The sequence below is a fragment of the Bradyrhizobium aeschynomenes genome, assembly GCF_013178945.1.
In the GTDB taxonomy this organism is placed as follows: domain Bacteria; phylum Pseudomonadota; class Alphaproteobacteria; order Rhizobiales; family Xanthobacteraceae; genus Bradyrhizobium; species Bradyrhizobium aeschynomenes.
Genome location: NZ_JABFDM010000006.1, coordinates 170823 through 401508 on the forward strand (window position 1 = coordinate 170823; position 230686 = coordinate 401508).

189 protein-coding genes, 1 tRNA gene and 1 pseudogene (1 of these 191 running past the window's edge) are annotated in these 230686 nt (G+C 65.5%); 101 read left to right on the forward strand and 90 right to left on the reverse strand.

Features of this window, described 5'->3' with window-relative positions; translation table 11 throughout:
* Window positions 1-130: 130 nt before the first annotated feature.
* Window positions 131-1144 carry an SDR family oxidoreductase gene (locus tag HL666_RS19025; RefSeq protein WP_283812580.1) on the forward strand — a complete coding sequence of 338 codons (1014 nt, stop codon included), beginning with the start codon at window positions 131-133 and terminating at the stop codon, window positions 1142-1144.
* A 16-nt stretch (window positions 1145-1160) separates the two neighbouring features.
* Here the strand turns inward: HL666_RS19025 and HL666_RS34430 are convergent, their stop codons facing one another.
* Window positions 1161-1292, reverse strand: coding sequence for a hypothetical protein (locus HL666_RS34430; protein ID WP_283814795.1), 132 nt, complete (start codon window positions 1290-1292; stop codon window positions 1161-1163).
* A gap of 36 nt (window positions 1293-1328) precedes the next feature.
* Window positions 1329-1523, reverse strand: a complete 195-nt coding sequence (locus HL666_RS34245) for a hypothetical protein (protein ID WP_246741569.1) — start codon at window positions 1521-1523, stop codon at window positions 1329-1331.
* 215 nt (window positions 1524-1738) lie between these two features.
* Here HL666_RS34245 and HL666_RS19030 point away from each other — a divergent pair, with 215 nt between their 5' ends.
* The 3 genes from HL666_RS19030 (at window position 1739) to HL666_RS19040 (ending at window position 10334) form a co-directional block, all read left to right on the forward strand.
* Complete coding sequence (locus HL666_RS19030; protein ID WP_172182951.1) at window positions 1739-2056, forward strand: DUF4142 domain-containing protein; 318 nt, start codon at window positions 1739-1741, stop codon at window positions 2054-2056.
* 594 nt (window positions 2057-2650) lie between these two features.
* A complete protein-coding gene (locus HL666_RS19035; protein ID WP_172183262.1) occupies window positions 2651-8827 on the forward strand; it encodes a HAMP domain-containing protein in 6177 nt (2058 codons plus the stop codon).
* Window positions 8828-8840: 13 nt separating this feature from the next.
* Window positions 8841-10334 carry an HWE histidine kinase domain-containing protein gene (locus HL666_RS19040; RefSeq protein WP_172183264.1) on the forward strand — a complete coding sequence of 498 codons (1494 nt, stop codon included), beginning with the start codon at window positions 8841-8843 and terminating at the stop codon, window positions 10332-10334.
* Window positions 10335-10349: 15 nt separating this feature from the next.
* Here HL666_RS19040 and HL666_RS19045 read toward each other — a convergent pair whose 3' ends face one another.
* Together HL666_RS19045 and HL666_RS19050 are read right to left on the reverse strand one after the other, a co-directional pair.
* Window positions 10350-12635: an FdhF/YdeP family oxidoreductase gene (locus HL666_RS19045; protein ID WP_172182953.1), complete on the reverse strand. Its 2286-nt coding sequence runs from the start codon at window positions 12633-12635 to the stop codon at window positions 10350-10352.
* A gap of 311 nt (window positions 12636-12946) precedes the next feature.
* Window positions 12947-13507 (reverse strand): type 1 glutamine amidotransferase domain-containing protein, encoded by a 561-nt coding sequence (locus HL666_RS19050; protein WP_172108727.1) that lies wholly within the window; start codon window positions 13505-13507, stop codon window positions 12947-12949.
* A gap of 256 nt (window positions 13508-13763) precedes the next feature.
* Here HL666_RS19050 and HL666_RS19055 point away from each other — a divergent pair, with 256 nt between their 5' ends.
* Complete coding sequence (locus HL666_RS19055; protein WP_172109775.1) at window positions 13764-14021, forward strand: hypothetical protein; 258 nt, start codon at window positions 13764-13766, stop codon at window positions 14019-14021.
* An 81-nt stretch (window positions 14022-14102) separates the two neighbouring features.
* Here the strand turns inward: HL666_RS19055 and HL666_RS19060 are convergent, their stop codons facing one another.
* Window positions 14103-14333 (reverse strand): hypothetical protein, encoded by a 231-nt coding sequence (locus HL666_RS19060; RefSeq protein WP_172182955.1) that lies wholly within the window; start codon window positions 14331-14333, stop codon window positions 14103-14105.
* Between the two features lie 103 nt (window positions 14334-14436).
* Here HL666_RS19060 and HL666_RS19065 point away from each other — a divergent pair, with 103 nt between their 5' ends.
* Complete coding sequence (locus HL666_RS19065) at window positions 14437-14628, forward strand: DUF3072 domain-containing protein (protein ID WP_172182957.1); 192 nt, start codon at window positions 14437-14439, stop codon at window positions 14626-14628.
* A 120-nt stretch (window positions 14629-14748) separates the two neighbouring features.
* A complete protein-coding gene (locus HL666_RS19070) occupies window positions 14749-15036 on the forward strand; it encodes a hypothetical protein (protein ID WP_172108721.1) in 288 nt (95 codons plus the stop codon).
* 14 nt (window positions 15037-15050) lie between these two features.
* Here HL666_RS19070 and HL666_RS19075 read toward each other — a convergent pair whose 3' ends face one another.
* Window positions 15051-16421, reverse strand: coding sequence for a glycoside hydrolase family 3 N-terminal domain-containing protein (locus tag HL666_RS19075; RefSeq protein WP_172182959.1), 1371 nt, complete (start codon window positions 16419-16421; stop codon window positions 15051-15053).
* A gap of 306 nt (window positions 16422-16727) precedes the next feature.
* Here HL666_RS19075 and HL666_RS19080 point away from each other — a divergent pair, with 306 nt between their 5' ends.
* From HL666_RS19080 to HL666_RS19110, 7 genes are all read left to right on the forward strand, one after another.
* On the forward strand, window positions 16728-18107 hold the full coding sequence (locus tag HL666_RS19080) for a DUF4153 domain-containing protein (protein ID WP_311975966.1): 1380 nt from the start codon (window positions 16728-16730) through the stop codon (window positions 18105-18107).
* Window positions 18108-18130: 23 nt separating this feature from the next.
* Window positions 18131-18832 carry a response regulator transcription factor gene (locus HL666_RS19085; RefSeq protein ID WP_172133137.1) on the forward strand — a complete coding sequence of 234 codons (702 nt, stop codon included), beginning with the start codon at window positions 18131-18133 and terminating at the stop codon, window positions 18830-18832.
* On the forward strand, window positions 18829-20448 hold the full coding sequence (locus tag HL666_RS19090; RefSeq protein WP_172133138.1) for an ATP-binding protein: 1620 nt from the start codon (window positions 18829-18831) through the stop codon (window positions 20446-20448). The genes HL666_RS19085 and HL666_RS19090 overlap by 4 nt, the downstream gene beginning before the upstream one ends.
* Window positions 20449-20767: 319 nt before the next feature.
* Entirely contained in the window at window positions 20768-22384 is a 1617-nt protein-coding gene (locus HL666_RS19095) for an ABC transporter substrate-binding protein (protein ID WP_172182963.1), read from the forward strand.
* Between the two features lie 27 nt (window positions 22385-22411).
* Complete coding sequence (locus HL666_RS19100) at window positions 22412-23389, forward strand: ABC transporter permease (RefSeq protein WP_172108709.1); 978 nt, start codon at window positions 22412-22414, stop codon at window positions 23387-23389.
* Window positions 23390-23391: 2 nt separating this feature from the next.
* Window positions 23392-24222 (forward strand): ABC transporter permease, encoded by an 831-nt coding sequence (locus HL666_RS19105; RefSeq protein WP_172108707.1) that lies wholly within the window; start codon window positions 23392-23394, stop codon window positions 24220-24222.
* Window positions 24219-25841 carry an ABC transporter ATP-binding protein gene (locus HL666_RS19110; RefSeq protein WP_172133140.1) on the forward strand — a complete coding sequence of 541 codons (1623 nt, stop codon included), beginning with the start codon at window positions 24219-24221 and terminating at the stop codon, window positions 25839-25841. The genes HL666_RS19105 and HL666_RS19110 overlap by 4 nt, the downstream gene beginning before the upstream one ends.
* Window positions 25842-25945: 104 nt before the next feature.
* Here the strand turns inward: HL666_RS19110 and HL666_RS19115 are convergent, their stop codons facing one another.
* On the reverse strand, window positions 25946-27256 hold the full coding sequence (locus HL666_RS19115) for an NAD(P)/FAD-dependent oxidoreductase (RefSeq protein WP_172182965.1): 1311 nt from the start codon (window positions 27254-27256) through the stop codon (window positions 25946-25948).
* Window positions 27257-27406: 150 nt separating this feature from the next.
* On the opposite strand from HL666_RS19115, the gene HL666_RS19120 reads away from it, so the two are divergent.
* On the forward strand, window positions 27407-28264 hold the full coding sequence (locus HL666_RS19120) for a VOC family protein (RefSeq protein ID WP_172182967.1): 858 nt from the start codon (window positions 27407-27409) through the stop codon (window positions 28262-28264).
* Window positions 28265-28307: 43 nt separating this feature from the next.
* Here the strand turns inward: HL666_RS19120 and HL666_RS19125 are convergent, their stop codons facing one another.
* From HL666_RS19125 to HL666_RS19135, 3 genes are read right to left on the reverse strand one after another with little or no spacing between them, the layout of a single operon-like run.
* Complete coding sequence (locus HL666_RS19125) at window positions 28308-29342, reverse strand: 2Fe-2S iron-sulfur cluster-binding protein (protein WP_172108699.1); 1035 nt, start codon at window positions 29340-29342, stop codon at window positions 28308-28310.
* Complete coding sequence (locus tag HL666_RS19130) at window positions 29342-31273, reverse strand: ethylbenzene dehydrogenase-related protein (protein WP_172108697.1); 1932 nt, start codon at window positions 31271-31273, stop codon at window positions 29342-29344. The genes HL666_RS19125 and HL666_RS19130 overlap by 1 nt, the downstream gene beginning before the upstream one ends.
* Window positions 31270-31449: a hypothetical protein gene (locus HL666_RS19135; RefSeq protein ID WP_172108695.1), complete on the reverse strand. Its 180-nt coding sequence runs from the start codon at window positions 31447-31449 to the stop codon at window positions 31270-31272. The genes HL666_RS19130 and HL666_RS19135 overlap by 4 nt, the downstream gene beginning before the upstream one ends.
* A gap of 829 nt (window positions 31450-32278) precedes the next feature.
* On the opposite strand from HL666_RS19135, the gene HL666_RS19140 reads away from it, so the two are divergent.
* The 9 genes from HL666_RS19140 (at window position 32279) to HL666_RS19180 (ending at window position 51219) form a co-directional block, all read left to right on the forward strand.
* The gene (locus HL666_RS19140; RefSeq protein ID WP_311975973.1) at window positions 32279-34063 is read left to right on the forward strand and encodes a type I secretion system permease/ATPase; all 1785 of its coding nucleotides are present in this window, start codon (window positions 32279-32281) and stop codon (window positions 34061-34063) included.
* Window positions 34064-34066: 3 nt separating this feature from the next.
* The gene (locus tag HL666_RS19145) at window positions 34067-36016 is read left to right on the forward strand and encodes an HlyD family type I secretion periplasmic adaptor subunit (protein ID WP_172108693.1); all 1950 of its coding nucleotides are present in this window, start codon (window positions 34067-34069) and stop codon (window positions 36014-36016) included.
* A gap of 202 nt (window positions 36017-36218) precedes the next feature.
* Window positions 36219-38219, forward strand: coding sequence for an autotransporter strand-loop-strand O-heptosyltransferase (locus tag HL666_RS19150; RefSeq protein WP_246741570.1), 2001 nt, complete (start codon window positions 36219-36221; stop codon window positions 38217-38219).
* 514 nt (window positions 38220-38733) lie between these two features.
* Window positions 38734-42033: a beta strand repeat-containing protein gene (locus HL666_RS19155; RefSeq protein WP_172133143.1), complete on the forward strand. Its 3300-nt coding sequence runs from the start codon at window positions 38734-38736 to the stop codon at window positions 42031-42033.
* 573 nt (window positions 42034-42606) lie between these two features.
* The gene (locus HL666_RS19160) at window positions 42607-44385 is read left to right on the forward strand and encodes a hypothetical protein (protein WP_172108687.1); all 1779 of its coding nucleotides are present in this window, start codon (window positions 42607-42609) and stop codon (window positions 44383-44385) included.
* Window positions 44386-44612: 227 nt separating this feature from the next.
* A complete protein-coding gene (locus HL666_RS19165) occupies window positions 44613-48845 on the forward strand; it encodes a tetratricopeptide repeat-containing sulfotransferase family protein (protein WP_172182971.1) in 4233 nt (1410 codons plus the stop codon).
* Window positions 48846-49479: 634 nt separating this feature from the next.
* Window positions 49480-50073, forward strand: a complete 594-nt coding sequence (locus HL666_RS19170; protein WP_172182973.1) for a formyltransferase family protein — start codon at window positions 49480-49482, stop codon at window positions 50071-50073.
* 305 nt (window positions 50074-50378) lie between these two features.
* A complete protein-coding gene (locus HL666_RS19175) occupies window positions 50379-50729 on the forward strand; it encodes a hypothetical protein (RefSeq protein ID WP_172108681.1) in 351 nt (116 codons plus the stop codon).
* A gap of 55 nt (window positions 50730-50784) precedes the next feature.
* Window positions 50785-51219: a hypothetical protein gene (locus HL666_RS19180; RefSeq protein ID WP_172108679.1), complete on the forward strand. Its 435-nt coding sequence runs from the start codon at window positions 50785-50787 to the stop codon at window positions 51217-51219.
* A gap of 6 nt (window positions 51220-51225) precedes the next feature.
* Here HL666_RS19180 and HL666_RS19185 read toward each other — a convergent pair whose 3' ends face one another.
* Window positions 51226-51453 (reverse strand): hypothetical protein, encoded by a 228-nt coding sequence (locus HL666_RS19185; protein ID WP_172133146.1) that lies wholly within the window; start codon window positions 51451-51453, stop codon window positions 51226-51228.
* Between the two features lie 198 nt (window positions 51454-51651).
* Between HL666_RS19185 and HL666_RS19190 the strand changes: the two genes are divergently transcribed.
* The 3 genes from HL666_RS19190 (at window position 51652) to HL666_RS19200 (ending at window position 55818) form a co-directional block, all read left to right on the forward strand.
* Complete coding sequence (locus HL666_RS19190; protein WP_172182975.1) at window positions 51652-52542, forward strand: DMT family transporter; 891 nt, start codon at window positions 51652-51654, stop codon at window positions 52540-52542.
* A 210-nt stretch (window positions 52543-52752) separates the two neighbouring features.
* The gene (locus HL666_RS19195; RefSeq protein WP_172182977.1) at window positions 52753-54213 is read left to right on the forward strand and encodes a caspase family protein; all 1461 of its coding nucleotides are present in this window, start codon (window positions 52753-52755) and stop codon (window positions 54211-54213) included.
* A gap of 180 nt (window positions 54214-54393) precedes the next feature.
* Complete coding sequence (locus HL666_RS19200) at window positions 54394-55818, forward strand: caspase family protein (protein WP_172182979.1); 1425 nt, start codon at window positions 54394-54396, stop codon at window positions 55816-55818.
* Window positions 55819-55967: 149 nt separating this feature from the next.
* Here the strand turns inward: HL666_RS19200 and HL666_RS19205 are convergent, their stop codons facing one another.
* On the reverse strand, window positions 55968-56207 hold the full coding sequence (locus tag HL666_RS19205; protein WP_172108669.1) for a BrnA antitoxin family protein: 240 nt from the start codon (window positions 56205-56207) through the stop codon (window positions 55968-55970).
* Window positions 56208-56209: 2 nt separating this feature from the next.
* Entirely contained in the window at window positions 56210-57178 is a 969-nt protein-coding gene (gene cysK / locus HL666_RS19210; RefSeq protein ID WP_172108667.1) for a cysteine synthase A, read from the reverse strand.
* Between the two features lie 483 nt (window positions 57179-57661).
* Here cysK and HL666_RS19215 point away from each other — a divergent pair, with 483 nt between their 5' ends.
* Window positions 57662-57880 (forward strand): hypothetical protein, encoded by a 219-nt coding sequence (locus tag HL666_RS19215; protein WP_008962685.1) that lies wholly within the window; start codon window positions 57662-57664, stop codon window positions 57878-57880.
* Window positions 57881-58020: 140 nt separating this feature from the next.
* On the opposite strand, the gene tgt is transcribed toward HL666_RS19215, so the two are convergent.
* Window positions 58021-59175: a tRNA guanosine(34) transglycosylase Tgt gene (tgt, locus tag HL666_RS19220; RefSeq protein WP_172182981.1), complete on the reverse strand. Its 1155-nt coding sequence runs from the start codon at window positions 59173-59175 to the stop codon at window positions 58021-58023.
* Between the two features lie 274 nt (window positions 59176-59449).
* Between tgt and HL666_RS19225 the strand changes: the two genes are divergently transcribed.
* Entirely contained in the window at window positions 59450-60487 is a 1038-nt protein-coding gene (locus tag HL666_RS19225) for an aspartate-semialdehyde dehydrogenase (protein WP_172182992.1), read from the forward strand.
* Window positions 60488-60833: 346 nt separating this feature from the next.
* Here the strand turns inward: HL666_RS19225 and queA are convergent, their stop codons facing one another.
* The 4 genes from queA to coaD all read right to left on the reverse strand — a co-directional run bounded on the left by queA (window position 60834) and on the right by coaD (window position 64003).
* Entirely contained in the window at window positions 60834-61928 is a 1095-nt protein-coding gene (gene queA / locus HL666_RS19230) for a tRNA preQ1(34) S-adenosylmethionine ribosyltransferase-isomerase QueA (RefSeq protein WP_172182994.1), read from the reverse strand.
* Between the two features lie 203 nt (window positions 61929-62131).
* Entirely contained in the window at window positions 62132-62596 is a 465-nt protein-coding gene (locus tag HL666_RS19235) for a peptidylprolyl isomerase (protein WP_172108659.1), read from the reverse strand.
* 272 nt (window positions 62597-62868) lie between these two features.
* Window positions 62869-63432: a peptidylprolyl isomerase gene (locus HL666_RS19240; protein WP_172182996.1), complete on the reverse strand. Its 564-nt coding sequence runs from the start codon at window positions 63430-63432 to the stop codon at window positions 62869-62871.
* 76 nt (window positions 63433-63508) lie between these two features.
* Window positions 63509-64003: a pantetheine-phosphate adenylyltransferase gene (gene coaD / locus HL666_RS19245; protein WP_172108655.1), complete on the reverse strand. Its 495-nt coding sequence runs from the start codon at window positions 64001-64003 to the stop codon at window positions 63509-63511.
* A gap of 274 nt (window positions 64004-64277) precedes the next feature.
* On the opposite strand from coaD, the gene HL666_RS19250 reads away from it, so the two are divergent.
* Window positions 64278-64535: a hypothetical protein gene (locus tag HL666_RS19250; protein ID WP_172108653.1), complete on the forward strand. Its 258-nt coding sequence runs from the start codon at window positions 64278-64280 to the stop codon at window positions 64533-64535.
* Window positions 64536-64597: 62 nt separating this feature from the next.
* Here the strand turns inward: HL666_RS19250 and gyrA are convergent, their stop codons facing one another.
* The 3 genes from gyrA to HL666_RS19265 form a co-directional block, all read right to left on the reverse strand.
* Window positions 64598-67348, reverse strand: a complete 2751-nt coding sequence (gene gyrA / locus HL666_RS19255) for a DNA gyrase subunit A (protein ID WP_172182997.1) — start codon at window positions 67346-67348, stop codon at window positions 64598-64600.
* 169 nt (window positions 67349-67517) lie between these two features.
* On the reverse strand, window positions 67518-67916 hold the full coding sequence (locus HL666_RS19260; protein WP_172109773.1) for a DUF2306 domain-containing protein: 399 nt from the start codon (window positions 67914-67916) through the stop codon (window positions 67518-67520).
* A 237-nt stretch (window positions 67917-68153) separates the two neighbouring features.
* On the reverse strand, window positions 68154-68657 hold the full coding sequence (locus HL666_RS19265; protein ID WP_172133154.1) for a single-stranded DNA-binding protein: 504 nt from the start codon (window positions 68655-68657) through the stop codon (window positions 68154-68156).
* Window positions 68658-69127: 470 nt separating this feature from the next.
* Between HL666_RS19265 and HL666_RS19270 the strand changes: the two genes are divergently transcribed.
* The 6 genes from HL666_RS19270 to uvrA all read left to right on the forward strand — a co-directional run bounded on the left by HL666_RS19270 (window position 69128) and on the right by uvrA (window position 77187).
* Window positions 69128-69871, forward strand: a complete 744-nt coding sequence (locus tag HL666_RS19270) for an outer membrane protein (protein WP_172108647.1) — start codon at window positions 69128-69130, stop codon at window positions 69869-69871.
* Window positions 69872-70064: 193 nt separating this feature from the next.
* Window positions 70065-70820 carry an outer membrane protein gene (locus HL666_RS19275; RefSeq protein WP_172108645.1) on the forward strand — a complete coding sequence of 252 codons (756 nt, stop codon included), beginning with the start codon at window positions 70065-70067 and terminating at the stop codon, window positions 70818-70820.
* Between the two features lie 313 nt (window positions 70821-71133).
* The gene (locus HL666_RS19280; RefSeq protein WP_172133156.1) at window positions 71134-71916 is read left to right on the forward strand and encodes an outer membrane protein; all 783 of its coding nucleotides are present in this window, start codon (window positions 71134-71136) and stop codon (window positions 71914-71916) included.
* Between the two features lie 216 nt (window positions 71917-72132).
* Window positions 72133-72861 (forward strand): outer membrane protein, encoded by a 729-nt coding sequence (locus HL666_RS19285; protein ID WP_172108641.1) that lies wholly within the window; start codon window positions 72133-72135, stop codon window positions 72859-72861.
* 292 nt (window positions 72862-73153) lie between these two features.
* Window positions 73154-73798 (forward strand): outer membrane protein, encoded by a 645-nt coding sequence (locus HL666_RS19290; protein ID WP_172108639.1) that lies wholly within the window; start codon window positions 73154-73156, stop codon window positions 73796-73798.
* Window positions 73799-74127: 329 nt separating this feature from the next.
* The gene (gene uvrA, locus HL666_RS19295; RefSeq protein WP_172182999.1) at window positions 74128-77187 is read left to right on the forward strand and encodes an excinuclease ABC subunit UvrA; all 3060 of its coding nucleotides are present in this window, start codon (window positions 74128-74130) and stop codon (window positions 77185-77187) included.
* 143 nt (window positions 77188-77330) lie between these two features.
* Here the strand turns inward: uvrA and HL666_RS19300 are convergent, their stop codons facing one another.
* From HL666_RS19300 to HL666_RS19310, 3 genes are all read right to left on the reverse strand, one after another.
* Window positions 77331-77657, reverse strand: a complete 327-nt coding sequence (locus HL666_RS19300) for a hypothetical protein (protein WP_172108635.1) — start codon at window positions 77655-77657, stop codon at window positions 77331-77333.
* Between the two features lie 236 nt (window positions 77658-77893).
* Complete coding sequence (locus tag HL666_RS19305) at window positions 77894-78199, reverse strand: hypothetical protein (protein ID WP_172108633.1); 306 nt, start codon at window positions 78197-78199, stop codon at window positions 77894-77896.
* A 179-nt stretch (window positions 78200-78378) separates the two neighbouring features.
* A complete protein-coding gene (locus HL666_RS19310; protein WP_172108631.1) occupies window positions 78379-79371 on the reverse strand; it encodes a lipase family protein in 993 nt (330 codons plus the stop codon).
* Window positions 79372-79630: 259 nt separating this feature from the next.
* Between HL666_RS19310 and HL666_RS19315 the strand changes: the two genes are divergently transcribed.
* Entirely contained in the window at window positions 79631-80275 is a 645-nt protein-coding gene (locus HL666_RS19315; protein ID WP_172133158.1) for an HAD-IA family hydrolase, read from the forward strand.
* Window positions 80276-80365: 90 nt separating this feature from the next.
* On the opposite strand, the gene HL666_RS19320 is transcribed toward HL666_RS19315, so the two are convergent.
* The 6 genes from HL666_RS19320 to HL666_RS19345 form a co-directional block, all read right to left on the reverse strand.
* On the reverse strand, window positions 80366-81265 hold the full coding sequence (locus HL666_RS19320; RefSeq protein WP_311976051.1) for a YVTN family beta-propeller repeat protein: 900 nt from the start codon (window positions 81263-81265) through the stop codon (window positions 80366-80368).
* Between the two features lie 281 nt (window positions 81266-81546).
* The gene (locus HL666_RS19325) at window positions 81547-82113 is read right to left on the reverse strand and encodes an SRPBCC family protein (protein ID WP_172108627.1); all 567 of its coding nucleotides are present in this window, start codon (window positions 82111-82113) and stop codon (window positions 81547-81549) included.
* A gap of 114 nt (window positions 82114-82227) precedes the next feature.
* Window positions 82228-82914, reverse strand: a complete 687-nt coding sequence (locus HL666_RS19330) for a YecA/YgfB family protein (protein WP_172183001.1) — start codon at window positions 82912-82914, stop codon at window positions 82228-82230.
* A gap of 818 nt (window positions 82915-83732) precedes the next feature.
* Window positions 83733-84503 carry an AAA family ATPase gene (locus HL666_RS19335; RefSeq protein WP_172183003.1) on the reverse strand — a complete coding sequence of 257 codons (771 nt, stop codon included), beginning with the start codon at window positions 84501-84503 and terminating at the stop codon, window positions 83733-83735.
* 75 nt (window positions 84504-84578) lie between these two features.
* Window positions 84579-85436 carry a PCC domain-containing protein gene (locus tag HL666_RS19340; protein ID WP_172183005.1) on the reverse strand — a complete coding sequence of 286 codons (858 nt, stop codon included), beginning with the start codon at window positions 85434-85436 and terminating at the stop codon, window positions 84579-84581.
* Between the two features lie 6 nt (window positions 85437-85442).
* Window positions 85443-87044, reverse strand: a complete 1602-nt coding sequence (locus HL666_RS19345; protein ID WP_172183007.1) for an acyl-CoA synthetase — start codon at window positions 87042-87044, stop codon at window positions 85443-85445.
* Window positions 87045-87062: 18 nt separating this feature from the next.
* Here HL666_RS19345 and HL666_RS19350 point away from each other — a divergent pair, with 18 nt between their 5' ends.
* The 4 genes from HL666_RS19350 (at window position 87063) to HL666_RS19365 (ending at window position 88408) form a co-directional block, all read left to right on the forward strand.
* Window positions 87063-87302 (forward strand): hypothetical protein, encoded by a 240-nt coding sequence (locus HL666_RS19350; RefSeq protein WP_210261979.1) that lies wholly within the window; start codon window positions 87063-87065, stop codon window positions 87300-87302.
* Between the two features lie 7 nt (window positions 87303-87309).
* Window positions 87310-87849, forward strand: a complete 540-nt coding sequence (locus HL666_RS19355) for a DUF3828 domain-containing protein (RefSeq protein WP_172108617.1) — start codon at window positions 87310-87312, stop codon at window positions 87847-87849.
* Between the two features lie 6 nt (window positions 87850-87855).
* Window positions 87856-88128, forward strand: coding sequence for a GNAT family N-acetyltransferase (locus HL666_RS19360; protein ID WP_172183011.1), 273 nt, complete (start codon window positions 87856-87858; stop codon window positions 88126-88128).
* Window positions 88129-88243: 115 nt separating this feature from the next.
* A complete protein-coding gene (locus HL666_RS19365; RefSeq protein WP_172108613.1) occupies window positions 88244-88408 on the forward strand; it encodes a YjiS-like domain-containing protein in 165 nt (54 codons plus the stop codon).
* Window positions 88409-88502: 94 nt separating this feature from the next.
* Here the strand turns inward: HL666_RS19365 and HL666_RS19370 are convergent, their stop codons facing one another.
* The gene (locus HL666_RS19370) at window positions 88503-88907 is read right to left on the reverse strand and encodes a DUF3597 domain-containing protein (RefSeq protein WP_172133165.1); all 405 of its coding nucleotides are present in this window, start codon (window positions 88905-88907) and stop codon (window positions 88503-88505) included.
* A 401-nt stretch (window positions 88908-89308) separates the two neighbouring features.
* Here HL666_RS19370 and HL666_RS19375 point away from each other — a divergent pair, with 401 nt between their 5' ends.
* A complete protein-coding gene (locus HL666_RS19375) occupies window positions 89309-90220 on the forward strand; it encodes a DUF2189 domain-containing protein (protein ID WP_246741571.1) in 912 nt (303 codons plus the stop codon).
* A 198-nt stretch (window positions 90221-90418) separates the two neighbouring features.
* The gene (locus HL666_RS19380; RefSeq protein WP_172108607.1) at window positions 90419-91240 is read left to right on the forward strand and encodes a lytic murein transglycosylase; all 822 of its coding nucleotides are present in this window, start codon (window positions 90419-90421) and stop codon (window positions 91238-91240) included.
* Window positions 91241-91312: 72 nt separating this feature from the next.
* Here HL666_RS19380 and HL666_RS19385 read toward each other — a convergent pair whose 3' ends face one another.
* The gene (locus HL666_RS19385) at window positions 91313-91579 is read right to left on the reverse strand and encodes a hypothetical protein (RefSeq protein WP_246741572.1); all 267 of its coding nucleotides are present in this window, start codon (window positions 91577-91579) and stop codon (window positions 91313-91315) included.
* Between the two features lie 476 nt (window positions 91580-92055).
* Between HL666_RS19385 and HL666_RS19390 the strand changes: the two genes are divergently transcribed.
* The 5 genes from HL666_RS19390 (at window position 92056) to HL666_RS19410 (ending at window position 96800) form a co-directional block, all read left to right on the forward strand.
* The gene (locus HL666_RS19390) at window positions 92056-92208 is read left to right on the forward strand and encodes a DUF1127 domain-containing protein (protein ID WP_172108605.1); all 153 of its coding nucleotides are present in this window, start codon (window positions 92056-92058) and stop codon (window positions 92206-92208) included.
* 156 nt (window positions 92209-92364) lie between these two features.
* Window positions 92365-93798, forward strand: coding sequence for a methylenetetrahydrofolate--tRNA-(uracil(54)-C(5))-methyltransferase (FADH(2)-oxidizing) TrmFO (gene trmFO / locus HL666_RS19395; RefSeq protein WP_172183015.1), 1434 nt, complete (start codon window positions 92365-92367; stop codon window positions 93796-93798).
* A gap of 7 nt (window positions 93799-93805) precedes the next feature.
* Window positions 93806-94906 (forward strand): AMP-binding enzyme, encoded by a 1101-nt coding sequence (locus HL666_RS19400; RefSeq protein ID WP_172133168.1) that lies wholly within the window; start codon window positions 93806-93808, stop codon window positions 94904-94906.
* 69 nt (window positions 94907-94975) lie between these two features.
* The gene (locus tag HL666_RS19405) at window positions 94976-95866 is read left to right on the forward strand and encodes a TauD/TfdA dioxygenase family protein (RefSeq protein WP_172183017.1); all 891 of its coding nucleotides are present in this window, start codon (window positions 94976-94978) and stop codon (window positions 95864-95866) included.
* A gap of 241 nt (window positions 95867-96107) precedes the next feature.
* Window positions 96108-96800 carry a TauD/TfdA dioxygenase family protein gene (locus HL666_RS19410; RefSeq protein ID WP_172183019.1) on the forward strand — a complete coding sequence of 231 codons (693 nt, stop codon included), beginning with the start codon at window positions 96108-96110 and terminating at the stop codon, window positions 96798-96800.
* A gap of 14 nt (window positions 96801-96814) precedes the next feature.
* Here the strand turns inward: HL666_RS19410 and HL666_RS19415 are convergent, their stop codons facing one another.
* The 5 genes from HL666_RS19415 to yajC all read right to left on the reverse strand — a co-directional run bounded on the left by HL666_RS19415 (window position 96815) and on the right by yajC (window position 101164).
* Window positions 96815-97678, reverse strand: coding sequence for a phytoene/squalene synthase family protein (locus HL666_RS19415; protein WP_172183021.1), 864 nt, complete (start codon window positions 97676-97678; stop codon window positions 96815-96817).
* Window positions 97675-98052 carry an Mth938-like domain-containing protein gene (locus HL666_RS19420; protein ID WP_172108593.1) on the reverse strand — a complete coding sequence of 126 codons (378 nt, stop codon included), beginning with the start codon at window positions 98050-98052 and terminating at the stop codon, window positions 97675-97677. Before HL666_RS19420 ends, HL666_RS19415 begins: the two co-directional genes overlap by 4 nt.
* Before the next feature lie 42 nt (window positions 98053-98094).
* Window positions 98095-99102: a protein translocase subunit SecF gene (secF, locus tag HL666_RS19425; protein WP_172133172.1), complete on the reverse strand. Its 1008-nt coding sequence runs from the start codon at window positions 99100-99102 to the stop codon at window positions 98095-98097.
* A gap of 8 nt (window positions 99103-99110) precedes the next feature.
* Window positions 99111-100712 carry a protein translocase subunit SecD gene (gene secD / locus HL666_RS19430; RefSeq protein ID WP_172183023.1) on the reverse strand — a complete coding sequence of 534 codons (1602 nt, stop codon included), beginning with the start codon at window positions 100710-100712 and terminating at the stop codon, window positions 99111-99113.
* An 83-nt stretch (window positions 100713-100795) separates the two neighbouring features.
* Window positions 100796-101164, reverse strand: a complete 369-nt coding sequence (gene yajC, locus HL666_RS19435) for a preprotein translocase subunit YajC (protein ID WP_172108587.1) — start codon at window positions 101162-101164, stop codon at window positions 100796-100798.
* Window positions 101165-101367: 203 nt separating this feature from the next.
* Between yajC and HL666_RS19440 the strand changes: the two genes are divergently transcribed.
* Window positions 101368-102372 carry an ATP-binding protein gene (locus tag HL666_RS19440; RefSeq protein WP_172183025.1) on the forward strand — a complete coding sequence of 335 codons (1005 nt, stop codon included), beginning with the start codon at window positions 101368-101370 and terminating at the stop codon, window positions 102370-102372.
* A 163-nt stretch (window positions 102373-102535) separates the two neighbouring features.
* On the opposite strand, the gene HL666_RS19445 is transcribed toward HL666_RS19440, so the two are convergent.
* Window positions 102536-103972 (reverse strand): LysM peptidoglycan-binding domain-containing M23 family metallopeptidase, encoded by a 1437-nt coding sequence (locus HL666_RS19445; protein WP_172183027.1) that lies wholly within the window; start codon window positions 103970-103972, stop codon window positions 102536-102538.
* Window positions 103973-104079: 107 nt separating this feature from the next.
* Window positions 104080-104727, reverse strand: a complete 648-nt coding sequence (locus HL666_RS19450) for a protein-L-isoaspartate(D-aspartate) O-methyltransferase (RefSeq protein WP_172108581.1) — start codon at window positions 104725-104727, stop codon at window positions 104080-104082.
* 269 nt (window positions 104728-104996) lie between these two features.
* On the opposite strand from HL666_RS19450, the gene HL666_RS19455 reads away from it, so the two are divergent.
* Complete coding sequence (locus HL666_RS19455) at window positions 104997-105380, forward strand: response regulator (protein ID WP_172108579.1); 384 nt, start codon at window positions 104997-104999, stop codon at window positions 105378-105380.
* A gap of 9 nt (window positions 105381-105389) precedes the next feature.
* Here HL666_RS19455 and surE read toward each other — a convergent pair whose 3' ends face one another.
* From surE to HL666_RS19515, 12 genes are all read right to left on the reverse strand, one after another.
* Window positions 105390-106157 carry a 5'/3'-nucleotidase SurE gene (surE, locus tag HL666_RS19460; RefSeq protein ID WP_172108577.1) on the reverse strand — a complete coding sequence of 256 codons (768 nt, stop codon included), beginning with the start codon at window positions 106155-106157 and terminating at the stop codon, window positions 105390-105392.
* Between the two features lie 94 nt (window positions 106158-106251).
* Window positions 106252-106608: a hypothetical protein gene (locus HL666_RS19465; RefSeq protein ID WP_172108575.1), complete on the reverse strand. Its 357-nt coding sequence runs from the start codon at window positions 106606-106608 to the stop codon at window positions 106252-106254.
* A 97-nt stretch (window positions 106609-106705) separates the two neighbouring features.
* Window positions 106706-108031 (reverse strand): serine--tRNA ligase, encoded by a 1326-nt coding sequence (gene serS, locus HL666_RS19470; protein ID WP_172108573.1) that lies wholly within the window; start codon window positions 108029-108031, stop codon window positions 106706-106708.
* A 126-nt stretch (window positions 108032-108157) separates the two neighbouring features.
* Window positions 108158-108973, reverse strand: a complete 816-nt coding sequence (gene tatC / locus HL666_RS19475; protein WP_172108571.1) for a twin-arginine translocase subunit TatC — start codon at window positions 108971-108973, stop codon at window positions 108158-108160.
* Window positions 108970-109506 (reverse strand): Sec-independent protein translocase protein TatB, encoded by a 537-nt coding sequence (gene tatB / locus HL666_RS19480; RefSeq protein ID WP_172183029.1) that lies wholly within the window; start codon window positions 109504-109506, stop codon window positions 108970-108972. Before tatB ends, tatC begins: the two co-directional genes overlap by 4 nt.
* Window positions 109507-109609: 103 nt before the next feature.
* Window positions 109610-109843: a twin-arginine translocase TatA/TatE family subunit gene (locus tag HL666_RS19485; RefSeq protein ID WP_172108567.1), complete on the reverse strand. Its 234-nt coding sequence runs from the start codon at window positions 109841-109843 to the stop codon at window positions 109610-109612.
* 294 nt (window positions 109844-110137) lie between these two features.
* Entirely contained in the window at window positions 110138-111289 is a 1152-nt protein-coding gene (gene scpB / locus HL666_RS19490) for an SMC-Scp complex subunit ScpB (RefSeq protein WP_172183031.1), read from the reverse strand.
* Window positions 111290-111308: 19 nt separating this feature from the next.
* Window positions 111309-112148 (reverse strand): segregation and condensation protein A, encoded by an 840-nt coding sequence (locus tag HL666_RS19495; RefSeq protein ID WP_172108563.1) that lies wholly within the window; start codon window positions 112146-112148, stop codon window positions 111309-111311.
* Entirely contained in the window at window positions 112145-113173 is a 1029-nt protein-coding gene (nagZ, locus tag HL666_RS19500) for a beta-N-acetylhexosaminidase (RefSeq protein WP_172183033.1), read from the reverse strand. Before nagZ ends, HL666_RS19495 begins: the two co-directional genes overlap by 4 nt.
* 42 nt (window positions 113174-113215) lie before the next feature.
* Window positions 113216-114778, reverse strand: coding sequence for an SPOR domain-containing protein (locus HL666_RS19505; protein ID WP_172183035.1), 1563 nt, complete (start codon window positions 114776-114778; stop codon window positions 113216-113218).
* A gap of 95 nt (window positions 114779-114873) precedes the next feature.
* The gene (gene argS, locus HL666_RS19510; RefSeq protein ID WP_172133178.1) at window positions 114874-116670 is read right to left on the reverse strand and encodes an arginine--tRNA ligase; all 1797 of its coding nucleotides are present in this window, start codon (window positions 116668-116670) and stop codon (window positions 114874-114876) included.
* A gap of 8 nt (window positions 116671-116678) precedes the next feature.
* The gene (locus HL666_RS19515) at window positions 116679-117845 is read right to left on the reverse strand and encodes a deoxyguanosinetriphosphate triphosphohydrolase (RefSeq protein ID WP_172133179.1); all 1167 of its coding nucleotides are present in this window, start codon (window positions 117843-117845) and stop codon (window positions 116679-116681) included.
* Between the two features lie 110 nt (window positions 117846-117955).
* Here HL666_RS19515 and erpA point away from each other — a divergent pair, with 110 nt between their 5' ends.
* On the forward strand, window positions 117956-118297 hold the full coding sequence (erpA, locus tag HL666_RS19520; RefSeq protein ID WP_172108553.1) for an iron-sulfur cluster insertion protein ErpA: 342 nt from the start codon (window positions 117956-117958) through the stop codon (window positions 118295-118297).
* Between the two features lie 16 nt (window positions 118298-118313).
* On the opposite strand, the gene HL666_RS19525 is transcribed toward erpA, so the two are convergent.
* Window positions 118314-120629 (reverse strand): ATP-binding protein, encoded by a 2316-nt coding sequence (locus HL666_RS19525; protein ID WP_172108551.1) that lies wholly within the window; start codon window positions 120627-120629, stop codon window positions 118314-118316.
* 783 nt (window positions 120630-121412) lie between these two features.
* Window positions 121413-122228: an amidohydrolase family protein gene (locus HL666_RS19530; protein WP_172108549.1), complete on the reverse strand. Its 816-nt coding sequence runs from the start codon at window positions 122226-122228 to the stop codon at window positions 121413-121415.
* Between the two features lie 114 nt (window positions 122229-122342).
* On the opposite strand from HL666_RS19530, the gene HL666_RS19535 reads away from it, so the two are divergent.
* Entirely contained in the window at window positions 122343-122939 is a 597-nt protein-coding gene (locus HL666_RS19535; protein ID WP_172108547.1) for a TetR/AcrR family transcriptional regulator, read from the forward strand.
* A gap of 3 nt (window positions 122940-122942) precedes the next feature.
* On the opposite strand, the gene HL666_RS19540 is transcribed toward HL666_RS19535, so the two are convergent.
* Together HL666_RS19540 and HL666_RS19545 are read right to left on the reverse strand one after the other, a co-directional pair.
* Window positions 122943-123683 (reverse strand): metallophosphoesterase family protein, encoded by a 741-nt coding sequence (locus tag HL666_RS19540; protein WP_172183037.1) that lies wholly within the window; start codon window positions 123681-123683, stop codon window positions 122943-122945.
* 273 nt (window positions 123684-123956) lie between these two features.
* Window positions 123957-124592 (reverse strand): hypothetical protein, encoded by a 636-nt coding sequence (locus tag HL666_RS19545; RefSeq protein ID WP_172108543.1) that lies wholly within the window; start codon window positions 124590-124592, stop codon window positions 123957-123959.
* Window positions 124593-124808: 216 nt separating this feature from the next.
* Here HL666_RS19545 and HL666_RS19550 point away from each other — a divergent pair, with 216 nt between their 5' ends.
* Window positions 124809-125129, forward strand: a complete 321-nt coding sequence (locus HL666_RS19550; protein ID WP_172108541.1) for a hypothetical protein — start codon at window positions 124809-124811, stop codon at window positions 125127-125129.
* A 482-nt stretch (window positions 125130-125611) separates the two neighbouring features.
* On the opposite strand, the gene HL666_RS19555 is transcribed toward HL666_RS19550, so the two are convergent.
* Window positions 125612-126517, reverse strand: a complete 906-nt coding sequence (locus HL666_RS19555; RefSeq protein ID WP_172183039.1) for a LysR family transcriptional regulator — start codon at window positions 126515-126517, stop codon at window positions 125612-125614.
* A gap of 97 nt (window positions 126518-126614) precedes the next feature.
* Between HL666_RS19555 and styA the strand changes: the two genes are divergently transcribed.
* The gene (styA, locus tag HL666_RS19560) at window positions 126615-127862 is read left to right on the forward strand and encodes a styrene monooxygenase subunit StyA (protein ID WP_172183041.1); all 1248 of its coding nucleotides are present in this window, start codon (window positions 126615-126617) and stop codon (window positions 127860-127862) included.
* A gap of 21 nt (window positions 127863-127883) precedes the next feature.
* A complete protein-coding gene (locus tag HL666_RS19565) occupies window positions 127884-128411 on the forward strand; it encodes a flavin reductase family protein (RefSeq protein ID WP_172108535.1) in 528 nt (175 codons plus the stop codon).
* 30 nt (window positions 128412-128441) lie between these two features.
* Here HL666_RS19565 and HL666_RS19570 read toward each other — a convergent pair whose 3' ends face one another.
* Window positions 128442-129119: a glutathione S-transferase family protein gene (locus HL666_RS19570; protein WP_172133188.1), complete on the reverse strand. Its 678-nt coding sequence runs from the start codon at window positions 129117-129119 to the stop codon at window positions 128442-128444.
* Window positions 129120-129200: 81 nt separating this feature from the next.
* The gene (locus HL666_RS19575) at window positions 129201-130304 is read right to left on the reverse strand and encodes an anhydro-N-acetylmuramic acid kinase (RefSeq protein WP_172183266.1); all 1104 of its coding nucleotides are present in this window, start codon (window positions 130302-130304) and stop codon (window positions 129201-129203) included.
* Window positions 130305-130500: 196 nt separating this feature from the next.
* Between HL666_RS19575 and tyrS the strand changes: the two genes are divergently transcribed.
* The 3 genes from tyrS to HL666_RS19590 all read left to right on the forward strand — a co-directional run bounded on the left by tyrS (window position 130501) and on the right by HL666_RS19590 (window position 134906).
* A complete protein-coding gene (gene tyrS, locus HL666_RS19580; protein WP_172183043.1) occupies window positions 130501-131754 on the forward strand; it encodes a tyrosine--tRNA ligase in 1254 nt (417 codons plus the stop codon).
* A 56-nt stretch (window positions 131755-131810) separates the two neighbouring features.
* A complete protein-coding gene (locus HL666_RS19585) occupies window positions 131811-133073 on the forward strand; it encodes an MFS transporter (protein ID WP_172108529.1) in 1263 nt (420 codons plus the stop codon).
* A gap of 135 nt (window positions 133074-133208) precedes the next feature.
* Window positions 133209-134906 (forward strand): methyl-accepting chemotaxis protein, encoded by a 1698-nt coding sequence (locus HL666_RS19590; RefSeq protein ID WP_172183045.1) that lies wholly within the window; start codon window positions 133209-133211, stop codon window positions 134904-134906.
* 52 nt (window positions 134907-134958) lie between these two features.
* Here the strand turns inward: HL666_RS19590 and HL666_RS19595 are convergent, their stop codons facing one another.
* Window positions 134959-138654: a YhdP family protein gene (locus HL666_RS19595; protein ID WP_172183047.1), complete on the reverse strand. Its 3696-nt coding sequence runs from the start codon at window positions 138652-138654 to the stop codon at window positions 134959-134961.
* 499 nt (window positions 138655-139153) lie between these two features.
* Between HL666_RS19595 and HL666_RS19600 the strand changes: the two genes are divergently transcribed.
* From HL666_RS19600 to HL666_RS19615, 4 genes are all read left to right on the forward strand, one after another.
* Window positions 139154-139855, forward strand: coding sequence for a peroxiredoxin (locus HL666_RS19600; protein ID WP_172183049.1), 702 nt, complete (start codon window positions 139154-139156; stop codon window positions 139853-139855).
* 106 nt (window positions 139856-139961) lie between these two features.
* On the forward strand, window positions 139962-141332 hold the full coding sequence (locus tag HL666_RS19605) for a M23 family metallopeptidase (RefSeq protein WP_172183051.1): 1371 nt from the start codon (window positions 139962-139964) through the stop codon (window positions 141330-141332).
* A 101-nt stretch (window positions 141333-141433) separates the two neighbouring features.
* Entirely contained in the window at window positions 141434-141832 is a 399-nt protein-coding gene (locus HL666_RS19610; RefSeq protein WP_172183053.1) for a hypothetical protein, read from the forward strand.
* A gap of 174 nt (window positions 141833-142006) precedes the next feature.
* Entirely contained in the window at window positions 142007-144298 is a 2292-nt protein-coding gene (locus HL666_RS19615; protein WP_172183055.1) for a TonB-dependent receptor, read from the forward strand.
* A 66-nt stretch (window positions 144299-144364) separates the two neighbouring features.
* Here HL666_RS19615 and metC read toward each other — a convergent pair whose 3' ends face one another.
* Window positions 144365-145531 (reverse strand): cystathionine beta-lyase, encoded by a 1167-nt coding sequence (gene metC / locus HL666_RS19620; RefSeq protein WP_172183057.1) that lies wholly within the window; start codon window positions 145529-145531, stop codon window positions 144365-144367.
* On the opposite strand from metC, the gene HL666_RS34250 reads away from it, so the two are divergent.
* Window positions 145530-145817 (forward strand): aminotransferase class I/II-fold pyridoxal phosphate-dependent enzyme, encoded by a 288-nt coding sequence (locus tag HL666_RS34250; RefSeq protein ID WP_246741574.1) that lies wholly within the window; start codon window positions 145530-145532, stop codon window positions 145815-145817. The two genes, metC and HL666_RS34250, sit on opposite strands and share 2 nt — an antisense overlap.
* 227 nt (window positions 145818-146044) lie before the next feature.
* Here HL666_RS34250 and HL666_RS19630 read toward each other — a convergent pair whose 3' ends face one another.
* Window positions 146045-147289: a LysM peptidoglycan-binding domain-containing protein gene (locus tag HL666_RS19630; protein WP_172183059.1), complete on the reverse strand. Its 1245-nt coding sequence runs from the start codon at window positions 147287-147289 to the stop codon at window positions 146045-146047.
* 121 nt (window positions 147290-147410) lie between these two features.
* Entirely contained in the window at window positions 147411-148331 is a 921-nt protein-coding gene (locus HL666_RS19635) for a LysR family transcriptional regulator (protein ID WP_172108511.1), read from the reverse strand.
* A 173-nt stretch (window positions 148332-148504) separates the two neighbouring features.
* Between HL666_RS19635 and HL666_RS19640 the strand changes: the two genes are divergently transcribed.
* The 7 genes from HL666_RS19640 to upp all read left to right on the forward strand — a co-directional run bounded on the left by HL666_RS19640 (window position 148505) and on the right by upp (window position 157792).
* Window positions 148505-149665 (forward strand): MFS transporter, encoded by a 1161-nt coding sequence (locus HL666_RS19640; protein WP_172183061.1) that lies wholly within the window; start codon window positions 148505-148507, stop codon window positions 149663-149665.
* A 40-nt stretch (window positions 149666-149705) separates the two neighbouring features.
* Window positions 149706-151175, forward strand: coding sequence for a carotenoid oxygenase family protein (locus tag HL666_RS19645; RefSeq protein WP_172183063.1), 1470 nt, complete (start codon window positions 149706-149708; stop codon window positions 151173-151175).
* Window positions 151132-151893, forward strand: coding sequence for a glutathione S-transferase family protein (locus HL666_RS19650; RefSeq protein WP_246741575.1), 762 nt, complete (start codon window positions 151132-151134; stop codon window positions 151891-151893). Before HL666_RS19645 ends, HL666_RS19650 begins: the two co-directional genes overlap by 44 nt.
* 37 nt (window positions 151894-151930) lie before the next feature.
* Window positions 151931-152365: a GlcG/HbpS family heme-binding protein gene (locus HL666_RS19655; protein WP_172108503.1), complete on the forward strand. Its 435-nt coding sequence runs from the start codon at window positions 151931-151933 to the stop codon at window positions 152363-152365.
* Between the two features lie 692 nt (window positions 152366-153057).
* Window positions 153058-155208, forward strand: coding sequence for a methyl-accepting chemotaxis protein (locus HL666_RS19660; RefSeq protein WP_172183065.1), 2151 nt, complete (start codon window positions 153058-153060; stop codon window positions 155206-155208).
* A 171-nt stretch (window positions 155209-155379) separates the two neighbouring features.
* On the forward strand, window positions 155380-157107 hold the full coding sequence (locus tag HL666_RS19665; RefSeq protein ID WP_172183067.1) for a cation:proton antiporter: 1728 nt from the start codon (window positions 155380-155382) through the stop codon (window positions 157105-157107).
* Window positions 157108-157156: 49 nt separating this feature from the next.
* The gene (gene upp / locus HL666_RS19670; RefSeq protein ID WP_172108497.1) at window positions 157157-157792 is read left to right on the forward strand and encodes a uracil phosphoribosyltransferase; all 636 of its coding nucleotides are present in this window, start codon (window positions 157157-157159) and stop codon (window positions 157790-157792) included.
* A 46-nt stretch (window positions 157793-157838) separates the two neighbouring features.
* Here upp and HL666_RS19675 read toward each other — a convergent pair whose 3' ends face one another.
* The 5 genes from HL666_RS19675 to HL666_RS19695 all read right to left on the reverse strand — a co-directional run bounded on the left by HL666_RS19675 (window position 157839) and on the right by HL666_RS19695 (window position 165037).
* Complete coding sequence (locus HL666_RS19675; protein WP_172183069.1) at window positions 157839-158750, reverse strand: DMT family transporter; 912 nt, start codon at window positions 158748-158750, stop codon at window positions 157839-157841.
* 95 nt (window positions 158751-158845) lie between these two features.
* On the reverse strand, window positions 158846-159727 hold the full coding sequence (locus tag HL666_RS19680) for an NAD(P)-dependent oxidoreductase (RefSeq protein ID WP_283814796.1): 882 nt from the start codon (window positions 159725-159727) through the stop codon (window positions 158846-158848).
* A protein-coding gene (gene prfB, locus HL666_RS19685; RefSeq protein ID WP_172108493.1) for a peptide chain release factor 2 occupies window positions 159724-160858 on the reverse strand; the annotation gives its coding sequence in 2 pieces (ribosomal slippage) (window positions 159724-160788 and window positions 160790-160858; 1134 coding nt in all). Before prfB ends, HL666_RS19680 begins: the two co-directional genes overlap by 4 nt.
* 124 nt (window positions 160859-160982) lie before the next feature.
* Entirely contained in the window at window positions 160983-163490 is a 2508-nt protein-coding gene (locus tag HL666_RS19690) for a penicillin-binding protein 1A (RefSeq protein ID WP_172108491.1), read from the reverse strand.
* A gap of 230 nt (window positions 163491-163720) precedes the next feature.
* A complete protein-coding gene (locus tag HL666_RS19695; protein WP_172109767.1) occupies window positions 163721-165037 on the reverse strand; it encodes an N-acetylmuramoyl-L-alanine amidase in 1317 nt (438 codons plus the stop codon).
* 818 nt (window positions 165038-165855) lie between these two features.
* Here HL666_RS19695 and HL666_RS19700 point away from each other — a divergent pair.
* Window positions 165856-169146, forward strand: coding sequence for a ribonuclease E/G (locus HL666_RS19700; RefSeq protein WP_172183071.1), 3291 nt, complete (start codon window positions 165856-165858; stop codon window positions 169144-169146).
* Between the two features lie 243 nt (window positions 169147-169389).
* Here HL666_RS19700 and HL666_RS19705 read toward each other — a convergent pair whose 3' ends face one another.
* Window positions 169390-169788 carry a tautomerase family protein gene (locus tag HL666_RS19705; RefSeq protein WP_172183073.1) on the reverse strand — a complete coding sequence of 133 codons (399 nt, stop codon included), beginning with the start codon at window positions 169786-169788 and terminating at the stop codon, window positions 169390-169392.
* Window positions 169789-169899: 111 nt separating this feature from the next.
* On the opposite strand from HL666_RS19705, the gene HL666_RS19710 reads away from it, so the two are divergent.
* Window positions 169900-170757: a LysR family transcriptional regulator gene (locus HL666_RS19710; RefSeq protein WP_172183075.1), complete on the forward strand. Its 858-nt coding sequence runs from the start codon at window positions 169900-169902 to the stop codon at window positions 170755-170757.
* A 59-nt stretch (window positions 170758-170816) separates the two neighbouring features.
* Window positions 170817-171878, forward strand: coding sequence for an AraC-like ligand-binding domain-containing protein (locus tag HL666_RS19715; RefSeq protein ID WP_172133206.1), 1062 nt, complete (start codon window positions 170817-170819; stop codon window positions 171876-171878).
* 18 nt (window positions 171879-171896) lie between these two features.
* On the opposite strand, the gene HL666_RS19720 is transcribed toward HL666_RS19715, so the two are convergent.
* Genes HL666_RS19720 through HL666_RS19730 form a run of 3 tightly spaced genes read right to left on the reverse strand, consistent with a single transcriptional unit; the run spans window position 171897 to window position 174578 of the window.
* Window positions 171897-173333 carry a TIGR01777 family oxidoreductase gene (locus HL666_RS19720; RefSeq protein WP_172183077.1) on the reverse strand — a complete coding sequence of 479 codons (1437 nt, stop codon included), beginning with the start codon at window positions 173331-173333 and terminating at the stop codon, window positions 171897-171899.
* The gene (locus HL666_RS19725) at window positions 173330-173989 is read right to left on the reverse strand and encodes a DUF4166 domain-containing protein (RefSeq protein ID WP_172183079.1); all 660 of its coding nucleotides are present in this window, start codon (window positions 173987-173989) and stop codon (window positions 173330-173332) included. Before HL666_RS19725 ends, HL666_RS19720 begins: the two co-directional genes overlap by 4 nt.
* Window positions 173990-174008: 19 nt before the next feature.
* Window positions 174009-174578, reverse strand: a complete 570-nt coding sequence (locus HL666_RS19730) for a GbsR/MarR family transcriptional regulator (RefSeq protein ID WP_172108477.1) — start codon at window positions 174576-174578, stop codon at window positions 174009-174011.
* Window positions 174579-174729: 151 nt separating this feature from the next.
* Between HL666_RS19730 and HL666_RS19735 the strand changes: the two genes are divergently transcribed.
* A complete protein-coding gene (locus HL666_RS19735) occupies window positions 174730-175539 on the forward strand; it encodes a class I SAM-dependent methyltransferase (protein ID WP_172183081.1) in 810 nt (269 codons plus the stop codon).
* 22 nt (window positions 175540-175561) lie between these two features.
* Here HL666_RS19735 and HL666_RS19740 read toward each other — a convergent pair whose 3' ends face one another.
* From HL666_RS19740 to HL666_RS19760, 5 genes are all read right to left on the reverse strand, one after another.
* Window positions 175562-175864, reverse strand: a complete 303-nt coding sequence (locus HL666_RS19740) for an acylphosphatase (protein ID WP_172183083.1) — start codon at window positions 175862-175864, stop codon at window positions 175562-175564.
* Window positions 175861-176727: an isocitrate lyase/PEP mutase family protein gene (locus tag HL666_RS19745; RefSeq protein WP_172183085.1), complete on the reverse strand. Its 867-nt coding sequence runs from the start codon at window positions 176725-176727 to the stop codon at window positions 175861-175863. The genes HL666_RS19740 and HL666_RS19745 overlap by 4 nt, the downstream gene beginning before the upstream one ends.
* 142 nt (window positions 176728-176869) lie before the next feature.
* Entirely contained in the window at window positions 176870-178885 is a 2016-nt protein-coding gene (locus tag HL666_RS19750; protein WP_172183087.1) for an acetyl-CoA carboxylase biotin carboxylase subunit, read from the reverse strand.
* Window positions 178886-179043: 158 nt separating this feature from the next.
* A complete protein-coding gene (locus tag HL666_RS19755) occupies window positions 179044-179259 on the reverse strand; it encodes a hypothetical protein (protein ID WP_172108467.1) in 216 nt (71 codons plus the stop codon).
* A 66-nt stretch (window positions 179260-179325) separates the two neighbouring features.
* The gene (locus tag HL666_RS19760) at window positions 179326-180450 is read right to left on the reverse strand and encodes a zinc-binding metallopeptidase family protein (protein WP_172183089.1); all 1125 of its coding nucleotides are present in this window, start codon (window positions 180448-180450) and stop codon (window positions 179326-179328) included.
* A gap of 226 nt (window positions 180451-180676) precedes the next feature.
* On the opposite strand from HL666_RS19760, the gene HL666_RS19765 reads away from it, so the two are divergent.
* The 7 genes from HL666_RS19765 (at window position 180677) to HL666_RS19795 (ending at window position 190167) form a co-directional block, all read left to right on the forward strand.
* Entirely contained in the window at window positions 180677-183145 is a 2469-nt protein-coding gene (locus HL666_RS19765) for a PAS domain-containing protein (protein WP_172183091.1), read from the forward strand.
* A 128-nt stretch (window positions 183146-183273) separates the two neighbouring features.
* Window positions 183274-184722, forward strand: a complete 1449-nt coding sequence (locus tag HL666_RS19770; protein WP_172183093.1) for a sensor histidine kinase — start codon at window positions 183274-183276, stop codon at window positions 184720-184722.
* Window positions 184707-186062: a sigma-54-dependent transcriptional regulator gene (locus tag HL666_RS19775; protein ID WP_172108459.1), complete on the forward strand. Its 1356-nt coding sequence runs from the start codon at window positions 184707-184709 to the stop codon at window positions 186060-186062. Before HL666_RS19770 ends, HL666_RS19775 begins: the two co-directional genes overlap by 16 nt.
* A gap of 114 nt (window positions 186063-186176) precedes the next feature.
* Window positions 186177-186878 (forward strand): OB-fold nucleic acid binding domain-containing protein, encoded by a 702-nt coding sequence (locus HL666_RS19780; RefSeq protein WP_172109766.1) that lies wholly within the window; start codon window positions 186177-186179, stop codon window positions 186876-186878.
* A 39-nt stretch (window positions 186879-186917) separates the two neighbouring features.
* Window positions 186918-187574, forward strand: coding sequence for a hypothetical protein (locus HL666_RS19785; protein ID WP_172108457.1), 657 nt, complete (start codon window positions 186918-186920; stop codon window positions 187572-187574).
* 42 nt (window positions 187575-187616) lie between these two features.
* On the forward strand, window positions 187617-188891 hold the full coding sequence (locus HL666_RS19790) for an MFS transporter (RefSeq protein WP_172108455.1): 1275 nt from the start codon (window positions 187617-187619) through the stop codon (window positions 188889-188891).
* 22 nt (window positions 188892-188913) lie between these two features.
* On the forward strand, window positions 188914-190167 hold the full coding sequence (locus tag HL666_RS19795; protein WP_172108453.1) for an arsenic transporter: 1254 nt from the start codon (window positions 188914-188916) through the stop codon (window positions 190165-190167).
* Window positions 190168-190183: 16 nt separating this feature from the next.
* Here HL666_RS19795 and HL666_RS19800 read toward each other — a convergent pair whose 3' ends face one another.
* Complete coding sequence (locus HL666_RS19800; protein ID WP_172108451.1) at window positions 190184-190678, reverse strand: YciE/YciF ferroxidase family protein; 495 nt, start codon at window positions 190676-190678, stop codon at window positions 190184-190186.
* A gap of 204 nt (window positions 190679-190882) precedes the next feature.
* Here HL666_RS19800 and HL666_RS19805 point away from each other — a divergent pair, with 204 nt between their 5' ends.
* The gene (locus HL666_RS19805; RefSeq protein ID WP_172108449.1) at window positions 190883-192736 is read left to right on the forward strand and encodes an alkaline phosphatase family protein; all 1854 of its coding nucleotides are present in this window, start codon (window positions 190883-190885) and stop codon (window positions 192734-192736) included.
* A gap of 204 nt (window positions 192737-192940) precedes the next feature.
* On the opposite strand, the gene HL666_RS19810 is transcribed toward HL666_RS19805, so the two are convergent.
* Both HL666_RS19810 and HL666_RS19815 read right to left on the reverse strand, forming a co-directional pair.
* Entirely contained in the window at window positions 192941-194065 is a 1125-nt protein-coding gene (locus HL666_RS19810) for a S1C family serine protease (protein WP_172183107.1), read from the reverse strand.
* A 162-nt stretch (window positions 194066-194227) separates the two neighbouring features.
* On the reverse strand, window positions 194228-194791 hold the full coding sequence (locus HL666_RS19815) for a hypothetical protein (protein WP_172108445.1): 564 nt from the start codon (window positions 194789-194791) through the stop codon (window positions 194228-194230).
* Window positions 194792-195155: 364 nt separating this feature from the next.
* Between HL666_RS19815 and HL666_RS19820 the strand changes: the two genes are divergently transcribed.
* Complete coding sequence (locus tag HL666_RS19820; RefSeq protein ID WP_172108443.1) at window positions 195156-195815, forward strand: peroxiredoxin; 660 nt, start codon at window positions 195156-195158, stop codon at window positions 195813-195815.
* 108 nt (window positions 195816-195923) lie between these two features.
* Here HL666_RS19820 and HL666_RS19825 read toward each other — a convergent pair whose 3' ends face one another.
* The 3 genes from HL666_RS19825 to HL666_RS19835 form a co-directional block, all read right to left on the reverse strand.
* Entirely contained in the window at window positions 195924-196325 is a 402-nt protein-coding gene (locus HL666_RS19825; RefSeq protein WP_172108441.1) for a DUF2177 family protein, read from the reverse strand.
* 58 nt (window positions 196326-196383) lie between these two features.
* Window positions 196384-198381 (reverse strand): DEAD/DEAH box helicase, encoded by a 1998-nt coding sequence (locus HL666_RS19830; protein WP_172183109.1) that lies wholly within the window; start codon window positions 198379-198381, stop codon window positions 196384-196386.
* A gap of 107 nt (window positions 198382-198488) precedes the next feature.
* Window positions 198489-198998, reverse strand: coding sequence for a Spy/CpxP family protein refolding chaperone (locus HL666_RS19835; RefSeq protein ID WP_172133223.1), 510 nt, complete (start codon window positions 198996-198998; stop codon window positions 198489-198491).
* Between the two features lie 109 nt (window positions 198999-199107).
* Between HL666_RS19835 and HL666_RS19840 the strand changes: the two genes are divergently transcribed.
* From HL666_RS19840 to HL666_RS19865, 6 genes are all read left to right on the forward strand, one after another.
* Window positions 199108-199584: a DUF6789 family protein gene (locus tag HL666_RS19840; RefSeq protein ID WP_172183111.1), complete on the forward strand. Its 477-nt coding sequence runs from the start codon at window positions 199108-199110 to the stop codon at window positions 199582-199584.
* Between the two features lie 859 nt (window positions 199585-200443).
* Window positions 200444-202528 (forward strand): hydantoinase/oxoprolinase family protein, encoded by a 2085-nt coding sequence (locus HL666_RS19845; protein WP_172108435.1) that lies wholly within the window; start codon window positions 200444-200446, stop codon window positions 202526-202528.
* A gap of 2 nt (window positions 202529-202530) precedes the next feature.
* A complete protein-coding gene (locus HL666_RS19850) occupies window positions 202531-204186 on the forward strand; it encodes a hydantoinase B/oxoprolinase family protein (protein WP_172183113.1) in 1656 nt (551 codons plus the stop codon).
* Window positions 204187-204460: 274 nt separating this feature from the next.
* Window positions 204461-205462: a TRAP transporter substrate-binding protein gene (locus tag HL666_RS19855; RefSeq protein ID WP_172108431.1), complete on the forward strand. Its 1002-nt coding sequence runs from the start codon at window positions 204461-204463 to the stop codon at window positions 205460-205462.
* Window positions 205455-206060 (forward strand): TRAP transporter small permease subunit, encoded by a 606-nt coding sequence (locus HL666_RS19860; protein ID WP_311976007.1) that lies wholly within the window; start codon window positions 205455-205457, stop codon window positions 206058-206060. The genes HL666_RS19855 and HL666_RS19860 overlap by 8 nt, the downstream gene beginning before the upstream one ends.
* A gap of 484 nt (window positions 206061-206544) precedes the next feature.
* Complete coding sequence (locus tag HL666_RS19865; protein ID WP_172108429.1) at window positions 206545-207849, forward strand: TRAP transporter large permease; 1305 nt, start codon at window positions 206545-206547, stop codon at window positions 207847-207849.
* A gap of 235 nt (window positions 207850-208084) precedes the next feature.
* On the opposite strand, the gene HL666_RS19870 is transcribed toward HL666_RS19865, so the two are convergent.
* Window positions 208085-209788 carry a methyl-accepting chemotaxis protein gene (locus tag HL666_RS19870; RefSeq protein WP_172108427.1) on the reverse strand — a complete coding sequence of 568 codons (1704 nt, stop codon included), beginning with the start codon at window positions 209786-209788 and terminating at the stop codon, window positions 208085-208087.
* Between the two features lie 122 nt (window positions 209789-209910).
* Between HL666_RS19870 and HL666_RS19875 the strand changes: the two genes are divergently transcribed.
* Both HL666_RS19875 and HL666_RS19880 read left to right on the forward strand, forming a co-directional pair.
* Window positions 209911-211356, forward strand: a complete 1446-nt coding sequence (locus HL666_RS19875) for a cryptochrome/photolyase family protein (RefSeq protein WP_172183115.1) — start codon at window positions 209911-209913, stop codon at window positions 211354-211356.
* Window positions 211357-211426: 70 nt separating this feature from the next.
* Window positions 211427-211720: a histone gene (locus tag HL666_RS19880; RefSeq protein ID WP_172108423.1), complete on the forward strand. Its 294-nt coding sequence runs from the start codon at window positions 211427-211429 to the stop codon at window positions 211718-211720.
* Window positions 211721-211890: 170 nt separating this feature from the next.
* Here HL666_RS19880 and HL666_RS19885 read toward each other — a convergent pair whose 3' ends face one another.
* Complete coding sequence (locus HL666_RS19885; RefSeq protein ID WP_172108421.1) at window positions 211891-212334, reverse strand: hypothetical protein; 444 nt, start codon at window positions 212332-212334, stop codon at window positions 211891-211893.
* A 215-nt stretch (window positions 212335-212549) separates the two neighbouring features.
* On the opposite strand from HL666_RS19885, the gene HL666_RS19890 reads away from it, so the two are divergent.
* The 3 genes from HL666_RS19890 to HL666_RS19900 all read left to right on the forward strand — a co-directional run bounded on the left by HL666_RS19890 (window position 212550) and on the right by HL666_RS19900 (window position 214459).
* Window positions 212550-212807: a hypothetical protein gene (locus tag HL666_RS19890; protein WP_172108419.1), complete on the forward strand. Its 258-nt coding sequence runs from the start codon at window positions 212550-212552 to the stop codon at window positions 212805-212807.
* A gap of 121 nt (window positions 212808-212928) precedes the next feature.
* A tRNA-Arg gene (locus HL666_RS19895) sits at window positions 212929-213005 on the forward strand.
* Window positions 213006-213232: 227 nt separating this feature from the next.
* On the forward strand, window positions 213233-214459 hold the full coding sequence (locus tag HL666_RS19900) for a tyrosine-type recombinase/integrase (RefSeq protein ID WP_172183117.1): 1227 nt from the start codon (window positions 213233-213235) through the stop codon (window positions 214457-214459).
* 34 nt (window positions 214460-214493) lie between these two features.
* Here HL666_RS19900 and HL666_RS19905 read toward each other — a convergent pair whose 3' ends face one another.
* The 4 genes from HL666_RS19905 to HL666_RS19920 form a co-directional block, all read right to left on the reverse strand.
* Window positions 214494-214718, reverse strand: a complete 225-nt coding sequence (locus HL666_RS19905) for a helix-turn-helix domain-containing protein (RefSeq protein WP_246741576.1) — start codon at window positions 214716-214718, stop codon at window positions 214494-214496.
* A gap of 526 nt (window positions 214719-215244) precedes the next feature.
* On the reverse strand, window positions 215245-215958 hold the full coding sequence (locus tag HL666_RS19910; RefSeq protein WP_172183119.1) for a helix-turn-helix domain-containing protein: 714 nt from the start codon (window positions 215956-215958) through the stop codon (window positions 215245-215247).
* 426 nt (window positions 215959-216384) lie between these two features.
* The gene (locus tag HL666_RS19915) at window positions 216385-216630 is read right to left on the reverse strand and encodes a hypothetical protein (protein ID WP_172183121.1); all 246 of its coding nucleotides are present in this window, start codon (window positions 216628-216630) and stop codon (window positions 216385-216387) included.
* Window positions 216627-217118 (reverse strand): RNA polymerase sigma factor, encoded by a 492-nt coding sequence (locus HL666_RS19920; protein WP_311976010.1) that lies wholly within the window; start codon window positions 217116-217118, stop codon window positions 216627-216629. The genes HL666_RS19915 and HL666_RS19920 overlap by 4 nt, the downstream gene beginning before the upstream one ends.
* Window positions 217119-217331: 213 nt before the next feature.
* On the opposite strand from HL666_RS19920, the gene HL666_RS19925 reads away from it, so the two are divergent.
* Window positions 217332-218240 carry a protein-L-isoaspartate O-methyltransferase family protein gene (locus tag HL666_RS19925; RefSeq protein WP_172183123.1) on the forward strand — a complete coding sequence of 303 codons (909 nt, stop codon included), beginning with the start codon at window positions 217332-217334 and terminating at the stop codon, window positions 218238-218240.
* 96 nt (window positions 218241-218336) lie between these two features.
* Here the strand turns inward: HL666_RS19925 and HL666_RS19930 are convergent, their stop codons facing one another.
* On the reverse strand, window positions 218337-218885 hold the full coding sequence (locus HL666_RS19930) for a hypothetical protein (protein WP_172183125.1): 549 nt from the start codon (window positions 218883-218885) through the stop codon (window positions 218337-218339).
* An 85-nt stretch (window positions 218886-218970) separates the two neighbouring features.
* A pseudogene (locus HL666_RS19935) lies at window positions 218971-220059 on the reverse strand (IS110 family RNA-guided transposase).
* 192 nt (window positions 220060-220251) lie between these two features.
* Between HL666_RS19935 and tnpA the strand changes: the two are divergent.
* From tnpA to HL666_RS19965, 6 genes are all read left to right on the forward strand, one after another.
* Entirely contained in the window at window positions 220252-221145 is an 894-nt protein-coding gene (gene tnpA, locus HL666_RS34605) for an IS66 family insertion sequence element accessory protein TnpA (RefSeq protein WP_172183127.1), read from the forward strand.
* Window positions 221117-221464, forward strand: coding sequence for an IS66 family insertion sequence element accessory protein TnpB (gene tnpB / locus HL666_RS19945; RefSeq protein WP_376698602.1), 348 nt, complete (start codon window positions 221117-221119; stop codon window positions 221462-221464). Before tnpA ends, tnpB begins: the two co-directional genes overlap by 29 nt.
* Before the next feature lie 637 nt (window positions 221465-222101).
* Window positions 222102-224084, forward strand: coding sequence for a trypsin-like peptidase domain-containing protein (locus HL666_RS19950; RefSeq protein ID WP_172183129.1), 1983 nt, complete (start codon window positions 222102-222104; stop codon window positions 224082-224084).
* 9 nt (window positions 224085-224093) lie between these two features.
* The gene (locus HL666_RS19955; RefSeq protein ID WP_172183131.1) at window positions 224094-225428 is read left to right on the forward strand and encodes a hypothetical protein; all 1335 of its coding nucleotides are present in this window, start codon (window positions 224094-224096) and stop codon (window positions 225426-225428) included.
* 33 nt (window positions 225429-225461) lie between these two features.
* The gene (locus HL666_RS19960; RefSeq protein WP_172183133.1) at window positions 225462-228554 is read left to right on the forward strand and encodes a virulence factor SrfB; all 3093 of its coding nucleotides are present in this window, start codon (window positions 225462-225464) and stop codon (window positions 228552-228554) included.
* 7 nt (window positions 228555-228561) lie between these two features.
* Window positions 228562-230686, forward strand: the 5' portion of a protein-coding gene (locus HL666_RS19965; RefSeq protein WP_172183135.1) for a virulence factor SrfC family protein. The gene runs 614 nt beyond the window's last position; 2125 of the gene's 2739 nt are visible here — the first part of the coding sequence; the start codon lies at window positions 228562-228564; the stop codon falls past the right edge of the window.

Below are 230686 nucleotides of genomic sequence, written 5' to 3' on the forward strand. Positions count from 1 at the left end.
CCAACTGAGCCAATACGTCTCAGTCACATCAGAGCGCAGAAGCGATCGCGACGGCGTGCATTTTGCGACCTCGTGAACGAACGTTCACAGCGGTCGCCGGTTGGTGATCACCATCATGAGGAGAACCCGAATGGCCGACGAAGGCAGACATTCGATGTCACGCCGTCAAATGGTTGGAGGCACTGCGACACTCGCAGCCGCCTCATTGACATCAGCAACGGCGAAAGGACGCGAAACGATGGCAGCCGACTCGATGAGACCGGAGCAGTTGGTGGATCCCACGCAGAACTACCCGAAGCCGCCGTTCGACAAGCAGTCCCAACCCTGGCCCGGCCTCGCCAGCAAGATGTCGCCGCGTCCCGATCACGGCGAAACCACCTACAAGGGGTCGGGACGTCTCGCCGGCCGCAAGGCACTGATCACCGGAGGCGACTCCGGGATGGGCCGCGCGGCAGCGATCGCCTATGCGCGCGAGGGCGCCGACGTCGCCATCAACTACTATCCGACCGAAGAGCCCGATGCGCAGGAGGTGGTTGCACTCATCAGGGCCGAAGGACGACAGGCGGTCGCCATTCCCGGCGATCTGCGCGACGAACGCTTCTGTCAGCAGCTGGTCGCACAAGCCCTCGACGCGCTCGGCGGTCTCGACATCATCGTCAACAACGCGGCGCGTCAGCAGACCCGCCAATCAATACTTGACGTGTCATCCGAGGATTTCGACGCGACGATGAAGACCAACATCTACGCCCCGTTCTGGATCATCAAGGCCGCCCTGCCCCACCTCAAGCCCGGCTCAGCGATCATCGGCACCTCGTCCGAACAGGCCTATGATCCGTCGCCAGACCTCTACGACTATGCGCAGACCAAGGCCGCGACGATGAACTACGTGAAATCCCTCGCCAAGCAGCTTGGCCCCAAGGGCATTCGGGTCAATGCCGTTGCACCTGGCCCGATCTGGACGCCCCTGCAAGTCTCGGGCGGGGCGACGATGGAGAAGCTCGAGAAGTTCGGCGGGCAGACGCCGCTTGGTCGGCCAGGGCAGCCCGCGGAGCTTGGATCGATTTATGTTCAGCTGGCAGCAGCAGACGCAAGCTACGCCAACGGGCAGGTCTACGGATCGTCCGGAGGGGCGGGACAGCCGTGAGCCTGTCCCCTCACCGTCAGATGCGGGTCACGGGTTGAGGAAGCGAATAGGCTTCCGTATGGACCTGGCGAATTGTGGTGAGCGCCGCGGCCGCGGAGGCCACGCTGAAGGCGGTGAGCAGCGCGATGAGAACGATACGGGGGGCCATCGTGAAGTCCTCCATTCCCAGTTGGGTCTTCCATGTCTATTCGTGGAGCGGCTCGCCCCTCCCTGGAAATACCGGAGTGACCTCGCCGTCGAGCCAATCCTGCTCGTTCGCCAATGCGTGCCAGCCCTGGGCCATGCGCGTATAGCGACGGAATGCCGGGTCACTCTCGGCTCGCTCGGCGAGGTTAAGGCAGTTGTCCGCGTTTTCTCTGAAGAGATCTGACTGTTTCATTCGGACTACCTGGGAGCCCCGCCGATCTGACGCAACTGCGTTACGTGATATTAATGTTGCGTGGAACCGAGACGGCTTCGCATGGCGCCTCGGCCGCTGCAGCGCCCACGGCCTCGCCGCTGATCGCGAAATTGAACGAGTTCAACGCATTTCAGAAGAACGCGTATGATCGTACTGCGTCGCTCGACCGGTCGGATCGGAGAAGTGCCGCATGAATGCGGGCGGAAGCTGCGGCACGACGCGCCCGTGCGCTTGCCGCGCTCGAGACCAGCACCGGAGTGAGCGCTGAACCGGCGTCAAAGCAGTCGGTCGGAAGAGAAGCCATGCTGGCCGACGTGAGCCCCACCGACGGGACGGATTTCGTCCGCCAGTTCTATTCAGCAGAAATTGCGGAGTATCAAACCACGATCGCCGTTCTGGAAAGCTATCTCGCCGTGCCTGACAATCAGGAGGTCAGGCGCTTCGCGATGGTGGAGCTCACAGGTCTGCAGATCGAGCTGAGCGACATCAAGAGCGAGCTGGCAGCGAAATAGCTAACCCGCGTTCAGCGCCGGCTTTGGTTCTGCTGGGCGGTTGGCCTGACGCTGCCATTGCTCTCCGGCATCTTGTCCGGCACTGATCTCCGTTGTCGTCACGGCCGCACAAGGACGACGTCCCGCTTCCGCCGGGATTGTCTCTGGCCTCCCCGGAGGTTGGCGCGGACTATGGGGTTGCGGAGCTTGCGGCGGGGTCGCTCGTCACGGAACCAGGTCCGCTCAGCTTCTCATTGCCCACCCCAAAGCCATTGCGCTCCCTCGGTTCCGCCGATGTAGCGCGGCGTGCCGCGTAGGGAAAATTATATGGAACGATTGGCGATGGAGCGCGTTGAGCCGCTTATGCCATCTCCGACGGGTTCCAATTGTTGCGAGAAAAGGCATCCGGCTTGATTTGAGATGTTGCCGCGGCTTGTATGCCGGCCGCAAATGAGACTCGGATTCTTGCCGGCACGCATACTGCCTCGGGGGAACTTGATGAGCGATCTCGATCCTGCTGATAGTCCGCTGCCGGCCCGGCAAGGCTTCAGTCGTCCGGGTACTGGCGCGGAGGGACCAGATGCGAGCCAGGATCTGCTTCGCGCGCTCCAGGCCATGCGTTCAGGCGACTTCTCCGTCCGAATGAGCGGCGACTATCTCGGCATCGACGGCAAGATTGCCGATACGTTCAACGACATCATTGCCGCCAACGAGCGCATGGCGCAGCAGCTCGAACGTGTCGGCCAGGTCGTCGGCCGCGAGGGCAAGACCCGGCAGCGCGTGAGGTTCGGCATCGCCAGCGGTTCCTGGGCCGACATGGAGAGTTCGATCAACACCCTGATCGACGATCTCTTATGGCCGACCCGCGAGGTCACGCGCGCCGTCGCCGCGGTGGCGCAGGGCGATCTGCTACAGACCGTGAAGCTGGACGTCGACGGCCGGCCGCTGGGAGGCGAGTTCCTGCAATCGGCCACCATCGTCAACACGATGATCAAGCAGCTCAGCGTCTTCACTTCGGAGGTGACGCGCGTCGCCCGCGAGGTCGGCACAGAGGGCAAGCTCGGCGGCCAGGCCCAGGTTCCGGAAGTCACCGGCGTGTGGAAGGACCTGACCGAGAGCGTCAACTCGATGGCCAACAATCTGACCGGCCAGGTCCGCAACATCGCCGAGGTGACCATCGCGGTCGCCAATGGCGACCTGTCCAAGAAGATCACGGTCGACGTGCGCGGCGAAATTCTGCAGTTGAAGGAGGCCATCAACACGATGGTCGATCAGCTGCGCTCGTTCGCCTCCGAAGTGACGCGCGTGGCCCGTGAGGTCGGAACCGACGGCAAGCTCGGCGGTCAGGCGATCGTGCCGGGTGTGGCCGGCACCTGGAAGGACCTCACCGACTCCGTCAACGCCATGTGCGGCAACCTGACCGCGCAGGTCCGCAACATCGCCAACGTGACCACGGCGGTGGCGCGCGGCGATCTCTCGCGCAAGATCACCGTCGACGTGCGTGGCGAAATCCTGGAGCTGAAGGACACCATCAATACGATGGTCGATCAGCTCAATGCATTCGCCTCGGAAGTGACGCGCGTGGCGCGCGAGGTCGGCACCGAGGGCAAGCTCGGAGGTCAGGCGCAGGTGCCCGGCGTCGCCGGCACCTGGAAGGACCTGACCGACAACGTCAACTTCATGGCCTCCAACCTCACCGCCCAGGTCCGCAACATCGCCGACGTCGCGACGGCGATCGCGAGCGGAGACCTGTCGAAGAAGATCACGGTCAACGTCTCCGGCGAGATCCTTCAGCTGAAGGAGACGCTGAACACCATGGTCGACCAGCTCAATGCCTTTGCCGGCGAGGTCACGCGCGTCGCGCGCGAGGTCGGCACCGACGGACGGCTCGGCGGCCAGGCCAACGTGCTCGGCGTCGCCGGCACCTGGAAGGACCTGACCGAGAGCGTCAACTCGATGGCGTCGAACCTGACCGCACAGGTGCGTAACATCGCCGAGGTGACGACCGCGGTGGCGAACGGTGATCTGTCGAAGAAGATCACGGTCGATGTTCGTGGCGAGATCCTCGAGCTGAAGGACACCATCAACACGATGGTCGACCAGCTCAACGCCTTTGCCGGCGAGGTGACGCGCGTCGCCCGCGAGGTCGGCACCGAAGGCAAGCTCGGCGGCCAGGCCATGGTGCGCGGCGTCGCCGGCACTTGGAAGGATCTCACCGACAGCGTCAACTCGATGGCCTCCAACCTCACGGGACAAGTCCGCAACATCGCGGAGGTCGCGACCGCCGTCGCCAAAGGCGACCTCTCCAAGAAGATCACCGTCAACGTTTCCGGCGAGATCCTTCAATTGAAGGAAACGCTGAACACGATGGTCGATCAGCTCAATGCCTTCGCGGGAGAAGTGACGCGCGTGGCGCGCGAGGTCGGCACGGATGGCAAGCTCGGCGGCCAAGCCGAGGTTCCCGGCGTTGCCGGAACCTGGAAGGACCTGACCGACAGCGTCAACTCGATGGCCGGCAATCTGACCGCCCAGGTCCGCAACATCGCCGAAGTGGCTACGGCGATCGCCGGCGGCGACCTGTCGCGCAAGATCACGGTGGACGTTCGCGGCGAGATCCTAAGCCTGAAGGAAACGCTGAACACGATGGTGGATCAGCTCAACCGCTTCGCGGGCGAGGTGACGCGCGTCGCACGCGAGGTCGGCACCGAAGGTCGGCTTGGCGGTCAGGCCAACGTCCCAGGCGTCGCCGGAACCTGGAAGGATCTCACCGACAGCGTCAACTCGATGGCCGGCAATCTCACCGCCCAGGTCCGCAACATCGCCGAGGTAACCACGGCGGTGGCGCGCGGCGACCTGTCGCGCAAGATCACCGTCGATGTGAAGGGCGAGATCCTGGAGCTGAAGAACACCATCAACACGATGGTCGACCAGCTCAACGCGTTCGCCTCCGAGGTGACGCGCGTCGCGCGCGAGGTCGGCACCGAAGGCAAGCTCGGGGGCCAGGCCGAGGTGCCGGAAGTCGCCGGCACCTGGAAGGACCTGACGGACAGCGTCAACTTCATGGCGTCGAACCTGACGGCACAGGTGCGCAACATCGCGGAAGTCGCCACCGCGATCGCCGGTGGCGACCTGTCGAAGAAGATCACGGTCGACGTGCGCGGCGAGATCCTGTTGCTCAAGGACACCCTCAACACGATGGTCGAGCAGTTGCGCTCGTTTGCGGCCGAGGTGACGCGCGTCGCGCGTGAGGTCGGCACCGAGGGCCGGCTTGGCGGACAGGCCGTGGTGCCGGGCGTCGGCGGCACCTGGAAGGACCTCACCGATAACGTCAACCTGCTCGCGGCCAATCTGACGACGCAGGTCCGCAACATCGCCGAGGTGACCACGGCCGTGGCGCGCGGCGATCTCTCGCGCAAGATCACGGTGGACGTGAAGGGCGAGATCCTGGAGCTCAAGAACACGATCAACACCATGGTCGACCAGCTCAACGCGTTCGCCGGCGAGGTCACGCGCGTCGCGCGCGAAGTGGGTACCGAAGGCAAGCTGGGTGGCCAGGCCCAGGTGCCGGGCGTCGCCGGCACCTGGAAGGACCTCACCGATACCGTGAACTTCATGGCCGCCAACCTCACCGAGCAGGTGCGCGGCATCGTGAAGGTGGTCACCGCGGTGGCCAACGGAGATCTCAAGCAGAACTTGACGGTGAAATCGAAGGGCGAGGTTGCTGCGCTCGCCGACACCATCAACAACATGACGGAGACGCTCGCCACCTTCGCCGATCAGGTCACCAGCGTCGCCCGCGAGGTGGGCGTCGAGGGTCGTCTCGGCGGCCAGGCCAACGTGCCCGGTGCCGCCGGCACCTGGAAGGACCTGACCGGCAACGTCAACCTGCTCGCGGCCAACCTGACCTCACAGGTCCGCGCCATCGCCGAGGTCGCGACCGCCGTGACGAAGGGCGACCTCACCCGTTCGATTCAGGTCGATGCGCGCGGCGAGGTCGCCGAGCTCAAAGACAACATCAATACGATGATCACCAATCTGAGGCTCACAACCGACCTCAACACCGAGCAGGACTGGCTCAAGACCAACCTCGCAAAGTTCACCAACATGCTGCAGGGCCAGCGCGACCTGACCACCGTCGGCCGCCTGCTGCTGACCGAGCTGACGCCGCTGGTGAACGCCCACCGTGGCGTGATCTATCAGGTCGAAACCGAGTCGACACCGCAGCTGCGCCTGCTCGCCTCCTATGCCGATGACGGCGTGTATCCGCACCGGCAGCATGTCCAGTTCGGCGAAGGCCTGATCGGACAGTGCGTCTTCGACAAGCGCCAACGGCTGGTCTCGGAGATTCCGTCCGACGTCATTCCCGTGGGCTCCGCCCTGCTCCGGGCCGTCCCGAAGAACCTGGTGGTGCTGCCGGTGTTGTTCGAAAACCAGGTCAAGGCCGTGATAGAATTGGCATCGCTCAGTCCGTTCACGACCTCGCAGATGACGTTCCTCGAACAGCTGACCGACTCCATCGGCATCGTGCTCAACTCGATCGAGGCCACAATGCAGACCGAGGGGCTGTTGAAGCAGTCGCAACAGCTCGCCGCCGAGCTGCAGGCACAGCAGCGCGAGCTGCAGCAGACCAATGAGCAGCTCGAGCAGAAGGCGCAGCAGCTTGCCGAGCGCAACGTCGAGGTGGAGCGGAAGAACCAGGAAATCGAACAGGCACGCCGCGCGCTCGAGGAGAAGGCGACCGAGCTCGCCTTGACCTCCAAGTACAAGTCCGAGTTCCTGGCCAACATGTCGCACGAGCTGCGCACGCCGCTCAACAGCATCCTGATCCTCGGCCAGCAGCTCACCGAAAACCCCGATGGCAACCTTACCCTCAAACAGGTCGAGTTTGCCCGCACCATCCATGGTGCCGGCACGGACCTGCTGAATCTCATCAGCGACATTCTCGATCTTTCCAAGATCGAGTCCGGTACCGTGACCGTCGATGCCGAGGAGATTCTCACCGCGAACCTGTTGGAAACCGTCGGGCGTCCGTTCCGCCACGAGGCCGAAAACCGCCTCCTCTCCTTCAACATCGATGTCGATCCGACGCTGGCGCGCAGCATCGTCACGGACTCCAAGCGCCTGCAGCAGGTGCTGAAGAACCTGCTCTCGAATGCCTTCAAATTCACCGCCGAAGGCGGCGTCCGCTTGAAAGTGTTCGCAGCGCTGGGGGGCTGGAGCACCGAACACCCGGTGCTCAACAATGCGCCGGCCGTGATCGCCTTCGAGGTGTCGGACACCGGCATCGGCATTCCTCAGGACAAGCAGAAGCTGATCTTCGAGGCATTCCAGCAGGCCGACGCGGGCACGAGCCGCAAATATGGCGGCACCGGACTTGGACTTGCGATCAGCCGGGAGCTCGCCAACCTTCTGGGCGGCGAGATCCATCTCAAGAGCGCGCCGAGCAAGGGCAGCACCTTCACGCTGTATCTGCCCCTCAAATATTCGGGGCCCGCGACGGCCCCGCGCGTCAGCCCCGCCGCGCCCGTTCCCTATCTCCAGACCCCTGCCCTGCAGGCTCCGGTGCCCGAGCGCGCCATCGAGCAGTTGGCGGATGATCGGCTGCACCTCGAGCCGGGAGACACGATCCTGCTGGTCGTCGAAGACGATCCGCACTATGCCCGCGTCCTGATCGATCTTGCGCGCGACAAGGGCTTCAAGGTTCTGGTCGCCGGCCGCGGCGCGGAAGCGCTGGATCTGGCCAAGCAGTATCAGCCGGCCGCGATCTCGCTCGACGTGTTCCTTCCGGACATGCTCGGATGGACCGTTCTCAGCCAGCTCAAGCACAATCCGTTGACGCGGCACATCCCGGTGCAGATCATCACGCTCGACGAGGACCGTCAGCACGCTCTGGCGCGCGGCGCCTTCTCCTTCGTGAGCAAGCCCACCACGACGGAAGGCGTCAGCGCGGCGCTGTCTCAGATCAAGGAATACGCCAAGCCGCGGCGCAAGCGATTGCTGATCGTGGAGGACAATGCCGCAGAGCAGATGAGCATTCGCCAACTGCTCGATCACGACGACATCGAGATCGTCGCGGCGGAGACGGGCGCGGCCGCGCTCGATGAGCTCCGCAACGCGCCTTGCGACTGCGTCGTGCTGGACCTTCGTCTCCCCGACATGAGTGGCTTCGACGTGCTCGACCAGCTGCGCTCCGACGATACGCTCTCCGGCGTTCCCGTCGTCGTGTTCACCGGACGCGAATTGTCGGCCGAGGAGGACGCCGAGCTGCACACGATGGCCCGCAGCATCGTCGTGAAGGGCGTGGAGTCCCCCGAGCGGCTGCTCGACGAGACCTCGCTGTTCCTCCATCGTGTGATCACGGAACTGCCGGTCCAGAAGCAACGCATGCTGGAGAAGCTGAACAGCTCCGACGATGATCTGATCGGGAAGACGGTGCTGCTGGTCGACGATGACGCACGCAACATCTTCGCCTTGTCGAGCGTGCTGGAACGCCGCGGCATGCGCGTGCTCACCGCAACCACCGGCCGGGAGGCGATCGAGCTCGTCCAACGAAGTCCCGAGATCGCGATCGTTCTGATGGACATCATGATGCCCCAGATGGACGGTTACCAGACCATCGGGGTCATCAGGCAGACTCCAGCCTTCGCCCGGCTGCCGATCATCGCGTTGACCGCGAAAGCCATGAAGGGAGATCGCGAAAAGTGCCTCGAAGCAGGCGCGTCCGATTACCTGGCGAAACCCGTCAACACCGAGCAGCTGCTTCTTGCGATCCGCATGTGGCTGCACCGCTGAACGGTTGATCATGATGGAACATGAGAAGGTCAATATTCTTCTGGTTGACGATCAGCCGGCGAAGCTGCTCGCCTACGAAGTCATCCTGAAGGAGCTCGGCGAGCATCTGGTGGTGGCCACTTCCGGCCGGGAAGCGCTCGAGATCCTGCTGAAGAACGAGATCGCGGTGATCCTCGTCGACGTCTGCATGCCCGAGCTCGACGGCTTCGAGCTGGCGCAGATGATCCGCGAGCATCCGCGGTTTCAGAAGATCGCCATCATCTTCATCTCGGCGATTCAGGTCAGCGACTTCGATCGGTTGCGCGGCTACGAGATGGGGGCCGTCGACTACGTGCCGGTCCCCGTGGTCCCGGAGGTGCTGCGCGCGAAGATCAAGGTGTTCGCCGAGCTCTATCGCAAGACACGCGAGCTGGAGCACTTGAATCGCGAGCTGGAAAACCGTGTTCGCGCGCGCACGGCCGAGCTTGAGAGATCCACGGCTCAGCTGATCGAAAGCGAGCAGCGCCGCAGCATGGCCATCGCCGCCGGCAGGATGGGCTCCTGGGACTGGGATGGGGTGAATGGCGACTGGATGTGGGACGAGGGGCAATATCGCATCTTCGGAGTGACACCGCAGGGCTTCGAGCTCAACAGCGTGAACATCATGGGCCTGCTGCATCCTGAGGATGCGGCCCGCGCTAGCCAGGTGATCGCGGAGTTTGGACTCGGCACGACGTCCTACGAGACGGAGTTCCGCATAATCCGACCGGATGGCGAGGAGCGCTGGTGCTTCGGAACGGCGGCCGCGACCACGGACAGGACCGGTCGGATGATCCGCGTCAGCGGCGTCACCATCGACATCACCGAACGCAAGCGCGCGGAGGAGCGCCAGAACCTGTTGACCCGCGAGGTCGATCACCGTGCCAAGAACGCGCTGACCTTGGCGCAATCGATCGTTCGATTGACCAAGGCCGACAGCGTCGGGACGTATGTCAGCGCCGTCGAGGGCCGCATCAGCGCCCTCGCGCGCGTTCACACCATCCTCTCTCTATCGAGCTGGCAGGGCGCAGAGATGAGCCGGCTCGTGGCCGAGGAGCTCGCGCCCTATGCGACCGGCGGACAAGTGGACTTCGGCGGCGCCGAACTTCAGCTTCAGCCCGCGACGGCGCAGACGCTGGCGTTGGCGTTGCACGAATTGGTGACGAACTCTGCCAAATACGGTGCTCTGTCGGTCCGGTCGGGGCAACTGTCGGTGAAGTGGACGATCGAGCATGATCGCCTTGATCTGGTCTGGATCGAGACCGGCGGGCCCCTGGTCCACGTCCCGACCTCCCGCGGCTTCGGCACCCGCAGCCTGATGGCCAGCGTCGAGAGCCAGCTGGGCGGACGTGCGGTGTTCGACTGGCGTCCCGAGGGCCTGGTCTGCCGTCTGCTCGTTCCGCTTCGCCCTGGAGTCACCCCGCCGGAGGCGACCAATGCGTTCGCGGTGCCCGTCGCCGAGGGTGCACGACAGCGCGCCACCGGCTGACGGCTGCGGCGCGGCTCAGCCGGATGTGTCCCTGGTGATCCGCACCGGCACCGATTTGGCGGCAGGTACCTTGCTGCCCTCGGCATAGTGCCAGAGCGGGATCAATCCGTTGCACTCCGGATAGTAGGCCGCGACGCTGAATCTCGGAATGTCGAACGCAACGCTCTGCAATCCTCCGAGCGAGCGCTCGATCCCGTCATGGGCAACCGTCGACAGACGGACCAGATCGCCCTGCACGATGCCGAGATCGGCCATGTCGCTTGCATTCATGAAGATGACCTGACGGCCGCCCGTGACGCCACGAAAGCGGTCGTCCTCGTTGTAGATCGTCGTGTTGAACTGGCCGTCCGCACGCAGCGTCATCAACTGGAACACGCCATTGCCCTCCTCGGGCGGATTCAAGGCCGCCTTCGGGACCGTGAAGTTCGCCTTGCCGGTCGGCGTCTTCCAGTTGCGCTGGCGGGCGCCGAGCGGCCGCGGAAACCCGCCGGGCTGAAACAGACGCTCGTTGAAATCCTTGAACTGATCGGGATAGGTGCGCTCGATCGCGTCCCTGACCAGCGCGTAGTTGCCAACCCATGCGTCCCAGTCGACGTGCGGATTCGGCGCCAGGGTTGCCTTTGCAAGACCGGCAACGATGGCCGGCTCCGATAGCAATCCCTCGGCAACGGGCTGGCGCTGTCCGCGCGAGCCATGAATGCAGGTGGTGGAGTCCTCCATCGACACCGCCTGCTCTCCGCCTGCCTGCCGATCGATTTCGATCCGACCCAGGCACGGCAGCAGGTACGTGACCGCGCCGGGAACGAGGTGGCTTCGATTGAGCTTGGTCGCGATCTGCACCGAGAGCCGCAACCCTGACCAGGCGGGCTCCATGAGGGACCGCTCCGGTACCGCGCGCAGGAAGTTGCCGCCGAGACTGACGAACCCCTTCACGTCGCCCCTGATGATCGCCTCGCAGGCATCGACCGTGCTAAGTCCGTCCCAGCGTGGCGGCTCGAACGCGTAGAGTTCAGCCAGCTTGTCGAGCGGCACCAGCTTGGTCTTCTCGGAAATCCCGACCGTACGCTGCCCCTGTACGTTCGAATGTCCGCGAACGGGGGAAATGCCTGCACCTGGCTTGCCGATGTTGCCGCGTAGCAGGAGCAGGTTCACGATCATCTTGGCGGTCTCGACGCCATGACGATGCTGTGTGATTCCCATCCCGTAATTGGCGATCACGGCGTGCGCCGACGCATAGACCTTGGCTGCCTCGAGAATGTCGGCCCTACCGAGACCGGATGCACGTTCGATATCGCTCCACGACGCTTGACGGCAATAGTTCGCAAACTGCTCGAACCCAGACGTATGCTGCTCGATGAAGGCCGCATCCAGAACGCGCGGGCTTTTCGTTGCGACCGCTGCGTCATCCGCCTCGATCACGGCCTTGCACATGCCGAGTAGCGCGGCCCCGTCGCCCCCGACCCTGAGCTGATGGTATTGCGTGCTGATCCGCGTGCCGCCGGTCAGCACCATCTGGATGGGATTCTGCGGATTCGTGAAGCGCTCCAATCCGCGTTCGCGCAACGGATTGAACGTGATGATGGGGACACCGCGCTGCGCGGCACGCTGCAGCGGATGCAGCATGCGCGGCGAGTTCGTCGTCGTGTTTTGGCCAAAGAAGAGAATGCAGTCGGCCTTGTCGAAATCCTCCAGAAGTACTGTGCCCACCGGCACGCCGATGACCTCCGGCAGCGCGACCGAGGTCGACTCGTGGCACATGTTGGAGCTGTCCGGAAAATTGTTCGTCCCGTACATCCGGCCGAACAGCTGGTACATGTAGCTCGTCTCGAGCGACGCCCGGCCGGACGTGTACATCACCACGGCGCGGGGATCGAGACCGTTCAGCTGAGCGCCGATGTCGCGAAACGCGTCGTCCCAGCTCGCGGCCACATATCGATCAGTTGCCGCGTCGTAGCGCATCGGATGCGTCAGGCGCCCCTGCTCTTCCAGCTGGTGATCCGACCATGTCCGCAATTCGGCGAGCGTGTGCCGCGAGAAGAACTCCGGCCCGACCGTCTTGCCGGTGATTTCCCACGCCGTAGCCTTGGCGCCATTCTCACAGAATTCGAAGAGATGCGGCTTTGCCGGTTTGGCCCAGGAGCAGCTGACGCACATGAAGCCGCCCGGCTTGTTCTGCTTGAGAAGAATCTCGCTACCGAGCAGCGTGACCTCCTCCTGTGTCAAGATTCCTGCGACAGCTTGAACCGAGCCCCACCCGCCCGCAGGTGCCTTGTAGTCTTGAATCTTCGCCTTCTCACTCACGGCACATCTCCGCGGCCCGAAAACCCGCCAACCCGTGATCGAGGCGCAAGTTCCCTCCGTTCACGGGAGCTTGCGACCGGGTGCGCGGCAGCGGCAAGAGATGCGAAAGAGAGTGAGGCGTGCGCTGCCATATCTGACGGAGTTAGGAACGACACGACATACCAGACGTCTTCTCCGAGTCTCCAGCGGCGTTCCCCCATCTCGCTGGAGGCACTCCGTGTGGACTGCGGCCCAGCGTTCGACCCCTCGGGCGCTGGGCCCGTCCATGCGGGAAACCGGTCACGCGGATCCGGCTCCCTCGCCCGCTCGTCTCAAGCAGCACTGCGTTGGAGATGGCGGCCTTCCCTGACCTCTTCGATGATCTTGGCGCTGAAAGCCTCGAGGTCGCCGGGATTGCGCGAGGTGATGACGCCCTGATCGACGACGACCTCGGCGTCCTGCCACTGGGCTCCGGCATTGGCGACGTCGGTCTTGATCGATTTGTAGGACGTCATCTTGCGCCCCTTTGCAATGCCCGTCTCGATCAGGAGCCAGGGGGCGTGGCACACCGCCGCCACGATCTTCTTGGCGTCGAAGACGTCCTTGATGAACTTCAACGCCTTCGGCTCCACCCGCAGCAGATCGGGATTGATCTGTCCCCCGGGCAGCACGATCGCGTCATAGTCGGACGCAGTGGCTTGGTCGAGCGTCTTGTCGACCTTTACGGGCCGCCCCCAATCCTTCTGATCCCAGCCCTTGATCTCGCCTGACGCCAGCGAGACGATCTCGACGGTGGCGCCAGCCTGCTTCAGGCGATCACGCGGCACTTCGAGCTCGGATTGCTCGAACCCGTTGGTCGCGAGGATTGCGATCCTCTTTCCTTTGATGTCCATCGTCTTCTCCGGTTTGAATTGACACTGCGGGCAACCTTGCGCATGGGACCATCGTTCCCGACGCAACCCCGACCGATCGTCACAACTGGTCGATCAGCGGCCTGGATTCTTCGTGGAACAGCCCGCGGCGGCCGCTGTTTGTAGAGAGCGAGCAGACTTGGCCGTCCCCGCGCGACGCGGGGGCCCGGCAGCTCTGTCGACGGATGCGATCTGGAGTCCCCTCGTGCCTTACGCATTATTTGAGAACGACGAACGATTGACGCGTCCGTTTCGAACCGAGCGCGAGGTCTGGGAGGCCGCCGAACAGGCTGACCTGGTTACGTTGGACGCGCATGGTGAGAAGGTTCTCGACAACAGTTTCGAGATCAAGCCGTGCGACGCAGCCCCCGACGAACTGGTGGGTTCCGGACAGGACATCGTGATCCCGCGCGCGCGCGGTGCCGACACCTCACGCGAGAACGGCTCACAGCTCTCGCCTTCGCGTCAGAAGAATACGACGCAGAGGTCCTCATGAGCCAAGCAGATTGGCCGTTATGTGTCCGGCGAGCCAAGCCCTCACATCTCGGAACCGCTCTCGGCCTGCGATGCGGACAACTCAGCCGTGTCTGGCCGCTCTGCGACGTGGAACCCCATCAGAGTTTTCCAGCTTGAGCCGCTCACGTTGCTCGCGCAGGTCGTCGAGCGTCATCAGCATGCGCTCGAGCAACGCCTTCGCCGCTTCTGTGGCAACTCCGGCGCGCTGCAACTGCACGATTTCACGTCGCTGCCGGCCGACCTGAACACGCATCCGGTCGATTTCCGCTCGAATGAAGCTGAGGTCGCGCATCGATCCACCATGCCGAGGTTGAATCACTCTAGAACAAATCAGGAACAATTTGCAAGCCAGAAGTGTTCAAGCTGTCAGCGAGGGGCATCAACGGAGGTCGATCATGACCGGGAAGATAGAAAAAAATCCGAGGAACTGGACTTCGGGAGACGATCCGATGACGGACGCGCAAGCCTCCTACTTGAAGACGCTTGGCGAACGGACAGGTCGGCTTGATCCGACACAGGACGTGCGGACCAAGGCGCAAGCTTCGGAACTCATCGATGAGTTGAGACGGGCCGCAGAGTTGGAGTGAGCCGCGATCCAGGGACGAGCCGACACGGATTGGTATCGGAGTGCTTCGGACCTCAGGCCGGAGCGGTCGCGAATCAAGTGCCGGTTGTTTAATCTTTGCGGTATTCCTCGGGAGTGCACCATGGTTGCGGACAGTGACAGCAAGGTCGCCTGGCATCGCGCTCAGCTCAAGAAGAACCGCGCGGCGCTCAAGCAGATCGAAACGGCGCGGTTCACCATCGGCGAGAGCGCCGATGCCAGGGCGATCGAGCGGAGCAAACGGCAGGTCGCGGAGCTGCTGCTCAAGATCCGCGAGTCGGAACAGGTCGTCGGTCAACACGACAAGCAGACCCGACGACCATTGGCGACGGATCTGCGCAGCCTCTCCAACGTCGCCTGGCGCAACTGGACCGGCAACGGTCCGCGCTGACGAACGAGCAATCCTCATCGATTCACTCTCGTCTCAGTCGACGTGCCTCCGGAGGCAGAGCTTTCCGAAACGTTCGCCGCCAGAGATCTATCGTCCCCTTGCAGCCAGCGCGTGAGCCGCTCGTCGCTCCTTCGAAGCGCATCCAAGTCGATCCGTCCCTGCGCCAGCGCCCGCTTGGCGCAGGCCAGCACCCGATGGAACTGCGTGCCGTCATACGCGACGAGCAGGAGGTCAGCGCCGCCATTGAGGGCCTCCACGACGGCTCTGCAGAGGTCGCGGCCGTAGATCGCTCCCATCACGAGATCATCGGTCACGATCACGCCGTTGTACTTCCAGCTGTCGCGGATGAGGCCTTGGAGCACGGCCTTGGAGTGTGAGGCTGGCCGCTCTCCATCGATCGCGTCGACGACGACGTGACCCACCATCATCGCCGCGTGCGAATTGTCCAACACCTGACGAAACGGTCGCCAATCCGACTGCTCCAACACATCCGCTGGCGTATCGAGATGCGCCGAGAAGTGATGGGTATCGGCCTCGACGCGGCCAAGGCCAGGAAAGTGCTTGACCGCAGCGCGGACACCGCTTGCCTCCAGACCGCGGACATAACCGAGCGCGATATCGCCCACCGCAGCCGGATCGTCGGAAATCGCCCGCTGTCCTATCAGCGTGTGGAAGTCCAAGCGGTTGCGCTTCCAGCGCGGACGTAGATCGACGACCGGCGCCAGGTTGAAGGTGATGCCCGCTGCGGCCAGCGCCTGTCCTTGAGCGCGCCCCATCTCGAAGGCGTCATGCGCGCGACGCGGCGCAGGCAGATCGGCCAGCGTCGCAAGCCCGGGCATGTTCGGCACCGTCGGCGACAGGTGCGCGACGCGGCCTCCTTCCTGATCTGCCGACACCAGCAGCGGTGCCAGCCCGGCATTCAGGCGCTCGGCCTGCAATCGCGCGATCTCGGCGCGCAGCTGAGCCGTGGTCCGTCCGCGCACGTTGCGGTGGGTCACATAGACGCCGGCGATCAAGCCCCGCCGTGCCAGCGCCGCGGCATCCTCCGGGACCGTATAGCCGACCATGAAGTGCCGCCCGAGCAGACGGGCCGCGTCCGGGTCTGTGCGAAATGTCTCGTACTTGCGCCAGGCGAACGTGAATTGCGTCGACGTCAACGCGAACAGCGGGATGCACCATATCAGCACCAACAGCCGCCCCGCGGGACCTCGTCCCCAACTGCCGTTGAGCAAAAGCAGCAGCGGAGCTGCCAGGCCGATGACGAGCAAGGCTGCGTGGCCGGTTCCGCGCAGGCGGACCAGATACGGCTCGTTGCTGTTGAACGTGATGAAGATGAAGAGCAGAGCAAGGGTCCAGAGAACCAGCGTCCTGATACGCCCGAGCATGTGTGAGGCCGATCATTGCAAGCAGACAACGACCCTTGCGTAACAATGACGATCCGCCTGCGCCAGCCGCGGAATCGCCTCTGCACGATATCTGCAAACAAATCCTGAAATGCTGCAGACCTCTTCGTGAGCCCCTGCACCCGGCCGCGTCATGTTGGCTCATCGGCTGGCAAGCGCCGGCCGCATCGCGACTCGTTCGAGGATCCCGCAATGACCAGCTCCGCAGAGCTGACGGCTGCTCCGGCCGTCTCTCTCCCCATGTGGCACAAATTCGCCGTCGCCTTCGGCCTGCTCGGGCTTGCCGACGTGCTGTTCTATGACCAGATCGTTGGGCTCTCTTTTCCGATCTTTGCCATGGCCCTCGTCGCGGCCAGCATGCTCGTGAATCATGCTGGCACCGACCGCCGGCGCGGGATCCTTGCGGCCATAGTACTCGTCGTTGGCCTAATTCCGGCGATCGAGGATTTCACCCTGCCGTCGCTGTCGATCGTCGTCGTCACGACGATCTCGGCCGTCGCCCTTTCGACCAATCGGGCCGTCAAGGGACTTCGCCTGCCGCTCACCGCCGCAAGGCAGTTGCTGCTGATCGGGCCGTTCCGGCTGATACCCGACATGATCACAACGTTCCGCAGCCATGATTTGACGCGGCTGCTCTTGACCTGGAGCATCCCGCTCGCGTTCGGACTCGTCTTCAGCCTGTTGTTCGCCGCCGCCAACCCCGTGATCGAGCAGTGGCTCGATCAACTCCGCCCCCAGCGCCTCGTGTCCAGCATGAGCTTCGGACGTCCCCTCTTCTGGCTGCTGATGCTGTCTCTGATCTGGCCGTTCATCAATTTGCGTTGGAGGCAGCGGACGACGCCGCCGAGCCAGCCGGTCGAACCCGGGGCCAACCAGATGCCGCCGGCCGTAGTGCCCCTGCTCAGCCCGCAGACCGTCGTGCGCTCCTTGCTCCTGTTCAACCTGTTGTTTGCGATTCAGACTGCGCTGGATGGTGCGTATCTGTGGGGACACGCGGCCCTTCCGGACGGGGTGACCTACGCTACCTATGCCCATCGCGGCGCCTATCCGCTGATCGTCACGGCGCTATTAGCCGCGGCCTTCGTCGTCGCCGCCGTCCGCTCCGGCCAGGAAGATGAGCCGCGGCTGATCCGTCCCCTGGTCTACCTCTGGGTCGGCCAGAACCTTCTGCTGGTGCTCTCCTCGATCCAGCGGGTCCATATCTACATCGAGACCTACCTCCTGACGCACTGGCGCATCGCGGCACTGATCTGGATGGGGTTGGTTGCCATCGGTCTGGTCCTGATCGTGATCCGGATCATTCTGAACCGCCCGACTGCGTGGCTCGTCCGCATGAACCTGATGACGCTCGCCGCGACCCTCTATGCCTGCACGCTCGTCAACTTCTCTGGGCTGATCGCCGACTACAACGTCGCCCACAGCCGTGAGGCAGGACGGAGCGGTGCCGCGATCGACGTGCAGCATCTCTCGATCCTCGGTCCGCAGGCCCTGCCAGCGGTCCGGCGGAGCTTGCTACTGTCGCCCGGGGAGGCCGGACTGTCCCGGGTGCACGACCGGCTCATGGAGCAGCAGGCAAGCGACATGGCGAACTGGCGCTCCTGGACCTTCCGCGGCTGGCGCTTGCAGCGCTATCTCGATACACATCCCCTGGCGCAGAAGCCAAACTGATGTCCCGCCGCGGAGGCTCCATTTTGTCCCCTCGAATTCTCATCGTCGACGACGATCCGCACATCCGCGAGGTGCTGCGCGTCGCGTTGAGCAAAGCGGGCATGACGGTGACGGAGGCGGCCGACGGCCGCGCCGCCCTCGCCAGATCCACCGAGGACCGGCCGGATCTGATCGTGCTCGACGTCGGCATGCCGGAGTTCGACGGCCTCGAGGTCTGCCGGCGCATCCGCCGCACCTCGCAGGTGCCGATCCTGTTCCTGTCGGCCCGCGACGAGGAGATCGATCGCATTCTCGGATTGGAGATCGGCGGCGATGACTACGTGACCAAGCCGTTCAGTCCGCGCGAGCTCGTCGCTCGCGTCAATGTCATCCTCCGGCGTGCCACGAACGGCGGAGGTGATCGCTCGGCCGAGCCGGAGGAGCTCGTCCATGGCCGGCTCCGGCTCGACCCGCAGCAGCATCTCGCCCGTTACGGCGACACGCCGCTGACCCTGACCGCGCTCGAGTTCAGCATCCTGCGCACGCTGATGACGCGCCCGACGGTCGTGTTCAGCCGCGACCAGATCATGAGCGCCGCCTATCAGCTCAACATCCAGGTCTCCGACCGCACGATCGACAGCCATATCCGCAACATCCGCGCCAAGCTCGCCGCCGCGCGCTGCGAGGACGCCATCGAGACGGTGCACGGCGTCGGCTTCAGGCTCGGTCGCTGCGGGGCCGCATGATCGCGCCGAAGCCGAAGAAGAAATGGCGGCCGTCGCTTGGACAGATCGTGTTCGGCGTCCTGGCGCTGGTCGCGACCCTGCCGCTGGTCGGGCTGTTCTTCTTTCGCATCTACGACAACCAGCTGATCCGCCAGACCCAGGCCGAGTTGATCGCACAGAGCCGCGTGCTGGCGGCGGTCTATGCCGAGGAGGTCACGGCGCGCCTCGCCTCCGGCATTGCGCTGGGCGCCGAGATCCCGCCGGAAGCCCGGCCCGACGCCTCCGACGAGGTGACGCCGATCCGTCCCCTGCTCGATCTGCTGGCCAACGATCTCTTCGTCCGCCGTCCCGATGCCCGCGAGGCCGTCCGGCCTGCGGACCCCGCTTATGTCGCGATCGGCGCCCGTCTCCTGCCGGTCATCCGCGAGACGCAGAAGGTGACGCTGGCCGGGTTTCGCGTGCTCGATCCGCAGGGTGTGGTCATCGCCGGCCGCGACGAGATGGGTAGATCGCTCGCCCATATCGAAGAGGTCGCCGCCGCGCTGAAGGGAAAATACAGCGCCGCGCTCCGCATCCGCATTCCCGACAAGGCGCCGCCGCCGATCTACTCGATCAGCCGCGGCGTCGGCGTCCACGTGTTTTCGGCCATGCCGGTGGTCGTCGACGATCACGTCGCCGGCGTCATCTACACATCGCGAACGCCCCGCAACATCTTCGAGCATCTCTATGTCGAACGCGGCAAGTTCATCGCCGCGGGATCCGCCATCATTCTCACGACATTACTGGTCGGCCTCATCGTCTCGCGCACGATCACCCGGCCGATGCGCGAGCTTGTCGACCGCGCCGGCAGGATCGGCCGCAACGATCCCCAGGGCTTCCGGCCCCTCGCCCATTACGGCACGCGCGACTTCGCCGAGCTGGCCGAGCACTTCTTCGCCATGGCCGCGCAGCTCGCGCGGCGCTCGAACTACATCAGAAACTTTTCCGCTCATCTGACGCATGAGCTCAAATCGCCGCTGACCTCGATCAAGGGCGCCGCCGAGCTGATGCTGGATTCGCTCCACGCATCTTCAGCTCGTCTCACCCCCGCGGAGCAGGAAAGGTTTCTCAGCAACATCCTGGGCGATGCGGAGCGGCTCGATCGGATGGCGCAGCGCCTGCGCGAGCTCGCCCGCGCCGAAGCCGTTCAGCAGAGCGAGACAAGCAGCCTGATCGATGTCATTCCCCAGCTGCGCGAGCGGTTTCCCACGCTCCAGATCGAGACGCGCGGCGTGCTGGAGCGACAAGTCGCACTATCGAGCGAGACGCTTCTGATCGTCCTCACCCACCTCGCCGACAACGCCGCGCGCCACGACGCCCGGACCATCAGCCTGGAGGCGGCGGACCATGCGGACCAGCTGGTCCTGAAGGTCGGCAACGACGGCAGTCCGATCTCGCCTGCAAATCGCGAGCGGATCTTCGACGCGTTCTTCACCACCCGGCGCGACAGCGGCGGCACCGGAATGGGACTGGCCATCGTGCGCGCTATCATGATGAGCCATGGCGGAGAGATCAGTCTTCTGCCGGCCGAGCACGACGTCCGTTTCGAGCTGCGTCTGCCGGCCCGCGGAGAACCACGACAGACCCACCTGAAATAGCAACACACCTCTCCCCTTCTCCGAGGTTGCCGGCCGGGTGCAAATCTGTCTGTGGAGGACGCCAGGCGCGGGGCGACTGGGGATCCGTGCGCCGTCGCCAGCGGCAGCACACCATTTCCCTGCCCCTCGCCGCCAAAGCCTGGCCATGCTGCCGAACGTTCGTATACGAGCAATCCATCTTGCCTCAGCGATTCCGGACCATTGCAGCTGCGACGGTTCGGCCGCGCAATTGGGAATGACTTGGCCGCGCGATCCGCGTAAGCTCAAGGGCTATTGCACCATCGGCCAGCCTTGCTGCTGCGTCCTTCGGGAGACCTTGATGAATTCGAGCCGTTTCGAAATCAATCGCCGCACCGCGCTTCTGACCTCCGCTGCGATTGCCGCCAACGTCGTCAATCCGTTTCGTGCCTTTGCCCAGGAGACGCCGCGCAAGGGCGGCGTGTTCAACGTGCATTATGGCGCCGAGCAGCGTCAGCTGAATCCGAGCCTGCAGGCCTCGACCGGCGTCTACATCATCGGCGGAAAGATCCAGGAGAACCTCGTCGACCTCGATGCCAACGGCCAGCCGGTCGGCGTGCTCGCCGAGAGCTGGGAGGCCGCCCCCGACGGCAAGACCATTACCTTCAAGCTGCGCAAAGGTATCAGCTGGCACGACGGCAAGCCGTTCACGTCCGCGGATGTGGCCTTCACGGCCATGAACATGTGGAAGAAGATCCTCAACTACGGATCGACCCTGCAACTGTTCCTGACGGCGGTGGATACGCCGGATCCGCAGACCGCGATCTTCCGCTATGAGCGTCCGATGCCGCTCAATCTTCTGCTGCGCGCCCTGCCCGATCTCGGCTACGTCTCGGCCAAGCACATCTATGAGACCGGTGACATCCGCCAGAACCCGGCCAACCTCGCGCCCGTCGGCACCGGCCCGTTCAAGTTCGTCAAATACGAGCGCGGTCAATACGTCATTGCTGAGCGCAATGCCGACTATTGGCGCGCGAACGCCCCCTACCTCGATCGCATCGTCTGGAAGGTCATCACCGATCGCTCCGCTGCGGCGGCTCAGCTCGAGGCGGGTGAGTTGCATTACAGCCCCTTCTCGGGGCTGACCATCTCCGATATGGCGCGGCTCGGAAAGGACAAGCGCTTCATCGTCTCGACCAAGGGCAACGAAGGCAACGCCCGCACCAATACGCTCGAGTTCAATGTCCGGCGCAAGGAGCTGTCGGACGTCAAGGTCCGCCGCGCTATTGCGCATGCGATCAACGTGCCCTTCTTCATCGAGAACTTCCTCGGCGATTTCGCCAAGCTGGGCACCGGTCCGATCCCGTCGACCTCGACGGACTTCTATCCCGGCGCGAACACGCCGCAATATCCCTACGACAAGGCCAAGGCGGCAGCGCTGCTCGACGAGGCCGGTTATAAGCCCGGCGCCGGCGGCACGCGCTTCGCGCTGAAGCTGCTGCCTGCCCCGTGGGGCGAGGACATCTCGCTGTGGTCGACCTTCATCCAGCAGTCGCTCGGCGAGGTCGGCATCGCAATCGAGATCGTACGCAACGACGGCGGCGGCTTCCTGAAGCAGGTCTACGACGAGCATGCGTTCGATCTGGCGACCGGCTGGCACCAGTATCGCAACGACCCGGCCGTCTCGACCACGGTCTGGTACCGCTCCGGCCAGCCGAAGGGCGCGCCCTGGACCAACCAGTGGGGCTGGGACGACGCCAAGATCGACAAGATCATCGACGATGCCGCCACCGAGGTCGATCCGGCCAAGCGCAAGGCGCTCTATGCCGATTTCGTGCGCGAGGCCAACTCCGAGCTGCCGGTCTGGATGCCGATCGAGCAGATCTTCGTCACCGTGATCACCGCGAAGGCGCGCAACCATTCCAATACGCCGCGCTGGGGATCGTCGAGCTGGCACGATCTCTGGCTTTCCGCCTGAGCCGGAATCCGTCAGGATAGATAGGCCATGCGCATCTTGAGCCTTGCGGGGCGGCGTCTCGCCGCCTCGATCCCCACTTTGTTCCTGATCCTGATCGGCGTCTTCCTCCTGCTGCAGCTCGCACCGGGCGACACGGTGGACGCCATGATGGCGCAGATGGGCGGCGGCGATGCGGCCACCGCACGCGAGCTGCGCCGCTTCTATGGCCTCGACGTTTCGGTGCCGGTGCAGCTCGCCAACTATCTATGGCGGCTGGTGCGGCTCGATCTCGGCTTCTCCGCGATCTACGGCAAGCCGGTCGCCGCCGTGATTCTGGAGCGTCTGCCGCCGACCCTGCTGCTGATGACCTCTGCTCTCTCCTTTGCGTTCTTCTTCGGCCTCCTGTTCGGCGTCATCGCCGCGCGCAGCGTCAACCGCTGGCCGGATACGCTGATCTCCACGGTCGGCCTGATCTTCTACGCCACGCCCTCGTTCTGGTTCGGCCTGATGGCCATCGTGGTGTTCTCGATCTATCTGCAATGGCTGCCCGCCGGCGGCTTCGAGGACATCGGCGCCGTCAGCACCGGGGTCTGGCGCGTGCTCGACATTGCGAGTCATCTCGTGCTGCCGTCGCTGACGCTCGGCCTGATCTTCCTGGCGATCTATCTGCGCATCATGCGGGCCTCGATGCTCGAGGTCCTGAACCTCGACTTCGTCCGCACCGCACGCGCCAAGGGCCTCGACGAGACCCGCATCGTCACCCGCCACGTGCTGCGCAACGCCCTGCTGCCGATGGTGACACTGATCGGACTGCAGGCTGGAACGATGCTCGGCGGATCGGTGGTCGTCGAAACCGTGTTCTCGCTGCCCGGTCTCGGGCGCCTTGCCTACGAGTCGGTGGTCCAGCGCGACCTGAACACGCTGCTCGGCATCGTCTTCGTGTCCGCATTGCTCGTGATCCTGGTCAACTTCGTCACCGATCTGCTCTACGCGCGGCTTGATCCGCGCATCACGGCGGAGAGCTGAACATGGACGCCGCGAAGCGCTACTTTCGCAGTCCGGCCGCGGTGCTGGGCCTGATCCTGCTGCTGATCGTCGTGGGCATGGCGATCAGCGCGGGTTATCTGTACCCGCGCGACCCGCTCGCGCTCGCCGGCCGGCCGCTGATCTGGCCGTTCGCCAATCCGCGCTTCCTGCTCGGCACCGATAATTCCGGCCGCGATATTGCGGCCCAGATCTTCCACGGCGCTCGCATCTCGCTTTTGATCGGCGGCGTTGCGACGCTCATTGCCGTGACGATCGGAATCATGGTCGGCGCGCTCGCCGGCTACTATGGCGGCTGGATCGACAACATCTTGATGCGGATCACCGAGGCCTTTCAGACGCTGCCGAACTTCGTTCTGCTTCTGGTGCTGGTGGCCGTGTTCGGCTCGACATTGACGACGGTGACGATCGCAGTCGGCATCGTGTCCTGGCCCGCGCCGGCGCGGCTCACACGGGCGGAGTTCCTCTCGTTGCGCAGCCGCGAATTCGTCCAGGCCGGCCGCACCCTCGGCATGCGCGACACGCAACTGATCCTGCGCGAGATCCTGCCCAATGCACTGCCGCCCGTCATCGTCTATGCCGGCGTCGTGATGGCGGTTGCGATCCTCCTGGAAAGCGCGCTCGCCTTCCTGCGGCTGTCCGACGCCAATGTCGCCTCCTGGGGCAATCTGATCGGCCTTGGGCGCGACGTGCTACGCGTGCAATGGTACGTCTCGGCCATTCCCGGCGTCGCCATCCTGACCACCGTGCTGGCGGTGTCGCTGGTCGGCCAGGGTCTCAACGATGCACTGAACCCGCGGCTGAAGCAACGATGAGTGCGACAGCCACGATTCTCACCGTCGACCGCCTCAGCGTCCGCTTGCCCAAGGGCGCCGACCGGCCTCACGCCATCTCGGAGGTCTCGCTTTCGATCGCCGAAAACGAGATCGTCTGCATCGTCGGCGAGTCCGGCTCCGGCAAGTCGATGATGGCCAACACGATCATGCGGCTGCTGCCGGACGGCGTGACCACCGACGGCGGCCGCATCCTGTTCGCCGGCCACGATCTCTGCACCGCGACGGCGGCCGAGATGCGCCGCATCCGCGGCGCCGACATCGCGATGGTGTTCCAGGAGCCGATGACGGCGCTCAATCCATTGCGTACGATCGGCGACCAGATCGGCGAGGTCCTGGACATCCATACCGATCTGTCGAAAGCCGAGATCCGATCGCGCGTGCTATCGCTGCTGACGGACGTCAACATTCCCGATCCGCCGCGCGCGGCGAAGGCCTATCCCCATGAGCTGTCCGGCGGCCAACGCCAGCGCGCAATGATCGCAATGGCCTTGGCGCTCGATCCGAAGCTGCTGATCGCCGACGAGCCGACCACGGCACTCGACGTCACGACGCAGGCCCAGATCCTCAAGCTGATCCGTGAGCTGCAACAGCGCCGCAAGACCGCCGTGCTCTTCATCACCCACGACTTCGGCGTCGTCGCCGAGATCGCCGACCGCGTGGTGGTGATGCAGCATGGCGTCGTGGTCGAGCACGGTCCCGCCATGGATGTGCTGCGTCATCCGCAGCACGCCTACACCAAGCAGCTGATCGCCGCGGTGCCGCCGGTCGCGGCGCCGCCACCGCGTCCGCTGTCGGACAACGCCATTCTCACGCTCTCCGGCGTGGTCAAGACCTATCGTACCGGCGGCTTTCTCGGTCGCGGCGAGCGTGTGACGCATGCGGTGAAGGACGTCTCGCTCACACTGCCCAAGGGGGCGACGCTCGGCATCGTCGGCGAATCCGGCTCCGGCAAATCCACCCTCGCGCGTTGCATCATCCGCCTGATCGATCCGGATGCGGGATCGATCCTGCTCAACGGTCAAGACTGGGCCCGGCTGTCACGCGGCGACATCCGTGAGCGCACACAGCAGATGCAGATGGTGTTTCAGGATCCGTTCGCCTCGCTGAACCCGCGCCGCAAGGCCGTCGAGCTGGTGGCGCAGGGCCCGATCGTGCACGGCACGCCGCGGAACCAGGCGCTCGCCGAAGCACGTGAGCTGTTCGACCTGGTAGGGCTCGATCCGTCAGCGGCCGATCGCTTTCCGCATGAATTCTCGGGCGGCCAGCGGCAGCGCATCGGACTTGCGCGGGCACTCGCGCTGAGGCCTGCCGTGCTTGTGGCCGACGAGCCGGTGTCGGCGCTCGACGTCTCGGTGCAGGCGCAGGTGCTGAAGCTGCTCACCGATTTGCGCGAGCGGCTCGGCCTGTCGATCATCTTCATCACGCACGATCTGCGCGTTGCCGCCCAGATCTGCGATCTCGTCGCCGTCATGAAGGACGGCGTGGTGGTCGAGCACGGCCTCACCCGCGATGTGTTCGGCAGCCCGCAGCACCCCTACACCCAGGCGCTGCTCGAGGCGATTCCGGGCGGCGACTTCGCCCGGACGGCGCATGGCTGAACGCTAAAGCATGATCCGGAAAAGTGCGCAGCGGTTTTCCGAAAAGATCATGCGCAAACAACAACCTAAAGCGCGATGACTATTCATCCTGATCTCATCGCGCTTTAGGCAATCTCGCGAGCGTCGCGATAGCGGTACAGCAGCAGCATCAGCGGCGCGAACGGACGCAGCAGCGCGTGCGCCGGAATGGTGACCGGCTCCGTGAACGGCAAGGCCAGCTGGTTCGCGGGCACGCCGCGCACCGCCTTGGCAAGCTCCGCACCGAGCGGGATCGTGAGCGCGACCGCGCGACCGTTGCAGCCGGTCCAGCCGTAGGCATCCGGGCCGAGGCGATGAATGCGCGGCATGTAATCCGTGGTCATGCCGACATAGCCGTTCCAGACGTAGTCGAACCTGACCTCGCCGATCTGCGGCCACAGCCGCTGCAGGCGTTCGGCGACCCGCGCCTTCAGCCGCTCGGCCTTGTTGCCGGGCCCGATCACGGCGCCGCCGGTGACCAGACGGTTGCGGGCATCGTATCGGGCGAAATAGAGCTCGCCATGGGTGTCCGACATGGCCTGCCGCGCCGGGATGATGGTCTTGCGGATATTGTCCGACAGCGGCTGCGTCGCCATCTGCCACGACAGCACCGGCATCACCTCGTGCGCGAGGTCGGGTGCGAGCGCCTTGGAGAACTCGCCGCTATAGGCGTTGCTCGCCAGCACCAGGGCGCGCGCCGACAGCTCTCCCCGGGCCGTGCGCACGACCCACCGATCTCCCTGGCGAGCGAAATCGATCACCGGCGAGCGCGCATAGATCCGGCCGCCCAGGCTCAACACGGTCCGCGCCAGGCCGCGCGCCAGCGCAAGCGGATTGATGTGGCCGCCGGTCTTGTTCCAGAAGCCGCCATGCCAGGCGTCCGAACCGAGCATGTCGCGCGCCTGATCGCGCGACAGCAGCTCGACGGGCGCGCCGAACTTCGACCATTGCTTGAACCTGCGCTCGGCAATCTTGATGCGGCCGGGGGTGTGCACCGGCTGGACCCAGCCAGTCTGCTCGTGCTCGGCGTCGATGTTGTACCGTCTCACGGTGTCGAACAGATTCGATGCGCTGTCGCGCAACATCGCCACGAAGCGCTCGCCCGCGGCGCCATGACGCGCGACGAGGTCGTCCGGATCGGGACGCGACAGCGTCGGAATGACCTGGCCGTTGTTCCGGCCGGACGCGCCCCAGCCCGGCTCCATCGCCTCGACGATGGCGACATCCGTCCCCGCCTCGCGCAGATGCAGCGCCGTCGACAGCCCAGTGAAGCCGCCGCCGATGATGACCACGTCGGCCTGCACGCTGCCCTGGAGGTCGGGCAGCTCAGGTCCGGGCGGGGTCTGCGCCGCCCACAGGGATGGCGGCCATTGAACGGAATTCGTGAGGGTGCTCATCGCGGACAGCTCATCCTTGCTGGTCGACCGCCCTGCCGGAGATCGATCTTGCCTTGCGCCCGGCGCCCGGCTGCGCCGGTTGCGGCGCATGGGTCGATTGGGCATAGTTCGGCCGCCAATATGCCAAGTTCGCTGCAAGGAGACAAACGCGTGGCCCTCAAGAATGTCATCGGTATCGATCACGCGGTTGTCGTGGTGAAGGATCTGGACACAGCGGCCCAGACCTGGAAGCAGCTCGGCTTCACATTGTCGCCGCGCGGGACCCACAGCGCCAAGATGGGGTCGGGCAACTACACGATCATGCTCGATCCCGACTACATCGAGCTGCTTGGCATTCTCGCCGAGACCGACCACAACGTTCCAACGCGCAATTTCCTTGCGCAGCGCGGCGAAGGCATCGAGCGCATCGCCTTCACGGCGATCGATTCCGCGGCTGGCGCCGAGGAAATCCGCAGCCGTGGCTTCGAGCCGATCGGGCCCATCGACTTCGAGCGCCCCGTGCCGCTGCCCGACGGCACCATCTCGGCGGCGAAATTCCGTGTCTTCCAGTGGCCCGTTGCCGAGGCGCCGGGCGGCCTGCGCATCTTCGCCTGCCAGCACAAGACGCGTGAGACGGTTTGGATTCCGGAATTGATGACCCATGCCAACGGCGCCAAGCAGCTGAAGCAGGCGCTGATCGTCACGCCCGATCCAGCCAAGGATGCCGCGCATATGTCGCGCCTGATCGACCGCGAAGGCCGCAGTGAAGCGGATGGCGCCGTGACGGTCGCCTCGGGCGGCGACCGTGCCGATTTCGTGTTCCTGACCCGAGACCAGCTGGCGGCGCGCTATCCCGCCGTTTCACTCGCGGGATTGCCCGAGCGCGGCGGCGCCGGCCTGGTGCTGGCCTCGCATGATCTGGCCGTCACCGAGAAGGCGCTGGGGACGCAGGCTGTCCGCAGCGGCGCCAGCCTCGTGGTGGCCCCGGCATCCGCGACGGGGACGCTGCTCGCCTTCATCGCCGGCTGATCGGGACGACGCGGCGGCCGCGCGTTCCGCGGCCGCTGCGAGCTTACTCCGCCGGCTGGAACATGGCCGGACGGCCACGCTGGCTGTCGAGCCAGCCCACGAGCCGATCCATCAGTCCGCCGCTCGACTCTGACGGCTGCGCCGACGACACGAACGGATCACAGTGACACTTGGCGCCGGCCGCACGTGACATCTTGGCGACCGCATCGGTCATTGCCGGCGCGCCGCAGGTGTAGACGACGTCATTCGGCGTGAGCTCCGGCATGTGCTCGGTCGGGCGGCCGCTGCGAATCGCCGGCGAGACATTCTGCGGCTCCGACACGATCGGAATGATCTTGACGTTCGGAAACCGCGCCAGCCGGCACAGCGCCTGATGCATGTAGAACGATTGCAGCGTGCGCGACACGACGATGAAGACGATCTCGCGCTTCGGATTCTCGGTGATGGCCGCGACCGCAATCGCCCACATCGGCGCGAAGCCGGTGCCGCTCGCCACCAGGATGATCCGGCCGCGATGCTTCTGACGGAAGAACGCGGTACCGAGCGGAGCCGTCAGCTTGACGCGATGGCCGACCTGAATGTCGCGGCCGAGCGCCGACGACACCAAGCCATCCTTCAAGATGCGGATGTGCAGATACAGCAGATGGCTGTCGGGCGCGCCGACCATCGGATAGGTCGGGCTGTAGCAGCGCGTCGGAAAACCGCGGTACTGGACCTTGGCATACTGTCCGGGGAAGAACCGCAGCGGCTTCGGCATTTCGATGGTCACGCCGACGACGTCGGGTGCGAGCCGCACCAGATCACCCACCTCGCAATTCATCGTCACCGTATCGGGCACGGGCTCGGTGATGATCTTGAGGTCGGATACGACACGCGCCTGGCATGCGTGCGCCATGTCGCCTTCCATGCCGCCGAACAGCTTGCCGTCGACGACCGTCACTTTGCACGAACCGCAGATTCCACTGCGGCAGTCATGGGGCAAATCCACGCCACTGTTGATGGCACCGTCGAGCAGGATATCGCCCACATTCGCGTAGAACGTTTCCCTGTTGTACTGGATTTTGCAAATCTTACCCATCACTGCACCTCAAGTCGCATCGGCCGGATCTGCCTCGTATGTCTGATCTGGGTATGGTCGAACGCTGCGACACGCATGAACACGCCATTCTTGATGGCAACGTCGTATTTGCTTTTCGTGTCTATTTTGCGGGCGATTTCGAGCGTCCAGTGGCCCGCGGCCCAACGTGCGGCACAACGGATGTCGGCGCGGTCGCCGGTGAACTCGCCGCTGACGAGAACGCCGGGCACCACCGTCCCGATCGGCGTCTGCGCGTCGGCTTCGGCCGAATACGGCACCGATTCGGCCTCCGTCATGAACCAGCGCGCGCCTTCGCTCTCGCCGATGTTGGGATCGAGATTGATCTCGCCCATCGCCGCGGTCATGGCCGCGACGTCCTTCGGAAGGCGCTTCGGTCTCACGCCCCGATTTCCAAGCCTTGCAGCCTCCCTGTCGATCACGAAATTGTCCGAATAGTTCGCTGTGCCCGGATCGGCGGCGAAGCCGCCTTTATAGGGGGCGAGGCCCTTGACCTGATCCGGCGTCGCCTCGGCCGGCGGTCCGAAATGATCGTCGTCCATCCAGCCGGTCGGGCCGCCGCTGGTCGCCTTCCACAGCCACGCGTCGGCATAGAGATTCGGCGCCGGCGTGTAGTGAATGCCGCGTCCCGACAGGGTCGCGGGCTTGTCGGGCATCGGCTGCGAGCTCATGTGGAACGTTCGGTCTGCGGCCAGCGTGATCGGCAGCGTCGTAAACAGCAGCGAGAACTTGTCCTCGTTGAAGTCGTTTTCGTCGCCCTTCTCGAAGCCGTTGTGCAACAGATGCCAGCCATCGGCCTTCTTGATCATCGGCAGCTGCTTCAGCGAACGGGTCGGATCCTCCCAGATGACGAGGAAGTAGACCCACGTGCCGTCATGCGCGGCCTTGATCCACACGCGTGATTCGCCGGTGCCGTCGAAATTGTCGCCCTGGTTGGTCGTGACCATGTGCGGCTGGATATTGCGCCAGACACGATCGGATGAATCGCCGTCGAGCGTCGGCGCATCGGAGGACGCGATGCGGTACACCGTGACGCTGTCCTCGGCGTAGTAGTCGGCTGCAAACATCGCCGAGCCGATCACGATGGCTGCGGCCGTTGCGACCATGAACGGGTTGGCCTGGAAGCTCGGGTTGCGGCGACGCGAGTTGCCCTTCGCGGGCGCCGGCGGTGGGCGCATCCGTCCCGGCGGCATGCGCTGCTCGGCGCGGCCGCGCATCGGCTCCTCCATGCGTCGCGGCGCCGGCATCGGGTCACGCGCGGCGGGTCGCGCAGCCGGCACAGGTTTCCTCGGCGGCGCCTCGGCCTCCTCCAGCTTCTCCGACTGCTCCACCAGCATTGTGAGGAGTTCAACGGGGTCGAGTTTCGGCGGCGGCGGCGGCAAGGGCGCCGGCCGGAACACGCGATAGAGCTGCATCTTTCCGCCGATGCTGAAGTGAACCAGGACGTGCAGCACCACGAACGCCGGAATGACCCAGGTCGCGTACCAGTGGATCATCATGGTCACGTAACCGGATGCCACGCCGAAGAACAGCATTCCGCCGGTCACGATCAGTGTCGCCATGGAGATGAAGAGCGTCCAGTGCAGCAGCACGCTGATCGAGCCGAGCCGCGCCGGCCGTTTTCCGAGCAGGCCCTTGAACCGCATCTTGTCGACGGTGACGCGACGGCCGAGCCCGGACTTCGCGATATAGATCATGTAGGCGACGGCAACGCTCGCCAGAACGACTCCGGCTGGCATGTGCCAGGTCCAGGTCCGGTGCCGTGGCAGCAACCAGTCGAGGTTGTTTGCGATCCAGGCGTGCCCCGGCGCTTCGGTCGCCATGCGAAGCCCCGTCAGGAATGCGATCACGGTGGCCCCGACGAGGGTCCAGTGCAGAATGATCGTTCCGTAATCGGTCTTGCGAATCTTCATGCGTGCGCCTCCCGACCTGCGCGCACGCGATCGGCGCGACCCACCGCCGATTCGGTGACCGAATTTCGTTTCGGCAGATGAATCTGGCGCGGGATGGCCTGATACGCTGGCCTGGCCCATTCTTGGCTCAAATCCATTCCCGCATCACGCGTCCCGATGATGGTGATGTAGTCCAACTTGTCGTCCCCCGGATACTCTCAGTGAGCAACTGCTTCGTCTGATTTCGGCGAAACCGCGCCGCCCTCCATGCCGATCGTTGCCACGTTACGTTTCAACGCGACCGCGTGGATCACGTCTGTGGTTGGTCAGTTGTTGCGGACCGAGCCGGTGACGGGTTGCTCGGATCGCATGGGAACTGGCCCGCTTCGTCCTCCCCTGATCTGTTCTGACTGTCATCATGCGACCGATTGCCTGGCCCATCGCGATGGCGCGTTCGCTGACAGAACGTACTACCAACTACGATAGCCGACAGTTTTGATCGTGCACCTCAGGCTGATGCGCGAAGCGCGAGTGTCCATGTGTTGCCGCCGTCGCCATGGTCAGTTCTCCGCACCGCCGTCGAGTGACAACGCATGTGCGTTGCACCGCAGGAAGATTTATTCGCCTTCGTGGCGTCAATCGGCCCGGACCACGGCCAATGAGTGCAGAAGCAAGGTGATAGGCCGACGAATGTGTGACGCACGCCTTGCGTGTTGGTCGTGATCACTGCGCAACCTTCGAAGATCGTAAGCGGATTCCGGATCGTCCTCATTGCCGCGAACGACCTCGTGGTCCTGCGGCCGGCATGGCGACTTGCCGTGCCCCGGAGAATTCGTCCCCGCACGGCTGCGACAGAAAGGGCTGCATGTCTAATTGTTGCCGGAAAATCGTCGGCATCGACTGTCAAGAGCGCTGATTGAAGCACTAGCCTTTGGGAGACGCGCCTGGATGAGTCTGGCTCAAGACCGCCCGCGAACGAAAGCAGCGGCTGCCCTCACTGACCTTCTCTCGGGCAGCGATGATCCGGTGACGCGCGGATTGCGGCAGGCCGTCAAGCGCATGGCCGGCATCGGCGTGTTCAGCGGCGTCATCAACGTCCTGATGCTCTCCGGCTCCGTCTACATGATGCAGGTCAACGACCGCGTGGTTCCGAGCAAGAACTTGGCGACGCTGGTCGGCCTCTCGGTCATGATTCTGGCCGTCTACGTCATCCAGGGCTATTTCGACGCGTTACGCACGCGCATGCTGTGCCGTGTCGCGACCGTGTTCGACGCAAGCTTGCAGGACGCCATCCACCACGCGCTGGCCACGCTGCCCCTGCGCGGCACCAAGCCGATGCTCATGCAGCAGCCGCTGCGCGATCTCGACCAGCTTCGCGCCTTCATGTCGAGCATGGGACCGACTGCCTTTCTCGACATGCCCTGGATTCCGATCTTCCTGATCGGCATGTTCCTGTTTCATCCGCTGATCGGCATCACTGCCGTTCTCGGCACGGTGGCGATCGTCTCGATGACGCTCGTGACGGAGCGATTGTCGCGGCAGGCGAGCAAATCCGCCAGCGACACCAGCGCCGCGCGACAGGTTCTCGCCGATGCCACCCAGCGCAATGCCGAGGTGATTCGCGCGCTCGGAATGCTGGATCGCTTCTCGGCGCGCTGGAACGCCGTCAACGAGCGCTATCTCAAGGACAATATTCGCGCGAGCGACGTCTACGCCAATCTCGGCGCGGCCGCGAAGGTGCTGCGTTTCATGTTGCAGTCGGGCATGCTCGGGATCGGCGCCGCGCTCGTCGTCTCCGAGCAGGCGTCCGGCGGCGTCATGATGGCGTCGTCGATCCTGATGGGCCGCGCGCTTGCGCCGGTGGAGATCGCGCTCGGCAGCTGGAAGCAGCTGGTTGCCGCGCGTCAGGGCATCGTACGCCTGCGCGACATCTGCAGAGCGACCGCAAGGCCGGAAGCGCCGCCGGTGGCGCTGCCACGACCGTTCCGCGAACTGGCCGTCCAGGAGCTGACCGTTGCAGCACCGGGCACGGATCGCCCGATCGTTCACAACGTGTCGTTCTCCATCAAGGCGGGCACGGGCCTCGCGCTGCTCGGGGCGAGCGCCTCCGGGAAGACCTCGCTGTCGAAGGCGCTTGTCGGCATCTGGCCGGCTGTGCAGGGAACGGTCCGGCTTGATGGTGCCGCGCTGGACCAGTGGAGCAACGAGGATCTCGGTCGCCACATCGGCTATCTGCCGCAGGACGTCGCCCTGTTCGACGGCAGCATTGCCGACAATATCTGCCGCTTCGACGAGAATGCGAGCTCGGATGCCATTCTGAAGGCGGCACAGATCGCCGGCGTGCACGACATCATCCTGCGGCTGCCGGAAGGCTATTCGACGCGAATCGGCCAGGGCGGCATGTCGCTATCGGCCGGTCAGCGCCAGCGCGTCGGTCTTGCCCGCGCGGTGTATGGCGATCCGTTCCTGATCGTCCTCGACGAGCCGAATGCGAATCTGGACACCGACGGCGAGAATGCGCTCAGCCGCGCCATTCAGATCATGCGACAGCAGAACCAGAGCATCGTCATCGTCATCTCGCATCGCCCGAGCGCTCTGAATGCGCTCAACATGGCGCTGGTGCTCTTCGAGGGCAAGGCGATCGCATTCGGTCCCTGTCAGGAAATCTTTGCGCGCGTCGCCGGTGCCAAGGCCCCTGCTGGACCAGCGGTCACGCACGCCACCGCTGCCCCCAGGGTTGCCGCCCCGGTCGCAGCGCCAAATCCAAACGCCCGAACGCTTCGTCGCGCCGCCCCAGCAGAAAGCGCTTGATCCATGAAACACATCAACGACTTCAGGCCCTTTGACGACGAAGACTATGTGCGACCCAAGACCCGCGCCGTCGGTCCGCAGGGCGACGCTCTGATCCTCGAGCTGCAACGGCTGCAAGGCGCGTTCGACGACGGCTCGGACGAAGACCCGCGGCAGCGCCGCGGCTCGCGCGACGGCAAGAAGCGTCGGCGTCCGCCGCCATCGCAAGTCAGGCCCAAGCCGCGCAAGAAGAAAGGCAGCACGATGGGCCGCGCCATCGGTGCGTCGTTGTCGCTATTCGGTCTCGGCGGCCAAGCGCCGAGGGCGCGCCGGGGTGAAGGCATCCGCGAGATGGACTGGCAGCAGCCGGTACCGACGCGCGGCTACGGGCCGGAGTTGTCACCGCCGCCACGCCATGCGCCCGCGCGGATGCCGGGCAACAACAATTCCGCCGCCCTCGTCGATCTCAGGGATGCGCGGCGCGAGAGCGACTTCGGCGGTGCTCAGCGCGCGATGGGACAGCAGAATCTGCCTGCCCGTCTCGCACATGCGCCTGCCGTTCCGCAAACCGGCGTCCGCCGCCTCGTCGGCACCGCCGGCACGGCCTTGACGACCGGCATGACCTTCATCGCCACGCAGGGAACGGCGGCGGATCTCGACGACGGCTCGGACGAATCACTCGTTCCGCGTGTCGGCCGCATGTTCGAGAACGAATTGCGGCTCGGCCTGCGTGTGCTGCTCGTCGCGGGGGTCCTCGGCGGAGGCTGGCTCACCCTGGTTCCGCTGGCCGGCGCGATCGTGGTGCCCGGCAATCTCGTGGTGCAATCCAACGTAAAGGCGATCCAGCATCCCACCGGCGGCATCGTCGCGGAGATCAAGGTCGACAATGGCAAGCGCGTGGCTGCCGGCGATCTGCTCGTGCGGCTCGACGCGACTCAGAGCCAGGCCCAATTGCAGTCGATCACCAAGCAGCTGAACGAGCAGCGTGCCAAGATTGCCCGCCTCTCCGCCGAACGCGACGGTCTCGATCAGCCGGACTACCCGACCACGCTGACGTCGCGCCCGGACGATCCTCACGTTCGTGCGGTGATCGCCTCGGAGAACGCGCTGTTCAAGGCCCGTGCGGTCACGCGCAGGAGCCAGAAGGAGTTGCTGCAGGGGCGCATCGTCCAGCTCAACAACGAGATCAGCGGTATGGAAGCCCAGCTCGATTCGAAGGGCAAGCAGATCGACCTGATCAAGGGCGAGCTCGCCGGCGTGCAGGATCTCTATGACAAGCGCCTCGTTCCGCTGACGCGATTGACGACGCTGCAGCGCGAAGCCGCCCGGATCGATGGCGAGCGCGGCCAGCTCGTGTCGAGCGTCGCCGAGACCAGGTCAAAGATCAGCGAAGCCGAGCTGCAGACGGTCAAGATCGACCAGGATTTCCGCAGCGAGGTGGTCAAGGATCTCAGCGAGGCGCAGGCCAAGGAAGGCGATCTGGTCGAGAAGGGCGTGGCCGCGCGCGACCAGCTGGACCGCATCGAGATGCGCGCACCGAACTCCGGCACCATCCATCAGCTCGCCGTTCACACCATCGGCGGCGTGATCAAGCCGGGCGAGACGATCATGGAGCTGGTTCCGGACTCCGACGAGCTGCAGGTCGAGGGGCACGTGCAGCCCAAGGATATCGATCACGTCCACACCGGACAGGATGCGATGGTGCACTTCAATGCCTTCAACCAACGCACCACACCGCAGCTGAGCGGCCAGGTCTCGTTCGTGTCGCCTGACATCACCAACGACCCGCGAACGGGCTCCACCTTCTACACGGTCAGAATCACCCTATCGGACGAGGAACGGAAGCGGCTCGGCAGCGTGAATCTGATGCCCGGCATGCAGGCCGAAGTCTATGTCCAGACCGGCAGCCGGACGATGCTCAGCTATCTGATGAAGCCGGTTCTCGATCAGTGGCGCCGCGCTTTCGTGGAGTAATAAGGCCGAACAGCCGCGGTCCGCGACCTCCCTCGAGGCCTGCAGACCGCGTCAGCCAGTCAAAATGAACGTTGCAAATTTTCCCCGCACCTCGGATCCGACGATGGTGCCGACAATTGCGATGCCGTCAGCCGGCGCCCGACCGGGCGTACGAACAGACGCGGCCGGTCGCCTGGACCGACCTCGGCTGCCGCCGCCATCGATGGTGCCGACCCAAGAGGGGCCGCAGGGACTTCGATTCGATTTCAACGACGGCTGCCGCGTCATGCTGCCCGACAACGGGCCGGCCTGGCGCGTCCGTCTGAGCGATCTCGAAACCGCCAACGTCCTGTTCGACATCGATCTGCGTTCGGGGCACGTCAACAGCAGCAAGCGCTATTTCATCCCGTTCAGGCTCGAGGTCTGGTCGGAGGACGAGCTTCTGCTGCGCCATGACTACGACGCCAGCGGGCGCGACGTCCTGATCCAGTTTCCCGTCGGCACGATCGGCGACGTCATCGGCTGGATGAGCTATGCAGTGAAGTTCAAGGCGCTGCATCAGTGCCGTCTCACTTGCGCGATGGGCGAGGCGCTGATCCCGCTGTTCCGCAGCGCCTACCCTGACATCACCTTCGTCACCCACGAAATGATCCAGGCGGAACGCTATTACGCCACCTACTCCGTCGGCCTGTTCTTCGACGATGCCGACCTGGTCTATCATCCCTGCGACTTCCGCGAGGTCGGCCTGCATCGCGTCGCAGCCCATATTCTCGGCGTCGATCCCACCGAACGGCCGCCGCGCGTCGCGCTCAGCGAGGACAGCCGTCCGATCGCGGAGCCCTATGTCTGCATCGCGGTACAAGCGACGACTCAATGCAAGCACTGGAACAATCCGGATGGCTGGGACAGCATCGTCGCCTTCCTCAGGACCGCCGGCTACCGCGTCATCTGCATTGACCAGAAAGCGGAAAGCAGTCGTGGCGCCTACCGGACCCGAATTCCCGAGGAGGCTGAGGATCAGACCGGTGACCGTCCGCTTACGGAGCGCGCCCGCTGGATGAGGCACGCTGCGTGCTTCATCGGTCTCTCCTCCGGCCTGTCGTGGCTCGCCTGGGCCGTCGGCACGCCGGTCGTGCTGATCAGCGGCTTCACCGATCCTTCCAACGAATTCGCGACGCCCTATCGCATCATCAACCGTCACGCCTGCAACAGCTGCTGGAATGACGCGCGTCATCGCTTCGATCATGAAGACGCGCTCTGGTGCCCGCGATGGAAGGGCACGCCGCGGCAGTTCGAATGCACCCGCCTGATCAAGGCCGAGCACGTCGAGGCGATCTTGCGCAGCATCCCCGGCTTCGGACAAGGATTGAGCCAGCAAACGCGCCCGCAAGCCTCGGCCGCTCAGCAGGCCGCGCCGGCCCGGCCGGACGATCCGGCTTTTGCAGCAGGCTCTCAGGCGGCTTCAGCCGGCGGTGACGAGCCGATCGCGCTCGCGGCGCTGTTGGCTCGGCCGCGCGGTGACGTTGTCCGTGGCGGCCTTGCAATTGGCGTGACGGTCGCCGCAGGACGGCTGTTGGACCAGGCCGCCGCTCAGATCGCAGAAGGTGACCGCAGCGCAACGGCCGGCGATCTGATCAGCGCGATGCAGAACTACCGGCAGAGCATCGACATCGTCAGGCACCTGACCCAGGCCGAACCGGACAATGGCGGCTTTCAGCGCAACCTCTCGGTCGCGTTGAACCGGATCGGCGCCGTGCTGTTCGTTCAGCGAAATCTTCCGGGTGCATATGCCGCCTATTCCGCCGGCCTCGCCATCATCCAGAAGCTGACCGCCGCCCATCGCGGCCATCTCGGCTTTCAGCGCGATCTCGCCTGGTGCCACGCGCTGCTCGCAGACGTGCTCGCGGCCCAGGGCCGCCATGCCGAAGCTTTCGAGCATCGCCGCTCCAACGCGGCGCTGGTCACCCAACTCGCCAACACCGCTCCAGACGATTCGTCACTGCAGCAGTCGCTCGCCACGTCCTACCAGAGCCTGGGCGATGCCTTCGTTCCTCTCGGCAACATCGATGGCGCGCTGACCGTCTACCGGGTCAGCCTCGGCCTGACCAAGCGCGGGCTCGACTCGAACGGGCAGGATCCGGCCTGGAATCAGCTCTACAATACCCTGCTGCAGAAGATCCGGACCGCTTTGTTGGCGCAGCGGAAGACCCCCACGCCGTCGTGAGACGGCATCGTGACGGCATCGTATCGTCGATAGACATCATCCCCACCTGCTCGTGCGGTCGCACAGGCAACGCGCTTTCGCGTCGAACAGGCTTCACGCCGAACAGGACGTGAGCGCGACGCGACGGCCGCTGCCGCACTCGCTTTCCTGACGGCTTCGCAACCGGGGCATCGCCGGCAAGATACAGGCGACATCTTGACTGGAAGATGCAAAAGGCGTCAGATTGACGCACCCAGCATTTGCCCTTGACCCAATGCTTCAAGGACTTGGCGGCTGGTCCGGGCTGCACGACAACACACGTGCCTTGCCACAACATCACCAGATTTGCGGACGGCCACACGCCTCTTTTGGCCCGATTGCTGCGACCAAATAGCACAGTGCGACATAACGGCGCATGCCTCGCGCCCATGACGCCGCGCGGCACACGGCCTCAGCAACGACGATGCCGACCGTATCGTCCAGCCAGTCTCGTATCGGGGCCATCGGGCGTCGGATGAATTTGGAGAGATGATCCATGGCGAATAACACCTTCAATCCGACGGCGCTGGCCAACGGAACGTCGAACCTGCTGGTGCGCGCCTCAGCGCTCAACATGTCGACCGACCTCGTCCAGGCCGGTGTGGTGTTCAACGATGCGGTTCGCGCATCACTCGGCCTGTTCACGCAGGCCGGCAGTGGCAACTCCAATCCATTCCTGGGCAGCTATACGACCGACCTGCACGCGGTGCAGAACGACATCGCGGCGATGCTTGCCAATGCTGGACAGGTGACGCTCGGCGGCCAAGCCTTCACGCTGAACGCCACCGACACCGCCGTTCTCACCAACGTGCAGGCTCAGATCTCGACATTGCTCACGGCCGCCCAGCAGACCACGAACGCCGCCACGATCTCCGCGGCAGACCAGACGCTGCACGCGGTCCAGCAAGAGATCCTGCAGGAGATCAATGGCGACGCGCATCTCTCCGGCGCGCTGAACAAGGTGAACTTCCTCGCCAACACCGGCGGCCAGGACGTCGCCTTCCAGAATTCGCCGGCCGGCGCCGACGATGCGGCGACCCTGGCCGCCGCGACGGCAGGCAACACGCTCAAGGACGTGGGCCTCGTTTTCAACAAGGTGGTCGAACTGGCGTCCGGCGGAATCCACACCGGCAACCTGCAGGAGGTCACGACCGACCTGACCGCGATCTCGCAGGGCCTGACCAACATCCTGAACAACAAGACCCAGCTCGCGCAGATCGAAAATGGCGAGACGGCCAACGCGGCTGCGCTGACCACGATTCATCTGCAGACCGTGCTCGGACAGATCAACCTCGAGCTCAATCAGTATGCCAAGGCCGAGACGACCGGCAATCAGGCGGCGCTGCGCGGCACGGCCGACAATCTGCTCGACAGCATCGACATCATCCAGGGCGATGCCAATCTCAACATGGCCGCCGGGGGCAACGGCATGCCGGGCCATGCCGGCGGCTTCGCCGAGGATCCGGGCGGATTGACCGGCACCGTCACCAAGTTTCAGGACAATCAGGCGCAGACCAATTTCTGGGCCGCATTCCTGGCCGAGGCCAACACGATCAACGCCACGCTCCAGAAGATTTCGACCGGCGGCGCGCAGGCCAGCGCGGCTTTCCTCACGCAGATTCAGAACTATCAGCAGTTCGGTGCCAATTTCGACGCGGCCCAGGGCAACGTCTTTCGCGGACGCTTCGACAATGAGCTGCTCAGCGGCACGCTGGAAGCCGACTCGGCGGCTGCAGTGAAGGGCTTGCAGGGCATTCTCAACGGCGACACCGGCGCGGCGCTGGCTGCCGACAAGGCGATGCTCGCCGCGGCCGGCCAGGGCTTTGCGGCTGACGCCATGGACGTGTCCGGCAACAACATCGCGATCGGCGGCGCGACCTATGTCGGCTCGGCGACGACGGTATCGACGGCAACATCGGTCCACGGCCTCGCGCAGGGCACGATCCCTGTGACAGCAACTCCCAACATCGCCAACGGGACCGGCGGAACGACCACCACGCCGCCATCGACCGGCGGCGGGACCGGCACGGGCGGAATGCACACGACGCCCGTCAATTTCAGTCCGACCGCGCTCGCCAACGGCACGTCGAATCTGCTGACGCGCGCGACGGCCATTCAGCATTCGACCGACCTGGTCCAGGCTGGCGTCGTGTTCAACGACGCGGTCCGCGCCTCGCTCGGCCTGTTCAGCCTCGCGGGCAGCGGCAACTCGCCGGCCTTCCTCAGCAGCTACCAGGCCGACATCACGGCGGTGCAGACCGACATCGCGGCGATGCTGGCCAATCCCGGCCAGGTCACGCTCGGCGGACAGACCTTCGCGTTGAATGCGACCGACACCGCGGTCCTCACCAATGTCGAGGCACAGCTGGGCACGCTGCTGCAGGCCGCTGGCCAGTTCGCCAACGCGACCACGCAGGCCGCGGCCAGCCAGACGATCCACGCCCTCCAGCAGGAGATCCTCGGTGAGATCCACAACGACGCGCATCTGGCGAACGCCTTGAACAACGTGCCCTTCCTCGCCAACACCGGCGGGCAGGACATCGCCTTCCAGACATCGCCAGCCGGCGCCGACGATCCCGCCAGTCTCGCGGCGGCGACTGCGGGCAACAGCCTGAAGGACGTCGGTCTGGTGTTCAACAAGGCGGTCGAGCTCGCCTCCGGCGGAATCGACACGGCGCATCTGCAGGAGATCAACGCCGACTTCACGGCCGTGTCTCAGGGCCTCACGGCGATCCTCAACAACAAGACGCAGCTTGCGCAGATTGAGGCCGGTGAGACCGCGAACGCAGCCGCGCTGACCACGATCCATCTGCAGACCGTGCTCGGGCAGGTCAACCTGCAGCTGACGAAGTATGATCAGGCCTCCACCACAGGCAATCAGGCGGCGCTGCGCGGCACCGCCGACAACCTGCTCGACAGCATCGACATCATCCAGGGCGACGCCAACCTGAACATGGCGGCAGGCGGCAACGGCAATGCCGGCCATGCCGGCGGCTTCGCCGAGGATCCGGGTGGATTGACCGGCACGGTCACCAAGTTCCAGGACAATCAGGCGCAGACGAACTTCTGGGCGGCGTTCCTGGCCGAGGCCAACACCATCAACGCGACCCTGCAGAAGATCTCGACCGGCGGGGCGCAGGCCAGCGCGGCGCTGATCACGCAGATCCAGAACTATCAGCAGTTCGGTGCCAATTTCGACGCCGCGCAGGGCGCCGTGTTCCAGGGCCGCTTCGACAACGAGCTGCTCAGCGGCACGCTGGAGGCCGATACGTCCGCTGCGGTGAAGGGCCTGCAAGGCATCCTCAACGGCGATACGGGCGCTGCGCTCGCCGCTGACAAGGCGATGCTCGCCGCGGCCGGCCAGGGCTTCGCGGCCGACGCGATGGACGTGTCAGGCAACAACATCCCCGTCAATGGCGGCACCTATGTGGGGACCGCAACGACGGTCTCGGCAGCGACCTCGATCAAGGGTACCGCGCACGGCACGATCCCGGTCACGGCCACACCGAACCTCGCCAACGGCACCGGGGGCACGGCGGCGGCAGGAACGACCGCGGCGGGCGGCGCTGCCGGTGGAACGGCAGCGAACGGAGGCACGTCTACCGGCGCAACTGCGGGACAGACCGGCGGCACATCGACGGGCACCACCACGGCAAACAACGGCAGCAACAACGCGCACCACGGCGATCATCATCACCATCACGACCACCTCAGCCAGGCCACGCATACGAGCCAGGCCGCAGCTGTCGGTCCCGACATGTCGCATCTCCACGCGATGCATCACATGTGGGCCTGACGCAGCCGGATGGATCAACCGCACCCGCAAGCGGCGACGACATCCCTGGAAGCACCAGATCGAGCCTGTCACTCGCTGGTGCTCCCGGTGGAAAGCGAGCGCCAACGCACAGAGGAAGTTCGACCCACAGGCGTCCGAGGGAGCCCGCAAGATTCGCGAAGATGCATGTTCCATTCCGCGCTGAGTGCGCACGTCACGTTGGAACTTTTCTAAGGAGAGCCGGGACGACAGTCGCAAGATCGGGGCAACTTCTTGTCTGGACGGTGCGTCGAAGCGTCGCCCGATGAGAACGTTGCAGAGATGCCACGACGGAAATCAAGGAGTTAGAATGTTTCCAAGCGTTGCCGTGACGCGCCTGCGACACTGAGCGCGTGCCCGAACAACATCATATTTGGGGACTCTGCGGCGCTTCTTTTGGCCCCATTGGAGCAAATAATTCCCAGGTGCTCTGAGGCTGCGACATTTCGCCCGCTCCGCGAAGGGGTGAACGAGACATCGCAGCCCGATCAACGCCCGCGTGCTGCCGAACCGCCAAGCAGCAGACGCCGGGTTGAAACTTGGGGAGATGATCTGATGGCAGCCAATACCTTCAACCCGACGGCGCTGGCGAATGGCACGTCCAACCTGCTGGTTCGCGCCTCGGCGCTCAATCTGTCGACCGACCTCGTACAGGCCGGCGTCGTGTTCAACGACGCGGTCCGTATTTCGGCCGGCCTGTTCTCAACGCCGCAGAACAGCGGCAACTCCAACCCGTTCCTCGGCAGCTACACCACCGATTTGCATGCCGTGCAGAATGACATCAACGCGATGCTGGCCAATCCCGGGCAGGTCACGGTTGGCGGCCAGTCGTTCACGCTCAACGCCACCGACACCGCGGTGCTTACGCAAGTGTCGAACGAGATCACGACACTGATCAACACGGCGCCGCTCACGGCCAATCCAGCGACACTCGCCGAGGCCGACCAGACCCTTCACAACGTGCAGATGCAGATCCTGTCGCAGATCCAGGGTGACGCACATCTTTCTGCCGCGCTCAACAACGTTCCCTTCCTGGCCAACACGGGTGCCATGGACGTGGCGTTCCAGACTCTTCCTGCCGGCAACGACAGCGCCACCAATCTTGCTGCAGCCGCAACGGGCGACCTGACCGCCATCGGAACGGTGTTCAATGCCGTCGCCGACCTCTCGCTGGGCGGCATGAGCGCCAACAACATCAACCAGATCCAGGCTGACTTCACGGCCATCACGCAGGGTCTGCAAAACATCCTGAATGACCCGGCGAAGCTCGCCGCGATTGAAGCCGGTGAGACGTCTGTCGCCGCGCAGACGACGACGCTTCACCTGATGACGATCCTCAGCCAGGCCAACCTGCAGCTGAACAACTACAATGTCGCCGAGACGATGGCCAATCCGACGGCGCTGCGCGGCTCGGCCGACAATATCGTCGACATGATCGACGTGTTTCAGAACGACGAGGCGCTCAACAAGGCGGCGGGCGGCACCGGCGCGCCCGGTCACATTGGCGGGTTCTCCGAAATGCCGGGCGGCCTGACCGGAACCGTCACGAGGTTCCAGGACAATCAGGCGCAGACCAATTTCTGGGCCAACTTCCTCGCCGAGGGTAACACGCTTGGTGCGAAGCTGGTTGCGGTCGCCAACGGAACGATGACGGCATCGCAGGCCCTGATCGACCAGATCACGAACTATCAGAACTTCGGCGCCGCCTTCGATATGGCGCAGGGGGCGGTGTTCAAGGGACGGTTCGACGACGAGCTCGTCGCCGGAGCGCTGCAGTCCGACACCACCATGGCCACGAAGGCGCTGATGGGAATCATGAACGGCGACACGGGCGCGGCCCTGGCGACGGATCAGGCGATGTTGAAGGCTGCGGCCGCGAACTACATCGGCAATGCCGGAGACATTGCGGGCAACAACATCGCGATCGGCGGCTCGGACTACGTGACGTCAGCGACGAGCTTCGTGACGGCGACTGCGGTCAATGGCATCGCCCAGGGCACCGGTATGCCCGCCGGCGCCAATCCGAACATCGCCAACGGCACCGGCGGAGCGGCCGCCGCCCCGACCACGCCGGCGCCGACGACACCCGCCCCGACCACCCCTGCCCCAACCACCCCTGCCCCGACGACGCCGGCACCCACCACACCGGCCCCGACCACCGGGGGCGGAACGAACACCAACACGACGCATCACCACCACTGCCACAACAGCCACCACACGGCGACCGCGGCGACGGCAGGCACGGCTGCTGCTGCAGCGGCGGGCACGGCAGCCGCGGCCACCACGCTTCCCGACATGTCGCATCACCACGCGATGCATCATATGTGGGGCTGACGCTCCAACACCACGAGCAATCAAAGCCGGTGCAGACCCTTCGGTCTGCGCCGGCTTCGTTGTTTCCCGGCGGGAGCCGGCGATTGCGCGAAAGACCCTCGCAACTCCAGGCGTCACGTGATCGCGAAAGAGCTCCGACCGATCGGGACCGACGCCCCACCAAGCCTCCGTTTCGCTTCATTCCGCCACGACAACTGCTTCCGTCGAACAATCAGTAAGTTGTGATCATGAACGAGCCAGCACTCGCCTTCCGTCCCCGACTCGTCTCCGCATCGATCAACTCCGGCGCACCACTGCCGTCCCCGATCGATGGTCGCGCTCTGCAGGTTGCCGAGGAGGCCTATCGCAAGGTGCTTGCTCTTCAGCCCAAGCATTTCCGCACCCTGTGCAGCCTTGCGACCGTCCGCCTGCAACTCGGTGACGCGCAGGAGGCACGAACCCTGCTGGACCGAGCCGCCGACACCGCCGGCGACTCGGCAGACCTGCACGTGATGCTCGGAAAGGCGTTCGCCGGCCTGGGCGATCTGGCCAAGGCGACATCGCATTTCGCGCGTGCCGCCGCGCTCGATGAGTCCTCGATCGAACCCCGCCTGCTGCTGGGCGGCGCACTGTACGGCCTCGGAGATCCCGCAGCAGCCGTCCGGCACCTCGAAGCCGCGCTTGCCATCGACGGCACGAACCCGGATCTCCACCAGGCGCTCGGCCTCGCCCTGCAACGGCTCGGCCAGTTCGAGAGGGCGATCTCGCATCATGAGGCGGCGCTTGCGGCGAGGCCGCAATTTGCCGCAGCAGCCAGCAGCCTCGGTGATGCCTGCCGGCAGCTCGGCCGCCATTCCGAAGCGATCGCGCACTATACTCGCGCGCTCGCCATCGAGCCCAACGTGCCGACGGTGCTGCTCAATCTCGGCGGCTGTCATCAGGCGATGGGCGAAACGAGCGCCGCCATTCGTAGCCTGCAGCAGGCGCTCGCATTGAGTCCTCATCTCGCCGAGGCGCACTATAATCTCGGCAATATCCATCTCGACATGAAGAGCTGGCCGGGCGCGATCTTCCACTACGAGCGCGCCGTCACCGAGCGGCCGGACTTCCCGGAAGCGCATAACAATCTCGCCAATGCGCTGGAATCGTCGGGCCGGCACGAAGAGGCCCTCTCCCACTACGACGAGGCGCTGCGGCTGCGGCCCGACTACGCCATCGCCCACCGCAATCGCGCCGACTCGCTGCGGAACGTGCAGCGATATGACGAGGCGATCGCCGGGTATCAGGCCGCTCTTGCGCACGATCCCCGCGACACGACGACCATGAACCATCTCGCCGGCGTCCTGACGATCGTGGGCCGGCTCGATGAAGCGGGACGCGCCTATGAATCTGCCCTGGCAGTCAACCCGCGCAGCATCGGCACTCACCTCAATTACAGCGTGGTCAAGCCGTTCGCGGTCGACGATGCCCGCTGGGCGCCGCTGCAGGAGCTGGCCGCAAGCGCAGAGACACTCACCGAGGACGCTCGCATCGCCCTGCATTTCACGTTGGGGCGCGCCTATGCCGACGTCAAGGACGGTGAACGGTCGCTGCTGCATCTCAACGCCGGCAACAGCCTCGAGCGCCGCCGCATCAACTATGACGAGAACCAGGCGCTGCGCCAGATCGAGCGCGTTCGCGCGGTATTCTCCAAGGCCATGCTGCAGGCGCGTGCCGGTCACGGCGATCCGTCGGACGCGCCCGTCTTCGTGATCGGCATGCCGCGTTCAGGAACCAGCCTGGTCGAGCAGCTCCTGGCCAGCCATCCGGCCGTGCATGGCGCAGGCGAGGTCAACTACTTCGCAGCGGCTGCCGGGCTGTTCACCGACCGTGCCCGCGGCGACTACCCGGAGATGCTCGCCAAACTGTCCGATGCCGATATCGCGAGCCTCGCACGCGCCTATCAGGAGCGGTTCACGAGCCTGCCGGCCGGCAGCCGGCGCGTCGTCGACAAGATGCCGTCGAACTTCCTGTTCGCAGGGCTCATCCATCTGGCGCTGCCGAATGCACACATCATTCACGTCAAGCGCAATCCGATCGACACCTGCCTGTCCTGCTACACCCAGCTGTTCGCCGAGCCGCAGCCCTTCGCCTACGACCTCGGCGAGCTCGGCCGCTACTACCGGGCCTACGATGCGCTAATGAGCCATTGGCGCGCGGTGCTGCCGGAGGGCGTCATGCTCGAGGTGACCTACGAGGACATGGTGCGCGACTTCGACGCACATGCCCGCAAGATCGTCGCGCATTGCGGGCTCGACTGGGATGACGCCTGCCTGGCGTTTCACGAGAACGGGCGTCCGGTGAACACCGCAAGCTTGGTCCAGGTCCGCAAGCCGCTGTTCTCCGGCTCGGTCGGCCGCTGGCGGATGTATGGCGACCGGCTGAAGCCGCTACTCGATGCGCTCGGCACCGAGGCGCTGCGGCCGACGATTGCCGAGGCCATCGCCGGCATGAGGCAGCCGCAGCCCGCCAACGTCGCCCCACCGGTGGTCACGCCGACGACGGACTCGCGCCCGTTCGACGCCACGCGGCTGGCGTCGCTTCAGACGCTGGCCGACGGCGTGGTCGCCGTCGCCAAGAAGCTGCAGAGCCGCGGCGAATTCGGCGATGCCGAGCAGATCTTCAAGCTCATCCTGGCCGGCCAGCCGACCAATTTCGACGCCCTCGTCGGCCTCGGAATGATCTCGACCACGGCCAACCGGCTCGATGAGGCCAAGGACTACTTCGAACGCGCGGTGGCGGTGAACGACAAATCCGCCGAGGCCCGTGGCAGCATCGGCGCCGTCGAGGCCTCGGCAGGCCGCTATGAGATCGCAGTGCAGCATTACGAGGCCGCGCTCGCGCTGGCGCCGAGCCATCCCGGCATCCTCTACGCCTTCGCGATGGTCCGGCAGAACCAGGGGCTGATCGACGAGGCGATAGCTCTCCTCAGGCGGGCGATCGACAACAAGCCGCAGCATCTCGACGCGCATTTCGCGCTCGGCAATCTGCTGTATACGGCCGGCAAGGACATCGAGGCGGCACGCTGCTACTTGAAGGTCCTCGACTTCAGCCCGGAGCACGCCGAGACCCACAATAACATCGCCAACGTGCTGCTGCGCCAGGGCCACCGCGAACGCGCCATCGAGCACTACAAGCGGGCGATTGCGAGCCGGCCGGACTATGCCGACGCCTACGGCAACCTCGGCAATGCCTATCTCGAGCTCAACAGGCTCGAGGAATCGATCGAACAGAACCTCCTGGCCATCAAGATCAAGCCGGAGCGCTTCGGCTCCTACAACAATCTCGGCGTCGCCTATCAGGCGCTCGGCCGTTTCGAGGAGGCGACCGCAGCCTTCCAGAAGGCGCTGGGGCTGGCTCCGGACGACGCGTCGATCCACCTCAATCTCGCGAACATGTCGAAGTTCAAGCCGGACGACAGCCGGCTGCCGAGCCTGCAGCGGCTGCTCGAACGCGCCGATCAGCTCGACCAGGAGAAGCAGATCGCCGCGCATTTCGCGATGGGCAAGGCGCTGTCCGATCTGAAGGACTACGACGGATCCTTCTCGCATCTGCACAAGGCCAATACGCTCAAGCGCAAGAGCATGGACTACGACCATGAGCAGCGGCTCGGCATGATGCGCAACGTCGCCAGCCGTTTCACGCCGGAGTTCTTCCGCTCGGTGGCAGGCCAAGGCGACGAGTCCTGGGCTCCCATCTTCATCGTCGGCATGCCGCGCTCCGGAACGACACTGATGGAGCAGGTGCTGGCCAGCCATTCCAAGGTCTTTGGCGCGGGCGAGCTCGAGACGTTCAAGGAACTGGTCGGAGAATCCGCCAGCCGGCAGAAGCTCGTTCCCGCCTATCCCGATCTGGTTGCGCTGCTGCCGCCCGAGGAGATGACCAGGCTCGGACAGGACTACACGACCCGCGTGCGGCCCCTGGCGCCCACGGCCGAGCGCATCGTCGACAAAATGCCGCTGAATTTCCTGTTCGTCGGACTGATCCACGCCGCGTTCCCGCGCGCCAGGATCATCAATACCAGGCGCGACCCGCTCGACAATTGCGTGTCCTGCTATCAGCTGCTGTTCACCGGAGCCCAGCCCTTCGCCTACGACCTCACCGAGCTCGGCCAGTACTACCGCGGCTATGAGGGCGTGATGGAGCATTGGCACAAGGTGCTGCCGCCCGGCATCCTGATGGACGTCCAGTATGAGGATCTGGTCGATGATCTCGAAGGCGTCTCACGCCGCGTGCTCGACCATTGCGGCCTCGACTGGGAGGATGCCTGCCTCGACTTCCATCGCACCGAGCGCACGGTGCGCACCGCCAGCCTGATGCAGGTGCGCGAGCCGATCTACCGCCGCTCGATCGGAAGCTGGCGGCGCTACGAGAAGCATCTCGGGCCATTGTGCGAGGCGCTCGGGATCGAGGTCCCGCCGCAGCCGGCGGAAGCGACCTGACCGCCGGCAAATAACCGGGTGCTGTTGCCCAGGGATCGGTGACAGGCGCGGCACCCGGCTATCCGGCCGCGCGGCGGAGCGGCATGCACATTGTGCGCGATCGGCTTTAAGAAATTATATTCGTCATATGCCAAGGCGTCAGTTTTACTACGCACGTGGGACAGCTAATTACACAATCGAAAGTTGCGCCCATCTCCACAGCTCAGGTTCACGCGAGTTGCGTTCGCAGACCGGTCAGATCGCACTACGGCGCCCGCGATTGATCCGCGCGAGAGATGAGACTGGTAGTTCGGCTCATTAGTTCGAGCGGCCCCGGCGAGTTGAGGGCGCGAGATGTCACGGCCCGACATCAACGCGATCGACCGGCAACCGAAACAGGTGCGCCATCGCGACCGGCCAAGGAACTTCCGCCGACCAGCCGCGGCCGGTCGGGATCCTTTCGCCGAACTGCCGCCGACATCGAAGGCGAGATCTGCTGTCTTGCGAGCGCGAAACCCGCTCGGGCGCGCATTCTGGCGGCGATTCGGGGCCGCCCCGGGTTGTGAGGAACGATCAGCCGGCGCTTGACCTGGACGCCAAGGCTTGGTTTGACCCGATTTCGTCCGCCCGCCCCAACCGTGGAAGATCCCTGATCATGCGTATCACCCTCGTCGGCTCCCGCCATTTCGGTGTCGCCACGCTGAACATGTTGCGCGAGAGAGGAATCGAGATCGCGCGCGTGGTCGTGCACGATGGCGAGGACCGGCTTGCGGCGGCGGCACGCGCGGCCGGGATCGAGGTCGTGGTCCAGGCCGATCCGAAGGTGGTTCCGGCCGGCGAGATCGCCCCCGGCACGGATCTGATCGTCACGGCGCACAGCCACGCCCGCGTCACGCAGGAGGCGGTCGCCGCCGCCAGGCTCGGCGGCATCGGCTACCATCCCTCGCTGCTGCCGCGGCATCGGGGTATCGCCGCCGTGGAGTGGACGATCAAGGAAGGCGATCCGGTCGCAGGCGGCACCATCTATCACTTGGCCGAGCGCATGGACGCGGGCGCCATCGCCGCCCAGGATTGGTGCTTCGTCCGCAAGGGGGAGACGGCCCGAGAATTGTGGGAGCGCGCGCTGGCGCCGCTCGGCCTCAAGCTGCTCGGTGATGTCGTCGAATCAGCCAAGGCGACCGGCACGATTCCCGCCAAGCCGCAGGACGAGCAGTTCGCCACCAAGGCTCCGAGCATCGTCCCGCATTGAGCGACAAACCGCGTCGGTCGCTGCAAGCCCATCCATGCGGCCGAGAGCCGGCATGCGCCCTGCTCCGAACCGTCGCTGCGAACAACCGTGCAGTCAACGCAAGGCTGTGGCCCCGGTCTGCTCATGCTGTGCGCGAAGGCGCAGTTTGCCCACAATGCCGCCCCGTTGGTTGAAGAGCGGGTTCCGCATTAATCCTTAACAGGCTGAAACGGCTCGATAAAATCCAGTTTCGGCATTGCGGCAAACTTTCGTCACAATTTCTCCAAATAAGGTTCGTCATCAAAGACATTGAGGGACAACGATTCATGCGTCTCGACCGCATTGGAATGGCATTCGCCGCGTCGATCCTGGCCGGCACCGCAGCCGCGCCGGCTTTCGCCCAGTCGCCCTATGACGGCCAGTGGCAAGTCACCATCGTCACCAGCAGCGGCAGCTGCGAGCCTACGGCTAGCTCGACCCTGATCGTCGCAGACGGTAAGGTTTCTGCGGCCGGCGCCAATGTCACGGGTTCGATTGGGCGCGAAGGCCTGGTTAAGGTCTCCATCAATGGCGCATTCGCGAATGGTCAGCTCAACGGCAATTCCGGCTCGGGAAAATGGAACGGCGCGTCGGCAGGGATTCCTTGCAGCGGACGCTGGCAGGCATCCCGCATGTAATGACCGGCCCGGTCTGAACGTGTCCAGGCGGCGGCTCGCGGTAGCCGCCGTTTTGATGTCGACGCTCCTGACAGCGTCGTCCGGGCGGGCCGATCCCGGTCCCTTCACCGGCATGGCCGGAACCTGGGGCGGCAGCGGCACCGTTGCCCTCGAGGACGGGTCGACCGAGCGCATCCGCTGCCGGGCAAGCTACAGCGTGTCCGGACCAAGGATGAACCTGGTCCTGACCTGTGCGAGCGACGCCTACAAATTCGGTCTGCAGGCCGACGTCATTGCCGAAGGCGGCACCATTTCAGGCAGCTGGACCGAGACCAGCCGCGGCATCAGCGGGGTGCTGCAGGGACGCGGCGGCAACGGCAACTTCCAGCTCGTCGCAACCACGGCCGGCTTCAACGCCAACATCGCGCTGGCGACCCGAGGCAACCGGCAATCGGTGTCGATCCGCGCCGACAGCCAGTTCCGCGCAGCCAACATCTCCCTGTCGCGGTGACGGCGCTCAAGCGCGCTTGACGCCGGGGACCGGACCGCCGCTCGGAGCCGGAGCCAGTTGGGCTGCGGTTCGCTTGATGGTCTTGGCGACCAGCAGCGCCTGCTCGCGGGTCATGGCAAAATCCTGCACACCCTTTTGGGTGGTCAGCGAAAGCACCATGAGGTGAGGCTCGCGCTCCGGCCAGCCGGTGGCGAAGGCGGTCAGGAAGTCGGCTGAGGCGGCACGGTCGGTCATGTGTGAAAGCTGCCCTTGCTGTTTCGCGGCGGTCGCTTTAGGACGAAACGCCGTCACACTCCATGTTTTTCTCGGCGCATCGTCCGCGGCCTTCCACGGCGGCGTTGATGCACTGCACCGTTGATTTCATTTGCATTGCTCTGCACGCGAGGTGATACAGCCGCTCTCGCCTGTGTTGCCCGCCCCCCATTCGGCCTCATGCATCGTCCCGCTTCGAAACTGATGGCCGCGCTGTGGATGACCGGCTGGCTCAGCCTCATGCTGGTGATGGCGGTGGCCGGGCGCGAAGCCATGCGCGAGCTCAACGTCTTCGAGCTGATGGAGCTGCGCTGCCTCATCGGCCTGGTGATGCTGTCGCCCGTCATCGCCCTCAGCGGCGGCTTTGCAACGCTGCGCACGACGCGGCTGAAGCAACATGCCGCGCGCAACCTGATCCACTATGGCGCGCAGCTCGGTTGGTTCTTCGCACTCACGCTGATCCCGATCGGTCAGGTCGTCGCGATCGAATTCACCATGCCGATCTGGACCGCCCTGCTCGCCGCGACCTTCCTCGGCGAGCGGATCACCCTGTTCAAGCTGGCGGCGATCGTGCTCGGACTGGTCGGCGTGGTGGTGATCGTGCGCCCCGATACCGGTGCGATCAATCCGGGCCAGCTGATTGCGCTGGCCGCCGCCGTCGGCTTCGGCATCTCGATCGCGCTGGTCAAGTTCCTGACCCGCACCGAGCCGACCGTGTCGATCATCTTCTGGATGCTGGCGGTGCAGTCGGTTGCCGGCCTCATTCCCACGCTGGTATGGTGGAGCTGGCCATCGGCGACCGGCTGGGGATGGATCGTCCTGGTCGCGCTCTGCGGTACCTTCTCGCACTTCTGCATGGCGCGCGCGATGCTCTACGCCGACGCCACGATCGTGATACCGATGGACTTCCTGCGCGTGCCGCTGACGGCGACGGTCGGCTGGCTGGTGTATTCGGAGCGCCTGGACGGTTTCACGGTGCTGGGCGCCGCGCTGATTCTGGCCGGGAACCTGTTGAACCTCCGGCCACCGCAGCCTCAACCCGTGCCGGTCAACACCCCGACGCAAAGCTGATCCAAGGTATTCAGCGTCGTGCACGGCTGAATGTCTGTGATGTCTCTCACGGAACCGGTGAGATACACGTGTTCGGCGTTGGCTGCGCGCAACACTCGCGATCTGCTTTGTGGCGAAAGCGAGATTTTTTGTTTGGGAACAAGACTTTTCGGCTCGAACGGCGACAAATGCTGCAGTGATCGCTTCGCTGGATCGTTAGGGGATCTCCTGATGCGCTTTCTCACCATCACCTTGTCGCTGCTCTGCATGGCGCTGACGGCCGGGGCCGCCAAGGCGGACCGTCGCGTCGCCTTCGTCGTCGGCAACGGCGCCTACAAGAGCGTGGCTCAATTGCCAAACCCGCCGGTCGACGCCAAGGCCATGGCGGCCACCCTGCGCAATGTCGGCTTCGACGTCGTCGAAGGCACCAACCTCACACGCGACAGGATGACCGAGAAGCTGCTCGACTTCGGTCGCAAGGCGCAGGGCGCCGACATTGCGGTGTTCTATTACGCCGGCCACGGTATCGCGATCGCCGGCACCAACTATCTGCTGCCGGTCGATGCCGACCTGAAATCGGAGATGGACGTCAAGCTCGGCTCGGCGATCAACATCGACGTGACGCTCGACCAGACCATGGGCGATGCCAAGGTCAAGCTGGTGTTCCTCGACGCCTGCCGTGACAATCCGTTCGCAGCCAAGATCAAGTCGAACTCACCGACGCGCAGCGTGTCGGTGCAGACGGGTCTCGCCGAGATGAAATCGGGCGAAGGCACGCTGATCGCGTTCGCGACGGGGCCCGGCCAGACGGCGCTCGACGGAGACGCCGGCGGCAACAGCCCGTTCACGCGCGCGCTGATCTCGCACATCGCTCAGCCCGGCGTCGAGATCCAGCAGGCCATGACCTCGGTACGCGCGCAGGTCAACGAGGAGACCAGCAAGGGCCAGCTGCCCTGGGGCCACACCAACCTGATCGGCGCGGTCTATCTCAATCCGGCCGCAGCACCTGCTGCGACGGCCGCCACGGCCGGAACCACGCCGGTTGCTGCCGCAGCGAGCCCGACCGCTGCCGAGGCCGAGCTCGAGTTCTGGCGCTCGGTGAAGGACTCCAACAAGCCCGAGGAGCTCAACGCCTACCTCTCGACCTATCCGAACGGACAGTTCAAATCGCTGGCGATGGCGCGTATCGCCTCGATCGAGAGCGGCGCCATCAACACCGCGACCCGCAACGTCGCCAAGGGCGTGGACCCCGCGACCTTCACCGAGGAAGGCACCCAGGTCAGCGAGGATCAGATCGGCCTCGACAAGACCAAGCGTCGCGACGTGCAGCGCCGCCTGACCGGTCTCGGCTTCGATACCAAGATGACCGGCGTGTTCGACGACGAGACCCGTGGCGTGATGAAGCGCTGGCAGGCCGCGCGCGGCTACCCCTCGACCGGCTTCCTGACCAAGCTGCAGCACAAGGCTTTGCTCGCCGAGCCGCAGCCGGCGCCCGCGACTGCCGCGGTCGGTGACGAGGCCAAGCCCCGCCGCGCCAAGCCGGCCGGCAATGTTGCCGCCGGCGGCCCGCCGCCCCAGGGTGCGCCGGTCTATCGCAACCCGCCGCCGCAGGATAACGCGGGCAACGCTGCCGGAGCCGCCTTCATCGGCGGCATGATGGGCGGCGTGCTCGGCAGTGCCCTGCGCCGGTAAGCTGCAGCATCCCTGACATGGGCGAGCCCGTGCCGTGATCGGCACGGGCTTTTTGCTGTCTCGTGGGCGCGACCACCTGCGCTGCAACCATCGATTTGGCTTGGGCAAATCACGGCTTTTTGGTGTAGACATGACGGCGGATTTCAGTCGTCCATCATGCTTTGGCCTGGGGGATTTCAGATGCGGGGGATCAGCCTCATAGCGGCGGTGGTGTTGTCGCTCGTCGTGTCAGCGCTCGGCGTCGACGCCGCCCGGGCCGACCGGCGCGTCGCCTTCGTGGTCGGCAACGGCGCGTACAAGAACGTGGCCCAGCTGCCCAATCCGCCGGTCGATGCCAAGGCCATGGCGGTCACCTTGCGCAATGTCGGCTTCGACGTCGTCGAGGGCACCAATCTGAATCGCGAGCAGATGACCGAGAAGCTGCTCGAGTTCGGCCGCCGCAGCCAGGGCGCCGACGTCGCCCTGTTCTACTATGCCGGCCATGGCATCGCGATCTCCGGCACAAACTACCTGCTACCCGTCGATGCCGACATCAAGTCCGAGATGGACGCCAAGCTGGGCGCCGCGATCAATGTCGACGTCACGCTCGACCAGACGCTGGGCGATGCCAAGGTCAAGCTGGTGTTCCTCGATGCCTGCCGCGACAACCCGTTCGTCGCCAAGATCAGGTCCGCTGCGTCGACGCGCAGCGTCTCGGTGCAGACCGGCCTTGCCGAGATGAAGTCCGGCGAAGGCACCCTGATCGCGTTCGCCACCGGCCCGGGCCAGACCGCGCTCGACGGCGAGGCCGGCACCAACAGCCCGTTCACCCGCGCCCTGATCGCACACATCACCCAGCCGGGCCTCGAGATCCAGCAGGCGATGACCCAGGTCCGCGCCCAGGTGAACGAGGAGACCGCCAAGGGCCAGCTGCCCTGGGGTCATACCAACCTGATCGGCGCCGTCTATCTCAATCCCGCGGCCGGCAGCGTCGCTGCGGCCGGCACTGTCCCGGCGGCCGTCACCACCCTGCAGCCGGCGAACGACGTCGAGCTGGAATTCTGGCGCTCGGTAAAGGACACCAACAAGGCCGAGGAGCTGAAAGCCTATCTGACCAACTATCCGAACGGTCAGTTCAGGTCGCTGGCGCTGGCGCGGGTGGCCTCACTGGAGAATGCTCCCTCCTCGACCACCACGCGCAACCTGACCACCGGCATCGACCCCGCCACGTTCACCGAGCAGGGCACGCAGGTCACCGAGGATCAGATCGGCCTCGACAAGGGCCTGCGCCGCGACGTGCAGCGCCGCCTCACGGGTCTCGGCTTCGACACCAAGGCCACCGGCAAGTTCGACGAGCCGACGCGCGCGGTGCTCAAGCGCTGGCAGGCCGCGCGCGGCTATCCGTCGAGCGGCTATCTCACGAAGCTGCAGCACAAGGCCCTGCTCGCCGAGATCGTCCCGGCCGCTGCAACGGCCAGCGCGACTGATGAAGAACGTCCGGCGCGCCGGGCCCAGCGCAGCGGCGGCGGTGGCGGCGGCTATCACCGCGGCGGCGGCCCGGATGCCGGCGCGGCCTTCATTGGCGGCGTGATGGGCGGCATGCTCGGCGGCGCGTTCCGGCGCTGAGCGGTCGGCCCAGACGAATCAGCAAGACAGTCGCTGCCAAAACAGGCGCTGCCGAGAGAGCGCCGCCGAGAGAGCACGCCAGTAGCGATGTCCCGCGCAGCCCCTGAAGCGGCGGAGACACGTCCGCCGCTTCCTCGCTTCAATCTCGCTCAGAGCCCGGCGGCCTTGCGCAAGGCCGCATTCATTCGCTCCTGCCACCCCGGCCCTTCGGACTGAAAGTGCTCGAGCACGTCCTGGTCGATCCGCAAAGTCACCTGCTCGCGGACACCGGGGACCGCCGCCTTCTTCGGCGGCGCCTCCACCGGCTTGGTGGTCACCTTCTTGAACGCGGCCTCGGCCTCGGTGCGGGCGTCGGCCAGGGTCCGTGGACGCCGCGGCTGGTCGGCCATGATCAGATCCCCTCGAACAGCGCCGTGGACAGATAGCGCTCGGAGAACGACGGTACGATCGCCAGGATCGTCTTGCCGGCGTTCTCCGGCCGCTTGCCGAGCTCGATCGCCGCCGCGATCGCAGCGCCCGACGAGATGCCGCCGGGGATGCCCTCGTTGCGCGCCAGCGCCCGCGAGGTCTCGATCGCGGTCGTGCTGTTGATCTTGACGATCTCATCGATGACCGAGCGGTCGAGAATATCGGGCACGAAGCCCGCGCCGATGCCCTGGATCTTGTGCGGCGAGTGCTGGCCGCCCGACAGCACCGGGCTCTCCTCCGGCTCTACCGCCACCACCTTGAGACCAGGCTTGCGTGATTTCAGCACCTGACCGACGCCTGTGATCGTGCCGCCGGTCCCGACGCCGGCGACGAACACGTCGATATTGCCGGCGGTGTCGTTCCAGATCTCCTCAGCCGTGGTACGGCGATGGATGTCGGGATTGGCGAGGTTCTTGAACTGCTGCGGCATCACCGAGTTCGGTGTGGTTCGCAGCAGCTCCTCGGCGGTCGCGATCGCGCCCTTCATGCCCTGCGACGCCGGCGTGAGCACGATCTCCGCGCCGAGGAAGGCGAGCATCTTGCGCCGTTCGACCGACATCGACTCGGGCATCACCAGCTTCAGCTTGTAGCCGCGCGCCGCCGCCACGAAGGCGAGCGCAATGCCGGTATTGCCGGAGGTCGGCTCGATCAGCACGGTATCCGGCTTCAGCACCCCGGCCTGCTCCATCGCCAGGATCATGCCCACACCGATGCGATCCTTCACGCTTGCCGCAGGATTGAAGTATTCCAGCTTGGCGAGAATGGTCGCCTTCACGCCGTGCTGCTCCGGTAGTTTTCGCAGTCGCACAATCGGCGTGTTGCCGAACGCCTCGACAATTGAATCAAATACGCGTCCGCGTCCGGGACGCTGTGTCGCAGCTGACGACTCCATCAAATCACTCCTTTGCGCGCTTCCGGCGCGACGTTGACCATGGTCCTCGCCATCTTCAGCGAGCCTGTTGCGCTGCGCAAGCACGTTTGCGCGATCGCAAGATGACCGCGGCGCACAACAAGTCGTCGCTAAATTGCGAAAAACCAACGCATTTGTGTTGCGACAAGGTCAACACACCCAGTGTATGTTCGGACGGAGATTCACGGTTCGGCGTCGATCGCGGCCCGAGCGGGCATCAGCAAAATGTCATCTTCGGAATGATACAAGCAGGATGTTCCCAGCGATCGACATCGCCGCCGTAGAATGAACCGCCTACGAACAGACCACATAAGAACAGACCATCCAGACAAACTCTTTGTGTGACGGACTCGATATCCGCGAAAGTTGGACTCGTCGGAAACAGACTCGTTCGAAATTGCACCGTTCGAAATTGACGTCGTTCAAGCAGAGATCACCAACAAAGAGATCGCCCAGGAGGTCCCTATGTCAGCACTCGCTGATCTCATGTCGACCGCATCCCCCCGTCCGGATCCGCGCGGCTGTGATCTACCGACCTGTCCGGTCTGCGCCGACTCCATGATAGCTGCGGAGGCATCGGCGTACCTGGCCGACAATGCGATCAGCTATCTCTGGACCTGCGACACCTGCGGCTACGGCTTCGTCACCAAGCATTCCGTGAAGAGCCGCTTCGTCTGCAACTGAACGGCATCGCGGCCAAAGCGTTCCATGGCGTGACGCCCCAGCCGTCACGCCGTGATGAGTCCCCGAGGCGGCGGTCTGCCAGGTCCATCCAGCCCATCTGATGCCAAGAGGCGTACTGAGCGGGCCCCGTGAGGGAGCCGTCAGCCGGCGCGTGCGGGAATGTCGCCGCGCGCCCAATCCGCCTTGGTGCGCTCGTAGAATTCCGTGAAGCGCCCCTGTGCGATTGCCTCGCGCATCCCGGCCATCAGCTGCTGGAAATAGGCGATGTTGATCTCCGACAGCAGCGTCGCGCCGAGCGCCTCCCCGGCCTTGATCAGGTGATGCAGATAGGCCCTGGAATAGCTGCGCGTCGGCGGCCACGGGCTCTCTTCATCCAGCGGGCGCGGGTCGTCGGCATGACGCGCATTGCGCAGATTCACCGGACCAAGGCGCGTGTAGGCAACGCCATGGCGGCCGTTGCGGGTCGGCAGCACGCAGTCGAACATGTCGATGCCGCGCTTCACCGATTCCAGGAGATCATCGGGCGTTCCGACGCCCATCAGATAACGCGGCCGGTCGCCGGGTAGCACCGGCACGGTGGCCTCGATCATCTCCAGCATGACGGCCTGCGGCTCGCCCACCGCAAGGCCGCCGATCGCATAGCCATGAAAGCCGATCTCGGCGAGCGCCTCCGCGCTGGCAACCCGCAAAGCCGGCACGTCGCCGCCCTGCACGATGCCGAACAGCATGTAGCCGGCGGGCGCGCTCTCGAAGGCCCGGCGGCAGCGCTCGGCCCAGCGCAGCGACAGCCGCATCGCGCGCTCGATGTCGTCAGGCTCGGCCGGCAGCCGCACGCATTCGTCGAGCTGCATCGCGATGTCGGAGTTGAGCAGGCGCTGCACCTCGATGGCGCGCTCCGGTGACAGCTCGATCTTCGCGCCGTCGATGTGCGAGCGGAACGTCACCGCCTGCTCGGTCACCTTGCGCAGGCCCGACAGCGACATCACCTGGAAGCCGCCGGAATCCGTCAGCATCGGCCCGCCCCAGCCGGTGAAGCGCTGCAGGCCGCCGAGCGCGGCGATGCGCTCCGCCGTGGGCCGCAGCATCAGGTGATAGGTGTTGCCGAGCACGATGTCGGCGCCGGCCTCGCGGACGTCGCGCCAGTGGATGCCCTTCATGGCCCCGGCAGTGCCGACCGGCATGAAGGCCGGGGTGCGCACCACGCCATGCGGCGTCGTCAGCCGGCCGGTGCGGGCCGCGCCGTCATTGCCGAGCAGTTCGAAATGGTTGGGAAGGTCGCTAGCCGAGGAGCTCATGGCCGGCTTATTGCGTCAGGACGGCCCCCGATTCAACCGCGATGGCGATGTTTTCGCCTGTTTCGGCCGTTGACGGCGGTTCCGCCACTCCCTATGGTCCCTGATCATGTCGACCTCGACCAAACGCACGACGAAAACCACCAAGCCCACGAGGGCCTCGGGAGGCGTGCGCGCGTAGTCGAACTCGACCAGCGACCATCTTCGAACCGAAGCCCCGCCTGATGAAGGTCCGGGGCTTTTTTATTGCCCAGATTTCAACCGGAGACTTGAAGACGTGCCCCAAGATTCTACCCGAGATCCCACCATTGCCATCGTCGGCGTTACCGGCGCCGTCGGCGCCGAGTTCATCGCTACGCTCGACCGCCGCAATGTCCGCGTCGGCAAGCTGAAGGCGCTGGCGAGCGCCCGCTCGGCCGGCCAGACCGTGAGCTTCCGCGGCCAGACCATCGTGATCGAGGAGCTCAATGAGCGCTCCTTCGAGGGCGTGGACATCGCGCTGTTCTCGGCCGGCAGCGGCATCTCCAAGACGTTCGCTCCGATCGCGGTCCGCTCCGGCGCCGTCGTGGTCGACAATTCCTCGGCGTTCCGCATGGACCCGAACGTGCCCCTGGTGATCCCCGAGATCAACGCCCGCCGTATCCGCGACCACAAGGGCATCATCGCCAATCCGAACTGCGCGGCGATCACCGCCCTGGTGCCGCTGTGGCCGATCCACCAGCAGAATCGCATCAAGCGCGTGATCATCTCGACCTATCAGGCCGCCAGCGGCGCCGGTGCGGCGGCGATGGACGAGCTGGTGCAGTCGACCCGCGCGAACCTCAACGGCCAGGTCTATGCACCCAAGGTGATGCCGCATCCGTTCGCCTTCAACCTGTTCAGCCACAACACCGCGATCGATCCCGACACCGGCTACAACGACGAAGAGACCAAGGTCATCAAGGAGACCCGCAAGATCTTCGAGGACGAGGGCATCGCGATCGGCGTCACCTGCGTCCGCGTGCCGGTGCTGCGCGCGCATTGCGAGGCGATCACCTTCGAGTGCGAGAAGCCGATCACGGAAGACGAAGTCCGCCGCATCCTCGCCACCGCGCCGGGCGTGCGCGTGGTCGACGATCGCGCCAAGAACTACTTCCCGATGCCGGTCGACGCCTCCGGCCAGGACGACGTGCTGGTGGGGCGCATCAGGAAGGACCTGTCGGATCCGTCCGGCCATTCGATCGCGATGTTCGTCGCCGCCGACCAGTTGCTGAAGGGCGCGGCGCTGAATGCGGTGCAGATCGCCGAGCTGCTGCCGGAACGGGCGATGGCGTAAGGCGTGCACGCGCGCGCCCCCAAACTGTCATCACCCGCGAAAGCGGGTGATCCAGTACTCACCGGCACCTGTGATCAGCCGAGCCGCCGCGGCGTACTGGATTCCCCGCCTTCGCGGGGAATGACGGCGGAGGGTGCGTTGGCAGATCGACTCACACGAGCATCAATGCGCCTCTCTCCTCGCGTCATTCCGGGGCGCGCGAGAGCGCGAGCCCGGAATCCATAGCCACAGGCGGTCATAGGACGCGAGATTGATGTGGCGCTAGTCTTCAAGACAACGCCCGCTCGTGGATATGGATTCCGGGCTCATCGCTGCGCGATGCCCCGGAATGACGGGCCGATGGATGCTACGGCTCGACGATCCGCTCGTCCGGTTGCCGGAACAACAAACACGCATCGCCATACGAATAGAAGCGGTAGCCGCTCTCGATCGCATGTTTGTACGCCGCCTGCATCGTCTCCAACCCGGCGAAGGCCGAGACCAGCATGAAGAGGGTCGAGCGCGGCAGATGGAAGTTGGTCATCAGGATGTCGACCGCGCGGAAGCGATAGCCGGGCGTGATGAAGATCGCGGTCTCCGCCTCGAACGGCGCGATGGTGCCGTCGGGCTGCGCCGCGCTCTCGAGAAGCCGCAGCGACGTGGTGCCGACGGCGACGATGCGGCCGCCTTGGGCGCGGGCATCGTTCAGCGCAGCGGCGGTGTCCGGCGTGAGGCTTCCCCACTCCGCATGCATGCGGTGGCCTTCGGTGTCCTCGACCTTCACCGGAAGAAACGTGCCGGCCCCGACATGCAGCGTCACGCGCTGCAGCCCGACACCGCGCTCGCGCAGGCGCCGCTCCAGCGTCGGCGTGAAATGCAGCCCGGCCGTGGGCGCAGCCACGGCGCCCTCCCTGGCCGCGAACATCGTCTGATAGTCGGCGGCGTCCTGCTCATCGGCGGGGCGCTTGCCGGCGATGTAGGGCGGCAGCGGCGGGCGGCCGAGATCGGCGATCGCCTGGTCGAGCGCCGGCCCGTGAAATACGAAGGAGAGCGTCACCTCGCCCTCCTCGCCCTTGGCCTCGACGAGGGCATCGAGATGGCCGAGCAGGCAGACCTTGCCCTCGTTGCCGAACCGGATCGTATCCCCCGGCGCGAGCTTCTTGGCGGGCCGCACCAGCGCCTGCCAGCGCGAGCCGTCGAGCCGTTTGATCAAGGTCGCCTCGATCTTCGCCTCGGTCTCGCGGCTGATGCGGCGGCCGGAAAGCTGGGCCGCGATCACCTTGGTGTCGTTGACGACGAGTTGGTCGCCGGGCTCGAGCCAGTCCGGCAGATCGCCGACGGTGCGGTCGCGCAGCACGCCGTCGCCCTGCACCACGAGCATGCGCGCGGATTCGCGCGGGTTCGCCGGGCGGAGCGCGATGTTCTCGGGGGGGAGATGGAAATCGAACAGGTCGGTGCGCATCGTCGTTCTGGAACGACCATCGGCCCCTCATCCTGAGGAGCGTGCGTAGCACGCGTCTCGAAGGATGAGGCCCGACTGTGGCCTCATGGTTCGAGACGCGTGCTGCGCACGCTCCTCACCATGAGGGTTGAGCGCCGTAGCCGGCGCTGCACATGAGACCATGAACACGCCGAGAGGCGGGTTCATGGAGAGCGTCTCGAAGTTTACGCGGCGTCGGCGGCCATGTAGGCCTTGACGATCTTGTCGGGATTCTGGACCGGCTCGCCGCGCTTGATCTTGTCGACGTTCTCCATGCCGTCGGTGACCTTGCCCCAGACCGTGTACTGCTTGTCCAGGAAGCGGGCGTCGTCGAAGCAGATGAAGAACTGGCTGTCGCCGGAATCCGGGTTGGCGGCGCGGGCCATCGAGGCGGTGCCGCGGACGTGCGGCTCGGCGTTGAACTCGGCCTTCAGCTTCTTGCCGGAGCCGCCGGTGCCGGTGCCCTGCGGGCAGCCGGTCTGGGCCATGAAGCCGTCGATCACGCGGTGGAAGACGATGCCGTCATAGAAGCCCTCGCGGACAAGCTCCTTGATGCGCGCGACATGGCCGGGGGCGAGATCGGGACGCATCTCGATGGTGACGGGGCCCTGGGTGGTCTCGAGGATCAAGGTATTTTCGGTCACAGCCATGCTGGTCTCTCGGTTCTGGTTGGAATTGATGAGGGGCAGGACAACGGACAGTTCGGGGTCTGAAATGTCGCGGCGCCTTCTCATGTGCGGCCGCCACCCTCCTGACGGCCCTCCGAGCACAACGGGGCCCGGGCGATGCGGGTCCAGATTAGACCCAACGCGCTTAAAGCTGAAGCCGCCCGTCCTGTCGATGCAACGGGCGATGCGTGGCAAAAGGTTCCTTAAGGCCTAGGGAACCCGGACGTGAGTCCGGGTGCCCCCGCCCTTCGAGCCTACTTGATATCGGAGGCGACCTGGACCTTGACCATCTTGTCCGGGTCGGTGACGGCGCCGCCTGCCGAGCCCGGAGGCGCTTTCTTCAGCTTGTCGACCACGTCCATGCCCTGCACGACCTCGCCGATCACGGTGTACTGGCCGTTGAGGAAGGAGGCATCGCCGAAGCAGATGAAGAACTGCGAGTTGGCGGAATCGACGCTGTCGCCGCGTCGCGCCATGCCGACGGTGCCGCGCTTGAACGGCGTCTGGGAAAACTCCTGCTTCAGGTTCGGATATTTCGAGCCGCCGGTGCCGTTGAAGTTCTGGCCGTCGCCGGTCTGCGCCATGAAGCCGTCCATGACGCGATGGAACGGCACGTTGTTGTAGAAGCCTTCGCGCGCCAGCGTCTTCAGCCGTTCGGCGTGCTGCGGCGCCAGGTCCGTGCGCAGCTTGATAACGATGCGGCCCTTGGTGGTGTCGATGACCAGCGCATTCTGCTTGTCGAGTCCGGCGGGCAGCGATTGCGCCAGCGCGGGCAGCGCGAACACGAGAGCGAAGACGAAGGCGAGAGCGCGGATCATGGCAACTCCGAAATCAGGATGAGAGGAAACGCTCGAGAAGGCCGTCCGGCACAGGGAGCTGCCGGACTCCGGAACGTCAGGCAAACTTGGCTTTCAGGGGAGCCACCACCGACGACGGGACGAAATGCGAGATCTCGCCACCCATCGCAGCGATCTGCCGCACGAGGCTGGCGGTAATCGGGCGGACCGGCACGGACGCTGGCACGAACACCGTCTGGATCGCCGGTGCCATGGTCTGGTTCATGCCCGCCAATTGCATCTCGTAGTCGAGATCGGTGCCGTCGCGCAGGCCGCGGATCATCATGATCGCACCGGCCTTCGCAGCGGCCGTGACCGTCAGATTGTCATAGGTCGAAGCATCGAAGGCACAGCCGGCGGCGGCCGCGATTGGGCCGAACACCTCGTGAGCCATTGCCAGCCGCTCCTCGGTCGAGAACAGCGGCTTCTTGCCGTGATGCACCCCGACCGCGACGATAAGCTTGTCGCAGAGGTGAACGGCCTGCCGGACCACGTCGAGATGGCCGTTGGTGACGGGATCGAACGAGCCCGGATAGAGCGCAATGCGTTGCATGCGCCCGTCCTATACCGCCCGGAACAGGCGGGCAAGCCGCCGCCGCCCGGACTAGCGCGGCTGTGACGGCCACAGCAGCCTTTTTGCGCTGCGACGACGCCCGCCGGAACTACAGCCCCTTACCGCGATTGTTTCCTCGGAACCTCGGCCACGAAACAGACGGCCGGTGGCACGAAACCAAATCGTTCGTGGCGCGAAAGCGTCTCGAAACCGGGGCCGGTTAATAAATCCTTAACGAACGACGGGCCGAACGGCCCAACCACAGGGGACCGTCATGATCAAAGCGCTTTCTGCCGTCGCCGCAGCCGGCCTCGTGGCTGCCGCCCTCACCGTCGTGCCCGGTCTTGCTCCCGAGGTGAACGCCAGCGTGCCGCAGCCGCTGGCCAAGGGTGATCGCCTGGACTTCCGCCCGATCGGCCGCGACTGCTCGCAGCAGGCCTGGCCGAACTTCGAAGCCTCCTGCCTGCGCAGCGCCGGAACGAAGACGACGATCCGGGAGGCCCGCATCGTCGGTGTCGATCGGACGCAATGAAAGATAGCGAGTAGCGAGTAGGTGAGATCCGATTCGTCCTCCCCTATTCGTCATTCGCCTCTTCATTCGCCATTGCCGCCCTCAGTCCCATTCCCGCCATTGCCATTCTCCGTCTCCTCACCGATGTGCTCGACAGAGACGACGTGCTCGTCGTCGGCGGTGTTGAACACGATGACGCCCTGAGTGGAACGGCCGGCAATGCGGATGCCGTCGACCGGACAACGGATCAGCTGGCCCTTGTCGGTCACGAGCATGATCTGGTCGCCGTCCTCGACCGGGAATGACGCGACCAGCTTGCCGTTCCGGTTGTTGACCGACATCGCGACGATGCCTTTGCCGCCGCGGCCGGTGGTGCGGTACTCGTAGGACGAGGTGCGCTTGCCGTAGCCGTTGACGGACACGGTCAGCACCACCTGCTCCTGCGCCGACATCTCGACGTAGCGCTCCTGCGACAGCTGGATGGAGCCGGCGGCCGCCTCCTCGCTTTCGCTCTCGACCGGCTCCTCGGCCGTCGTCTCACCTGCCATGGCACGACGCATCTTCAAATACGCCGTGCGCTCGTCGGATGTGGTCTCGACATGGCGCAGGATCGACAGCGAGATCACCTTGTCGGCCTCGGCCAGCGCGATGCCGCGCACGCCCATCGAGGTGCGCCCCGTGAACACGCGCACGTCGGTGACCGGGAAGCGGATGCACTGGCCGCCGGAGGCCGTGAGCAGCACGTCGTCCCGCTCGGTGCAGATCTGCACGTTGACGATCTCCTCGCCCTCGTCGAGCTTCATCGCGATGATGCCGGAGCGCCTGACGTCGACGAAGTCCGACAGCTTGTTGCGCCGGACGTTGCCGCCCGTGGTGGCGAACATCACATCGAGATTGGCCCAGGAGGATTCATCCTCCGGAAGCGGCATGATGGTGGTGATGCGCTCGCCCTGCTCCAGCGGCAGGATGTTGATCAGCGCCTTGCCGCGCGCGTTGGGAGCTGCCATCGGCAGCCGCCACACCTTCTCCTTGTAGACCTGGCCGCGCGACGAGAAGAACAGCACCGGCGTGTGCGTGGAGGCCACGAACAGCCGGCTGACGAAATCCTCCTCGCGGGTCTGCATGCCCGAGCGGCCCTTGCCGCCACGGCGCTGCGCCCGATAGGCCGACAGCGGCACGCGCTTGGTATAGCCGGCGTGGGACACGGTCACGACCATGTCCTCGCGCTGGATCAGGTCCTCGTCCTCGACCTCGCCTTCCTGCTCGGCGATCAGGGTCCGGCGGGGGGTGCCGAACTCGGCCTTGATGGCGGTCAGCTCGTCCTTGATGATTCCCTGCACCCGCGCCCGCGAGCGCAGGATGTCGAGATAGTCGTTGATCTCGATCTTGAGCTTGTCGAGCTCGTCGGAAATCTCCTCGCGGCCGAGCGCGGTCAGGCGCTGCAGACGCAGGTCGAGGATCGCCTTGGCCTGCTCGAACGACAGCCGGATCGTACCGTCCTCGGCCAGGCGGTGGCGCGGATCGTCGATCAGCGTGATGATGGCTTCGACGTCGCGCGCCGGCCAGTCGCGCGACATCAGCGCCTCGCGCGCGGTCGCGGGATCGGGCGAGGTCCTGATCACCCGGATGACCTCGTCGATATTGGCCACGGCCACCGCGAGGCCGACCAAGATGTGGGCGCGGTCACGCGCCTTGTTCAGCAGATACTTGGTCCTGCGCGTGACGACACGCTCGCGGAACGCGACGAAGATCGTCAGCAGGTCCTTCAAGGTCATCGTCTGCGGGCGGCCGCCGTCCAGTGCCAGCATGTTGGCCGCGAAGCTCGTTTGCAGCGGCGTGAACTTGTAGAGCTGGTTGAGCACGACGTCCGGCACGGCGTCGCGCTTCAGCTCGACGACGACGCGGTAGCCCTCGCGGTCGCTCTCGTCGCGCAGGTCGGAGACGCCTTCGATCTTCTTCTCGCGCACCAGCTCGGCGATGCGCTCGACCATGGTGGCCTTGTTCACCTGGTAGGGAATCTCGGAGATGATGATCGCCTCGCGATCCCGACGGATCGTGTCGATCGTCACCTTGCCGCGCATCATGATCGAGCCGCGGCCGAGTTGATAGGCCGAGCGGATGCCGGCGCGGCCCAGGATGATGCCGCCGGTTGGAAAATCCGGCCCCGGGATGATGTTGATGAGATCATCGATCGTGAGCGCAGGATTGTCGATCAGCGCGATGCAGGCATCGATCACCTCGCCGAGATTGTGCGGCGGGATGTTGGTGGCCATGCCGACCGCGATGCCGCCGGCGCCGTTGACGAGCAGGTTCGGGAACTTGGCCGGAAGAACCGACGGTTCCTTGTCGGAATTGTCGTAGTTGGCCTGGAAGTCGACGGTGTCCTTGTCGATGTCGTCGAGCAGCGGGATCGCCGACTTGGCAAGCTTGGCTTCGGTGTATCGATACGCCGCCGGCGGGTCGCCATCGACGGAGCCGAAATTGCCCTGGCCGTCGATCAACGGCACCCGCATCGAGAAGTCCTGCGCCATGCGCACCATGGCGTCGTAGATCGACTGGTCGCCATGCGGATGGTATTTACCGATGACGTCACCGACCACGCGCGCGGACTTGACGTATTTCTTGTCGGGCGTGTGCCCCTGCTCGTACATCGAGTACAGGATGCGCCGGTGCACGGGCTTCAGGCCGTCGCGCGCATCGGGCAGCGCTCGCGACACGATCACGCTCATCGCGTAATCGAGGTAGGAGCGTTTCATCTCGTCGAGGATGGAAACGGGACGAATGTCGGAAGGTCCGCCCGGCTCGCCGGGCTTCTCATCTTCTTTATCGGACAAAGGGGATACCGGTCGGTTCTGACACGCGAAAATCGCTTGGAATCATATAGCCCAGGAGCGTGCCGCAGGCCACCCCCAAGGCGATCCGAAGCGCGCTTTTTCTGCTCGCCTTTCCAGTCACTTAACCGAACGGCACAGCCGCTAGGCGCACGCGGCGGCAGCCCTGTTGCTAGACCCCGAAGACCACCCTGTGCATGATCCGTCCCGGCAGCAGCGTGAACAGTCCGGCAATCACCAGCGCGCCGGAAAACAGCATGATCATGGCCCGGCGATGCGCCGCCACCCGATGGCGGTGTGCGGCCCATATCGCGAGCGGCAGCATGGCCAGCGTGTAGAGCGACAGCAGGTGGATCGGGCTGAATGGACCGACCAGCCGGATGGTGTGAATCCAGAACGAGCTGACCGCCACCGCGGCCATGAGGGCAACCCAGATCCAGCCGATCGTTCGATGCGGCAAGGTGCCCTTCGGCGCGGCGAACTGAACCACCCCCAGCGCGAATGCCGTCATCGCCGCAAGGGCATGCAGAACGACGGCGGGCTCGGCGTCGAGCAACGGTGCGAAGCTCATGATCACCCCCATCACCCCCGGTGGCCAGCGGCCGGGCGTCACGAAGGCCGCGCTGACGTCGCTCCCGATCGCGCCAGCAAACACGGCTCTTCGCTGCGACTCGCCGTTTCGCGCCTCCCGCACAACGACCAGCAGGACATCGGCCTGGCGTGATCGCGCGCGGGGGTCACATCACTCCGGCTGCCGTCCCGGACGGGACGGAAGCCGTCTCACGTCGCCCATGAATACGCGTGCGCCTCAGAACGGAATGTCGTCGTCCATGTCGCTGTTGCTGCGTCCGCCACCGCCGGCCGAAGCGACCGCGCGGCGCGGCGGCGCCATCGACGGTCCGCTGCTGCCGAAATCGCCGCCACCCATGTCGTCGGAGAAGCTGCCGCCGCCCCCGCCGCCGCGGCCGTCGAGCATCGTCAGGGTGGAGTTGAAGCCCTGCAGAACCACCTCGGTCGAATACTTCTCGACGCCGCTCTGATCGGTCCATTTGCGGGTCTGCAGCGCGCCCTCGATGTAAACCTTGGCGCCCTTCTTCAGATACTGCTCGGCGACCTTGCAGAGACCTTCATTGAAGATCACCACGCGGTGCCACTCGGTCTTCTCCTTGCGCTCGCCCGTCCCTTTGTCGCGCCACGTTTCCGACGTCGCGATGCTCAGATTGGCGATCGGCCGACCGTCCTGCGTGCGCCGGATCTCCGGGTCTTTCCCGAGATTGCCGACCAGAATCACCTTGTTCACGCTACCCGCCATCACACTCTCCCGCGGTTTTCAGATCACCGGACCGGTCGTCTCCACCGGCCTGTCCGGCACAAGGTGGCTAACCTTCCTCTCGCGCCGGACCCTATACGGTTGCCGCGCGAGCCACCCGATTTCTCGCTGCTTATCCACATATAGCACTTTGGGCGCGATTGTTCCAGTTTTGTTCGCAATCTTATGCCCACAACCAGGCGGCGAGTTCCATGGAACCCGAGGGAACCCAACGGAACCCAAAGTTCCCGAAATGGAACCCGATAAAAGTTCCCTCAATCACGAAAAAGCGATTAACTTTCATTAAGTTAGCTCGCCTCACATCCTCCCCGCCTGTGGCTTTTGGGAGACGGTATCCAGGGTTGAATCGCGTATATTTGCGGATGGATTGAGGCCGCCAAGGCGGTCGCGCCACCTCACAGAAGTGCGCCTCCGGGGACGAATGTCGGGGCGCCCAACGCGGGAGACTTGGGATGAAAAGAATTTTTCTTGGAGCTGTCAGCTTGATGGTTTTGGGGGCGCTGACGCCGGCGGGAGCCGCCGATCTCGCCGCCCGCCCGTACACGAAGGCCCCGGTGATGGCGCCGGCTCCGCTTCCGACATGGGCCGGCTTCTATCTCGGTCTGCAGGGCGGTGGCGGCTGGGGCCGCAGCGATGAGACCTTCTTCGGCGCGCCGAACGCGGTCGGCTTTGCCGGCACGCAGCGCTATGACATCAACGGCGGCTTCGCCGGTGGCGTGATCGGCTACAATTGGCAGGTCAATAACGTCGTGTTCGGTCTCGAAGGCGACTACCACTGGGCTGACATCGACGGCCGCTCGGGCGTGATCAACGCCGGCGTGGGTGACACCTACTTCACCAAGCTGCGCGGCTTCGGCGACATCAAGGGCCGGCTCGGTTGGGCTGCCGGTCCTGCGCTGTTCTTCGTCAGCGGCGGTGCCGCCGTCGGCGATCTGCAGCACCGCTACGATGGCGTTCCCGGCAACTCGTTCGTGACCAACGACTGGCGTTGGGGTTGGACGATCGGCGCCGGTGCCGAGTACATGTTCGCTCAGAACTGGTCGGCCAAGGTCGAGTACAACTACCTCGACTTCGGAAAGAGCTCGATCCAGTACTCGCCGGTCGCGACCAACCGCTCGGAGTGGAACGACACCATCCACACCGTCAAGGCTGGCATCTCCTACCACTTCGGTGGTCCGGGCGTGTCCCGCTACTGATTGCACGCGAAGCGCGAATATGTCGAAAGGCCGGCCTCGCGCCGGCCTTTTTTTGCGTGCCGAAACCGGCACTTGCTGGGCCGCTGTGTCGTTTGGGTGACGGCTTTTTACCACGGAAGGGTCTATCAAGACGGCGCGGGTGGGCGTTGGTGAGAGCGTGCGTGCGGGCGTCGGACTTGGTTTGGGGAATGCGATGAGAAGGCTGTTGCTGGGGGCGACAACTTCGCTGGCGCTGGGGATTGCGCCGGCCATCGCTGCCGACTTGCCCGCGCGCACCTTCACCAAGGCGCCCGCGATGATCACGACGATCTACGATTGGAGCGGCTTTTATCTCGGCCTGAACGCCGGTGGCGGCTCGGCACGCACCTGCTGGACCAACAATGTGGCGTTCGGCGGGGTCGCGGCGACCAATGCCGAAGGCTGCCATGATGCGGCCGGTGCACTGGCCGGCGGCCAGATCGGCTATCGCTGGCAGACCGGCAGCTGGGTGTTCGGCGTCGAAGGCCAGGGCAACTGGGCCAACCTCAAGGGCAGCAACACCAGCCAGCTGGCTCCGGCCGTGACCAACCAGACCAAGGTCAACGGCGTCGGCCTGCTCACTGGCCAGATCGGCTATGCCTGGAACAACGTGCTCTGGTACGTGAAGGGCGGCGCCGCGGTCGCAAACGAAAAGTACAACGGTCTCACAACCGCGACTGGGGCGACATTCGACCAATCGAGCGCCACGAGGTGGGGCGCCACGGTGGGCACCGGTGTCGAAGTCGGCTTTGGCAAGAACTGGTCGGTCGGCGCCGAGTACGAGCACATCTTCATGGGCAACAAGGCCCTGAACTTCTCAGGCGTTCCGGCCGGTGCGGCGACCCGGACCGATACGGTCGGCCAGGACGTCGACATGGCCACGGTCCGCGTCAACTACCGCTGGGGCGGCCCGGTCGTCTCCAAGCACTGACCTCCGGATCACCGATCTCGTCCTCTCTTCCAATTGATGCTCGGGCGCGCGCATTTGCCTTGGCGCGCAGGTGTGGCCTTCGGCGCGAAGCTCGAAGTCCGGCGACAAACGAACAGGCATGACTCCCTGCCACCACGGATTGGTCGGCGCCGCGTGATTTACATCTGCTTAAGCACGATCGACACATCTCGCCCTTCCCGGCCCGCCCGTCTCAGTTTTTAGAAATCAGTCTCTCCTACAACCAGCGACAGGCCACAATCGGGCCGGATCGGAGGGATCCGGCGACAGCCATTCTGGGACTGGGGAGAGACACATGGACAAGACCACTCTGATCACGACTGCGGGCGTCGCATTGCTGGGGCTGGCCCCGGCATCGGCCGCCGACTTTGCTGCGCGCCCCTATGGCAAGGCGCCGCCGCCGGCCTATGTCACGCCGCTGCCGAGCTGGGCCGGGTTCTATCTCGGCGTCAACGGCGGCGCCGATTGGAGCCGCAATTGCTGGACGCTGAACAACATCGGCGGCGTGCCCGTCGCTCCGACGCAGTCCGAGGGCTGCCACAATGCGAGCAGCGGCCTGATCGGCGGTCAGGTCGGCTACCGCTGGCAGGCCGCCAGCTGGGTGTTCGGCTTGGAAGCTCAGGGCAACTGGACCGATCTCAAATCATCGAACGCCAGCACGGCCGCACTGGCAGCCGGAATCACCAACACCACCAAGACCGACGCCATCGGCCTGTTCACCGGCCAGGTCGGCTACGCCTGGGGCAACGTGCTCTGGTACGTGAAGGGCGGTGCGGCGGTCACGCACAACAAGTACACCGGCACCGCCAACGCCGCCGCTCCCTTCCCCGTCGGCACGCTGCTGGACTCCGCCAGCGAGACCCGCTGGGGCGGCACCGTCGGCACCGGCGTCGAGTTCGGCTTTGCGCCGAACTGGTCGGTCGCGGTCGAGTACGACCACCTCTTCATGGGCTCGCGTGACATCAGCTTCCCGGCCACGGCAACCGTGAACTCACGCGTCGACACCATCAAGCAGGACATCGACATGGCCACGGTCCGCGTGAACTACCGATTCGGCGCTCCGGTCACGCGCTACTGACGCTGAAGACGTCTCATCCGACGGGATTGGAAAAGGCCGGCGACCACGCCGGCCTTTTTCGTGTCCAGAGCTCGGCACCGAAACGGCCGTTTTGTGTTAAATATTTGATTTATCACGCTTTTTCATCGTTGTGGCGCACGCGTTACAGCATCTCCGGGACGCCCCGTGTATGAACGTTTCCATCGCTTGTCATTCCAACTCCCGGGGGAGAATTTGATGAAGAAGTTGCTTGTGATCACGACGGCCCTCGTCGGCATCGCAACCGCCACGTCCGCTTCGGCGGCCGACATGGCTGCCCGCCCGTACACGAAGGCGCCCCCGATGATGGTCGCCATCAACGACTGGAGCGGCTTCTACCTTGGCATCAACGGCGGCTATGGCACGAGCCGCAATTGCTGGACGCTCGTGAATGGCCCCGCCGAGGGCTGCCACAACGCCACCGGCGGCACGATCGGCGGCCAGTTCGGCTATCGCTGGCAGATGGGCTCTGTCGTGTTCGGGCTCGAGGCGCAGGGCAACTGGGCTGACCTCACCGGCAACAACGTCAGCCCGGTGTTTGCGCCCGACCGCAACCGTACCAAGCTCAACGCCTTCGGCCTGTTCACCGGCCAGATCGGCTATTCCTTCGACAACGTCCTGCTCTACGCCAAGGGCGGCGCGGCCGTCACCGACACCAAGTACGAGATCTTTTCCGGCGTGATCAACAGCGTGCTGGCCACCACGACCGTGACCAAGTGGGGCGCGTCGGTCGGCGCCGGCGTCGAATACGCCTTCTCGCCGGGCTGGTCGGTCGGCTTCGAGTACGACCACCTGTTCATGGGCAACACGAACGTCCCGTTCCGCGGCGCGGTCTTCACCCAGACCGACAACATCAAGCAGGATGTCGACCTGTTCACGGCGCGGTTGAACTACCGGTTCGGCGGCCCGGTCGTCGCGAAGTATTGATCGGCCGTTATCAAGTTGTGTTTTCTGAAAGGCCGGCGCAAGCCGGCCTTTTTTTGTTGCCCGTACGACACCCCCGACGCATCGGTCACACCTGGAACCAAGCCATTGTGTGGCCTTATGTTTTGGGAACCGTCCCGTAAATGTCCGGTTTCGTCCCGAGTGTGGCTTCCGGGTGACGGCAATCCGCTAGGAACCCGGCTATAGGATGATCGTCAACTTGAACGGGTGAGTCTGTTTCGTGCGTAAGACTTTCGGTGCGACGCGGACTTCAAGGACTAAACTGGAGACAAGAATGAAGAAGATCCTGCTCGCGACCGTGGCCCTGGCCGCCCTGGCCGCTCCCGCTGCCGCCGCTGATCTCGCTGCGCGCCCGACCTACACCAAGGCCCCGGTTCTCGCGCCGGTCATGACCTGGACCGGTTTCTACATCGGTGCGATGGGTGGCTATGCCAACGAGGACGCCGACTTCGCCGCGATGAAGGGTGGCTTCGCAGGTGGCACCATCGGCTACAACTGGCAGCAGGGCGCTGTCGTGTTCGGCCTCGAGGCTGACGCTGCTTGGGCTGACATCTCCGCGTCGGCGACCGCGCTCGGCGTGACCGCCAACTCGAAGATCCGTGATTGGGGCACCGTTCGTGGCCGTCTCGGCTACGCCTTCGGCCCGACCCTGCTGTACGTCACCGGCGGTTACGCCTGGGCCGACAACCGCATCACCCTGTCGGCTCCTGGCATCAGCCTGTCGGACAGCAAGATCCACTCCGGCTGGACGGTCGGTGCCGGCGCAGAATGGATGTTCGCTCCGCAGTGGTCGCTCAAGGGCGAATACCTCTACAAGAGCTTCGGCGGTGAGAGCTACACCTTCACCGGTCTGGGCACTCTGGCCACCGGCACGCTCAACGTGCACTCGGGTCAGGTCGGCATCAACTACCACTTCTAAGATTTTCGCCTTCGGGCGGGATCTCGGCCTCCGGGCCAACGCACAAGGCCTCCGCTCCTCAAGAGCGGAGGCTTTTTCTTTGCCGCTTCTTCCCGCTGATTGCGCATTCTTCGCCGCGAGTCCGCCCGCTCGATCGCCGAACCGGTTCCGCTCCTGCCATTCGCTGCCATTCCTCGAGCGCATTGTTGATGATTCGCTGACGGCACTGGAAATCCAGCCCCGTTCTTCCTACGTTCCGACGATACCTTTCCCCCTCTGGCGTCCGATGGCCGGCTTCCGGCGAACGCGCCTGCAACGATGGCGCAGCCTTGCGCCGTGGGACGATCGTCATGGATGAAGTGCTCAAGGCCAAGCAGCGCGCGCAGGCCAATCAGTCGAGCCTGCGGGCCATCACCATCCGCGGCGCTCGCGAGCACAACCTCAAGAACATCGACGTCGAGATTCCGCGCGACAAGCTCGTCGTGTTCACCGGGCTGTCCGGCTCCGGCAAATCCTCGCTGGCGTTCGATACGATCTACGCCGAGGGCCAGCGCCGCTACGTCGAATCGCTGTCGGCCTATGCGCGCCAGTTCCTCGAGATGATGCAGAAGCCGGACGTCGACCAGATCGACGGCCTGTCGCCGGCGATCTCGATCGAGCAGAAGACCACCTCGAAGAATCCGCGCTCGACCGTCGGCACCGTCACCGAGATCTACGACTACATGCGCCTGCTGTGGGCGCGCGTCGGCGTGCCCTATTCGCCGGCGACCGGCCTGCCGATCGAGAGCCAGACCGTGTCGCAGATGGTCGACCGCGTGCTGGCGCTGCCCGAGGGCACGCGCCTGTATCTGCTGGCGCCGGTCGTGCGCGGCCGCAAGGGCGAATACAAGAAGGAGCTCGCCGAGTACCTCAAGAAGGGCTTTCAGCGCGTCAAGATCGACGGCACCTTTCACGAGCTTGCCGAGGCGCCCACGCTGGATAAAAAGTTTCCGCACGACATCGACGTCGTCGTCGACCGCATCGTGGTGCGCCCCGACATCGGCCAGCGCCTCGCCGAAAGCTTTGAGACCGCGCTGAAGCTCGCCGAGGGCCTCGCCGTAATCGAGTTCGCCGACACCCCTCCCTCGTCATCACCGGGCCGCGCCGAAGGCGCGAGACCCGGTGATCCATCCTCTTCGAAGGAGATGGATGGCCGGGTCAAGCCCGGCCATGACGAGAAGAAGAAGGTGGCCAAGATCCACGACAAGAGCGGGCCCGAGCGCATCCTGTTCTCGGAGAAGTTCGCCTGCCCGGTCTCCGGCTTCACCATTCCCGAGATCGAGCCGCGGCTGTTCTCGTTCAACAACCCCTATGGCGCCTGCCCGGAATGCGGCGGCCTGGGGGTCGAGCAGCATGTCGATGCCGACCTCGTCATTCCCGACAAGGACGTCACCCTGCGCAAGGGCGCGATCGCGCCCTGGGCCAAGTCGTCGTCGCCCTATTATTTGCAGACGCTGACCGCGCTCGGCAAGTTCTACAAGTTCACCTTGGACACCAAGTGGAAGGACCTGCCGAAGAAGACGCAGAACGCGCTGCTGCACGGCTCCGGCGACGACGAGATCAAGTTCACCTATGAGGACGGCCTCCGCTCCTACGACACCAAGAAGCCGTTCGGGGGCGTGATCACCAACATCGAGCGCCGCTTCCGCGAGACCGAGAGCGAGTGGGCGCGCGAGGAGCTCGGCAAATATTTCAACGACGTGCCCTGCGCCGGCTGCAAGGGTTTCCGGCTGAAGCCCGAGGCGCTGTGCGTCAAGGTCGGCGGCAAGCATATCGGCGAGATCTCCGATCTCAGCGTCAAGGCGGCCGGCGAATGGTTCGCCGAGGTGCCGGCACAGCTCAACGCGCAGCAGACCGAGATCGCGACCCGCATCCTCAAGGAGATCCGCGACCGCCTCACCTTCCTGCTCGACGTCGGCCTGAACTACCTGACCCTCGCCCGCTCCTCCGGCACCCTGTCCGGCGGCGAGAGCCAGCGCATCCGCCTGGCCTCGCAGATCGGCTCGGGCCTGACCGGCGTGCTCTACGTGCTCGACGAGCCGTCGATCGGCCTGCACCAACGCGACAACTCCCGCCTGCTCGACACCTTGAAGCGGCTGCGCGACCTCGGCAACACCGTGATCGTCGTCGAGCATGACGAGGACGCCATTCGGCTCGCCGACTACGTGCTCGACATCGGCCCCGGCGCCGGCACCCATGGCGGCCATATCGTCGCCGAGGGCACGCCGGCCGAGATCATGCGCAATCCGAAATCGCTGACCGGCAAATATCTCACCGGCGAGCTCGAGGTCGAGGTGCCGGAGCGGCGGCCGCCGAACCATCGCCGTACCATCAAGGTCGTCAACGCCCGCGGCAACAATCTCAAGAACGTCTCGGCGGAGATTCCGCTCGGCCTGTTCACGGCCATCACCGGCGTCTCCGGCGGCGGCAAGTCGACCTTGCTGATCGATACGCTCTACAAGGCGATCGCGCGCAAGCTCAACGGCGCCAACGAGGCGGCCGCGCCGCACGACCGCATCGAGGGCCTGGAGCATATCGACAAGATCATCGACATCGACCAGTCGCCGATCGGCCGCACCCCGCGCTCCAACCCCGCGACCTATACCGGCGCCTTCACGCCGATCCGCGAATGGTTCGCCGGCCTTCCCGAATCCAAGGCGCGCGGCTACGAGCCGGGCCGGTTCTCCTTCAACGTCAAGGGCGGCCGCTGCGAGGCGTGCCAGGGCGACGGCGTCATCAAGATCGAGATGCACTTTTTGCCCGACGTCTACGTCACCTGCGACGTCTGCAAGGGCAAGCGCTACAACCGCGAGACGCTCGACGTGCTGTTCAAGGGCAAGTCGATCGCCGACGTGCTCGACATGACCGTCGAGGAGGCCGCCGAGTTCTTCAAGGCGGTGCCGCGCGTGCGCGACACCTTCGAGACCCTGCGCCGCGTCGGCCTCGACTACATCCATGTCGGTCAGCAGGCCACCACGCTGTCGGGCGGCGAGGCGCAGCGCGTCAAGCTCGCCAAGGAGCTGTCGAAGCGCGCCACCGGCCGCACGCTCTACATCCTGGACGAGCCCACCACGGGCCTGCACTTTCACGACGTCAAGAAGCTGCTGGAGGTGCTGCACGAGCTGGTCGCGCAGGGCAATTCGGTCGTGGTCATCGAGCACAATCTCGAGGTCATCAAGACCGCCGACTGGGTGATCGACTTAGGCCCCGAAGGCGGCGACGGCGGCGGCGAGATCGTCGCCTGGGGCCCGCCCGAGGACATCGTCAAGGCGCCGCGCAGCTACACGGGCCAGTTCTTGAAGCCGGTACTGGAGAAATCAGCCAAGCCGAAGAAGCGCGGTCGTGGGGCAGCGAGCGAGGCGGCGGAGTAGCATCGTGGCCCGGCCGCGACTCTGAAGTGCGTCGTCGCTCCGCTGCGCGTAATGACGCTGAACTTGGCGACCCCGTCCATCAGAACGAAAGCCCGCCGCTCAGCCAAGAGCGACGGGCTCGATTGTGGTTCTACGAACTCAACTCACCAGCGGTAATACCCACTCCGCGTGCCGTTGTTGTTGCCCCACGGGCCGACGTCGCCCTGGGTCGAGCTCGGGGTCGGGTGGTTGGTGCCGTTGTAGCCGGCGCCCCATCCCGGGCCCGCATACGGGCCCGGCGCGACGGCGACGTAGCCTTCCTCATAGACCGGGCCCGGCGCCCAGGCGTACGAGTCGCGATAGGCATAGGTGCTGGTGACCTGGCCGCCATAGCCGTAGCCGCCCGGGCCGTACTCTCCGGCCGAGGCACCGACGGTGCCGGCCACCAGCGTGACGGCGGTCAGCGCGGCCAATCCAAACGTGCGTGTCATGAGCTTGCTCCCTTGTTCCCAATTCATCGGGGAACAAACACCATCGATGCGGCAGCGGTTCCGACGGTGCTCACAAGATTTGTGCGACACAACGCGGCGCTCACGTTCCCGCGATGACATGATCCAAGCCGCAATCGGCGTCAGCGGCCGTATGGCCTCAAACGACGAACCCGCCGCTCGTGTCGAGCGACGGGTTTGCTGAACTCACACCAACTCAAACTATCGTGTGACGGCATTCACCACTGCCGATAGACGCCTGTCAGCGTGCCGTTGTTGTTGCCGGACGGGCCGACATCGCCCTGGGTCGAGCCGGGGGTCGGATGATGGGTGCCGTTGTAGCCGCGGCTCCAGGTCACCGGCCCCGCCGCCGGACCCGGTGCGTAGGCCTGCGCGCCATAGACCGGCTCAGAGTCGTAGCCCTGTGCCGGCGGCACCCAGGCCATCGTGTCGCCGTAGCGGGCATAGCCCTGCGCCGACGCGGCGGCGGTGCCAATCACCAGGGTTGCTGCGGCCAGTGCAGCCATCTTGATCGTGCGTTGCATGGAAGTCTCCTTGCTTCTGTCGGGAGTCAACCACCGCAATGCAGCACCGTTCCTGCAACGCACGCTCACATCGATCGTGATGCAATCGTGATCCTGCCGGAGAGGGCAGCGCCTTGCAGACTTGCGAGGCGCAGTCCAGCAATCATCGGAACCAGAGATCGCCCGGGCTGCCGGACCGCTCACGCCGCGGCAGCAGCCGCGCGCGGACGCGCCACGCCTGTCTTGGTAATTCCCGGCAGCACCGGCGCCGTGGTGCCGGTCGCGTGCGGAAAGTACTGCAGCTGCATCGAATGCATATACCCCGCCTCCGCAGTCCAGGAATCGTTCGGCTCCGCGACGGGCGCGATCGTGAACGCATCCGGATTGCTCGGCGTGATCTGCGTATAGGTCGGGATGGTGCTGCTGAGCGCCTTCAGCGGCAAATAGATCGAGAAATAGTTGGTGTCCTTCAGCACCGGGCCTGGCGCCGCATAGGTGCCGAGAATGCTCTTCAGATTAGCCCAGCCCATCGGCACGATGTCGTTGCCGTTGACGGCGGCGTAGTACGTGTAGGACTTGGCGAACGTGGTCGCGAAGCCGGCGTTCCACATCGTCGGTGCGGCGAAGCTGTGCGGCCACAGCGTGAAGGTCATCGACGAATTCAGCTTCGGCAGCTGATCCTGCAGCCACGCCGTTGCGACGACGGCAAGCGCGCCGCCCAGGCTGTGCCCGGTCACCATCAATTGCAGATTTTGTTTGGCGGCAAGTCCGCGCAGATAGTCCAGCAGCGACAGGTCCGTCGTGGGGTCGGTCATCGCGATCGCCAGCGCCAGCGCATCGTTGATGCCGGCGCTGACCTGCTGCGGCGCTCCGGTCTGCTGCGGATACAGCCAGGGCACCAGAAAGAACGCATCGGCATCGGCCAGCACGTTCTCGAACGCGCCTGCGACCGAGCCATCGACATCGGTGCCGCGGAACGCCAGCGCGTAGCTGCCGTCATTGCCCTGCGCCACGTAAGCGAGCACGCCGTTGTTGACCGCCGGCCCCCAGCACAGCGACCACGGACCGTTCGCCGCCCCCGACGGCACAGCACTGAGCAGCTTGGTGAAATCGCCCGGCTGGACGGTGTCCAGCGCATCGTCGATATAGGCGAAGTAGGACAGATAGGCGGCAGCAACCTTGTTGAGGGCCATGTGAAATCTCTCTGCTCGCAAATGAGAAAATGAATCAAATTGTGCAGGCCGAGCGAACGCGGGCCCTGCATGCCATCAGCATAGCCGCGGCGCATCCGGCGTGCACATCACAACCTGTTCAATCTCAAGTTATCTTCGTCGACCGCCCGGCGCGGACCGGACGCCGGCCTCATCACGTTGCGCCGTGCTCGTGCCGTTGCTATGGCGCATGCTGTCGTAACAACACGCCCCCGTCGTCCCGCCCACCGTTTCAGGTCCGATGCCCTATTCTCTCGTCATCTTCGATCTCGACGGTACCTTGGCCGACAGCCTTCCCTGGTTTCGGCGCAACGTGAACACGGTGGCGGCGCGCTATCGCTTCCGCCCCGTCGTCGACGAGGACGTCGAGCTGCTGCGCCATTCCTCGACCGCCGAGGTGCTGAACCATCTCGGCGTCTCGCGCTGGAAGCTGCCGCTGATCGCGCGGCACATCCGCCGCCTCAAGACCGAGCAGGCCGCCAGCATTCCACTGTTCGCCGGGGTCGAGGCCATGCTGGCGACACTGGCAGCGGCGGACATCCGCCTGGCGCTGGTGTCGTCGGACACCGAGGCCAATGCGCGCCAGAAGCTCGGAGCGTCGGCGCAGCTGTTCACCGCTTTCGACTGCTCGGCGTCGCTGTACGGCAAGGCGAAGAAGTTCAAGCGCGTCGTCAAGCGCATCGGCGCCAACCCGGCCGAGGTGATTGCGATCGGCGACGAGACCCGCGACATCGAAGCGGCGCGCACCGCCGGCATCGCGTTCGGCGCCGTGACGTGGGGCTATGCCGCGGAGAAGGCGCTGCGCGACCGGCAGCCGGAGCTGGTGTTCACGCGGATGGAGGAGATCGTGGAGCGGCTGGTGGTGACCCAGGCCGCCGCCTCGTAGCCGGGATGGGCGCAGCGATATCCGGGTTCATCGCTGATGTCGGAGCAGCACCCGGATGTCGTTCACGCTCATCCGGGCTACGCCAACGCCTCACCGCCGCAGGAACGCGCCGAACGCGCGTGGGCCGTTGCCGACCTTGATCTCGCTTGTCACCTTCAACGCGGCCACGTCGATGACGCTCAGGATGTTGCTCTCCCAATTGGCGACGATGATCCGCTGGCCGTCCGCGGTCGCCTCGATGCCTTCGGGATAGTCGCCGACATTGATGCGCTTGAGCGGCTGCAGGCTCGCGATGTCGAACACGCTCACCGTTCCGTCATACTGGTCGGTCACGAAGCCCCGGCCCTGCGCCAGCGCGACGGCATAGGGCCGCAGGCCGGTCTTGATGCGACCGATTTCACGGCCATCGGCGAGATCGATCACCGAGACGTCGTTCGAGCCGACATTGGCGGTGTAGGCGCGCCGGCCCTCGGCATCGATGGTGATGCCGAACGGCCGCGTGCCCACCTTGATGGTCTTGAGCCGCTGCCGGGTCGCGGTGTCGATCACCGACACCATGTCATCGTCACGATCGGCCGACAGCAGCAGCTTGCCGTCTTGTGTCACCGCGAGCCCCGAGGGCGAGGCGCCGACAGCGATGCTGCCGGTCACCGCGCGGGCTTTCGCATCGATCACGCGGATCGCGGCATTGTACCAGTCGGCAACATAGACCGTCGCGCCATCCGGCGTCACGGCGATGCCGAGCGGCCCACCGCCGACGTCGATACGTCCGACCACCTTGCGCGCGACGGCGTCGAGGACGCTGACGGATTTATCGTCGGGGCTCGCCACGTAGGCGAAGCGCCCGTCCGCGGCGACGGCCACGCCCGCCGGCTTGCCGCCGATCGGAATGGTGGCGACGGGCTTCGAGGTGGCGAGGTCGACGATCGTTAGATCATCGCTGAGCTGATTGGTGACGAAGGCTTCCTCGGCGTGGGCGGTGATGGCGATGCAGGCGAGGAAAGAACCGACTAAAAGAACTCGATACCAGACCGCGCGAATTTGAAAGCTGCCGAAGTGACCCTGGTCCTTATCTCTGCGCGGCTGCGTGGGCGCGACGAATTGCGCGCGCACTGATTGCACCGTCAGATCCGATCCGGATGAAAGGATGCGGGTCTCCCCACGTACACTCCCCGTGCGGCTGCCCCTCACCCCAACCCTCTCCCCGTAAGAACGGGGAGAGGGAGCGCAGCGCGCGCTGAGCCACATGAGCGATCCCTCAACCGCAATCCTTAGCTCCCGCTCTCCACCTTCTTCTTCAAGCCTTCCAGTCCGCCCTTATAGAGCCCGGTCACCGCGTTGACCGCGGCCTCGTCGCTCAGCTCCGGCGGCGGGTCGTTGTTCGGGAAGCCGCGGTAGAAGGCGCCGGTCCATTCGACCACGCTGCCCTTGCCGTCTGCGCTCGGCGTCACCGCGATCGTCGACGAGTAGTTCGTCACCGGCAGCACCTTCACGTCAACCGCGGTGATGCGGTACGAATAGCTCATCTTCTCGGCGTCGTATTTGTAGAGCTCCTCATCGACGGTGGCGCCGCCCTTCAGGGTCAGCTTGCGCGTGGCGCCGATCTCGTTGCCCTTGTCGCCTGCGGTCTTCTCGACCGGACCGAGCCAGCTCATGTCCTGAAAGTTGCCGATCACGGCCCACACCTTGGCGGGTGCGGCATTGATCTCGACATGCTCCTGCACCTTGCGCCGGGTCGGACCATGCGCTTCCGCCGTGGTCAGAGCCGTGATTGTCAGGGCCGTTGCGATCGCGAGCGCCGCCGTCACGGCCGGCGCCTTGCCGAACACCATCCTCATGTCGTTTCCTCAACCAGTCTCATTGGCCCGCGCATCCGGCGCGGGCAGCACCATATTTGCACCGCACCGGATTGTTGCAACAAAAAAGACCGTGTCGTGGCGGTCGTGGCCGCCTCAATTCGCGCCGCAGCAGCGCTTGTATTTCTGGCCGGAACCGCAGGGACACGGATCGTTGCGGCCGATCTTGCCGAATGACGCGAACGGATTGGGCTGCTCGGTGAAGGCGGGTGCGCCGGGCACGGTCGCGCCGCTGCGACGATGACGGTTCAAGGTCAGCACGGCGTCGCGGATGTCAGCCGGCGCCGCGCGGTCGAGCTGGGGATTGGCGACGCGATCGCCGTTTTCGTCCAGCGCCAGCTCGATCGCCACCGTCAGCATCAGCGCCGCCTCGCCGACGTCACCGTCGACCTGCCGATAGGCGGCGAACCGCGCGCCACGCAGGTCCACCGCCGCAGCAAAGCCGTCGATCCACAGCTCCCAGATCACGTCGCCGTTCACGGGATCGACCGGAAAGCGCGGCTGATACAGCTCCGGCTCGCGCGTCAGCGTCCGTGCGATCTCGTCGTAGTATGCCATCACCAGATCGAGCACCGCGTTGGCATGGTCGATGCTCGCGAACACCGAGCGCTTCCCCTTGCCGAACCCGAACGCCGCCGCGAACCATTCGCCGGGTGGGACCTGCTCGGGCAGAACCAGCAGACCGGCGATGAAGCCGTCGAGCTCCTCCAGCACCATGGCCCGGTCATCGAGCGCGAGCAGCGCCTGCTCGAGCTCGGCGTGAGAATTGGCGCGCTCCGGCATCTGCAACCCTGCTCTTCCCTGCCCGCGTCGCGACCTGATTTGCCCGACGCCCACGCCGCGACATCGCCGTTTGACACCAAAACAGGCCCGCGCGCAAAATCTAAATTTCGACAAGGGATCAGCGGCATCACCCCTGTCCAGTCGTGCCGCGAAAAATATTCCGCTTTCGTCTTTGCAGAATTTCGGTTTTCCTGTCGCCGTCCTGCTCTCACGAGAGGGGCGCTTCGCGGTCGTCACGGGCGTGGAGGGCGGGATGCGATGGACGTCACGGACCCGGTGCTTTTGCGCAGACGACGGGTTTTGGGGCGGACGGCGAAATCGTGTGGTCCTGACCTCCCGACGCTGAGGTCAAGTGGGTGTCGATGTCTTCAGGGCGTCACGCCGATGACGGTGGCCAGAAAGCCCGGTGCACCGAGGAGAGCGCGTATAAGTCGTAAACCGTCGCGCAGGGAAGGCCGGTTGCTCGGCCAATCCTGTGGTTCCTACCGCCTGCATTTTTTTCGCAGGCGGGCCATGGGTGCGGCCTGCACCCGGCCTTCCCTGCGCCCTCTCACTTCCGGAGGGCGACATGAATGGCAAAGCTCGGATGCAGAGGCATCGCGAGACCGGTGCTTCATGCCAACTTATTGCGCGACACCACAGCCCCACACTCCCCTGTCATCGCCCGGCTTGACCGGGCGATCGAGTATTCCAGAGGCGGTCGTTGTTGACCGATGGGCCGCGCCGAAATGGATCGCCCGGTCAAGCCGGGCGATGACAGCTGTGATTGTCGTCCCGAGCGGCGCAAAGCCACGCAGACGACCAGAGCGCTCGTGCCCTCACTCCGCGAGCACGCCCTGCACGAACCCATCAGGATCGGTGCAGAACTCGCGCAGCGCCTTGAAATGATCCGTGTCCTGCACCCGCACGGGCTCAAGACCATTCTTGCTCAGGCGCAACAGCGTCGCGCCAGGATAGGCCATCAGCACCGGCGAATGTGTCGCCATCAGCACCTGACAGTGCCCGGCCTCGTCCATCCGCCGCATCAGCTTCAGAAACTCGATCTGCCGCGCCGGCGACAGCGCCGATTCCGGCTCGTCGAAGATGTAAAGGCCCTGGCGCTGGCAGCGCTCCTCGAAGAAGCGCAGGAAGCCTTCGCCGTGCGAATGCGACAGGAAGTCGGGCGGCGGCCCGCCGAGCGGATCGTCAAGCGCAGCCTCGTCGAGATACCGCGCCACCGAGAAGAAGCTTTCGGCACGGAAGAACCAGCCTTGCGTGATCCTGGGCAGCCAGGCGGCGCGGAAGGCCTTGCCGAGCGCGCCACCCATGCGCTCCACCGCGCGGGCGTGATTCACCGGCATGTATCCCTTGCCGCCGCCGGCCTCGTCATAGCCTGCGAGCGCCGCGATGCCTTCGAGCAACGTCGACTTCCCGGTGCCGTTCTCGCCGACAATGATGGTGATCGCGCTGGTGAAGCTCAGCTCGAAGTCGTCGCGGAGAAACGGCAGGCAGAACGGATAGGCGGTCCGGTCATCGACCTTTGCCGGATCGAGCCACAGCCGCTTCAGATAGGGTGCGCGCAGCCGGATCTCACGCTGCTTCCTCGCCATGCCGTCTACACAACCTCAGTGACCTCACGGGCAATCTCGCACATCAAGGCGCCGCCCGCCACCACGGCCATCGATCTATGCCACGACCTCCAGCACCAGCTCCATGGTCATCAGCACCGGATTGTCACCGCGCACCAGACGGCCCTGCGCCAGCGCTCCGGTGTAGTCGACCAGCGCGACGTCGAGCGTGGCTTGGAGACCGTCGGCGCTGGGCGCGATCGCGCCCGACGTGATGGTCAGTTCGGTCGCGAACGGCTCGACGACGCCGCCGTCGTCGAAGCGCGCGCCGATGGTCGAACCGACGCCGCCGCGGATGCGGACCTCACGGACGCCCTGCGCCTTGCAGAACGCTTCGAGGCAGCCGGCGAAATCCTGGTTCGGCCGCAGCCGCAGCGCGAAGGCGCGGCGATCCGTCGTCGCGCCGCGCGGTACGGCAGGAACCGGTCCGAACAGCTTGAAGCCGGTCTCGGGATCAGGCTCGGCCGCGAAGATCGCCCCATCGACGCCAAACGCCGCGACCTCGAACGGCTCGGCGACGACGGTTTCCTCCGGCAGGATGTGCCCGCCTCCAGCGCGGCCGCCCGCCTCCGTCCACAGCGCGTGGCAATGGAAGAATGGCGCGCCGTCGCGCATGCCGAGCGTCATCGTCGCGGTCGAGAGCCGCGTCACGCCGGCGGGACGATAGGTCTCGCTGTAGAACGCGGCGTGATCCGCGGTCTTCGACAGCGCCGGCATCACATAGGCGAACGGTCCGAGCGCACCGCCTTTGATCTCGAGTACGCCGCCGGCAAATCCGTGCGCCGCAAAGCCGCGGCGCGCAGCCTCCAGCAGCGGCTGCCCTTGCTCCATGGTGAACGTGAAAGCGCGGCCGCGCGCCTCGACCCATTGGATTCGCTCGGCGACCGGCAAGCCGGGTTGCGTGATCGATCTCATCGACTTTCAACCCTGCTTGGTGAGGTCGAGCAGGCCGCGCGCCTCGAGCTCGTCGCGCACCAAGCGCTTCGGGATCTTGCCATAGCCCGACTTCGGCAAGGCATCCCAGAAAAAGAAACGCTTCGGCATCTTGTAGCGCGGCAGCTTGGTGGCGAGATAGCCGGCGATGGCGCTTTCGCTCGGTGCCGCCGCGCCGTCGCGCGCCACGCAGACGGCGACGCCGACCTCACCCCACACCGGATCGGGCACGCCGAGCACGGCGACCTCGCCGATATCCGGATGGGTCAGGATCTTTTCCTCGACCTCGCGCGGGTAGATGTTGGAGCCGCCGGAGATGTACATGTCGGACGCGCGGCCGGTGATGTAGACGAAGCCCTGCGCGTCCATGTGACCGAGATCGCCGGTGCGGAACCAGCCGTCGCGGAATGCCTTCGCATTGGCTTCGGGATTGTCGTAGTAGCCCGCGAACACCGCCGGCCCGATGACGCAGATCTCGCCGGTCTCGCCCGAGTTCAGCTCGCGGCCTTGATCGTCCTGGATCGAGACCTGCATGCCCGTGCGCTCATAGCCGCAGCTGCCGATCCGCGCGTCGGGTCCGTCCTCCTCCTCATGCGCGGCGGCCGGCAGCACGGTGATGTTGCCGGTGACCTCGCCGAGCCCGAAATACTGCACGATGACCTTGCCGAGCCGCGCCAGCGCGCGCTTCTGGTCCTCGCGGTACATCGGTGCACCGGCATAAATGACGTGGCGCAGCGAGGAATGATCGAACTGCTCGACCGCAGGATGCTCGACCATCATCTTCAGGATCGTCGGCACGGTGAACAGATTGCTGACGCGATGCCTCTCGATCAGCCGGAAGGCCTCGGCGATATCGAACTTCTCGCTCGGCAGCAGCACGGTCTTGGCGCCGCGCGCGCTCTGCATCAGCTGGTGCACGCCCGCGCCATGCGACAGCGGCGCAACCACCAGCGACGCGTCGTGCTCGGTCGTGCCCGGCGTCAGGTCGGCGAGATGGTTGGTGATGACGAAGGCCATCTGGCCATGGGTGAGCACTGCAGCTTTCGAGCGGCCCGTCGTGCCGGAGGTGAAGAAGAACCAGCAGGGATCGTCGTGCTCCACCGCTGCGTTCGCGACGTCCGCCCCCGCATGCGCCTTCATCACCTCGGCGACCGAGCGGGTGCCGAGATCGCCACTCTCGCCGACGCGCCAGGTCAATGCTGCCGTCGTCACCGCCGCGGCATGCTCGGGAAAATCGCCATGGCAGAGAAACGCCTTTGCTCCCGAGGCGGTGGCGAGATAGGCGACCTCGTCCGGCATCAGGCGGAAATTGGTGGGCACCCAGACCGCGCCGAGCCGGAACGCGGCGAACATCGAGACGAACATCTCCTCGCAATTCTTGGAATGCACCAGGATGCGGTCGCCCTTGGCGATCCCTTGCGCGGCGAGCCCCGCAGCCAGCGCCGAGACCATCGCGTCGATCTCGCGCCAGGTCCACGAACGTTCCCCCCACACGAAGCCGATGCGGTCTGCGAGCCGACGGCCGTTCTGGGTCACGATATGCGCGAGGTTCATCACCCGCCGCGACATGCGCAGGGATCCGGTGGTCATCGAGGGGCCCTCGCTTGCTTGCAGCTGATGAACAAAACCATTGGCGGCGTCCCCTCGATCGATCCCGGGGCGATCTCGGCCGCCCTGCTCCGTGCCTGTTTATCGTGGTACCGCAAGCCGTCGCAAGATCACCCGGGCCATCGCACCCATGCAGCCGCCTCATTCGAACGAATGCAGGCGCCGTGCGACAAAACCCTGCCGGCCGCGCTGTCGTCCATCCCGAATTCCTGCATCCCCGGCGCACCGAATCTGATTTGAGGACACCATGATCGATCGCCGTCTCCTGCTGCTCAGCCTCGCCAGCATGCTGGCCATCTCGCCGCTGCACGCGCAGACCCCCGCCAACGATCCCGTGGGCATCATGACCGCGATCTACACCCGCGTCGCCAAGGGCAAGGGCGAGGACGGCGGCAATTTCGTCATCGAGACCAAGGCAGCACGCGCCAAATATCTGTCGAAGTCGCTGGCGGCTCAATGGGCGACGATGGATGCCCGCACGCCCAAGGGCGAGGTCGGCGCAGTCGACTTCGATCCGATCACCAATTCCCAGGATCCCGACGTCGCATCGTTCAAGGTGACACCCGAAAGGCAGGACGCCGACAAGGCGACCATCGCCGTTACCATCGCCGGCCACCGCGACGATCGCAAGGAACAGGCCGACAACGTCATCCGTTATGACTTCGTGCGCGATGCCGGCCAATGGAAGATCGACGACATCCGCGGCGCCATTGATGGCAAGCCGTGGTCGATCCGCGAGATGCTGGCCGAGTTCATCAAGCTGACCGACAAACCGAAACGAAGGTAGAGCATCATGACCACCGTCCGCGACAACAAGGCCGAGAGCCGCTTCGAGCTCGACATCGAAGGCAGCATCGCGTTCGCCAATTATCGCGCGACACCGCAGGCGGTGATCATCACCCACACCGAGACGCCGCGTCCGCTCCGCGGGCGGGGCATCGCGTCCGAGCTGGTCAAGGGGGCGCTGGAGCTGATCCGCAGCGAGGGACGCAAGGTCGCCGCAGGCTGCAGCTTCGTCGCCGATTACCTCAGGGATCACCCGGAGAACCGCGACCTCATGGCCTGACGGCCCGTAGAACTACCGAGCGCGACCATTGGAGCGGGCCTTTTAACCCCATGGCTACCTGGATGGATCAGCAATTCCCGGCCGTCCAAACAACCAGACGAATGGGGAGAGGCTCATGTTTATCACGGCCGTTTTCGACGTTCTCAAGCGCTACGTCCACTATCGCACCCAGCTCGCTTATGTCGACCAGCTCGACGAGCGTACGCTGCACGATATCGGCTTTACCCGCGACCAGCTGCATGCCGAAGCCTGGGCGCGTGCCGCGCTCGTGCGCGCCTGAGGCGTTCACGCATCGTCGTTCAACACGCGATCAAAGACGACAAAGGCCCGCACGATGGCGGGCCTTTCGCTTTTTGAACGAGAACAGCACAGGCTCAGTGCTTGATCTCCGGCGGCAGCTTGCCGCCATTGGCCGCGAGCTTGCTCATGACCTGCTTGTGCAGCCAGACATTCATGCTGGCGGAGTCGTTGGTGTCGCCGCTGTAGCCGAGCTCCTTGGCCAGCTCCTTGCGCGCTGCCAGGCTCGAATCGATGTCGAGCGCCTTCATCAGGTCGACGATCGAGGTGCGCCACTCCAGCTTCTCATGCTTGGCCGCCGCGGCCTTGTCGACGATCGCAGCCACGTCGACGTTTTGCGGCGCAGCAGGGGACGCTGTCGGAGCCGCTGCGGTGCCGCCCGCTGGCGCGCTGCCGCCCGTGGCAGGCGCACTGCCGCCGGCCGGCGCGGCCTCGGCATGATGACCGAAAATCGCGCCCATGATCTTTCCGAAAACGCTCATCAATGGCTCCCAATGGATAGTGATCGAATGAAGAACTCGGCCGGCAGTGTTCCGTTGCGGAGCTGCCCGTCACAGCCCTCTTCGCCCCCGGTCGCCTGCCAAGCGAACACGGCGACGATTGTGAAGCTTACCGAAGGCGGAATGACGGCGGAATGACTTTGTCTGGAGAATGCTCAGCTTCATGGATGGGGAACGTGGCTCTAATGCACCGCGGCATTCACAACACTCACCGAGGCGTGAGTAGGCGCGGCCGCGATCACCATTATGCTCTTCGCTTCCGTTCGCGAATGGCCGTCCTGAGGTTCGTCGCGTCTGGCCATCCGCGAAACCGTCCAGCGACGAGCGCAGCCCGGCCTGCGTGGTTGGGAAGCGCCCCACACGAGATGAGGGAGCGAATGACGATGGCCACCTATCACAGCAATGCCGCGGCACATCTGCGGCCCGCCGACGAGGTCGCAGCGGAGATCACGATCCGCACGATCGACTTTTCGAGCCTGACGCGCGCGCTGCGGCTCGGCTGGGACGATTTCAAGGCTGTTCCCAGCCATGCCGTGATGCTGTGCGCGATCTATCCCGTGCTCGGTCTGGTGCTGGCGCGCGCCGTATTCGGCTATGCGGTGCTGCCGTTGCTGTTCCCGCTCGCGGCCGGTTTCGCCCTGCTCGGCCCATTCGCGGCGCTCGGGCTCTATGAGCTCAGCAGCCGCCGCGATCGCGGCGAGGAAGCCAGCGCATGGGATGCGTTCGACGTGCTGCGCTCGCCCTCGTTCGGTGCGATGCTGGGACTCGGCACATTGCTGCTCGCCCTGTTCGTCACCTGGGTGGCGACGGCGCAGGCGATCTACGTCGCGGTGTTCGGCTATGGCGGCGCAGCCACTGCAAGCGAGTTCCTTCAGCGCGTATTCACCACGCCGCAAGGATGGTGGCTGATCGCGGTCGGCTGCGGTGCCGGCTTCCTGTTTGCGCTGCTCGCGCTGTGCCTCAGCATCGTCTCGTTCCCCCTGATGCTCGACCGACATGCCGGCGCACTCGAGGCGGTGGTGACCTCGCTGCGCGTCGCGGCACAGAACCCGATCCCGGTCGCCACCTGGGGCCTGATCGTCGCGGTGCTGCTGGTGGCCGGCACGATCCCGTTCTTCCTCGGCCTCGCGGTGGTGATCCCGGTGCTCGGCCACGCCACCTGGCATCTCTATCGCGAGGCGATCGCGATCCACCCCGACGCCGCGCCGGTCGTGCGGCCGGCTCCGCGCGGGTCGAAGCCAGCGGCGGATTTTCCCGCGAACCTCTTCCCATGGCGCTCGCGTGACTCGATGTGAGGGCGCACCGATGAGTTGTCATTGCCGCCGGCCCACGGGCCGGCGGCGTCTTGCAGGCCGGCGGTAATGGACGATAGCGGCGCAGTCACGAAAACCGACATCAATGTGATCGGCAGGCCTTGTTGCTGCCGCGGTTGCGCCCGACATGGAGCATGTCCCCACGTCCTATTTTGAGTCCATTGCCGTCCAGGTGTTTCGATGATTGCTCGCGTTCTCACTGCCCCAGCCTTCGCCTGTCTCGCTGTCCTATTGGCCCTCACCTCACCGGCCAGGGCGGCCGTTCCCTGCGGCACCGGCAATTTCGATGCGTGGCTTGCCGAACTCAAGACGGAGGCCGCGGCCAAGGGCATCTCGCAGAATGCAATCAACGCTGCGCTGACGGGCGTGACGCCCGATCAGAGCGTGCTCAATCGCGACCGCGGTCAGAAGGTGTTCAGCCAGACCTTCGAGGAGTTCTCCGCGCGCATGGTGCCGCCGCGCCTGACCCGCGGCTCCAACATGCTCAAGCAATACGGCTCGGTGCTGTCGCGGATCGAGCAGAGCTACGGCGTGCCGGGCGAGGTGCTGGTCGCGATCTGGGGGCTGGAGACCGATTTCGGCGTCAATGTCGGCAAGTTTCCGACCATCCGGGCGCTGGCGACCCTGGCTCATGATTGCCGGCGGGCCGAGCAGTTCCGCGGCGAGTTGATGGACGCCCTGCGCATCGTCGACCGCGGCGATCTCCAGCCTGCCGAGATGCGCGGCGCGTGGGCCGGCGAGATCGGGCAGACGCAATTCATGCCGTCGTCCTGGATGAAATACGCGGTCGATTTCGACGGCAACGGCCGCCGTGACCTGATCCGCAACGTGCCCGACGTGCTCGCCTCCACCGCGAACTATCTGAAGGGCTATGGCTGGCAGAAGGGCAAGGATTGGGAGCCCGGCAGCCCGAATTTCGCGATCATTCAGCAGTGGAACAAGAGCGAGGTCTATGCGCGGACGATCGCGACCTTTGCGACCCAGCTGGCGCGGGCGCCGTAGACTGCGCCGCGGAAAAGGCCGATCGCGGTGACGCGACCGGCCGTGGGTTCGACGATGCGAACGACTGACGCGCTACTTGATCATCCCGGCCTGCATAGCCTTCGTCAGATGAACGCTGCAGGCGCCCATCTTGCCGCTCAGCAGCGCATCCTGGGCCGCCGCGATCTCCCGCTGCGCCGTGTATCTGGCATCACCATCGGCCATCGCCTCGATCGCGGTCTCGGTCTTCTCCAGATTGGCCCCGCTGCAGCCGGAGCCGTGCATCCTCGCCGCCTGCGCCGGCCCGAAGGTTGTCGTCGCCGCGACGACGAGCGCGGCCCCCAACAGTTTGCTGTTCATTGTTTTTCCTCGCTGGTGCGACGGCGTCGGCATCATTGCCGGACACCGAGACACTTTGTCGCATCGCCCGGACATTCCAGCGAAATGAACTCCTTGCGAGCGGGACGTGAAGGCGCCCGTAGCGCCGGGGGTCGCTGCATCAATTAATGAATTACAATTCACAACTCTCGACCCATGCAATCCGACGCCTCCCGTGGGACGATCGACGCCTGGCAGCTTTTCAGTCGCAAGGACAGTCGATCGATTGAGCAGTTCAAACGAACGATCGAAAAACCGCATAATTACGGAGGTTTTCGATGGGCGCTCACCCGCTGAGCGCCCTGCCCGATTCTTACTCAAGCGTTACACAAGCTATGCGCCGACGGTTTAGCTGCATCGCAACATCAGCGCTTCCGCATCGCAACAATCTCTTCTATGTTCATTTCAACGATGAGGTTCACATGAAGAACTGAATCGCGAACTTAAGGAGAATTTTCATGTTGCTCTCGCTCATCCGCATGGTCCAGGCGTTCCGTGAGTATCAGCGCAACGTTGCCGAGCTGTCGCAGCTCAGCGATCGCGAACTCGCCGACATCGGTCTCGATCGTTCGGACATTCCGCGCGTTGCCGCTGGCCAATACAACGGCTGATCAAGCCCTCTTCCGATATCGACCGGACATCGCCCGCCTCGCTGCGGGCGTTGCCGTTTTCAGGCCTTCCCGCACGTGACACACGCGCCCGGTTTCTCGCACTGAACCGCACTGGCGCATTTGCAGCGGTGAGGAAAAGCGCTACCTGTCCCGCGCATGACAGGCACCAAATCACCTTCCAATACCGTCCACGTCGTTGGCGCCGGCCTCGCCGGCTCTGAAGCCGCTTGGCAGCTCGCCGAGGCTGGAGTCGACGTGGTGCTGCACGAGATGCGCCCCGACCGCATGACCGAGGCGCATCGGACCGCCACGCCGGCGGAGCTCGTGTGCTCCAACTCATTCCGCTCCGACGATGCCGCCAACAACGCCGTCGGCCTGCTCCATGCGGAGATGCGCCGGCTCGGCTCGCTGATCATGCGCGCCGCCGACGCCAACCAGGTCCCGGCCGGTGGTGCGCTGGCGGTCGACCGTGATGGCTTCTCGGCGGCCGTCGCTGCGGCTCTGGAAGGGCATCCCCGCATCGAGCTGAGCCGCGGCGAGATCTCCGGCCTTCCGCCCGTCGATTGGAGCAGCGTCATCGTCGCGACCGGTCCCCTCACCGCGCAACCGCTGGCCGAGGCGATCCGTGACCTCACCGACGAGACGGCGCTCGCCTTCTTCGATGCCATTGCGCCGATCGTCCACAAGGACACGATCGACATGTCGAAGGCCTGGTTCCAGTCGCGCTACGACAAGGTTGGTCCAGGCGGCACCGGAGCCGATTACATCAACTGCCCGATGACGAAGGAGCAGTACGATGCCTTCGTCGCCGCCTTGCTCGCAGGTGAAAAGACCGACTTCAAGGAGTGGGAGACCAACACGCCCTATTTCGACGGCTGCCTGCCGATCGAGGTCATGGCGGAGCGCGGCCACGAGACGCTGCGGCATGGCCCGATGAAGCCGGTCGGGTTGACCAATCCGCACGACCCGACGGTCAAGCCGTACGCGATCGTGCAGCTGCGCCAGGACAACAAGCTCGGCACGCTCTACAACATGGTCGGTTTCCAGACGAAGCTGAAATACGGGCCGCAGCAGCAGATCTTCCGCACCATTCCCGGCCTCGAAAACGCGGAGTTCGCCCGCCTCGGCGGCCTGCACCGCAACACGTTTCTGAACTCGCCAAAGCTGCTCGATCAGCAGTTGCGCCTGCGCGTGCAGCCGAGGCTGCGCTTTGCCGGCCAGATGACCGGCTGCGAGGGCTATGTGGAGTCGGCGAGCATCGGATTGATCGCAGGGCTATACGCCGCTGCGGAGGTGCGTGGTGCCAATCTGCTGCCGCCGCCCCCGACGACGGCGCTCGGCGCGCTGCTCGGGCACATCACCGGCGGCCATATCGAGACGGTCGACGGTCCGACCCGCTCGTTCCAACCGATGAACATCAATTTCGGCCTGTTCCCGCCGTTGGCGACCGCTCCGACGCGAAAGCCGGATGGGACACGGCTGAAGGGCAACGAGAAGACGATCGCAAAGAAGCAGGCGATGAGCGCCCGCGCGTTGGCGGATCTCGACCGCTGGATCGCCGAGCATCTGCGCGTTGCGGCCGCTGCGTGAGAGTCCGATGAGCTTGCCGAAGACCGACTCTGCCTTGCTGGCGGCGCGCTGGAGCGAAGGCGTGCTGCTCAAGCGCGATGTGTTCTCGACCGTGGAGCGTGGCCGCTTCAAGACCGAGGCCGGCGATGTCGATGCGGTGCTACGCCGGCTCGACGAGGTGCCGTGGTGGTCGTTCGTGCTGGCGCGTCATCTGTTCGCGCGCGAGCGCAAGGCGCTGACGCTCGCCAAGGGACTCAGCGCCGGGCCCGATCTGTTGTGGGCGGGAGATCGCGCGCTGGTGCGCGGCTTCATCAATGGCGTGGCTCTGCATCTGGCCAAGCCGCACGGCAGCGTCGCCTATTTCCGCTCGGCCAAGCAGATGATGCGCCGGCTGCATCGCGCCGGGATCACGCACAACGACCTCGCCAAGGAGCAGAACTGGCTGGTCGGCCACGACGGCCATTGCTACGTGACGGACTTCCAGCTCGCCGCATGCTTCTCGCGTCGCAGCCGGCTGTTCCGGATCGCGGCCTATGAGGATCTGCGCCACCTGCTCAAGCACAAGCGCACCTACGCGCCCGACGCGCTGACGCCGAAAGAGCGCAAGATCCTGGCGCGGAAATCGCTGTTCGCACGCATCTGGCTGATGACGGGCAAGAAGGTCTACCGCGCAATCACTCGCGGCATCTTCAACTTCACCGACCGCGAAGGTGGTGGCCGGCGGCTGGTGAACGACGCGCCGGTGCTCATGGAGCTGATCCGCAGGAATCCCGGCGTGCGCGACGCAGCGATCGTCGCCTTCGCCGATCGCCGCACCGGCGTCGGCCTCTATGCTTTCGTCGAGGCGGAGCAGTCTGCGCTTGAAACTCAGTTGCAAGACGAGCTCGCGGCCGCCAGGGGCCCAAAGCCGCCGGAGCACATCCAGGTCGTCCACGCTCTGCCGCGCGACGCCAGCGGCCGGCCCCGCACCGAGCTGCTGCAACTCGTGGCGATGAACCAGATCGACCTGATCGAGCCGATGCTCACCAGCGACAGCGATCGCGCGTTCCTGAAGGACATCCTCGATTCGCGGAAAAACCTGCGCGACCGGTTCAATTTCGAGGCGGACCTGAAGTTGCCCTCGGCCTGAGCAGACGAGACTTCGCAGGCCGCCGGCTGTATCCTGCAAAGCTGCGATGTCGTTGGGGAGGATTGGACCATGAACGTCGAAACCCGCGCGGACACGGCCTCCCAGTCATCCCGCATGGAAATCGTTCCGACGGGCAGGCAGCTCGGTGCCGAGGTCCGGCACGTCGACCTCAAACATCTGGACGACGCGGGGTTCAGCGCCCTGCTCCGCGCCTTCCACCAACATTCCGTGCTGCTGGTGCGCGGCCAAAATCTGTCGGACCAGGATCTGATCGCCTTCAGCCGCCGCTTCGGCGATCTCGACTGGGCGCCGGTGCAGGAGAATGGACGCCGCTTCGTCGACGGACTGCCCGAGATCTACATCGTCTCGAATGTGAAGGTGAATGGCGAGGCCATCGGCAGCCTCGGCGCGGGCGAAGCGGTGTGGCACACCGACATGTCATATCTCGACAGGCCGCCGATCGCGAGTGCGCTCTATGCGCTGGAGATTCCGCCCGTGGGCGGCAACACCTCGTTCTGCAGCATGTACGCCGTCTATGACGCGCTTCCATCCGAGCTGAAGCGCCGTATCGCGGATCTCGAGATCAAGCATGACGGCACCTACAACAGCGGCGGCTTCGTCCGTCAGGGCGTCACGCCGACGGATGATCCGCGGACCTCGCCCGGCGCCATTCATCCGCTGGTCTGCACGCATCCCGAGTCCGGCCGGCAGATGCTGTATCTCGGACGCCGTCGCAACGCGTATCTGATCGGCCTGGAGCTTGCCGAGTCGGAGACGCTGCTCGACGAATTGTGGACCTACGTCGCGCGCCCGGACGTCGCTTGGCAACATGTGTGGAAGGTCGGCGATCTCGTCATCTGGGACAATCGCTCGACGATGCATCGGCGCGATCCGTTCGATGATCATGCGCGGCGAATCATGCATCGGACCCAGATCAAGGGAATGCAGCGGCCGCGCTGATTCGCTCGCGCAGCTGATGCGCCCGCTGAAGCATCAGATGCCTGCGAATGAGTTGCAGGTTGCTTGATATTTCCTCGCGCGCCGCCTTGAAGCGTCCAATTTCCGACTCAGAGCGGCAGAGTGTGCCGACAATCGGCAGATCGTGCCGCGATCCTTCCGCGAATTGCCTCCGAGCCGAAACACCCCCGACAAATTACGATGGTTGATTCCAAGCGCTGGTGAAACTTGGGAGATGACGCACGTGAGTCTCAGAAGCAACGTTGCTCGAAGCGCTGAAAGCAGCCTCGTCCAGGTCCTCCCGACGGGAAAGGCGCTCGGCGCCGAGGTCTGCAACGTCGATCTCAGATCCTTCGACGACTGGGCATTCGCCTCCTTCATGCGCGCGCTGCTCAAGCACCAGGTGCTGCTGGTGCGCGGCCAGCGCCTCGGCGAGCGCGACATCTCCGCCTTCAGCAGGCGCTTCGGCCACGCCGATCTGATCTACACGTCCCCCGGCACCACGTTCGGCGACAGGCTGTCGTTCTGCAGCCTCTACGCCGCCTATGACGCGCTCTCGCCCGCGTTGCGCAGCCGGGTCGCTCATCTGAAGATTCGCCATCTCACCACCGACACCGCCGACGACGGTCGCCGCACCACCATCGCAGGTCCGGTGCATCCGTTGGTCGGCATTCATGCCGATACGGGCCGCTCGATGCTGGCACTCGGACAGCGCCGGCGTTCCTCCGTCGTCGGGCTCGACGGGTGCGAGTCCGATGCCCTGCTCGATGATCTCTGGCAGCTTGCCGAGCGGCCCGAGGTCAGCTGGACCCACAGCTGCGAGCCCGGCGATCTCGTCGTCTGGGATACCCGCTGCACGATCCACCGCCACGAGGCGCGCGACATGCCGCGCCTCCTGCATAGCCCGCCGCTCTGGAACGCGATGCCTACGGCGTGAGCCCGCGAAAGGCGTCAACGTCCGCGGTAGCTTGCCGTCCTCGCTGCGCGCCACAGCGTCCAAAGCGTCGCGAGGCGTGAGCGGGGATGCGGCTGGAACGGATCGTCGTTGCGGCGCTCAGCCCACATCAGGTCGCGACGAACCAACGCCAGCGGCAATAGAGCCGGCCGCACGGCGGGCGGAGCCTCCCGCGCCAGCTCCATCGTGTGATCCAGATGCTGCCGGGCCTGCACGCGCAGATCGGCCAGCAGGGCCAGGATCGCTGGCGTCGGCTTGCCGGCGAAGATCTCTTCCTGGCCGACGCCATGCTGGGAAAGGAGATCAAGCGGCACATAGAGCTGCCTGTGAGCGGCATCCCGCGGCAGCGATGCAATCACCTGCATGACTCCGAGTGCGATTCCCGCGTGATGCGCCAGATGATCCGCGTCGGCGAAGGGCGGCGCGATAATTTGCGCGGCGAGCGCGAACAGCGTCCCGCGCGTATCGCCGAGATGGCCGTCGAGCGCGGCCATGGTCGGCATGGGATCGTTGTAGAGATCGAACTGATGCTCGTCGACCAGACGCGTCAGCCGCTCGATCGGAAGAGCGTACCGCTCTACGGTGTGCAGAAGTTCAGCGGCAACGGGATTGCCTTCGACGCCGCCATGCTCATGACCGGTCAAGGTGTCGCGCCACCATTGCTGGCGAACCTCGCCCGGCAGCGGCTGCGTTACCAGATCGCGAATCCGGGTGACCTCGACGTTGAACGCATAGAGCGACAGCAATGCCCGTCGGATCTCCGGCCCGACGAACAAGGTCGAGGCGTAGCGGTCGAAATCATGCTCCCGCACGAGGCCGGCACAGAACGCGGCATCGCTGTCAGCGCTGGTCTGGCTCATGGGACGGCAATGAGCGCCGCCGCAACCCGGCGCCGCTCGCCGATCATGACGTTGTAGGTGCGGATGGCCGGTCCGGTCTGCATCGCATCGAGTACGACGTTCACGCTGCGCAGCGCCGAGCGCAACGGCGTCGGCGGGATCCAGACCTCGGTCCCGGTCCCGACGATCAGCGTGTCGATCTTGTTCGCGGCATCGAACACGCGCTGCAGCGCATAGCGGTCGATCTGACTCGGCTGGGTGACGTCCCAGGCCCAGATCGAATCCGGCAGGCACAGCAGCGAGCCGCGATGCGACATGTCGGCAAAGGCGAAGCCGCCTTTGCCATAGCCGTCGATCGGCGCGGACCGCGGGAAATGTGGCGTGTCAGCTGACATGCGAGACCAACCTCTCAACCCCGATCCGGGTCCAATGGCTGATCAGGGCTTCTTCTTCGGCTCGTCGACCTGGTCACCCCGGATCGTCCCAACGCCGAGATAAATCAGGATCGGTGCAGCGATGAAGATCGAGGTGTAGGTGCCGACCAGCACGACGCCGAACATCATCACAGCGGTGAAGCTGTGGATCGCCGGGCCGCCGAACAGCAGCAGCGCGAGCAGCGCCAGGGTGACGGTGACGTGGGTGATGATCGAGCGCGACAGCGTCGAATTGATCGACTCGTTGAGCAGCTGAGGCATCGGCATCTTCTTGTAGCGCCTGAGCATCTCGCGGATACGGTCGTAGATGACGACGGTGTCGTTGAGCGAGTAGCCGAGAATGGTCAGCAGCGCCGCGATGCTGGTGAGGTCGAAATCGACCTGGCTGATCGACATGAAGCCGATCGTCAGCACGATGTCGTGGACGTTGGCGATCATGGCGCCGAGCGCGAACTGCCACTCGAACCGGAACCAGAGATAGATCAGGATCGAGACGATCGCGAGCATCAGGCCGAGCATGCCGACGGCCAGGAACTCACCGGAGACGCGCGGACCGACGACCTCGACCCGGCGATACTCGACGGAATCGCCGATCGCCGCCTTCACCTTGTTGGCGGCTTCCTGCTGCGCGGCGTCGCCGCCGGGCTGCTCGGCCACGCGGATCAGCACGCCCTCCGGCCCGCCGAACTGCTGCAGTTGCACCTCGCCGAGCTCGAGCTTGGCCAGCGTCGCGCGCATGCCCGCGATGTCGGCGGGACCCGACTTGGATCGCACCTCCAGCAAGCTGCCGCCGCGGAAGTCGATGCCGAGGTTCAGACCGTGGGTGAAGAACAGCACGATCGCGAGGATCGACAGCGCCGCGGAGATCGGAAAGCTGATGCGCCGGAACTGCGTGAAATCGAAATGCGTGTCGTCGGGAACGATGCGCAGCGACGGCAGCAGGCCGAGCGCGCTGACCACCGTCAGCACCGCGATCAGGATGCCAAGCCCGATGAGAACCCAGTGTGTCACTTTAGCTCCTAGATTGGCACGCTTTGCGGCCGCTTCCACCGCACCCACGCCGCGACGATCAGACGGGTCAGCGTGAAGGCGGTGAAGACCGTGGTGAGGATGCCGATGCCGAGAGTCACGGCAAAGCCGCGCACAGGACCAGTGCCGATGTAGAACAGCACGGCGGCGGCGATGAAGGTGGTGATGTTAGAGTCGAGAATGGTCGCCAGCGCCCGCTTGAAGCCGGCGTCGATCGCCGAGATCGCGTTGCGGCCGCCGCGCAGCTCCTCGCGGATGCGCTCGTAGATCAGCACGTTGGAATCGACCGCGATGCCGACGGTGAGCACGATGCCGGCGATGCCGGGCAGCGTCAGCGTGGCATTGAGCAGCGACAGCACGCCGAAGATCATCGCGACGTTGACCATCACGGCAATGTTGGCGAACACGCCGAACAGCCGGTAGGTCACCAGCATGAACACGATGACCAGGATCGAGCCGACGTAGGAGGCGAGCTCGCCCTTGGCGATCGAGTCGGCGCCGAGTCCGGGACCGACAGTGCGCTCCTCGATGACCGTCAGCGGCGCCGGCAGCGCGCCGGCGCGCAGCAGGATCGCCAGTTCGTTGGCCGACTGCACGGTGAAATTGCCGGAGATCTGGCCCGAACCGCCGGTGATCGGCTCGCGAATGACCGGTGCCGAGATCACCTTGTTGTCGAGGACGATTGCAAACGGTTGGCCGACATTCTCGGTCGTCGCCTGCGCGAATTTGCGGGCGCCGGCCGAGTTGAAGCGGAACGAGACGATCGGCTCGTTGGTGCGCTGGTCGAAACCGGTCTGCGCGTCGGACAGATCACCGCCGGAAACCAGCACCTGCTTCTTCACGACATAAGGCTGGTTCGGCGGCGAGGCACTCTGCAGCACTTCGGAATCCGACGGCACCCGCCCTTGCAGCGCCTGCTCGGGCGACACCGTGGTGTCGACCATGCGGAATTCCATTTTCGCGGTCCGGCCGAGCAGGTTCTTCAGCTGGGTCGGATCCTGCAGACCGGGCACCTGCACCAGGATGCGGTCGGTGCCTTGGCGCTGGATCACCGGCTCGACGGTGCCGAGCTCGTTGATGCGGCGCTCGACGATCTGGATCGACTGCTCGATCGTCTGGCGGACGCGCTCGGTGATTGCGGCCTGCGGGATCACCAGCCTGATCACGCTGCCGCCGGCGTCGCTGACTTCGAGGCTGCGCTGGCCGCTCGATCCCAGCAGGCCGCCAAGTGGCTGGGAGAGATCGCGCAGCTTGGACAGCGCGGTCGGGACGTCGGCATCCTTCGTGATACGGACCTCGACGCCGTCACCCTTGCTCGCCAATCCGGTGTAGCCGATCTTGGCATCGCGGAGCGTCCGGCGCACGTCATCGCGCACGGAATCGAGCCGTTCCTTCTTGACGTAGTTGGAGTCGACTTCGAGCAGCAGATAGGAGCCGCCCTGCAGGTCGAGACCCAGGACGATATGACGCTGCGCCCAGGCGGGCCAGGTCTTCACCGTCGCTTCGGGAAAGAAGTTGGGCACCGCGCACAGGCACACCACGAGCGCCGTGAGGATGATGCCCAGCGCCTTCCACCGCGTGAAATACAACATCGAGGTTGTCCGTAGGGGCCGAAAGCCGGCCCGGAAAATCAGAACATCGGAGGACGACCGGCCCGGCGCCGGCCAAGCCGAAATCAGCTCGCGGCCTTCTCGTCCTTCTTGTCGTCCTTCGCATCCGCCTTGGCGGGCTCGCCCTTGGTGCGGACGCCCGTGATCATCTGGCGCATCTGGCGCACGCGGATGCCGTCTGCGATCTCGAACTCGACCTGGTCGTCATCGACGACCTTGGTGACTTTGCCGACCAGGCCGCCCTGGGTCACGATGGTGTCGCCGCGGCGGACGTTCTTGACGAGATCGGCGTGCTCTTTGACCTTCTTCTGCTGCGGCCGCAGGATCAGGAAGTACATGATCACGAAGATCAGCGCGAACGGCAGCAGCGACATCAGCATGCTGTTGGTGTCGCCAGCGCCGGCGGCCTGGGCATAGGCAGGGGTAATCAGCATGCGGTCGATCCTCGAGGGCCAGTGCCCGGTGAGACGGAAATAGCCGGCGAACCACGCTGCTCTCGGCGCGGGCCGGCCTCTTGCGAATTTCGCGCGGAATATAACGGCCGCGGTCCCAATAGCAAGGCGCCCGGCCCTTCATTTCGCCCCGCTTGCGGCCGCCCGCGAGGCCCGATATGGCTGCCTCATCAGGAACTTGCAGCATGTCGAAAAAACCAGTCAAAGCCCCGCCCCGCGGCCCCGCCAAAACGATCGCCAGACCCGTCGCCAAGCCCCCCCGTTCAGCGGTGCAAGAGCCGTCGAAGGTCGCGGCAAAACGTCCCGCCGGCGCGGCTGCCGACGACACGCCGGAGCGGATCGCCCGCGCGCTGGAAGCGATCGCGGCGCATCTGGCCGCAACTCATGCGGGTGCCGCACCTGCGCTCGACCTGAATGCCGCCGACGCCTTCGTCTGGCATCCGGACGGCCGGCTCTCGACCGTGCCGCGCGTCAGCCGCGTCGAGATCGATCTGCTCAAGGGTATCGACCGGATGCGCGACATCCTGATCGAGAACACCGAGCGCTTCGCCAACGGCCTGCCCGCCAACAACGCCCTGTTGTGGGGCGCGCGCGGCATGGGCAAGTCGTCGCTGGTGAAGGCCGCCCATGCCAGCATCAACGTCGCGCGCAAGCCGGCCGACCGCCTGAAGCTGATCGAGATCCACCGCGAGGACATCGAGAGCCTGCCGGCGCTGATGGACATCCTGCGTGCCGCTCCGTTCCACTTCATCGTGTTCTGCGACGACCTGTCGTTCGACGGCAATGATGCATCCTACAAGTCGCTGAAGGCGGTGCTCGAAGGCGGCATCGAGGGCCGGCCCGAGAATGTCATTCTCTACGCAACCTCGAATCGCCGCCACCTGCTTGCCCGCGACATGATCGAGAACGAGCGCTCGACCGCGATCAATCCGGGCGAAGCGGTCGAGGAGAAGGTCTCGCTGTCGGACCGCTTCGGCCTGTGGCTTGGTTTCCACCGCTGCAGCCAGGACGAGTACCTCGCGATGGTCCGAGGCTATTGCAGCCATTTCGACATCGCGGTCGCCGAGGATCAGTTGGAGCGCGAGGCGCTGGAATGGGCCACGACGCGCGGCTCGCGCTCGGGCCGCGTTGCCTGGCAATTCACACAGGACCTCGCCGGCCGGCTCGGCGTGCGGCTGAGCGCGAGGTAACGGCGAACTTCGCCAGCCCTCGCGGGCGACGACGTCTGGATGCGTGGCACTCAGCCAGCCTCAGCCACCGTGATTGCGGCGATCTCCCCGCCCAAACTAGCCCAAACTAGAAGGGCTCGCCGAAAGGCGAGCCCTAGCACCGGACGGCGGCAGGCGCTCTCGCCTATGCCCCATTGAGGAATTGCAGCGGGTCAACCGGGGACGAACCCTTGCGGATCTCGAAGTGGAGCTGCGGCGATCCGACTTCACCCGATTGACCCGACTTGGCAATGACCTGGCCGCGCTTGATCGGATCACCGCGCTTCACCATCAGCTCACTCGCATGGGCATATGCGGTGACATAGCCGTTGGAATGCCGCACCAGGACCAGGTTGCCGTAACCCTTCAATTCATTGCCGGCGTAAGCCACGACGCCATCCTCGGCAGCCTTCACCGGGGTGCCCTCGGGCACGGCGATATTGATGCCGTCATTGGATTTGCCATTGGTCTTGGCGCCATAGCTCGTGATCACCTTGCCGCGCGCCGGCCAGCGAAACGTCGGCAGCGAGCTCGTGGTCTCGGCCGGGCGCGCCGGCTCCTCCTCCTTCTCGGGCGCCGGATTGGCCTGGGCCAGCCGGGCGCTCTGCACCGGACCCGCCGTCGCCACCCGCGTGGTCGGGACCGGGGCGGGCACGGTCGCAACGGCCTGGGGAACGGTTGCGACCGGAGCCACGGGCGCAGCAACCGCTGCGACCTTGCCAGGGACGGTCAGCCTGGCACCGAGCTTCAGGGGCGAAGCCTGATCGAGATTGTTGGCACGCGCGAGCTCCGCGGCCGAGAGGTGATTCTGGCGCGCGATGCTGGCAAGCGTGTCGCCGCGATTGACGAAGTGGACGGTGGACGGCGTGGCGGGCGCCGCGACCGCCATGTGCCGCGGCGCCGTCGGAGCCGCAGCAACCGGCGTTGCGACCGGCTGCACCGCTGGCGCAGCCGCGACGGTGCCGGGATGCGGAATGATCAGTTGCTGTCCCGGCGACAACGCACGCGGCCCCTTGTAGCCGTTGGCGGCCAGGATCTCAGCCGGCGTGACGCGATAGCGCCGGGCAAGGATATCGAGCGTATCGCTGGTGCCGACGATGATCTTCGTGCCGGCCGGGGGACGCGCAGCAGCGACCGAGCGCGGCGGCACCGTACCGGTGGTCTCGAGCTGCGGGCGGGCCGGAGCGGCGTAAGAATGGGCCGGCGGCGCATAGGCCTGAGGCGCCGGGACCGACGCAGGCGGCGCGTAGGACGCCACGCCGCGACCGCCGGACGCGACGCCTCCCGGGCTACCGCCGGACGGATAAGATTGCGGCGCCCCGACGGCCGGTGGCGGCAGCGCCGAAGACGAATAGGTCGGCACCGGCGCGGGCGCCGGGGTGTATTGCTGGTGCTGCCGGGCCGGCTGCGCCTGAACCGAGCCGGTGGAGTCGGAAGCAAAGGGGTTTGAAAAGGGATTTTGCGTCTGCGACAGCCGCGTCGACATATCGGCGCTGCAGCCGGCAACGCCGAACGACATCAGCGCCAACGCCGCAACCTGCGGCAGGCGGCGCGAGCGAGGCAACTCGACGATAGCGGGCATGGTTACTCACTCGTACGCAACAAACAACGAATTCGAGTAAACACAGCCGCGGTAAATAAGCGCTTAAGCCGCGAATAAAGCGTTGTGCAGATTGCTGATCCGCTCCTTTAGAGTTCGCGCGCAATCCCCGGAATTGCCGGCACAAATCGGACGTCGACAAGCTCTTTGCGATCGAAACGATCGCCGTCTCGCGTGACCCTGACGAGGGTCTGGACGCCATGCTGGGGCCCGACAGGCGCGATCAGGATACCGTCCGGCTCCAGCCGGTCGAGCAGAACCTGGGGAATCTCGTCCATCGCAGCAGTGACGATGATGCGGTCGAACAGGCCAGCCCCCGGCGGCAGGGCGTAGCCGTCGCCCAGCATCACCTCGACATTGAAGCAGTTCAGCTTCTCCAGCCGCTCCCGCGCCTTGTCGGCCAGGGTTCGGAATCGCTCGACCGTCAGGACGCTCGCGGTCAGCCGGGAGAGGATCGCGGCCTGGTATCCGGATCCGGCGCCGATTTCGAGCACGCGGTGAGACTTCTGCAGCTTCAACTGCTCGGTCATATAGGCGACGACGAAGGGTTGGCTGATCGTCTGCCCGCAGGCGATCGCCATCGCGCTGTCGCGATAGGCGTCGGGACGGTCGGCCGGCAGGACGAACTCCTCCCGCGGCACCTCTTCCATCGCACGCAAGACAGCCTGGTCGCTGATCCCGCGACGGCGCAGGGTCAGCTGAAACATCATCTTTTCGGGCGGAGGGGTCGGGGGCATCGCGCCGTTTCGGGTTGTTCGCCTGGCTCCAATTTAGAGCATCCTCCGCCTGTTGCGCAGCGAATTCGACCGCACCCGCGATCACCCCGCAGCTCATTCTTGCGCAGACACATCGATCGGCTCGGCGAGGAACCATCGGCGGTCGAGTTCGTTCACCTTCCGGGCGATTTTGCCCGCGCGGCAAGGTCACGGTTTGACGACGTGGTTGACGTTGCGCCACGAGCCGTTATTTGCGAGCGTCACATCGGGTATGGGCAAGGACTGACATCATGACTGCACCGCGGCCGCCACGCGGCTCTGTGTTTCTGGTTGAAGACGAGGTCATGATCAGGATGATGGTCGCCGACATGCTCGAAGAGCTCGGCTACACCGTCGCGGCCGAGGCCGGCGAGATCGGCGAGGCGATGCGGCTCGCGGAGAGCACTTATTTCGACGTCGCCATCCTCGACGTCAACGTCAACGGCAAGGTCATCTCGCCGGTGGCCGATCTCATCAAGGCCCGCAATCGCCCCTTCATCTTCGCAACCGGCTATGGTTCGTCCGGCCTTCCGGAGGAGTATCGCGACCGGCCGGCGCTGCAGAAGCCGTTCCAGCTCGAGACGCTCAGCAAGGCGATCGAGCACGCCCTGCGCGGGGCGGAGTCGCAGGGTTAGCGACCCGGCTCAGCCGAGAATGTCGCTGAGCTTGCCCGAGAACGCCTCATCGGTGCGATCCAGCCGCAACGGCGTCACCGACACGTAACGCGCCGCCAGCGCGGCAAGATCCGTCCCCTCGTCGGGCACGTCCAGCGCCGCAGCGCGGTCGAAGCCGATCCAGAAATAGGGATTGCCGCGGCCATCGCGGCGCTCGTCGACCTTCAGGAAGCCGAGATTGCGCTTGCCCTGGCGGGTCACCACAATGCCTCGGACATCGTCGGGCGCGCAGGACGGAAAGTTGACGTTGATCACGGTGTTCTTCGGCACGCCGGCTTCGAGCACCTTGCGCACGATCTGAGGGCCGAATTTGAGCGCGGTATCCCACGACGGCTTGTCGCGGGTGGCGATGCTGAACTCCTGTGACAGCGCAAACGACGGCAGGCCCAGGATGGTGCCTTCGAGCGCGCCGGCGATGGTGCCGGAATAGACGACATCCTCGGCGACGTTGCGGCCCTTGTTCACCCCGGACAGCACGAGGTCCGGAAGCTTCTCCCCGAGAATGTGCCGCGCGCCCATGATGACGCAGTCGGTCGGCGTACCGCGCACGGCGAAGTGGCGCGGGCCGACCTCGCGCAGCCGCAGGGGATCGTTGAGCGAGAGCGAATGCGAGACGCCGCTCTGGTCGAGTTCGGGCGCCACGATCCAGACGTCGTCCGACAATGCGCGTGCGATCTCCTCGACCACCTTCAGACCCGGCGCATGGATCCCGTCGTCATTGGTGCAGAGAATCCGCATGTCGCCCTTCCATCCCGTTCAAGCCGATTGCGAGGGTGTCTTATCTGCTGCGCAGCATCGAGGCAAACCCGCCTCTTCGCCCGCGCCGAGCGGCTCAAGGCCGGATTCGCCACTGCGGCAGGAACCGGGCGAGCTTCCCTCGCGCGTCCAGCCGGAGCGAGACGTTGGGTACGGCAGAGGCATCGACCGCCTTCGCGGAGGACGGCGCCGGCGCCGCGGCCGTCGTTGGCGGCTCGGCAGGAAACCGGCCGCGCGCGACACCCAGCGCCTTCTCGAAATCGGCGGCGTTGAACCAGGTCTGGTCACGCAGGGACTCGATCAGGCCGTCCTTCCACACCGCAGCGCGGTCGATGTCGAACGCACCCTTGAGGCGCTGATCGACCGCCTGGATGCCGGAGCCAGTGACGGCCCATTGCCGTCCGATCCAGAAAATATCCCGATGCAGTGCCATGGCGCCCGTTCTGACAAGCTGTCGCTGAACGGCATCGAGCATACGATTTGGCGGACGCTGCGCAAGCGCCGCCGGCCGGCCGCGGTTCTCCTCCCGCCTACTCCGCCACCACCACCTTGAGGCCGCCCATATAAGGCTGCAGCACGTCGGGAACCGCGATCGAGCCGTCCGCCTGCTGATAGGTCTCCATGACGGCGATCAGCGCGCGGCCGACCGCGGTGCCGGAGCCGTTCAAGGTGTGCACGAAGCGCGGCTTGCCATCGCCGGCGCGGTAGCGCGCATCCATCCGGCGGGCCTGGAAGTCGCCGCAGACCGAACAGCTGGAGATCTCGCGGAAGGCGCCGCCGTCGCCCTGCCCCGGCATCCAGACCTCGATGTCGTAGGTCTTCTGCGACGAGAAGCCCATATCGCCGGTGCACAGCGTGATGACGCGATAATGCAGATCGAGCCGGCGCAGCACCTCCTCGGCACAGGCGAGCATGCGCTCATGCTCGTCCTTGCTCGTCTCCGGCGTCGTGATCGACACCAGCTCGACCTTGGTGAACTGGTGCTGGCGGATCATGCCGCGGGTGTCGCGTCCGGCAGCGCCGGCCTCGGCGCGGAAGCACGGCGTGAGCGCCGTGAGCCGCATCGGCAGCTCCTTCTCGTCCACGATGGATTCGCGGACCAGGTTGGTCAAAGCGACCTCGGCCGTCGGAATGAGGCCGAGGCGATCGGTCTTGAGCCGCTCATCCGGCGCGATCAGCAGTTCGCCCCGCACCGCCCAGAACTGGTCGTCCTCGAACTTCGGCAGCTGCCCGGTGCCGAACATGACATCGTTGCGCACCAGCAGCGGCGGATTGATCTCGGTGTAGCCGTGCTCGGTGGTGTGCAGGTCGAGCATGAACTGCCCGATCGCGCGCTCCAGCCGCGCCAGCCCCTTCTTCAGCACGACGAAGCGCGCACCGGACAGCTTTGCCGCCGATTCGAAGTCCATGCCAAGAGCCGCGCCGATCTCGTCGTGCGGCTTTGGCGCGAAGGCGTAGTTGCGCTTCGCGCCGAACACATGACGCTCGATATTGTCGTGCTCGTCCTTGCCGTCGGGCACCTCGTCGAGCGGCAGGTTGGGAATCGCCGAGAGCTCGCGCGCGAGCTCGTCGTCGGCCTGCTTGGCGGCGGCCTCGAGCTCAGGCATCGTCGTCTTGAGCTTGGCGACCTCCTCCATCAGCGCGGATGCGCGCGCGTCGTCCTTGGCCTTCTTGGCCTCGCCGATCTCCTTGGAGGCCGCGTTGCGCCGCGCCTGCGCCTGCTCGGAGGCCAGGATGGCCGCGCGACGCCGCTCGTCGATGGCCAGGAGCTGCGACGACAAGGGCGACAGACCCCGGCGCGTCAGCGCCGCATCGAAACCTTGCGGATTGTCGCGGATCGATTTGATGTCGTGCATGGTCGTTCGGTCCCTGGAACGAAAAGATGTCGGCGAGTCGCCCTGGGTCACAGGCCGGCCTGCACTACCGCGAATGGCAGCGGATGGGAACAGGCAAGCCCGGGACAGGCCCGGGCGGCAGACCGCCTATTCGGACGGATTGGCCGGCAGATTGCCCGATCCTGACGACGAGCCGGACTTGGCCGCAGCCGCCCGCTTCTCGACGATGCTGACCGCGATGATCGCGCCCTCGTAGAGCGCCAGCAACGGCAGCGCCAGCGAGGCCTGGCTGAGCACGTCGGGCGGGGTCAGCACGGCCGCGATGATGAAGGCGATCACGATGAAATAGCGCCGCTTCTCCCGCAGCATCTGCGAGGTGACGATGCCGATCCGGCCGAGCAGGGTCAGGATGACCGGCAGCTGGAAGGCGATGCCGAACGCGAAGATCAGCGACATCATCAGCGACAGATATTCGCCGACCTTCGGCAACAACGCGATCTGTGCAGTATCCGGACCGCCCAGCTGCTGCATGCCGAGCGAGAACCGGACCAGCATCGGCAGCACGATGAAATACACCAGCGCCGCTCCGAGCACGAAGAACACGGGCGTCGCCACCAGATAGGGAAGGAACGCGTTGCGCTCGTGCCGATAGAGACCGGGCGCGACGAATTTGTAGACCTGCGTCGCCACGATCGGGAACGAGATGAAGCCGGCGCCGAACATCGCGAGCTTCAGCTGCGTGATGAAGTATTCGAGCAGCTGCGTGTAGATGAACTTGCTGTTCTCCGCGCCCGCCACCCAGACGAACGGCAGCACCAGGATATTGTAGATCTGCTTGGCGAAGAAGAAGCAGAAGATGAAGGCAATGCCAAAGCCGAGCAGCGCCTTGATCAGCCGCGACCGCAACTCGATCAGGTGATCCATCAACGGGGCCTTGCTGGCCTCGATATCTTCGACGGTCATGACGCTTTGGCGTCCTTCAGACGTTCGGCCTCAGCCGGCGCAGCCGCATCGGCAGGGTGCGGCTGCGGCTCGGGCTTGATCTCGCGCACGATGGCCAGCGGTTCGCCTACGGCCTGATGGGCCTCGGCTTCAACGAAGGTCTCGGCGGTTGGAGGCTCAGGTGTGGTGGGGGTCACCGGCGTCTCAGGTAAGACGGCAACCGCGTCCGATGCCGGTGCCGCCGGCTCTGCCGGCTTGTCGATGCCCTCGATGTCCAGCGCCTTGTCGACGTCGCGTTGCAGCGACGACATCATGCCGCTGGGGGAGAAACCGCTCGCGGCTTCCTTGACCTCGTCAAAACTCTTCTTGAGGTCGGCCATCTCGGCCTCGCGCATGGCCTCCTGGAACTGCCCCTGGAACTCCGAGGCCATCCGGCGGGCCTTGCCGATCCACTGCCCGACCATGCGCAGGACGCCGGGAAGCTCCTTGGGGCCGATCGCAATCAGCGCGACGACCCCAATGACGAGCAGCTCACTCCACCCGATATCGAACATGTAACATTCCGCCTACGCGACGACGCCTCTGTTCCCGCCCTGCCCGTCCGAGCAGGTCCGCCCCTTGCGGGAGCGCGCGCCGCCCGCGCCTTTCACGCGCAGATCAAACGGCTTTGCTGCCGACATCCGTGCGGGTGGCCGAAGGCGTGGTGCCATGGTCGATCGACTTGACCGGCTCGGTCTTCTCCGGCGCCTTGTCGTCGTCCTGCATGCCCTTCTTGAAGGCCTTGATGCCTTGCGCGACGTCGCCCATCAGATCGGAGATCTTGCCGCGCCCGAACAGGAGCAGGACGACCGCGATCACCACGATCCAGTGCCAAATGCTAAGCGAACCCATCCTGCAACCCTCCAAACACCGGCGCAGCCTTCACCCGACTGCCCGTCGACGCTACCGCCGAAATCGCGCCATATCCATGGACTTGCCCGCGACACTTCGCTTCTAGCATTCGATTGCGAAACAGCAACCTGAACCATGGCGGCAATCAGCCGAAAGCGGCGCGCGGAGAGCCCGATCTGGCCGGAAGGTAGGCGTCAGCGCCCCCAAAAACAAGCGCTTAAGGTCCGCCAAATCGGGGGCGGACCTACGTAATAACGCGAGTGTTAACGGCGCCCAGGGAGCCGTTCCTTTCCGCTACTCCCGGTGCGACGAACCGTCCTCGTCGGTATCGCGGTCGTCTTCGTCATCCGCCGCGTCGATATCGCGTTCGGCATCGGTTGCTTCCTCGCCCCGAGCTTCCGTCTCATCCACGGTATCGGCCGAAAGATCGACCAGTTCGGCAACGGGCGCATCATCCTGCTCGCCGACGAGTTCCTCGGCATCGAGCTCCTCGACGAGAGACTCCTGGATCTCGTTGCTCGTCTCAACGACCTCGCCCTCCGCGTCTGAAGTCGAGATCTCCAGATCACCGACGGCGAGTTGCGACGTCGCCTCATCGTCCAGAACGGCCATCTCGGCCTCTGCCGCTGCCGCCTCTGCTGTTTCGGTCAGCGTGTCGATGACAGCGGTCTCGACGAGGCCAGCTTCGGCAACAGCCGTTTCCGCCTCTGACGATTCCGCTTCCGCGCCATCGGCGTCGCGAGGCTCGGCCTCGACCGCCGGCGCGAGCGCCAGATCGAGATCGCCCGGGTCCAGCGGCTCCTCGTCCTCGCGGAGCGTCGGATCATCGGACGGCGTCGGAACGGTAAAGCCGGTGGGCAGGCGCGAATCCAACAGGCCCGTGCCCTTCAACTCTTCCAGGCCCGGCAGATCGCCGAGCGTCTCCAGGCTGAACTGCGCCAGGAACGCGTCGGTGGTGCCGAACGTCAGAGGCCGGCCCGGGGTCTTGCGGCGGCCACGCGGCTTGATCCAGCCGGTCTCCAGCAGAACGTCCAGCGTCCCCTTGGAGGTGACAACGCCGCGGATCTCTTCGATCTCGGCCCGCGTCACCGGCTGATGATAGGCGACGATGGCCAGCACCTCGATCGCGGCACGCGACAATTTGCGCGTTTCGGTGCTCTCGCGCGTCATCAGCCAAGCGAGATCGCCAGCGGTGCGGAAGGTCCATTTGTTGGCGACGCGCACGAGGTTGACGCCGCGGGTGGCGTATTCCGCCTGCAGCTGCGCCAGCGCGGCCTTGATGTCGACACCTTCGGGCATGCGCTTGGCGAGCGTGGCCTGCTCGAGCGGCTCGGCCGCGGCGAACAGCAGTGCCTCGAGGATGCGCAACTCTTCGGGGCGCACCTCAGGCTCGCTCGTCGCGATCTCGTCGGGCTCTTCCATGCGCAGTTCCGCCAAGCTTGCCATGGCAGGGTCTCCTTCTTCGTTACTCAACCGTCAAGTCCGGCGCAGCCATGGCGCCGGGCTGGTTCGGTGGACGCTTACGAAAATACAGCGGCGCGAACGCCTGCTTCTGGTTCAGCTCGAGCTTGCCTTCGCGGACCAGCTCGAGGACGGCCGCAAAGCTCGATGCGAAGACGGTGGCCTTCTGTGCAGGCTCGACGACATAGTCCAGCAGGTAGTCGTCGAGACATCCCCAATCGTCCGAGACCTCGGTCATGCCGACCAGACGCTCGAGCGAAGCACGCGCCTCCGCCAGCGACCACACGGTTCGCTTGGCCATATGCACCGAAGTGACGACGCGCGACTGCCGTTGAATGGCGTAGGCCGACAGCAGGTCGAACAGGGTCGCGGTGAACTTGGGGTGGCGGACCTCGGCGATCTGTTCGGGATTGCCGCGCGGGAACACGTCGCGCTGGAACTGCGGCCGGTTCATCAAACGATTCGCAGCTTCGCGGATCGCCTCCAGCCGCCGCAGCCGATTGGCCAGCGCCGTCGCCATCTCCTCGGCGCTCGGCCCTTCCTGCGCCGGCGGCTCCGGCAATAGCAGGCGCGACTTCAGAAACGCGAGCCAGGCCGCCATCACGAGATAGTCGGCGGCGAGCTCGAGCCGAATCTTCCGCGCGGCCTCGATGAACTGGAGATACTGATCGGCCAGCGCCAGGATCGAGATCTTAGCGAGGTCCACCTTCTGCTGGCGCGCCAGCGCGAGCAGAAGGTCGAGCGGGCCTTCATAGCCTTCGACGTCGACGACCAACGCCGGTTCGGCCTCGGCCAGCTCCGTTGTGGGCCGGCCGGTTTCAAACGACAGAATTTCCGCGGTCATGCGCTCGCTGGTCCCAGCCGGTTGATCAGGGCGTCGAGCTCGGCGCGCGCCGCGCCGCGATCGAAGCTTGCGGGTGCCTTGCGCGCCGCGAGCGCGCGATCGGCCCGTGCCAAAGCCTGTCCCGCAAGCTCCGGCGTTTCGGCGGCGACGGCCTGCATCTCGTCCAGTCTGCCGTTGCAATGCAGAACCATGTCGCAGCCCGCCGCGACGATCGCGCGCGTGCGCTCGGCGATCGATCCCGCCAGTGCGTTCATGGAAACGTCATCACTCATCAACAAACCCTGGAACCCGATCCGCTCGCGAATCACCCGCTGAATCATTGTCGCAGAAGTCGTGGCCGGATGGGCGGCGTCGATTGCGCTAAACACAACATGTGCAGTCATCGCCATCGGCAGGTCGGATAGCGGTCGGAAGGCGGCGAAATCGGTTGCGTCGAGCTCCGCTTCCGGGGTGTCGACCGTCGGCAGCCGGAAATGGGTGTCGGCGGTGGCGCGGCCGTGCCCGGGGATGTGCTTGAGCACCGGCAGCACGCCGCCCTGCTCCAGCCCCTCCGTCACCGCCCGGGCGATCGCCGCCACCTTGGCCGGTGTCGTGCCATAGGCGCGATCGCCAATGACGGCATCGGCGCCGGCGACCGGCACGTCGGCCAGTGGCAAGCAGTCCACGGTAATCCCCAACTGATTCAGATCGTCGGCGATCAGGCGGGCGCTGAGCCAGGCGGCGCGAAGGCTCGCGGCCGAATCAAGGTCGTAGAGCCGATCGAACACCACGCCGGCGGGATAGGCCGGCCAGTGTGGCGGGCCAAGCCGCTGCACCCGGCCGCCTTCCTGGTCGATCAGCACGGGGGCGTCGGTGCGATCCGCGCAATTCCTTAATTCCTCAACGAGCGCAGTCACTTGAGCGGGTGACTGGACGTTGCGTTTGAACAGGATGAAGCCCCAAGGCTTCGCATCGCGGATGAACGCGCGCTCGGCGTCGGTGAGGTCCAGCCCGGCGACGCCGGTAATGAAAGCCCGCATGGTCATGCGGGCCGCATAGACCCCGCCTTCCGGGCGGTCAAGCGAGCCTTAATTGTTGCTAAACGGGAAACACTGACCGCCGGCAGTTTTCAACGTTCCGCACATCTTGTTGGCCTCTTCCTTCGTCGCGAAGGGGCCGACGGCGGCGCGGTACTTGACGCCGCCCTTCTCGCCCAGGTCCATGCGCTTGATGATCGGCTCATATTTGCCGAGCACGGCGCCGTATTTGTCCTGCACGGCCTTGTAGGATGTCATCGCCTCGGCCTCGCTGGCCTGCGACGAGATCGAAACGAGATAACCACCGGTTCGCTCCGGCTGGGTCTGTTCGGTGACCGGCACGGCCGCCGCGATGCGCGCGGGCGCCGGCGTGGCCGGTTGCGGCGTCAGCGGCATCGGGCTCTCGGCCGCCGACGCATTGGCATTGGCCGGTGACTTGCGGCCCTTCGGCGTCGCCGGGGGCTTTGTCGCAGGCGCCGCCGGCATCGCCGCGCCGCCGGGATCTGCCGCCGCCTGGTTGCCGCCGGTCACGGACAGCGTCTTGATCGGACGCGGATCAGAGTTGGGCAGGATGCCGTTGGCGTTGGCCATTTGCGACATCGGAGCCGCTCCGGCGCTCGGCGGCGGGGCTCCGTTCTGGCTCATCTGCGGGAAAACGACACGGGGGTTGCCGCCGCCGCGCGTATTCAGATCCATCGGCGTCTCCTCGCGGGACACAAGCTTCTCGCCGCCGTCATTGCCCAGCAGCCGATCCGGCACCTTCGGCGTCAGGTCCTGCTGCGCCATGATCTTGGTCGGGCTGTTGTCGGCGCGAATGATCGGCGGCTCGCCGGTGCGGCCGGACGAGATGTAGGTCTTGTAGCCATAGGCGCCGCCGGTTCCGACCACCGCGAGGGTCAGCACCGCGAGCACCGTGCTCATACCGCTGCGGCGGCGGGGCCGTTCCTCTTCCTCGCCCTCGTCATAGCCGTCCTGATAGCCGTACTGGCCGTCCTGGAAGTCGTTGTCGCCCTGAAACCCCTGTTGACCGGATCCCATCTGGCCAAACAGCGCGTCGTCGTAGCGCGATGAGTCCTGCTCGTTGTCGTCAAAGCCGTTGCCGCGGTCGTAGTCGCGGTCATTCTCAGCAAAGCCGTGGCGCGACTCGCCGACGCTGTAATCCAGCTTGGACAGCTGGTCGGCGAACTCGGCGTTGGGATAACCCTGCGGCTGCCGGGGAGCGGCGGCTGCGGGCGCGAAATCCGGCTCGGGGAAGCCCGGCTGGCCGCGTGGATCCTGATAGCCGGCGGGAAATGCCGGCGGCGCTGGCGCCGGCTGCTGCGGCTCGCGCCCCATGTCGGCGAACGGATTGGCCGCGGCGGGCTGGGCGCGCTGCATCCAGGCCGGAGCGCCGGCCGGAGGCATGCCGGCGGCCGGCTGCTCGGGAGCAGGTGCGGCAGGCCGGGCCATCGGACGCGGCTGGGACTGAGGTGTGGCCCGACCGGAAGCTGCGAAAGGATCGTTTTGCCCGATCAGACGGGCGAGCTCGGCGAGCGGATCAGCATCAGCCGACTGGTTTCCACCGCGGCCAAAACCATCAGCGGGAAAGGGTCTGTCCTGGTAACGATCAGCCATCGTTTTGAAGCGTCCCTGCGGGTGAGCCGCATATGCGTCCTAAGGCGGACCCTGCCAGATTGAGGCCCCCAACTGAAGTCGCGTGTTTCCCCCAATCAGCGCATTGCATCAGGAGCATTAACGCCCAAGATGGCAAGTCCCGACGCCAGAACCGAGACGACGCCCTGAACCATGGCCAAACGTGCCTTGGTCAATTCTGCATCATCATCGATAATGAAGCGTAAATAGGGCAAATCCCGCCCCCGCGTCCAGAGGGCGTGAAATTCGCTTGCAAGTTCATAGAGGTAGAAGGCGACCCGGTGCGGCTCATGCGCCAGGGCAGCGGCTTCGACCGTACGTGGGTACAGCGCGAGACGTTTCAAGAGGTCGATCTCGGCCGGATCCGACAGTTTTTCCAGCTTCGCCTGGCGGAGATAGGCGAGTCGCGCCCCCTCCTCCTCCGGCAGGTCCCGGACGCTCTCCCGGGCATTGCGGAAGATCGAATGCCCCCTCGCGTGGCCATACTGGACGTAGAACACGGGATTGTCGCGTGACTGCTCGATGACTTTCGCGAGGTCGAAATCGAGCACGGCGTCGTTCTTGCGGTAGAGCATCATGAAACGGACCGCATCGCGCCCCACTTCATCAACAACTTCCCGCAAGGTGACGAAGTCGCCGGAGCGCTTCGACATCTTCACCGGCTCGCCATCGCGCAAAAGCTTGACCAGATTCACGATCTTCACATCAAGAACCGCTTGTCCGGCACTCACTGCCTTCACGGCTGCTTGCATGCGCTTGATGTAGCCTTTGTGATCCTCACCAAAGACGTCGATGAGGTCCGCGAAGCCGCGCTCGAACTTGTGCCGGTGATTGGCGATGTCGGAGGCGAAATAGGTGTAGCTGCCGTCCGACTTGATCAGCGGACGATCGACATCATCTCCATAGGCTGTGGCGCGGAACAGCGTCTGGACTCTGTCTTCGTAATCTTCGACGGGCTTACCTTTGGGCGGCGGGAGACTTCCCTCGTAGATGTCGCCGCGCTCGCGCAGGAAATCGATGGTCTCGGCGACCTTGTTGGTGCCCTGGGTGATCAGCGAGCGCTCGGAAAAGAACACATCATGCCGGATGTTGAGCGCGGCGAGATCGTCCTTGATCTCGGCCATCATCATCGCGATCGCCTTGTCGCGCACGACCGGCAGCCACTCGGCTTCAGGCATCGCCTTCAGCCTGTCGCCGTACTCGGCCTTGAGTGCCTGCCCGACCGGCTTCAGATAGTCGCCGGGATACAGCCCGTCCGGGATGGCGCCGATGTCTTCGCCGAGCGCCTCGCGATATCTGAGGAACGCGGACCGCGCGAGCACGTCGACCTGCGCGCCGGCATCGTTGATGTAGTACTCGCGGGTGACGTCGCGGCCGGCGAACTGCAACAGGCTGCACAGCGCGTCGCCGAATACGGCGCCGCGGCAATGTCCGACATGCATCGGACCGGTCGGATTGGCGGAGACGTATTCGACGTTCGCCTTCGGTGCGCCCGGCACCGGCGCAACGCGACCGTAGTCGGCGCCTTCGCGCAGGATGGTGCCGAGCGCCTTTGCCCACACCACCGGCTGCAAAGTGAGGTTGATGAAACCGGGCCCCGCGACATCGACCTTGGCGACGAGTTCGTCGGCACGCAGCCGTTCGGCGATCTGTTCGGCCAGATCGCGCGGCTTGGCCTTCGCCTCCTTGGCGAGCACCATCGCGGCGTTGGTGGCCATGTCGCCGTGGCTCGGATCGCGCGGCGGCTCGACGACCACGCGCGAGACATCGATGCCCGCGGGCCAGCCGCCCTGCTCGGCGAGCGCGGCGCAGATCGCGTGCACGCGGGCCAGCATGTCGGCAAAAAGATAGGGGGTGGACGCTTGTTCAACCATGCCGCCGCCTAACGCAAATCCGGAGTCGAGTCAAAAAGCCGGTGGTGCTCGGTTAACGCAAACCGGTCCGTCATTCCGGCGATAAAGTGGCTAATGCGGCGGGCGCGATCGCTCTCGCCCGCGCAGCCGTCCAGCCACCCCGCGGGCAGCGTCGCGCCGTCCTCCTGGTAACGGCCGAACAGGTCGGCGACGATGCGCTCGGCGTCGCGCATCACCCGCATCACCCGCTCGTGCCGATACATCCGCTGCCAGAGAAACGCCTTGATGGTGGCCTCGTGCGCGGCGACATCGGCCGGAAACGCCACCAGCGGTCCACTCTGGCGCCGCACGTCGAGCGGCGACATCGGCTGCGCCTGCTCGATCCGGCGCTCGGCTTCAGTCGCGACGGCCGCAATCAGGTAGGAGATCAGCTCGCGGACCAGCTCGGCCCCGCGCCGGATGTCGTCGAGACCAGGATAGTGCCGGTCGATCTCGTCGATCATCGCCGCGAGCAGCGGGACCTCCTTGAGGTCGTTCACCGTGAACAGGCCCGCACGCAGGCCGTCGTCGATATCGTGCGCATCATAGGCGATGTCGTCGGCGAGCGCTGCGACCTGGGCCTCCAGCGAGGCGTAGCTCCACAACTCCAGATCGAAGCGGGCGTTGAACTCGGCAATGCCCGCGGGGATCGGCTCCTGCAACGGCCCGTTGTGCTTGACGATGCCTTCGAGCGATTCCCAGCTCAGATTGAGGCCGTCGAAATCGGGGTAGCGCTGCTCGAACGAGGTGACGATGCGCAGAGTCTGCGCATTGTGGTCGAAGCCGCCATGGTCCGCCATGCAGCGGTTGAGCGCCCGCTCCCCGGCATGGCCGAACGGCGGATGTCCCAGATCGTGCGCCAAGGCGAGCGTCTCCGTCAGATCCTCGTCGAGGCCGAGCTGGCGGGCCAGCGCGCGGGCGATCTGGGCGACTTCCAAGGAATGGGTCAAACGGGTGCGGTAGTGGTCGCCTTCGTGGAAGACGAACACCTGGGTCTTGTGCTTCAGCCTTCGAAAGGCGGTCGAATGGATCACCCGGTCGCAATCCCGCCGGAACGGGCTGCGGGTGCGCGAGGGCGGCTCGGCGAACAGCCGGCCCCGGCTGCGATCCGGATCGCAGGAATAAGGGGCGCGGGGGGCAGCCATTCCGACCGACACGAGCGATTGTTTCCTTTGCGATTTGATTCCAGGCCGGAGCCCACTTAACTATGGGGAGTGCCCGGCACCAAATGAATAGGGCATGACGAGCATTCCGGAGACCATTTGCCATGACTGATGCCCTGACCGGCCCCGTCACCATCAGCGAACGCGCCGCCCGCCGCATCGGCGAGATTCTCGGCAAGGAGACGGCCGGCGCGATGCTGCGCATCTCGGTCGAAGGTGGCGGCTGCTCCGGCTTCCAGTACAAGTTCGACATCGACCGCGCCAAGGCGGACGACGATCTGGTCATCGCGCGCGACCGCGCTGTGGTGCTGGTCGATCCCGCCTCGGTACCGTTCCTCGCTGGCTCCGAGGTCGACTTCGTCGACGATCTGATGGGCGCCTCGTTCCGGATCAACAACCCCAACGCCACCGCCTCCTGCGGCTGCGGGACCAGCTTCTCGGTCTGACCCCCCTTCTCGCGGCTCAGGCCTCCGCCGTCGCCGCGGGGCCGTCGGCCGGCGCAAGACTCGGCGCCTCCACGCGGAGCGCGGGCGTGCCGATCGCCTTCAGGATCGCCGCCACCATCGCCGGCTTGCGCAGCGGCTTGGCCAGGAAGTCGGTCATGCCCGCCTCGCGGCACTGCTTGATGTCGTCGGGAAAGGCGTTCGCGGTGAGCGCGATGATCGGCAGCTCGGCGAGCCGGCCGCCCCTGGCGCGAATGGTCCGCGTCGCCGTGATGCCGTCCATCTCGGGCATGCGGACGTCCATCAGCACCAGGTCGAACTCCTGCTCGGAGGCCGCCTTCACCGCCTGCAGGCCGTCCGGCACGATGCATTTGTCGACACCGAACTCCTGCAGCATCTTCGACACCACCATGCGGTTGGTGGCATCGTCCTCGGCGATCAGCACACGCAGCGGCCGGCCGAGCTGCTCGATCCGCGCCTTGAGATCGCCGGCGCCGACCCGGTCGCCGCGCTGATCCGACACCTGCTTGTCGCTCCACGGCAGGGTCAGGCTGAAGCGGAAGGTCGAGCCCTCGCCCTGCACCGACGACACCGCGATCGACCCGCCCATCTGCTCGATGATGCGGCGGGAGATCGCCAGCCCGAGCCCGGTGCCGCCGAAGCGGCGGTTGATCGAGGCATCGGCCTGGGCAAAATCGGTGAACAGCTTGCCGACGCGGTCGGCGGGAATGCCGATGCCGGTGTCGGAGACGCGCCACTCGATCGTCGCCTTGTGGTCGTCGCGCGACCGGCACGCGACCGCGATGGTGACGCCGCCGCGCTCCGTGAACTTCACGGCGTTGGAGGCCAGGTTGATCAGCACCTGGCGGATGCGCGCGACGTCGCCCTTCAGCGCCGGCGGCAGCTTCGGATCGATGTCGGCATTGACCAGCAGGCTCTTCGATTTCGCGTTGACTCCCATAATCGCAGTGACCGCCTCGACCAGCACCGACGGCGAGAAATCAACGGTCTCGAACTCGAGCTTGCCGGCGTTGAGCTTCGACAGATCGAGAATGTCATTGAGGATGCGCTGCAGGTTGTCGCCGGACTCGCGGATGGTCATCACGGCATGGCGCTGCTCGTCATCGAGCTTGGTCTCCAGCAAGGTCGAGGCAAGGCCGAGCACGCCGTTCATCGGGGTGCGGATCTCGTGACTCATCATCGCCAGGAAGTCGGATTTCGCCCTGCTCTCCGCCTCCGCCTGTTCGGCGCGCCAACGCTCGGTGACGTCGCGGCCGAAGCCGCGATAGCCGGCGAACTTGCCCTCATAATCGCGCGCCGGCCGTGCGGTCAGCGCCCAGCGGCGGCGCTCGCCGCCGGCGACCACGACATGGATCAGGATCTCCGGGATCGACAGCCGCTGCGCCATGCGGTCGGCGAAGGTCTTGAGCGTCGCGGTATCCGTCGGACACAGATATTTCAGCGTATCAATCAGTCGCTCGCCCTTGAGCTGGTCGAGCGGCAACTGAGCCACGTCGGCGAAACGTTGCGGCGCATCGATCAGGCGCCCCTCGGCGTCGGTCTGCCACAGCCAGCTCGCGGCATTCTCCTGGAATTCCTTCAGCAGCAGCGAGATCGTCTCGTTCTGCCGCTCGTGCCGGATCTGCGCCTTCAGGTTCTCCAGGAACACGTTGCCGTGCGACACCAGGTGGCGCACCATGAAGGACGTATAGAGTCCCAGGAACACCACCAGCACGAGAAAGGTCGTGCCGCCGCACAGGAACAGCGAGACGACCGAGCACAGCATCAGGGTCCATGTGTAGGCAAGGCCCGCCCGTGGCACGCTCGACATCGCAAACGCACCGCCCGAGATCATCCCGGTCATCAGCGATCCGACGATGATCTGCAGATGCGGATCGACCTGCGGCATCACGATCAGCGGCAGCGAACCCCAGATGCTGGCGAGGAAGAACGCCTGCAGGGTCATGCGATTGATGGCGCGCTCCGATGCCTCCTGCGGCCGCGACTTGCGCGCACGCCACCAGCCGCGCAGCGCCAGGGCGCCGGCCACGCCGATCGCCGCGCCCCATGCGGTGAGGAAGAGATTGGAGACGGTATTCCAGAACACGCCGAGAATGATCGCGGCATTGGCGAAGTTGATGCCGATCGTGACCGGCACGAGGCGCGCCACGGCATCGATCTGCCGCGCCCGGATGCGACGGCGATCGCGCTCCGTGAGAGCTTCGTCATCGAGACCTTCGATGGCGCCGAAGCCGCCGATCCAAAGGAAGAAAGCACCCAGCGGGCTGCCGCCGGCAGATCGCTTCGCGCTCGTGAGATCCCCAGGCCAATTCATGAGGGCGCAGTACTTTCCTTGTGATCCCCTTGCCATGCCTGATCGGCTGCTTCAGCCACGTTAATTGTCCCGCCCGTAGAATTACGGAACTATGACTTTCGCCGCGAAATCGCGGCGTCCGCCGGTCATTTTCGACGGAGCTGGCAGTTCTGGAACGCGGCGCGTCGTTCTCGCGGCATGATCTGCCCGAGCCTTGCATCTGGTTTTCACCCTCTCGGAACCGAGGGCGCAGGGAATGCCGGGTGCTGGCCGCAACCCATGGCCCGCCTGCAGAAAAAAAGCAGGCGGCAGTCACCACAGGTCCAGCCGGTCAACCGGCATTCCCTGCGCGATGGCCTTACGCCTTATACGCACTCTCCCCGGGGACCGGCTGTCTTGCCCCCGTGACCGGCGGATCATCGTCACCACCGGCGTGGCCTCAGCGTCGGGAGGCCAGGACCATGCGATTTCGGCGTGCGCCGGAGCCGTTCGTCCGCACGGCATCAGCCATGCTGCAGCTCCAAGCGCCCATCGCATCCCGCCCCGCGTGTCGTGACGATCGCGATACGCCCCTCGTGCCGGGGCGGGACGGCCTGAATGAAGCACGATTTCTGATAAAAAGAAACACCAAAATGTCCCGCCGCGCCACTGGTCGGACCGATCAGCTTGACGGGATTGCTAAAATTAGTTCCTGCGCGCAGAGGATTTTAGCCCCCCTCGCCCCGGTTTGACGCGAACAAACAAGTCTCACCGCGCACATTGATTTGCCCGACGGCCGCGAGCGGCGCGCAAGTTTGGCAACGATCAGAGCTTGAATACCCGCGCGGCATTACCGCCGAGAAACAGCTCGCGCGCCTCGGCATCGAGCCCGAGTTCCTCGAGCCCTTCGAGCGCCTTGGCCGGCGTGATCATCGGATAGTTCGTACCGAACAGCACCTTCCGCCGGCCGTTCGTCTTCATGTACTGCACGATCTCCGGCGGATAGCGCTTCACCGTGTAGGCGGACGTGTCGATGTAGACGTTCGCGTGCTTGGTCGCGACCGCGATCATCTCCTGCGTCCAGGGATAGCCGATGTGGCCGGCGACGATAACCAGTTCGGGGAAGTCCAGCGCCACCTCGTCGATATAGGGAATCGGCCGCCCCGTCTCCGACGGTCGCAACGGCCCGGTGTGGCCGACCTGCGTGCAGAAGGGCACGCCGAGCTCGACGCATTCGGCGAACAGCGGATAGAACCGCCGGTCGGTCGGCGGCACGCCCCACAGCCATGGCAGCACTCGCAGGCCCTTGAAGCCGAGGTTGCGGACCGCGCGTCTGAGCTCGCGCACCGCTTCCATCGGGCGAGCGAGATCCGCGCTGGCGACGCCAACGATGCGGCCGGGATGGCTGCTCGCCACCTCCGCAACCTCGTCGTTGGAGATCATCCAGCCGTGTGGCGCGCACCACGCCGATGCGAGGCTCACGGACACCCCGCCCTCATCCATCGCGGCGATCGTCATGTCCGGGGTGATGACGTCCGGGCGCGGCGTCTTGGCCGTCCAGCGCCGGAGCGAGGTAAACATCGGATCGGCCGAGTGGCGCGGGGTTGGATGCTGCATCCAGGCATCGACGATCCGTGACATCAGCGCATCCCCCCGAAAATACGATTAGAGTTTTACTCTAGAGTTTTACTCTACGTACGGGTCGGCTATGTTGTCAAACTTCAAGCGCGCTGACGGCGGAGGAGACGGACGCGGATGACGCGAAAGACCAGCCGGGCGCGCATCATCGATGCGGCGCTGGCGGAGTTCGACCAGAGTGGATACGAGGCAGCCACGGTCGCGGCCATCTGCGATCGCGCCGGCGTCTCCAATGGAAGCTTCTTCCATGCCTTTCCGTCGAAGGATGCGGTTGCCGGCGCCGTGTTCCTGTCGGCGCTCGACGCCTATCATGACGCGCTGGTCGGCGCGGTTGCGGGAGATCTCTCGGCGCGCGACGGGGTCGCGGCGCTGGTGACGGCGCATATGCGCTGGGTCCTCGACCATCGCGCACCAGCACGCTTCATGTTCGTTCACGCGCCGAGCGCCCACACGGCGGCGATCCGCGACGTGCAGGCATCCAGCAATGAGCAGTTCCGCGCTGGCCTCGCCCGCTGGTACGAGCCGAACCAGGCGCGCGGCACGCTCGCCACACTGTCCCCGGAAGTCCTGATCAGCCAGATCATCGGGCCGGCCCAGATGTTCTGCAGGGCCTGGCTGGCCGGCCGCAGCCGGGGCAAGCCGGACGTCCATCTGCCGGACCTGATCGCCTGCGCCGTTCGCGCCGTCGTGACCGGCGCGGCGAGGAGCGATTGAGCGTCAGAGCACGGCGCCCGAGGCATAAGCGCTCGCCCACTGCGGAAAGCCGTTCTCGGCGGCGCGCGCCGCGGCGCGATCCCAGTCGTAGGTGAGCGCGAACAGCTCCGCCTGCCAATGTCCGCGCCGCTCCGTCAGCACGGCATAGCGCGCGTGCGGCGAGCGATATTCGAGCTGGGCAGCGACGGGGATGTCGCCGAATACAGGGCAGCCGACGCTGCCGGGATTGATGACCAGGGGTCCGCGGGGCACCTGCACCACCGCCTGGCGATGGCTGTGGCCACACAGCACGAGCGTGGCGCCGCCGAGATTGACGAGACGCGCGGCCAGCACGTCGCGACGCGCTGCCACGTAACGGCCGTCGTCGAGCATCTCTTCGAGCAGGCAGGTGCTGTCGTCGTCCGGCGTGCCGTGCACGGCAAGAATGCCCTGCTCCAGCGCGATCCGCGCCGGCAAGGCATGCAACTGGCGTCGCTGCTCAGGCGTGACCGCCGCCCGCGCGAAGCGGCCGGCCGGCGACAGCTTCTCCTCCGGCCATTCCTCGATCCAGCGGTCATGATTGCCGCGCACCGTCGGCAGCGCCAGCGACTGCAGCAGCTCGAAGGTTTCCTGCGGCCATAGCGGGCTCGTGACGCAGTCGCCGAGATTGACGGTGGCATCGACGCTGCGGGTCGCGATGTCGGCGAGCAAGGCCTCCAGTGCCGGAAGATTGCCATGCACATCGGAAATCACGGCCAGTCGCATTGTCGTTTCCTCGCGTCGCAATTCGTAGTGATTACTTGAGACAGAGCCATAGCATGATCGTCATTGCGAGCGAAGCGAAGCAATCCAGGGCGACGCGAAGATTCTCGACGGCTTCGCTCGCTCGCAATGACGGCGCAAACGTAGGGTGGGCAAAGCGTCGCCGAAGGCGGCGCGTGCCCACCGTCTTTCGCCCGGCAACGCCTTGAACGGTGGGCACGCCGCTTGCGCGGCTTTGCCCACCCTACGTATTGCCCCTCGCCCGCAAGGGCGGCGTCACACACTGGTCGCCGGAGTATAGCGCAGCAGCAGCCGGTGCGTCGGATAGAAGATCACGAGCGGCAAGCCGATCAGCAGCAGTGCGAACCACGCCGCGCCCGGCATGTAGCTCTGCGCCGACATATCGCTCAGCCCGTAGACGTAATTGATGTTGACGGGAAGATTGCCCGCGGCAGGCGGCGGCGGCATCAGGAAGTAGCACACCGACAGCAGCGCCCAGGCCGCCACGGTCCAGACCGCGAAGGCGCGACGGTCATAGCCGAGCCGCCACACCAGCCAGGCGAGCACGAAAGGCAGCCAGAAGTGGAAGAACGACAGGCTGCGGGTGAACAGCGGCAGCTTGGCGTCGAACATGTAGGCGGTCATGCCGGTGATCGGCAGGCCCGCGGCGGTGCCGAGGAAATCGACCACCCACAGCGCCTGCGGCAGCAGGATGCCCACAGCCGGCGCCGACGCCAGTAATGGGCTCTCCAGCCAGACCGCGGCCAGCGTGGTCAGCAGCGCGACGTCGCAGAAATAGAGGAAGTTGGTCGGGCCATAGGCCGTCAGATAGGTCGGCACCAGCACCGCGCAGAAGGCGGTGTAGGCGAGCTTGAACCACAGCGGAATGCCCGGCTTCGCAACATTGTCCATCGATTCCCTGCCCCTGCAATATCAATGCTTCGCAATCGCGCGCAGATTGTGGGAGGAGAAGCCGTCGCGTCAATTCGAACTGCCGGCGTTTTCATGCTCAGCGTTAATGAGGCTTTGACCGAAGCACCGCACGCGCCGTTGAAGCGGATCCTCCGAGCATCTATCATGCAAGCCGCGTTCGATGAGGCCTGCTCGCACAGGCAGGGAGACCCGGGCATGGCAGCTGCATTTGCCGACCCCGCTGCTTTCACGGTCACGCTGCTGGGCCTGTTCCTGCTGTTTCCGCTCGGCCTTGGCGTCTATTGGCTCTTCAACAAGCAAGCCAGACTGCGCGATATCGCTGAGCTGCGAATTCGGATGGCTCAGCTCGCTCCCAACGATCCCGAATATGGCTCGGTGCGCGCGCTCTACACGTCGATGGTGATCGATGCCGAGCGCTGGCGCTTTTTTCATGCCGATGCCCCGTCGCGCGGTGATAGCGGTAGTGATCATCACGTCGGCAGCGATTCTGCTGCCGGAGGCAGCGACCATCACTGATCGATCGTCGGTCTCAACATGCCGTCCGCGAGATGGGCAACGCGAGCGCAGTTGGCGATCGCGTGCTCACCATCTTGCGCCACGCCAGTCGCGGTGGGCACGGCGCTCGCGACGCGCAGGCATCGCTTGATAGCTCGAGCGGTGTCAGTGAATGCGCCCTCTCCCCTTGTGGGAGAGGGCATGTCGGAAAGCACCGCGAACTCGGTCGGGTGAGGGGTCTCTCTCAACAGGCATCGCTCGCGGAGAAATGCCCCTCACCCAACCGCGTCTGCGGATACGCCGTACATGCCCTCTCCCACAAGGGGAGAGGGCGCTGTATCGCACAGCGCGCGGCGTGGCCGATGAGTTAGTTCGCAGGGTGGGCAAAGCGAGCGCCGCAGGCGAACGCGTGGCCCACCATCGGTGTCCGCGTAAGACGCCGGTGGGCACGGCGCTCGCGACGCTGGCGCGTCGCTGCGCCCTTTGCCCACTCTACGGTTCCCTCACTGCAGCGCAGTCATCGCGAACACATCCGCGCGCTCGATGATGAGGTCGCGAAACAATCGCGCCCGATGGGACATCCATTGCGGGTCGGGATAGACGACGTGCAGCGGCAGCGAGGGGACGTCGTAGTCGGGCAGCAGATGGATGAGTTTGCCGGATGCAATGTGAGCCACCGCGCACCAGTCCGGCAGCACGGCGGCGCCGAGACCCTCCAGCGTGGCCAGGGTCATGATGTCGGCGTCGTCGCAGGTCAGCGACGGCGTGATGCCGACGACGTGGCGGCCGGTCTCGGACTCGAAGCTCCATTCGTTCTTCGGCGACAGCCGCGAATAGGTGACGCAGGGCAGCTGGCGCAGATCGTTCGGCAGTCGCGGTACGCGGTGCCGTGTCAGCAGCGCGGGTGCCGCGACCAGCAGCCGCTTCACGGTGCCGACGCGGCGCGCGACCAGCGAGCTGGAGCTGAGCACGCCGATGCGGATGGCGAGCTCCGTGCCGGTCTCGACGAGGTCGACGAACTGTTCGGTGAAGCGGATGTCGAGCCGCACCTCGGGATAGCGGCGGCCGTATTCGGCGAAGATGTCGCTGAAGAAATAGCGGCCGAACGAGGTCGGCACCGTCATCCGCAAGGTGCCGGAGGGCGCCCCGACCCGTTTCGGCGACGGCACGCCGGCGCTCTCGAACAAAGTGACGATGTCCTTGGCGAGCTTCAGGACCCGGTCGGCATCGGGCGTGGGACGCAACTTGCGCGTGGTGCGGACGAACAGCCGGCAGCCGAACTGCTCCTCCAGCAGCGCGATGCGCTTGGTGATCGCGGGCTGGCCCAGGCCGAGATCGGCCGCGGCTTGGGTGAAGCTGCCGGCCTCCATGACCCGGATGAAGGTCTGCAGCGCGTCGATCCGGTCCATCCATTCCTCTCCGGAATGAGTTTTATTCTCGTCATTCCGTATACGGCATTGGGAGGACTGGTCTAGCCTCTCAAAAAAATCAAACGGAGGGAGACCCATGGAGAAGTCGATTGGCATCGTCGGCGCGGGCATCGGCGGACTGCATCTCGCACTCTATCTGCAGAAGCACGGCATTCAGGCCACCGTCCTGACCGACCGCGAGCCCGAGCAATATGCTGCAACGCGGCTGATGAACACCGTGGCGCATCACGGCATCACGGTGGCGCGCGAGACCGAGCTGGGCGTGAACCACTGGGACGATCCCGAATTCGTCTATCACCACCACGATCACTTCTTCAATTTCCCGGGCAGCCCCCTACTCTTTCGCGGCGCGTTCAAGCAACCGAGCCGCGCGGTCGACTACCGGATCTATTTGCCGGCGCTGATGAAGGATTTCGAGGATCGCGGCGGCTCCATCGAATATGCCAGCATCCAGGACGACGACATTCCGGCGCTGGTGGCACGGTTCGATCTGCTGGTGGTGTCGACCGGCAAGGGTGCGCTCGGGCGGATGTTCAGCCACCGGCCGGAGCTGTCGCCCTACAACCAGCCGCAACGCCTGCTCTGCGTCGGCCTCTATGACGGCGTCGATCACGGCAGCCCGGACGGCGACGATCCGCGCGGCGTGACGCTGTCGGTCTCGCCCGGGCATGGCGAGATGATCGTGATCCCGACGCTGACATTCGGCGGCATGAAGACGGCGCTGCTGATGGAGAACATTCCCGGCGGCGACATGGCCGATCTCGTGTCGCTCAACTACGATGCCGATCCCACAGCGTTCCGGCAGACGATGCTCGACAAGCTCGAGAAGCATCATCCGCACACCTATAACAAAATCGACACGCACCGCTTCGACCTGCAGCCGCTGGACCTGTTGCAGGGCGCGGTCGTGCCGACGGTGCGGCGCTCGTCGGTCAGCTTCGACGACGGCAAGATCGCGCTCGCGCTCGGCGACGTGCATTCGGTGGTCGATCCGATGATGGGCCAGGGCGCCAACATGGCCTCCTATGCGGCGTTCGAGCTCGGCAAGGCGATCGTGGACGCCGTGGCGTTCGATGACCGCTTCGTCGAGACGGTCGATCGCGCCCGCGAGAACCGCGTGCTCGCCGCGGCGCGCTGGACCAATCTGATGCTGCAGCCGCCGTCGGAGGCGATGGGTCGCCTGATCTTCACGATGGCGCAGAACCGCGCGCTGTGCGACGAGTTCACCGACAATTTCAACTATCCGGAGCGGCAATGGGACCGGCTCGCGAGCGACCGGCGCATTCATGCCTGGATCGACGAGCGAACGCCGCTCGCAGCGTGACATCGCAGCGGAGCAGCTGACATGAGCCATCATGCCGACCCGGCCAGTTTTCGCGCAGCCGCCTCGCGGTTCTCCACCGGAGTGACCGTGGTGACGAGCAGCGATCCCGACGGTGCGCCGGTCGGCATGACCGCCAACAGCTTCACCACCGTCTCGATGCAACCGCCGACGGTGCTGGTGTCGCTGAAGCGAGGCCGCACCTGGCAGGCGGTGAGCACGTCGGGCCGATACGCGGTCAACGTGCTCGCGGCAAGCGATGTCGCGATATGCCGGCATTTCGCAGGGGCGCCACTGGCACAAGGCGCGCTCGCCTTGGATGAACGCGGCGGCTTCTTCCTGCTGCCGCAGGCCATCGCGCAATTCGGCTGCGAGGTGGTCAATGCGGTCGAGATCGCCGACCACACGCTGTTCATCGGCGAGGTGCGCTGGTGCCGGCACCAGGACGGCCTGCCGCTGGCGTTCTACGCCAGCTGCTTCCGCAACGGACTGGGTGCGGAGATCAGGCCAAGCGAAGCACTGGCGTATCCGGCGGAGGGATGGACGCTTTGAGCGCTGCGCCCTTGCCGCACGACGCAGCGGCTACGCCGCCCGTTTCAACATATATGCATCATGCCGCACGAGGAACGCGCGAAGCAGATCCGGATAGTCGGCGCTGACCGCGGTCCTCACGCTGGGACGCCGCGCGAGCTGATCGCGCCACGTCCGAACCTTGGGCGTCCCGGCAAAGATGCCGAGATCGCCAACCGCATCGAACACATCGAAGTAGCGGAAGATCGGCGCGAACACCGCATCGACCAGGCTGAACTGCGCGCCGGCAAAATGAGGCCCCTCGCCCAACGCGGCCTCGACGCGCGCGAATTTGGCCGCCAGCGCCTCGCGCTTGGCGGCGAACACCGCCGCGTCCTGCGTCGTCTCCAGGCCCCAGAGATCGCCAAGGATCGCCGAGCCGAACTCCATCCAGGCGCGGTGCTGCGCGCGGGCGAGCGCGTCCTCCGGATGCAGCCTGGCGCCGGTCCGGGTGTCCTCGATGTACTCGCAGATCACGTTGCTCTCGAACAGCGCCACCTCGCCTTGCGCCGTGGGCACGACCAGCACCGGCACCTTGCCGAGCGGCGAGAGCTTCAGGAACCAGTCGGGCTTGTCGGCGAGATCGATATCGATCCGCTCGAATTCTATGCCCTTCTCGGTCAGCGCGATCACCGCGCGTTGCACATAGGGGCAGAGCTTGTGGCTGATCAGCTTCAGGACGGGCGCCATGACATCCTCGGCAGTTTAATGCAGATGCATTAAACTAGATGCAAATGCATGAAGCTGTCAAGGTGAATGCAGATGCATCGATCAGGGCCGTGCGATCACCCCGCCGGTCATCGGGAATGGCACGCCCGTGGTGGTGGGATAGCTCAGCGGCAGGCCCTTCATGCCGCGCACGGCAAGGAAACCGAACGCCTGGGCCTCGATCGCATCCGCCGACCAGCCGAGCGCATCGGCCGATTCGACGCTGGCCGGCGCCACGCGCTGCCGCAGCATCCGCATCATGGTGTGGTTGCGGGCGCCGCCGCCACAGACGATCCAGCTCGCCGGCGGCTTCGGCAACAGGGGAGCGATGCGGGCGATGGCCGCGGCCGTGAACGCGGTCAAGGTCGCCGCCCCGTCGGCCGGCGACGCGTCGCCCAGCCGCAGGGCGGCGAAGTCGTTGCGGTCGAGCGATTTCGGCGGCGGCAACGCGAAGAAGGGCAACGCCAGCGCGCCGGCAATCCACGCCTCGTCCGGGGTGCCCTGCTCCGCCACGCGGCCGTCCTGGTCGAAGGCCTGACCGGTCGTGCGGTGCATGAAGTCGTCGAGCAGTGCATTGCCCGGACCGGTGTCGCAGGCGATCAGCACGTCGTCGCCGTCGATATAGGTGATGTTGGAGACGCCGCCGATATTGACGACGGCGATCGGCCCCGGGCGGGACAGCGACTGCGCCAGGGCACGGTGATAGACCGGCACCAGCGGCGCGCCCTGCCCGCCGAAATCGACGTCCGCGGCGCGGAAATCATGCATCACCGGGATGTGGACGGCCTTGGCGAGGGCAGCCGCGTCGCCGATCTGCACGGTCAGGCGGCGCTCGGGGCGGTGCAGCACGGTCTGGCCATGAAAGCCGACGATGTCGATGTCCTCCGGCATGAGCCGGTTCTGGGCGAGGAAGGCCGCGATCGCCTCGGCATGCGCCGCCGTCACCACATGCTCCGCGTCACGCACCCGGCCGGGCCGCGCCTCGCGCTGCTCGATCTGCACCGCGTCCGCAAGCGCCTCGCGCAGCAGGCTCCGCTCGGCGGCCGTGTAGGCCCGGTAACCCGACGGGCCGAGCGCCTTGATCTGCCGCCCGTCGGTCTCGATCATGGCCACGTCCACCCCGTCGAGCGAGGTGCCACTCATGAGGCCAAGTGCGGTCAGAATCATTGCAGTCGAACCCGAAAATCCTGGCCTCGCCTGGAAGTGCGGCTGATTTGAGGTCCCGCCGACGCCTTGCACATGACCTTGTACAAGCCCGGCGCGTCCTATAATGCCACAACGCCCGGACCGGCGGCAGCCGCTGTCCCGCACCCGGCCGCGACAAGCGGCCAATACCGTAAACAAATGCTCAGAGTCGCGGACAATGACTGGCTTCAAGTCTGATTTCCTGAACGTGCTGCAGAGCCGCGGGTTCATTCATCAGTGCTCGGATTTCGAGGGCCTGGATGCCCTCGCCGCCAAGGGCCAGGCGACCGCCTATGTCGGCTATGACTGCACCGCGCGCTCGCTGCACATCGGCAACTTCCTGACCATGATGATGCTGTACTGGCTGCAACAGACCGGGAACAAGCCGATCACCCTGATGGGCGGCGGCACCACGATGGTCGGCGACCCCTCCGGCAAGGACGAGACCCGCGCCATGCGCACGGTCGAGGAGATCGAGGCCAACAAGGCCTCGATCCGCGGCGTGTTCGCCAAGGTGCTGCGCTATGGCGACGGCGCCACCGACGCCATCATGCTCGACAATGCCGAATGGCTGACCAAGCTCAACTGGATCGAGATGCTGCGCGACATCGGCCGGCACTTCTCGGTCAACCGCATGCTGACCATGGACTCCGTCCGCCTGCGCCTGGAGCGCGAGCAGGAGATGAGCTTCATCGAGTTCAACTACATGGTCTGCCAGGCCTACGACTTCGTCGAGCTGGCGCGCCGCACCGGCTGCCGGCTGCAGATGGGCGGCTCCGACCAGTGGGGCAACATCGTCAACGGTGTCGAGCTCGGCCGCCGCATGGGCACCGAGCAGCTGTTCGCGCTGACCACGCCGCTCCTGACCACCGCCTCCGGCGCCAAGATGGGCAAGACCGCGCAGGGCGCGATCTGGCTCAATGCCGACCAGTGCAGCCCGTATGATTTCTGGCAGTACTGGCGCAACACCGAGGACGCCGACGTCAGCAAGTTTCTCAAGCTGTTCACGACCCTGCCGCTGGCCGAGATCGAGAAACTCGGCGCGCTTGAGGGAGCCGAGATCAACGAGGCCAAGAAGGCGCTCGCGGATGCAGCGACGACCTTGCTGCACGGCGAGGAAGCCGCGCGCATGGCGGCGGAGACGGCGCGTCGCACCTTCGAGGAAGGCGCCATCGCCGAGAACCTGCCGACGGTCGAGGTCACCAAGGCCGAGCTCGACGCCGGCCTCGGCGTGCTCAACGCCTTCGTCAAGGCCGGCCTCGTCGCCTCCAACGGCGAGGCACGGCGCCAGATCAAGGGCGGCGGCCTGCGCGTCAATGACGTCGCCGTCACCGACGAGAAGATGGCGCTGACGGCGACAGAGCTGACCAGCGAGGGCGTGATCAAGCTGTCGCTCGGCAAGAAGCGCCACGTGCTGGTCAAGCCTGCATAGCCGCATTCGGTTTTGCCCGCTTGTCAGGGAACGCCGGAAGGCGCTCCCTGGCGGGCATGACGACCAGCGCGCCGCCAGAGCCTGCGCAAACCGAGGAGACGCCGACCCCGTCGCCCAAGGCGGGGCGCACGGCGTTCGTCGTGCTCGGCCTGTGCTTTGCGCTGTCAGTGCTCGGGCGCGGGCTCGGCGAGAGCTTCACCGTCTTTCTCAAGCCAATCTCCGACGGCTTTGGCTGGGACCGCTCTGAGATCGTCTCGATCTATTCGCTGACAGCGCTCGCCGGCGGCCTCGCTGCGCCGCTGATCGGGCGGCTGTTCGATCACTCCGGACCACGCGCCGTCTTTGCGCTCGGCCTGCTGCTGCTGGGCTCGGCCTTCACCGCGGCCGCGCATGCGCAGGCGCTGTGGCAGTTCCAGCTCAGCATCGGCCTGTGCGTCGGCATCGGCATCGCGCTGATCGGCAACGTGCCCAACTCGATCCTGCTGGGGCGCTGGTTCGGCAAGAAGCTGCCGACAGCGATGGCGGTGATCTATTCAGCGACCGGCGCCGGCGTGCTGATCCTGCTGCCGGGCTCTCAGCTCCTGATCGAGGCCATCGGCTGGCGCAGCGCCTATCAACTGTTCGGCGCCGTCGTGTTCATCCTGCTGGTGCCGCTGGCGCTGCTACCATGGCGGCTGTTTGCCGCCGGCGCGCCTCACATCACCAAGCCGATCGCCGACGAGTTCGCCGAGGACGTCTGGACCTTGTCACGTGCGCTGCGTCACCACGCCTTCTGGGCGCTGTTCTCGACCTTCTTCTTCACCGCCGTCGGCATGTATGCGATCGCGCCGCAGGTCGTCGCCTACCTGATCGATGCCGGCTTTGCGCCGCTGCAGGCCGCGACCGCCTGGGGCTTCTCCGGCGTCGTGCTGCTGTTCGGCATGCTCGGGGTCTCCGCGCTCGACGGCCTGATCGGACGCAGGCCGTCGGTGCTGTTCTCCTACGCGGTCTCGATCGCGGGCATCCTGATGCTGTGGGCGCTGCAATTCTGGCCTAACATCTATCTGCTCACCGGCTTCGTCGTCTGCTTCGGCAGCATGATCGGCTCGCGCGGGCCGCTGCTGTCGGCGACGGCGATGAAGATCTTCCGCGGCAAGCGGCTGGGGACGATCTATGGCACCATCACGATCGGCAGCGGGCTCGGCTCCGCGCTCGGCTCGTGGAGCGGCGGCGTCATCCACGATCTCACGCACGGCTATGACGCGGTCATTGTCTTGGCGCTGATCAGCGTCGTGATCGGGATGATTCCGTTCCTCGTCGTCCCCGCACTTCGCACGTAGCTGCAATCGGCAGCGTTCTGGGGGAACCTCAGCACTTGCTCGTCCACATAGTGGACATCGCCGAGCGATCACGCATTCATGATTAGTAAGCAGCTTGGTGGTAGTTGTTCGGACAACAAGAACGATGAGGACGCCGTGACATTGCTCAGCCACATGAAGTTCCGCACCAAGCTTGCAAGCATGGTGATCCTGGCCATCGCGACGGTCATCGCCATCGTCGCCGTCGCAGGCTGGCTCAGCCGGGAGCGCATGCTGGAAGACCGCATCACCCAGATGCACACAGCGGTGGACCTCATCTACGGTCTCGCCGAGACGCTGCAGACCGAGGTCGCGGCAGGAAAACTATCGGTTGACGAGGCCAAGAACAAGTTCCGCTACCTCGCGCGGCGAATGACGTTCAACAACGGCCAGGGCTATCCGATCGCCTACAACGCCGCCGACTCGGCGCTGCTGTTGAACGCTGCCAATGAAAAGCTCGAAGGCAAGATCCTCGGTACCAAGGACGCCAATGGCGTGCTGATCGCCGATGCGCAGATCAAGGCTGCGCAGCAGAAACCCGAAGGCAGCACGACATCCTATCTCTATCCGCGGCCTGGCCAGACCGAGCCGCTTCGCAAGGTCGTCTTTGTCCGCGCCTTCGCGCCCTGGAACATCGTCATGAGCTACGGGCTCTACGTCGACGACATCGAGGCGGACGTCTATGCCCTGCTGGTCCGGCTCGCCGGGATCGGCGCGGCGCTGCTCGTGCTGCTCGGCATCCTGTCCTTCATGATCTCGCAGAACGTCGTCGGGGGCCTGCACCGGCTGAAGGACCGGATGCAGGACATCGCCGGCGGCCGGCTCGAGCAGCCGGTGGCCGAGACGGAACGTGGCGACGAGATCGGTCGCATGGCCGAGACCTTGGAGGTGCTGCGCAGGACGGCGATCACCGCGCGCACGCTGGAGCAGGAACAGGCAGCCATTAAGCAGCACAGCGAAGCGGAAAAGCGCGCGGCGCTGGTTGCGATGGCGGACAGCTTCGACGCCTCCGTCGGCCAGCTCGTTGCGCTGATGGCGTCCGGTGCCGGAGAGCTCGAGGCGACGGCGAAGTCGATGACCGGCACCGCCGAGAGCACCAATGCGCGCGCCACCGCCGTGAACTCGGCCGCGACGGAGGCGAGCTCGCGTGTTCAGACGGTCGCCACCGCCGCCGAGGAATTGACCTCGTCGATCACGGAGATCAGCCGTCAGGTCGCCCAGTCCGCCGAGGTCACTGGACGTGCGGTCGAAAGCGCGCGTCATACCGACGGGATCGTCCGCGCGCTGGCGGACGGCGCCAAGCAGATCGAGCACGTCGCCGAGTTAATCTCGAGCATCGCTGGCCAGACCAACCTGCTGGCGCTCAACGCCACGATCGAAGCCGCACGCGCCGGCGAAGCCGGACGCGGCTTTGCCGTGGTCGCGGCGGAGGTGAAGAGCCTGGCCAGCCAGACGGCGCAGGCCACGCAGGAGATCGGCGACCGCATCGCCCAGATCCAGAACGCGACGCGGGAAGCAGTCGGTGCGCTCGACGGCATCACCCTGACCATCGAGGAGGTGTCCGCGATCGCGGCCACGATCGGATCGGCGATCGAGGAACAGGGAACGGCGACCGCGGAGATCGCGCGCAACGTCACCCAGACGGCGCAGGCCACCCGCGAAGTCACCGCCAACATCGGCGGCGTCTCGACCGCGGCCCATGAGACCGGGAGCGCCGCCGGCCACGTCCTGATCGCCGCCGGCAATCTCTCCAAGCAGGCCGAGCAACTCTCCCGCGAGGTCGACACCTTCCTTGCGGGCGTCAGAGCGGCCTGATTGCTTCGATCCGCTCTAGTGGGCGTCGCCGAACCCCGACGGCCTGCGCGCCTCAATTGTTCGGCGGCAGCTCTCCTGGCGGGTACTGCTGCTTGCCGGTGTTGAAGTCCATGATCTTGCGCGTCACGCCCGGCAGCATCGCCGAGATCGGATTGATGCGCACCACCGGCTGGCTCGGCGTGCCGACAACCTCGTAGGTCACGCCGAACAGACCTTCATTGCTGCCGCCGAGGAACAGGCCGACGATCGGGATCTGGTTGAACATGTTGTTCAGCCCATAGAGCGGCACGATCGTGCCGGATGCCCGGACCTGGTTGACGTTGTAGTCGATACTGCCTTCGATGGTCAGGCCGAGCGTCGGCCCCTTGACCACGCCGTCGCGGATCGAGAGCAGCCCGTTCTGCCGGGTGAACTCGGCGCGCAGCATCGTGAAGGCAATGCCTTGCGAGGCGCCCTGCGCGGCGCCGGAGGCGGCGCGATCCAGCGCCTGCTCACCCCTGACGGTGAAGTTGCGAACGATCGCCAGCCCTTCCTTGGGGCTGGTGTCGGCGGTCGGCGGCTCCATCGCGAGCTCGAGGTCGCCGCCCGACATCTTCGAATAGGTGTCGGCGAAGCGCAGCAGCGCGCCGGCATCGCTGGTCACGAGATAGATCACCTCGCGGCCCTGACGGCGCGCACGCGGATCGGAGCTGGGCGCCTCGCGGCCGACACGGATGTCGGCCGTGACGGGCGTGTCGCGGCCGACCTTGCCGCTCAGATTGAAGCTCTTGAAGGCGCCGCCGCGCCTGGAGAGCTTGACGTCGACGCTGCGCAGCGCCTCGCCGTTGAAGCCGGCGACAGCGCCGAGCTTGACCTCGGCGTCGAAATCGAGATTGGAGCGCGCCTTGTTCTTGTCGGCGTCCTTGTTGGTGCCCGAGATCGCCGACTTCAGGAAGCCGCGGCCGTCGAACACGTCGCCGCGCATCGACAGCTTCAGCACGCCGTCCTGGCCACGCTCGGCCTTGAGCTGCGTCTTGTCGCCTTCCGACGGCGAATAGGTCGGGAAGTTCGCATTCATCAGGTCGCCGTTCTGGTCGACCTCCAGCGAGCCCTTGATCGAGACGCCGCCGCCTTCGATGTTGATGTCCTCGAAGCGCGTCGATTGCGGTTTCGCCACCACGAGGAAGGTCGCTTTGCCCGATTTGCCGGGGTTCTTCACCCAGCCCGGCAGCAGATTGTCGAGCTTCAGCTGCGTCAGATCGGCTTCGACGCCGATTCGGCTGTCACGATCGCTGGCGCCGGCGATCTTGCCGTTGAGCTTCAGTGGGACGTTGCCGGTGATCGCGGTGCCCAGGTCCATGCCGAGTCGCGCCCGGCTGGCATCGTCGAGGATCGCCTGCATCCTGATGTCGGCATCGCCTTCGGTCGGCTTGCGATAGTCGAGGGTCGCCGGCTGGCCGTTGATCTTGACGTCGCCCTTGACCTGATAGCCGCCCGTGTTGGCGACGATCTTGAGCGTATTGGCCTCGAGCTTCTGGTTCATCACCAGTTTGTCGGCGGCAAAACCGTTGAGATCGGCCGTTACCGTGTAGCTGGTGTCGGCCTTGGTGAGCTCGCCCTTGACCGGCATCGCGAGATTGACGTTGGCTTGGAACGTGCCCTTGGTCTGGTTGGGGTCGATCGGCATCGAGGAGAGGTCGCTCAGCCGATCGGACGCGAGAATCTCGGCGGCGGCGGCGACCGGGCCGTCGACCCGCATCCGCACCCGCGACGGCGACGGCTTCGGCGCCATGTCCGGCACCTCGAACACGACGTCGGAGAAGTTGAGCTTGCGGCCTGCCGGCGTATCGGCGACGCCCTGTCCCAACGTCACCGTCGCGGTGCGCCCGGTCACATGCGCCTTCATGTCGGCATCGCGCACCGACGGCAGGCCGTCGACGGGATGAACCGTCACGTTGTTGGCCACGATGTTGACGTCGAGGCCGTCATCGGGGATCGGCGGGCCCTTGCGCGGCAGGTTGCGGGTGGGCGAGTTGACCGCGATGTCCATGCGCTGCACCGAACCGCGATCGATGCGTTCGATGATCCAGGCGCGCACCTCCGGCACGATCAGAGCCGGCCAGATCCGCTTCATGGCGAGCACCGGCATCGGCGTGGTCGCGAAGCCGAGCTTCAGACGCGGCTCGCCGGCATATTCGACGCTGCCGGTGCCGGCGACGCCGATCTCGCCATTGGAGATCTCGGCCTGCGTCAGCAGCACGCGCTTGCCTTCGGTGTCGAAGCGGACGTTGATCGAAATGCGGTTGAAGATCAGCGGCGGATCGTTGGCGATGGCTCCGAGCAGGATCGTGCCGCCGCTGAGGCCGAGCCGCCAGTCGTTGACGCCGTCGTTCGGCGGCTCCAGATGGGCGTTGAGCGTGATACGGTTGGCGCCCGAGATCACCTTGAACGGCGCCACCAGTGCGCGACGGCTGGCGTCCCACTCCATGTTGATCTCGGCGGAGTCGATCGCCATCGGATAGTCAGGCGTGTCGGTGTCGATGATGCTGCCGGCGCCGATGTTGAGCTTGCCGCGCATATAGGTCGGCAATCCGTCGCGACCGAGCTCGCCCTTGATCTCACCGGTGAGCGGCAGGTCCGCCATATAGGTCAGATCCTTCAGCCTGAGCGCCAGCAGGATATTGCTGGTGGAGACCTTGTCGGCCTTGATGTCGATCGAGCGCACGCCGTTGGCCGGCGGCCCGACCAGGACGCGCAGCAGCCAGGGCTTGGCGCCCTCCTCGCCGAGGCTGAGCGCGACGCCGCCGCCCGAGGGACGGCGCAGGCTGAGGCTGATGTTCTCGAACGTCCATTTATTGCCGCGCTGCTGGTCGTCGACGACCAGCACGCCGTTCTTCAGGCCAATCTCGTTCAGGTTCTGACCGTCGAGGCCGGTCAGGCTCAGGCTGTCGAGCCAGTCGAGCCCGGCGAGCAGCCCGTTCTGCGGCGGCGGCACCACAGCCGTCCCGGATGCAGCCGGCGGGTTTGCTGCCTGCGGCTGGGAGGCTTGGGGCATACCGGAGGCCGGTCCGGCGGACTGTCCCGGCCGCGGGAAGGTCGGCGGCAGCCCGGCATCGCGCTTGGAGGCGACGCCGGTGGCCAGCGGCTTGCTGGTCTCGCCGGTCGAAACGGTCACGGTGCCGTCAGGGGTGATGCGGATCGCGAGCTCGGCGTCGACCAGCTTGAGGCTCTCGGCGCGCAGCTGGCCCATCAGGAGCGCGGCACCCGACAGCCGCACTTCAGCCTTGGGCGCGCTGGCGACGACGGCGCGATCCTGATCGCGCACGACGATGTCGCGGATCCGGACCGCAATCCGGATCCGGCCGGCGCGCTCGATCTGCGTGCCGCCGACCTCGACCGTATTGCCGTGGCCGATATTGTCCTCGATCGCGGCCGCAAGCCATGGCGTTGCCAGATCGAGGCTGATCGGCCCGACACCGAGCCGCAGCCACAGCCCGCCGAAGCCGACGCCCAGAATCAGGACAAGGACCACCAGCGAGACCACGCAGCGCCGCAACAACCGGCCGCCCGGCCGGCGCCGCGGACTGGACTCGCCCGACCGGCCCGAATCGGCACGCGACAGCAGACGGCGCGCCCGTTGCCCGGCGGCCTCGTCGTGCTCCGCTGCATCTTCGGACTGGTCGGTCACGTCCCAGTCGGCGTCATCCCACTGTTGGCCCTGGGTGTCCGCTTGCAGATGGGGCCGGTGGGGTGATGTCTGTCTTGCCATTGCCTCTCGGTGCTGGCCCCTGGTGTCCGATATGGTGGTGACAATCTGGCTTCGGCCAGATTGGTCGCCGATGGTGCCCCGACCGTTCACGAGGCGCGCGCCCCGCTGGTCGGCATGGCCGCTTCCCGTCGATCCCCGTCACGCTCAACGGGCGCTCCCGAGTCGCCTGCTGTCGTCACGTCCGACACGCGGGCCGGACGAAGCGCGACATCCCCGTCACTATAACCCGCCGCCGTCAGGTTTGCCCACCCGCTCGTGCCGCTCCACCCGCGCCTCGCCACGGCGACGCGAAATTTGTGGCGGGGAGGTCTGATCCGGGGACGGTACGAGAGTCGTCATTGCTTTGGTACTCACGCATGCTGGTACCCGTGATGTCCAGCGCGTCGCAAGAGGCGCCTCCCGTACGCCGAAGCACGGATGCAAGATCGATCCCGGGACACCGGACAAGAACCGAGATAGTTTCATTCTTGAGCCGCCGAAAGCGACGAAAGGAAGGCGTATGTCAAAGGAATCACGGAAGAAATCCTCTAACCCGGCGTCCTACGGGGCAACGACCGGGAACCGGGCCGCCGCCGCCGCCAAGACGGCCGCCAAAAAGACCTCCAAGCCGGCAACGACCAAGGCCGCGAAGAAGACCACCGCAAAGGCCGGAAACGCCGCCGGCAAGTCCGTGGTCGCCAAGTCGGCTCCCGTAACGGCCAAAGCCGCCAAGCCCGTCGCGACCGCTTCGGCTGGAACCGGGCTTGCCGAAGGTGCCAAGGCTCCTGCCTTCAAGCTGCCCCGCGACGGCGGTGGAACCGCTTCGCTCGCCGACTACGCCGGCAAAAAGCTCGTGCTGTTCTTCTATCCCAAGGCCAATACGCCCGGCTGCACCAAGGAGGCGATCGACTTCACCCGACTGTCGAAGGATTTCGCCGCCGCCGGCACCGCCGTGCTCGGCGTGTCGGCCGATTCGGTCAAGGCGCAGGACAATTTCCGCGACAAGCACGAGCTCGCGGTGCCGCTGATCTCGGACGAGACGCACGAGATGCTCGAGGCCTACGGCGCCTGGGGCGAGAAGTCGCTCTATGGCCGCAAGTTTCTCGGCATCATCCGGAGCACGGTGCTGATCGGCCCCGACGGCCGCGTCGCCAAGGTGTGGCGCAACGTCAAGGTCGATGGCCATGCCGACGTCGTGCTGGCAGCCGCGCGCGACCTGTAGAACCAGGCGATGGGGCGTTGGGGGAAAATTAACCATGCAGGGGTCAAATCCCTCCCGTAAATGACGCCGCTGGACGTAACGAGCTCCAGCCGGCGCGGGAGTGCCGATGTCGCATCGTTCCGGCCATCACGCCGAATATCCCCAGCACCATCCTCATGACCGCGGGCACGCCCATTCCCATCGGCGCGCTCCGGCCAGCCATCCGGCACCCGCTGCGGCATCGGCCGCCTCGCAGAGCGACTACACGCTGGTGCATGCGGGCAAGCAGGTGCGAATCGGCCCGGTCGTATTCTGGATCGTTGTCGGCACCGTCAGCCTGCTCGGCGCGTGGTCGGCCGCGACAGCCACCTATTTCGCGTTTCGCGACGACGTGCTGACGCGCCTGATCGCGCGCCAGGCCGAGATGCAATACGCCTACGAGGACCGCATCGCCGAACTGCGTGCCAAGGTCGACCGGGCCACCAGCCGCCAGCTGCTCGACCAGGAGCAGTTCGACCAGAAGCTCGACCAGATCCTCAAGCGCCAGACTGCGCTGGAGGGCCGCGCCACCGCGCTCGGCAGCATGCCCGACATCACCGGCTCGATCCGCGCGCCGGCGCGGGCGCCGGTCGCGATCGAGCCGCCATCGGCGCCGTCGACGCCCAAACCGTCGCCGATCAGCGACACCGTGATCTTCACCGCGCCGCCGGACCGCGAGGCACGCCTCGAATCGCGCAGCCCGGTGATGGCCAATGTGCAGCCGAGCCAGGCCACCAAGCTCGCAGGCGTCGACAACGTGCTGACGCGGCTGACACGTTCGCTCGACCAGGTCGAGGCGCGCCAGATCGCGATGCTGTCCTCCGCCGAGGAGACGCTGGAATCGAAGCTGCGCCGAATGCGCGGCGTGATCACCGATCTCGGCCTCGACATGGGCCATCTCGAAGCGGCCGCGCCGAAGGGCGGCATGGGTGGCCCGTTCGTGCCGGTCAAGCTCGGCGCCGAGTCCGGCCCGTTCGAGCGCCAACTCTACCGCATCAGCATCACCCGCGCGCAGGTCGAGAAGATGAACCGCACGCTGGCGCTGGTGCCCTATCGCAAGCCGGTCATCGGCGAGGTCGAGTTCACCTCGGGTTTCGGCGTGCGCTCCGATCCCTTCCTCGGCCGTCCCGCCATGCACACCGGCCTCGATTTCCGCGCCGCGACCGGCGATCCCGTCCGCGTCACCGCCAACGGCAAGGTGGTCAACGCCGGCTGGGCCGGCGGCTATGGCCGCATGGTCGAGGTCGACCATGGCAACGGCCTTTCCACACGCTATGGCCATCTGTCCGAGATCAACGTCAAGATCGGCCAGCAGGTGAAGATTGGCGACATTATCGGCGAGGTCGGCTCGACCGGCCGCTCCACCGGTCCGCACCTGCACTACGAGACCCGCATCGACGGCGAAGCCGTCGACCCGCAGAAATTCCTGCGCGCGGGCGTACGGTTGAGCGCAGGCTAGAGACCTCGTCCAGATACGAGGGAGTCGCGCGACGGCGTTGCGCGATCGCAATTGGTGCCGCTCCGCAGTTATGCTAATCATGCTGCGGGGATTTCGGGACCGTGCGTCGCCTTTCATCACACAGGACACATCTGACGGGCGTCGTCGCCTGTGCGATGGCCTATGTGCTCGCGCTGCAGGTCACGCTCGCGGTGAGCCTGAACGCCTGGCTGCCGCCGAGCTTCGCCTTTGCTTTCGGCGAGATCTGCCATGAGCGGATCGACAGCGATCCCCGCCCGGCCGACCGCGCCGACACGTCGGAGGCGCCGACCACGGCGCCGGCGGCGCATTGTCCGCTCTGCGTCACACCCGCTTTCGCGTTGCTGCCGCCGCCCGACGCGCCTGCCGTCACGCTGCGGCCCGTGCTCGGCATTGCGTTCGAAGCGATCGCGCCCTTGCGGCTCGCGGTCGCCGAGGTCGACGCTGCCCACCGGGCGCGAGCGCCGCCTCTGCTCGCCTGAGCGGCGGTCGCCACTCTTTCCAGACACATCGCTGTGCCACATGCCGCCTCCGCTCTCGCGGAGCCGCAGCATGATGGCACGCATATCTCGGCATCATCGCCGGGCGCCGTCGGCGCGCGCCCGGCTCCCAATCTCCCGCGCAAAATATCTGCGCGACATCCTCCAGAGTTCTCCATGTCGAACGTCCTGCCGGGCCCACAGCGGCCCACCTCCTCTGCACCTCCACGACCGGTGTCGTCCGCGCTGCTCGCGGCGACGGCCTTGCTCTGCTCCGCCGCAGCGCCGGCCGCCGCCGCGCGCCCCGCGGCGTTGCTGCCGACCGTCACCGTCGACCCCGCGCGTCCGCGCACGGCCAGGCCGCGGCCAGCGGTGAACCATCAGACCCACACACCGGCCACGCGCCCGGCCGAACCGGCCGCGCGCAAGGATACGGCGCCGGCCGCTGCGAGCCGCACGCTGCCGGCGCAGGCGGCCTTCGATCGGGGCCTGTCATCGAGCGACTCGGCAGGTCTCGTCGGCGATCTGCCGGGCGGCACGACGTGGGGCGCAGGCGGCGTCTCCAGCCTGCCGGCGATCAACGGCATGGGGGCCGACCGCCTGCAAGTCGCGATCAACTCGATGCTGATCTCGCCGGCGTGTCCCAACGAGATGAATCCGCCGCTGTCCTTCGTTAATCCGGCGATGATCGCGAAGATGCGCGCCTATCTCGGCATCGGTCCGGTGTCGGTCGGCGGCGACTACATCGGCAGCCGCATCGACGTCACCACCGCGCCGCCCGCCTTTGCGGCGACCGACGGCTGGATGGCGAGCACGCGGCTGTCCAGCTTCTTCCGCAGCAACGGCAATGCCTATGGCGTCGATGCCACCGCCACCGTCGCCAATCGCGACACCAGCGTGACCTATGCCGGGGGCTGGGTGCGGTCGGGCAACTACAAGGCCGGCGACGGCACGACCGTGAAGTCGACGCTCTACGAGACGCAGAACCACGCCATCAGCATCTCCAGGCGGAGCTTCGGCAACCTGTTCACGTTCCAGGTCGGCGGCCAGTTCATTCCCTATCAGGGCTATGTGAACCAGTACATGGACATGGTCTACAATCGCGGCCTGTTCGCGAACGGCCGCTACGAAGGCACATTCGACTGGGGCTCGCTCGAGGCCTCGGCCTTCGTGCACCAGATCCGGCACACGATGGGCTTCATCGCGCCGGACAAGATCGCAACCATGCCGATGGACACCAAGGGCCTCGACGGCGGCTATGCGATCAAGGCCACGGTCCCCCTGTCAGGCGCGGACCTGCTGCGCGTCGGCAACGAGCTCGCGATGAACCGGCTCGACGACTGGTGGAATCCGGTGGCCGGCTCGATGATGATGGGCCCGAACAGCTTCATCAACATCAATGGCGGACAGCGCAACCGCGTCGGCACCTTCATCGAATGGGAGCGGCGCTGGGACCGGCAATGGACGTCGATCGTCGGCCTGCGCAACGACGTCGTCTGGATGAACACCGGCAATGTCGCCGGCTACAACGCGATGATGTACGGCGCCGACGCGGCCGCCTTCAACGCGGCCGACCGGGCGCGGACCGACGTGCATCTCGACGGTTCGGCGCTGGTGCGCTACGAGCCAGACGCGATCAGCCAGTTCGAGCTCGGCTTCGCGCGCAAGACACGCTCGCCGAACCTGTATGAGCGCTACGCCTGGTCGACCAACACGATGGCGATGCAGATGATCGGCTGGTTCGGCGACGGCAACGGCTATGTCGGCAATCTCGACCTCAAGCCGGAGAAGGCGCACACCGTGAGCTTCACAGCCGGCTGGCACGATCCGGCCGAGAGGCTCTGGGACATCAAGATCACACCCTATGCCAGCTACGTGCAGGACTACATCGACGTCGACCGCTGCAAAACGGCGAGCTGCCTCGCCAGCAATCCCGCCAATCTGACGGCGAGCACCGGCTTCGTCTATCTGCAGTTCGCCAATCACGACGCGACGCTGTACGGCGTCAATGTCGAGGGGCGCCTGACGATCTGGGACGACCTGAGCTACGGCCAAGGTCAGATTCGCGGCCTGATCGGATATGTCCGGGGGCGCCGCACCGACGGCGTCGATCTCTATCACATGATGCCGGTCAACGCGAAGCTGGCGCTCGACCATCATCTGGGCGGCTGGACCAATTCGGTCGAGCTGCAGCTCGTCGGAGCAAAGGACGTCGTCAGCCACGTCCGCAACGAGCTGACTACGCCGTCCTACGCGCTGGTCAACCTGCGCACCGGCTATCAATGGCAACATGTTCGGCTCGATCTCGGCGTCGACAACCTGTTCAACCGGACCTACTATCTGCCGCTCGGCGGCGCCGATCTGGTCGACTACAAGGTCGTATCGATGATGGGCTCATCGGCCGCCTACGGCTATTCCGTCAAAGGCCCGGGCCGGTCGCTGAATGCACGGCTGAGCGTGAGCTTCTGACGATCGCGCCGGCTCACGCCTCGGAAACCGTGGGCCGGCGCACGACAATAAGGAAATGCTGAGCTCTCAGGAGGCATCGAGCGCCGCGAGGAAGCGCGACAGGTCCTCCCACAGCTCGCCCGGTTCTTCGAGGCCGATGCTTAGCCGCACCAGGCCCTCCGCCGGATTCCAAGGCCGCACGGTGCGATCCGCCGCGACATCCATCGGCGCGATCAGGCTGTGGGTGCCGCCCCAGGAGGCGCCGATCGCGAACAGGCTGAGATGACCGAGCGCCGGAGTGATCCGCGCGGTGAACTCCGGCTTGATGACGAGGCTGAACACCGCGCTCGCGCCTTTGAAGTCGCGCAGAAACACCTCGTGACCGGGACAGGACGGCAGCGCCGGATGCAGCACGCGCGCAACCGCCGGCGCGTCCTGCAGCCGCTCGGCAAACTCGCGCGCAACACGGCCGCTGTGCGCCATGCGCACGCCCATGGTCTCGATGCCGCGCAGCGCCAGCGCCGCCTCGTCCGGCGACACGCCGATGCCGAGCACGCCCAGCACGTCCTTGAGCGCCTTGCGCAGGCCGAAATCATTCACCGTGATCGAGCCGAGCAGCAGGTCGGAATGACCGCCGACATACTTCGTCAGCGCCTCCACCGCGACGTCGACGCCATGCGCCAACGGCTTGAACAGCAGCGGGCTCGCCCAGGTGTTGTCGCACCCCGTAAGCACGCCCCTCGCCTGCGCCGCACGCGCGATCGCCGGAACGTCCTGCACCTCCATCGTGCCCGAGCCCGGCGACTCCAGCCAGATGAGCCTGGTGCTGGCGTCGATCAGATCGGCGATACCGCCGCCGATCAGCGGATCGTAGACGTCATGCGCGATGCCGCGCTCCGCGAGAAAACCGGCGCACAGGCTCCGCACCGGCGGATAGACGTGATCCGGGATCAGCACCTTGTCGCCGGGCTTGAGCACCGCGAGCATCGTGATCGCGACCGCGGCCTGCCCCGACGGCACCAGCATGGTGCGCGCGCCGCCGTGCAACGCCGTCAACTGCGCCTCCAGGGTGCGCGTCGTCGGCGTGCCGTGCAGGCCGTAGGTGTAGCCGTCGAGCCCACGCTCGGCGCGCCGCGCGAAATCCTGCGGATCATCATAGACGATCGTCGAGGCGCGATAGGTCGGGACCGCCAGCGACTTGAAGCCGTCCTGGGACACGGCAGGATGCTGAACGCAGCGGGTGAGATCGTGCATGAGACCCTCGTTTGGGAACGCTTGCAACCATCGTAGCGCAACCGAGCGAGCGGCGCGCTCACAACGTCTCAAGACCGGACCGCTGATCGAGGACGACATCTACGGCGACATCCGTTCTGGCGAGGACCGACCACGCCCGTTCGCCGCCCTCAGCGCGGAGGCCGACATCATCCTGTGCAGCTCGTTGTCGAAGACCATCGCGCCAGGTTATCGCATCGGCTGGCTCGCCGCCAATCGCCGCCACGACCAGATCCTCGCGGCGAAGTTCGCGCTCTCACTGAGCTGAGCAGCATTGCCGCAGAAGGCGATGGCGGATTTCCTGAAGTCCGGCGGCTACGACGCTGCGGCGCATCCGCAAGGTGTTCGCCGACAACATCGACCGCATGCGCCGCACCGTCGAGCTGCAGCCATGACTGGGATGCGCGGATCGAGCGCAGCGTCGAGCCGGTCGGGGGAGCTGGCGGGCGGATGCTCGCGTAGCCCGCTGCGACCGCGCGCGCAGCAACTCGCCGCTCAGCGCTTCGCCGGCAGGACGAACACCTGGCCGGGATAGATCAGATCCGGACGGCGGATCTGCTCGCGGTTGGCGCGGTAGATGACGGCATAGCGCGTGCCCTCGCCGAGCAGACGGCGACTGATGTGCCACAGGCTGTCGCCGCGCGAGACGGTGATCGTCCTGGCGCCGCCACCGCGGCCGGGTGACGACGCCATGTCCTTGAGGTCGGCCGGCGATGCCGCCGCAAGCTGCGTGCGCGCGCCTGATACGCCGCCGTTCGCCTGCCCCTGGCCGGCGGCCGCAGGCAGCGCGGCCGTGGTCAGCGTCTCCGGCACGTTCAACGGCACCTCCGCGCGCGCCTGAACGGCGCCCGTCTTGGCGTCGACCTCGTCGAGCCGCAGCCGGTCCTTGCCGGCCCAGGCGGCATCCTTGATCACCACAGCGACACGCCCATCGGCCGTGGCCGTCGCCGTGCTGACGAGGCGGTCGTTGAGATAGATCCGCACGGTCGCCCCGGGTCGGGCGAGGCCGCTGACCCGCAGGTTGCCGTTCGGCTCGAAATCGACGGCCTCGACCGCGACGGCGAGCGGCGCCGATGCAGCCGGCTTCGACAGCACGCGCGTCGGCTGGTCCGGCGCGACCACCGCGACCGTGGGCGGCCGCTTGCCGGCCTCCACCACCACGGCCACGCTCTGCTTGGACGACATCTCCCGGCCATCGGGCAGCTTGGCCCGCAGTGTCAGCTCGAATGTTCCGGCGCGCAGTGGTGGCGGCACCATGGAGAACTGCCCCGCGCGGTCGGCCACCGCCTGCGCGTGGGGCTCGCCATTGCGCAACAGCTCGACGGTGGCGCCCGGCGCGGCCCGGCCGGCGACCACAGTCTCGCCTGTGGGCTCCACGCTGACCACGTCGAATGACGGCCCATCGCTCTCGGCCGCCGGCGGCACGACCGGTGCCAGCAGCGCAGCCAGACCGCTGGCCTGCTGCTGCGCGGTCGCGAGCGCGGAGGCGGCCTGGGTCGGAGCAGCCTTGTCGGCCGCGCCCGGCTCGACCGCCGCAGCGCGCGGCGGAGCGGAGGGCGCTCCGGCCGACGGAGGACTCGGCGCGACGGCGCCATTCTGGCTCGCGGACGTCCACTCACGCGTGAAGATCGGGAGGTCGAGACCGAGTCGCGACGCAACGACGACCCCAATTCCCGCGAACGCGAGCGCCGCAACGGCGCCTCCCGCCCAGATCAGTCGCCGGCCGCTTGCGGTGCTCATCGATCGATCGGTCCCCGTTCATGGCGAACACGGAGACCACGGCTCCGTCGGCAGGAATCTCGATCCGCCTCATACCACCATGCGGGCCGAAAAGCCATCGCGGGCCGCCGCGGGGCCGAGGTCAGCGATCGGCCGCGATCTGCCTCGCGCATTCTTCGAACACGCCGCGCAAAAAGCGGTGGCTGGGATCCTGGTCGCGAAACGAGGGCCAGATCATCGACTCCTTCAGTTTCGGAATCTCGAACGGGAAATCGACGTACTTGACCGCATAGTGCCGCGCCAGGTCCTGCGCGAGCAGCCGATGCACCGTCGCGATCCGGTCGGTTCCGCACAGCATCTTGGGGAGCACGCAGAATGAGTCGACGGTGGCAGCCACGTTGCGCTGCCGGCCCGCGCGCGGGAAGAAGAGTTCTTCGAAGGAATGCGTCCCGGCCTCGCCGAGACGGACGCTGACGTGACCGGCTGCGAAGTAGTCGTCTTCGGTCAGCCTGCCGCGCCTCAGCTTTCGCGCCTGATCCATCAGGCAGACATGGTCGTCCGAGAGCAGGTGCATCTGCGGATGCGGAATGCGCGACGCATAGAGCTCCGGCAGAATCATCAGATCGATGTCACCGAGCTGAAACACCTGCTCCACATGCTTGGGCAGATGCGAGATCTCGAGCTGGAAGCCGGCGGCCCGTCGCGCCAGCTCGATCGCGACGCGGGACACCAGGACATACGTCACATAGTCGGAGGCGCAGATCCTGAAGGTGCGATTGACCTTCGCAGGATCGAAATCCGGCTTCGTGCTGATCGCAGCCCGTGCGCGAATGAGAGTGTCCTTGACCGGCTCGATCAGCGCCTGGGCGAGCGGCGTCAGTTCGAACTGGCGCCCCACCGGCGTGAGCAACTCGTCGGCGAAGAATTCGCGCAGTCGCGCGAGCGCCGCGCTGGTCGCCGACTGGCCGAGACGCAGGCGGTCTGCGGCGCGCGTGACGTTGCGCTCGTCGAGCAACACATCGAGCGCGACAAGGAGATTGAGGTCGAACCTGTCCAGCCGCATCGGCGCAAATCCTCCCATTCCCCGTCATGTATCGATCCTATCGATGCCCAGACACATTACAATCGATTTTGGCGAAACACCGCTCCGGCGTAGCGTGACGTCGGATCAGCGTCGGCAAGGGCAAGAAGCCTGGGCCATGGAGCCCGCGACCGATCCGGAACGGGGAGGGAAATATGGGCCGTTGGAGCTCTGGCGGAGCCGTGCTCGGCATCTGCCACGTGGCCGGAATGCTGGACCTGGTGGCACTGCCGGTCTGGGTTGGAACGTTCATCGCATTCTATGGTCTGTCACCGGCCCAGGCCGGCGCGACCGTCACGAGCTTCCTGGCGGGCATCGTGATCGCGAGCCTCGTGACCGCGCGGCTGCTGACCCGGCTCGACCCGCGTACGGTCGTCGTCGCCGGGTTCGTCGTGGCAGCGGCAGCGTTCGGCTATCTCGCGAGCCGGCCCGTCGAAGCGGTGCCGTTCGCGATGCTTCCGGTCATCCACGCCATTGCCGGGCTTGCAGCGGGAGCGGCCCTGTCGATGACGCACGGCACGATCGGCCGGACGGAGAATCCGCACCGCCTGTTCGGCCTCGCCAACGTCGCCCTTGCCGTGTTCAGCGTCGGCTTTTTCGCTGTGGTGCCTGCCCTGGTCCATTCGGTCAGTCCGATGCTGCTGTTCGCCGTGTTCGCCGGCAGCATGAGCCTTGCGGCCCTGGCGGCGTCGACCAGCTTCCCGCGCGCCCTCGGCGCCGGCGCGAGCGGCAGCGCCTCATCGCAGGCCGTCCCGAGACCGGCGTGGCTGATCATCGCCGCCGTGATCTGCCTCGCGTTCAACCAGTCGCTGGTGTTTTCCTTCCTGGAGCGCATCGGCGATTACAAGGGCTTCTCGCATGCCGATGTCACGACGGTCCTGGTCGCCGTGGGTCTCGTCAACCTCGTCCCGGGAGCGCTTGCCGCGCTGACGCAGAGGCGGCTGTCGCCCGTCGCCGTTGGCATCGCCGGTCCCCTGGTGCAGGCGGTTCTGGCGCTGGTCATCGTCAACGCCACGGGCTTTGCGGCCTTCGCAGCCTTCGCGATCCCCTACGTGTCGGTCGTGATCTTCACGCACACCTTCCTGTTCGGCCTGCTGTCGCAGATCGACCCGAGCCGGCGCGCAGTCGCGGCGACTCCGGCGATGATGATGATCGGCTCGGCCGCCGGGCCTGCCGTTGCCGGCGCAATCGTGGAGACCTCGGGCTATGGCGGCCTGAGCTACACGGCCGTGATCATCTCCGGGCTCGCCATTGTCCTGATGCTGACCTTCAGGGTGCGTACCGCTGCATCGTCTCAAATTCTGCGCTCGGCGTGAGCGCGGCGCCAATATCCCATTGTCGAGGAGAGTGCTTCCAATGAACAAACATGTGACCAGCACGGGCGGCCTGCAGTTTCCGCAGGACATCGTCTTCTCGGGCTACGCCGCTCCCGTGCGGATCGAGGGCGAGGTGCACGATCTCGAGGTGATCGGCCGCATCCCGCCCGGGCTCGAAGGCGCCTACTACCGCAACAGCGCCGACCACGCCTATCCGCCCTTGCTCGGCAAAGACATCTTCCTCAACGGCGATGGCATGGTGCACATGGTCCGCATCCAGAACGGCCACGCCGATCTCTCGATGCGCTACGTCCGCACCCGTAAGTTCATGGTCGAGCGGCAGGCCCGCAAGGCATTGTTCGGCGCCTACCGCAATCCGTTCACCGACTCTCCTGAGGTCGCCGGCGAGGATGCCAACACCGCCAACACCTCGGTGATGTGGCATCACGGCAAGCTCTACGCGCTGAAGGAATCCGGCCGCCCCTATGAGCTCGATCCGGTCACGCTGGAGACCCGCGGCGAGACCGATTTCGGCGGCCAGCTCGCGAGCCGGACCTTCACCGCCCATCCGAAGATGGATCCGCTGACCGGCGAGTGCATCGCCTTCGCCTATAATTGCGAGGGCACTGCCAGCAACGACATCGAGCTCTACACCATCGCTCCGGACGGCGAGTTCACCCGCAACGAGCGTTTCACCGCGCCTTATTGCTCGATGGTCCACGACTTTCTGGTGTCGCGCAACTTCATCGCCTTCGTGATCTGCCCGATGGTCTGCGATTGGGACCGCGTCAAGAAGGGCGAGCCCTATTGGCATTGGGACAGCCGCAAGCAGACCCATGTGGCTGTGATCCCGCGCAGGCAGGGCGTCGCGGGCATCCGCTGGTTCACGGCGCCGAAGCTCGCGATGCAGACGCACACCTTCAACGCCTGGGAGGACGGCCACCGCCTCGTGCTCGACCAGTTCGTCACAGAATCCGGCTGGCTCAGCCAGTTTCCCGACATCCACAATCCCGAGGCCCGGGAGCTGCCCCCCTTCGGCGAGCGCTGGACGATCGATCTGTCCAGCCCGGACGCCGCGATCGAGATCAAGCGCTTCATCGGCCACATCGGCGAAATGCCGGTCATCGACCAACGCTTCGCCATGAGCCGTGTCAGGCACTTCTGGTTTGGCACCAACAATCCCAAGCTCGGCCCGATGCTGCCGTTCGGACCCAAGGGGCCGCCCTTCACCTGCCTTGGACATTTCGACGAGGAGACCGGCAAGCTCGACTTCTACTACGCCGGCCCCGACAGCTCGCCGGAGGAGCCCTGCTTCGTGCCGCGCACCGCCGATGCACCCGAGGGCGACGGCTGGCTGCTGAGCATCGTCGGGCGACGGGCCGAGAACCGCACCGATCTCGTCATCCTCGACGCCCGCAATCTGTCTGCAGGACCGGTCGCCACGATCCGCTTCCCATGCCGCGTCCATGAAGGCTTCCACGGCATCTGGGTCAATTCGGACGTCCTTTAGTCCAACGCTCACCCGACGCCATTACGCCTCGTATAAGGCCAACAACCGGAGGACACCCATGAGCCGCCTGTACGGTTCACTGCACTCGCGCGCGCATCGCTGTGCGTGGATGCTCAAGGAATTGAATCTGTCATTCGAACATGTGGCGACCAACTTCACCGATGGCAGCACCCACAAGCCCGACTTCCTGAAGATCAATCCCAACGGGCGGGTGCCTGCCTTCGTCTCCGATGAGGTCTGCCTGTTCGAATCGCTTGCAATCAATCTGCATCTGGCGCGTCGCCATCCGAGCGACCTCTCGCCGGCCACGCTCGTGGAGGAGGCCCTCGTCACGCAATGGAGTTTCTGGGTCGTGACCGAGATCGAGAAGCCGCTTCTGCTCGCTGCGGCGAACAGCATCCTGTTCGATGCGGACAAGCGTAATCCGAGCGAGCTCAAGGTGGCGCTGACCAAGCTCGGCCGTCCATTCAGCGTACTTGATCGTCATCTGTCCGAGCATGCCTACCTGCTCGGCGACCGCTTCACGGTTGCCGATCTGAACGTCGCTGCGGTCTTGACGCTGGCGCGGCTCGGCTCCCTCGATCTGTCGGAGTGGCCACGTCTCGACGAATGGCTCGGAAGCTGCCTGGAGCGTCCCGCCGCCGCAGATTGGAAGACGATCAGCTTTCGGGTGCCGCGGCCGGAGACTGACCTCGGCATGCTCGCCATGTTCGTATGAGAGCTACGCCCGCTCTGTCCTGAAGGATGCCGAACTCATGCTGAAACGCGACGACGCCGTGACCATCATCGATGCAGCGCTGCACGAAGGGCGCGCGCGAAATCTTGCGCCGCTCGCGGTGGCTGTGCTTGATCCCGGCGGACACCTCATCGCCTATCAGCGGGAGGACGGCGCTGGCATCATCCGCTTCGACATCGCCTTCGGCAAGGCCTGGGGCTCGCTCGGCATGGGCTTCGGCTCACGCGAGCTGAGCCGCCGCGCCGGCACTCTGCCGACCTTCTTCACGATGCTCTCAGCGACCAGCGGCGGCCGTCTCGTCGCATCGCCCGGCGGCGTTCTCGTGCGCGGCCGGCACCGTGAAGTGCTCGGCGCGGTAGGCATCTCAGGCGACCTCGGTGACAATGATGAGGCTTGCGCGATCGCCGGCATCGTCGCGGCGGGCTTCCAGACGGACGAGACAAGCCAGGCCTGAGCTGGACATTCACGCAACCAACGAGCCCTGCTCAGCAGAAACATCCCGAGAGCCAAGAGCGACGGCAAAGATTTCTATTTCTTTTTTCCAGAAAATATGTATGATCCGCCCGTCCCGCCTCGTTGCGAGGGGCGTACGCGTCGTCACGGACGTTGAGGCGGGATGCGGTGGACGCGGTGGCGATGCACGACGGGCAGCGCTGGCGCGTACGGTGAAGTCGCGTGGTCCTGACCTCCCGAAGCTGAGGCCAAGTCGGCGCTGGTGCAAGATGCATCGCGCTGATGACGGGGGCAACAAAGCCCGGTCCCCGGGGAGATCGCGTATAATCCGTAAAGCCATCGCGCAGGGAATGCCGGAGTGCTCGGCTGAACCTGTGGTTCCTGCCGCCTGCATTTTTTTCGCAGGCGGGCCATGGGTGAGGCCTTCACCCGGCATTCCCTGCGCCCTCCTGACCGAGGGTTCTTTCGGCTCAGAACCTGAGCGCCTGGGCGCGCGGCGGGACGTCTTCGACGCGCCTCCGTCGTCCACACGCACGAAAGCGTGCATTTTATTAAAATTGCAGCTTTTGTGTGCAATGCGTAATCGTACGGTGCACAGATTTTACGCAACATTTAGGCGATCCCGGCCCTTTAGACGCTGAGCTGAAGCTCTGCATTCAACGTCTGCATGCAGGGGACAATGGAGTCCGTATCTTGCGCAAGAACCTGCCCGTCACCCAAAACGAATACCCCATTACCGACGAGACGCTGATCGTCTCGCGCACCGATCTCAAGGGCAAGCTGACCTATTTCAACGACCAGTTCGTCGATGCCGCAGGCTTCACGCCCGACGAACTGATGGGTCAGCCGCACAACATCATCCGCCACCCCGACATGCCGGAAGCGGCGTTCGCCAATCTCTGGGACACGCTGAAGCAGGGCAAGCCGTGGGCCGGTGCGGTCAAGAACCGCCGCAAGAACGGCGACTTCTACTGGGTGCTGGCGAGCGCCTCCGCCATTCGCGAGAACGGCGAGATCACCGGCTATACGTCGATCCGCACCAAGCTGCCGGCCGACCAGCGCGCCGAGGCCGAGAAGGTCTATGGCCTGCTCAACCAGAACAAGGCGCAGGACTATGCGATCAGCGCCGGCATCATCCGCCGCCGTTCGGTGTTCGACCCGCTGTCGTTCTTCACGGGGACGCTGCGGGCGAGGCTGACGACCTTCGCCGCGGTGCTCAGCGCTTTCATGCTGATCATCGGCGCGGCCGGTCTGCTGTCGACCCGCGCGAGCAACGCCGGCCTGAGGTCGATCTACGAGGACCGCACAGTGCCGCTCGCCCAGCTGTTCGAGATCAACGACCGAACCCTGCAGAACATGTCGTCGCAACAGTCGGCTGCGACGAACGGCAAGGCCGGTAAATCCATCGACGGGATCGGCCCTCTCGTCGACGAGAACAGCGCCCGGATTTCCAAGCTCTGGGCCGACTACATGGCAAGCTATCTGACTCCGGAAGAGAAGATCGTAGCCGACGCTTATGCGGGCAAGCGCAAGGCCTATCTCGAGGAAGGGATCAGGCCGGCGCTGGCGCTGCTGCAGCAGCGAAAGTTCGACGAGGCGAGCCAGCATATCGCCACCAAGGGACATGACCTGTTCGAGGCCGCCAAGCATGAGCTCGACAAGCTCGTCGCGATCCAGGTCAAGGAGGCCAAGGGGCTCTACGAGGACGCCGAAAATCAGTATCACGTCGTGCTCGCGCTGGTGGCACTGATGATCCTTGGCGGTGTCGGTCTCGGTGCGATGTTCAGCGTGCAGACCATCCGTGCGGTGCTGAAGCCGGTCAAGGTCCTCAACGATTCGATGCAGAGCATCACGGCCGGCAAGCTCGACAACCGTATCCCGGTCGAGCGCGACGACGAGATCGGCGAGGCGCTGCGCAACCTGCAGACCGTGCAGTCGATCGTCCGCTTCAACAGCGAGGAGGTGAAGGCGGTTCAGCGCTCGGCCGAGGTCAAGCGCAAGGCCGAGATGGACAAGCTCGCCCGCGAGTTCGAAGGCGCGATCGGCGGCATCGTGCAGACGGTGTCGTCGGCCTCGTCCGAGCTGGAGAGCTCGGCGGGCACGCTGTCCTCGACCGCGACGCGCTCGCAGGAGCTGGCCACCACCGTGGCGGCGGCCTCAGAGCAGGCCTCCACGAACGTGCAGTCGGTCGCCTCGGCCACCGAGGAGCTGACTTCGTCGGTCACCGAGATCAGCCGGCAGGTGCAGGAATCGGCGCGGATCGCCACCGGCGCCGTCGACCAAGCGCGCACCACCAACGACCGCGTCAACGAGCTGTCGAAGGCGGCCGCGCGGATCGGCGACGTCGTCGAGCTCATCAACACCATCGCCGGGCAGACCAATCTGCTGGCGCTCAACGCGACCATCGAGGCGGCGCGTGCCGGCGACGCCGGCCGCGGCTTCGCCGTGGTGGCGTCCGAGGTCAAGGCGCTGGCCGAGCAGACCTCGAAGGCCACCGGCGAGATCGCCCAGCAGATCTCGGGCATCCAGGCCGCCACCCAGGAATCGGTGACGTCGATCCGGGAGATCAGCACCACCATCGAGCGGCTGTCGGAGATCTCCTCCACCATTGCGGCAGCCGTCGAGCAGCAGGGCGCGGCCACGCAGGAAATCTCGCGCAACATTCAGGAGGCTTCGCGCGGCACGACCGAGGTCAACACCACCATCGTCGACGTCCAGCGTGGAGCCTCGCAGACCGGCTCCGCCTCGGGCGGCGTGCTGTCGGCGGCGCAGTCGCTGTCGCATGAGAGCGACCGGCTGCGCCAGGAGGTCGGCAGGTTCCTCAGCAACGTGCGGGCGGCCTAGTCCGCCCGCGACCATCGCCCGGTCAGCCGGATCGGGCGGTCCCGAATGGTGAAGGCCTCATGGCCGGCGCCGCCTTCGAGCAACAACGCGAGAACAGCCGTCCCGATGTGACAGATTGCGGGTTTCCTTGCGCGGCGTCGCGACATAAGTTGCCGCCCCGGGGGTTGCTTCATGCATGAACTGATCGGCGACATCACGCTCTGCATCCTGTTTGCGTGGGTGCTGGGACTGGCGGCACATTACTGGCGCCAGCCCTCGATTCTCGCCTATCTGGTCGCGGGCTTCGCCATCGGCCCCTTCGGCACCGGCTGGGTCAAGTCCCAGGAATCCATCTCGGTGATCTCCGAGCTCGGCCTGATCTTCATGCTGTTCATGATCGGGCTGGAGATCGACCTGAAGAAAATCATCCGCGCCGGACCGGTGATTCTGATCGCCGGCGGCGTCCAGCTGCTCGGCGGCGCCGCGCTCGGCATCCTGTTCTTCGTCGCGATCGGCATGCGGATGGGCGCCGAGAGCTATGACGCGCTGTATCTCTGCGTCGCCTGTGCGCTGTCCTCGACCGTGATCATCGTCAAGGTGCTGTACGAGAAGCGCGAGCTCGACACCCTGCCCGGCCGCATCACGCTCGGCATGCTGGTGCTCCAGGACGTGTTCGCGATCCTGTTCCTGGCGGTGCAGCCGAGCCTCGACGACCTCCATGTCAGCGTCATCCTGCTGTCCTTCGCCCGCGCCGGTGCGCTGGTCGCGATCGCGCTGCTGCTCAGCCGCTACGTGCTTCCGACGCTGTTCCACCGTATCGCCCGGACCCCCGAGCTGATCCTGCTGGGCGCGCTGGCCTGGTGCTTCCTGATCGGCGAGATCGCCGAGCGGCTGCACCTGTCGCGCGAGATGGGCTCCCTGATCGCCGGCGTGTCGCTGTCCACATTCCCCTATGCGCTCGACGTGACAGCCAAGATCACCACCTTGCGCGATTTCTTCATCACGCTGTTCTTCGTCGCGCTCGGCATGACCATCCCGATTCCGACGATGTCCGTGGTCGGGCTGGCGCTGGTGATCGCGCTGTTCACGGTGGCGAGCCGGCTGCTCACGACTTTCACGCCGCTCTACATGATGCGGCAAGGCCTTCGGGCAAGCCTGCTGCCGGCGCTCAACCTCGCCCAGATCAGCGAATTCTCGCTGGTCGTGATCCAGACCGGCGCCGCCGCCGGGCACCTGAAGAACGGCACATCGGCCGCGGCCTCCTTCGCCTTCGTGCTGCTCGCAGTGCTCTCGACTTTCGTCATCGTGCGCTCCGATCCGATCGCGCGCCGGGGCATCCCGCTGCTCAAGCGGATCGGCCTGCGCGACCTCGACGCCGGCAAGGACGGCGAGGCCGGCCATGACGGCGGCCACGGCGCAGGCCGGCCGATCGTGCTGCTCGGCTTCTTCCGTACCGCCAGCGCGCTCCTCAGCGAGATCGAGCGCAACCAGCCGGCCCTGCTGGAGCAGATCGGCGTGGTCGACTTCAATCCGGTTGTGTTCCGCACCCTGTCCGATCGCGGCATCCAGGTGACCTATGGCGACATCAGCAATGTCGATACGCTGGTCCATGCCGGCGTCGGCCAGGCCGAGCTGATCATCCTGAGCATCCCCGACTCGCTGCTCAAGGGCGCCAACAACGAGAAGCTGGTGCGGCACGTCCGCAGCATCAACGCCACCGCCAAGATCGTCGCCACGGCCGACCTGCTCGCCGACGTCAACGACCTCTACAATGCCGGCGCGGACTACGTGACCGTGCCGCGGCTGAGCGATGCCCAGGTGCTGCTCAACCTGATCCAGGACGCCAGCGCCGGCCTGCTGTCAGAGCGCCGACACGAGGCGGAGACCATGCTGGCCGATCGCCGCGAGGTGCTGCCGTGAGCCACGCGCCCATCTGGAACATCCCCTCCGATCCCGCTAGACCCGTACCATGACAAACAGCCGCGTCCATGTCGTCGATCACCCGCTGGTCCAGCACAAGCTCACCTTGATGCGCGAGCGCGACCGCTCCACCAAGGGGTTTCGCGAGCTCCTCAACGAGATCGGAATGCTGCTGGCCTACGAGGTCACGCGCGATTTGCCGATCGAGCTGGTCGACATCGACACGCCGATCGCGCCGATGAAGGCGCCGAAGATTGCAGGCAAGAAGCTCACGCTGGCGCCGATCCTGCGCGCCGGGGTCGGCTTCCTCGACGGCATGCTGGCCTTGATGCCGTCGGCGCGCATCGCCCATATCGGGCTGTACCGCGATCCCAATACGCTGCAGGCCGTCGAGTACTACTTCAAGGCGCCGCAGGATCTGTCCGATCGCACCGTGATCCTGATGGATCCGATGCTGGCAACCGGCAATTCCGCCTGCGCGGCAGCCGAGCTGCTCAAGGCGCGCGGTGCCCGCGACATCCGCTTCGTCTGCCTGCTCGCGGCGCCGGAAGGCATCGCGCAGTTCGAAAGGGAGCACCCGGACATCCCGATCTGGACCGCCGCGATCGACGAGAAGCTGAACGACCACGCCTATATCGTCCCCGGTCTCGGCGACGCCGGCGACCGGATGTTCGGCACGAAGTAGGACGCCCTGATCGGAGCCGCCAGAGTCTCCGATTCACGGCGAACGATCATGAGCCACGCGGCGCAAGGCGCAGAAGATCGAAGATTCGTCCGTCGATCACCAGCAGCGCGCTCCCGATCACCAGCGCGCCCACGATCTCCCGCAACGAAACGGACTCGCCGAGCACCAGATATCCGAGCAGAATCGTCGTCAGCGGGATCAGCAGCGTCACCAAGGTCACATTGGTTGCACCGGAGCGGCGCAGGACCTGAAAGAACACGATGTAGGCGAAAGCCGTCGACAGCGCCGCGAGGGCGATGATCGCAAGCCAGGTCTGAAGCCCGGGCATCGGCAGGCGCCAGGGCTGGTCGACCACCCCCGCGACGACGAGCATCATCGCGCTCGATGCGGACAGCTGGAAGGTGGCGGTCGCAAGCGGCGGCGAGTTGGCCAGGTGACGCCGCACCAGCAAGGCGGCAACGCCATAGCTGAACGATGCACCGAGACCGAACAGAATGCCGTAGCCGCCACCGACTGACGACCCTCCCCTCAGGACCACGACGCCGACGAGGCCAACGATGAGACCGGCGACCCGGCGCGCCGAGAGCCCTTCCTCTCCGGCCGCGGCCATCACCGCGATCGTGAACAGCGGCGTGGTGGCGTTGAGAACCGCAGCAAGACCGGACGTGATGTACGTCTGGCCGATGACGATCAGGCAGAACGGCACGACATTGTTGAACAGCGCGACCGCAAAATAGGGCCGCCACCCGGCAATCCCCTTGGGGAGGCCGAGCCCCCGCAGGCGCAGGATGGGCAGCAGGATCGCAGCCGCCAGGGCGATGCGCAACAGCACCAGCGTCAGCGGCGGCAGCTCCTTCAGGGCCAGGCCATTGAAGATGAACGAGCCACTCCACAGCAGCGACAGCAGACCGAGCAGCGACCAGTCCCGAGGATCCATCCTGTCATTGGGAAATGCCATCGAAGCCCGCCGCTGTCCGAATGTCGGCGATCGTTGCAGTGGCCGCCAAGAACTGTCCACCCGCTTTCCGTCGGTGCAGAGGCTCGCCGCCGAGGTCAGGCCTTCGGCCGCGAGACCAGCTCGATCATGCGGCCCTCGTCCTCATCGGGCATCGCCGCCTTGGCCTGCGCATAGGCCTCGACTGCGGCCTGCGCCATCACGGGACGCGCGCCGAGCAGTTCATCGGCGAGCCGCAAGGCATAGGCCGCGTCCTTGTGGCGGAGAGCGGCGGTGAAGCTGGCGTCGGCGAAGTTGCGGGCGACCATGCGCGGGGCGTGGCGCAGCACCTGCGGGCTCGCCGCCACGCCGCTCTGGATCGCCTCCAGCACCAGGCCCATGTCGAGCCCGGCCTGCTCAGCGATCGCGAGCCCCTCGGCCAGCCCTGCGATCTGCATCGCGCCCAGCAAGTTGTTGATCAGCTTGTAGACCGTGCCCGCCCCTACCGGCCCGAAATGCCGGATGGTCGAGCCGATCGGTGCCAGATATGGCCGCGCGCGCTCGAGGTCGGCGGCGTCGGCGCCAACCAGCAAGGTCAGCTTGCCGCCGGCTGCCGCATCCGGCAGCCCCGTGACCGGACAATCGAGATAGATCGCGCCGCGCGCATTCAGCTCGCGCGAGAGGCGCAGCGCGTGGTCGCGGGATACGGTCGAGCATTCGATGGCGATCGTGCCCACCCGCATGGTGGCCGCAGCACCATCGGGGCCGAGCCAGACCGTGCGCGAGGCATTGTCATCGGCCACCATCGTCACGACGGCATCGGCATCGATCGCTGCGTCGGCCGGCGACGTCGACCAGCGCGCACCGCGCGCGATCAGATCGTCGGCCTTGGCCCTGCTGCGGTTCCAAACCGCAACGGAATGGCCGGCATCGAGATAGCGCCCGGCCATGCCATGGCCCATGCGTCCGAGCCCGATGAAGGCAATTCGGGCCGCGGTCAATCGACGTCCTCGATCGCGGCACCCGGCGTCGTGCCGAACGCCCGCTGCGCCAGGGTCGCCGCCATGAACTCGTCGAGATCGCCGTCGAGCACGCCGGACGTGTCGGAGGTCTGCACGCCCGTGCGCAGATCCTTCACCATCTGATAGGGCTGCAGCACGTAGGAGCGGATCTGGTGACCCCAGCCGATCTCGGTCTTGGCCGCCTGGTCGGCCGCCGCCTTCTCCTCGCGCTTCTTCAGCTCGATCTCGTAGAGACGGGCACGCAGCATGTCCCACGCCTGGGCGCGATTCTTGTGCTGGGAGCGGCCGGCCTGGCAGACCACCGCAACACCGGTCGGGATATGCGTCAGCCGCACCGCCGATTCGGTCTTGTTGACATGCTGACCGCCGGCACCGCCCGACCGCATCGTGTCGACGCGGACATCGGACTCCTTGATGTCGATCTTGATGCTGTCGTCGATCACCGGAAAGATCTGCACCGACGAGAACGAGGTGTGGCGCCGCGCATTGGAATCGAAGGGCGAGATGCGGACCAGCCGATGCACGCCTGCTTCCGTCTTCAGCCAGCCATAGGCATTGTGGCCGGAGATCTGGATGGTCGCCGATTTGATGCCGGCCTCTTCGCCGAGCGATTCTTCGAGATACTCGACCTTGAAGCCGTGGGTCTCGGCCCAGCGCGTGTACATGCGCAGCAGCATCTGGGCCCAGTCCTGGCTCTCGGTGCCGCCGGCACCGGCATGGACCTCCAGATAGGTGTCGAACTTGTCGGCCTCGCCGGACAGGAGCGCCTCGAGCTCGCGCCGCGCGACGTCCTTCTTCAGCTCCTTGAGCGCGTTCTCGGCTTCCGTGACCACACCGGCATCGTTCTCGGCCTCGCCGAGCTCGATCATCTCGATATTGTCGCTGAGTTCACGCTCGACCTTGCCGATGCCGGTCAGCGAATCCTCGAGCGAGGTCCGCTCCTGCATCAACCTCTGAGCTTTCTGGGGGTCGTTCCAGAGATTGGGATCCTCGGCGAGCTTGTTCAGCTCCGCCAGCCTTGCCGTCGATGTGTCGACGTCAAAGATGCCTCCTCAGCAGCCCGACAGACTGCTTGATCTCTTCTACGATTTTTTCGATCTCGGCGCGCATGTCGCTCTCTTCGGGCCGCGGCGGACAACGCCGCGGCAATCACGTCTGACAGGGGATGTAGCGGCGCGCGGCGCAAAGCGCAATCGCCTTGCACCGCGTCAGCGCCAGTTTCACCCGTCTGATCCTAGTAGAGGCTTCCCGTTCCCGGACGGATGATGAAGCTGCCGGTGTCGGGCTGGCCGCCACTCTGCGACGGCATCATGCGCCCATCGGCATCGGCAACGCCGATGACGGAGTAGTTGTCCGGCGGCGCCGTGCCCGGCTTGAACGCCTCCATGATCGTGCGGCCGCCGTCACCGGGGCTCGCGCGCATGCCGGTCTTGGAGTCGACGCGCACCAGCTTGATCCCGGCCGGGATCTTGAACGGTGTGGCAGGCTTGTCCGCGAGCGCGAGCTTCATGAAGTCCTTGGCGATCGGCGCGGCGAGATGGCCGCCGGTCGCGGCATTGCCTTTGCCAAGCGGGCGCGGCTTGTCGTAGCCCATGTAGATGGCGACCGCGAGATCCGGCGAGAAGCCGACGAACCACGCGTCCTTGGCCTCGTTGGTGGTGCCGGTCTTGCCGGCAATCGGCTTGCCGACCTCCCTCAGCACGGTCGCCGTACCGGCCTGCACCACGCCCTCGAGCATCGAGGTGATCTGGTACGCCGTCATCGTATCCAGCACCTGCTCGCGGCGATCGACCAGCTGCGGCTCGCTCTGGTTCTTCCAGCCATCCGGCGCGTCGCAGCCGCGGCACTCGCGGGCATCGTGCTTGAAGATGGTGTGGCCGTAGCGGTCCTGGATTCGGTCGATCAAGGTGGGCTTCACGCGGCGGCCGCCATTGGCGATCATCGAATACGCCGTGACCATGCGCATCGCCGTGGTCTCGCCCGCGCCGAGTGCGTAGGACAGATAGTTCGGCAGCTCGTCATAGACGCCGAAGCGGCGTGCATATTCGGAGATCAGCGGCATGCCGACGTCCTGCGCGAGCCGCACGGTCACCGTGTTGAGCGACAGCCGCAACGCGTTGCGCAGGGTCGTGGGTCCGAGATACTTGCCGTTGGAGAAGTTGTCGGGGCGCCAGACCTGGCCGCCCTGCCCCTGGTCGATCTCGATCGGCGCGTCGACGACCTGCGTCGATGGCGTGTAGCCGTTGTCGAGCGCCGACGAATAGACGATCGGCTTGAACGACGATCCGGGCTGCCGGTAGGCCTGCGTCGCGCGGTTGAACTGGCTCTGGTCGAACGAGAAGCCGCCGACCATCGCGAGCACGCGCCCGGTGTTCGGATCCATCGCGACCATCGCTCCGGACACTTCTGGCAGCTGCTCGAGGCGATACTGGCCTTCGACCGGATTGCCTTCCTTGAACAGCGGGTCAGCATAGATCACGTCACCCGGCTGCAGAACCTGGGCAACCGAAGTCGGCACCTTGCCGCGGCCGTTGGGTGTCGCCGCGCGCGCCCACTTCACGCCGTCGAGCGTGATCAGGCCGGTCTGCCGTTCCTTGCTGACGGCGCCGCCCAGCTCGCGCGGCGGCTGAAAGCCGATGCGTGCCGACTGGTCGCTGGTCTCCAGCACCACGGCCATCCGCCACGGCGAGATGTCGGAGAGCGACTTGATCTCCGCGAGCTTGAGGCCCCAGTCGCCGGAAATATCGAGCTTGGAGACGGGTCCGCGATAGCCCTGCTCCTGGTCATAGCGTACCAGGCCCGCGACCATGGCCTTGCGCGCCATCACCTGGATCTTCGGATCGAGCGTCGTGCGGACGGACAGGCCGCCCTCGTAGAGCTTCTTCTCGCCGTAGCGCTCGAAGATGTCGCGGCGGACTTCCTCGGCGAAATATTCGCCGGCGAAGATGTGCGCGCCGGTGTTGCGGCTCGCGATGGTCAGCGGATCCTTGCGCGCCTTGTCGGCGTCGGCCTGCTTGATCCAGCCGTTCTCCAGGAGACGATCGACCACGTAGTTGCGGCGCTCGATGGCGCGGTCGCGATTGCGGATCGGATGCAGGCTGCCCGGCATCTTCGGCAGAGCCGCCAGATAGGCCGCCTCGGCCACCGTGAGCTCGTTGACCGACTTGTCGAAATAGACCAGCGACGCCGCAGCGATGCCGTAAGCGCCCGAGCCGAGATAGATCTCGTTCAGATAGAGCTCGAGAATCTTGTCCTTCGAATAGGTGCGCTCGATGCGCATCGCCAGCAGCGCTTCCTTGATCTTGCGCGCGAACGACACTTCGTTGGTCAGCAGGAAGTTCTTGGCGACCTGCTGGGTGATCGTGGAGGCGCCCTGCGGACGGCGATTCGAGCCGAAGTTCTGGGCATAGACGACGGCGGCGCGGGCCATGCCCGTGAAGTCGATGCCGCCATGCTCGTAGAAATTCTTGTCCTCGGCCGCGAGGAACGCGTTGATGACGAGCTTCGGCACCGCCTGGATCGGCAGATAGAGCCGCCGCTCCCTGGCATATTCGCCCACCAGCGAGCCGTCGACCGCGTGCACGCGCGTCATCACCGGCGGCTCGTAATCCTGCAGCTGTGAATAATCAGGCAAGTCCTTGGAAAAATGCCAGATCAGGCCTGCCGCCGCCGCCACACCGACCAGGAAGACAACGGTGCCGGCCGCGAACAGGAAGCCCAAAAACCGCACGAGAAAGCGCATCGGCGAATATCCGTTCCAACTCTTGTTCGTCTCTTGGCTTGGACGCGGCGCGCCGCAAAAGACGCGGCCGCCAAATCACGAGGTCGGCTGCGATGCCACGTGACCCATGCCAGAGCAACGCACGGTCAAGCCTATCAGCGGTCAAGCCTATCACAACTCTGCGGAGAAGGAATCCTCACGTGATTCCGGGTGCCTCGCAGCACGTTTATACGGATGTTGCTGTGGCCAAACTAGGGCTTTGCACGTGGCGGAGCGGGCTTGTCCGGCTTCTCGGCGCCCGCATTGGCGACGCGCTTGGCCAGAAAGGCGTCGATCGCCTTGGCCATCGCGTCCGCTGTGCGCGACCGCCACGCCTCGGAAACCAGGTTCCCCATGTCGCCCTTGTTGGAGACGTAGCCGAGCTCAACCAGGACCGATGGAACGTCGGGAGCCTTGAGGACCCGGAAACCAGCCGATTTGAGCGGCCGCTTATGCATATGCACCGCGGTCTTCATGTCGTTCATCAAAAGTCGGGCAAACCTATTGGAAAACGTGCGCGTTTCCCTCCTCGCCAGATCGAACAGGATGTCGGCGACGTCGGCCGGCTCCTCGGTGAGGTTGACGCCACCGATCTGGTCGGCGCGGTTCTCCGCCTCCGCCAGCCGCTCGGCCTCGACGTCGGAGGCCTTATCGGCCAACGTATAGATGGTGGCGCCCTGCGCGGTGCCCTCACCTCGCGGCAGCGCGTCAGCATGGATCGAGACAAAAAGCGCCGCCGACTGCTTCTGGGCGATCCGCACCCGGTCTCCGAGCGGGATGAAGGTGTCGTCATCACGGGTCATGACCACGCGGAATTTGCCGGATCGCTCCAGCCGGTCACGCAGCGCCTGGCCGAAGGCGAGCACCAGGTTCTTCTCCGGCACCTCGCCACCCTGAGTTCCGTAATCGATACCGCCATGGCCGGGGTCTATCACGACCACGGGCCGGTTGTCCGGCGGGCCGCCAGCGGGCGGGGCTGCGACGGCGACCGTCGTCGGCGGCGGCCTGACGGTGGGAGGCGCAACGCCGCCCGTTGCGGTAACGGGTAACGCCGAATCGGCGCCCCTGGACGGCGTACGGCCGTCGACGCCGATCGCACGCGCGAAAGTGGCCTCGTCCACCTCCTCGAGTTCCAGCACCAGCCGTGGCGGCTGGCCGTTGGCGGCATCAAGGACGGTGGAGTTCGCGATTCGGGCGGGACCGGTGAGGTCAAACACGATTCGGGAGCCGCCGGGCATGACCATGCCATAGCGAAACGCCTTCACCAGCCCGCGGCCGCCGGTTCCCGCCCCTGTCGGCAGATGAAAGCTCACCTGAGGCAGATCGACCACCACCCTATAGGGGTCGCTGAGCAGGAACGCCCGATACGGCACCGTCTTGTCGAGATCGAGCACAAACCGGGTCTGGCGGGCATCGCCGGCCAGCCGCGCATCCGTCGCGATCGGGAACCCGGGACCGACCACGGCAGGCGGGACCTGACCGACCGGTCCGCTCTGGGCGCGGGCCGGCGCCAATGCCGCGCATAACATTTGCGTGACGCAGAGCGTCGCGCATCCCAGCAAAGAAAGGTAATTTGCCCGGCGAGCTGCCAATTCCGTGCCTCCGCGGGACCGTCTTACCGCAACCAATCCCAGGGGTTAACCGCCTAATTTTGTCATTTTCGTTAAAGGCCACCGATTGTTGCGGTTCCGCGACGCTTCCCTTGCACCGCCTGTCCATTCCTCGTATGTACGAATGGCTGAAGGCTATTCCTTACTGCCGGTTGTGTCGCGTTCAACCTCCCGGTGAAACGCCGGAAGCTTCGTGATCGGGTTCCTCTTGGTTCGTCGATCGTTGCGGAGATTCCTGCGCCTTTCCGACGCTCCATGAAGCCTGCGCGCCCCCCGCGCGGCTGCGACGGAGAGCTGGTCACGAGCCGAGTAGCGCCGTTACAGGCGTCGTCTGGCCGAGACCATCCGGGCACGAGGTCAGATATGGCCAAGGTCAGACATGGCGTAGCCTGATACCACATTCCTAACGGAATGGGTGTTGATCCAGGGCAAGCGTCTCGGCGCGATCTGGCTTTCGGCAAAGAGCAAGGCGGCACCCGCTGCCGCCCACATATTCCAGACGGGCCGACGCTTGATGCGCCAGACTGAGTTGCCAACCATGACCAGCGGACGATCCGCGCCGATGCGGGGCCCGACCCCCGCCCGGCAGATCACCCCGCCGGCCTCACGGTTGGCGCGGCGCGACCAGCTGCGTTTAGGCCTTCCCCTCACCCCCGAATCAGGTGGACCGTCGCGTCGTCCGACAGCGCGCCACGCGCTCGCGGCCAATCGCGTCCGTCGCCTCCAAGAGTTCCAATATGCCCAACAAGATGTTGATCGATGCTACCCACCCGGAAGAGACCCGGGTCGTTGTCGTCCGCGGCAACCGCGTCGAGGAATTTGATTTCGAGACGGCCCAACGCAAGCAACTGCGGGGCAACATCTACCTGGCCAAGGTCACCCGCGTTGAGCCTTCGCTGCAGGCCGCCTTTGTCGAGTATGGCGGCAATCGCCACGGCTTCCTGGCCTTCAGCGAAATCCATCCCGACTACTACCAAATCCCGGTCGCCGACCGTCAGGCGCTGATCGAGGCCGAGGAGCGCGCGCACCGCGAAGCCGAGGAAGAGAGCGAGAACCGCTCCAACCGCCGACGCAACCGTCACCGCAGCTCCCGGCGCCGCGGCAGCGGCGAGCGCGTGCAGAGCGAGATCGTCGAGGCGGCCGAGGCGGGTCATCCCGCCCCGGCCGGAGACCATGAGGCCGGGCACGACACGCACGAACACGACACGCACGAACAGGACAGCTACGCGCAGCACGCCTACGCGCACGACGATCATTCCGATCAGCCGCATCCCGATCACGCCGAGGCCCAGGGCTTTTCCGAGGCTGCGGTCGAGACCTCCGGCCACGAGGCCGCGTACCAGGCTGAGCAAAGTCCGGCGACGGAGCCGCGCGGCGATGCCGACGCGCATCATGATGCCGTCGCGACCCTCGACCAGGCCGAGCACAGCGCGGCTGCAGAGCAGCAGTCCGGCGAGGCTGCCGAGGCTGCGGTCGCTGCGGCCGGTGACGCCCCCGCGGTCGAGGCGGCCAGTGCCGCCGCCGCAGCGGACGAGCATCACGACGACCAGCATGACCACGAGACCCACGATCGCGATGAGCATGATCATGACGAGCATGAGCATGATCACGATGGGCACGAGCATGATCACGATGGGCACGAGCACGACGATGATGTCGCGCCGGTCGCCGAGCATGAAGGCAATGGCGTCACGATCGTCCCGGGCGACGACATCGATGCAGAGGCCGTTGCCGGCGACCACGAGGATGACGACGAGGACGGCGACGAGATCGAGGAAGAGGTCGTCGAATCCGTCGGCGGCGACGATGTGCTCGAGGAGGTGCCGGAGCGCACGTTCCGTCCGCGCCGCCAGTACAAGATCCAGGAAGTCATCAAGCGCCGCCAGGTGATGCTGGTGCAGGTCGTCAAGGAAGAGCGCGGCAACAAGGGTGCGGCGCTGACGACCTATTTGTCGCTCGCCGGCCGCTATGCCGTGCTGATGCCCAACACCGCACGCGGTGGCGGCATCAGCCGCAAGATCACCTCGGCGCAAGACCGCTCGCGCCTGAAGGAAGTGGTGCAGGATCTCGACGTGCCAGAGGGCATGGGCGTCATCCTGCGCACCGCCGGCGCCAACCGCACCAAGCCCGAGATCAAGCGCGACTTCGAATATCTGCTGCGGCTGTGGGAAACCGTCCGCGACATGACCTTGAAGTCGCAGGCGCCGACCCTGGTCTACGAGGAAGGATCGCTGATCAAGCGCTCGCTGCGCGACCTCTACAACAAGGAGATCGACGAGATCCTGGTGGCCGGCGAAGCCGGCTATCGCGAGGCGCACGACTTCATGAAGATGCTGATGCCGACCAACGTCCGGGCGGTGAAGCAGTATCGTGACGGCCAGCCGCTGTTCTCGCGCATGGGGGTCGAAAGCCAGCTCGACGCGATGTTCTCGCCGACCGTTCAGCTGCGCTCGGGCGGCTATATCGTGCTCAACCAGACCGAGGCGCTGGTCTCGATCGACGTGAACTCCGGCCGCGCCACGCGCGAGCATCACATCGAGGACACCGCCCTCAAGACCAACATGGAGGCCGCGGAGGAAGTGGCGCGCCAGCTCCGGCTGCGCGACCTCGCCGGACTGATCGTCATCGACTTCATCGACATGGACGAGAAGCGCAACAACCGCTCCGTCGAACGCAAGCTGTCGGACTGCCTGCGGCAGGATCGCGCGCGCATCCAGGTCGGCCGCATCTCGCATTTCGGCCTGCTGGAGATGTCGCGCCAGCGCATCCGCGCCAGCGTGCTGGAGAGTTCGACCGAGCCATGTGCGCATTGCGGCGGCACGGGACATGTGCGGTCGGTGTCGTCGGTGGCGCTGCAGCTGCTGCGCAGCCTCGAAGAGACGCTGATGAAGGGCGCGACCCACAATCTGGTGGTCCGCACCCGCACGGAGGTGGCGCTCTACGTGCTCAACCACAAGCGCGGTCATCTGCGCGACCTCGAGAACGGCTTCAAGGTCTCGCTCGCCGTGATTGCCGATCCGAATGTCAGCGGCCAGCAATCGTTCATCATCGATCGGGGCGAGCAGGTTCATACGCTCGAGGCCGCCAAGGCGCTGCTCGTGGCGCAAGCGTCCGCCCCGTCCCTCGTGGCCGAGGACGTCTACGACGAGGAGGAGCCGTTCGACATCGAGACGGAGTCCGAAGTCGAGACCGAGGAGACCGAAGGCCTGTCGGAAGATGGGCCGGATGGCGCGGCGAGCGATGGCGAGCGCGAAGGCACCCGCCGCAAGCGGCGTCGGCGCCGGCGCGGCCGCGGCAGCGAGGCCCGCGAGGGCACGTTGCCGGAAGGCGCTTCCGAATCATCGTCTGCCGAGCCCGCCCTCGCCGCCGATCAGCCGGCTGAGGATGGCGAGGCGGAGGACGATGAGGCTGATGAACAGCCTGCTTTCGCACAAGGCGAGGCATCCGATCAGGCCGGCGGCGAGCGGCGTCCCCGCCGCCGCGGCCGTCGCGGCGGCCGCCGTCGGCGTGGTGGTGCAGATGATGGTCTCGCCGCATCGATCGGCGATGAACTGGCCCCGCCTCAGGCTTCGGAGGCGGAAGCCGCCGTTGCCGATTTCGACGGCAACGGTGCGCCGCATCACGACGACGAGCCGGCAGAGCAGGCCACGCCGGAGCTTGCCACAGCCGCCGCCGAGGTCGATCAGGCAGCCACCCCCGCCGTGACGGCTGCGTCGCAGCCCCCTGCCGCCGAAGTTCAGGTGCAGGAGACCGAGGCGCCCAAGTCTGAGACGCCCAAGACTGAGGCGCCCAAGTCTGAGACCGAAAAGGCCCCGCGCCGCTCGACGGTCCGCGAAAAGGTCAGCTTCGCCACCGAGCCCAAGTCGGACAACGCGGTCTCGGCCGTGAGCGTTGCCGAGAGCAGTCCGACCGCACCGGCGGCTGACGGCGCGGCACCTGAGCCGGTCGCAACCGAACCGGCGGATTCGACGACACCATCGGCTCCGCGCCGAGCCGGCTGGTGGTCACGCCGCTTCGGCGGGCAGTAATCGCCAACGGCTCCAGGGCCGCCCATCGGCGGAACCTCACCGACGCAAAACGCCCGGCCAGATGGCCGGGCGTTTTTGTTGGACCGGCATGTCGGATCGGGCGTGCCGACGTCGGCTCAGCCGCTCGTGACCTCGGGCTTGACGTCGGGCGGACCGACCTGCCGATCGAGCCGCTTCTGCGGGAGATCGTGATCAAGCCCGCCGCCCCGCCATGTCGCGAACACGGCGGCGATGGTCGTGAGATCAATGACGATGATGGTAGCGGTGCTCCTGGCTCAGTCCGCCGAAGCCGTAGGCATCCGCCTTGACCTCGTCGACATGCAGATAGGTCTCATGATGCAGCGGGCCGATCAGTTCGGCCATGCGCGCGAACACCGCGTCAAGATAGGCGGCCTTTTCGTCCTTGGTGTTTGTACCTTCCGTCACGTGGACGTCGATCCAGTAGCTGGCGAGCTCCTGCTCCGCGAGCGAGGCACCGCCGGCGAACCAGTCCGCCGGATCGGCTTCGGAGACAATGACTGCCGTGACTTTGGGATCCTTGTGCAGGATGCCTGCCGTCAGTGCGGTAATGGCGGCTGCGATGTCCTTCTTCAGCGACGGCGCGTGACGCTGGCTGGCATAGACGATGTTGATCAGAGGCATGAGAAAGCTCCTTCCAATGAGGCGGCGACGCCGCCGCACGCCAAAGAAACTAGCGTCGCCCCCGTCATTTCGATATGCTATCGCTATTGATATCAATGATAAGCATATCTAATGCAAACCACGCTCGACATCGCCGCCGTCCGCGCCTTCCTCCTGGTCTCCGACCTGGAGAGCTTCACGCGAACGGCCGAAGCGCTGGGGACCACGCAGGCCGCGATCAGCCTGAAGCTGCAACGGTTGGAAGCCGCGTTGGGAAAACGCCTGCTGGAGCGGTCGCCGCGAGCGGTGCGGCTGAGCGCGGACGGTGCGGCCTTCATCGACAACGCCCGCGCGCTGGTGGCCGCGCACGATCTCGCGCTGACGGCAGCGCCGAAGATCCGCCCGCGTCTGTCGCTCGGCATCAGCGATCATGCCGCCGGCCCAGAGCTGGTGCCGATGCTGCAGAAATTTCAGGCCATGACGTTGGAGCTGACACTGTCCGTCGGCATCGGGCTCTCGCGCGACCTGCTCGATCGTTATGATGCAGGCTCGCTCGATGCGGTCATCGTGCGGCAGGAGGCGTCCCGCCGCGGCGGCGAGACCTTGGCCGACGACGATTTCGGTTGGTTCGCCAGCCCGCGGTTTCGCGCGCCCGCAGGCGGTCCGTTACCGCTCGCGGTGCTGGCCGCGCCCTGCGGCGTGCGTGCCATTGCGATCCGCGCCCTCGACAAGGCCAGACTGCCCTATGCAGAGGCATTCGTCGGCGGCGGCGTTGCAGCCGTCACCGCCGCAGCGCAGGCCGGCCTCGCGATCGCGCCATTGGCGCGCCGAATCGCGCCGGCCAGTCTCGTCGAGATCGGATCCGCGCTTGGCCTGCCGAAGCTCGCGCGCTCGAAGGTCGTCCTCCACGCCAATGTCGGTGACTCCGCCAAACGAACCGCGTTGCGTGCATTGGCCGCGGCATTCCGAAGTGCGTCGGCCTCGAAGTAATTGACGTCGACCGGCGGTGATGTAGCATGTGTTAATGATCGGAGCTCAGGAGCAGCGGCTTGAACCGTCTCTTGACCGCAGCTGACATCGTCAGCGCTTCCCCCAAGCCGGGCCCGGCAACGACGGGCACACTCGGCCTTGCATCGGGCGGCGTCGAGCCACTGCACCGTCACGCGCTGCTTCGAACCTCCAATGCCGACGTTTTGCGCGACCTCGCGGGCCGCCGGCTCGGCGCTGAGCGCGTCGACTTTCGAAATGCCGAGCGCTTCGAGGCCGTCGTCAATCTGATCGAGCTCGAGACGATCGGCCTCGCCTACGGTACCACGACCTGCGACATGGTTTCCGACCATCGGCCGGCCGATTTCATCAGGGTCCAGATGGCGCTCAAAGGCCGCGCGGTCAGCTGCGTCGGGGGTGAGGCGACCGACGTCAACGAGCATCAATTCGCGGTGGCGGCAGCAGGTGTCCCCTGGCAGATGGCCTGTCAGGGCGGTCATCAACGGCTCACCTTGCGGCTCGATCCACAGGCGCTGCGGCGGCGGCTGACGGCGCTGGTCGGCGTGCAGCCGCGCGCCGATTTTGCCATCGACCCAGCCATTCCGGCTGCCGAGCCGCAGGCCCGCAGCCTGCTGCGGCTGCTCGACTTCCTGGCGACCCAACTCAACACGCAGGACTCCGCCTTCCCGGCCGCGGTCTATCGCGAGCTGGAGGATGCGGTCCACGTCGCCTTCCTCTGCGCCAGCCGCCATCGCTTCCACGACATGCTCGTCGACCCCGCTCCGCTGCCCGAGTTCGGGCTCGTGAAGCGGCTCGAGGATTACATCGAGGCTCATTGGCGCGAGCCGATCACGATCGAGCGCCTCGCGCGCGAGGCCGGCGTCAGCGCCCGCTCGATCTTCCGCCTGTTCGAGCGCGTCCGCGGCTATTCGCCGATCGCCTTTGCAAAGTCGGTCCGCCTGCGCCGCGCCCATGAGATGCTGCGCTCGGGCGATCCGGCGGTGACGGTGGCGACGGCGGCTGCCGCCTGCAACTTCGCCAATGCCGGTCACTTCGCGCGCTACTACCGCGCCACGTTCGGCGAGTTGCCGTCGACGACGATCGCGCGCGCCGCGCGGTCGTGATCTGGCATCCCCTGCTTCTCACAGGATGGCCTCGAGCGCACTGCGCAGGTTCTGGTGGCGAAAGACGAAGCCGCTCGACAGCGCCTTGTTGGGCACCACGCGCTGACCGCCGAGCAGCAGCTCCTCGGCGAAGTCGCCGCCGATCCGGCGCAGCAGGCCGGCCGGAACGCGCAAAAGCGCCGGGCGCCGCAGGCAGCGCGCCAGCTCGGCCGTGAACGTGACGTTCCGCACCGGCAGCGGTGCGGTCGCGTTGACGGGGCCCGCGATGGCGTCGGTCGCAATCACATGCGCGATCAGCCTGATCAGGTCGTCCCGCTCGATCCAGGACATCCATTGCCGGCCGGAGCCGAGCGGGCCGCCGAGGCCGAACTCGAACGGCGTCAGCATGCGCGACAGGAAGCCGCCGTCGCGGCCGACGACGAGACCGATGCGCAGCAGCGCGACACGCACGCCATGCGACTCGGCGCGACAGGCCGCCTGCTCCCAGGCCTCGCACAGGTCGTGGCTGAAGCAGTCGTGCGACTTGGCCGTTTCCGTCAGCGGCTGGTCCTGCCACAGGCCGTACCAGCCGATCGCCGAGCCGTTGACCAGCACCTTCGGCCTGTGGTCGAGCCGCGCGATCAGGGCAACGACGGCATCGGTGGTCGTCAGCCGCGACTGCAGGATCGCCGCGCGCTTCGCGGTGGTCCAGACGGCGTTGCCGATCGGCTCGCCGGCGAGATTGACGATGGCGTCGATGCGGGTGTCGGAGGCAAGCTGGTCCAGACGGGTGACCAGGGTCAGCGGCGACGGCAGAGCAGCCGCCCTGCCCGGATCGCGCACCAGGGCGATCACGTGATGGCCGGCCGCCGTCAGACTCGCCACCAGCCGCGCGCCGATGAAGCCAGTGGCGCCGGTGACGAGAATGGTCTGCGCCGGCGGCAGCGCCGCGACCAGCACGCCTGCATCAGGCAGCGACATCCGCGCAAGCCGCCGCGCCGCGGTGAAATCGCGCAAACCGCACAGAGCCGCGCCGATTGCGGCCGCGGCGGCAATCCAGCTCAGCAGGCCTGCAAAGGCCGGCACGATCGCCGAAGGCCGCATCGCCCAGCCGATGAGGAGCGGCACCAGCAGCATCAGGATGGCGCCGTAGTTGATGGCGAGCAGCGTGTGGTTGATGCGCTCGCTCGGCGGCAGCTTGCGCGTCAGGTCCTCCTCGACGAAATCGGTCAGGGTGATCGCAATCTCGGCGACCAGCACCGCGAGCACGAACAGCGCAAAAATTCCGTGCACTTCGCACCAGCCGAGCGTGGCGAACAGCAGCGCATAGAGCAGATTGCGCGCCCCGTGCAGCCTGAGCTCGCTCCGCTGCGACGGCCGCCACGCCAGGCGCTCGGTGAACTCGTGATGATAGAAGGTGTCGAACACGCCCATCACGACCTGAACGGCAATCAGGGACCACAGCAGCGGCGTCATGGCGCGGACTCCCGGAATGTTGCGCTCTGGCGGATGAGCCGGCCAAAGCGCGGATGGACGATCTCGAGCGCGAAGCGAAAGGCGCCGCCGCCGAGATCGGAATGGGTGACGGTGAGATTGCCGGGCGTGAGCCAGGACGGCAGCGGCCAGCGCCGGCCGGCAAAGGCGAAGGTGTAGCCGGCGCTGTGGAAGACGAGCGCGCCATCCGCCACACAGACACGCAGGCTCATGCTCAGGCCCCAGCCGAGATATTCCTCGAGCCCGGTGGGGCCGGCGAAGCGCTTGGCCGAATGGATCACCTGCGGAAAGCCGTGCGGACGACCGCAGATGCGGGTCCAGATCTGCCCGCCGCTCGCGGCATCCTCCGTCACGGCGACGATCATCGGCACGCCGAGACTTGCGCTCGTCGGCAGCGGCCCGCCGATCAGCCGCGCGGCTTGCGCGAACCAGAAGCCGGCACGGCTGAGCTCGGCCCGGTCGATCTCGCCGACATAGACCACCGTCGCGCCGTCGAGGAGACGCTTGGAGAAGCGGCGCCAGATCGACACCGGCAGTCGCCCCCAATCCTCGGGCGACAGCAGCGCGCGAAACCGGTGGTCGTCATGGAGCCTTATCGTGGACGGAGCTGAAGCTCCGAGATGCCGCAGGCTGATCATGACGCACCCTCCACTCGATCTAATCGCTGCCGGACCGGGATCGTCCTAACGGCAGCAGGTTTGCGACCTTCTCGCCGAGCTTGATCAGCGCCACCAGGCGCGGCCTCGGCACCCTCAGCATCTGCGCGTACCAGCGGTCGACCAGCTCGGTGAACGCCAGCATGTCCTTCAGCCGCTTGGCTGCGACGGCGCTGATCGTGGGATCGCCGGTCGCCTCCGCCACGCAGGCGCGCAGCGCCGCGATGGCAGGGTCGATCTCGCGCTGCTTGCGGCCGGCGGCGATGCGCTGCGCGACCTCCCAGATGTCGGTCTCGGCCTCGAAATGATCGCGGCGGTCGCCGAGGATCGGCACGCGCCTGATGAGATCCCAGGCCAGCAGCTCCTTCAGCGAGTTCGACACGTTGGAGCGCGCCATGCCGAGCGTGTCGGCGATGTCCTCCGCTGTCATCGGCTTCTCCGAGAGATACAGCAGGCCGTGGATCTGGCTCACCGAGCGGTTCACGCCCCACTGGTCGCCCATGTCGCCCCAGTTGAGGATGAAGCGTTCGACCGCGGGCGGAAGTTTCTTTTTACCTGTTATTTCTGTCATGACAGAAATATCTGACTGGCGAGAGTGAATGTCAAGAGCCATCCGGGGTGAACCGGGCAGGCGATCGGCAAGACGCAAGAAGAGGGCGCAAAGCCGCCGCAACGCGCTGACCGCCTGATCGCCCCCTGCCCTTCTGGAACAGGAGCAAGCCATGACGGCGTCCGACAAGGCCTTCACCGGATCGATTGCGCAGATCTACGATCGATTGCTGGTTCCGCTGATCTTCGCGTCCTATGCACAGGACCTCGCGCAGCGCATCGGCGCTCGGCAGCCACGAGATGTCCTGGAGACGGCTGCCGGAACGGGCATCGTCACGAGGGCGCTGCATGCGAAGCTGCCGCCCGACGTTCCCATCACGGCGACCGATCTCAACGAGCCGATGCTGATGCAGGCGAGAACGCATCTCGCCGGCGCCGCTCGTGTCCGATGGCAGCAGGCCGATGCGTTGGCGCTGCCCTTTGCCGATCGGAGCTTCGATGTGATCGTGTGCCAGTTCGGCGCGATGTTCTTTCCCGACCGCGTCAAAGGTTATGCCGAAGCGCGCCGCGCCCTGCGACCGGGGGGCCGTTTCGTCTTCAACGTCTGGGACCGGATCGAGGACAACGCCTTTCCCCACGTGGTCCATGAGACGCTGCAGCAGCTGTTTCCCGATGATCCGCCGCAGTTCTTCACGCGTACGCCGCACGGCTACTACGACACCGAGCGGATCAAGGCCGATCTGACCGCGGCCGGCTTCGCCGACATCGTGATCGAGACGGTCACCCATCGCAGCCGCGCGGCCTCGGCGCATGAGCCGGCGATGGCATTCTGCCAGGGCACGCCGATGCGCGGCGAGATCGAGGCGCGCGGGACGCCGGGACTCGAGGCCGCGACACAGGCGGTCGCGGAGGCGCTCGAACGACGGTTCGGAGCCGGTCCGATCGAGGGGGCGATTCAGGCGCTGGTGATTTCGGCCGCCTGAGCGGCGCGTTCCGTGCGAACGGCTAAGAGGTCGGCAGCACCGAGAACGACTCGCCGGACCGGCGCAGCTTAATCTGATCGGCCGTCCCTGCCGCGTCGATCACATCATCAACTCGCGCCGCCGGAGGTCCCTTGCGACAGGCTGAGACCATCGCCGCGACATCATCGGCAGGACCGGCGAATACCGCCTCGACACTGCCGTCGGCCCGGTTGCGGACCCAGCCTTCGAGGCCGTTCAGGATGGCCTGATCCTCGACCCAGGCGCGATAGCCGACGCCCTGGACGCGGCCGCGCACCGTGACGTGAACGATCGCGCGATTGCTCATGATCCGAGCCCCAGAAAATCGCGCAGACGCGTCTTGACGTCGGCGTCGCGCATGACACGCGCAGTCAACTCGGCGGACGGCAGCCCCTTCAGCTGCTCCGGCGAGGCACCCTCGCGCAGCGCCTTCAGCGTCTCGTAGACCGCCTGTGTCGCCGCAGCGATCGGAGCATGGCCCTGCAGCGCGACGCGAACGCGGCGTGCGGCGAGATAGCCGAGGTCGGACATCTCCTTCGGCGCGCCGCCGAGCACGATCGGCAACGTGGTCGCTGCGGCGATCGCATCGAGCTGAGCGCGCGCGGTGATGCCGGTGAAGAACAGTCCGTCGACGCCGCATGCCTCGTAGGCCTTGGCCCGCGCAATCGCGTCATCGAGCGAGGTGATGGCGACGGCGCCGGTCCGCCCCAGGACGACCAGCGAGGGATCGCTGCGGCCGAGAAGCGCAGCCTTGATCTTGCCGACTCCTTCATCCAGCGAGATCAGCTGCGGCTTGGCCGCACCGAACGCCTGCGGCAGCAGCGTATCCTCGATGGTGACACCGGCGGCCCCCGCGGCTTCCAGCTCCTGCACGGTGCGCCGCACGTTCATCGCATTGCCATAGCCGTGATCGGCATCGACCAGCACCGGCAGCGCCGCGGCGCGCGACATCCGCCGCATCTGCTCGGCGAGTTCGGTGAGCGTAATCAGCGCAATGTCGGGATCGCCGAGCACGGCAAGCGACGCGGCCGAGCCGCCGAACATGCCGAGCTCGAAGCCGAGATCCTCGGCGATGCGGATCGAGATCGCGTCGTGGACCGAGCCGGGATGGATGCAGCGGTCGCCGGCAAGGATGGAGCGTAACGCTTCTCGACGTGCACGGAAGGTCATCCCAGGCTCCTCTCTCGTCATTGCAAGGAGCCAACCGGTCTGCGCAAAGCACGACCGGTGACGGGCTCCGCGACGAAGCAATCCAGAGTCATCCGCCGAGCCCTGGATTGCGTCGCTGCGCTCGCAAGGACGACGGTTAGACTTACGCGAACTCCAGGATCAGCGCGTCGACGGCCAGCGTCGCTCCCGCCGAGGCGTGGACCTTCTTCACGGTGCCGTCCTGCTCGGCGCGCAGCACGTTCTGCATCTTCATGGCCTCGACCACGGCCAAGGTCTCGCCGGCCTTGACCTCCTGCCCTTCGGTCACGGCGATCGAGACCACGAGGCCGGGCATCGGGCACAGCAGCTTCTTGCCGCTATCGCCGGCGGTGACGACCGGCATCAGCCGCGCCGCCGCCGCCTCGGCTTCGGTGTAGACATAGACGGGAGCTTCGACACCCTGATGCGCAAGCCGCATGCCATTCGGGATCGGGCGCGTCTGCACGGCGATCTCAGCGCCGTCGATGGTGCCGTGCCACACCGCGTCACCCGGCTTCCAATCGGACACGAGCTGATGCGCCGGACCGACCTTGCCGTCGGCGGCGACGAAGCGGACCGTGATCGCGCCATGATCCCTGGTGATGTCGAGCAGGATCTCGTCGCGGCCGAGCCACACCGCGCGGCGGCCCTGGCGCTTCACCGGACGGCCGATCATCTGCTGCGAGATCTGCCGCTTGCGCTCGCCGAGCACGTGATCGATCGCAGCCCCCACCGCCGCCAGCCGTCGCGCGATCTCGCCTTCCGGCGCACGTGCGGCAAAGCCCTTGGGAAACTCCTCGGCGATGAAGCCGGTCGACAGCCGCCCTTCGCGCCAGCGCGGATGGTTCATCAGCGCCGACAGGAACGGGATGTTGTGGCGGATGCCATCGACGTAGAACGCATCGAGCGCGGTCGACTGCGCCTCGATCGCCGCGGCGCGCGACGGCGCGTGGGTGACGAGCTTGGCGATCATCGGATCGTAGTAGATCGAGATCTCGCCGCCCTCCTGCACGCCGGTGTCGTTGCGCACGGTGATGCCATCCGCCTTGCTCTCCGCCGGCGGGCGATACTTCACCAGGCGGCCGATGGACGGCAGGAAGCTGCGGAACGGGTCCTCGGCATAGACGCGCGATTCTACCGCCCAGCCGGTCAGGCTGACATCCTTCTGCGCCAGCGCGAGCTTCTCGCCGGCAGCGACGCGGATCATCTGTTCGACGAGGTCGATTCCGGTGACGAGTTCGGTCACGGGATGCTCGACCTGGAGGCGCGTGTTCATCTCCAGGAAGTAGAAGCTCTTGTCCTGGCCGGCGACGAACTCGACGGTGCCCGCGGAATCGTAGTTCACGGCCTTGGCGAGCGCGACCGCCTGCTCGCCCATCTTGCGCCGTGTCTCCTCGTCGAGCAGCGGCGACGGCGCCTCCTCGATGACCTTCTGGTTACGGCGCTGGATCGAGCATTCGCGCTCGCCGAGATAGATCACGTTGCCATGCTTGTCGCCGAGCACCTGGATCTCGATGTGGCGCGGATCGACGATGAACTTCTCGACGAAGACCCGGTCGTCGCCGAACGAGGCCTTCGCCTCGGCCTTGGCGAGATTGAAGCCTTCCGCCACCTCCGCGGTCGAGTGCGCAATGCGCATGCCCTTGCCGCCGCCGCCGGCGGAAGCCTTGATCATGACAGGATAACCGATCTCGTCGGCAATGCGCACGGCGTGCTTGTCGTCCTCGATGACGCCAAGGAAGCCGGGCACGGTCGAGACCTTGGCCTTGGCCGCAGCCTTCTTCGATTCGATCTTGTCGCCCATCGCGGCGATGGCACCGGGATTGGGGCCGATGAAGACGATGCCGGCCTCGGCCAGCGCGCGCGGGAATGCCTCGCGCTCGGACAGGAAGCCATAGCCGGGATGCACCGCCTCGGCGCCGGTCTTCTTGCAGGCCTCGACGATGCGGTCGATGAGGAGATAGCTCTCGGCGGCGGCCGGCGGCCCGATCAGCACGGCATCGTCGGCCATCTCGACATGCAGCGCGTCACGATCGGCTTCCGAATAGACCGCAACGGTCCTGATTCCCATGCGGCGGGCGGTCTTGATGACCCGGCAGGCGATCTCGCCGCGGTTCGCGATCAGAATGGTCTTGAACATGTTTTTTCTTGATACCTTTGGGCGGGCTCCCCGCTCACGGCACAGGCGCGACCACCGCGAGCTCCGCGGTTCGTCTATAGCAAAATCGCCCGCGCGCAACCCGCCTGTCGGTGCGATCCCTGCGCATCTCGCAGGCATGCCAGAGACCAGCTCTCCCGTCACCCGGAATAGCTGTGGAAACGTCCTCGCGCATAGGCGTGGGAGACCGCCTTCATCAGCTCGGTGACCTCGGTCTCGAGATAATCATTTGCAACAATCAGCGCGCGAATGGTCGCCCTGAGGTCACCACCGCAGGCTGCGATCGCCTGATCCACGGCTTCATCGAGTGCGCCATCGGCGGGCTCCCCGGCTTTGGCATGCAATTCAGACGGCATGGCGTGATGGCGATCCTCGCTCAAGTCGCCCCATGTTCACATTATGTTCTCTCGAGTCAAGGCTGATCACGCCGCCCCGACCTCCTCCTGGTCCTGCTGCGGCTCAATCTCCGGCGCCAGTGCTGCCTGCTTGTCCGGCCCCCCCTCGCGCACCAGCTCGTGAATGAAAGCGAGCTTGGCGATGACCGGAGGCGTCAGGATGAAGGGATAGAGGTCGCGCGCGCCCATCGCCCGGGCGACGCTGTTCATGGCGAAGGTGAAGGGCAGCCAGGCATGGACGATCGTGTCGAAATCCTCGGCGACATAGGGATCGAACGTAACACGCGCGGTCAGCCCGCCGATCTGATCGGCCGGCGGATCGATCTCGATGCCGAATTCGGAGGCCATCTCCAGCGTGTCGACGATGTGCAGATAATGCGCCCAGGTCTCGGCGAAGTCCTCCCACGGATGGGTGGTCGCATAGGCCGAGACGTAGTTGTCCTGCCAGTCCGGCGGCGCGCCCGCATCGTAGTGACGCTTGAGCGCCTCGCCATAATCCAGGCTGTCGTCGCCGAACACGGCGCGGCAGTCGTCGAGCCTGCCGGCGTCGCGGACCAGCACGTCCCAGAAATAGTGCCCGACCTCGTGGCGGAAATGACCGAGCAGCGTCCGGTACGGCTCGTCCATCTCCAGCCGGCGCCGCTCGCGCTCGAACTCGTCGGCCTCGGCCAGCGCGATGGTGATCAGCCCGTTGTCGTGGCCGGTCAGAACCTTTTGCTGGCCGGCGGGATCATCGGCCAGGAAGTTGAAGATCAGCCCGTGCTGAGGATCCTCTGTCCGGGTTTTGACCGGCAGCTGCCAGCGGATCAGGGAATAGAACAGCCGGTGCTTGGCCACCTCCAGCTCGCGCCAGCCGGCCAGCTGCACCGCATCCGACAGATTGGGAATGGTGCCGTTGTGACGGCAGGCGCGACAAAACCCGGCGGTCTCACCGGCCTCCAGCAGCCAGTTGCAGGCGTCGTGCTCGGCATTGGCGCAGAAGAATCGCCCCTCGCCCCCATCCGCCAGCGTCCGAAAGCCCTCACCGACCGGCTCGATCGCCGACAGGGTCTGCCGCTCCGGCATGAACGCGAGCTGGTGGCCGCAGCGGCCGCAGCTGCGATTCTCGAAATGCAGGATGTTCTTGCAGGCCTGGCAGACGAAGAGCTTCACGGGGAGGACCTACGCGTTGCATTGTTCAGCGCCTGACGACGCGCGACAGTAACAGTCCGTTCCGGGGATGCGGAACTTTTTATCTGCCCCGGCGTTCCCGTCATGCAGGCGTTTGCCTGCCTCAATCGCTGGCCAGTTTGCTTTTCGTGACCCTAATGTCGCCACGCTTCCGAACAGCCGCAGTGGAATCCTGCGGCGACCGTTCGTCCACCCAGTGCAGGTCAGCATGAGCAGCGCGGATGCGCCCAGACACGACGCGCTTCCCGAGGCCACCGGCGCAATCGAGCTGCGGCAGCACATCGAGGAGATCGCACGCGACCGCGACCAGGCCTATCGGGCCCTGCAGGAGCGCGAGGCGGAGCTGGCGCGGATCCAGCGCATCGCGCGGGTCGGCGGCGTCGAGGTCGATCTGCGTGAAGGCTTTCGCAACCGCCGCTCGCCCGAATATCTGATCATTCACGGCCTGCCGCCCGAGGCGGCCAACGAGACGCACGAAGATTGGGTCAAGCGGGTCCACCCTGACGATCGCGTCAAGGCCGAGCAGGACTTCATCGCTGCGGTCAAGAGCAAGCAGGAGGACTACACCACCGAATACCGCATCATCCGTCCCAGCGATGGCGAGATCCGCTGGATCCGCGTCATTGCGCGCATCGAGCGCGACTGGAACGGCCGCGCGATCCGCCTGGTGGGAGCGCATATCGACGTCACCGACCAGATGCTCGCGCAGGCCAAGCTGCGCGAAAGCGAGCAGCGCTTCCGGCTGATTGCCGACAGCGCGCCGGTGCCGATCTGGGTAACGAAGCTCGATCGCACCCGCTCCTTCGTCAATCGCGCCTATGTCGATTTCCTCGGCGTGTCCGCCGAGGAGGCCCTCGCCTTCGACTGGCGCAAGGCGCTGCATCCCGAGGACCTGCCGCGCATCCTCGCGCAGCAGCAATCGGGCGAGTGCTCGCTGAAGCCGTTCTTCCTCGAAGCGCGCTATCGCCGTGCCGATGGACAATGGCGCTGGCTGCGTTCGGAATCGCAACCGCGCTGGGATGCGAACGGCAAGCACATCGGCTTCATCGGCGTCGCCCACGACGTGACGGCCGCCAAGCAGGCTGAGATCGAGCTCCGCCGCCTCAACGAGACCCTGGAGGAGCGCATCCGGGAGCGCACCGCCCAGCTCGCGGCCAACGAGGCGCGCATGCGCGCGATCTTCGACACCAGCAATCAGTACCAGGGCATTCTGGACATCGAGGGCCGCGTCACCCATGCGAACCGCATCGCGCTCGCCGGCATGCGCGCCGGCGACGTCGACGTGATCGGCGTCAGGCTGTGGGAGGCGCCGTGGTTCACCCAGACCCCAGGTGTGACGGAGATGGTGCGCAAGGCGTTTGCGCGCGTACTCGAGGGGGACAGCTTCAGCACCGAGGTGCGGCTGGATTTCGCCAGCGGCGAGCGGCATTTCGAGCTGTCGATGCGGCCTCTGCTCGACCAGCACGATGCGATCATGGGCGCCGTGGCCGAGGCCGTCGACATCACCGAGCGCATCCAGGGCGAGGAGCTGCTGCGCCAGTCGCAGAAGATGGAGGCTGTCGGCCAGCTCACCGGCGGCGTGGCGCACGACTTCAACAATCTGCTGACGATCATTCGCTCGGCGACGGATTTCCTGCGCCGCCGCGATCTGCCGGAGGAGCGGCGCAGGCGCTATGTCGACGCCATCTCCGAGACGGTCGAGCGCGCCTCGAAGCTGACGGCGCAACTGCTGGCGTTCGCGCGGCGGCAGCCATTGACCCCGCAGGTGTTCAATGTCGGCGAGCAGGTCGACAGCGTGGTGCAGCTGATCCGCCCGCTCGTCGGCAGCCGCATCCAGATCCAGCTTGCCGTCCCCGACAGCAGCCTGTTCACCCTGGCCGACGTCGCGCAATTCCAGACCGCCCTGATCAACCTCGCGGTGAACGCGCGCGACGCCATGAACGGCGAAGGACGGCTGACGATCAGCGTGCAGAGCACCGAGGCCATCCCCGCGTTGCGCGGCCAGAGCGCGCGACCCGGCGCCTTCATCGCCATTTCGGTCGCCGACACCGGAGGCGGCATCGCGCCTCAGCATCTCAACGCGATCTTCGAACCGTTCTTCACCACGAAGGAAGTGGGCAAAGGCACCGGCCTCGGCCTCAGCCAGGCGTTCGGCTTCGCCAAGCAGTCGGAAGGCGACATCGCCGTGGATAGCAGGCTGGGCCATGGCGCGAGCTTCACGATCTATCTGCCGCAGGCATCGGCGCCGCAGACCGGCCCGGATGCGAGCTTGGCCCGCATCGAGCCGGCCACCATCGGTCGCGGCTACCGCGTGCTGGTGGTCGAGGACAATGACGAGGTCGGGCAGTTCTCGACCGAGCTGCTCGAGGACCTCGGCTATGTCACGCGCCGCGTCGCCAATGGCCAGGACGCCCTGGCGATCCTGGCCGACAACGAGTTCGCCGTCGATCTCGTCTTCTCCGACGTGATCATGCCCGGCATCAACGGCCTCGAGCTCGCCGGCATCATCCGCGAACGCTACCCCGGCCTGCCGGTCGTACTCACCTCCGGCTACAGCCACGTTCTGGCGGAGAATGCCCATCATGGCTTCGAGCTGATCAAGAAGCCCTATTCGGTGGAGTCGCTGTCGCGCATCCTGCGCAAGGCGATGGCGGAGAAGGCACCGCTGCCGCGCTGACCCCGCATGCGGCCGCGGGAACCAACATTGCCGATCGGGCGTTCTGTTCCGCGAACGAGCTGCAGCAATCAGCGTCCCGCGCATTTGCGATGCATGCTCAGCCATCCCAAGTCAGTGCGGACCATTCGATGCGCTCCCTTCGCTCGCGGCTGTCGGCGCTCTGGCTCATGCTGGCAGTTTCGGGCGCGGCAACCGCTTATCTGCTGGTCGAATCCTTTCAGCAGTCGACGAATGCCCGCGTGGCGCGTGCGCAGGATCTGGTCATCAGCGGCTGCCGCGACATCGCCGACCGCTATCAATTCTTCGTCTCCGGCTGGCGGGGCGCGCCGGTCGACGACAGGCTCAAGCAGGACCTGCTCGCCGTCGTGCAGTCCGCCTTGACGGCGAAGCCCGGCGTCGAAGGCGGCATCTGGCAGGCCGGAAGCGGCTCGCTCGCTTACGCCTATCCGACCTATGAGGGCACCGGACCCAAGACCGACCTGCCGGCCGCCGAGCTCAGCGTCATTCAAAGCGTCAATGCCGAGACCCAGCGCAGCGGCCGGCCGGATACGATCAGGACCGCGGGGCGCTCACAAACCTTGATCGTCCATGGCTGCCCGTTGCGCGGACCACTCGAGAACATCACCGCCTGGACGATGACGCGGGCCGCGACGGCCGAAGGTCCGGCCTACACGCATCTGCTTGCCGGGTTGCTCGTGCTGGCGCTGACGCTGCTGGGATCGGCGCTCTGGCTGAGCTGGATCCTGGTCTCATGGTCACGGCGCATCGCCCTGATCGAAACGGCGCTCGGCGGTGCGACGATGTCCGCCGATCTGCCGCATCTGCCCCATACCGGCGCACACGAGCTCGACCGTCTCGTCGACGCCGTGAACGATGCCGGTCATCGCCTCTCGGCCGAGCGCAGCCGGGCCGCGGCGGCCGAACGACTCGCGGCGGTCGGACGTCTCTCGGCCAACCTCGCCCACGAGATCCGCAATCCGATCGCCGCGATGCGCCTGAAGGCCGAGAACGCCCTCGCCTCCTCCGACCCCGCCCGCAAGAGCAGCGCGCTCGAAGCCATCCTGCAGCAGGTGGCGCGGCTCGACGCACTGTTGCGCGATCTGCTCGCGATGACTCACGCCAGCCGGCCGGCGGCGCGCCCCGTCGATCTCGCCAGCTTCCTGCAATCGACGATCGAGACGCACCGCGAGCTTGCGGCGCGCCGCGGCCTGCAACTCCGGACCGTCGTGCCGGCCGCAGAACGAGCCCCGTGCTTCGACCCTTCACAGATGCAGCGCGCCCTCGACAACCTGATCATCAACGCGGTCCAGAGCACCACTGCCGGCGGCGAGATCCTGGTTGCGGCCGAGATCGGCAACGGACGCCTTCTGTTTCGCGTCACCGACAGCGGGCCGGGCATCGACGCCAGCATCAGGGATCGCCTGTTCGAGCCGTTCGTCAGCAGCCGCGCCGACGGCACCGGCCTCGGTCTCGCCATCGTGCGCGAGATCGCGCGCGCCCATCGCGGCGAGGCGCGGCTCGGACAGAGCAGCAACGGCACCGCCTTCGAGATTTCCTTGCCATGTCAACCATCCTGATCGTCGACGACGACGCCGCACTGCGCGACGGTCTCGCGGAAACGTTGACCGATCTCGGTCACGATGCGCTCACAGCCATGTCCGGCCGCGAGGCCATCGGCATGCTCTCGCCTGCGATCGACGCCATCCTGCTCGATCTGCGCATGCCCGGGATCGACGGCATCGAGACCCTGCGCCGCATCCGCGCCGATGGCGATGCGCCGCCGGTGATCGTGCTGACGGCCTATGCGAGCCCGGAGAACACCATCGAGGCGATGCGGCTCGGGGCCTTCGACCATCTCGTCAAGCCGATCGGCCGCGACGCGCTGCGCGAGTTGATCGAGCGGCTGCCGCCGCGTCCACGCCGGCAGCAGGACAAGGAAAGCGTGGATGACGGTGGCCTGATCGGCACCAGCGAGGCGATGCGCCGGGTGCAGAAGATGATCGGACTTGCCGCCGATGCGGATGCGACGATCATGATCCGCGGCGAGACCGGCACCGGCAAGGAGCTCGTCGCACGTGCATTGCACGTCCACAGCCGTCGCAGCTCGAGTCCCTTCATCGCCGTCAACTGCGCCGCCATCCCGCAGGACCTGCTCGAAAGCGAATTGTTCGGCCATGTGAAGGGGTCTTTCACCGGTGCGAGCTCCGACCGCTCGGGCGCCTTCCGCGACGCCGGCTCGGGCACGCTCTTCCTCGATGAGATCGGCGACATGCCGCAGCCCATGCAGGCGAAGATCCTGCGCGCCCTGCAGGAGCGCATCATCACGCCGGTCGGCGGCAAGCCGGTCAAGGTGGCGGCACGGGTCGTCGCCGCGACGCACCGCGATCTCGCCGGGCTGGTTGCAAGCGGCACCTTCCGCGAAGACCTCTATTATCGCCTGAACGTGATCCCGATCGAGCTGCCGCCGCTGCGCGAGCGCGTGGAGGACATCCTGCCGCTCGCCAATCATTTCCTCGCGCTGGCCACGAACGGCCGCGCACGCCCGCACCTGAGCAAAGCGGCGGGCGCCAAGCTCGCCCATGCGCCCTGGCCCGGCAATGTGCGCGAGCTGCGCAACGTCATCGAACGCGCCTGCGTGCTGACGCGCGGCGCGCTGGTCGATGCGGATGACATCGACATCCCCGAGGCACCAGGGGATGAGGAGACCGAGCCCTCGACCGACCTCCCGGCAGCAGTGGCCCGCCTGGAGGAACGCCTCATCCGGCGCGCGCTCGCGGCCTGCGGCGGCAATCGCACCGAGGCGGCGCGGCAGCTCAACATCAACCGGCAGCTGCTCTACACCAAGATGCAGCGCTACGGTCTCGGCGAAGAGGCGTCAGGAAATCTGACAGGCGCCGTCGGAAAAGACGACGCCTAGTCGTTCGCATCCTCATGCAACCCATTGATTTCTCGTCGCTCGGCGACTGGCACGGCCGTTGCGAAACCAATCGCGTCACCAACCTCGACAAGGAGTTCCAGGATGACGCGAAAGATGACGCCGATCGTGACCGTGCTCGCCCTCGCCGCCGCAGGCATCGGCACCTCCATCGCCGACGCTCAGGCCCCGCTGTCCGCGCCCGGCACGACATGGGATGCATCGCAGCTCCCCGAGACGCGCGGCATCGTCAAGCAGTACACGCTGACGTCGCGCGGTGACGTCGACGGGCTGATCCTCAATGACGGCACCGAGGTGAAGCTGCCGCCACATCTGACCCCGCAGATCGTGTTTGCGATCCGCCCCGGCGATGGGGTGTCCGTCCGCGGCCTGCGCGCCCGCGCGCTGCCGCTGGTCGACGCGACCGCGATCACCAACATCGCGACCGGCAAGAGCGTCGTCGATAATGGCCCGCCCGATGGCCCCGGACGTCCCGGCAGTGATCAGACCGTCAACGGACGGATCACGACGCTGCTGCATGGCAAGCGCGGCGAGGTCAACGGCGCGGTCCTCGAGGACGGCACATCGCTCCGCCTGCCGCCGCCGGAGGCCGAACGCCTCGCCGACACGCTGCGTCCGGGGCAGACCATCTCGGTCCGCGGCGATCTGCTCGAGACCGCGCTCGGCAAGCTCGTCGACGTGAGGGCGATCGGCACCTCGCCGGATCAGCTGACCGAGATCGAAGGCCCGCGCCCGCCGCGCGGCCCGAAGGGCGGGCCCGATCGCCTCGGCCCGCCGCCGCCCCCGCCGCGCGGCTGAGGCCCTTCAAGTTCGACGAACACATCCGAGGAGACAAACATGCATTGGATCGACCCTGACAGCCTGCCAGCCGTGACCGGCGTTCTCGAACGCTTTGTGCTCAATCCTCATGGCGAGGTCGACGGATTCGTGATGCGCGCGAGCGACGAGGACGTCCTCGTTCACACCCCGCCGCATATGGAGACAGAGCTCACGCGCCACATCAAGGCCGGCGATACCGTCGGCGTGCACGCGGTCAGGCCGCGCGGCGCCGCGCTACTGTCCGCGGTCGCGGTGACCGGCGCGAATGGACGCCGGATCATCGACCATGGACCGGACGAGGCGCGTGAGCATCCCAACCACAAGGCTCACAAGAGGGATGCCGACGGCACGGTGCGGCTGTCGCTATTCGGCCCCAAGGGCGAGCTGCGCGGGGCCCTGCTGACGGACGGCACCGTGGTGAGGATCGGGCCGAAGGAGGCTACCGAAATTGCCGAGCTGCTTGCGCCGAAGGCCACCTTGGCGGTCCGCGGCGACGGCATCGACACGCGCTTCGGCCGCGTCATCCACGCCCGCGAGGCCGGTCCGAGCCTGAAGGAGATCACGCCGCTCAAGCACGGCAAGCCCGAGCCCAAGCATGGTCCGGGTCCCAAGCACGGGTCGAAGCACAAGCATGGGCGGAAGCACGGACCGAAGCACGATCACGCCCACGCGTGATCGCATGCACCCATGACGCATTGAGCAGCCGAGGCCGAGAGCATGTCACCGGACGAGACCACCACGCGCCGAGCGAGCCGTGCGCTCGACGCCGCCAATTTCTTCCTGGCCGACGTGCGCGACGGCCTCGGCCCGTATCTGGCGATCTATCTGCTCACCGAGCAGAAATGGGACGAGGCTTCGATCGGCGTCGTGATGTCCTTGGCGACGATCGCGGGCATCGTCGCGCAGACGCCGGCCGGCGCGCTGGTCGATACTGTCAGGGCCAAGCGCATGATCATGATCGCGGCTGCGATCGTCGTCACGGCATCGTCATTGGCGCTGCCGCTGATGTCGAGCTTCTGGCCGGTTGCGGTCTCGCAGAGCATCGCCAATGGTGCCGGCGTGATCTTCGCGCCGGCCATCGCCGCAGTATCGCTCGGCATCGTTGGAGCCCGCGCGTTCACGGCGCGGATCGGCCGCAACGAGACCTTCAACCATGCGGGCAACGCGGTCGGCGCGGTCATTGCCGGCGCGGCCGCCTATGCGCTCGGACCATCGGCGGTGTTCTATCTGATGGCGGTGACGTCGGCCGGCAGCCTGATCAGCGTGCTCGCCATTCCCGAGCGCGCCATCGATCACGACGCGGCGCGCGGCCTGTCGCATCAGAAACAAGGCGCTGCGAGCGAACAAGGTGGGCAGCCTTCAGGTCTCGGCATTCTCCTGACCTGCCGTCCCCTTCTCATCTTCGCGATCTGCGTCGCGCTGTTTCACCTCGCCAATGCGGCGATGCTGCCGTTGGTCGGCCAGAAGCTCGCATTGCAGGACAAGAACCTCGGCACGAGCCTGATGTCGGCCTGTATCGCGGCGGCGCAGCTCGTGATGGTGCCGATGGCGCTGCTGGTCGGCGCCCGCGCCGACCGCTGGGGCCACAAGCGCTTCTTCCTGGCGGCGCTGCTGATCCTGCCGCTGCGCGCCGTGCTCTACACGCTGTCGGACGACAAGGCCTGGCTGGTCGGCGTACAGCTGCTCGACGGCGTCGGCGCCGGCATCTTCGGCGCGATCATGCCGGTGATCGTCGCGGACCTGATGCGCGGCACCGGCAGGTTCAACGTCGCGCAAGGCGCCGTCATCACGGCGCAGAGCATCGGCGCTGCACTTTCCACCGCAATGGCCGGACTCGTGGTAGTCCATGGCGGCTACAGCGCCGCGTTTCTCACGCTGGGCGGGACAGCTGCCCTCGCCGTGGTCGTGTGCTGGCTGCTGCTGCCGGAGACCGGTGGAACGGAGGCCGCACATCCGAACGCGACCGCCGCGCCCGCTATCCCCGCCGAATGATTTGCTCTATCGATCCTCGATCATGTTCGCACACAGCCCTTGGCTTCCCTACGCCATCATCATCCTCGCCACCGCTGGCGTCATCGTCCGCCCCTTCCGGCTGCCCGAAGCGATCTGGGCCGTCACGGGCGCGGTGCTGCTGGTCGCGCTCGGTCTGTTGCCGGCCGCCGATGCGCTGGCTGGCATCCGCAAGGGCGTCGACGTCTATCTGTTCCTGATCGGCATGATGCTGATCGCCGAGCTCGCCCGCCGCGAAGGTCTGTTCGACTATCTCGCGGCCTATGCGGTGGAGCATGCCCGCGGCTCGCCGCAGCTCCTGTTCCTGCTGGTCTACGCGGTCGGCACGCTGGTCACCGTGCTGCTCTCGAATGACGCCACCGCGATCGTGTTGACGCCGGCCGTGTATGCCGCGACGCGCGCCGCCGGCGCCTCGCCGCTGCCGTATCTGTATGTCTGTGCCTTCATCGCCAATGCCGCTAGCTTCGTGCTGCCGATCTCCAATCCGGCCAATCTCGTGGTGTTCGGCGAGCGCATGCCGCATCTGACGGAATGGCTGCGGCAGTTCACGCTTCCCTCGATCGCAGCCATCGCCCTCACCTATGTCGCGCTCTGGCTGACCCAGCGGCACGCGCTGCGCGCGGAAACGCTGCGCACCGATGTCGAGAAGCCGCATCTCAGCCGCGAGGGACGGCTCGCGGCAATGGGCATCGTCGCCATTGCAGCCGTGCTGCTGACCGCGTCCGCGCTCGACGTGCAACTCGGCCTGCCGACCTTCGTCTGCGGCGCGGTCACGGCGGCCGCGATCCTGCTGGTCAGCCGGCAGTCGCCATGGCCGATCATCAAGGGCGTGTCCTGGGGCGTGCTGCCGCTGGTCGGCGGCCTGTTCGTGATGGTGGAGGGTTTGAGCCGGTTCGGCGCCATCGGCCAGCTCAGCGCGTGGCTTCATCAGGGCGTCAGCCAATCACCGGCGGGAACGGCCTGGGCCGCGGGCCTGGTCACGGCTGTCGCCGACAACATCGCCAACAACCTGCCGGTCGGACTGGTCGCAGGCTCGGTCGCGGCCAGCGATCACCTGCCTCACGAGGTGATCCGGGCGATCCTGATCGGGGTCGATCTCGGCCCCAACCTCTCGGTCACCGGCTCACTTGCGACCATTCTCTGGCTTACCGCGCTGCGCCGCGAGAAGATCGAGGTGACGGCCTGGCAGTTTCTGAAGATCGGACTCGTGACGACGCCGCCAGCGCTGGTGGCAGCGCTGGCGGCGGCAATCCATTGATCAGTGCAGACTGGGATCAGGCGGCGGCTTCGTAGTTGACCGCGGTCTCCGCGATCTTGGTCAGGCTCTCGTCCGTCTTGCGCTCTTCGTTGAGCGTCTGGTCGAGCAGCTTCGCCACCTTGGGCAGGTTGAGCTTGAGGGCCCAGGCCTTCAAGGTGCCGTAGCGCGACATCTCGTAGTGCTCGACCGCCTGCGCCGCAGCAAGGAGGCCGGCATCGAGCGCCTGCGTCCCCTTGTACTCGTCCATGATCTCCTTGCCCTCGTCGATGATGCCCTCGATCGCATCGCACTTCTTGCCGCGCGCCGGCTTGCCAATCATCTCGAACACCTGCTCGAGGCGCTCGATCTGGCCCTCGGTCTCATCCTGGTGCTTGAGGAAGGCAGCCTGCAGCTTGTCCGACTGCGCAGCCTTGGCCATCTTCGGCAGCGTCTTCAGGATCTGCTTCTCGGCGTAGTAGATGTCCTTGAGGGTATCGAGGAAGAGTTCGTTGAGATCTTTTTCGGCAGCCATGGTGTGCTCCTGGTTGTGTCAGCCGACAACCGGAAAGCCACACCCTGGTTCCTGCCGCGGACCGACCGGTCCATGAAAATCTTACCGCAGAGCCGCGCGATCCTCCTGCTTGCCCCCTTGTAACAAAACCGTCACGCGGCAAAACTAAAGCTCTTGCCTGCGGCGAGACGCCGCGATTCTGCCGATTGCTTTCAGGAGTTTTCAATGCGCCGCTCGCTCGTGCTGCTGTGCGCCGGACTGACCCTGTTGTCGTCCAGCGCTGCATTTGCAGAGAACGCCACGCCCCGTAACCTCATCCTGTTCATTCCCGACGGCCTGCGGGCGGCGAAGGTCACGCCTGAGACCGCGCCGGCCATGGCGGCCGTCCGCGACAAGGGCGTCAACTTCAAGAACTCGCACTCACTGTTTCCGACCTTCACCATGGCCAACGGCTCGGCGATGGCGACCGGCCACTATCTCGGCGACACCGGCACGTTCTCGAACACCATCTTCACCGGGTACACCTCGGTCCCGGCCGGCGAGACCGTCGTGCCCTTCATCGAGAACGACGCCGTGCTCGGCGACATCGACGAGCATTTCAACGGCGACTATCTCAACGAGGACACGATCCTGAAGCTCGCCCGCAAGGCCGGCTATTCCACGGCTGCGATCGGCAAGCTCGGTCCGACCTACCTGTTCGACCACACCGGCTGCCCCTGCAAGCCCGGCGCGAGCTCCTCGATCGTGATCGACGACAGTACCGGCAACAAGAATGGCGTGCCCTTGACCGACGAGGTCAAGGACGCCATGACCGAGGCGGGCCTCGCGCTGGCGACGCCGTCGCGCGGCGACAACGGTAAGGCCGGGAACGCCAAGACGCCGGGCACGACCTCGGCCAACGTCGCCCAGCAGGCCTACATGGTCGACGTCGCCACCAAGGTGGTGCTGCCGATGTTCAAGGCGCGCAACAAGCCGTTCGTTCTGGTGTTCTGGTCGCGCGATCCCGACGGCAGCCAGCACAATCACGGCGACAGCCTCAACACCATCACCCCGGGCATCAACGGCCCGACCTCGATGGCCGGCATCAAGAACGCCGACGACAATCTCGCCGCGCTGCGCAAGGCGCTCGACGATCTCGGGCTTTCCGCCTCGACCAACATCATGGTGCAGGCCGACCACGGCTTCTCGACCATCTCCAAGGAGAGCAAGACCTCGCCCTCGGCCAAGGTCAGCTATGACGACACGCCGAAGGACTTCCTGCCGATGGGCTTTTTGGCGCTCGACCTCGCCAAGGCGCTCGACCTGCCGCTGTTCGATCCGAACGACAAGAACGCCGCCGTGCCCGCCGGCAAGCACCCGAAGGCCGGCAACGGCGTGCTCGGCAAGGATCCGACCAAGCCGGATCTCATCGTCGCCACCAATGGCGGCTCCGACCTGATCTACCTGCCGAACAACGACAGGAAGCTCGCCCGCCGCACCGTCAAGGCACTGCTCGAGCAGGACTACGTCTCCGGCCTCTTCGTCGACGACAAGCTCGGCGAGATCCCCGGCACGCTGCCGCTGTCGGTCGTCAATCTCGACGGCAAGGCGGTGACGCCGCATCCGGCGATCGTCGTCAACTTCCGCTCCTATGTCGCACTTGGCTGCGACGTGCCGAGCAACTGCTCGGTCGAGGTGGCCGACACCGTGTTGCGCCAGGGCCAGGGCATGCACGGCTCGTTCAGCCGCGGCGACACCTACAACTTCATGGCCGCCATCGGTCCGGACTTCAAAGCGGGCTTCGTCGATCCTCTCCCCGTCAGCAACGCCGACGTCGGCATCACCGCGGCCAAGCTGCTCGACCTCAAGGTCGCGCCGAAGGGCAAGCTGATCGGCCGCGTCATGACGGAAGCGATGCCGAACGGCGCAACGCCGAAGGCGACCTCCGACGTCATCAAGTCAGATCCGGCCGCGGGCGGCCTGCGCACCGTGCTGAAGCTGCAGCGCGTCGGCAGCCAGCGCTATTTCGATGCCGCGGGTTTCCCCGGCCGCACGGTGGGCCTGGATGACGAGGCGCCGAAGAAGACGGCAGCGAAGTAGTCAGGTCACGCGAATGCATGTCTGCCCGGGTGAGCGGAAGCGAACCCGGGGATCTCGCGCCACGTATTGTTTCGCAATGAGAAGCACCGCTCTCTCCACGTCATTGCGAGCGCAGCGAAGCAATCCAGGGCTGCGCGAACGACTCTGGATTGCTTCGCTGCGCTCGCAATGACGCGTGGAGACATCGTGCCGCTTCACGACCACCTACCGCGCGACATCGAGCGTCACCCGGACCTCGATTGTCTTTCGGTTACGAAGCACGCGCAACACCACACGATCTCCCGGGTTCTTGCTCTCCAGCGCTCGCGTCATATCGTCGGGCGAATCCACCGCCTGTCCATCGATCGCCAGCACCACGTCGCCGAGCGCGAAGCCGCCGTCGCGCGTGAGCCGCGCCGGAATCAGCCCGGCCTTCTCGGCCGCTGAGTCCTGCTCGACATCGAGCACGAACACGCCGGCGACGCCGAGCCGCGCGGCCAGCGCCTCATTGGCCTTCGCATCCGTCCTGATCCCGAGACTCGGGCTGACATAGCGGCCGCTTGCAATGAGCCGCGGCACGATGCGGTTGACCTTGTCGACGGGCACAGCGAAGCCGATGCCGGCGGAGGCGCCCGACGGACTGTAGATCGCGGTGTTGACGCCGATCAGGCGCCCGGCGCTGTCGAGCAGCGGTCCGCCGGAATTGCCGGGATTGATCGCGGCATCGGTCTGGATCAGGCCGCTCAAGGTCCGCTCCTGCGTGACCTGCAGGTTACGGTTCAGCGCCGAGACGATGCCGGTGGTCAGCGTGCTGCTGAGGCCGAACGGATTGCCGATCGCGAACACCTTCTGCCCGACCTTGAGGTCGGCGCTGGTGCCGACCGGCAGCGGCTTCGGCCGGTCGACGCCGACGCCGATCACCAGCACCGCGAGGTCATTTTCCGGGCTGGCGCCGACCAGCGCGGCGCGAAACGAGCGCCCGTCGGTCAGGCTGACCAGCGCCTCGGTGGCGCCCTCGATCACGTGATAATTGGTGACGACGTGGCCGAGCTCGTCCCACACGAAGCCCGAGCCGGTGCCGGAGCGCTCCTGCTGCGCATTGCCCGTCCACGGGTTGACGGATTGTTGAACGGTCGTGATGAACACCACCGAGCCGCTGCGGCTCTCGAACAGCGCGATCGTGCTCTTTTCGTCGGCGGCGAGATCGCCGCGCGGCGTGATGTCGCGCGGCTTGGCGCGCAGGCCGAGCAGCTCGGCCTGGATCAGCGGGAAGGTCTGCCAGGCCATCATGAGCAGCAGCGCCGTCGCCGCCACCGCAAGCAGGCGCGCGGGAAAGCTCCATCGGCTCATGTCGACATCTCCGTGCTCGATCCTATCACCACCGATCTATTGACCGGCAAGCGCGCATCATCAAGAGGCTGAGCATCAGGACGCAAGGCAATGGAGCGACAAAAGAAAAGAGCGCGATGAGGACATCGCGCTCTCGAAATCTCCTGGCAGGCTCGGTCCGCCTTACATCCCGATGTCGATCATCGACGGCAGCTGCGCCAGCGGCAGCACGCTCACGCCCACAAGGGTCGCGACCATCGCCCGCAGCGCACGATTGCCGTGGTGCTTGCCGCGCATGCGCTTGGCGACCCACTCCAGCGCATCGGTGCGCACGCCGCGCGCATTGACCGGAGCCCAGCTCTCGATCGCCGTCTCCGGCGACAGCGCCACGCTGCGCGGCGGCACCGGCAGGCCGGAGGCGGACGCGGTGTGATGCGCGATCGCCTTGGCGAGCAGATCCTCGAACCGGCCGTCATCCTTGCGCTCGGTCGCGGCGGCGTCGATCTCGAACAGCGCCTCGGCCTCGGCGCGGCTGACCGGCGTGTCGTTGATCGCCGCGGCCGTCAGGATACGCGCGCACCAGGCGGCGTCCTCGGCGTCGAGCATGCGGGAGAAATGCACGCGCCCTGCGGTGGTCGGGCCCTCGCCGGTGATCACGCCGTCGCGCACGATGCCGAGCGCGGATGCGGCGGTGTCACAACAGGACGGTTCCAGACCATCGATGGTTTTTGGTGCAGAGGTAGCCATGTTCTCTTCTCAGTTGCTGTGTTGACCCACCTTGTCGGTCCGCGTCTGAACGAGTGGTTAATGGTTCGAAACGGCGTTGTGGGTTTTTGTATCGGTTGCCGATTTGCCGCAGTGACCTCGATCACGGTTCAAAGCGGCTCATCGCGGGGGCGGCGTGTTGCGACCGAGACATGGCGAAATCTGGGCAACCGGTAGTCTCACGGATGTTTCGCCCCAGGCGCCGAACTCAAAAGAAGTTGTTGTGCGCGGGGGCGGCAGGAGAACGACGTTCTCTTTTTTCTGGAACGGTTCCCATGCTAGGCGGTATTTCCTATAATCCAGAGAACAATTTAGCCGCCCCATTCCAAATCACGTGAGGACTGCCATGGCTCTTCAGATCGGCTCCACCGCCCCCGACTTCGAGGCTGACACCACCGAAGGCAAGATCAAATTCCACGATTGGATCGGCGACAGCTGGGCGCTGTTGTTCTCGCACCCGAAGGATTTCACGCCGGTCTGCACCACCGAGCTCGGTGCCCTCGCCCGGCTCAAGCCGGAGTTCGACAAGCGCGGCGTCAAGCTGATGGGCCTGTCGGTCGATCCGGTCGACAAGCATGCGCAGTGGTCGGAGGACATTCGCGAGACGCAGGGCGCCGCGCCGAACTACCCGATGATCGGCGACACCGACTACAACGTCTCCAAGCTCTACGACATGCTGCCCGCCGCCGTGTCCGGCGATCCGGCCAAGCGCACCGCCGCCGACAATTTGACCGTCCGCAACGTGTTCATCATCGGGCCCGACAAGAAGATCAAGCTGATCCTGGTCTACCCGATGACCACGGGCCGCAACTTCCAGGAAATTCTCCGCGTCATCGATTCGCTGCAGCTGACCGCCAAGCACCGCGTCGCGACGCCTGCCGACTGGAAGCAGGGCGAGGACGTCATCATCGCGGGCTCGGTATCCGACGACGAAGCCAAGACGATCTATCCGGACGGCTGGAAGGCGCCGAAGCCGTATCTGCGCGTGGTGCCGCAGCCGAAGTAACGGCGGCGAACGACGTTCGCCGGTGTCATCCCGGGACGCCTCGCAGAGGCGGACCCGGGAGCTCGAAAGCCCGGGTTCGCGCTATGCGCGCCCCGGCATGACGTCCATCTACCCCCGCGGCGTGACCCAGTCCGCGATCAGCAGGCCGACCGTGGCCGACACCGCGGTGACGAACACGCCCCAGCTGATGTCCATGGCGACCACCGTCCAGGTCCACTGCTTGAGCATCGCGAGCGAGGTCAACTCGAAGGTGGCGTAGCAGAACAGGCCGAACAGCGCGCCGTACAGCAAGGTCGAGCGCCAAGTGGCGTCGGCGGTGCCGTTCACGAAGATCAGCACGCCAGCGATGTAGATCAGATAGAACAGAACGGCGGGTACCGGACGGACCTCGCCGAGCATGTCGCCGACCTGTGACTGGAAGAAGCCCTTGGCGACGATGGCAAGGAACGGAATGTCGAAGCCGAGCAGCACGGCCAGGGTTGCAAAATACAGGACGGCGTAGCGGCTCAAGGACGGCTCCTCCTTCACGTGTCACGCATCGCCCGCGTGCCTGGATCGACCGGTGCGATCAGCCACGACGCTTGGTCTTGGGCTTCTTTCCACCAGGCGCCTTCGACCGCGGGCTATGGGAAGGAAACGCCTGTCCGCCGCGGCTGGACTTGTCGCCATGCTGCTTTTTCTTCGTGAACGGCTGGGCATGGCCCGACTTCGACGGAGCGTCACGATGCGGCCTGCTGCGCAGCGGAGCCTCCTTGTCCCGGCGAGGCTCGTCGCGATGCAGCGGATGGTAGGCGCTCTCCTCGGCCCGCTGCCGTGGCTCGGCGTCGCGCCGCGGCGGTCGCTTGTCCGGACGCGGCTCCGATGCCGCCGGTTCCGTTGGCACAGCCGCCAGCGGCTCGATGCGGATCGTATCCTCCTTGTCCGGGCGGCGGATGTTGGCGGCGAAGGCGTCGGCGACACGCGCGGCGATCTCGAACTCGGTGGTCGTGTCCGAGATCTTGATCGCGCCGATGTCCTGCTTGTCGATGCCGCCGCGGCGGCAGATCATGGGCAGCAGCCAGCGCGCCTCGGCCTTCTTGCGACGACCGATCGCAGCTCGGAACCAGACACTGGGCTCGCCCATGCCGTGGCGCGACGGCTTTCCGCCCTTCGTGCGCGGTGCCGGCGCGCGATCCTCGCCTCGCGCGACCGTGTCGCGACCTCCGCGCGCCACAGCGTCGCGGCCGCGCTCGGGACGCGCGCGGCCGCGATCCTCGACGGCATCGAGGATGTCCTCCGGAGACGGCAGCCGCGCGCGATAGAGCCGCGCAAGCGCGGCGGCGATGTCCTCGGGCGATCGCTCCGCCAGCAAGGCCTGCGCCAGCGCCAGATCCTCCGCCGTGGTCTCCTCGGTGAACACCTCATCGTGCAGCATGCGCTCCTGATCGAGCTTGCGGATCTCCTCCGCCTGCGGCGCGACGCCCCATACGGCTTCGATGCCGGCGAGATTGAGCAGCGTCTCCGCGCGCCGCCGCCGTGCCGGCGGCACCAGCAGCACGCTGACGCCCTTGCGGCCGGCACGGCCAGTGCGCCCCGAGCGATGCTGCATCACCTCGGGATCGTTCGGCAGTTCGGCATGGATGACGAGGTCGAGATTGGCCAGATCGATGCCGCGCGCCGCGACATCCGTCGCCACGCAGACGCGCGAGCGTCCATCGCGCAGCGACTGCAGCGCCGTCGTGCGCTCGTTCTGGGTCAATTCGCCCGACAGCGCGACCACCGAGAAGCCGCGCTCCAGCAGCGCCGCCTGCAGATGCCGCACCGCCTCGCGCGTGTTGCAGAACACGATCGCGCTCGGCGATTCGTAGAAGCGCAGCACGTTGACCACCGCGTGCTCGGCATCCCCCGGCGCAATGCGAATGGCGCGATACTCGATATCGGCGTGGCCGCCTTCATCGCCTTCGACCTCGATCCGGAATGCGTCGTCCTGATATTGCTTGGCGAGCGCCACGATGCCGCGCGGGAACGTCGCCGAGAACAGCAGCGTGCGGCGCGTCTCCGGCGTGGTCTCGAGAATGAATTCCATGTCCTCGCGGAAGCCGAGATTGAGCATCTCGTCGGCCTCGTCGAGGACGACGGCCTTCAGCTCCGAGATGTCGAGCCGCCCGCGCCGCAGATGATCGCACAGCCGGCCCGGCGTGCCGACCACGATGTGGGCACCGGCCTCGAGCTCGCGCTGCTCGCGGCGCGGATCCATGCCGCCGACGCAGGAGACCACCCGCGCATTGGCATGTTGATACAGCCATGCGAGCTCGCGCTGCACCTGCAAGGCGAGCTCCCGCGTCGGCGCCACGATCAGCGCCAGCGGCGCGGCCGCCCGCTCGAACCGCTCGGCCCCGTCCAGCAGGTTGGTCGCGATCGCAAGCCCGTAGGCCACGGTCTTGCCCGAGCCGGTCTGGGCCGAGACCAGGAGGTCGCGATCGACGGCCTCGTCCGCGAGCACCGCGAGCTGAACGGGGGTCGGATGCTCATAGTTGCGCTCGGCGAGAGCACGGGCGAGCGGCGGATTCGTAGCGGGAAAAGGCAATTGACGGACAACCTTCGTTTGATTCAGGTTGCTTTACGCCAAGCAGAACCAAATCACCATGCCCGCCCGCATGCGCCCGGAAGGTATTCGCGGCTGATGGCGATCCGCTACTCGTCGTTCCAGGGCCAGTGCCAGTGATGCCACCCCCATTTGCGCGGTCCGCTGGCGTCCATGGCTGCCTTCTGCTTGTCGTCGAGAGAATCGTACAGCGCCTGGAACGCCGGCCGGACCAGCTTGATCGCCTGCTGCATGGCGTCCAGGCGCTCCTCCGCGAGCGCGAGACGTTCGGTGGCCCTGGTGGGAAACGCAGTCGGACAGTCCTTGGTGATCAGCTCGGCCGCCTTGGCCGAGGCCGTCTTGAGATCGTCGAGCCTGGCCCGCTGCGTCTCGTTCGGCTTGATCGCGCTCTCGATCTGCGACAGGCGCCATTCGGCAAACCCGGCCATGCGCGGATTGCAGAGAAAGCCGAATCCCCGCCCGCCCATCATGCCGGGCCCCATCATCATGCCCGGGCCCCAGCCCGGCGGTCCGCCTGCGCCAGGCTGGGCGAAGGACGGTGCGACGGTCGCCGCCATGACTGCGGCGGCCAGGATCAACGCGCGTGGATCTGCTCGCATGGTGGAACTCCCTTGACGTGGCATCAATGAGTTCGTGCAAACTAACCGGGCAGCGAACGCAGCTGATTGAGCAGGATCAACGGAACCGTCATCGGGGCGAGGTGACGCGATGCAAACGAAACGCAGCTTCCGCTGGGTCTGGTCATCGATCGCGGCATCGGGCTGCGGGACGCTGGCGCATATGGGGCTGATGCAGCTCAAGGCCGCGCTGCACCTGCTGCCGCAATTCGATCCGTCGTCCGCGCTTCTCGACACGCTCCTGCCACTGCTTGACGTAACGCATCTGCAGGCGCCGCTGTGGCTGCTCTCGCAGTTCAACGGAGCCTTCATCATCGGCCTGCTGTTCGGCCACTTCTTCCACCGCCTGCCGGGCCGGAGCGGCCTTGCCAAGGGTTTTCTGCTCGGCCTTGCCGCCTGGGCAATGCTTGGGATCGCGCTGTTTCCGGCCATCGGCCTCGGGCCGTTCGGCCTGTCGCTCGGCCTCGGCGCAGGTCCAGCGCTGTTCTCACTGGCCATGATCGAGGCCTACAGCCTGGTTCTCGGCGTCGTCTACGCGGCCCTGCAGAGACCGCCTCGGGAAAATTGAGCCTACGCGTGCGAGGCGATTCTCCCGCCGACGGCCGGCGCGACTTCGATAAACCAGAAAATTTCTCTTTCGCCTTTCCGGAATTGGTGTATGATCCGCGTGTCCTGCCCCATGCAGAGGGACGTACGCGTCGTCACGAACGTCGGGGCGGGATGCGGTGCCGCAGGTCATGCCGGATGCGCTCGATGCGCAGACGACCGGCAGGATTGCGGACGTGAAGTCGCAGCGTCCTGATACCCCGATGCTGGTATCCCGTGCGCAATGCGCAAGCATTGTCGCGGCATGGTGGCCAACAAGCCCGGCGCACCAGGGAGACTGCGTATAAGCGTGAAGACACCGCGCAGGGAATGCCGGATGTTCGGCTGAACCTGTGGTACCTGCCGCCTGCATTTTTTCGCAGGCGGGCCATGGGTGAGGCCTTCACCCGGCATTCCCTGCGCCCTCTCGGTTTCTGTGAGGGTGAACTGATTGCAGAACTCGGGCAGATCATGCCGCGGGAATGCGAATGCGCGTCTGCCAAGCTCGTTCAACACACACACTGTCATTCCGGGGCGGCGCGAAGCGACGAGCCCGGAATCCATAACCACGATCGGGAGTATGGATTCCGGGCTCGCCCTCCGGGCGCCCCGGAATGACGGCGTGGAAACATCGTTCATCTCACATGGCTGGCTTCGCGCAACACCATGACAAGGGCGCATGCAACAACCACACGACCATCAGCAAGGTTGAGCTCGCACGACACCGCGACCTCAAGTCCGCGCCGCACAAAATCGCAGAGCAGCAACACACATCTCTGCTGGCGCAATGGCATGGGACTTGCTCAAATCGCACATCAATTCGTCGCTTGCGGAGACCATGAATGCTTGAAGGAGCCGAAGTCCGGCTGGCCGTCGATATCGGCGGCACGTTCACCGATATCGTTCTCGACATCGGCTGTCAGCGCAGGACGCGCAAGCTGCTGACCACGCCGACGCAGCCGGAGCAGGCCGTGCTGGACGGCACCCGCCTGATTCTCGCCGATGCGAAGGCCCGCATCTCCGATATCGACGTCTTCATCCACGGCACGACGCTCGCGACCAACGCCATCATCGAGCGCCGCGGCGCCAAGACGGCGCTGATCGCCACGTCCGGCTTCCGCGATGTTCTGGATATTGGAACTGAGAGCCGCTACGACCAGTATGATCTCTCGATCGACAAGCCGAAGCCGCTGGTCCCGCGCAACCTTCGCTTCACCGTGCCGGAGCGCGTCGATGCTCATGGCGACGTCAGACTGCCGCTCGATGAAGCGGCCGTGCGTTCGCTGGTGCCGCTGCTGCGCGCGCAGAATGTCGCCAGCGTCGCCATCGCCTTCCTGCACGCCTATGCCAATCCGACCCATGAGCGTCGCGCGGCGGAGATCCTGAACGAAGAGATGCCGGACGTCTCGATCACGGTCTCCTCGGCGGTTTGTCCCGAAATCCGGGAATATGAGCGCACCTCGACCGCGGTCGCCAACGCCTATGTGCAGCCTCTGATGGACAGCTATCTCGCCCGCATGGAGCAGGCACTCCAGGTCGAGCAGTTCCGCGGCGCGATCTATCTCGTCACCTCGGGTGGTGGCGTGACGTCGATCGCAACGGCGCGCCGGTTTCCGGTGCGCCTCGTCGAGTCCGGCCCGGCCGGCGGCGCGATCTTCGCCGGCCAGATCGCCGCACGGCTCGGCGAGCGCAAGGTGCTGTCGTTCGACATGGGCGGCACCACCGCCAAGATCTGTCTCATCGAAGACTTCGAGCCGGAGAGCTCGCGCGTGTTCGAGGTCGACCGCGCCGCGCGCTTCCTGAAAGGCTCCGGCCTGCCGGTGCGCATTCCCGTCATCGAGATGGTCGAGATCGGCGCCGGCGGCGGCTCGATCGCGCGCATCGATGCGATGAAGCGCGTCACCGTCGGTCCCGAGAGCGCCTCGTCCGAGCCGGGCCCGGCGTGCTATGGCCGCGGCGGCCAGCATCCGGCGGTGACGGATTCCGATGTCGCGCTCGGCATGATCGATCCCGACGCATTCGCCGGCGGCACCATCAAGCTCGATCCTGAGCTGTCGAAACAGGCCCTGCTGCGCGACGTCGGCGCACCGCTTGGCCTGGATGCTGAGACCGCCGCCTATGCGGTCCATGAAGTCGTCTGCGAGAACATGGCAAGCGCCGCGCGCGTCCACGCCGTCGAGCGCGGCGCGGTGATCGGCCAGCACACGCTGATCGCGTTCGGCGGTGCCGCGCCGCTGCACGCCGCCCGCGTCGCCGAGAAGATCGGCGTCGCCAAGGTGATCGTGCCGTCCAATGCCGGTGTCGGCTCGGCTGTCGGCTTCCTCGCAGCTCCCATCGCCTATGAGCTGGTGCGCAGCCGCCATGCCCGACTCGATGATTTCGACACGGCGCTGATCTCCAGCCTGCTGCAGGAGATGGCGGACGAGGCCCGCGCGCTGGTCGAGCCAGGTGCGGCCCTTGCACCGGTGCGCGAGCGACGCGCGGCCTTCATGCGCTATGTCGGTCAGGGCCATGAGATCAGCGTCGAGCTGCCGAACCGCGCGCTCACCGCCGACGACCTGCCCGCACTGCGGACCACTTTCGAAGCCGGTTACGCCGCGCTGTTCGAGCGCCCGATTCCGGGCGCCGCGATCGAGGTATTGAGCTGGTCGGTGCTCGCGACGACCGACGCGCGCCAACCTGCCGCCGTCGCCGCGGTGACGCGCAAGCCTGCCGGCCAGGCTGCCGGGCACCGCAAGTTCTTCGACGGACGCGCCGGCCGCTTCGTCGAGATTCCGCTATATCGCCGCGAGCAGATGGCGCCGGGCGCCGTCATCGCGGGCCCCGCCGTGATCGCCGAGGACGAGACCTCGACCTTCGTCTCCAACAGTTTCGACGCGCATATCGACGGTGCCGGCAGCATCGTCATGGAACGGAAGGCGGCCTAGCGATGAGTGCATCACAAACCAGCCTGATCGACCTGCAGATCATGTGGCACCGGCTGATCGCCGTGGTCGAGGAGCAGGCCCAGGTGCTGCTGCGCACCGCCTTCAGCCCGATCGTGCGCGAATGCGGCGATCTCTCCGCCGGCGTGTTCGACCTGAAGGGCCGCATGCTGGCGCAGGCCGTCACCGGCACGCCGGGCCACGTCAACTCGATGGCCGAGTCGGTCAAGCACTTCATCGCGCAGTTTCCGATTGAAACGATGAAGCCGGGCGACGCCTACATCACCAACGATCCCTGGATGGGCACCGGCCATCTCAACGACTTCGTCGTCACCACGCCCTGCTTCAAGGACGGCGAGCCGGTCGCGCTGTTCTCCTGCACCAGCCATCTGATGGACATCGGCGGCATCGGCTTCGGCCCCGATGGCACCGACGTATTCATGGAGGGGCTGTACATCCCGATGCTGAAGTTGATCGACCAGGGCGTCGTCAACGAGACGCTGATGGCGATGATCCGGGCCAACACGCGGCTGCCGGTCGACACCGAGGGTGACACCTACTCGCTTGCGGCCTGCAACGATGTCGGCTGCCAGCGCCTGGTCGAGATGATGACCGAGTTCGGCATCGCCTCGCTCGATGAGCTCGGCGACTACGTCTGCGACCGCTCGCGCGAAGCCGTGCTGGCCGAGATCGCCAAGCTGCCCAAGGGTACCTGGCGCAACGAGATGGTGGTCGACGGCTACGATGCGCCGGTGACGCTCAAGGCCGCGCTGACGATCAGCGACAATGGCGTCCACGTCGATTTCGACGGCACCTCGCCGGCCTCGAAGTTCGGCATCAACGTGCCGCTGTCCTACACCACCGCCTACACCGTGTTCGGGCTCGGCTGCGTGGTCGCCTCCGCGATCCCCAACAATGCCGGCTCGCTGTCGCCGCTGACGGTCTCCGCGCCCTCGGGCGCGATCCTCAATGCGCCGAAGCCGGCGCCGGTCGCCTCGCGCCACGTCATCGGCCAGATGCTGCCCGACGTCGTGTTCGGCTGCCTGCGCCAGATCATCCCGGAGCGCGTGCCGGCCGAAGGCACGTCCTGCCTGTGGAATCTCAACGTCCGCGGCCAGACCCGCTCGGGCGCCGGCGGCAATTACGGGTTCTCGATGGCGGTGACCTCGAACGGCGGCACTGGCGCCCGCTTCGACAAGGACGGACTGTCGGCGACCGCCTACCCTAGCGGCGTGCGCGGCACGCCGGTCGAGATCGCCGAGACGCAGACGCCGCTGATCTTCTGGCGCAAGGAACTGCGGCCGGACTCCGGCGGCCCCGGCCGCACCCGCGGCGGCCTCGGCCAGATCATCGAGGTCGGCAGCGGCGTCGACGCGCCGTTCGACATCCTCGCCGCCTTCGACCGCATCGACCACCCGCCGCGCGGCCGCGACGGCGGCCACAATGGCGAAGCCGGCTATGTCGGGCTCAAGTCAGGAAAGAAGCTGCGTGGCAAAGGCTTTCAGACGGTCCCGCCGGACGACCGGCTGGTGGTGCTGACCCCCGGCGGCGCCGGCATCGGCGATCCCCGCGAACGCGCGACGGAGCTGGTGCGGAGCGACGTCGAGGCGGGGCTGGTGTCAGCGGACAACGCGGCAAAGGTCTACGGACAGGCGCGGTGATGGACGATCGTATGAGAGGGCTGCTCAGTCGGCGCCCAGCATGGGACACCCCTCTCGCGTCACGCGCGGTGCACCCTCTCCCCTTGTGGGAGAGGGTGGCGACGAGCGCCAGCTCGGCGCCGGGTGAGGGGTTCTCTCGGCACATGCAAACGCGGCTGGAGACCCCTCACCCGGCTTCGCTGCGCGAAGCCACCCTCTCCCACAAGGGGAGAGGGTGCAGCGTCTTCGCTGAAACATCACCGATCATAGCAAACCCACACCACCGGAGAGACCGATGATCACACGACGCACATTCACAGCGGGTGCAGCCACCCTGCTCGCAGCCAGCCAAATCTCAACGAGGGCCCGCGCCGCTACGACGAACTGGGACATGTCCACCGTCTGGCCGGAAGGCAATTTCCACACCCAGAATGCGATGGCCTTCGCCGAAGAGGTCAAGAAGCAGACCAATGGCGCGGTCAACATCACCGTGAAGGCCGGCGGTCAGCTCGGTTTCAAGGGGCCGGAGCATCTGCGCGCGGTGCGCGATGGGCTGGTGCCGCTGGCGGACGTGCTCAACATCCAGCAGGTCGGCGACGAGCCGTTCATGGGCGTGGAAAGCATTCCGTTCCTCGCCGGCTCCGTCGACGAGGTCAAGGCGCTGCACAAATATGTCCGGCCCGAATACGACAAGATCGCCGCGCGCAACAACCAGAAGATCCTCTACATCGTGCCGTGGCCGACGCAGTACCTGCATCTCAAGGTCAAGACGACGGATGTCGCCGGGCTGAAGAACATCAAGATCCGCGTGCCCGACAAGAACGCCGTCGACATGCTCAACGCCATCGGCATGGCCGCCGTGATGATCCCCTGGGGCGAGACCATCCCGGCGCTCGCCTCGGGCGCGGTCGCCGGCGTCTCGACCTCCTCGGTGTCGGGCGTCGACGGCAAGTTCTGGGAGTTCCTGAAATACGTCTACCCGACCAACCATGTGTGGTCGTCGCAGATGCTCAACGTGAACCTGGATTCCTGGAAGGCGCTGACGCCGGAGCAGCAGAAGATCGTCAGCGACATCGCCGCCAGGATGGAGCCGACATTCTGGGCCAACTCGGTCAAGGCCGATGTCGACAGCCTCAACCGACTGAAGGAGGGCGGCATGGAGGTGGTGCCGGTCTCGGACGCGATGATGACGGAGATCCGCGCCAAGACCGCGCCGCAGATGGAGGCCTTCCTCAAGCGCGTGCCGGCCGCGGAAGCGCCGGTGAAGGCCTATCTCGCCGAGATGAAGCGTGGCTGAGGCGATCGGGGAGCCGTCGCCGGGCCAACAGGCGAGCCTCAACGCAGCGGCGCCCGCGCCGCTGCGCATCCTGCTCGATGTCATCGACCGGCTCGGCCGACTCGACGGCTGGATCGGCGGCGGCTGCCTGCTGATGCTGACGGCGCTGATGCTGGCCGAGGTGACGACGCGGGCGCTGTCGAACGTGCTGCCCTTCTTCCCGCCGACGATCTCGATCGCGTGGGAATACTCGTCCTATCTGATGGCGGCCTCGTTCACCTTCGGTGCCGCCATGACGCTGCGGGTCGGCGGCCATATCCGGGTGGTGCTGCTGCTCAAGAACGTGCCGGCACCGCTGCAGCGCGCGATGGAGGTGCTGGCCGCGGCCGCCGGATTCGCCTTCATGGCGTTCCTGACTTCGGCAATGACGAAGTTTGCATTGAGCTCGTTCATGCGCGGCCAGGTTTCGACTTCGAGCGACACGCCGTTGTGGTTTCCGCAGGCCGTCGTCACCTTCGGCATGCTGCTGCTCACGCTGCAATTCCTGGCGCGGGCGATTCAGGCTGCGTTGGGCTTGCCGCTGGAGGACCACCGCATGAAGGCGTCGCCGGTCGAATGAGGGGGCGTAGACGACTCGAGACGCGCATGTGCCTGCTTCAGGCAGCTGCCAACAACGATAACGGCCATAGGTGCGCCGACAGGCGAGCCTGCGGACGTGATGCTCATCGGGACGCCTGCTCTCCCCCCGCGTCGTTCCGGGGCGCGCGGAGCTTGAGGCCGACGAATGTCGGCCTCAAGTCGGAGCGCGAGCCCGGAACCCATAGCCACAGGCTGCCGTATGGGGCACGCGTGTGGTTGGCATTTCGCTCCACCACATTGGCCTGTGAGTATGGATTCCGGGCTCACTCGCGCTGCTTCAAAATGGCTTCGCCATTTTGCGCGCGAATGCCCCGGAATGACCGAGCAAGCGGAAGCAGACTACCGAGCACCGGCTACGCACACCGCGCAAGGCGCACACGCCGCCCGACGGCAAACGACATATCCAACGCATCATTCCGCTTCCCGCTCCCGCCCGCCTCTCTCACCGCGGACTCCCTCACCCCATGACCATCGAAGTCATCAGCCTGTTCGTCATCCTGTTCGCGCTGCTGGCCGGGGGCTTGTGGATCGGGCTCACGCTCGCCCTCACCGCAACCCTGCTGCTGGCGATGTTCCGGTCGATCCCGCTCGACAAGCTGCTTCCGCAATATGCCTGGAACATCCTGACGACGCAGGAGCTATTGGCGCTGCCGCTGTTCATCCTGATGGGCGAGCTGTTGTTCCGCACCCGCCTGTCGCGCTCGCTGTTCCAGGGGCTCGCGCCCTGGGCCGGCCTGCTGCCGGGCCGCCTGCTCCACGTCAATGTCATCGGCTGCACCATCTTCGCCGCGATCTCCGGCTCGTCCGCCGCGACTACGCAGGTGATCGGCCGCATGTCGCTCAACGAGCTGCTGCGCCGCGGCTATTCGCGCGACATCGCGATCGGCTCGCTCGCGGGCGCCGGCACGCTCGGCTTCCTGATCCCGCCCTCGAACATCATGATCATCTACGGCGTGCTCGGCGACGTCTCGATCCTGAAGCTATTCACCGCCGGCGTGCTGCCCGGTCTTTTGCTGGCCGGCGCCTTCATGGGCTGGGTGATGCTGCACACCACGCTGAGGCCTTCGATGGTGCCGAAGGCGGAGGCACAACTGTCGCAGGTGCCGTGGGCGGAGCGCTTCGCCGCGCTGAAGGACCTGGCTCCTGCCCTTTTCCTGATCGCCTGCGTGCTCGGCTCGATGTATGGCGGCCTCGCGACGCCTTCGGAAGCCGCAGCTGTCGGCGTGCTCGGCGCGGCGATGGTCGCCTATTTCCAGGGTGCGATGTCGCAGCAGGTGGTGCGCGACGTGATGATCGGCTCGGTCATCACCTGCTCGATGATCGCTCTGATCGTGCTCGGCGCCTCGATGCTCGGCAATGCCGCGGCGTTCCTCGGCATTCCCCAGATGGTCGCAAGCTTCGTGAAGGGCCTCGGCCTGTCGCCGTTCATGCTGATATCAGCGCTGATCGCGTTCTACCTGATCCTCGGCTGCTTCCTGGACGGCTTCTCGATGATCGTGATGACGCTTCCGATCGTTCTGCCGATCGTGAAGGGGGCCGGCTTCGATGAGGTCTGGTTCGGAGTGTTCCTCGTGCTCGCGGTCGAGATGGCCCAGATCACGCCTCCGGTTGGCTTCAACCTGTTCGTGATCCAGGGCCTGACCGAGGACGGCCTCGGCTATATCGCCCGCGTGACCGCCCCTTACCTCAGCATCATGGTCGCCTTCGTGCTGCTGCTCACCCTGTTCCCGGGCATCGTGACCATTCTGCCAAGGCTGCTCTACGGGTGAGCCATGTGACGCCGACACCCTCTCCCCACGCCGTCATTCCGGGGCATACGCGCGCAAACCGGCGAAGCCGTTCTGACGCAGCGCGGATGGGCTCATGGCGGATCACGATGGAGACGGCGTCGTTCTTCGAACCGGCTACCAGTCGTGGTGGTGGATTCCGGTCCGCGCGTCGCGCGCCCCGGAATGACGAGAGAGTTCGGGCGCGGATTGCCTTCAGCACCAACCAGGCCGCCCGTCAGGCTGCCTGCATATTGTCGAGGAACTTCTGGACCTCCGCCTTCAGCCGCAGGCTCTCGCTGGACAGCGCCTGGGCCGAGACGAACATCCGGTTGGAGCTATCGCCGGTCTCGCCCGCCCCGCGCGCCGCGCTGCGGATGTTGTTGACGACCTCGGCGGTGCCGCTCGCGGCCGAGCGAACGCTCTGGGTGATGTTCTGGGTGGCGGCACGCTGCTGCTCGACCGCAGCCGAGATCGACGCCGCGATGCCGTTGATGCGCTCGATCGTCGAGCCGATCGCCTTGATGGCCTCGACCGATTCCTGCGTCACCGTCTGCATGTTGGCGATCTGGCTGGAGATCTCCTCGGTGGCCTTGGCGGTCTGGCCGGCCAGTGTCTTGACCTCCTGGGCCACCACCGCGAAGCCGCGGCCGGCATCGCCGGCGCGAGCGGCCTCGATGGTCGCATTGAGCGCCAGCAGGTTGGTCTGCTCGGCGATCGAGGTGATCAGCTTGACGACGTCGCCGATGCGGTTGCCGGCGTCGGAGAGCTCCTTGATGCGCTGGTCGGTCGCGGTCGCCTGGTTGACCGCCTCGGCCGCGATGGCGTTCGACTCCTGCACCCGGCGAATGATCTCGCCGATGGAGCCGGACAACTCGTCGGACGCCGCAGCCGCAGTGCGGACATGCTCGGACGCGCTTTCTGAAGCACCAGCCGACTGCCCCGACAGGTCGGCTGTGGTGCGCGCCGCCTGCGTGAGCTGGCGCGCCTCGCGCTCGAACTCGCTCGACGAGGTCAGCACGTTCTCGATGATGCCGCCGATGCTGGCCTGGAACGAATCGACGAAGCGCTGCAACTCGGCCTTGCGCTGCTCGACCGCGGCCGAAGCCGCGGCCGCCTGCTCCTCGCGCATCCGGCGTCGCTCCCCGGCGGCGCTGCGGAACACGACCAGACTGCGCGCGATCTCGCCGATCTCGTCGCCGCGGTCGTCCGACTTGATCTCGGCAGTCTCGCGGCCTTCGGCGATGGCGGTCAGCGCCTCGGTCACCGAGGCCAAGGGCTTGGTGACGCGCCGGACGGCCAGCATGGTCAGCCCCAGCACCAGCAGCGCTGCGATGGCAGCGGCGATGCTCATGGTCTGCATGGCCTGCGACAGCATCGCATCGAGCTCGGCCATCGGCACGCCGACATAGAGAATGCCGATCACCTTGCCTGCGGGATTGGTGACGGGGAAATAGGCGGTCATGAACGGCTTGCCGAACAGCGTTGCGGGCCCCTTATAGGCCTCGCCACGTCGCAGCAGCGCCTGCGCGGGGTGGTCGGCGGCGAGCTGGGTGCCGACGGCGCGGTCGCCGTTCTCCTTCTTCACGTTGGTCGAGCGCCGCACGAACTGGCCGCTGTCGTCGACCACGAACAACGTGGCGCTGCCGCCGACATAGGAGACTGCGCGGTCGACGATCGCGTGGTCCTTGACCTCGGGGATCGCCGGGATCTCAATGCGTGTCACCGCTCCGTTCTGCACGCCGACCTTGGCGTCCTTGAACGTCTCGGCAAAGGTCAGCGCGAAGGTGCGCAGATTGCCCTCGATGTCGCGCTTGGCGCGCTCGTTGAAATCCGAGGTGAGCGACCAGTAAGCCGCTCCGACGACGAGCGCCGTATTGAGCGCGATGACGACGACGGCGCCGATCAGCGCCTTGGTACCCAGCTTCAACTTGAACGACACGTCTTCACCTTCCTAGCACTGCAACCAATTCTCAAACTGCCCGTAGTTGGTTTCAAAGCAGTTATTTTCCGGAGCGTAGAATACCGGAAGTCTCTTCAAAAACGGCAATCAGATACCCGAGCATGTCATCCAACCCTATCATCGTATGGTTTCGCGAGAGCCTGCGCCTTTCCGACCACCCCGCGTTGTATACTGCAGCGATGTCCGGCAGCCGCGTGACGTGTAGTTTCGTCTACGATCAGGAGAGCCCCGGGATCCGTCTGCTCGGCGGAGCGACACAATGGTGGCTGGCGCAATCGCTGCGTGCACTTCGGGCAGAGCTCGAGGCGCTCGGCGCCGATCTGGTGATCCGCCGCGGGCCTGCGGCCAAGGTGCTCGGCGAGCTGGCGCGCGAGATCAAGGCCGGCGCGGTGTACTGGAACGACGTCGCCCAGGCCGGTCCGCGCGCCGTGGCCGCGGATGTCGAGGCCGCGCTTGGCGACATCGGCGTCGCGTCACGTGTGTTTGCCGACGACCTGCTGGTCGATCCCGCCGAGCTGCGCGGCAAGGATGGACGCGGCCCGCGCGTGTTCACGCCGTTCTGGAAGCGTGTGCTCGCCTTGGGCGACCCGCCGAAGCCACTGCCCACTCCCGCCAGGCTCGCCTGCGTGACGGGCGCACCGAGCCTCGCCATCGAGGCCCTGGGGCTGGAGCCGACGAAACCCGACTGGGCGGGCGGCCTCCGCACGACGTGGCAGGCCGGCGAGCGCGCAGCGCAGCAGCGACTGACGCGTTTTCTCGAATTCGCGGTGCACGGCTACGCCGGCGACCGCGATCGTCCCGACATCGAGGCCACGTCGCGGCTATCGCCGCATCTACGGTTCGGCGAGATCAGCCCGCGCCAGATCTGGCACACGGCGCGCTTTGCCGCCGAGGAGCGCCCCGCCTGCGCACGCGGCATCGACAAGTTCCTGAGCGAGCTCGGCTGGCGCGAGTTCAGCCGCCACCTGCTCTACAACAATCCCGACCTCGCCACCCGCAACCTGCAGCCGTCCTTCGACGCCTTCCCCTGGACGAAGGACGACGCCGCACTCGCTGCGTGGCTGCGCGGCCAGACCGGCTATCCGATCGTCGACGCCGGGATGCGTGAGCTGTGGCACACCGGGAGCATGCACAACCGCGTCCGCATGGTCGCGGCCTCGCTGCTCGTGAAGCACCTCCTGATCGACTGGCGGGCGGGCGAGCAATGGTTCTGGGACACGCTGGTCGACGCCGACCCCGGCAGCAACCCCGCCAGCTGGCAGTGGGTGGCCGGCTCGGGCGCGGATGCCGCGCCCTATTTCCGTGTCTTCAATCCCGTGCTGCAGGGCGAGAAATTCGATGCGAACGGGGCCTATGTGCGGCGCTGGGTTCCTGAGCTGGCGCGCCTCCCCGCCGGGCTGATCCACCAGCCCTGGGCGGCGAAGCCGCTCGAGCTCGCCGAAGCCGGCGTCGCGCTTGGCCGCTCCTACCCGTCGCCGATCGTGGAGCACAAGCACGGGCGCGCGCGCGCGCTGGCGGCCTACGCGAGCTTGCGCACAAGTGATTAGTTGCGCTCGCTTTGACAGCTGAGAGAATCCAGCTATCGTCGTAGGGTTTCCAACAGATCGGGGGACCGATATGGACGACACCACACTGACCGACCCGACCATCGCCGCACCGGGCACGCCGCCCGAGGCTGCGACGGATCCCGTGACCGCCGCCGCGCCGAAGGCGAAGCGGGCTTCCAAGAAGTCGGCCAAGAAAACCGCGAAGAAGGCCGCTCCCAAGCGGGCTGCTGCCAAGGCCAAGAAGGTTGCGACCAAGAAGTCGGCCAAGAAGACCGTGAAGAAGGCCGCCAAGAAGACTGCGAAGAAGACGGCCAAGAAGGCCACCAAGAAAGCGGCCAAGAAGACGAAGAAGGCCAAGCGCTGAAGCTGACTGGTTCGGGATTGTACGGCAGAGGCAGTCGCCCATGCTGATGGTCCCGGCGAAACAATCCAGTGCCCGGTAGTGGGGACGATCTGGCGCTGGATTGTTTCGGATGTCTTGCCGGCCTCAGCTCTTCGCTGCAGTGCGCGAGGCGGCGAGCGGGCAGCTGCGCTTCACCAGGAATCGGGACAGGGATCGACGATCTTCCAGAGATCGACGCCGTTCTTGATCCGCTTCATCTCGGTGGTGAGCCCGCCATTGCGGCGGATCCAGTCCTTCACCGTGTCGGGATAATAGGACATCAGCTCGGATGTCCCCTCGAAGCTGGTGACCTTGATGCCGAAGGTGAAGGCCTTGTCGTAATAGGCCTGATGGAAGCCGAGGCTCGCCTTGGGCGTGACGCAGATCTTGTTGAGCGGGACGAAGCCGAACACGAGCGTACAGGCGGAATTGCAGATGCCGTCGATGATCACGCGCTGCCGCGTGTCCCGGATATGCTTGTACCTCGCCTTGTACTCCTCAATGTAGCCGCCATGATCCCGCGTGATGTGCAGATCCGCGCGGGCCGGGGTCGCGGCGACCAGGGAAAGCACGACGCATGGGATCAGGCGGTTCATCGATCGGACGGGAACCCGGTCTCATCTGGGCGGAGGCGCGGCAAGGTCCTGCGGCCCGGTGCGCAACGCATGGGCGGGACCTTGTCACGGATTCGTTAAGCATGCGGAAAAGGCCAAAATTTTGACCGAACCGCCGCATTGGCGCACCCTTTCCGGCACTTCGCAGTTAAATTGTCAGCGATTGGCCCATCTTGGCGTCGTTCTCGGAGAAAAACATGAGCAAGCTCGTAGCATCAGCCGCCGCCCTGATCGTGGCCGCGGCCCTTGTCCCGGCGGCATCGGACGCACGCAGCCATCATCGGCATCATCGCCACCATCATGGGCTGCCCTACGCGATCAGCTTCCTGCACAATTATGGTCCGGGGCTCCTGCCCGGCACTTTCGCGTTCTATGACGGCCCTTCGACCAACCACTGCTACCAGAGTTCGGCGGCCTATATCGGCCAGGACCGGCGCCGGCATCCCTGCTTTTGAGACCCCGTTCGCCTTCACGAGGCTCGCCAGCCAGGGCGAACTGACGATCCGCCGGCGGAGGCTGGCCTTGGCAGCCCAACTCTGGTATCCGGAGTCGTGCGGGGGGTTGCTCCCTCGCTAGGCGCTCGTAGCTCAGCTGGATAGAGCATCGGATTTCGATTCCGAGGGTCGGGAGTTCGAATCTCTCCGAGCGCGCCAGGCCCGTCTTCGCCCCCCTTCACCCGCCATCGCTGATCATCACCGAAGCCCACGATAACACCTTGTGAGATCGTGGTTTTTCGCCCTTTCGGTGACTGCAGCGTGCCACCGGCGATCGTCGGCGAGCTCCGCCAGACCGTCCATTTGGCCATCCCTCGATCTGAGTTAGAATCCCCCTCGCCTGAAACGCTGCATTTTTCAGCGAGGGACAGGAGTTCGAATCTCCCATGCAGCTTCTAACTCAAAAGCCCGAGATCACCGCCAAGAACTATCTCTCCGTCGGGCCCGGTGAATACCCGTGCGGCAACAACCTCTACCTGATCGTCACCCCAAGTGGCGGCCGCCGCTGGGCGTTCCGCTATCAGCGCAACGGCATCGTCAAGAAGATGGGTTTTGGTTCGGCCAAGGAAACCGGCCTGAAGCTCTCCGAGGCCAGGGACAAGGCGATTGACGCTCTGCGGCTGCTAGCAAAGGGGACCGATCCGAGAGAGCACCGTCACGTCGAGAAACGCCGCACCCAGGGATCGCGCCAATTCGGCGAATTCGCCGAGGAATGGCGGCGAACCTACGAGACCGGCATGAGGCACAAGGCCGCAAGAGCAAAGCTGAAGCGCATCGTGCAGGTCATCTGCCGCCCGCTCCACAAGCACTGGGTCCACGAGATCGAAACTGCCCATGTCGTCAACGTACTCATGCCGATATGGCAGCAGCCAGAGACCTCCCGCTCCGCTCGCCAGATCATCAAGAAAATTCTCGACGCAGCGATCGCCCACAACCTGCGACCGAAAGACAACCCTGCTGATTGGGCCAGCCGATTGCAACCGATCATGCCCAGGCAACGGCGGCGTGGCACGATACGGGGCGGCCACAAGGCGATGGACTACCAGGACCTGCCGGCGTTCATGCACAAGCTCAGCGCCATCTCGACGCAAAGCGCGCGGGCGCTCGAGGTCATCATCCTGACCTTGGGACGAACCGCCGAAGTTCAGAACATGCGCTGGGCGCAACTCGATCTCGATAACGGAATCTGGGATCTTGGCTTTCTCGGCACCAAAAACGAGCGGTTGAAGCGCACGCCGTTGCCCCGGCAGACGCTGACCTATTTGCGCGAGGCTTACGACAGCCGCGTGAATGACGAATTCGTGTTTCCCGGCCGCAGTCTGAAGAGACCGATGAGCAACATGACCATGCTCAAATATCTCAAGGAGCTCACCGGAGACGACTCCCTGACCGTGCACGGCTTCCGCACGACGTTTCGAACCTGGGCGCAGGAGCAGACCCACTTCGAGGAGGAAATCGTCGAGCATTGCCTGCACCACATCACGGGCGATGATGCCGAAAAGGCCTATAAGCGCGGCGAGGCCCTGAAGAAGCGACTGCATGTGATGCAGACATTCGCGGATTTCGCAACGCAACCACCAAGGAGCAATGTGACCCCGATGAAGGTCGCCTGAAGGCTCAAGCTATCCCCCTGCACCGACGAGGATGTCACCGCTCGGGCTGCTTGGTCGCGTCGGGCAGGCTTTCCAAGAAGGAGGCCAGATCTGCGCGCGTGATGATCGTCCGCGTGCCATACTTTCGGATTCGAAGCCGCCCTTCTTTGATGGCCTTGTAAAGGGACGTTTGGCCCAGCGAAGACAGTAGCGCAGCCTCAGGAACGGTGAGGCTGAGCTTGTCCGCAGCGTTTCGAAGCATCGGTTCGCGCTTTGGCATCCAGGGGTGTTCTCGCTTGATTTGATGGCCGCGACGACATCGAAGGCACGCGGATCCGACGGATGAAGGCTCAGCGAATGCTTGGCAACATCCGAAATCCCTTAGGCGGAGTTTCGGACGCGATGTCGTACAATTGGGATAGTTGAGAACCCTGACTGCACTGAACTGCCAACGAAGCGCGGATGCCGAGACCAGCCAAGAGCGCGGCCGTAGTGCCAACGTCGTATGGCGACTGTTGCCCCCCTTTGCTGCGCCCTCAGATCCACAGCTCTCAAAATCCTTCCGGACGTCTTGGAGTGCCTCAAAGGAGATCGGCGCGGTAGAGGCCGATCCGTTCGCTTCAGTCTCCTGCGCCCGCTCTGGGCCTTGCAGCCCACGTTCACGAGCAGGCGGAGATCAGGACGATACACGGCATAGCTATCGGTTCGGCCCCCTGGACCGCCCCGCCCGCTCCCCCCAGCGGTTTGGAGCTTCGTCACGTCACACTTCACCCAGCACAATCTGGGCGCTGCGACAGCCCTATCGCTTACCTGCCTTTCGGTCGACCGCCACCCAGCAAATGTCGATATCGGGTCCGGAGCTCCATGATCGCAAACCGGTCGAGCTCACCCCGCCGGTAGCGTTGACGCAACTCGTCCCGTGCTGGGTCCGGAAGCGCCGCGATCAATTCCCAACCTTCAGCAACGTCGTTGAAGAGCGCGACAATCCCTAGATCAAGGCGAGCGTCATCCTGGAGATCGGCCATCCCATCATGCGTCACGCCGACGACATTGGGCCGACCATCAAGAACGCGGGATCCGAGCAGATCAGGTCTGTTTTTATATAGTTCTTTATAGGCAGGTCCCTCAGGGCCCTGCGGTGAGTCTTTATACGCAGGTCCCTTTTGGACCCGCGGAGCCGCAGGTCCCTTTCGACCCCGCGGACGCGCCGACTTGTTCACAGGCGCCGGCACGTCACAGACGACGTAATCAATCTCACCGAACCGATGTCCGTCGACAATTCGTTGCGCTTCGCGAGTGACGTAGCCGGCGGCGATCAACTCTCGGAAAATGCGCTGCAGCTTCTTGCGGCCGACCAGGAGGGTTCGTCCGATATGATCGAGGCGGACGTGCCATTTGTGGGGTCGCGACAGCAGATAGCCCAGGACGCCCTTCGCCTCGACGGAAAGGCGGGAATCCGCGAAGACCGCGTTCGGGACGATGGTGAACTGCGCCCTGTGCTCGCGACGGACAATGGTCACCGGCGGGTGACCATCCAGGCGAGAACATGCAGATCGGCGCGAGCTTTAGCCGGCCGACGGCACCCTACCTCGACGAAACGGCGTACGAAGCTCACGAGAGGATACGCCCCGTTCAGGAGCTTGCCGGACCTCGCATTGGTCGGAGCGCGCAACTCACTCGGGCAACGGCCGCACGGCAACATATGTCGATTGTGCCACAGCGACACCGGACTCGCATATCGCCGAGTCTTCGCTGTGCTACGCCGCCATGCGATCGACAGGTCGCGGAGATCTAGGCAACGCGAGCGGCGTCAACCACGATGAGCGTCGCCAGTGCGGGGCTCGTCGTAGGAGGCAAGCTTCCGCCCAAACCGGCCGCCCGTCCTCAGCCGATTGTCCCTCAGAGAGGCCCGGCTCCCCTACTCTTCCAGGCCTTCTCCCAACCGATCAGTGCCGATTGTGATGTGATAGGACAGACTCCAGGCCGCGTTCTGTATCGGTAGAGCTCACAATGCGGGGCTCGCCGCCCTCGGCAGCCTGCGCAGCCTTGACAAGGCGCTTGATCTGCCGTGCCGTACCGGCCAGGGCACGTCCCTGGATCTCGCGAAGGTCCTCGTCAGTCGCCGCGATGACGTCATCGCTGAGCGCCTGGAGCAGGCGCGCGAGTTCGAGACGGGGGTTCCAGCGTGTCATGGCGTGCTCCAATTTCGTTGGTGGCGGAGCAGCGCGCGCCGCATTCGCCGCCTCGCAGTATCGTAATCGATATCCGAGATGCCATACGCCCGGCAGATGTCCCTGGCCGTGAGGCCGTTGGCCAGCCCGTCGATGATCTGCAACACGACCCGATCTCCTGCAAAAAGCCGGAACACCTCAGCGAGCCCTGCGACCGCCAGCGCCACGCGTTCGGGATCGGCCAATTCGTCGACGGGATCGCTCGATACGCCGTGCTGGCCGGGATCGTCGCGGCTGACCAGTAGCCGTTGCTCGCTGCGAACTCGCCGCCAATAATCGTCGCAGAGGCTGCGCATGACGCCGGACAAGAAAGCCAGGATCGGCACGCCCAGCGGCCAGACCCGCGATCCGTCGAGCACGCGGAGGATGGCCTCATGCAGCACGTCGGTCCAGCCGATCCCTCCGGGCAGCCCGCGGCTCCACAATTGCGCCAGGGCTTTCAGCCGCACCAGATCAGTCTCAGACAAGGCCTCGATCGCCGCCGCTGCATCGGCGACGGTGCGACCGGCGTTCGAACCAACTCCAGGGGTGCCAATCGATCGTTCCATGACCTCTATTATGCGGTCCAGCAGATACGTTGCGACAGCCTCGGAAAAAGCTTTTGGCCGTGTCCGCGCTACCGATCCGAGATCCGCATCCTTTGCATGCTGAGAGGAGAGATCATGGATCAGATCGCAAATGCACGCCGCTGGTATGCCGAGGACCTACGCTGCAAGACGCCAGTCCTACGCAACCCGCACATCATCGAAGCCTTCGGCGCCGTCCCGCGAGAGGCGTTCGTCGGCCCAGGACCTTGGTCGATCATACCATACCCCTACCGGGAGCCCTTCATCACCCCGGACGACGATCCGCGTTGGCTCTATCACGACGTCCTGGTCTCAATCGACCCGAGCCGGAAGCTCAACAATGGGATGCCGAGCTTTTGGGCCCGCAACTTCGAGCAGCTCGATATCGGACGGGGTGAGCGCGTGCTGCAGATCGGAGCGGGCAGCGGTTACTATTCAGCCGTGCTCGCCGAAATCGTCGGGCCCTCCGGGCGGGTGACGGCGATTGAAGTCGACCCGGTCCTCGCCGCTCGAGCCGAGACCAACCTGCAGGGCTTGCCGCAGGTCCAGGTGATCTCGGGCGACGGCCGAAACGTCGATACCGACGCGAGCCAATACGACCTCGTGATCGTGTTCGCAGGCTGCACTCATCCCGCTCCGCAATGGCTGGACGGCCTCGCCGACAACGGTCGGCTGCTGCTCCCGCTGACCAGCGAGGATTGGTCCGGCTTCCTGCTGCGCGTGGTCCGCCGCGGTGCCTCCTTCGAGGCCTCGTCGATCGGAGGGGTCAGCATCTATCCCTGCACAAACGGCCGCGATGAGGACGGCAGCCGCAGGCTGAAGGGCGCCCCCGCGAACTCGCCGATGATGAATGTTCCGATCCAAGCTCTTCACCGCGGCATTCCATTATCCGGCGAGTCCGAGCGGGTCTGGTATCAGGCATCCGGCTTCTGGCTGGAGCGACAAGGATCAGAGGTCGATGCCACCACCCATCAGCCTGAAGACGGCAACAACAACACCGCCTGACGCGCGATCCGAGGCATGGGCTAGGACGGCTCTCGCGCCTGCCCCGGGTGGAATGCGTCAGCACAGACTCTCAGGCCCGACGGCCGCGATAGGGCTTCATCCGCCGGCGCAGACCGCGTAGCGGATTCTGCCCTTGGCGCGGAATGATCCGAGTCTTTCGCTAGGGTTCGCTACAGCACGATCAGTGCCGAAATGATCTTTGACTTTGCTGGCAAAAAGCTCAATGGCGGCACGCCCTCCGACCGACCGGCACGGTTGAACACAAGCCATGTCAATGGCTTGGCGTTCATCCGGCGAGCTTCTTTTATCTTGCCGCTTTAATCGGTCGGATGTTCTGCGTCTCTGCCACGATCTTCTTCGTCGTTTTCGCCATCTGTGCTCTCCGTCTTCATCGTCAAAAACACGTCTGCAGCGCGCTTCGATCTGCAGCTCTTTGACAGCGAGGAGTCCCAGTGCGCCGTGCAGCTTTCCGCGCTCAGCGACGGCGTGGCGCCGCTGCACGATGGCAGCAGCATAGCCGTCGCGGCGCAATTTTCCATCGGTCTGACGGAGCCACGTCACAGGCAATTTGACGCGATCGCATCGCTCCGGGGAGCGGTTCGTCGCAGGCAAGATAGCGTGCGTTCCGTCGTCTCTGATCTGCACCGGTCCTCTTCCGCAGTCGCGGAGCTCCATCAATTCGTGCGTCGTCCTCAACGCATGTTCGTTGCAGTCTGGCTGCTGCGCTTGCTCATGCGAGCGCTCCCAGCAGCCTGCGATCCTTGCGCACGGCGTGCGCAGCGACATCGGCGGCGCTGGCGGTCGGATCGCCGCAATAGAACGTGCCGTCGATCCACATCGCGTGCATGATCACTGCAAGCTTGCGCGCCACCGCCACCACCGCCTTGCGATGCCCGGCGCGCCTTTCGATCGTCTGTCCCCAGGTCTTGACCTTGTCCTTGCGCTTGAAGCGCGTCAGCAGCGCACTTGCCGCCTCATAGAGCGCGCGCCGTACGTCGGCGTCGCCCGCCTTGCTGATCCGCCCCTGCACATCGATCGAGGAGCCCGACTGCCAGCGTCGCGACGTCAGCCCAAAATACGCCGCCACATCGCGCGAGCGCTTGAAGCGCGACGGATCGTCGATCGCGGTCATGAAGCTCAACGCGGCGATCGGGCCGACGCCCGGGATCTGCATGAACCGCCGGCACAGCTCATGCCCGGCGACCAGCTTCACCACCAGCTTGTGCAGCCGGCAGTACTCTTTTCACAGCGCGGCGCGCGCATTCAGCATGGCGTCGATCAGCTCGGCTACCAGCGCATCGCCGGCCACCGCGTCGCGCACGGCTTGCGCAAAGGCGCCGCGGCCGACGCGGCTCAGCCGGATGCCGAACGCCTTCAGCGAGTGCCGCACCGCGTTCTCGAGGTCCAGAAACTTGCGCTTCAGATTGCGCCGCTGGGTCAACAGCAGCCGCAACCGGTAGCACGGCTCGCTCTTGATGTGCGCCTTGCGGAACCAGCCGGTCCGCATGATGTGCGCGATGCCGAGCGCGTCCGTCTTGTCGGTCTTGTTGCGCTGCGCCTTCAGCGCCGCGCGCACATGCTGGGTCTCCAGGCAGATCGCCGGCAGGCCGAGCCGGAGCAGTTCGCCATGCAGCCAGGGCGACAGCGCGCCGGCCTCGTGGCCGACCCGTCGCAGGCGGCCGAGATACGGCAACAGCGCCGCCTTGATGGTTTCCGGATCGGTCGCCACCGTCACCTCGACCATCACCTGGCCCTTGTCGTCGACCACGCAGATCGCGGTCTCGTCCATGCCAATGTCCAGTCCAGTGAAGAATTCCATCGCCCGCCTCCCGCGTTGCTGAAGCCGCGCATTCTGCGCGGACAGCGACGCTGCGTCAGCCGGACTCCGCTGGTCAGACCGATTACGGGCGGCAATTCGACCTCCCCCTGGTAACCGTCCGGTCCCTGCACACCTTCCCCCTCGTGTGTTGTCGTTCCATTTCGGGCTCTCTGCTGCTGTGGAGAATCTCCGGTGGGATCCAAACATTTCGAGAACAGAGCGCGCCGCGAATGGTGGTCGCTGCACATTGAAGCGTGGCGTCGGAGCGGTCTCGGGATCCGCAAGTACTGCCAACAACAACGCCTGACCGAGAACACTCTGCGGCGTTGGCTGAAGCGGCTGGCCGGCAACGAGACTGGGCTTAAGCTCGAGAAATATCAGACGGAATTGCGCCGCGAGCGCGCCCAGGAAGAGCGGGAAACGGCGCTCCGAAAGCAGAAGCAGCGCAGGTTCACGGTCACCTCGGATCTGCGCAATCGGGCCTCGCAGGCGTTCTGGGCGATGCATGTCGAGGCGCTGAACTGGAGCGGAATGGAGCTCTGCGCCTACGCCGCGGCGATGCAGTTGTCGCCGTATTCGCTGCGCAAATGGCGTGACCGACTGGCCGCCGGCGAGGTGACGATCGACTGGCGCGCTCATCTTCATCCCTCCGCCCGTCCGCCCGTTAGCGCTAGGAACTCACAGCCCGCACGCCGCTTGACAGCCGCCGAAATCGGCGAACCTGCGGCGCCGCCGGCACCGGTTCGGCGCTTCTTCAGCGACGAGGAAACGCTCGCGATCGCCAAGGAAACCGAGCTACCAGGCGCCAAGGTCTCTGCCGTCGCGCGAAAGCACGGCATCGTCACCGGGCTGCTGTTCCGCTGGCACGCGCAGTTCGGCATCGCACAAAAGAAGCGCTCCAAGCTCGCCCGTGTCGTGCTGCCTGACGACCTGCCCGCCGCACGTGCCCTGCGCGATCTCGTGCGTCCACCAAAGGGCATGATGGCCGTCGACCTCCATGATGGACGGCGCGTCTTCGCCCCCGCCGACAGCGATCCGGATGCCGTGCGACCACAGATTGAGAGCAAAGAGGCCGCCGCACGATGATGTTCGTTCCTGCAGGCGTGAAAGTTCACTTGGCGCTCGGCTACACCGACATGGCAAAGACACGCTGAAGAAGGATCCGTTCTCCGGTGCTCTGTTTGCCTTTCGAAGCAAAAAGGCATCGATCCTGAAGGTCCTGTTCTGGGACGGAAACGGGCTTTGTCTGTTCACCAAACGCATCGACCAGGGCGGCTTCGTGTGGCCCGCGATGGCGGGTTACGATGGCTCGATCACTCTCACACCGGCTCAGCTCGCGATGCTGATCGAGGGGATCGGTTGGCGCGCGCCAGAGCGGGTCTGGAAGCCTGCCATTGCAGGATGATCTGCAAAAACAGGTGCTGAACTGAGTTGTGTTTTTCCTACGAATTAGCGTGGTCGAGTACCATCGGACATGCAGCTCGTTCTCACCAATCTCCCGTCCGATCCTCCGCTTCTGCAGCGCCTGTGCGCCACATTGCTGTTACGATCGAGCATCGTGACACCGAGATCGAGCGGCTCAACTCCATCATCAAACGGCTGCAGAGATTGCAGCAGCTCCGAACGTATGGACCCTGACCAGTTTGCACTTGGGCTCGAGGATCTCGACAGCGACATGGACCGCTGTAGAAGGCGCAATCAAAGGTGAATTTGGGAGCCCGATCTCCGCAGCTATACCGAGCGCTATCCAATCATCAAGACATCAGGGCGGCAACTGCTGTGTGACCAAGGTCGGCCAGCGTCCGGACGTCGAGCGACACACCCTCAAGCGCACAGTTCCGCTCCGGCCTGTGTGTCCCGCGTGTCAGCATAGCTAGGTCCGCTCTTGCTCGCTGAAAGCCCACTCCGATTCTGACAATCGAATTCGGCATCAAATTACCGATCCGTTCTGATCGCTTTGAACGATGGTCGGCATAAATCTTCGTAGCGACCTCACGAATGGGCTTTCAACCCGGCGTAGAACTACGTAAGATCTCCAACCATTGAATACCTATGTCTTGAAGTCGGTTCGCTACCGGGCGCATATTTCGGTTCGTTTGGGGGATAGGGTCGTGAGGGACGCCAACGTCTATCTGCGTCGCGTTGCCCTGGCCGGTTTGATTGAGGCAAGACCCCAGGGAGTGGCAGTTCTCGACACGTGGGATCAGGTTTCAGCAGTAGCTCGCAGGCTGGGACTTGAGGATGCGCTGCACGTGTTTGCCAGACCGTCGGCGACCCGTGACAACGGCGTCAACCAAGGCGAAATCGTCTGGTACAGCGCATACGCTGGCGCGATCAGTTCGCTAGGGACGGTCCCCGCCCTCCGGCGGGATTCCGTTCTGGCCGAGTTGACCCGGGGCCTGATGACGCTGAACCCCTTACTGAAGGACGAGCGCGTCGGCGCGTTTTTTTCGGCTTGGCTGAATCTGCCCTCGCTTGAAGACGACATCCTGGTCGTGGGTGATCAGGTGGTGATCACCAATTGGGGACTGTTGCCCGAAGCTGTCGCGGACTCGCGCGATCAACGCGGGGCGCACTTTGCTGCGGGCATTGGACGGCTGCTTTCTCCAGGCATTGCCGTACCGTCGTTTGAGCCCGACGAAATGCGAGCAGCGGTTTTGGCCGCGCCTGACACGGCCCTCGCCGGTCCTGGGACGAAGATTGCAGGCGAACCGCTACGGGAAACTCCTGCAGCAGGCGCCGCGGCCGCGCCGCTTGCGCAGACAGTGGTCGTTGGCCAATCCTACCGGCCATGGATACCAGTCGCGATTGCGACGGCGATTGCAGCTGCTCTGCTCCTGATACTCTCGATTCCCGGCGTGTTGATCTATCCGTCACTGGGCGACACAGCTACGCGCACGCCACTGGACCCCGAACTGGCAGCTCAAACGCGCAGCACGCTCGAATCCAAGGTGCGAGATCTCCAGGGCATGTTGCGTGAGGGTGTCTGCACGCCCGCGGAGCCGCGCGGCAACTTGCCTTCCAGACAGGGCAACGTGATGTCCCCCCAATCGCCGCCCACAGCAACTCCCGGGTCGGAAGACGACCGATCGCGGAGCGACCTTCCCAAAGGGTCCGGCACTGCCGGCTCCGTCGCCGCAACCGCGGACCAGGCGCCAGGTGGGACGGCATCAGCCACACCACTGCTTCCGCCCTTGCCCGGCAGCTTGCGCGGCCCGAGTGCACCGGATGGGCAGCCGTCCACGCTCGTGGAGCATCTTGATCGGGTGACGACGCTGGTGATTGCGCCATCGGCTGGTGGAACGGGCGCCGCGGTCGGCACCGGCTTCTTCGTCAACGACCGCCACGTCGTCACCAATCGCCATGTCGTCGAAGGCTCCGACGGATCGCGGATCGCCGTGGTCAACAAGGCTCGGGGCGCTGTGACGGGGCGCGTCGTCGGCCAGACCCGTTCGTCCGATGTGGGCGGCCAGGATTTTGCGGTGATCGAAGTGCCTGTCGATGCGAACCGGCCCGCCATTTCTCTGAGCTCGAGAGTCGCCCGCGGCGACACAGTCATCGCAGCAGGTTTCCCGGGCTTCGTGATGAGCACGGATGACAAATACCAGCGCTTGATGGACGGCGATCTCAGCGCGGTTCCTGATCCCGCCATCACTCAGGGCTGGGTGACAGCCTTGCAAGCGGGTCAGAATGGCCAGGGTCTCCTCGTGCATGGCGCCACGATATCATCGGGCAACAGCGGCGGCCCGCTGGTGGATCTGTGCGGACGTCTAGTCGGCGTCAATACGTTCGGGACGATCGACAGCGGGAACGCACTGCGGCTGAATTTCTCCTTGCAGGCGCTAGGATTGAAGGGCTTCCTCAACGAGAAACGGATCGCGTTCAAGAACGACGATGCGCCCTGCGATCCGGCACGCATCCAGAACGCAGCCGCTGCACAGGGAACCAATTCAGAGAACAACGCTTCACAAGCGCCCCCGCCCAGCCAGGCAAATCGGCAGCCGACGCAAAGCCAGCAGAAGTGATAGGGCGCTGTGAGTAACGAAACCACGCGCATCGCCTCGACCAACCTCCTGGGTCTTGTGCCCCTGGGCAGCCGAGGCGACCGTGGACATGGCAGACTATTCGATTCCCTGTCTGCCAGATTCGGCGTCAGACATGCCGCCCTGCTAGCCGATCCAGAACCGCTCGCCGACGGCTCCGCCGTCGACTGGTACGTGCCTGGACACGTCAAGGCAACGCCATTTGCCGATCTCCCAGCGCCGGATGCAGCAAAATTCGAGCAAGAGCTCACGAGGCTGACGAATGACATTCGCGCGTTTGCGAAGGAACTCGATCAGCCGAAACGCGGAGGACCGGATCGCTCTCTGGCCGAAGCATTGCGCAATGCGCTGCAAATACCCGGACCCGAATACATCTACGCGGTCGGCGACCAGCCTGTTCTGGTCGCCTGGGCCTATCACAAACAGGAGGCGTTGCCGTTCGATGTCGGCCTCGTGCGCATCGCCGACGTGGCGCCAAAGCAGCCGTTCAAACCAGCCGCTTTGCCGCCGCCCATTGCTGACTCCATCAGACCTGTGCCTCCTTCCCTTTCTGTCGTCCCGGCATCTGCACGACAGTCGGAGACGCGGATGTCGCCAGCGGTCATGGCGGCGCGACGGCCTTTCCCGTGGCATTGGCTGCTGTGGCTACTCTTTGCTCTACTGGTCGCTGCAATCCTCGCAATCTTGTTGCGGGCATGCGCGATCAACCTCGTTCGCACCTGGTATCCGGGACTTGCCTGGTGCGGCCGTGTATCGTCAATCGTCCAGGAAGACGCCGGCCAGATATCCGACCTGCAGCGCCTGATCGACAATCTTCAGCTGCAACTGGGGCGACGCATCGCCGAATGCCCCGCGGGACGGCTGCAGTTGCCCGCGTCGCAATCTGCGCAACCGCCGAGCACAAGCGACATTGAAAAGCGCGTCGAGGACAACAAGGGCGTCAAGGGCGAGTTGAACATCTCGCTTGGCTGGCCCGGAACGGCAGACCTCGATCTGTACGTGGCTTGCGCGGACAACAAGGCCGTCTACTTCAAGGAGAAATCGAACTGCGGCGGCAACCTGCAGATCGACATGAACCACGAGAGCCGCTCGACTCAGCCGGTCGAAGACGTCGTCTTCCCATCGATCTCCGATATTCCGGCCGGCATGCTGAAAGTCGGCGTCGGATGGTATGCCGACCAGGGCGAGCAACGGACAACTCTGCCCGCGACAATCATCGTCCGCCGCAGCGGACAAATCATTGCGCAGAAGCGCATCGACGTCCAACGCCCTTCCCGTACGCCCGGCGAGCCCAATTTCTATCTCGAAATCCCGGTTCCAAGGTAATCGGCAGGAAAGGCGAACAGAGAGCTATCGACGATGCCCTATCCCGATGACGAACCTCTGCAACTAGTCCCCCATTCCGGGGTGCAATTCATTACGCGCTATCTGAATCTCGCAGACGCCACGAGGTTTCGCCGCTCGTTCATCGAACGTTCGGAGCCAGCAGCGGAGGCGGATCGCAGGCATGTCTATTTGCTGCCGGATTGGCATCCAGAGGATCCGTCGAAGCAGGGCGATACGCTTGAGCAACTTCCGAACGACGACGCCTATGCGATCAGGCCCGAAAACGCGCTCGAGCCCTACCTCGGCAAATGGGTCCCCCTGCCCTATCTGCGGATCAGGGACGGACGTACGCCCGGCGGCGGCGAAGCCTATGACGCTGGGCCAACCAACTGGGTCAGGGTTCGCATCATTCCGGAAATCTCGACAGCGCAGGATCGCAACTATACCCATCGCGTGATCTTCGCGGTCGATACCGAGATCCGACGACCCGATCCACAGGATGGACCTGCATACGGCCCATATACCGTGCCTCTCGCCAAGGATGTCGAGGGTCAGCGCATGTTCCGGCTGGTGTCGGACATGGCCAGAATGGGCTGGTTCGTTCAAGGAAATCGTAACGCCGCGCTGGCGCAGAAGCTCGACGACCCCCAACTGTGGGTCGACAAGTGGCTCGAGGAGCTTTTCCTCGAGTTCAAGCGGGCCAGCACCGAAGCCAATCCGAATCGCCGGAATCCACGTCTGCAACATGTTCATGAGCATGCCGCGCGATGGTACACCTTCGTCGACCTGCTCGCCGAATTCGCAAACCCGCCACGACTGTCGTTCATCGACACGATTTCTGATCGCGTCAACGAGAGCGACCCTTCGACCCGAATGGTCGATGTGGATTTCGTGCTTGACGTCGGCAACAGCCGGTCTTGCGGTATCGTCGTCGAACGCTTTCCGAACCAAAAGAAGGTCGACCTCAACAATTGCCGACCCGTGCGCATCCGTGACCTGTCACGGCCCGAACGGATCTACACTGAGCCGTTCGAGAGTCATGTCGAACTGTCGGCAGCAAATTTCGGCAGCGAAGGCATTTCGCGCATGTCCGGACGCAGTACCGCGTTCCTGTGGCCAAGCATCGTGCGAGTCGGCCCGGAGGCCGCGCGCGTTCGCGCCGAAGGCGCCACCGGCCGCGAGACCGGCGGCATGTCGAGTCCCAAGCGCTACTTGTGGGACATGGACGCCGTACAGCAGGAGTGGCGTTTCCCGGCGCACAGCTACTTCGAGGGCGGCGTTGGTCCGCTGGTTGAGCGGCGACTCAGGCGGTGGGTAAACCAGAACGGCGACGTGCTGTCGAAGGTTCGCAAGGACCCCAAGATATTCAAGTCGCTCTACGGCCGAAAGAACATCGACGATATCGAGAAGACCGGGCCTCGCTTGTCATTTTCGCGATCGTCCTTTTACACCTTCATGCTACTGGAAGTGATCTGGCAAGCATGGGTGATGATCAATGACCCGGAGGTGCGTGCCAAACGCGGCGAAAAGAACCTGCCGCGCCGCCTGCGACGGATCATCCTGACCCTACCGACTGCGACACCGGTACGCGAACAGCGCATCATGCGCGCACGCGCCGAAAGTGCTCTGTCGCTGCTATGGGATATGATGGACTGGAGCAAGTCGCCGCCGGTCGGCATCACCCCGCCGCAAGTCGAAGTGCGCTGGGATGAGGCGACATGCGTACAACTCGTTTGGCTGTACGGCGAGATCGCTCGGAAATTTGCCGGCAATGTCGACCCTTTCATCAAGCTGATCGGTCGCCCCCGTCCCACGGCTGCAATTCCCAGCGGCCCGCCGGTGCCTTCGTTACGGGTGGCAAGCATCGACATCGGGGGCGGCACCACCGACCTGATGATCATCACTTATACGGCGGTCGGCGATCGGGGCCTGCAACCGCGGCAGGATTTTCGCGAGGGCGTTCGCATTGCCGGCGACGATATCCTAAAACTGGTCGCCGAACGTATCGTCCTCCCCGCCATCCAGCATGACCTCGTCAATTGCGGCCTCGACCTGACCCGGGCCCGTACGGTCGTAAAGGGCTGCTTTGATGAATTCATGTCCGCCGAGGAACGGCACAGCCGATGGAAACTAACGCTTGAAGCGGTCGTTCCGGCTGCGCTTGGTCTGATCCATGAGCATGAGAAGGCGGCTCCCGGCATGTATAATCGCATCGAAACGCGCTCCTTCGGCGAGCTCGTTCGAGACGAGAGCGTTGCGGCAAACCTCGCCGAAGTATCTCGTTACATTGAAGAACGTGCCGCAAGTGCGGGCGCGATCGATTTCTCATTGGCCAAGACACAGATCCCGATCGACCACACCGCGATACGGGATGCCGTCCGCGACTCGCTCAACGACGTTTTCGAGGTTCTCGGCGAGGCTCTCGACCATTTCGACGTCGACTTGCTCATTCTCTCGGGTCGTCCGGCGCGCATGCCCGCCGTCACGGAAATGCTCGCCGATCAATTTTCGGTCAGTCCGAACAAGATCGTTGCACTGCATAATTACAGGCCCGGCACTTGGTTTCCGTTCGGGGCCACCGAAAGCGGGCGGATATCGGACCCGAAGACGGCCGTTGTGGTGGGAGCGCTGCTGTGCACCTACGCACAGGACAGCCTGGAGGACTTCTTCCACAAGTCCGACGAGATACAAATGCGCTCGACTGCGCGCTACCTCGGCTTCCTGTCGCAGGAAGGTAAGATGAGTAGGGAAAACGTGCTGTTCGAGCCCCCGCCTCCCATGGAGGCGGACAAGGAATGCGAGCATTACGGTCCACGGGCGATTGGATCGCGACAGTTGCCGTACGAGCGTTGGGTCACCGCTCCCTTGTATCTGCTTTCGGTCGATACGCGAGGTGGACAAGCTCAATTGCCGGCGACGATTACGCTGACACGACGGCTCGATGACGTCGATCCCGACGACAGTTTTGCTAAAAAGCTGGAGAGCGAAGCCAGCAAAGAGCAGATTGCCGTCACTCAGGCCGAGGACAAGCTGGCACGCAACATCATCAGCAGAGTCACCCTCGGCTTCCGGACGATCGATACCGAAACGCATTGGCTCGACACTGGAATACTAAAACCTCCATGAGACGTTAATGGCGCATTTCACAGAGCAACAGGACCTGGTCCCAAGGGTTCAATCCGTCGCCGATGGCATCGACGAGGCCATCGGCTGGGCGACCGATGCCGAGAACGCCAAGCTGATCGGCGAGCGTGGCGAACTCGTCCAACGCGAGCTTCGTCGATCGCGACTGCAGGCACGCAAGCTTCTCGAGGCAACCGCGGAGCCGATGGCCGTTGCGGTATTCGGCCCGAGTCAGGTCGGAAAATCGCACCTCATTTCCGTTCTTGCCCGTACGGGCGATACGCTGCAGGTGGATTTCGGCGGACGGACGCTCAACTACATCAAGAAGATAAACCCAGATAGTGGTAAGGAGGCAACCGGCCTCGTGTCGCGTTTTACGGTTCGCGACGTTCCGTCGCTGCAAGAGTTTCCGGTATCGATTCGCCTGCTCTCACCTGCCGATCTCGTCAAAATTCTCGCGAACTCCTACATATACGAAGGTAATCCAGCTCGCTATGAAAGCTGGCCGAGCGTCGAGGACCTACGCGCGCATATCGATCAGTTCCGAGCACACGCCAACAGCGCTGAAGCCGCCAGCGGCATTTCGCAGGACGACGTTTGGGATATTGGCGAATATCTCGAACTGAATTTGATGGAATCGCAGCTCACAAAGAACTTGTCTAACCTGTGGCCGGAGGCGGCGCCTATCGCTGGTCGGCTGTCTGTCCCACAGGCCGCACGCTTCTGGTCGATCCTATGGGGCAGGCACCAAGCGCTGACCGAGCTGTTCGAAAAACTAATCGGCGCACTGAGCCACCTGAAATTTTCCTCCCACGCGTTCTGCCCGCTTGACGCGATCGATGCCACAAAGCGGGAGCCTTTGAGTATCCTCGATGCGGAAAGCCTACGGTACCTCGGCGACAGCAACGCTCCCCGGATCGCAATCGCTCGCCCGGACGGCAAGACGATCGAGCTGGACCGGTCCGTCATCGCAGCCCTCACCGCCGAGATTCGCTTCAAGCTGTCCGACAAGCCGTGGGACTTTTTCGATCATACCGATCTGCTCGATTTTCCAGGCTATCGCGGGCGGGGACTTGAACCTCCGGTCGAAAACGATGAGTCCGATGGACTTCAACATACAGGCCTTGCTCATCACCTTTCCCGCAACCGTGCCAAAACCATCCAAGAAATGCTTCTGCGAGGGAAAGTCGAGTATTTGTTTCAGCGCTACATGGCTGAACAGGCCGTCAGCGCGATGCTGCTGTGCGCCAAGCCGAGCAATATGGACGTGAAGAAGCTACCCGAAGTCATCTCGAATTGGATATCGACGACCCATGGTGCCCGGCCGCAGGATCGCCTTGGAAAGCCGACCTTGCTGTTCTTTATCTTCACAATGTTCGACATTCATTTCGGAAGAAAGGAGAGCGACAGCAGCCTTGGCCTTGACCGGAAGTTCGACGGACGAATCAAGGCCTCTCTGATCGAGCCTTTCGGTCGTTCGCCGGAGTCCTGGGTCCAACGATGGGCAGGAGATGCTCCCTTCACCAACAGCTTCCTGATGCGAAACCCGAGCGTGAGAGAGGCGAGCGGATCCATTTTCGTCTTTGAAGGCGACCGCGAGAAGGCAATCCGGCCGGAGCAGGAGAGCTTCATTCGGGATCTTCGCTCCGCCTTCGCTTCCGTGGAACTTGTTCGCCATCATTTTGTCAACCCCGAACGAGCATTCGACGAGTTGATGGGTCTAAACGACGGCGGAGCGACCTACATCGCCAAGCATCTCGCAGCGGTCTGCAGGCCCGACATCAAGCCACGTCAAATCGAAGATCGCCTCGAGCGGCTGCGCCAACGCACGATCAGCACGCTCGGACAGTTTTACACCTCGACAGATGCGGCTAAGCGCGTGGAAGCTCGCGAGCAGATGGCGCACAAGACGCGGGACGCACTGGACGAATCGATAGACAATCATCGGTTCGGCATGCTGCTGCAAGGATTGATGCTGGATGGAGCCGACTTGGCCGATCGGCTTTCGGAATTCCTGATTCGGCGGCCGAGCGACAACGACGTCGGGGCCAGCGCTGCCGGCGCTACAATCAGCAATACCAACGCTCGCAGTGGAATTCCGAGGCCCGGCGGCGGTATTCCACGCCCCGGTGGAC

Coding starts and splice junctions, on each gene's coding strand:
- HL666_RS19025 (WP_283812580.1), top strand. CDS start 131: ATGGCCGACGAAGGCAGACATTCGATGTCACGCCGTCAAATGGTTGGA.
- HL666_RS34430 (WP_283814795.1), bottom strand. CDS start 1,292: ATGGCCCCCCGTATCGTTCTCATCGCGCTGCTCACCGCCTTCAGCGTG.
- HL666_RS34245 (WP_246741569.1), bottom strand. CDS start 1,523: ATGAAACAGTCAGATCTCTTCAGAGAAAACGCGGACAACTGCCTTAAC.
- HL666_RS19030 (WP_172182951.1), top strand. CDS start 1,739: ATGCGGGCGGAAGCTGCGGCACGACGCGCCCGTGCGCTTGCCGCGCTC.
- HL666_RS19035 (WP_172183262.1), top strand. CDS start 2,651: ATGCGTTCAGGCGACTTCTCCGTCCGAATGAGCGGCGACTATCTCGGC.
- HL666_RS19040 (WP_172183264.1), top strand. CDS start 8,841: ATGGAACATGAGAAGGTCAATATTCTTCTGGTTGACGATCAGCCGGCG.
- HL666_RS19050 (WP_172108727.1), bottom strand. CDS start 13,507: ATGGACATCAAAGGAAAGAGGATCGCAATCCTCGCGACCAACGGGTTC.
- HL666_RS19060 (WP_172182955.1), bottom strand. CDS start 14,333: ATGCGCGACCTCAGCTTCATTCGAGCGGAAATCGACCGGATGCGTGTT.
- HL666_RS19065 (WP_172182957.1), top strand. CDS start 14,437: ATGACCGGGAAGATAGAAAAAAATCCGAGGAACTGGACTTCGGGAGAC.
- HL666_RS19070 (WP_172108721.1), top strand. CDS start 14,749: ATGGTTGCGGACAGTGACAGCAAGGTCGCCTGGCATCGCGCTCAGCTC.
- HL666_RS19075 (WP_172182959.1), bottom strand. CDS start 16,421: ATGCTCGGGCGTATCAGGACGCTGGTTCTCTGGACCCTTGCTCTGCTC.
- HL666_RS19090 (WP_172133138.1), top strand. CDS start 18,829: ATGATCGCGCCGAAGCCGAAGAAGAAATGGCGGCCGTCGCTTGGACAG.
- HL666_RS19095 (WP_172182963.1), top strand. CDS start 20,768: ATGAATTCGAGCCGTTTCGAAATCAATCGCCGCACCGCGCTTCTGACC.
- HL666_RS19100 (WP_172108709.1), top strand. CDS start 22,412: ATGCGCATCTTGAGCCTTGCGGGGCGGCGTCTCGCCGCCTCGATCCCC.
- HL666_RS19105 (WP_172108707.1), top strand. CDS start 23,392: ATGGACGCCGCGAAGCGCTACTTTCGCAGTCCGGCCGCGGTGCTGGGC.
- HL666_RS19110 (WP_172133140.1), top strand. CDS start 24,219: ATGAGTGCGACAGCCACGATTCTCACCGTCGACCGCCTCAGCGTCCGC.
- HL666_RS19115 (WP_172182965.1), bottom strand. CDS start 27,256: ATGAGCACCCTCACGAATTCCGTTCAATGGCCGCCATCCCTGTGGGCG.
- HL666_RS19125 (WP_172108699.1), bottom strand. CDS start 29,342: ATGGGTAAGATTTGCAAAATCCAGTACAACAGGGAAACGTTCTACGCG.
- HL666_RS19130 (WP_172108697.1), bottom strand. CDS start 31,273: ATGAAGATTCGCAAGACCGATTACGGAACGATCATTCTGCACTGGACC.
- HL666_RS19145 (WP_172108693.1), top strand. CDS start 34,067: ATGAAACACATCAACGACTTCAGGCCCTTTGACGACGAAGACTATGTG.
- HL666_RS19150 (WP_246741570.1), top strand. CDS start 36,219: ATGGTGCCGACCCAAGAGGGGCCGCAGGGACTTCGATTCGATTTCAAC.
- HL666_RS19155 (WP_172133143.1), top strand. CDS start 38,734: ATGGCGAATAACACCTTCAATCCGACGGCGCTGGCCAACGGAACGTCG.
- HL666_RS19160 (WP_172108687.1), top strand. CDS start 42,607: ATGGCAGCCAATACCTTCAACCCGACGGCGCTGGCGAATGGCACGTCC.
- HL666_RS19165 (WP_172182971.1), top strand. CDS start 44,613: ATGAACGAGCCAGCACTCGCCTTCCGTCCCCGACTCGTCTCCGCATCG.
- HL666_RS19170 (WP_172182973.1), top strand. CDS start 49,480: ATGCGTATCACCCTCGTCGGCTCCCGCCATTTCGGTGTCGCCACGCTG.
- HL666_RS19175 (WP_172108681.1), top strand. CDS start 50,379: ATGCGTCTCGACCGCATTGGAATGGCATTCGCCGCGTCGATCCTGGCC.
- HL666_RS19180 (WP_172108679.1), top strand. CDS start 50,785: ATGTCGACGCTCCTGACAGCGTCGTCCGGGCGGGCCGATCCCGGTCCC.
- HL666_RS19185 (WP_172133146.1), bottom strand. CDS start 51,453: ATGACCGACCGTGCCGCCTCAGCCGACTTCCTGACCGCCTTCGCCACC.
- HL666_RS19190 (WP_172182975.1), top strand. CDS start 51,652: ATGCATCGTCCCGCTTCGAAACTGATGGCCGCGCTGTGGATGACCGGC.
- HL666_RS19195 (WP_172182977.1), top strand. CDS start 52,753: ATGCGCTTTCTCACCATCACCTTGTCGCTGCTCTGCATGGCGCTGACG.
- HL666_RS19200 (WP_172182979.1), top strand. CDS start 54,394: ATGCGGGGGATCAGCCTCATAGCGGCGGTGGTGTTGTCGCTCGTCGTG.
- HL666_RS19205 (WP_172108669.1), bottom strand. CDS start 56,207: ATGGCCGACCAGCCGCGGCGTCCACGGACCCTGGCCGACGCCCGCACC.
- cysK (WP_172108667.1), bottom strand. CDS start 57,178: ATGGAGTCGTCAGCTGCGACACAGCGTCCCGGACGCGGACGCGTATTT.
- HL666_RS19215 (WP_008962685.1), top strand. CDS start 57,662: ATGTCAGCACTCGCTGATCTCATGTCGACCGCATCCCCCCGTCCGGAT.
- tgt (WP_172182981.1), bottom strand. CDS start 59,175: ATGAGCTCCTCGGCTAGCGACCTTCCCAACCATTTCGAACTGCTCGGC.
- queA (WP_172182994.1), bottom strand. CDS start 61,928: ATGCGCACCGACCTGTTCGATTTCCATCTCCCCCCCGAGAACATCGCG.
- HL666_RS19235 (WP_172108659.1), bottom strand. CDS start 62,596: ATGGCTGTGACCGAAAATACCTTGATCCTCGAGACCACCCAGGGCCCC.
- HL666_RS19240 (WP_172182996.1), bottom strand. CDS start 63,432: ATGATCCGCGCTCTCGCCTTCGTCTTCGCTCTCGTGTTCGCGCTGCCC.
- coaD (WP_172108655.1), bottom strand. CDS start 64,003: ATGCAACGCATTGCGCTCTATCCGGGCTCGTTCGATCCCGTCACCAAC.
- HL666_RS19250 (WP_172108653.1), top strand. CDS start 64,278: ATGATCAAAGCGCTTTCTGCCGTCGCCGCAGCCGGCCTCGTGGCTGCC.
- HL666_RS19260 (WP_172109773.1), bottom strand. CDS start 67,916: ATGAGCTTCGCACCGTTGCTCGACGCCGAGCCCGCCGTCGTTCTGCAT.
- HL666_RS19265 (WP_172133154.1), bottom strand. CDS start 68,657: ATGGCGGGTAGCGTGAACAAGGTGATTCTGGTCGGCAATCTCGGGAAA.
- HL666_RS19270 (WP_172108647.1), top strand. CDS start 69,128: ATGAAAAGAATTTTTCTTGGAGCTGTCAGCTTGATGGTTTTGGGGGCG.
- HL666_RS19275 (WP_172108645.1), top strand. CDS start 70,065: ATGAGAAGGCTGTTGCTGGGGGCGACAACTTCGCTGGCGCTGGGGATT.
- HL666_RS19280 (WP_172133156.1), top strand. CDS start 71,134: ATGGACAAGACCACTCTGATCACGACTGCGGGCGTCGCATTGCTGGGG.
- HL666_RS19285 (WP_172108641.1), top strand. CDS start 72,133: ATGAAGAAGTTGCTTGTGATCACGACGGCCCTCGTCGGCATCGCAACC.
- HL666_RS19290 (WP_172108639.1), top strand. CDS start 73,154: ATGAAGAAGATCCTGCTCGCGACCGTGGCCCTGGCCGCCCTGGCCGCT.
- uvrA (WP_172182999.1), top strand. CDS start 74,128: ATGGATGAAGTGCTCAAGGCCAAGCAGCGCGCGCAGGCCAATCAGTCG.
- HL666_RS19300 (WP_172108635.1), bottom strand. CDS start 77,657: ATGACACGCACGTTTGGATTGGCCGCGCTGACCGCCGTCACGCTGGTG.
- HL666_RS19305 (WP_172108633.1), bottom strand. CDS start 78,199: ATGCAACGCACGATCAAGATGGCTGCACTGGCCGCAGCAACCCTGGTG.
- HL666_RS19310 (WP_172108631.1), bottom strand. CDS start 79,371: ATGGCCCTCAACAAGGTTGCTGCCGCCTATCTGTCCTACTTCGCCTAT.
- HL666_RS19315 (WP_172133158.1), top strand. CDS start 79,631: ATGCCCTATTCTCTCGTCATCTTCGATCTCGACGGTACCTTGGCCGAC.
- HL666_RS19325 (WP_172108627.1), bottom strand. CDS start 82,113: ATGAGGATGGTGTTCGGCAAGGCGCCGGCCGTGACGGCGGCGCTCGCG.
- HL666_RS19330 (WP_172183001.1), bottom strand. CDS start 82,914: ATGCCGGAGCGCGCCAATTCTCACGCCGAGCTCGAGCAGGCGCTGCTC.
- HL666_RS19335 (WP_172183003.1), bottom strand. CDS start 84,503: ATGGCGAGGAAGCAGCGTGAGATCCGGCTGCGCGCACCCTATCTGAAG.
- HL666_RS19340 (WP_172183005.1), bottom strand. CDS start 85,436: ATGAGATCGATCACGCAACCCGGCTTGCCGGTCGCCGAGCGAATCCAA.
- HL666_RS19345 (WP_172183007.1), bottom strand. CDS start 87,044: ATGACCACCGGATCCCTGCGCATGTCGCGGCGGGTGATGAACCTCGCG.
- HL666_RS19355 (WP_172108617.1), top strand. CDS start 87,310: ATGATCGATCGCCGTCTCCTGCTGCTCAGCCTCGCCAGCATGCTGGCC.
- HL666_RS19360 (WP_172183011.1), top strand. CDS start 87,856: ATGACCACCGTCCGCGACAACAAGGCCGAGAGCCGCTTCGAGCTCGAC.
- HL666_RS19365 (WP_172108613.1), top strand. CDS start 88,244: ATGTTTATCACGGCCGTTTTCGACGTTCTCAAGCGCTACGTCCACTAT.
- HL666_RS19370 (WP_172133165.1), bottom strand. CDS start 88,907: ATGAGCGTTTTCGGAAAGATCATGGGCGCGATTTTCGGTCATCATGCC.
- HL666_RS19375 (WP_246741571.1), top strand. CDS start 89,309: ATGGCCACCTATCACAGCAATGCCGCGGCACATCTGCGGCCCGCCGAC.
- HL666_RS19380 (WP_172108607.1), top strand. CDS start 90,419: ATGATTGCTCGCGTTCTCACTGCCCCAGCCTTCGCCTGTCTCGCTGTC.
- HL666_RS19385 (WP_246741572.1), bottom strand. CDS start 91,579: ATGAACAGCAAACTGTTGGGGGCCGCGCTCGTCGTCGCGGCGACGACA.
- HL666_RS19390 (WP_172108605.1), top strand. CDS start 92,056: ATGTTGCTCTCGCTCATCCGCATGGTCCAGGCGTTCCGTGAGTATCAG.
- trmFO (WP_172183015.1), top strand. CDS start 92,365: ATGACAGGCACCAAATCACCTTCCAATACCGTCCACGTCGTTGGCGCC.
- HL666_RS19400 (WP_172133168.1), top strand. CDS start 93,806: ATGAGCTTGCCGAAGACCGACTCTGCCTTGCTGGCGGCGCGCTGGAGC.
- HL666_RS19405 (WP_172183017.1), top strand. CDS start 94,976: ATGAACGTCGAAACCCGCGCGGACACGGCCTCCCAGTCATCCCGCATG.
- HL666_RS19415 (WP_172183021.1), bottom strand. CDS start 97,678: ATGAGCCAGACCAGCGCTGACAGCGATGCCGCGTTCTGTGCCGGCCTC.
- HL666_RS19420 (WP_172108593.1), bottom strand. CDS start 98,052: ATGTCAGCTGACACGCCACATTTCCCGCGGTCCGCGCCGATCGACGGC.
- secD (WP_172183023.1), bottom strand. CDS start 100,712: ATGTTGTATTTCACGCGGTGGAAGGCGCTGGGCATCATCCTCACGGCG.
- yajC (WP_172108587.1), bottom strand. CDS start 101,164: ATGCTGATTACCCCTGCCTATGCCCAGGCCGCCGGCGCTGGCGACACC.
- HL666_RS19440 (WP_172183025.1), top strand. CDS start 101,368: ATGTCGAAAAAACCAGTCAAAGCCCCGCCCCGCGGCCCCGCCAAAACG.
- HL666_RS19445 (WP_172183027.1), bottom strand. CDS start 103,972: ATGCCCGCTATCGTCGAGTTGCCTCGCTCGCGCCGCCTGCCGCAGGTT.
- HL666_RS19450 (WP_172108581.1), bottom strand. CDS start 104,727: ATGCCCCCGACCCCTCCGCCCGAAAAGATGATGTTTCAGCTGACCCTG.
- HL666_RS19455 (WP_172108579.1), top strand. CDS start 104,997: ATGACTGCACCGCGGCCGCCACGCGGCTCTGTGTTTCTGGTTGAAGAC.
- surE (WP_172108577.1), bottom strand. CDS start 106,157: ATGCGGATTCTCTGCACCAATGACGACGGGATCCATGCGCCGGGTCTG.
- HL666_RS19465 (WP_172108575.1), bottom strand. CDS start 106,608: ATGGCACTGCATCGGGATATTTTCTGGATCGGACGGCAATGGGCCGTC.
- serS (WP_172108573.1), bottom strand. CDS start 108,031: ATGCACGACATCAAATCGATCCGCGACAATCCGCAAGGTTTCGATGCG.
- tatC (WP_172108571.1), bottom strand. CDS start 108,973: ATGACCGTCGAAGATATCGAGGCCAGCAAGGCCCCGTTGATGGATCAC.
- tatB (WP_172183029.1), bottom strand. CDS start 109,506: ATGTTCGATATCGGGTGGAGTGAGCTGCTCGTCATTGGGGTCGTCGCG.
- HL666_RS19485 (WP_172108567.1), bottom strand. CDS start 109,843: ATGGGTTCGCTTAGCATTTGGCACTGGATCGTGGTGATCGCGGTCGTC.
- scpB (WP_172183031.1), bottom strand. CDS start 111,289: ATGGCAAGCTTGGCGGAACTGCGCATGGAAGAGCCCGACGAGATCGCG.
- HL666_RS19495 (WP_172108563.1), bottom strand. CDS start 112,148: ATGACCGCGGAAATTCTGTCGTTTGAAACCGGCCGGCCCACAACGGAG.
- nagZ (WP_172183033.1), bottom strand. CDS start 113,173: ATGACCATGCGGGCTTTCATTACCGGCGTCGCCGGGCTGGACCTCACC.
- HL666_RS19505 (WP_172183035.1), bottom strand. CDS start 114,778: ATGGCTGATCGTTACCAGGACAGACCCTTTCCCGCTGATGGTTTTGGC.
- argS (WP_172133178.1), bottom strand. CDS start 116,670: ATGGTTGAACAAGCGTCCACCCCCTATCTTTTTGCCGACATGCTGGCC.
- erpA (WP_172108553.1), top strand. CDS start 117,956: ATGACTGATGCCCTGACCGGCCCCGTCACCATCAGCGAACGCGCCGCC.
- HL666_RS19525 (WP_172108551.1), bottom strand. CDS start 120,629: ATGAATTGGCCTGGGGATCTCACGAGCGCGAAGCGATCTGCCGGCGGC.
- HL666_RS19530 (WP_172108549.1), bottom strand. CDS start 122,228: ATGTCACGGATCGTCGATGCCTGGATGCAGCATCCAACCCCGCGCCAC.
- HL666_RS19535 (WP_172108547.1), top strand. CDS start 122,343: ATGACGCGAAAGACCAGCCGGGCGCGCATCATCGATGCGGCGCTGGCG.
- HL666_RS19540 (WP_172183037.1), bottom strand. CDS start 123,683: ATGCGACTGGCCGTGATTTCCGATGTGCATGGCAATCTTCCGGCACTG.
- HL666_RS19545 (WP_172108543.1), bottom strand. CDS start 124,592: ATGGACAATGTTGCGAAGCCGGGCATTCCGCTGTGGTTCAAGCTCGCC.
- HL666_RS19550 (WP_172108541.1), top strand. CDS start 124,809: ATGGCAGCTGCATTTGCCGACCCCGCTGCTTTCACGGTCACGCTGCTG.
- HL666_RS19555 (WP_172183039.1), bottom strand. CDS start 126,517: ATGGACCGGATCGACGCGCTGCAGACCTTCATCCGGGTCATGGAGGCC.
- styA (WP_172183041.1), top strand. CDS start 126,615: ATGGAGAAGTCGATTGGCATCGTCGGCGCGGGCATCGGCGGACTGCAT.
- HL666_RS19565 (WP_172108535.1), top strand. CDS start 127,884: ATGAGCCATCATGCCGACCCGGCCAGTTTTCGCGCAGCCGCCTCGCGG.
- HL666_RS19570 (WP_172133188.1), bottom strand. CDS start 129,119: ATGGCGCCCGTCCTGAAGCTGATCAGCCACAAGCTCTGCCCCTATGTG.
- HL666_RS19575 (WP_172183266.1), bottom strand. CDS start 130,304: ATGATTCTGACCGCACTTGGCCTCATGAGTGGCACCTCGCTCGACGGG.
- tyrS (WP_172183043.1), top strand. CDS start 130,501: ATGACTGGCTTCAAGTCTGATTTCCTGAACGTGCTGCAGAGCCGCGGG.
- HL666_RS19585 (WP_172108529.1), top strand. CDS start 131,811: ATGACGACCAGCGCGCCGCCAGAGCCTGCGCAAACCGAGGAGACGCCG.
- HL666_RS19595 (WP_172183047.1), bottom strand. CDS start 138,654: ATGGCAAGACAGACATCACCCCACCGGCCCCATCTGCAAGCGGACACC.
- HL666_RS19600 (WP_172183049.1), top strand. CDS start 139,154: ATGTCAAAGGAATCACGGAAGAAATCCTCTAACCCGGCGTCCTACGGG.
- HL666_RS19605 (WP_172183051.1), top strand. CDS start 139,962: ATGTCGCATCGTTCCGGCCATCACGCCGAATATCCCCAGCACCATCCT.
- HL666_RS19615 (WP_172183055.1), top strand. CDS start 142,007: ATGTCGAACGTCCTGCCGGGCCCACAGCGGCCCACCTCCTCTGCACCT.
- HL666_RS34250 (WP_246741574.1), top strand. CDS start 145,530: ATGAGACCCTCGTTTGGGAACGCTTGCAACCATCGTAGCGCAACCGAG.
- metC (WP_172183057.1), bottom strand. CDS start 145,531: ATGCACGATCTCACCCGCTGCGTTCAGCATCCTGCCGTGTCCCAGGAC.
- HL666_RS19630 (WP_172183059.1), bottom strand. CDS start 147,289: ATGAGCACCGCAAGCGGCCGGCGACTGATCTGGGCGGGAGGCGCCGTT.
- HL666_RS19635 (WP_172108511.1), bottom strand. CDS start 148,331: ATGCGGCTGGACAGGTTCGACCTCAATCTCCTTGTCGCGCTCGATGTG.
- HL666_RS19640 (WP_172183061.1), top strand. CDS start 148,505: ATGGGCCGTTGGAGCTCTGGCGGAGCCGTGCTCGGCATCTGCCACGTG.
- HL666_RS19645 (WP_172183063.1), top strand. CDS start 149,706: ATGAACAAACATGTGACCAGCACGGGCGGCCTGCAGTTTCCGCAGGAC.
- HL666_RS19650 (WP_246741575.1), top strand. CDS start 151,132: ATGAAGGCTTCCACGGCATCTGGGTCAATTCGGACGTCCTTTAGTCCA.
- HL666_RS19655 (WP_172108503.1), top strand. CDS start 151,931: ATGCTGAAACGCGACGACGCCGTGACCATCATCGATGCAGCGCTGCAC.
- HL666_RS19665 (WP_172183067.1), top strand. CDS start 155,380: ATGCATGAACTGATCGGCGACATCACGCTCTGCATCCTGTTTGCGTGG.
- upp (WP_172108497.1), top strand. CDS start 157,157: ATGACAAACAGCCGCGTCCATGTCGTCGATCACCCGCTGGTCCAGCAC.
- HL666_RS19675 (WP_172183069.1), bottom strand. CDS start 158,750: ATGGCATTTCCCAATGACAGGATGGATCCTCGGGACTGGTCGCTGCTC.
- HL666_RS19690 (WP_172108491.1), bottom strand. CDS start 163,490: ATGCGCTTTCTCGTGCGGTTTTTGGGCTTCCTGTTCGCGGCCGGCACC.
- HL666_RS19695 (WP_172109767.1), bottom strand. CDS start 165,037: ATGTTATGCGCGGCATTGGCGCCGGCCCGCGCCCAGAGCGGACCGGTC.
- HL666_RS19700 (WP_172183071.1), top strand. CDS start 165,856: ATGCCCAACAAGATGTTGATCGATGCTACCCACCCGGAAGAGACCCGG.
- HL666_RS19705 (WP_172183073.1), bottom strand. CDS start 169,788: ATGCCTCTGATCAACATCGTCTATGCCAGCCAGCGTCACGCGCCGTCG.
- HL666_RS19710 (WP_172183075.1), top strand. CDS start 169,900: ATGCAAACCACGCTCGACATCGCCGCCGTCCGCGCCTTCCTCCTGGTC.
- HL666_RS19720 (WP_172183077.1), bottom strand. CDS start 173,333: ATGACGCCGCTGCTGTGGTCCCTGATTGCCGTTCAGGTCGTGATGGGC.
- HL666_RS19725 (WP_172183079.1), bottom strand. CDS start 173,989: ATGATCAGCCTGCGGCATCTCGGAGCTTCAGCTCCGTCCACGATAAGG.
- HL666_RS19730 (WP_172108477.1), bottom strand. CDS start 174,578: ATGACAGAAATAACAGGTAAAAAGAAACTTCCGCCCGCGGTCGAACGC.
- HL666_RS19735 (WP_172183081.1), top strand. CDS start 174,730: ATGACGGCGTCCGACAAGGCCTTCACCGGATCGATTGCGCAGATCTAC.
- HL666_RS19740 (WP_172183083.1), bottom strand. CDS start 175,864: ATGAGCAATCGCGCGATCGTTCACGTCACGGTGCGCGGCCGCGTCCAG.
- HL666_RS19745 (WP_172183085.1), bottom strand. CDS start 176,727: ATGACCTTCCGTGCACGTCGAGAAGCGTTACGCTCCATCCTTGCCGGC.
- HL666_RS19750 (WP_172183087.1), bottom strand. CDS start 178,885: ATGTTCAAGACCATTCTGATCGCGAACCGCGGCGAGATCGCCTGCCGG.
- HL666_RS19755 (WP_172108467.1), bottom strand. CDS start 179,259: ATGCCGTCTGAATTGCATGCCAAAGCCGGGGAGCCCGCCGATGGCGCA.
- HL666_RS19765 (WP_172183091.1), top strand. CDS start 180,677: ATGAGCAGCGCGGATGCGCCCAGACACGACGCGCTTCCCGAGGCCACC.
- HL666_RS19770 (WP_172183093.1), top strand. CDS start 183,274: ATGCGCTCCCTTCGCTCGCGGCTGTCGGCGCTCTGGCTCATGCTGGCA.
- HL666_RS19775 (WP_172108459.1), top strand. CDS start 184,707: ATGTCAACCATCCTGATCGTCGACGACGACGCCGCACTGCGCGACGGT.
- HL666_RS19780 (WP_172109766.1), top strand. CDS start 186,177: ATGACGCCGATCGTGACCGTGCTCGCCCTCGCCGCCGCAGGCATCGGC.
- HL666_RS19785 (WP_172108457.1), top strand. CDS start 186,918: ATGCATTGGATCGACCCTGACAGCCTGCCAGCCGTGACCGGCGTTCTC.
- HL666_RS19790 (WP_172108455.1), top strand. CDS start 187,617: ATGTCACCGGACGAGACCACCACGCGCCGAGCGAGCCGTGCGCTCGAC.
- HL666_RS19795 (WP_172108453.1), top strand. CDS start 188,914: ATGTTCGCACACAGCCCTTGGCTTCCCTACGCCATCATCATCCTCGCC.
- HL666_RS19800 (WP_172108451.1), bottom strand. CDS start 190,678: ATGGCTGCCGAAAAAGATCTCAACGAACTCTTCCTCGATACCCTCAAG.
- HL666_RS19805 (WP_172108449.1), top strand. CDS start 190,883: ATGCGCCGCTCGCTCGTGCTGCTGTGCGCCGGACTGACCCTGTTGTCG.
- HL666_RS19810 (WP_172183107.1), bottom strand. CDS start 194,065: ATGAGCCGATGGAGCTTTCCCGCGCGCCTGCTTGCGGTGGCGGCGACG.
- HL666_RS19815 (WP_172108445.1), bottom strand. CDS start 194,791: ATGGCTACCTCTGCACCAAAAACCATCGATGGTCTGGAACCGTCCTGT.
- HL666_RS19820 (WP_172108443.1), top strand. CDS start 195,156: ATGGCTCTTCAGATCGGCTCCACCGCCCCCGACTTCGAGGCTGACACC.
- HL666_RS19835 (WP_172133223.1), bottom strand. CDS start 198,998: ATGCGAGCAGATCCACGCGCGTTGATCCTGGCCGCCGCAGTCATGGCG.
- HL666_RS19840 (WP_172183111.1), top strand. CDS start 199,108: ATGCAAACGAAACGCAGCTTCCGCTGGGTCTGGTCATCGATCGCGGCA.
- HL666_RS19845 (WP_172108435.1), top strand. CDS start 200,444: ATGCTTGAAGGAGCCGAAGTCCGGCTGGCCGTCGATATCGGCGGCACG.
- HL666_RS19850 (WP_172183113.1), top strand. CDS start 202,531: ATGAGTGCATCACAAACCAGCCTGATCGACCTGCAGATCATGTGGCAC.
- HL666_RS19855 (WP_172108431.1), top strand. CDS start 204,461: ATGATCACACGACGCACATTCACAGCGGGTGCAGCCACCCTGCTCGCA.
- HL666_RS19865 (WP_172108429.1), top strand. CDS start 206,545: ATGACCATCGAAGTCATCAGCCTGTTCGTCATCCTGTTCGCGCTGCTG.
- HL666_RS19875 (WP_172183115.1), top strand. CDS start 209,911: ATGTCATCCAACCCTATCATCGTATGGTTTCGCGAGAGCCTGCGCCTT.
- HL666_RS19880 (WP_172108423.1), top strand. CDS start 211,427: ATGGACGACACCACACTGACCGACCCGACCATCGCCGCACCGGGCACG.
- HL666_RS19885 (WP_172108421.1), bottom strand. CDS start 212,334: ATGAACCGCCTGATCCCATGCGTCGTGCTTTCCCTGGTCGCCGCGACC.
- HL666_RS19890 (WP_172108419.1), top strand. CDS start 212,550: ATGAGCAAGCTCGTAGCATCAGCCGCCGCCCTGATCGTGGCCGCGGCC.
- HL666_RS19900 (WP_172183117.1), top strand. CDS start 213,233: ATGCAGCTTCTAACTCAAAAGCCCGAGATCACCGCCAAGAACTATCTC.
- HL666_RS19905 (WP_246741576.1), bottom strand. CDS start 214,718: ATGCCAAAGCGCGAACCGATGCTTCGAAACGCTGCGGACAAGCTCAGC.
- HL666_RS19915 (WP_172183121.1), bottom strand. CDS start 216,630: ATGACACGCTGGAACCCCCGTCTCGAACTCGCGCGCCTGCTCCAGGCG.
- HL666_RS19925 (WP_172183123.1), top strand. CDS start 217,332: ATGGATCAGATCGCAAATGCACGCCGCTGGTATGCCGAGGACCTACGC.
- HL666_RS19960 (WP_172183133.1), top strand. CDS start 225,462: ATGCCCTATCCCGATGACGAACCTCTGCAACTAGTCCCCCATTCCGGG.